Origin of the sequence: Nonomuraea sp. NEAU-A123 (assembly GCF_018603905.1) — a bacterium.
Classification (GTDB): Bacteria; Actinomycetota; Actinomycetes; order Streptosporangiales; family Streptosporangiaceae; genus Nonomuraea.
This window is the reverse complement of the sequence record NZ_JAHFZZ010000022.1, coordinates 1-173,784: the sequence shown is the minus strand read 5'-3', so window position 1 is coordinate 173,784 and position 173,784 is coordinate 1. Positions and strand designations below refer to the sequence as shown.

At 68.4% G+C, this 173,784-nt stretch carries 155 protein-coding genes, 2 tRNA genes, 2 pseudogenes and 2 riboswitches; of the genes and pseudogenes, 94 read left to right on the top strand and 65 right to left on the bottom strand.

The window, feature by feature from the left end; all coding sequences use genetic code 11:
• Window positions 1-150: 150 nt before the first annotated feature.
• The 7 genes from KLK06_RS45965 to KLK06_RS45935 all read left to right on the top strand — a co-directional run bounded on the left by KLK06_RS45965 (window position 151) and on the right by KLK06_RS45935 (window position 4,346).
• Window positions 151-354, top strand: a complete 204-nt coding sequence (locus KLK06_RS45965) for a hypothetical protein (protein ID WP_214642051.1) — start codon at window positions 151-153, stop codon at window positions 352-354.
• A gap of 127 nt (window positions 355-481) precedes the next feature.
• A complete protein-coding gene (locus KLK06_RS45960) occupies window positions 482-799 on the top strand; it encodes a hypothetical protein (RefSeq protein ID WP_214642050.1) in 318 nt (105 codons plus the stop codon).
• Entirely contained in the window at window positions 786-1,214 is a 429-nt protein-coding gene (locus KLK06_RS45955; RefSeq protein WP_214642049.1) for a hypothetical protein, read from the top strand. The genes KLK06_RS45960 and KLK06_RS45955 overlap by 14 nt, the downstream gene beginning before the upstream one ends.
• On the top strand, window positions 1,211-1,516 hold the full coding sequence (locus KLK06_RS45950) for a hypothetical protein (protein ID WP_214642048.1): 306 nt from the start codon (window positions 1,211-1,213) through the stop codon (window positions 1,514-1,516). The genes KLK06_RS45955 and KLK06_RS45950 overlap by 4 nt, the downstream gene beginning before the upstream one ends.
• 71 nt (window positions 1,517-1,587) lie before the next feature.
• Window positions 1,588-2,664 (top strand): DUF4192 domain-containing protein, encoded by a 1,077-nt coding sequence (locus KLK06_RS45945; protein ID WP_214642047.1) that lies wholly within the window; start codon window positions 1,588-1,590, stop codon window positions 2,662-2,664.
• A gap of 78 nt (window positions 2,665-2,742) precedes the next feature.
• The gene (locus KLK06_RS45940) at window positions 2,743-3,780 is read left to right on the top strand and encodes a DUF932 domain-containing protein (protein WP_214642046.1); all 1,038 of its coding nucleotides are present in this window, start codon (window positions 2,743-2,745) and stop codon (window positions 3,778-3,780) included.
• Between the two features lie 83 nt (window positions 3,781-3,863).
• The gene (locus tag KLK06_RS45935; protein WP_214642045.1) at window positions 3,864-4,346 is read left to right on the top strand and encodes a hypothetical protein; all 483 of its coding nucleotides are present in this window, start codon (window positions 3,864-3,866) and stop codon (window positions 4,344-4,346) included.
• Window positions 4,347-4,493: 147 nt separating this feature from the next.
• Here the strand turns inward: KLK06_RS45935 and KLK06_RS45930 are convergent, their stop codons facing one another.
• The 4 genes and pseudogenes from KLK06_RS45930 to KLK06_RS45915 all read right to left on the bottom strand — a co-directional run bounded on the left by KLK06_RS45930 (window position 4,494) and on the right by KLK06_RS45915 (window position 9,573).
• Window positions 4,494-4,991, bottom strand: a complete 498-nt coding sequence (locus tag KLK06_RS45930; protein ID WP_250907035.1) for a transposase — start codon at window positions 4,989-4,991, stop codon at window positions 4,494-4,496.
• 1,150 nt (window positions 4,992-6,141) lie between these two features.
• Complete coding sequence (locus tag KLK06_RS63310) at window positions 6,142-6,288, bottom strand: helix-turn-helix domain-containing protein (protein ID WP_214642044.1); 147 nt, start codon at window positions 6,286-6,288, stop codon at window positions 6,142-6,144.
• Between the two features lie 266 nt (window positions 6,289-6,554).
• On the bottom strand, window positions 6,555-8,219 hold the full coding sequence (locus tag KLK06_RS45920; protein WP_214642043.1) for a S1 family peptidase: 1,665 nt from the start codon (window positions 8,217-8,219) through the stop codon (window positions 6,555-6,557).
• A 629-nt stretch (window positions 8,220-8,848) separates the two neighbouring features.
• Window positions 8,849-9,573 (bottom strand): annotated as a pseudogene (locus KLK06_RS45915) (transposase).
• Between the two features lie 83 nt (window positions 9,574-9,656).
• Here KLK06_RS45915 and KLK06_RS45910 point away from each other — a divergent pair.
• A complete protein-coding gene (locus KLK06_RS45910; protein WP_214642042.1) occupies window positions 9,657-10,001 on the top strand; it encodes a GNAT family N-acetyltransferase in 345 nt (114 codons plus the stop codon).
• 1,260 nt (window positions 10,002-11,261) lie between these two features.
• Here KLK06_RS45910 and KLK06_RS45905 read toward each other — a convergent pair.
• The 4 genes from KLK06_RS45905 to KLK06_RS45890 form a co-directional block, all read right to left on the bottom strand.
• Window positions 11,262-12,374: a S1 family peptidase gene (locus KLK06_RS45905; protein WP_214642041.1), complete on the bottom strand. Its 1,113-nt coding sequence runs from the start codon at window positions 12,372-12,374 to the stop codon at window positions 11,262-11,264.
• A gap of 725 nt (window positions 12,375-13,099) precedes the next feature.
• Entirely contained in the window at window positions 13,100-14,416 is a 1,317-nt protein-coding gene (locus KLK06_RS60690; RefSeq protein WP_250907034.1) for a C40 family peptidase, read from the bottom strand.
• Complete coding sequence (locus KLK06_RS45895; RefSeq protein WP_214642040.1) at window positions 14,413-15,306, bottom strand: replication-relaxation family protein; 894 nt, start codon at window positions 15,304-15,306, stop codon at window positions 14,413-14,415. Before KLK06_RS45895 ends, KLK06_RS60690 begins: the two co-directional genes overlap by 4 nt.
• Window positions 15,307-15,318: 12 nt before the next feature.
• Entirely contained in the window at window positions 15,319-16,419 is a 1,101-nt protein-coding gene (locus tag KLK06_RS45890) for a type IV secretory system conjugative DNA transfer family protein (protein WP_214642039.1), read from the bottom strand.
• Between the two features lie 880 nt (window positions 16,420-17,299).
• Here KLK06_RS45890 and KLK06_RS45885 point away from each other — a divergent pair.
• Window positions 17,300-17,602, top strand: coding sequence for a hypothetical protein (locus KLK06_RS45885; RefSeq protein WP_214642038.1), 303 nt, complete (start codon window positions 17,300-17,302; stop codon window positions 17,600-17,602).
• A gap of 71 nt (window positions 17,603-17,673) precedes the next feature.
• On the opposite strand, the gene KLK06_RS45880 is transcribed toward KLK06_RS45885, so the two are convergent.
• The 4 genes from KLK06_RS45880 to KLK06_RS60685 are packed head-to-tail and all read right to left on the bottom strand — an operon-like array spanning window position 17,674 to window position 23,043.
• Entirely contained in the window at window positions 17,674-19,419 is a 1,746-nt protein-coding gene (locus KLK06_RS45880; RefSeq protein WP_250907067.1) for a VirB4 family type IV secretion system protein, read from the bottom strand.
• Window positions 19,420-19,421: 2 nt separating this feature from the next.
• Window positions 19,422-20,363, bottom strand: coding sequence for a PrgI family protein (locus tag KLK06_RS45875; RefSeq protein WP_214642037.1), 942 nt, complete (start codon window positions 20,361-20,363; stop codon window positions 19,422-19,424).
• Window positions 20,360-21,955, bottom strand: a complete 1,596-nt coding sequence (locus tag KLK06_RS45870) for a conjugal transfer protein TrbL family protein (RefSeq protein WP_214642036.1) — start codon at window positions 21,953-21,955, stop codon at window positions 20,360-20,362. The genes KLK06_RS45875 and KLK06_RS45870 overlap by 4 nt, the downstream gene beginning before the upstream one ends.
• 2 nt (window positions 21,956-21,957) lie before the next feature.
• Window positions 21,958-23,043, bottom strand: a complete 1,086-nt coding sequence (locus KLK06_RS60685; RefSeq protein WP_250907033.1) for a hypothetical protein — start codon at window positions 23,041-23,043, stop codon at window positions 21,958-21,960.
• 261 nt (window positions 23,044-23,304) lie between these two features.
• Here KLK06_RS60685 and KLK06_RS45860 point away from each other — a divergent pair, with 261 nt between their 5' ends.
• From KLK06_RS45860 to KLK06_RS63305, 3 genes and pseudogenes are all read left to right on the top strand, one after another.
• Window positions 23,305-23,526, top strand: coding sequence for a hypothetical protein (locus tag KLK06_RS45860; protein WP_214642035.1), 222 nt, complete (start codon window positions 23,305-23,307; stop codon window positions 23,524-23,526).
• Complete coding sequence (locus KLK06_RS45855) at window positions 23,523-24,548, top strand: site-specific DNA-methyltransferase (RefSeq protein ID WP_214642034.1); 1,026 nt, start codon at window positions 23,523-23,525, stop codon at window positions 24,546-24,548. Before KLK06_RS45860 ends, KLK06_RS45855 begins: the two co-directional genes overlap by 4 nt.
• Window positions 24,549-24,751: 203 nt before the next feature.
• Window positions 24,752-25,861, top strand: a pseudogene (locus KLK06_RS63305) (recombinase family protein); the annotation flags it as partial.
• A gap of 33 nt (window positions 25,862-25,894) precedes the next feature.
• Here KLK06_RS63305 and KLK06_RS45840 read toward each other — a convergent pair.
• Complete coding sequence (locus KLK06_RS45840) at window positions 25,895-26,326, bottom strand: hypothetical protein (RefSeq protein WP_214642033.1); 432 nt, start codon at window positions 26,324-26,326, stop codon at window positions 25,895-25,897.
• A 69-nt stretch (window positions 26,327-26,395) separates the two neighbouring features.
• Window positions 26,396-26,481: transfer RNA gene (locus KLK06_RS45835), tRNA-Leu, on the bottom strand.
• A gap of 129 nt (window positions 26,482-26,610) precedes the next feature.
• Between KLK06_RS45835 and KLK06_RS45830 the strand changes: the two genes are divergently transcribed.
• The 3 genes from KLK06_RS45830 to KLK06_RS45820 all read left to right on the top strand — a co-directional run bounded on the left by KLK06_RS45830 (window position 26,611) and on the right by KLK06_RS45820 (window position 30,798).
• Entirely contained in the window at window positions 26,611-27,882 is a 1,272-nt protein-coding gene (locus tag KLK06_RS45830) for a M20/M25/M40 family metallo-hydrolase (protein WP_214642032.1), read from the top strand.
• A 174-nt stretch (window positions 27,883-28,056) separates the two neighbouring features.
• Entirely contained in the window at window positions 28,057-28,620 is a 564-nt protein-coding gene (locus KLK06_RS45825) for a hypothetical protein (RefSeq protein WP_308168744.1), read from the top strand.
• A gap of 195 nt (window positions 28,621-28,815) precedes the next feature.
• On the top strand, window positions 28,816-30,798 hold the full coding sequence (locus KLK06_RS45820; protein WP_214642031.1) for a chaplin: 1,983 nt from the start codon (window positions 28,816-28,818) through the stop codon (window positions 30,796-30,798).
• A 98-nt stretch (window positions 30,799-30,896) separates the two neighbouring features.
• On the opposite strand, the gene KLK06_RS45815 is transcribed toward KLK06_RS45820, so the two are convergent.
• Window positions 30,897-31,064, bottom strand: coding sequence for a DUF5703 family protein (locus KLK06_RS45815; protein WP_205302617.1), 168 nt, complete (start codon window positions 31,062-31,064; stop codon window positions 30,897-30,899).
• A 209-nt stretch (window positions 31,065-31,273) separates the two neighbouring features.
• Here KLK06_RS45815 and topA point away from each other — a divergent pair, with 209 nt between their 5' ends.
• From topA to KLK06_RS45760, 11 genes are all read left to right on the top strand, one after another.
• Window positions 31,274-33,961: a type I DNA topoisomerase gene (gene topA / locus KLK06_RS45810; RefSeq protein WP_214642030.1), complete on the top strand. Its 2,688-nt coding sequence runs from the start codon at window positions 31,274-31,276 to the stop codon at window positions 33,959-33,961.
• A gap of 14 nt (window positions 33,962-33,975) precedes the next feature.
• Window positions 33,976-35,205, top strand: coding sequence for a metallophosphoesterase (locus tag KLK06_RS45805; RefSeq protein WP_214642029.1), 1,230 nt, complete (start codon window positions 33,976-33,978; stop codon window positions 35,203-35,205).
• A 68-nt stretch (window positions 35,206-35,273) separates the two neighbouring features.
• Complete coding sequence (locus tag KLK06_RS45800) at window positions 35,274-35,867, top strand: helix-turn-helix transcriptional regulator (RefSeq protein ID WP_214642028.1); 594 nt, start codon at window positions 35,274-35,276, stop codon at window positions 35,865-35,867.
• Window positions 35,868-36,028: 161 nt separating this feature from the next.
• Window positions 36,029-38,071, top strand: a complete 2,043-nt coding sequence (tmk, locus tag KLK06_RS45795; protein WP_214642027.1) for a dTMP kinase — start codon at window positions 36,029-36,031, stop codon at window positions 38,069-38,071.
• A 9-nt stretch (window positions 38,072-38,080) separates the two neighbouring features.
• A complete protein-coding gene (locus KLK06_RS45790) occupies window positions 38,081-39,259 on the top strand; it encodes a DNA polymerase III subunit delta' (RefSeq protein ID WP_214642026.1) in 1,179 nt (392 codons plus the stop codon).
• A gap of 348 nt (window positions 39,260-39,607) precedes the next feature.
• A complete protein-coding gene (locus tag KLK06_RS45785; RefSeq protein WP_308168743.1) occupies window positions 39,608-40,135 on the top strand; it encodes a SigE family RNA polymerase sigma factor in 528 nt (175 codons plus the stop codon).
• Complete coding sequence (locus tag KLK06_RS45780; protein WP_214642025.1) at window positions 40,132-41,193, top strand: permease-like cell division protein FtsX; 1,062 nt, start codon at window positions 40,132-40,134, stop codon at window positions 41,191-41,193. The genes KLK06_RS45785 and KLK06_RS45780 overlap by 4 nt, the downstream gene beginning before the upstream one ends.
• 89 nt (window positions 41,194-41,282) lie before the next feature.
• Complete coding sequence (locus tag KLK06_RS45775; RefSeq protein WP_374197191.1) at window positions 41,283-42,134, top strand: stage 0 sporulation family protein; 852 nt, start codon at window positions 41,283-41,285, stop codon at window positions 42,132-42,134.
• Between the two features lie 200 nt (window positions 42,135-42,334).
• Window positions 42,335-43,786: an alpha/beta hydrolase gene (locus KLK06_RS45770; protein ID WP_308168742.1), complete on the top strand. Its 1,452-nt coding sequence runs from the start codon at window positions 42,335-42,337 to the stop codon at window positions 43,784-43,786.
• Between the two features lie 56 nt (window positions 43,787-43,842).
• Window positions 43,843-43,916, top strand: a tRNA-Thr gene (locus tag KLK06_RS45765).
• Between the two features lie 439 nt (window positions 43,917-44,355).
• A complete protein-coding gene (locus KLK06_RS45760) occupies window positions 44,356-45,012 on the top strand; it encodes a flavodoxin family protein (RefSeq protein WP_214642023.1) in 657 nt (218 codons plus the stop codon).
• On the opposite strand, the gene KLK06_RS45755 is transcribed toward KLK06_RS45760, so the two are convergent.
• Genes KLK06_RS45755 through KLK06_RS45730 form a run of 6 tightly spaced genes read right to left on the bottom strand, consistent with a single transcriptional unit; the run spans window position 44,955 to window position 50,085 of the window.
• Entirely contained in the window at window positions 44,955-45,491 is a 537-nt protein-coding gene (locus tag KLK06_RS45755; RefSeq protein ID WP_214642022.1) for a hypothetical protein, read from the bottom strand. The two genes, KLK06_RS45760 and KLK06_RS45755, sit on opposite strands and share 58 nt — an antisense overlap.
• The gene (locus KLK06_RS45750) at window positions 45,488-45,874 is read right to left on the bottom strand and encodes a carboxymuconolactone decarboxylase family protein (protein ID WP_214642021.1); all 387 of its coding nucleotides are present in this window, start codon (window positions 45,872-45,874) and stop codon (window positions 45,488-45,490) included. Before KLK06_RS45750 ends, KLK06_RS45755 begins: the two co-directional genes overlap by 4 nt.
• A 3-nt stretch (window positions 45,875-45,877) precedes the next feature.
• The gene (locus KLK06_RS45745) at window positions 45,878-47,083 is read right to left on the bottom strand and encodes an MFS transporter (protein WP_284735330.1); all 1,206 of its coding nucleotides are present in this window, start codon (window positions 47,081-47,083) and stop codon (window positions 45,878-45,880) included.
• Between the two features lie 10 nt (window positions 47,084-47,093).
• The gene (locus KLK06_RS45740) at window positions 47,094-47,606 is read right to left on the bottom strand and encodes an aromatic-ring-hydroxylating dioxygenase subunit beta (protein ID WP_214642019.1); all 513 of its coding nucleotides are present in this window, start codon (window positions 47,604-47,606) and stop codon (window positions 47,094-47,096) included.
• A 2-nt stretch (window positions 47,607-47,608) separates the two neighbouring features.
• Window positions 47,609-48,922, bottom strand: coding sequence for an aromatic ring-hydroxylating dioxygenase subunit alpha (locus tag KLK06_RS45735; protein ID WP_214642018.1), 1,314 nt, complete (start codon window positions 48,920-48,922; stop codon window positions 47,609-47,611).
• The gene (locus tag KLK06_RS45730) at window positions 48,919-50,085 is read right to left on the bottom strand and encodes a glycosyltransferase (RefSeq protein WP_214642017.1); all 1,167 of its coding nucleotides are present in this window, start codon (window positions 50,083-50,085) and stop codon (window positions 48,919-48,921) included. The genes KLK06_RS45735 and KLK06_RS45730 overlap by 4 nt, the downstream gene beginning before the upstream one ends.
• Window positions 50,086-50,669: 584 nt before the next feature.
• Here KLK06_RS45730 and KLK06_RS45725 point away from each other — a divergent pair.
• The gene (locus tag KLK06_RS45725) at window positions 50,670-52,187 is read left to right on the top strand and encodes an FAD-dependent monooxygenase (protein ID WP_214642016.1); all 1,518 of its coding nucleotides are present in this window, start codon (window positions 50,670-50,672) and stop codon (window positions 52,185-52,187) included.
• Window positions 52,157-52,756 carry a TetR/AcrR family transcriptional regulator gene (locus KLK06_RS45720; protein WP_214642015.1) on the top strand — a complete coding sequence of 200 codons (600 nt, stop codon included), beginning with the start codon at window positions 52,157-52,159 and terminating at the stop codon, window positions 52,754-52,756. The genes KLK06_RS45725 and KLK06_RS45720 overlap by 31 nt, the downstream gene beginning before the upstream one ends.
• 251 nt (window positions 52,757-53,007) lie before the next feature.
• Here the strand turns inward: KLK06_RS45720 and KLK06_RS45715 are convergent, their stop codons facing one another.
• Together KLK06_RS45715 and KLK06_RS45710 are read right to left on the bottom strand one after the other, a co-directional pair.
• The gene (locus KLK06_RS45715) at window positions 53,008-55,026 is read right to left on the bottom strand and encodes a hypothetical protein (protein ID WP_214642014.1); all 2,019 of its coding nucleotides are present in this window, start codon (window positions 55,024-55,026) and stop codon (window positions 53,008-53,010) included.
• Between the two features lie 771 nt (window positions 55,027-55,797).
• Window positions 55,798-56,475 carry a hypothetical protein gene (locus KLK06_RS45710; protein WP_214642013.1) on the bottom strand — a complete coding sequence of 226 codons (678 nt, stop codon included), beginning with the start codon at window positions 56,473-56,475 and terminating at the stop codon, window positions 55,798-55,800.
• A 90-nt stretch (window positions 56,476-56,565) separates the two neighbouring features.
• Between KLK06_RS45710 and KLK06_RS45705 the strand changes: the two genes are divergently transcribed.
• Both KLK06_RS45705 and KLK06_RS45700 read left to right on the top strand, forming a co-directional pair.
• Window positions 56,566-57,192 (top strand): bifunctional 2-polyprenyl-6-hydroxyphenol methylase/3-demethylubiquinol 3-O-methyltransferase UbiG, encoded by a 627-nt coding sequence (locus KLK06_RS45705; RefSeq protein ID WP_214642012.1) that lies wholly within the window; start codon window positions 56,566-56,568, stop codon window positions 57,190-57,192.
• 126 nt (window positions 57,193-57,318) lie between these two features.
• The gene (locus KLK06_RS45700; RefSeq protein WP_214642011.1) at window positions 57,319-57,945 is read left to right on the top strand and encodes a PepSY domain-containing protein; all 627 of its coding nucleotides are present in this window, start codon (window positions 57,319-57,321) and stop codon (window positions 57,943-57,945) included.
• Window positions 57,946-57,968: 23 nt separating this feature from the next.
• Here KLK06_RS45700 and KLK06_RS45695 read toward each other — a convergent pair whose 3' ends face one another.
• The 3 genes from KLK06_RS45695 to KLK06_RS45685 are packed head-to-tail and all read right to left on the bottom strand — an operon-like array spanning window position 57,969 to window position 60,662.
• Window positions 57,969-58,994 (bottom strand): class I mannose-6-phosphate isomerase, encoded by a 1,026-nt coding sequence (locus KLK06_RS45695; protein WP_214642010.1) that lies wholly within the window; start codon window positions 58,992-58,994, stop codon window positions 57,969-57,971.
• A 16-nt stretch (window positions 58,995-59,010) separates the two neighbouring features.
• Window positions 59,011-60,009, bottom strand: coding sequence for a tagatose 1,6-diphosphate aldolase (locus tag KLK06_RS45690; RefSeq protein ID WP_214642009.1), 999 nt, complete (start codon window positions 60,007-60,009; stop codon window positions 59,011-59,013).
• On the bottom strand, window positions 60,006-60,662 hold the full coding sequence (locus KLK06_RS45685; RefSeq protein WP_214642008.1) for a hypothetical protein: 657 nt from the start codon (window positions 60,660-60,662) through the stop codon (window positions 60,006-60,008). The genes KLK06_RS45690 and KLK06_RS45685 overlap by 4 nt, the downstream gene beginning before the upstream one ends.
• A gap of 310 nt (window positions 60,663-60,972) precedes the next feature.
• Between KLK06_RS45685 and KLK06_RS45680 the strand changes: the two genes are divergently transcribed.
• Window positions 60,973-61,752: a DeoR/GlpR family DNA-binding transcription regulator gene (locus KLK06_RS45680; protein ID WP_214642007.1), complete on the top strand. Its 780-nt coding sequence runs from the start codon at window positions 60,973-60,975 to the stop codon at window positions 61,750-61,752.
• Window positions 61,753-61,791: 39 nt separating this feature from the next.
• Here the strand turns inward: KLK06_RS45680 and KLK06_RS45675 are convergent, their stop codons facing one another.
• From KLK06_RS45675 to KLK06_RS45660, 4 genes are all read right to left on the bottom strand, one after another.
• Window positions 61,792-62,592 carry an ABC transporter permease gene (locus tag KLK06_RS45675; RefSeq protein WP_214642006.1) on the bottom strand — a complete coding sequence of 267 codons (801 nt, stop codon included), beginning with the start codon at window positions 62,590-62,592 and terminating at the stop codon, window positions 61,792-61,794.
• Window positions 62,585-63,367, bottom strand: coding sequence for an ABC-2 family transporter protein (locus KLK06_RS45670; protein ID WP_214642005.1), 783 nt, complete (start codon window positions 63,365-63,367; stop codon window positions 62,585-62,587). Before KLK06_RS45670 ends, KLK06_RS45675 begins: the two co-directional genes overlap by 8 nt.
• Window positions 63,364-64,305: an ATP-binding cassette domain-containing protein gene (locus KLK06_RS45665; protein WP_250907031.1), complete on the bottom strand. Its 942-nt coding sequence runs from the start codon at window positions 64,303-64,305 to the stop codon at window positions 63,364-63,366. The genes KLK06_RS45670 and KLK06_RS45665 overlap by 4 nt, the downstream gene beginning before the upstream one ends.
• 227 nt (window positions 64,306-64,532) lie before the next feature.
• Window positions 64,533-65,516 (bottom strand): LLM class flavin-dependent oxidoreductase, encoded by a 984-nt coding sequence (locus KLK06_RS45660; protein ID WP_214642004.1) that lies wholly within the window; start codon window positions 65,514-65,516, stop codon window positions 64,533-64,535.
• A 135-nt stretch (window positions 65,517-65,651) separates the two neighbouring features.
• On the opposite strand from KLK06_RS45660, the gene KLK06_RS45655 reads away from it, so the two are divergent.
• Both KLK06_RS45655 and KLK06_RS45650 read left to right on the top strand, forming a co-directional pair.
• Window positions 65,652-78,608 (top strand): hemopexin repeat-containing protein, encoded by a 12,957-nt coding sequence (locus tag KLK06_RS45655; protein ID WP_214642003.1) that lies wholly within the window; start codon window positions 65,652-65,654, stop codon window positions 78,606-78,608.
• Between the two features lie 8 nt (window positions 78,609-78,616).
• Window positions 78,617-79,129: a DUF305 domain-containing protein gene (locus KLK06_RS45650; RefSeq protein WP_214642002.1), complete on the top strand. Its 513-nt coding sequence runs from the start codon at window positions 78,617-78,619 to the stop codon at window positions 79,127-79,129.
• Here the strand turns inward: KLK06_RS45650 and KLK06_RS45645 are convergent.
• A complete protein-coding gene (locus tag KLK06_RS45645) occupies window positions 79,119-80,225 on the bottom strand; it encodes an alpha/beta hydrolase (protein WP_214642001.1) in 1,107 nt (368 codons plus the stop codon). The genes KLK06_RS45650 and KLK06_RS45645 overlap by 11 nt on opposite strands.
• 67 nt (window positions 80,226-80,292) lie before the next feature.
• Between KLK06_RS45645 and KLK06_RS45640 the strand changes: the two genes are divergently transcribed.
• From KLK06_RS45640 to KLK06_RS45615, 6 genes are read left to right on the top strand one after another with little or no spacing between them, the layout of a single operon-like run.
• Window positions 80,293-80,994, top strand: coding sequence for a FadR/GntR family transcriptional regulator (locus tag KLK06_RS45640; protein ID WP_214642000.1), 702 nt, complete (start codon window positions 80,293-80,295; stop codon window positions 80,992-80,994).
• A 17-nt stretch (window positions 80,995-81,011) separates the two neighbouring features.
• Window positions 81,012-82,259 (top strand): ABC transporter substrate-binding protein, encoded by a 1,248-nt coding sequence (locus KLK06_RS45635; RefSeq protein ID WP_214641999.1) that lies wholly within the window; start codon window positions 81,012-81,014, stop codon window positions 82,257-82,259.
• A complete protein-coding gene (locus KLK06_RS45630; protein WP_250907030.1) occupies window positions 82,259-83,098 on the top strand; it encodes a carbohydrate ABC transporter permease in 840 nt (279 codons plus the stop codon). The genes KLK06_RS45635 and KLK06_RS45630 overlap by 1 nt, the downstream gene beginning before the upstream one ends.
• A complete protein-coding gene (locus tag KLK06_RS45625) occupies window positions 83,095-83,904 on the top strand; it encodes a carbohydrate ABC transporter permease (RefSeq protein WP_214641998.1) in 810 nt (269 codons plus the stop codon). Before KLK06_RS45630 ends, KLK06_RS45625 begins: the two co-directional genes overlap by 4 nt.
• Window positions 83,904-86,915: a glycoside hydrolase family 38 C-terminal domain-containing protein gene (locus KLK06_RS45620; protein ID WP_214641997.1), complete on the top strand. Its 3,012-nt coding sequence runs from the start codon at window positions 83,904-83,906 to the stop codon at window positions 86,913-86,915. The genes KLK06_RS45625 and KLK06_RS45620 overlap by 1 nt, the downstream gene beginning before the upstream one ends.
• Window positions 86,912-88,144, top strand: a complete 1,233-nt coding sequence (locus tag KLK06_RS45615) for an enolase C-terminal domain-like protein (protein ID WP_214641996.1) — start codon at window positions 86,912-86,914, stop codon at window positions 88,142-88,144. The genes KLK06_RS45620 and KLK06_RS45615 overlap by 4 nt, the downstream gene beginning before the upstream one ends.
• Window positions 88,145-88,148: 4 nt before the next feature.
• Here the strand turns inward: KLK06_RS45615 and KLK06_RS45610 are convergent, their stop codons facing one another.
• Window positions 88,149-89,057, bottom strand: a complete 909-nt coding sequence (locus KLK06_RS45610; RefSeq protein ID WP_308168741.1) for an aminoglycoside phosphotransferase family protein — start codon at window positions 89,055-89,057, stop codon at window positions 88,149-88,151.
• A 70-nt stretch (window positions 89,058-89,127) separates the two neighbouring features.
• Window positions 89,128-89,718, bottom strand: coding sequence for a TetR family transcriptional regulator (locus KLK06_RS45605; RefSeq protein WP_214641994.1), 591 nt, complete (start codon window positions 89,716-89,718; stop codon window positions 89,128-89,130).
• Between the two features lie 112 nt (window positions 89,719-89,830).
• Between KLK06_RS45605 and KLK06_RS45600 the strand changes: the two genes are divergently transcribed.
• The 5 genes from KLK06_RS45600 (at window position 89,831) to KLK06_RS45580 (ending at window position 93,677) form a co-directional block, all read left to right on the top strand.
• Entirely contained in the window at window positions 89,831-90,694 is an 864-nt protein-coding gene (locus KLK06_RS45600; protein ID WP_214641993.1) for an oxidoreductase, read from the top strand.
• A 39-nt stretch (window positions 90,695-90,733) separates the two neighbouring features.
• A complete protein-coding gene (locus tag KLK06_RS45595; RefSeq protein ID WP_214641992.1) occupies window positions 90,734-91,345 on the top strand; it encodes a TetR/AcrR family transcriptional regulator in 612 nt (203 codons plus the stop codon).
• Complete coding sequence (locus KLK06_RS45590; protein ID WP_214641991.1) at window positions 91,342-92,013, top strand: VC0807 family protein; 672 nt, start codon at window positions 91,342-91,344, stop codon at window positions 92,011-92,013. The genes KLK06_RS45595 and KLK06_RS45590 overlap by 4 nt, the downstream gene beginning before the upstream one ends.
• A 72-nt stretch (window positions 92,014-92,085) precedes the next feature.
• Complete coding sequence (locus tag KLK06_RS45585) at window positions 92,086-93,051, top strand: GlxA family transcriptional regulator (RefSeq protein ID WP_214641990.1); 966 nt, start codon at window positions 92,086-92,088, stop codon at window positions 93,049-93,051.
• Between the two features lie 2 nt (window positions 93,052-93,053).
• Window positions 93,054-93,677, top strand: a complete 624-nt coding sequence (locus KLK06_RS45580) for a DJ-1/PfpI family protein (protein WP_214641989.1) — start codon at window positions 93,054-93,056, stop codon at window positions 93,675-93,677.
• Here the strand turns inward: KLK06_RS45580 and KLK06_RS45575 are convergent.
• The 3 genes from KLK06_RS45575 to KLK06_RS45565 are packed head-to-tail and all read right to left on the bottom strand — an operon-like array spanning window position 93,666 to window position 96,612.
• Window positions 93,666-94,436, bottom strand: coding sequence for an SDR family NAD(P)-dependent oxidoreductase (locus KLK06_RS45575; RefSeq protein WP_214641988.1), 771 nt, complete (start codon window positions 94,434-94,436; stop codon window positions 93,666-93,668). The genes KLK06_RS45580 and KLK06_RS45575 overlap by 12 nt on opposite strands.
• The gene (locus KLK06_RS45570) at window positions 94,433-95,446 is read right to left on the bottom strand and encodes a DUF4432 family protein (RefSeq protein ID WP_214641987.1); all 1,014 of its coding nucleotides are present in this window, start codon (window positions 95,444-95,446) and stop codon (window positions 94,433-94,435) included. The genes KLK06_RS45575 and KLK06_RS45570 overlap by 4 nt, the downstream gene beginning before the upstream one ends.
• Window positions 95,443-96,612, bottom strand: coding sequence for a DUF4185 domain-containing protein (locus tag KLK06_RS45565; RefSeq protein ID WP_214641986.1), 1,170 nt, complete (start codon window positions 96,610-96,612; stop codon window positions 95,443-95,445). The genes KLK06_RS45570 and KLK06_RS45565 overlap by 4 nt, the downstream gene beginning before the upstream one ends.
• A 166-nt stretch (window positions 96,613-96,778) precedes the next feature.
• Between KLK06_RS45565 and KLK06_RS45560 the strand changes: the two genes are divergently transcribed.
• Entirely contained in the window at window positions 96,779-98,164 is a 1,386-nt protein-coding gene (locus KLK06_RS45560) for a serine/threonine-protein kinase (RefSeq protein WP_214641985.1), read from the top strand.
• Between the two features lie 20 nt (window positions 98,165-98,184).
• On the opposite strand, the gene KLK06_RS45555 is transcribed toward KLK06_RS45560, so the two are convergent.
• On the bottom strand, window positions 98,185-98,967 hold the full coding sequence (locus KLK06_RS45555; protein ID WP_214641984.1) for a hypothetical protein: 783 nt from the start codon (window positions 98,965-98,967) through the stop codon (window positions 98,185-98,187).
• The gene (locus KLK06_RS45550) at window positions 98,964-101,114 is read right to left on the bottom strand and encodes a hypothetical protein (RefSeq protein ID WP_214641983.1); all 2,151 of its coding nucleotides are present in this window, start codon (window positions 101,112-101,114) and stop codon (window positions 98,964-98,966) included. Before KLK06_RS45550 ends, KLK06_RS45555 begins: the two co-directional genes overlap by 4 nt.
• Window positions 101,115-101,264: 150 nt before the next feature.
• Between KLK06_RS45550 and KLK06_RS45545 the strand changes: the two genes are divergently transcribed.
• The 5 genes from KLK06_RS45545 to KLK06_RS45525 all read left to right on the top strand — a co-directional run bounded on the left by KLK06_RS45545 (window position 101,265) and on the right by KLK06_RS45525 (window position 107,216).
• On the top strand, window positions 101,265-102,875 hold the full coding sequence (locus KLK06_RS45545; protein ID WP_214641982.1) for an ABC-F family ATP-binding cassette domain-containing protein: 1,611 nt from the start codon (window positions 101,265-101,267) through the stop codon (window positions 102,873-102,875).
• A gap of 82 nt (window positions 102,876-102,957) precedes the next feature.
• On the top strand, window positions 102,958-103,758 hold the full coding sequence (locus KLK06_RS45540; protein ID WP_214641981.1) for a hypothetical protein: 801 nt from the start codon (window positions 102,958-102,960) through the stop codon (window positions 103,756-103,758).
• A gap of 172 nt (window positions 103,759-103,930) precedes the next feature.
• Entirely contained in the window at window positions 103,931-105,358 is a 1,428-nt protein-coding gene (locus KLK06_RS45535) for a sigma-70 family RNA polymerase sigma factor (protein ID WP_214641980.1), read from the top strand.
• A 10-nt stretch (window positions 105,359-105,368) separates the two neighbouring features.
• Entirely contained in the window at window positions 105,369-106,040 is a 672-nt protein-coding gene (locus KLK06_RS45530) for a hypothetical protein (RefSeq protein ID WP_214641979.1), read from the top strand.
• 150 nt (window positions 106,041-106,190) lie between these two features.
• Window positions 106,191-107,216: a C40 family peptidase gene (locus KLK06_RS45525; protein WP_214641978.1), complete on the top strand. Its 1,026-nt coding sequence runs from the start codon at window positions 106,191-106,193 to the stop codon at window positions 107,214-107,216.
• Between the two features lie 28 nt (window positions 107,217-107,244).
• On the opposite strand, the gene KLK06_RS45520 is transcribed toward KLK06_RS45525, so the two are convergent.
• Complete coding sequence (locus KLK06_RS45520; protein WP_214641977.1) at window positions 107,245-107,739, bottom strand: inorganic diphosphatase; 495 nt, start codon at window positions 107,737-107,739, stop codon at window positions 107,245-107,247.
• Between the two features lie 72 nt (window positions 107,740-107,811).
• Here KLK06_RS45520 and dacB point away from each other — a divergent pair, with 72 nt between their 5' ends.
• The 11 genes from dacB to KLK06_RS45465 all read left to right on the top strand — a co-directional run bounded on the left by dacB (window position 107,812) and on the right by KLK06_RS45465 (window position 117,586).
• Window positions 107,812-109,233: a D-alanyl-D-alanine carboxypeptidase/D-alanyl-D-alanine-endopeptidase gene (gene dacB / locus KLK06_RS45515; RefSeq protein WP_214641976.1), complete on the top strand. Its 1,422-nt coding sequence runs from the start codon at window positions 107,812-107,814 to the stop codon at window positions 109,231-109,233.
• Window positions 109,234-109,408: 175 nt separating this feature from the next.
• Entirely contained in the window at window positions 109,409-110,485 is a 1,077-nt protein-coding gene (locus KLK06_RS45510; RefSeq protein ID WP_214641975.1) for a zinc-dependent metalloprotease, read from the top strand.
• A gap of 4 nt (window positions 110,486-110,489) precedes the next feature.
• On the top strand, window positions 110,490-111,485 hold the full coding sequence (gene tilS, locus KLK06_RS45505) for a tRNA lysidine(34) synthetase TilS (RefSeq protein WP_214642058.1): 996 nt from the start codon (window positions 110,490-110,492) through the stop codon (window positions 111,483-111,485).
• A 10-nt stretch (window positions 111,486-111,495) separates the two neighbouring features.
• Window positions 111,496-112,047, top strand: coding sequence for a hypoxanthine phosphoribosyltransferase (hpt, locus tag KLK06_RS45500; RefSeq protein ID WP_214641974.1), 552 nt, complete (start codon window positions 111,496-111,498; stop codon window positions 112,045-112,047).
• 225 nt (window positions 112,048-112,272) lie between these two features.
• A complete protein-coding gene (gene ftsH, locus KLK06_RS45495; RefSeq protein ID WP_214641973.1) occupies window positions 112,273-114,267 on the top strand; it encodes an ATP-dependent zinc metalloprotease FtsH in 1,995 nt (664 codons plus the stop codon).
• Window positions 114,264-114,842, top strand: a complete 579-nt coding sequence (folE, locus tag KLK06_RS45490; protein WP_214641972.1) for a GTP cyclohydrolase I FolE — start codon at window positions 114,264-114,266, stop codon at window positions 114,840-114,842. Before ftsH ends, folE begins: the two co-directional genes overlap by 4 nt.
• Before the next feature lie 161 nt (window positions 114,843-115,003).
• A complete protein-coding gene (gene folP / locus KLK06_RS45485; protein WP_214642057.1) occupies window positions 115,004-115,810 on the top strand; it encodes a dihydropteroate synthase in 807 nt (268 codons plus the stop codon).
• Window positions 115,807-116,250, top strand: a complete 444-nt coding sequence (locus tag KLK06_RS45480) for a nuclear transport factor 2 family protein (RefSeq protein ID WP_214641971.1) — start codon at window positions 115,807-115,809, stop codon at window positions 116,248-116,250. Before folP ends, KLK06_RS45480 begins: the two co-directional genes overlap by 4 nt.
• Complete coding sequence (gene folB / locus KLK06_RS45475; RefSeq protein WP_214641970.1) at window positions 116,240-116,605, top strand: dihydroneopterin aldolase; 366 nt, start codon at window positions 116,240-116,242, stop codon at window positions 116,603-116,605. The genes KLK06_RS45480 and folB overlap by 11 nt, the downstream gene beginning before the upstream one ends.
• Window positions 116,606-116,630: 25 nt before the next feature.
• Window positions 116,631-117,134 carry a 2-amino-4-hydroxy-6-hydroxymethyldihydropteridine diphosphokinase gene (folK, locus tag KLK06_RS45470; protein ID WP_214641969.1) on the top strand — a complete coding sequence of 168 codons (504 nt, stop codon included), beginning with the start codon at window positions 116,631-116,633 and terminating at the stop codon, window positions 117,132-117,134.
• The gene (locus KLK06_RS45465) at window positions 117,131-117,586 is read left to right on the top strand and encodes a DUF3180 domain-containing protein (protein ID WP_214641968.1); all 456 of its coding nucleotides are present in this window, start codon (window positions 117,131-117,133) and stop codon (window positions 117,584-117,586) included. The genes folK and KLK06_RS45465 overlap by 4 nt, the downstream gene beginning before the upstream one ends.
• Here the strand turns inward: KLK06_RS45465 and KLK06_RS45460 are convergent.
• Genes KLK06_RS45460 through KLK06_RS45445 form a run of 4 tightly spaced genes read right to left on the bottom strand, consistent with a single transcriptional unit; the run spans window position 117,571 to window position 120,356 of the window.
• Window positions 117,571-117,888: a type II toxin-antitoxin system PemK/MazF family toxin gene (locus KLK06_RS45460; protein ID WP_308168740.1), complete on the bottom strand. Its 318-nt coding sequence runs from the start codon at window positions 117,886-117,888 to the stop codon at window positions 117,571-117,573. The two genes, KLK06_RS45465 and KLK06_RS45460, sit on opposite strands and share 16 nt — an antisense overlap.
• Window positions 117,885-118,085, bottom strand: a complete 201-nt coding sequence (locus KLK06_RS45455) for a hypothetical protein (RefSeq protein WP_214641967.1) — start codon at window positions 118,083-118,085, stop codon at window positions 117,885-117,887. The genes KLK06_RS45460 and KLK06_RS45455 overlap by 4 nt, the downstream gene beginning before the upstream one ends.
• A 22-nt stretch (window positions 118,086-118,107) precedes the next feature.
• Entirely contained in the window at window positions 118,108-119,214 is a 1,107-nt protein-coding gene (locus KLK06_RS45450; RefSeq protein WP_214641966.1) for an acyltransferase, read from the bottom strand.
• The gene (locus KLK06_RS45445) at window positions 119,211-120,356 is read right to left on the bottom strand and encodes an NADH-quinone oxidoreductase subunit D (RefSeq protein WP_214641965.1); all 1,146 of its coding nucleotides are present in this window, start codon (window positions 120,354-120,356) and stop codon (window positions 119,211-119,213) included. The genes KLK06_RS45450 and KLK06_RS45445 overlap by 4 nt, the downstream gene beginning before the upstream one ends.
• A 121-nt stretch (window positions 120,357-120,477) precedes the next feature.
• Here KLK06_RS45445 and KLK06_RS45440 point away from each other — a divergent pair, with 121 nt between their 5' ends.
• Entirely contained in the window at window positions 120,478-121,068 is a 591-nt protein-coding gene (locus KLK06_RS45440) for a DoxX family protein (protein ID WP_214641964.1), read from the top strand.
• Between the two features lie 2 nt (window positions 121,069-121,070).
• Here KLK06_RS45440 and KLK06_RS45435 read toward each other — a convergent pair whose 3' ends face one another.
• Window positions 121,071-122,366, bottom strand: coding sequence for an aminotransferase class V-fold PLP-dependent enzyme (locus KLK06_RS45435; RefSeq protein WP_214641963.1), 1,296 nt, complete (start codon window positions 122,364-122,366; stop codon window positions 121,071-121,073).
• Window positions 122,367-122,408: 42 nt separating this feature from the next.
• A riboswitch (SAM riboswitch) is annotated at window positions 122,409-122,524 on the bottom strand.
• A 101-nt stretch (window positions 122,525-122,625) separates the two neighbouring features.
• Between KLK06_RS45435 and KLK06_RS45430 the strand changes: the two genes are divergently transcribed.
• A complete protein-coding gene (locus KLK06_RS45430; protein ID WP_214641962.1) occupies window positions 122,626-123,351 on the top strand; it encodes a TerC family protein in 726 nt (241 codons plus the stop codon).
• Between the two features lie 9 nt (window positions 123,352-123,360).
• Complete coding sequence (locus KLK06_RS45425; protein ID WP_214641961.1) at window positions 123,361-124,551, top strand: cytochrome P450; 1,191 nt, start codon at window positions 123,361-123,363, stop codon at window positions 124,549-124,551.
• 31 nt (window positions 124,552-124,582) lie between these two features.
• Here KLK06_RS45425 and KLK06_RS45420 read toward each other — a convergent pair whose 3' ends face one another.
• On the bottom strand, window positions 124,583-125,545 hold the full coding sequence (locus KLK06_RS45420; protein WP_214641960.1) for an SAM-dependent methyltransferase: 963 nt from the start codon (window positions 125,543-125,545) through the stop codon (window positions 124,583-124,585).
• Between the two features lie 283 nt (window positions 125,546-125,828).
• On the opposite strand from KLK06_RS45420, the gene KLK06_RS45415 reads away from it, so the two are divergent.
• From KLK06_RS45415 to KLK06_RS45400, 4 genes are all read left to right on the top strand, one after another.
• Window positions 125,829-126,719 carry a Rossmann-like and DUF2520 domain-containing protein gene (locus KLK06_RS45415; protein ID WP_214641959.1) on the top strand — a complete coding sequence of 297 codons (891 nt, stop codon included), beginning with the start codon at window positions 125,829-125,831 and terminating at the stop codon, window positions 126,717-126,719.
• Window positions 126,710-127,546 carry a pantoate--beta-alanine ligase gene (gene panC / locus KLK06_RS45410; RefSeq protein ID WP_214641958.1) on the top strand — a complete coding sequence of 279 codons (837 nt, stop codon included), beginning with the start codon at window positions 126,710-126,712 and terminating at the stop codon, window positions 127,544-127,546. Before KLK06_RS45415 ends, panC begins: the two co-directional genes overlap by 10 nt.
• 256 nt (window positions 127,547-127,802) lie before the next feature.
• Window positions 127,803-130,421, top strand: a complete 2,619-nt coding sequence (locus KLK06_RS45405; protein WP_214641957.1) for an L-aspartate oxidase — start codon at window positions 127,803-127,805, stop codon at window positions 130,419-130,421.
• Between the two features lie 3 nt (window positions 130,422-130,424).
• Window positions 130,425-131,207, top strand: a complete 783-nt coding sequence (locus KLK06_RS45400) for a type III pantothenate kinase (RefSeq protein ID WP_214641956.1) — start codon at window positions 130,425-130,427, stop codon at window positions 131,205-131,207.
• Window positions 131,208-131,258: 51 nt separating this feature from the next.
• Here the strand turns inward: KLK06_RS45400 and KLK06_RS45395 are convergent, their stop codons facing one another.
• On the bottom strand, window positions 131,259-131,735 hold the full coding sequence (locus tag KLK06_RS45395; protein WP_214641955.1) for a hypothetical protein: 477 nt from the start codon (window positions 131,733-131,735) through the stop codon (window positions 131,259-131,261).
• Window positions 131,736-131,881: 146 nt separating this feature from the next.
• Here KLK06_RS45395 and lysX point away from each other — a divergent pair, with 146 nt between their 5' ends.
• Entirely contained in the window at window positions 131,882-133,363 is a 1,482-nt protein-coding gene (gene lysX / locus KLK06_RS45390; protein ID WP_308168738.1) for a bifunctional lysylphosphatidylglycerol synthetase/lysine--tRNA ligase LysX, read from the top strand.
• Between the two features lie 69 nt (window positions 133,364-133,432).
• On the opposite strand, the gene KLK06_RS45385 is transcribed toward lysX, so the two are convergent.
• The gene (locus KLK06_RS45385) at window positions 133,433-134,362 is read right to left on the bottom strand and encodes an NADP-dependent oxidoreductase (protein WP_250907028.1); all 930 of its coding nucleotides are present in this window, start codon (window positions 134,360-134,362) and stop codon (window positions 133,433-133,435) included.
• Between the two features lie 78 nt (window positions 134,363-134,440).
• Between KLK06_RS45385 and KLK06_RS45380 the strand changes: the two genes are divergently transcribed.
• Window positions 134,441-134,839: a helix-turn-helix domain-containing protein gene (locus tag KLK06_RS45380; RefSeq protein WP_214641954.1), complete on the top strand. Its 399-nt coding sequence runs from the start codon at window positions 134,441-134,443 to the stop codon at window positions 134,837-134,839.
• A 786-nt stretch (window positions 134,840-135,625) separates the two neighbouring features.
• Window positions 135,626-135,838, top strand: a complete 213-nt coding sequence (locus tag KLK06_RS45375; RefSeq protein ID WP_214641953.1) for a LuxR C-terminal-related transcriptional regulator — start codon at window positions 135,626-135,628, stop codon at window positions 135,836-135,838.
• Window positions 135,839-135,877: 39 nt separating this feature from the next.
• On the opposite strand, the gene KLK06_RS45370 is transcribed toward KLK06_RS45375, so the two are convergent.
• Entirely contained in the window at window positions 135,878-136,921 is a 1,044-nt protein-coding gene (locus KLK06_RS45370) for an NlpC/P60 family protein (protein ID WP_214641952.1), read from the bottom strand.
• A 5-nt stretch (window positions 136,922-136,926) separates the two neighbouring features.
• Window positions 136,927-137,083, bottom strand: a riboswitch (cyclic di-AMP (ydaO/yuaA leader).
• A 289-nt stretch (window positions 137,084-137,372) separates the two neighbouring features.
• Between KLK06_RS45370 and KLK06_RS45365 the strand changes: the two genes are divergently transcribed.
• Window positions 137,373-137,930 carry an amino-acid N-acetyltransferase gene (locus KLK06_RS45365; RefSeq protein WP_214641951.1) on the top strand — a complete coding sequence of 186 codons (558 nt, stop codon included), beginning with the start codon at window positions 137,373-137,375 and terminating at the stop codon, window positions 137,928-137,930.
• Between the two features lie 22 nt (window positions 137,931-137,952).
• Here KLK06_RS45365 and KLK06_RS45360 read toward each other — a convergent pair whose 3' ends face one another.
• On the bottom strand, window positions 137,953-138,798 hold the full coding sequence (locus tag KLK06_RS45360; protein WP_214641950.1) for a hypothetical protein: 846 nt from the start codon (window positions 138,796-138,798) through the stop codon (window positions 137,953-137,955).
• Between the two features lie 3 nt (window positions 138,799-138,801).
• Here KLK06_RS45360 and KLK06_RS45355 point away from each other — a divergent pair, with 3 nt between their 5' ends.
• The 5 genes from KLK06_RS45355 (at window position 138,802) to KLK06_RS45335 (ending at window position 145,193) form a co-directional block, all read left to right on the top strand.
• Entirely contained in the window at window positions 138,802-139,323 is a 522-nt protein-coding gene (locus KLK06_RS45355; protein ID WP_214641949.1) for an RDD family protein, read from the top strand.
• Window positions 139,324-139,458: 135 nt separating this feature from the next.
• Complete coding sequence (locus KLK06_RS45350) at window positions 139,459-139,920, top strand: RDD family protein (protein ID WP_214641948.1); 462 nt, start codon at window positions 139,459-139,461, stop codon at window positions 139,918-139,920.
• A 510-nt stretch (window positions 139,921-140,430) separates the two neighbouring features.
• Entirely contained in the window at window positions 140,431-140,763 is a 333-nt protein-coding gene (locus KLK06_RS45345) for an Lsr2 family protein (protein ID WP_214641947.1), read from the top strand.
• Between the two features lie 664 nt (window positions 140,764-141,427).
• Window positions 141,428-143,935 carry an ATP-dependent Clp protease ATP-binding subunit gene (locus tag KLK06_RS45340; RefSeq protein ID WP_214641946.1) on the top strand — a complete coding sequence of 836 codons (2,508 nt, stop codon included), beginning with the start codon at window positions 141,428-141,430 and terminating at the stop codon, window positions 143,933-143,935.
• Between the two features lie 319 nt (window positions 143,936-144,254).
• On the top strand, window positions 144,255-145,193 hold the full coding sequence (locus KLK06_RS45335; RefSeq protein ID WP_214641945.1) for a sugar phosphate isomerase/epimerase: 939 nt from the start codon (window positions 144,255-144,257) through the stop codon (window positions 145,191-145,193).
• A 10-nt stretch (window positions 145,194-145,203) separates the two neighbouring features.
• On the opposite strand, the gene KLK06_RS45330 is transcribed toward KLK06_RS45335, so the two are convergent.
• Window positions 145,204-145,674 (bottom strand): MarR family winged helix-turn-helix transcriptional regulator, encoded by a 471-nt coding sequence (locus KLK06_RS45330; RefSeq protein ID WP_214641944.1) that lies wholly within the window; start codon window positions 145,672-145,674, stop codon window positions 145,204-145,206.
• Between the two features lie 113 nt (window positions 145,675-145,787).
• On the opposite strand from KLK06_RS45330, the gene KLK06_RS45325 reads away from it, so the two are divergent.
• Both KLK06_RS45325 and KLK06_RS45320 read left to right on the top strand, forming a co-directional pair.
• Window positions 145,788-146,114 (top strand): cupin domain-containing protein, encoded by a 327-nt coding sequence (locus KLK06_RS45325; protein WP_250907024.1) that lies wholly within the window; start codon window positions 145,788-145,790, stop codon window positions 146,112-146,114.
• Between the two features lie 146 nt (window positions 146,115-146,260).
• Complete coding sequence (locus KLK06_RS45320; RefSeq protein ID WP_214641942.1) at window positions 146,261-146,677, top strand: cupin domain-containing protein; 417 nt, start codon at window positions 146,261-146,263, stop codon at window positions 146,675-146,677.
• 8 nt (window positions 146,678-146,685) lie between these two features.
• On the opposite strand, the gene KLK06_RS45315 is transcribed toward KLK06_RS45320, so the two are convergent.
• Entirely contained in the window at window positions 146,686-147,444 is a 759-nt protein-coding gene (locus tag KLK06_RS45315) for an A/G-specific adenine glycosylase (protein WP_250907044.1), read from the bottom strand.
• 195 nt (window positions 147,445-147,639) lie between these two features.
• Between KLK06_RS45315 and KLK06_RS45310 the strand changes: the two genes are divergently transcribed.
• Window positions 147,640-148,314, top strand: coding sequence for a hypothetical protein (locus tag KLK06_RS45310; RefSeq protein ID WP_214641939.1), 675 nt, complete (start codon window positions 147,640-147,642; stop codon window positions 148,312-148,314).
• A 40-nt stretch (window positions 148,315-148,354) separates the two neighbouring features.
• Here KLK06_RS45310 and disA read toward each other — a convergent pair whose 3' ends face one another.
• The 5 genes from disA to KLK06_RS45285 are packed head-to-tail and all read right to left on the bottom strand — an operon-like array spanning window position 148,355 to window position 152,352.
• Entirely contained in the window at window positions 148,355-149,437 is a 1,083-nt protein-coding gene (disA, locus tag KLK06_RS45305; protein ID WP_214641938.1) for a DNA integrity scanning diadenylate cyclase DisA, read from the bottom strand.
• A gap of 41 nt (window positions 149,438-149,478) precedes the next feature.
• Window positions 149,479-150,885, bottom strand: coding sequence for a DNA repair protein RadA (gene radA / locus KLK06_RS45300; RefSeq protein WP_214641937.1), 1,407 nt, complete (start codon window positions 150,883-150,885; stop codon window positions 149,479-149,481).
• A 48-nt stretch (window positions 150,886-150,933) separates the two neighbouring features.
• A complete protein-coding gene (gene trxA / locus KLK06_RS45295; protein ID WP_214641936.1) occupies window positions 150,934-151,239 on the bottom strand; it encodes a thioredoxin in 306 nt (101 codons plus the stop codon).
• The gene (locus KLK06_RS45290) at window positions 151,236-151,610 is read right to left on the bottom strand and encodes a MerR family transcriptional regulator (protein ID WP_214641935.1); all 375 of its coding nucleotides are present in this window, start codon (window positions 151,608-151,610) and stop codon (window positions 151,236-151,238) included. Before KLK06_RS45290 ends, trxA begins: the two co-directional genes overlap by 4 nt.
• A gap of 43 nt (window positions 151,611-151,653) precedes the next feature.
• The gene (locus KLK06_RS45285) at window positions 151,654-152,352 is read right to left on the bottom strand and encodes a class I SAM-dependent methyltransferase (RefSeq protein ID WP_214641934.1); all 699 of its coding nucleotides are present in this window, start codon (window positions 152,350-152,352) and stop codon (window positions 151,654-151,656) included.
• 55 nt (window positions 152,353-152,407) lie between these two features.
• Here KLK06_RS45285 and KLK06_RS45280 point away from each other — a divergent pair, with 55 nt between their 5' ends.
• The 7 genes from KLK06_RS45280 (at window position 152,408) to KLK06_RS45250 (ending at window position 159,092) form a co-directional block, all read left to right on the top strand.
• Window positions 152,408-153,217, top strand: a complete 810-nt coding sequence (locus KLK06_RS45280; RefSeq protein ID WP_214641933.1) for a sugar phosphate isomerase/epimerase — start codon at window positions 152,408-152,410, stop codon at window positions 153,215-153,217.
• Window positions 153,218-153,228: 11 nt separating this feature from the next.
• Window positions 153,229-153,978, top strand: a complete 750-nt coding sequence (locus KLK06_RS45275) for a class I SAM-dependent methyltransferase (protein WP_214641932.1) — start codon at window positions 153,229-153,231, stop codon at window positions 153,976-153,978.
• Entirely contained in the window at window positions 153,975-154,556 is a 582-nt protein-coding gene (locus KLK06_RS45270; RefSeq protein WP_214641931.1) for a TetR family transcriptional regulator, read from the top strand. Before KLK06_RS45275 ends, KLK06_RS45270 begins: the two co-directional genes overlap by 4 nt.
• A 145-nt stretch (window positions 154,557-154,701) precedes the next feature.
• Window positions 154,702-156,771, top strand: coding sequence for a (Fe-S)-binding protein (locus KLK06_RS45265; RefSeq protein ID WP_250907023.1), 2,070 nt, complete (start codon window positions 154,702-154,704; stop codon window positions 156,769-156,771).
• Window positions 156,772-156,919: 148 nt separating this feature from the next.
• The gene (locus tag KLK06_RS45260) at window positions 156,920-157,717 is read left to right on the top strand and encodes a hypothetical protein (protein WP_214641929.1); all 798 of its coding nucleotides are present in this window, start codon (window positions 156,920-156,922) and stop codon (window positions 157,715-157,717) included.
• Window positions 157,714-158,781: a glycosyltransferase gene (locus KLK06_RS45255; RefSeq protein WP_214641928.1), complete on the top strand. Its 1,068-nt coding sequence runs from the start codon at window positions 157,714-157,716 to the stop codon at window positions 158,779-158,781. Before KLK06_RS45260 ends, KLK06_RS45255 begins: the two co-directional genes overlap by 4 nt.
• A gap of 29 nt (window positions 158,782-158,810) precedes the next feature.
• Entirely contained in the window at window positions 158,811-159,092 is a 282-nt protein-coding gene (locus KLK06_RS45250; RefSeq protein WP_080044376.1) for a metal-sensitive transcriptional regulator, read from the top strand.
• 109 nt (window positions 159,093-159,201) lie between these two features.
• Here KLK06_RS45250 and KLK06_RS45245 read toward each other — a convergent pair whose 3' ends face one another.
• Window positions 159,202-159,363 carry a hypothetical protein gene (locus tag KLK06_RS45245; RefSeq protein ID WP_175589978.1) on the bottom strand — a complete coding sequence of 54 codons (162 nt, stop codon included), beginning with the start codon at window positions 159,361-159,363 and terminating at the stop codon, window positions 159,202-159,204.
• A gap of 214 nt (window positions 159,364-159,577) precedes the next feature.
• The gene (locus KLK06_RS45240) at window positions 159,578-161,155 is read right to left on the bottom strand and encodes a hypothetical protein (protein ID WP_214641927.1); all 1,578 of its coding nucleotides are present in this window, start codon (window positions 161,153-161,155) and stop codon (window positions 159,578-159,580) included.
• A gap of 62 nt (window positions 161,156-161,217) precedes the next feature.
• Between KLK06_RS45240 and KLK06_RS45235 the strand changes: the two genes are divergently transcribed.
• Complete coding sequence (locus KLK06_RS45235) at window positions 161,218-162,120, top strand: hypothetical protein (RefSeq protein ID WP_214641926.1); 903 nt, start codon at window positions 161,218-161,220, stop codon at window positions 162,118-162,120.
• Here KLK06_RS45235 and KLK06_RS45230 read toward each other — a convergent pair.
• On the bottom strand, window positions 162,092-162,613 hold the full coding sequence (locus KLK06_RS45230; RefSeq protein ID WP_308168737.1) for a gamma carbonic anhydrase family protein: 522 nt from the start codon (window positions 162,611-162,613) through the stop codon (window positions 162,092-162,094). The two genes, KLK06_RS45235 and KLK06_RS45230, sit on opposite strands and share 29 nt — an antisense overlap.
• A 147-nt stretch (window positions 162,614-162,760) precedes the next feature.
• On the opposite strand from KLK06_RS45230, the gene KLK06_RS45225 reads away from it, so the two are divergent.
• Window positions 162,761-163,810 carry a hypothetical protein gene (locus KLK06_RS45225; protein ID WP_214641924.1) on the top strand — a complete coding sequence of 350 codons (1,050 nt, stop codon included), beginning with the start codon at window positions 162,761-162,763 and terminating at the stop codon, window positions 163,808-163,810.
• A 220-nt stretch (window positions 163,811-164,030) separates the two neighbouring features.
• On the opposite strand, the gene KLK06_RS45220 is transcribed toward KLK06_RS45225, so the two are convergent.
• From KLK06_RS45220 to KLK06_RS45205, 4 genes are all read right to left on the bottom strand, one after another.
• Window positions 164,031-164,270 carry a hypothetical protein gene (locus KLK06_RS45220; RefSeq protein WP_214641923.1) on the bottom strand — a complete coding sequence of 80 codons (240 nt, stop codon included), beginning with the start codon at window positions 164,268-164,270 and terminating at the stop codon, window positions 164,031-164,033.
• 119 nt (window positions 164,271-164,389) lie between these two features.
• Window positions 164,390-165,142: a GntR family transcriptional regulator gene (locus tag KLK06_RS45215; protein WP_308168736.1), complete on the bottom strand. Its 753-nt coding sequence runs from the start codon at window positions 165,140-165,142 to the stop codon at window positions 164,390-164,392.
• A gap of 151 nt (window positions 165,143-165,293) precedes the next feature.
• Complete coding sequence (locus KLK06_RS45210; protein ID WP_214641922.1) at window positions 165,294-165,758, bottom strand: VanZ family protein; 465 nt, start codon at window positions 165,756-165,758, stop codon at window positions 165,294-165,296.
• Window positions 165,759-165,958: 200 nt separating this feature from the next.
• Complete coding sequence (locus KLK06_RS45205; RefSeq protein WP_214641921.1) at window positions 165,959-166,672, bottom strand: dienelactone hydrolase family protein; 714 nt, start codon at window positions 166,670-166,672, stop codon at window positions 165,959-165,961.
• A gap of 168 nt (window positions 166,673-166,840) precedes the next feature.
• On the opposite strand from KLK06_RS45205, the gene KLK06_RS45200 reads away from it, so the two are divergent.
• The 4 genes from KLK06_RS45200 (at window position 166,841) to KLK06_RS45185 (ending at window position 171,306) form a co-directional block, all read left to right on the top strand.
• A complete protein-coding gene (locus tag KLK06_RS45200; protein WP_214641920.1) occupies window positions 166,841-167,638 on the top strand; it encodes a 2-keto-4-pentenoate hydratase in 798 nt (265 codons plus the stop codon).
• Between the two features lie 46 nt (window positions 167,639-167,684).
• Window positions 167,685-168,806, top strand: a complete 1,122-nt coding sequence (locus KLK06_RS45195) for an ABC transporter substrate-binding protein (protein ID WP_214641919.1) — start codon at window positions 167,685-167,687, stop codon at window positions 168,804-168,806.
• 4 nt (window positions 168,807-168,810) lie between these two features.
• Window positions 168,811-170,007, top strand: coding sequence for a kynureninase (gene kynU, locus KLK06_RS45190; protein WP_214641918.1), 1,197 nt, complete (start codon window positions 168,811-168,813; stop codon window positions 170,005-170,007).
• Window positions 170,008-170,127: 120 nt separating this feature from the next.
• Window positions 170,128-171,306: a serine hydrolase gene (locus KLK06_RS45185; RefSeq protein WP_214641917.1), complete on the top strand. Its 1,179-nt coding sequence runs from the start codon at window positions 170,128-170,130 to the stop codon at window positions 171,304-171,306.
• An 11-nt stretch (window positions 171,307-171,317) separates the two neighbouring features.
• Here the strand turns inward: KLK06_RS45185 and KLK06_RS45180 are convergent, their stop codons facing one another.
• Window positions 171,318-171,692, bottom strand: a complete 375-nt coding sequence (locus KLK06_RS45180; protein ID WP_214641916.1) for an MmcQ/YjbR family DNA-binding protein — start codon at window positions 171,690-171,692, stop codon at window positions 171,318-171,320.
• An 11-nt stretch (window positions 171,693-171,703) separates the two neighbouring features.
• On the bottom strand, window positions 171,704-172,747 hold the full coding sequence (locus tag KLK06_RS45175) for a DUF2293 domain-containing protein (RefSeq protein WP_214641915.1): 1,044 nt from the start codon (window positions 172,745-172,747) through the stop codon (window positions 171,704-171,706).
• Between the two features lie 102 nt (window positions 172,748-172,849).
• Here KLK06_RS45175 and KLK06_RS45170 point away from each other — a divergent pair, with 102 nt between their 5' ends.
• Entirely contained in the window at window positions 172,850-173,632 is a 783-nt protein-coding gene (locus KLK06_RS45170) for an FKBP-type peptidyl-prolyl cis-trans isomerase (protein ID WP_214641914.1), read from the top strand.
• Window positions 173,633-173,784 lie beyond the last annotated feature (152 nt).

Here is a 173,784-nt window from a genome sequence, read left to right as displayed (position 1 = left end):
CGTCATCAAGACCACCGCCCGCGACGCCTACGGCTTCCGCAACCCAGGAAACCAGCGACTACGCACCCGATGCGCCACCACCCGAAAAGGCCGCGGACACCTCAACCCCGCTTAACTTCGAAGAGCCGCTATCAGGCGCAGGCTCAGTCTGTGCTCGTCGGTTCCAAGGACGATCCGTCGGTGACGGTGGAAGCCACGACCGAGGAAATGGCCGCTGCCCTGGCCGAGGTCGTAACCAATGGGCTGGGCCCGCGCACGTTCAACTCGGGCCGCACCGGCTACCGAGCCGCTGCCAGAGTCCACGCCCAGGGCCAGCGCTATCAGACCAGCGTGCAGGCAGTTCGCCTGAGCTGATCACCCCGCAGCACGTCGGGATGTCGCGTGTCTCCCGACGCCGCTACCCCATCATCACCCGCCGATCTCCGTCCGGGCGGCACGGCAGGCCCGCCCGGACGCTCCCGCATGCCCAAGGAGGAATCTCATGGAAATCAACCCTGCCGAGTATCTGCCGATCGTGGTCCTGTGTCCCAGCGTCGCACCCGAGGCGCACGGACCGGGGTGCTCCTATCGGCACCTGTTCATCCCGCCCCAGCCCGGTGAGCCGGGTGATTGGAGCGGCACTGTGACTGATCTCGATCAAGTCCGCGAGCGGTTCCCTGGCGTGCTGTTTCACAAGTGCCTCTTGGACGCTATCCAGTACGGCATCCTGCGGGCCAACGCGATTGCCGCTGGCCGGGAGCCTCGCCCGTCGGATCCCGAGCACAAACCCCGAGGAGAGCACCCCTATGGCCGTGCTTGATGGCATCTCCCTCCCGCCAAGGTGGCGGATCACGTCCCGGCTGTTCGCGGGGTGGCCGATCGACCATCAGCACCTACTCGAACTGTGGCCGCACGGTCGCACTTCCGATGGACGGATTCGCTGGTTCTATCGCCTGTCGCGTTACCGCCGGACGGTGTTCTCCGCCACGGACATCAGCTCGTCAGTCGGCGCCACGGTGTGCCCGGAGACGCTGATCAACGCCGCACAGACCGTGCTGGCATTCCTGACGCTCGGCCCGAACGACACGGATGCGGAGTTCTTCGCGAACTACACCCCGGCACAGCTCGAATGGCGGGACCAATACGCGGAGGAACTGTCCATCTATGCCATGGACGGGCTCTGCGGCTACTGCGGAAGCGATCACGCCTCCTCTGGCTGTACCAGGGAGTCATGATCATGGCCCGTTGGTACGGCTTCTGGTATGGCGGGCCAAGCTACAGTCCGCCACAAGAGGAGGATCTCGAGGAGTTCTCCTCACTTGCCGAGGCGAAGCACAAGCTGATCGAGCGCTACCTGTATGGCTATTGGCAGGTCTCTCGGTTCGACTTCCTACGCCGAGAGCCCGCGCTGGTGCTCACCCCATGCGTGACCGAAGACTGCGAGATCACCCTCTATCGGTCTCGCCATGGCGGCGACTATCCCGAGCTGCGGATCTTCCGTGGGCCTCGCGGTGGCATCCGCTCCGAACGCTGCTGACGTTCGTAAACCCACAAACCCCACCTTGCCTCGGCTCGATGAGCCGAGGCTTCGTCATGTCTGGAGGCAAAATGGGCAGTTCCATCGACTTCGACGGTGTCGCGATCATCATCAACCGTCCGGCCGACCTTCTCGCGGCCGTGCCGTACTTGCTCGGGTTCCACCCGTCCGACTGTTTCCTGATGGCGGCTATCGACGATAGCCGTCTTGCGGGCCTGGCTCGGTTCGATCTGCCGGACGGGAGCGAAGACATCGCGCGAGTGGCAAGAAGCTGTACGGACGTGCTCCGCCGACAGAGTATTCCTTCAGCCGTCCTGATCGGTTATGGGCCTGGCCAGCGGATCACTCCGACCATGGACAGCGTCTGCGACGCTCTCGCCATCGAGGGCCTTGAGGTCGTCGAGATGCTCCGTTGCGAAGACGGACGGTACTGGTCATACGCATGCAGCGACCCTGGTTGCTGCCCTCCCGAAGGTGTCCCGTACGACGTCACGAGCCACCCGATCGCCGCAACCGCTGTGGCCAACGGTGCGGTCGCTTTCCCAAGCCGCGATGCGTTGGTGGACCTGCTGGCTCCAGTCACAGGGCACGAGCGCGAGGAGATGCGGGAGGCAACGGCTCTGGCGCGCGCTCGTGCGCATGCACTGCTGGAGACGAAGGAAGACACGTACTGGTTCATCGAAGGGCTCCGCCACGTCGGGGCCTGCTTCGATCATGTCGATGCGGGCCGACCCATCCCCGCCGATGAAGTCGCCTGGCTGGGCGTACTCCTCACCGGAATACTGGTTCGGGACATCGCGCTCACATTCGCCGCTAAGCGCGACTACGACGTATGCCGACAGTTCTGGACCGAGGTAACCCGTCGGGTGGAACCGGCCTACGCTCCCGCCCCTGCAACCAACCTGGCTGCTCTCGCGCTGGAGGCGGGGGATGGGGTCCTGGCTCGCATCGCAGCGAACCGAGCTCTGGACGCCGATGCCGGATACCGGTTCGCCACGATGATCAGTTATGCCCTGGACATCGGCATGACACCTGCCTCGTTCGCTGGCATGGACATAACCGGACAGGAAGAGGCGATCATGAGGCTCGCCGCTGAGCACCCGATAGGCGCGCGGCCCATCCTGCCTCCAGTCCCCGAGGCGAGCTGATCGACACCGTCGTCTGATCTCGCGCAACCCCATGGCGCCGGGCGCATGCCCGGCGCCTTTCGCATGTCAGGAGGAGATGTGTCCAAGGAATCGCTGAAGTGGCTGAACGAGAACACGCTGATCGGGTTCACCGACAAGCGCGGCTCTGCCTGGCACTATCGAGCCAGTGAGCAGGGCGACGAGCCCAACCACTACCCCGGCGCCATCCCAGTCGCGGACGTCATCCGACGCCTGTTCAGCTGGGAACCCGCCGAAGGCTCGATCGAGACCACCTATCTGACCGACGAGGGCGTCACCCGCCTTACGGACCGCACTCGGAAAGCGATTATTCGCCCCGACACGGGAGAGATCCTCGGCGTCTTCAAGCAAGGCTTCCGGATTCACGAATACAAGCGCTGGCTCTTGGAACACATCGAGACGATTCTGGACGACGAACTGTTCATCGGCTCGGCCGGCCTGCTCAAGGGCGGCGCGGTGGCCTGGGTCCAGGTGGAGGTACCCGAGTCCTGCACCACTCCCGAGGGCGTCACCTTCCGACCCTTCCTGTCAGCCGCCACCTCGCTGGACGGTTCGCTGTCCTCGACCTACCAGACCGGCGCCCAGCTGATCAGATGCGACAACACCCTGTCCGCTGCGCTGGCCGAAGGCGGAGCCAAGCGGCTGAAGATCAAGCACTCCCGAAACTCCCTTGGCCGGATCGCGGAAGTCCGGGACGCGCTGGGCATCATCCATCAAGTCGCCGACGACTTCGCCAGGGAGGTCAGGCGCCTGTGCCAGGTCGAGGTTTCTGGGGTGCAGTGGGGCACTTTCCTTGATCGGCATGTCCCGTTGCCTCCAGACTCTGGTCGCAGCCGCACCATGGCCGAGGCCAAGCGGGACGCGCTGAACCGCCTCTGGAGTCACGACGAGCGGGTGACCCCTTGGCGTGGTACGGCGTTCGGCGTCGTCCAGGCCGTCAACACCTTCGCCCATCACGAGCAGATCGTGAGAGGCGCCGTCCGCGCTGAACGCAACATGCTCCGCATGGTCACCGGCGGTGTGGACGAGCTCGACCTGGCCACCCTCCAGACGCTGGAGAAGGTGCTCGATCGCTCCGTCCTGGGCAGGGCCGCCTGACGCGTTAGAGGTGCGGTCACCGTGTGACCGCACCCCGTCCCTTCATGGCAGGATCTGAGGGACCGCGAGGTTCGGAGGACGACATGAACGACGAGACGGCCGCGTTGCTCTTCGATGTGGTCGAACGGCTCGAAAAGAGCATCATCGCTCGTGAGTGCCCTGCGATCGTGGCTCTTCGTGGAGAGTGCCTGCTAGTGCTCAGCGACTATGACTACCTTCGTGATGAGCAGTCGGCTGCAGCGTTTGAGAGGCGGGCCGCTGCCAAGGGTCAGGAGATCGCGGCGACGCGATGGGTTCTCGCTGTACCTCAAGTCTGGGTGATCACGCCTGACAAGGTATTCAGCCGTGCGGTGTCGAATCATCCGCTGCGCGAAGGGGAACAGGAAGCGATCACCTGGATGAGCTTTGATCAGAGCGACGGAGTGGAGTACGGGCGTGTGCCATACACACGCCGCCCCAGCGGAGATCCAGTGTTCGACGAGCCGGAGATGTTTACGGTCGGGGTTCGTCCCGCTGAGCACATGCCGGGCTACACGTTGCTTCAAGCCCTCTTTCTGGACGACTAGCCTCAAGCCCGAAGAACCTTTTCCCCGTACGGGCAGAGCTTTTCGTAGGTGTCGCTGTCCTTGCTCTGGGCGATGATGAACCTTCCGCAAGGCGCTTCAGGAGCGAGAGGCGGGTGGCTTCAGAAAGACATCTCAGGAGCTTAGATGTCAAGCAACGAGCGATTCGGTCTGATGTGGGCAAGCGGTTGCTTCGTTATAGATGGTGCCGGTTTTGAGGCGGCCGTGCAGGATGCCGACGAGGCGGTTGGCGACTTGGCGTGGGGCGGTGTTGTAGTCGGTGTCGCGGGTGCGTTGCTTGTCGTAGTAGGCGTGGGCGCCGGGCGAGACGCGGACTGCGGTGGCGGCCTGGGTGATCAGGGCGTCGATGAGCCGGTCGTTGTGGACGAAGCGGGCGGCGACGACCTTCTTCTTGCCCGAGGCGCGGGTGATCGGGCTGGTGCCGGCGTAGTTCTTGCGGGCTTTGGCCGAGGCGTAGCGGTGGGGGTCGTCGCCGAACTCTGCGAGCACCTGGGCGCCGAGGAGAGGCGATCGACGAGTATCGCCTGGCCGCCTAGTCTGACTGGTGAAATCCCAGATCAACCCATATGTGCGTGTTTGGCGTCTACGGGTACAGGTCGAGTTCTTGGCACCCACAAGCAATCTCATCGCTCAACATGTTCAATGCGCCCGATTCCAAATACGGCAATCTTCGGATCGCCCTCCAGGCACCTACGGGCTGCGCCAGCACCTATGTCTTGCGGAGGTTGATCTCCCCAGTCTACAAATCCACCGGTTGCTACTAGTTTGTTTCCTTGTAGGATTCTACCGACTTCCGGCACATCAACGCCTCGGTGCCCGTTTTCTACGACAGCCTTCGTTCCGTTTGGCCACATGGGCGTCGCATATGTTGATTGAGGACCGTACAGGAGCCGTAGACAATTACTATCCGGGTTGTAATCCAAAATTGCTGTGAGGCTTGCGAGTTGGTAAATTTTCGGATCGTGAGTGACTATAAGGGGGCGATCTCCGGTCGGCATGCCGCTGTCGCCGGAGCTGCTTGAGCAGCCAGCGACTGCAACAAGTAGTGTTATCGATGCGGCGAGTAAGGAGCCTGATCCCTTGCCGACCACCTTCTTGCGTGTTATTAGCACGTTATGATTAGATCACAGATCGCGACCGCCGGTGAGGCAATCAAGTAGGCTTTGCCTCGAGCTCTTTCTCACGCTGTTGGGACTAGGCTGCTACACGGCTTGCATCCATAGAGTTGCTCAGCTTGAATCCACAGTGTGGTTTCGTGTGATCGGTTTCGGGTCCTATTCGTCAACCGGCGCATACTCCAAGTCGAACGTTCCGGCCAGGGCTGCGTCCTGGCGAGTCCGGCCTTTGAGTTGATCGCCAACCCTGCCACCGATGCGGTGGGGCGCAGGACCCCAGCGCCACGCTTCGGCGATCCTCGGGCCATGGCCCTGACCCTGGCCCTGGGGCACTCTGTGCCGCGCCACGACTGGCTTCACCAACAAGAACTTTCACGTCTTGATGACCGGATTGCTCGGCGCCACCGCCAACGGCACTAGTCAGATGACCTACGACCTGCTTAGACAGCCGTTCAACGGGCTGATCCGCCGGCTACCCACTCCAACCCTAGCGCGCATCGCCATCTTGGTGGGCATTGCCGGAGTTGGGCCGCCGCCAGAGAGCACCAGTCGCACTCGCCGATACACAGTGCGGCCTGCTCAAAGCGGCCGGTTCAACTGTCGCCACAAACGGGAGATAGTCCGCGGTCTCGGACGGGCCAGCGGCATGGCGATGCCGCTGGTCAGCCATTGTCCCCGCCCCAGCCTGGACGGCCGGGGCGGGGACGGTCGGCCGAGCCTTCCACGCCCAGTTGGTTGAACCGCCCGATCCAGCAGCGCACCGTCCCGGTGTCATCGCCAAGCAGCTCAGCGATCTGCGCCGCAGGCATCAGTGCAGCGACAACAGCACCATCACCGTCCACATCGCCTGCCGCCAGCGGCCCCGCAACTCCGCCTGCATATGGCCGATCGAGGGGGCCGGAGCGTTGGTGAACACGGCAGGAGGGTGCATACTGACCGTGACCTCGCCAGGGCGGAGAGAGGGCCTGAGCAGCCTCGATCCAATCCCCGACGAGGCCCCTGTCAACGCCCGTCCGCCTAGGTGACCTCACACCCCGTTACCCGCAGAACTTTTGGATACGCGCTTAGAAAGGCCTCAACATGTGCCACATTGCCAGACGTCCCAACTGCTGCCGAAGCCATCCGGCTCCCTGAAGTTCTCGGTTTTAGCTATGTAGGATTCTCCGCCATTCGTTGCGGAATTCAGACCGTATGCTGATCCGCCCCAGTACGATGGGCCACCGCTGTCGCCGCCGAGCAAGGTGTAGTCCGTTACATAAGCGTCATAATGTATAACTCCATTACTCATGTAGGTGTAGTCCGTGTCGGTGACTGTTCCACATCGGGCGCCATTGCCCGCTTCGGCGCTCGTCCTGCCGAATGAGCAGATAGGTCGACCCACAGCGGTGACTATACCCAGGGCAGTCACATAGCGAGGCGTGTTGAGCTCGTAGTAGAAGGTCCTCGTATACGTGAGATCGCCGCCTTGATAGCGAGCAAAGTCGTAGGCGGGGGAGCGGAACATGCGACTCACCGTGGTTCTGTTCGTGTCGTAGTCGTGATGATTCTCGTATGTGAGGTAGAGGTGGGAATCATCCGCACAGTGTTTTGCTGTAGTCGTGGCTCTGACGTCCGATGTGGAAATGATGTTGAACCCGGCTGTGCACCAAGGGAGGCTGTTCAACGTCAAGAATCCACCGCCCCGGAGGTAATTGTCCGTTAACTTGATCCCTAGGTCATCGACGACGGTTACATCGATGCTTATATTGCTGTTGTCCGCAGGAGCAGGCTGGAGAGCGGTGCGGGCACGATCCTTCTCTGTGGCACTGATTGATGGACGCAGTTGAGCCTTGAAAGTTACTCTGCCGGTCTCTATGTCGTACCCTCCGCCGAGGGCTTCGACCTCGGGGCGGCCTGCGAGGACTTTGAATCGAGTATCGCGGACGCTTTTCAGCTCCGCCTCGGAGAATCCCTTACCCCCGATAAACTCCACCTCGCCAGGGAGAGTCTTGGCGAGGTTTATGGCGGCGCGTGGAATTTCACCTTTAAAGCCTATGTGAAGGCTCCGGCCCTCATTGGTAAAGGTGATCCCTGATAGCGCTTCCGGGAAGTCCTTATTAAGTTGGATACCCACCTTGTCAACTGCTGGAACCCAGGCGTACCGGTCGATGGCTTCCTCAAGAGAGATGCCCCGGCTCGTGGCGAGGCGGTTGAGGTCAATCAGCTCAGCGAAGGGGATACCGTCGATCTTGATGACCGGGTCAGGAACGGGACCATCAGGGAGTTCGGGCTGTGCTGCGGGGTTCCTCTGCACAGTTTCGGCGGCGTACTTGTCTAAGGCCTTCTTGAAGGGGATGCCCTTAGCGCGCGCTTCCTGTGAAATTTTGTCCAGCGTGGGACGGCTGTGCTTCGGTTGCTGCTCGCGAGGCAGCACGAGTGCCGTAGTGCCTGCCGGGGAAACGGCCGGGGTGGCCTCAGGAGTTGGTGAGGGGGTGTCAACTGCATTGGCGATGCCTGGAGATAAGGAGAGAACAGCGACGAGGGACGCTGCGGCTACGAGACGGTTTCTCATTTTGCCTCTTCTAGGTGAGAGTTTGATATACCGCCCCGCACATCGACGTTTGCAGGCAGAAATGGTGGCCTGCCGCCTGGTGAAGTCGATGCCGAGGAAATCAAAGTCTAGGGAGCTCAACTGGTGCAGTTGCGCCGGGGGCCTCGTCGAAATATCAGCGGGAACAGAGGCGGCGACAACGCTGAACATCGTCGTTTCTCGGTGCATAGCATGGTCATCATCGCGGCGTTTCCGATTGGTCGAATGCCTCCACCATCAACCAGTCGTTCTGGTCGAACTGGCGTATCCTAGCCAGAACGTATACGCCGGCAGCGTTTCTTCGGTCACGAGTTGAGCGCGTAAGCGTTGGCAGCTTCCAGCGGGCACTTGAAGTCGCGGGCACCAAACCCTTCTGCTTGTGCTTGCGGCTTGGTAGGTGATAGTTCAGCTAGATGAGGTGTACGCGCTGCGTGGGTTTTGATACGGCTGGGCTTGTTGCCGACCTGATCGGAATCTGCTCCAGTCGCGCGCAGGTGCACCGACCCGTCCGCGACGCGGAGTGCTCAATCGGTTAGGGGATTTTCGTAAGTGTCAGGCTACCGAGTTTATTGCGTTTGCGACAATAGAGTCAGGAGGCCAGTCTGATAGAGATAGCCGGAGCTGCTACAGTGATCATTTACAATTCCTCATACTCATGTCAACTCTTGATCTTCCCGGTCCGAGCTCATATAATCCCATGCCTCGTTCTATGACGGAATGTCTCGTATCAAATACGGTAAGTGCTTGTCTAGATTCGGGAACTCCCTATTCATTGCCCTGTAGAGGGTTTCTGAAAAGGATCAGGGTGGCCGGCCGCCGTAGCGGTGCAGAAGGATTATGCTCATCGCCAGGTAAATGACGTTCTCGGCGGTCGCTGTCAGGTACTCGCAGTCTTTGGCCAGGTGCCGATATTTGCCCAGCCAGGCGAAGGTGAGCTCGACCACCCATCGCTGGGGCACGAGGGAGAACCGCGGGATCCGTCGCGGTGGGGTATCTTCGCTGGCCCAGGTGGAGCGGAATCCTCCATCACGTCGGACGACGATCTGTCGGCTCACACTGAACTGTTCCAGAATCCAACCGATAAAGTCCTGTCTGCGATAGCCCTGATCGGCCCAGACATGCTTCAGCCGCCTCAGGATCTGGCGGGCGTGGGCCAACAGCAGGGACGGCATCGTCGCGATCGGTGGCCCGCACGTTTTGACTGTCGATGATGCCCGGCCTGGGGGTAGGGGTCGCGACCGCCACTGATCCGGTCGTGTTCGCGTAAGCGGGCCAGGATCTGTTCCCAGCGGTCCTCGATCCGCCAGGTGCGCCAGTAGTGGTAGACCGTCTGCCGCGGCGGTAGGTCGTGGGGCAGCAGCCGCCACGCACAACCTGTCCGCATCCAGTACGCCAGCGTATTCACAATTTCCCGGCGCTCATGAACGGCAGACAGGGCACCCGGCTTGGGAACGGGGATCAGCGGGGCGAGCGGTTCCCACTCAGCAGCGGACAGGTTGGTTGGGTACGGACGCCGAGGAACCATCGCACGCCTCCAGGCTCACGTCCCCGACACCCTGTCAGCATGACGCCGTCGACCCTTTTCAGACACCCTTTAGTGTCTACGTCATGTCCGATGTGATCACGGTCCATCCGGCGGAACCCGGTGGCGGGGACATCGCCGGCGAGATCCACGCCCTGTCTTGGAGTATCTCGCACGGCCCGTTGTGCACGCCGAAGGTCGCCGCGGCCGGGATCGAGGAGCGGTGCACCAAGTGGCACGACATTCTGGCTGAGGGCGTGGACACGATCCTGCTGGCGCGCTTGAACGAGCGGCCGGGGGCCTTCGCCCGGTTCGGGGCCTCCGCTTCCCGCCCCGCCCTCGCGGAGATCCATACCTTCTTCGCCCACCCGGACGTCTGGGGCAGTGGCATCGCCATGGTCCTGTTGATGGCCGTCTTAGACCGAGTGTGAGACGCCAGGTACGAAAACGTGCATCTGTGGACGCTCCGGGACTCCGCCCAAGCGCGCCGCTTCTACGCCAAGAATGGCTTCACCGAGCCCGGCAGGACCCACGACCACGACTTCGACGACGGTCCCCCGCTGGCCCTGGTTGAGTTGGAGCCAGCCGTGCCTGGCTGCTGAAACGCTCGATCGGCAACTTCGTCGTGGCTGACCTCCACGGCCTGGTCCGCGACCCTATGAATTCAGGAGGTTTATCCGTCAATCAAGAAGGCCAGACAATTCGGCCATAAGGGTGGGTGGTACCTCACCTCTGAGAAAGCGGTTGTCCATGCCACACCCCTTGCTCCAGACGGTTACGCCGGCGGGAGGCCCTTGAGGATATCGGAAAACAAGACGTATGGCCGGTGCCGCTCCAATAGGGCAAGTACCTTCGTCCTTTTCTGTCGGCCGAGAGGCAATCTTGGCTGATATATCTTTCGCAGTGTCTTCGCCGTATGTCTTCTCTTGCGGCGCCGTGGCACTGAGCTTGCAAACGGTAAGCCCGATCGAACCCTTGGGGACCATGTGCCCCTCCTGCCCGATCCTTCCGCGCCCTGGTTCGCACTGGTCTGCCGGGCTGAGGGATGGCCAGTGCCTCGTATTGTAGGCCGTTCTCACCGCGTCTCCGACATAGGACATCGTGCGGAATGCTCCGTTCGTTGTCACCACGCACTGGTTGTCGTCATATGCGGTTCCGATCCATGACACGCTGCCATTGGTGTAGCGCAAGCGGATGAGATAGCCGCGCGGTATGGAACCGATCAGAGTGCAAGCTCGCCAGGATGGTAAAGCAGCAGCGGGAAGATAATTGAGATCCGTCACCATCGTGGTGAGCCCATCGGTCAGCCGTTGTGGTGTGGCCGCTCGAGATCCCCCCGCATCGTAGGCGCAGATATCTGCTTCTAGAGGGGTGCCCGGCACCAAGTGTTCGCGGGTTCCCGATCCTACGGATGGTACCCAGTCGCCTGCCGCCTTCCCGGCCCAACGATTCGGGCATTCTGATAGGGCCGATGCTGGCGGCGGGACAGGTGTAGTGCACGCTGATGCAGCGAGCAATCCTAGCGCGCTAGCCATCGCGGCGATGACCTTTCTCATGGCCCTTAGACGCATGGTGTCCTTGGTCGGTTGCTGGAACAGATCACGGTACTGCTTGATCGTTCACGGGGAGGCGACAGGCGCCCGAGGCGAGGCTCGGACGCCCAACTCTAGGCGCCCTGCATGTTTAGCTTGTCACGGATATACAGGAGTGATCGTTTCGAATCCCGTCGCTTGGTTCATCCGCCCCCAGTCCATGAGGTACATGGAGTCGATGCAGCCGTCGGCATCGGTGTCAACCTTAGCGTTCGCTATCCCTCGCGCCGATATCGTGAGATCGCTATTATAATTGAATACCGCACCGCCGCTGTCTCCGCTATCTATGGTGTTCCCCGGAGAGCAGCTCTTTTTTGCGAGCGTCAAGTCCGTGGTCGTCACGCTCGTGTTATCGAAGTCTTTCCAGTTCAAGAAGCGGGCTCGCCACTCGGTCACCGTGTAGTTGCAGGTCGTTCCGGTTCGAGCCCCCGAAGCGCAGAGAGAAGTGCCGACCGGTGCGTTCCCGTAGTTCGTCACCGCGCGAAGGCTTGCTGACGTCGAACCGCCGTCCCATACGTACGGGCGAATCGTGGCTCGGATCAGCATCACGTCTTGGGATTTATTGCCGACGGCTGCCGTGCCGATCGTTTCGCCGGTAGTGTCCTTCATAACATCACCGACCATGCCGCAGTGCCTGGCCGTCAAGAGATATGTCGTTCCGGCCGAATTCTTAACACCGTAGGCCGCTGAGCACGTGTGCGTCTCTGAGGAGTTGTCCACACATGAGGCTCCCGTAATGGTGCGCGAGCTGTTTCGGTAACCGATTCCTCCCTGCCAAGGGCTCGCGTCGTTGCACCGACTGACCATCTCGGCCGGCGCTGCCTCTTTGAACTTCACCGGGACTCCAACGTCAGGTATGTGAAGTCCGCTGATTCGCGATCCTGGAGTGGTGAGCACTTGCACCCCGGACCCGGTGGCGGACACCAGGACGGTGTGCGCCGGTCCGCCCGCTGGCTGTCCCACCGCAGCTCCAATTCTGTCTGCCGCAGTATTAAGCTGCTTTTCAGAATAGGCGGCGTGCTGGATCTCTACCGGTGCGATTGCGCGGGCCTGCTTAATTGTCGACTGAAAGCGAGCCGGGATGTCGCCGCTCCACCATAGGATGACTTTGCCGTCAGCTAGTTGTAGTCCGGTGAAACCGTCCGGATCCTGCTCGAATGCGCCGAACTGTATAACGTCGGCTGCCTTAAGCAGGGGCGCTTGTTCAATCATGACCTTTGAGGCAGCCAATGCCTCCCCTGCAAGGGGACCATTGATTGGAGTGGACGTTCCGGTCGATTTTGCTTGTTCTGCGGATGTCGAGTTTGCGGGGGCGGGTTCGGCGCTGGCAGGATAAGTCAGAAGTCCAACACAGAGAGTCATAGCTGTGGCCAGTAGAAGACCTTTTGCGCGCACGAAACGTAAGTGCACCGTCACACTACCTCCAGTTGATTCACATCGATACAGCGGGACGGAGAGGATCTCGATGCTGTTGCAAATGTGGCCTCACTTGATGCCACCCCTACCGCCCTGTCAATGTTTCAGTCATGATCGACTGTGTCAACCCTTGACTTTTCTATCTCGACCTACCAAAGGTTGAATTCGTAGGGTCGGTCATGTGTTCAAGGGGTCTTCGATTATCAGGCCGGTCTGGGCGAGACGGCCGTTGAGCAGGTGAGACCGGTCCAAGGAACCCCAGGCGCTCGTATGGCCTAGAGACCCGCGGGCGGGAGCTCTCGGTTCCCCAGGCGTGAAGTGAGGGTGACGCTTCAGATGGAGGAGGAGCCCCAAGGCATGGGGAAGGAGAAAGAGATGAACGGCGTCACTTCGCCACTCCGCCGCTGCTGGCCGATAGCCGAAAACGGAAGGGCCTGCGCACGTGGCGCTGGCCCTTCCGCCGACCTACTCATACCGATTGGTCAAAAGGCGAGAGCGGTCGCTTCTAGCGTACGCCGAGGTCATCCGGGGCGTACTGCTCCTGCGTATTCGGCTTCCCGCGTGGCGGTCCATCGCCCCACCTGCACCTTGCTACCGGTATGGGGTGCGTGCACATAACGCTTGCCATCGATGTTCATCACCACGTGATGGATGGTCGACGGGTTCTTCGGGTTGGTGGCGAAGAACACCAGGTCTCCGGGCCTGAGCTGGGAGCGGGAGATGTGGGTCCCCGCCTGCCATTGCGCCGAGGTGTTTCCGCCGATCCTTATCCCCGCCTTGGCCCAGGCGTACTCGGCCAGACCGGAGCAGTCGAAGCCCTTGGTCCCGGCGCCGCGGCCGATACCGAAGCTTGCCCCATTCGAGCCGCCACCACCCCAGGAGTACGGCACGCCGATCATCGTGAGTGCGGCTTCGAGAGCGACCCCACCGCGTCCCGACCTTCGGATGACCTCAAGGGTGGCCGGATCCAGCACTTGGCCGATCTTCTGGGACAACTCGGCGCAGACGCTTCTCGCCACCGTCTCGACGATCTTGTCCGCGAGCTTGGAGCGATCACCTTTGTTCTTCAAGTACTTCTGTGCGCTGCGTAGTCGGCCGGCGCTGAGAGCCATATCGATATCGGCCACGAAGGTTGCCCGGGAAACCCCCAGCGACGTCGCCAGTTCCAGGCTGCCACGCACCGCACGAGCGTCTGCGACTGAAAGCTCCACAGTGTCGTGGGCCTTCTGGGATGTCCTCGACTTGGCCCAGCCGAGTTCGGCGACGATGCGCTTTGCGCGAGCCTCATGCCTGGCGTAAGTAGTCGGGAAGTCTGATCGTTGGATGGCTTGCGCTACGACGGTTAGGGGCTTCTCGCTCCAGTTTCTGATCTTGATCAGCCGGGAGAAGAACGCCCGGGCGGCATAGCGGGGGTTGGAGACCTGAGCGCGCGTACCCCAGCCGCTGCCTGGATGTTGCTGAAAGATGCCGAAAGCTCGGCCGTGATCGCCTACCGTCTCGCCTCTCAGTGACGACTCTTGTAGGGCGGTGGCTACTGCGATGACGCCGGCACGTCTGGGGAGCCCCAGTTTCTTGGCTGTGTTGATGATGATCCGGGCGTTGGCTGCCTGCTTGGAGGTCAGTTCGCGACTTCCAGAAGCAGACGTGTGGCTTCTCGTTGAGGTAGAGGAGTCCGGCCCGTTGCGGGTGTAGGCGCAGACGGCCGACGCGAGCTGCATCGGATCGGCCTGGGCTGTGGCGTATTGGCCTCCGCCCGTCATTCCGGCGATGAGGGCGATGCATGAGACCAGACCGCCTCCGGCGGCGATGGCTTTGACGAGTCCGAATTCGAGGATCATTCGTCCCCCTCTTCGGGCGACTCGGGAGCGACCTGCGGCCCGAGCCCGGGCCAGTGCTTGGCCAGCTCAGCCAGCCGGCATCGCGGTCGTTCGAGGTCCGTGGGGAGCCAGCGGGCGCCGGCGGGGCCGTCGTCCACCGTGCCGTTGACCGTGGCGGCATGTCCGGTGGCGACCGGCACGAACATGTTCCCGGGGTGGTGCTTGAGCTTCTTGCGGAGGTTGGTCTCCCGGCGCTCTCCCTGGACCCAGAACAGGACGGGCGTCACGATCCGGGTGGACTCGGTCAGCCTGGTGTAGCCGTCGAGCTTGTGTGCCACTCGGTCCAAGGGCTCGGTGCCGGTGTCGTATTCAAGGAAGAACTCCACGCTGTGGCGCCCTTCGGTCCAGCGGGCGTACGCGTCGGGCCGGGCCATCGCTCCCCACTCGGCCGTACAGCGCTGCTCGGTCCACCATGTGGTCAGCTCGGTTACCGGATGGCGGCGGGCGAAGCCGTACAGGCTGGCGGCTATCCCGTTGGTGCCCACGGTGTGGGCGAGTCGCTGGCTGTAGACGATGCCGAGGACGCGATCGCGGCGGTATCCGAAGTCGGCCATGTCGACGCCGCTCTCGGACGCGAGCACGGCGGCGGCGGTTTCGCCAATGACGTAGTGGTAGGGAGCGGTGCCCATGGTCGGTGGCAGGTTGGGGCGGAAGCGTTCGAGGATGCCCATGCGAGTCAGTGCCAGCAGCCGCTTGCGTGCGGCGTCGTCGGTGTCGAAGAACATCTCGCTGACCTGCGGTGCGGTCAGGACACGGAAATCGTGGATCAGGCGGATGAGCTGTCGATCGCGATCTGTGAGACGGACCGCGAGTTCGCCCAGCATCCTGGGGCTGTAGCGGATCGGGGACATGGTGAGCTCCTTTCAGAAGGTGCGCCGGGCATCCGGCTTGGGTGTGGGCGTGGCGGCGCGGCCATGCGCTTGTGCGGCGGCGGCCCGGATTCTCAGGGCGACGTCGCTGGAGGGTTCGGGGAGTTGCCTGGTGCGCAGCGTGAACGGCGGTGCCTCGGCCGAGCGCGCGACCAGGCGGGCCGCTGCCTGGAAGGCGTCTAAGTTGGACAGGTCGTGCGCGGTCAGGAAGGGAGTGAAGTGGTGCTCGGTCTCGCGCGCGTCTTCGGGCGAGAGCGAGAAGTAGATCTTGTTCCGGGCGTCGGAGGAGACCGCCTGACGGAGCTGGCGCGGGAGCTGGGCCAGGTGCTGGTGCGCGAGGGTGATGGACAGGCGGTAGGCGCGGGCCTCGGCGAGCATGTCCGACAGCGCGTGGGGGAGTGTGAGGAAGTTGTGGCACTCGTCCACGTACAGCGCGGCTGGGCTGCGGGAGTGGCCCATCTTGGCCCGTCGGGAGGCGGCCTGCCAGACCTGCGCAAGCATCATGGACCCGAGCAGGCGGGCGGAGTCGTCTCCGAGCACGCCTTTGGGCAGCCGTACGAGGAGAACCCCGCCGTCGAGCACCTTGCCCATGTCGAACGTCGAGCTGGTGGATCCGAGCACGTCGCGGATGAAGGGCCGCAGGAGGAAGGCCCGTAGCTTGTTCATGATGGGTGCGGTGACGTTGGCCTGGGCCGCCTCGGACAAGGCCGAATACCAGCTCCAGAAGCCGCGCAGCAGCGGGTCACTGATGGTGGCGATCTGCTTCTGGCGGAAAGCCGGATCGGATAGCAGGGTGGGGATGTCGGCGAGGGTGCCGTCGTTGCGGGCCAGAGTGAGTGCGCAGCCGCGCAGGATGTCGTCAGTGCGTGGGCCCCAGTAGTCGGCGTAGATCTGGTGGAAGATGCCGACCAGGTTGTCCACGCCCATGACGAGGTCGGGTCCGCCTAGGACGTTGAGGCAGGGCCGCGGGTGCCGATCGTCCGGATCGATCAGCACGACCTTCTCGGCTGCCTCCTCCGGCATCAGGCCGAGCAGATCTCGGACGAGATCGCCCTTGGCCTCGATGACCACCCACCCCGCGGCCAGCCTGGACATCGGAGAGGATCATCTGGGCGAGAAGTGTGGACTTGCCGGTGCCGTTCGGGCCCATGATGTGCACGTGGTGGCAGGAGTCGGCGACTCGAAGAGCGACCGGCCGAGCGTGTCCGGCGTCGGAGAAGCCGAGGACCTTGGCATGCGGTCCGCCAGAGGCGATCTTTGGGGACGGCGGTACGGTGTTGGATCCCGCCCGCTGGAGTCCTGGTACCGCGACGTCCAGGGGCAGGTGGGCGATCGCGGCCAGTTCGGGCACCGACAGGAGGAAGCCGCGTCTCATCCGTCGAGTAGCGAGGCGGCCGGCGGGAAAGAGCAGTCGTCGCCGTTCCAGGCGGTTGTGCCCGCTGAAGAGGGCGAAGGTTGAGGCGAGTGCGTGGGCACGCCCGCGGATGGCGTTCTGCCGGATTTTGCGTGCGGCCTGTGGGTCCGTGGATGTGGGCGCTCCCGCTTGTACGGCGTAGCGGATCGCGACTTCGTATCGGGAGTGGTGGGCTTTATCCCTGATAGCTCGGGCCTCCGCTGATTTTTCCAGCCAGGTGAGAGGATCAAGAGAGGGCTGACGCACGTGACGCGGGCCGGGCATCACGAGGTCGAGCAGGGCTCTGAGCAGCCGGGCCATGGTGCCGCCGCACGCGTGGGCAAGTCGGTTGCCGGTGACCGGTCGAGCGAGTACCTGCACGCAGGCGTGCTGCCAGCCGGGCATCCCGACCGCCGCCCCGATGAGCGCACGCAGCGGGTCGGAGTTGTGATCGTGCCGGATCGGTAGCCGCTCGGTTCGGGCCAAGACCAGTTGCCCGCCGGCCGCGTAGCCGTCACGCGGTACGGGTGCCGCGACCTGCTGAATGGCGGTACGGGAGGAAGGCCAGGCCGCCTCGATCGCATGCTCGACCAGGTATTGCGGGATCGAGCCGGGCACCCACAGGCGGATCTGCACGCCGCCCGCGCTAAAGGTGTACTCGAAGGCAAGGTGCGGCTGCCCGAACACGAACCGCTTCCAGGCGGGCCTGAGCAGTCCGATGAGATTGCCCCAAAGCGCCTCTGCGCCAGGCATATTGGCCACCGGTGGCGCGAGGATCTCCACACACCGCGCGCCCCGTACGAGGGCGCGGTGGCGAAGGCGTACGACACAGGCGCGGACGAGGATGCTGACTACGTCAGCGCCGAACAGCGTTGCGGCAAGTAGCCCAATATTGGCGGCGAGCCAGTCGAGCACCTGGTCCAGGGCGATGTCCGGCGCGTCGAGGAGATCCCAGATCACAGGTCGGCCCCCTCGTCGTCGAGCTCGGCCAGTTCCTGGGGCGAGGAGGTGACGAGGTCGTGCTCGCGGGGGCTGGAGATCACCTGGAGTGGGCATCTCTGGCCGCTCGCTCCGGCGGTGAGCAGGCCGACGCCCTTTCCTGCCGATAGGAGCAGCTGCCGTTCACCGTCGGAGAGCCGGAACGCCTCGGTGACCTTGTCGATCGCCTGTGGCGCTTGGCGGAGCAAAATCTGGGTGGTGGAGTTGGCCACGATGGCCTGGCCGAGCTCTGAGCCGAGTAGGTCAGCGGCGTCTTGGGTCACGACGGACAGGCCCGCCCAGTGCTTGCGCGCGGATTTGGCCATTCGCAGGAGGAATTGCGCGCCTTCGGGGATCTTCATGAGCAGCCAGGCCTCGTCGACCACGACCAGGCGGGGGCACCGGTTGTAGGGGTCGGAGACGCGACGCCAGATGGTGTCCAGCGTGAGGAGGGTGCCCACCGCCTTGAGCTCGTCGGGCAGGTCGCGGAGTGAGAAGACGATCAAGTGGGAGTCGGGGCGGGTGGTAGTGGGGCCGTCGAACAACTGGCGGTGGCTGCCGGTGACGTACGGGGCGAGCCCGGCGGCCAGCTCTTTGGCCTTGGGATCGGGGTCCTCGGACAGGTTCGTCGCCAGATCGCGCAGGAGCGGTGGCTGGTTGTTCCAGGTGCGGGGGGAGTGGGTGATCCCGGCTTGCCGGTAGGTGGCGAGGATGGCGCGGTCGAGTGCCGCTTTGCCGGCGTTGCCGAGGGGGTCGCCGAGCATGACCGCGATCAGGGTGTGCAGGAACAGCGCACGCCGGGTGAGCGGGTCTTCGCCGCGCTGGTTCTTGGGCGGCAGTTCGAGCGGGTTGAGGCGGACCTTGGGTGCTCCGAGGTGCACGTACGCGCCGCCGACGGCGTGTGCCAAGCGGCCGTATTCGTCCTCGGGGTCGATGACGGCCACCTCGATGCCCGCGTACAGCGAGCGCAGTGCTTCGAGCTTGGTCAGGTAGCTCTTGCCGCTGCCGGAACGGGCCAGGGTGACGGAGTTGTGGTTGTCCTGGGCGAATCGGTCCCAGGCGACCAGGGAGGCGCTGGCGGTGTTGGCGCCGTAGAGCACGGCGGTAGGCCCGAGTTCGGTGGTCAGGTCGGGGCTGGTGAAGGGGAACGCAGCAGCCAGCGCGGGAGTGTCGAAGGTACGCCGCATGGCGAGGTTGTCGTAGGCGAGAGGAAGTGAGGAGATCCAGCCCTGCAACTGGCGGAAGGTCACCTGCCGGGCATCCAGGAGCAGGGAGGCGGCCAGCGCTCGCACCTGGGCGCAGGCGTCCTCCAGCTCCGTCGCGGAGGTGGCATGGACGGTCAGGTAGATCGAGGCGCGAAAGAGCTTGGTCTGACCCCGAGCGATGCGGGAGGCGAGATCCTGGGCGTCTTCGGCGGCGGCCTCGGCGCCCGGATCCAGCAGCCGGCCGTGCTCCTGGTCGGATCGGAGTCCAGACTCCAGCCGAGCCAGCTGCTTACGGAGGCGGTCCGCGGCCACGAGCGAGGGGACGGGTTCGATGTGCAAGGAGACGTCGAGGCGGCCGGGGTAGGTGAGCAGCGGCTCCAGCCAGCCGGGGGCAACCTCTCGGGGGTAGCCGGTGACGGCTAGCGTCGAGCACAGGCTGTCGCCGACGGTCAGACGCCGGGCCTCGACTTCAACGGCTTGCGGGCCGTATCCAGATGGCGTGGCAGCAGTGCGGCGCATTCTCACCAGGAGCCTCCTGCCGTGACGACCTCGCCGGGCAGGGCCATGTCCTCGTCGGGCAAAGGAGGAGCTGAGGGGTCGAAGCAGGAGGTCAGCAGTGCGGCGACGGCATGGGCGTTTAGGAGCCGGGCGGTGAGCCCGCAGGAGCCCAGCACGCGGGAGGCCTCGTCCAGGCGGCGCAACGCTCGTGCGGCGGCAGCATCCCGGGTGGTCGCTCCGGCTGCGGGTTCGCGGATGATCAGTAGGACCTGGCGGCGCAGCAGGTCATGTTGGGTGGACAGCTCGTCGAGGAAGGCGGCGTGTTCGAGCGCTGCGGATACGAGGGCGGGATGTGGGAGCTGGCGGGCGTTGTCCTGTAGGGAGGCGATGGTCTGGGTCAGGTCGACGCGTTCGGCTCGGACGAGGATCTGCGCGGGGCCGGACAGCGAGTTGAGCCAGCGACCGAAGACCGCGGCCAGCGCGTCCTGTTCGTCGGGCGTACGTAGGGCGAAGCTAACGGTGGAGACCTCGGCAACGGCCGCGATACCGTCCGGCCCGAGGTCGATCAGGCCATCTCCGGCGACGCCGCGGGCTGGCAGCTTGAGCGGTGCCGGAGGGCGTTGCGAACCGGCCGCTATCCAGGTGGGTGGCATGGGAATGTCCTCCGGGGATGACACCAGGTGCTTGGGGGCGCGGTGATGCCGGATGGCCGCGAGCACGTAGCGGTCGAGCGAGATGCCGTCGTGCCGGCCAACCGCGAGGAGGATGGCGGCGATGGCCACGGGCAGAGCCACGGCGGCGCAGGCTACGAGCGGCACATGGTCGCCAACGGCCATGTACGCGGCGTAGAGCGAGGCCCCGGTGCCACCGAGGATGAATACCTGCCGAGCGGTGAACGAACCGATGATCTTGTCTGGTTGCTCCACGTCGGCGGGGATCCGTGCGACGGACTCGTACCAGCTCATTTGCCGTCACCTCCTCGTGGCTTGCGCGGGCGACGGCGAGGTTGGCTGGGGGTGCGGCGAGCACCTGGGTTCTCCGGCCAATCCACCTGGCCGGGGATCGGTGCGTTCGGCTGCACGATCGGCCGGACGGGGCGTTTGCCCTTCGGCGGTTCGATCGCCTGCCGGGCGTCGGTGACTCCCCGGTTCCTGAGCGCCTGCAGCTGGGCGAGGCCGGCGGGGCCGTTGGCGTAGTAGGCCTCGCGCGGGTAGCCGTACACCGGTGTGCTCGGCTGCACCGGCGGCTTGACGGTCGGCGCGGGCTTGTACCTGCCTGCGATCGCCGGCCCGGTCGGAGCATGCTTGATGGGCGCGGGCTCCCAATCGGCGGCTCGTACGGGACGGCGAGCGCCGACCGGAGCGTGCTTGAACGGGCCGGGCCCACCCCGGGCGGCAGAGGCGGCAGTAAAAGTCGTTGCCGCGGCAGCACCAGCCGGTCCGCCAACCGTTCCGGCAATGACCTTTGCCGTCAGCGCTCGAGTAGCCGACTTGCCGACGCGGCTCCCGCCTCTGCCGAGATGCACGGCGTTCAGCACAGGTGCGGTGAGCTTGGCCAGCACGGCGTACTTGACGATCCGCATGATCTTCGACTCACCGTGTTGGCTGAAGATCCTTCGTGAGATCCAGGACGGGATCCGGACCAGAATGATCAGCAGGCAGAGAGCCAGGACCAGGTTGATCAGCTGTCCGGTGGGGGCGACGCCGATCAGGAACCTGCCGTCTTGGTTGAAGAAGATGCGTACCGCAAGGACGAGCGTGAGCGACTGCGCGACCTGGATGACCAGCAGACCGGTGAAAGCTCGCCACCAGAACCGGGCCGCGCCATCCGTATGGGGTAGCGCATGGCAGGCCAGCGCCATGGGGGCGGCCACCACTAGGAGCAGCACCAACGCAGACCGCATCACGAAGCTGATCAGCAAAAGGATCAGCAGGACGATCGCGACGAGTTCGAGCAGGATGTAGAAGATCTGGCTATTGGTGGGCGGCAAGATGAGTAGCTTGATCTGCGTTGCGGCCCGCTTGGCATCGAAATCAGGCCCCAGGAGCGCGGCGGACAGGGCGTTGGCCACCACGATGAGTTTTCCGCAGATCAGGAAGCTCACATTGGCCGCCAGGACCGCCATCGCCAGGCGGGGCAGTACCTCCTTGACCGCGTAGCGAGTTTGAAGAGTTTGGTGGCCCATTGCGGTGATGGCGCCGACGGTGGCGAGGAGGAGGAAGGCGGCGTTCGCGATGGCGGCAGTGGTTTTCCACAGGTCGAAGACCCGGCCGCTGCTCGCGACATCTGGGGTGGCCAGCAGCGTCACCGCGAGGACATCAAGGAGCGGCTTGATGGCCGATGCGGCAAGAGCGGCGAACCAGCCGTTGATCTGTTTGGTGATCCAGTCGCCGAACCCGAAGGTGATCGGTGGCGGCGAAGGCAGCAGGTCCAGAGCCGGCGCCGGGGTGGGATCCGCCCAGGCAATACCGGCGGCAATTCCGAGTGCCGCTGCGGCAATGGCGGCAACGACCAGGGCGCGAGCTCCTGCCGAGGTGGTGCGATGCGGCGTCCTCATGGTCACCCGCCGCCGACGATGCGCTTGAGCACGTTGACGAACAGCGGCGCCAGCACGGCCAGTCCGTAGCCCATCGCGGCGGCCTTGAGCGCCGCCTTGGCCTTCTGGACTTCGCCGGGATCGCCTCCTGCCACCAGGTAGCGGAGGCCGCCGACGGTGAGCATGAGCGTTGCCAGCGCGGCAAGCAGCCCGATGAGCCAGTTCCGCAGGTTGCCGAAGACCACGTTGAGGCTGTCCGGCACACCGGCGGGGCTCGGCGGCGGCTTGGACTCGGCCAGAACAACGGCAGCAGTGGCGACAAGAACGATGGCAACTACTGCCGCCATCAGCACGCCGCGGAAGAGGTGGCGCCAGCGGCATCGTCGTGCCAGGGAGGAGATCCGCGCGGAGCCGGTGGGGCTGCCCCAGCCTCCTTTGGGTGAGGTGTTGATGGGCTGCGGATCTGAGGTGATCCGGCTCCGCGCGGAGGTCTTGGGAACGTCCTCCACCCTTCTTGGGGCGGAGGACATGATCGGCAGGGACAAAGCCGACTCGGCTTCTCCGGCCAGAGCGGCATTGCCCAGGACCGGCTCTTTGAAGCTGCGGTCTGAGAGGCGCTGGGCGACATTGGAGTCGGCGCGCTGCCGGGCTCGTTCACCAGCCCGGCTGGCGGAGACGCACAGGCGGGGCAGGATGTCGGGCCGGTTGAGGTCGATGTTCCTCACCGCTGTGAGGAAGGCGGTCAGGATCTCGCTCTCGATGCCCGCGGACTCTTGGGCGCCGAGGTAAAGGCAGAGCCGGCCGGCGATACGACGAAGAGCAGGTACGGCCACCCCGACCGCTCCCACCGCCCACTGTCGGTCGTCTCCGCGTGCCCGGATCACGAGCTCGCGCCAGATGACGTCGCGAGTGGCGTCGCACAGCGCGCGCGAGGTCAGGAGGTCGCGAAGCTCCGTCAGCGGAATCTGGCGCGTGGGCAGCTTGTTGGAGAGCGCTCGGCCATCGAGTGCCAGGCCGTCGGGAGCGCACGCGACGAGCTGAAAGATGCGCTCGACAGCGTCGAGCGGTGAGCGGTCCGTGAGGGGCGTCTCGCGAAGGTTGGTACTCATCCGGTTGCTCCACTGCGAGAGGAATTTCGGTCTCGCATCCCGGTGTACGCACCACCTCTGGCAGGCCTCAGGCGGCCCGAATTGATGACCTTGAGCTGAAGCCAGGTACCTCGATCTGCCAGAGATCGACTTTGGCCGGCCGCGGCCTAATAGAGCTGCGCCAGAGGGTTGCCAGAGGTCTTTGTTCACCTGTGGTTGCGCCCCGGTTGCGGTTCACCGCCTGCCTGGGCGCTGCGGATCTGAGGCCCGCCCCAACTGGCGATGACGACACGTATCAACGCCGCATCACCGATTTTTGGCACCGATGAGCAGCCAGTTTCAGATGGCTGTAAAAGAGCGGAGCCGTGCCCGATTCCGGCCCTGCAACTGCCGTCGCTGGGAGCCGGTGTGCAGCCGCCCACGTTCCTGCTGCTCGCCGTCTACGGAGATATCTCGCGTTTCGAGGCGGCGATCTTCGCCGACGAGAGGTCGGCGGCGCGATGAGGCAGCCCTACTGGACCAACGGACACTCCACCCTCTACCTCGGCGACGCCCGCGATGTGCTCGCCGAGCTGCCGGCCAGCTCCGTGGACTGCATCGTCACGAGCCCGCCGTACTACGGCCTTCGCGACTACGGCGTGGAGGGACAGTACGGTCAGGAGCCAACGCCGACCACGTACGCGGAGACCCTCAGGGCGACCTTCTCCGAAGCGCGAAGAGTCCTCGCAGACGACGGGACGCTCTGGCTGAACATCGGCGACTGCTACGCCGCGAACTCAGACGGATGGGCGCGCGGCGTCGACTTCAACCAGCACCAACCGATCATCCGTCCCCGCTCGCGGCTCTCCATGCCACCCAAGAACCTGCTCGGCATGCCGTGGAGAGTGGCTTTCGCCCTGCAGGAGGACGGTTGGATCCTGCGCAATGCCATCGTGTGGCACAAGCCGAACGCGATGCCGCAGTCCGTCTTGGACCGGGTTTCGACCCGCCACGAGATGATCTTCCTGCTGGTGAAGCAGCGGCGATACTGGTTCGATCTCGACGCAATCCGAGAACCGTACACAGGCGACCGTCCGTTGTCTCGCCGCGCCAGGGATAGCGGCAACAAGCCCAACAGCATCGCAACGCCATGGCCGCCGAAGGGCAAGTACCAGGGCGACGAGGACGCCTTCTGCGGCAAGAATCACGGCAACGCGATGCTGGCCACAGGCCGACGGCATACCGCGGCGAACGAGCGCGGCAGGAATCCCGGGGATGTCTGGTCGATCTCCACCCGCCCGCTGAAGGCGGCACACTTCGCGGCCTTCCCCATCGACATCCCCCTACGAGCCATTGCCGCCGGCTGCCGCCCCGGCGGCACTGTCCTCGATCCGTTTGCCGGTGCGGCAACCACTGCCCTTGCCGCGCGGCAGCTCGATCGACGGTTCCTTGGCATCGAGATCAGCGAGGCCTTCTGCGATCTGGCCCGGGCACGCATTGTCGCTGCCGCAGCTGACCCTCGTGTGGAGGAGTCGGAAGGTGACTGAAGAGCCACAAAGGGCCTGCTCAGGGCCTCCCGAATCCGATTCACTGACGTACGCTGCAGGGCCCGGAAAGCAGAACAGCGAGATCCGGATGGTGGGCCCTGATTATCCACCCTGCCTGACATCAGGGGCCGCCGCCGTGCTGCTCCGCATCCTGCTCAAGGCCTACGAGCACCTCAGCTCGGAGACAAGAGAGGAGAGCTGATTTGACCGACTTGGCGTTCTGGGGTCGATGCTCGACCGAGGATCGACAGGACCCAGATGCATCGCGCGCATGGCAGATCAGCCGCGCCAACGCCCTAGTAGAGCCGCGCGGCGGCAGGATCGTCGCGGAGTTCTTCGATGTGGACAAGTCGCGATCGATCCCGCCGATGCGTCGGCCTCAGGCCGCCTTGTTGCTCGCCGAACTGGCCAACCCCGACCGCAGCTTTTCGGCCGTCGTAGTGGGCGAGCCCCAGCGCGCCTTCTACGGCAACCAGTTCAGTCTTACCTTCCCCCTCTTCGAGCATTACGGGGTGGACCTGTGGGTGCCCGAGGTCGGCGGCCCGATCGACCCGGTGAACGAGGCCCATGAACTGATCATGTCGATGTTCGGCGGGATCAGTAAAGGCGAGCGAAACCGGATCAAGACCCGGGTCCGAACGGCAATGGCGGCGCAGGCCAAAGTGGAGGGCCGCTATCTCGGAGGCCGGCCGCCGTACGGTTACCGGCTTGCGGATGCCGGTCCGCATCCCAACCCGTCCAAGGCTGCCGACGGAAAGCGGCTCCACAGGCTGGAACCCGACCCGGTAACTGCGCCGGTTGTCGGCCGGATCTTCGCAGAGTTTGTTAGAGGCAAGGGTCTGCTGGCCATCGCCGAGAGCCTCACTCGCGACGGGATCCTGTGTCCTTCGGCGTACGACCGGGCACGCAACTCCCATCGAAGCGGCATCGCCTGGTCGAAAGCCGCCGTGCGCGCGATCCTGCTCAACCCTCGCTACACGGGGATGCAGGTGTGGAACCGTCAGCACAAGGACGAGATCCTCATCGACGTCAACGATGTTGCGCTCGGCCACACCACCAAGCTCCGATGGAACGATCAGAAGAGCTGGATCTGGTCGGAGAACGCTACGCATGAGGCGCTCGTAAGCGACGAGGTCCATGCACAGGCTCAAGCTCTGCTGGTGGTCTCTAGAAGCGCCGCAGAAGGGCGCAAGCCCCGCCGGACACCACGTCCCTACATCTTCAGAGGCCTGCTCTTCTGTGGCATCTGTTATCGGCGGATGCAGGGAAGCTGGAACAACAACAAGGCGCACTACCGCTGCAAGTTCGCCAAGGAGTACGCGCAGGCCAACAGCGTGAAGCATCCACTATCGGTCTACGTGCGCGAGGAGCTGATCGTCGAGCCGCTCGATCGATGGCTGGCCTCTGCCTTCAACCCCGAACAGTTCCCCGCGACGATCCGGGCCATGGCCGATTCGCAACTGGCGAATGACCATCGGCTGGCAGCGGTTGAGGCTGCCCGTCAAGCCGTCACCGAGTGTGAGCGCAAGCTGGTGGGCTATCGCGCAGTTCTTGATGCCGGGACCGATCCGGTGGTGGTCGCCGGCTGGATCGCCGAGACAGAAGCCAAGCGAAAGGTCGAGCAGATGCGCCTGGACCAGGCGATCACCAAGGTTCCTAAAAGACTCAACGAAGAGGAGATCGCTGCCATGGCTACGAAGCTCGGCGACCTTCGGAAACTGCTCCACAGCGCCGATCCACAGGACAAAGCTGATGTGTACGAGCAGCTCGGCCTGCATATGACCTACGACCCGGCCCAGAAAACAGTGATCGCCAGAGCTCAGCTCAGGCGATCATGTACCAAATTGTGTCCGAGGGGGGACTTGAACCCCCATGCCCCGCAAAGGGCACTAGCACCTCAAGCTAGCGCGTCTGCCTATTCCGCCACCCGGACTTGGTGCCTGCACGCGAGACCGTCATCCCGCGTCGGCTCCGTAAGGTTAGCAAACTCTGAGGGGTGAGTCATACCTGGATTCCGGAGGGAGGATGAGACGGGAATCCGTACCCGAGCGAAGGAGCCGTCATGGCCGAGGACGACGTCGTCGAGCTGTGCTGTGATCTGATCCGCATCGATTCGACCAACGCCGGCGACAACGCGGGGCCCGGGGAGAGGGTGGCGGCCGAGTACGTCGCGACGAAGCTCGCCGAGGTGGGGCTTGAGGCGACGATCCTGGAGAGTGACGACCGCCGGGCGAACGTCGTCGCGCGCATCGAGGGCACCGATCCAGGACGTGACGCGCTGCTGCTGCACGGGCATCTTGACGTGGTGCCGTTCGACGCGGGGGATTGGCGGCATCATCCGCTCTCGGCGGAAGTGGTCGACGGGTGCGTCTGGGGGCGCGGGGCCGTGGACATGAAGGACATGGACGCGATGATCCTGGCGGTCGTGCGGCAGCGGCTCAGGGAGGGGCGCCGGCCTGGGCGGGACGTGGTGCTCATGTTCACCGCCGATGAGGAGGCGGGCGGGGAGTACGGGGCGAAGTTCCTGGTCGATGAGCATCCGGAGCAGTTCGAGGGGGTTACGGAGGCGATCGGGGAGGTCGGCGGGTTCAGCGTGTCGATCGGGACGGATCGCCGGCTCTACCTGATCGAGGCCGCGGAGAAGGGCATGGCGTGGATGCGGGTGGCCGCGCAGGGCCGGGCCGGACACGGGTCGATGCTCAACCTGGACAACGCCGTGACCGAGCTCGCCGACGCCGTGGCGCGCGTGGGCAGGCATGAGTGGCCGGTACGGCTGACACCGACCATGAGCAGGTTCCTGGACGAACTGGGCGGCGGCGATCCCGAGGTCGCGATCGCCAAGCTGGGGCCGGTGGCCAGGATGCTGGGCGCGGGGCTCCGCAACACGGTCAATCCGACCATGCTGGAGGCCGGCTACAAGTCGAACGTGGTGCCGCAGACGGCTTCGGCGGTGATCGACGGGCGGTTCCTGCCGGGGTTCGAGGAGGAGTTCTTCGCCACGATCGACGAACTGCTCGGGCCCAACGTCACGAGGGAGTTCGTGCAGCACCAGGTGGCGCTGGAGTTCGGCTTCGAGGGGCCGCTGGTGACCGCCATGGTCGAGGCGCTGCTGGCCGAGGACCCGGCCGGGCGCGCCGTGCCGTACACGATGTCCGGAGGGACGGACCTCAAGTCGTTCAGCCGGCTGGGAATCCGGGGGTACGGGTTCGCGCCGCTCAAGTTGCCTGCTGACTTGGACTTCTCCGGGATGTTTCATGGGGTCGACGAGCGGGTGCCGGTTGATTCGCTCCAGTTTGGGGTGCGGGTGCTTGACCGCTTCCTGGATTACTGCTGAAAAGCCCTTGAGACAACCTTGAGTGATGCTACGGTTACAGACCGTTGAGGGGTGAGTCCATGGACCGGCCTCACACTGTGAGGTCGGTTCTGGAGCGCTTTGAGGGAGGGTCACGTGGCACGCATGCCGGTGCGGCAGTGGAGGGCAATGTCCCTCGCTGCTCGGCGCGTGCCCGTGAGCAGCCCCGTAGAGGATGCGATCGCCGATCGGGCCGCCCGGATGGCGCGGTTCGCGGCCGGCGCCCGCGAGGTCATCGCACGAGCAGTCGCGGTCGGCGCCCTGCTGACCGCGGGATGGCTGCTCGCCGTTCTCCTCGGAATGCTCTCCGCCGCTCCGGCGGCCGCGGATTCCACCGCGGCAGCAGGGACGGCGGCAGATACGACTACAACAGTCGGCACACCTCACACCGTCACCGGGTCCATCATGGACGGTTTCCCCACGGCTGACGGAAAGGTCGCGGCGTCGGACAACGCCGAGGCGATGGCGGGGCGGACGGTCGACGGGCTCAACAGCCAGTCGGATCCCGGCCTGCCACCTTCTTCCACTGCCAGCGACATCCTGGACACCAATGGTCTGGTGCCCAACGGCGGTGGCAGCGGCCCCTTCGGGCCAGGCATGGGAGACATCGCGAGGTCCTGCTACGACCCGCGTATCGAGGCTCGGCGCGCCCCCCTGGCGTCCGTGCTTCCTCCGGTCGTCCGCACAGCGGCGGATGACCCCTCTTTCTCACCTGACTGACCCCCGCCACAGATTCCGGTAAGTACGGCGGCGGAGCGCGGCTCGATCCCCTCCGCCAGCGGGTGACATGTCAGTCATCTTGGTTCGCGATTTCCCCGAGGTCTCCGCTGCGCGCGGCGTTCTGCGACCTCGCATGCCCTCGGCTGCCCGCGAACTGTCAGGTATCCCCCCATGAACCAAGTAGGAGCATTCATCATGCGTACGTGGGCGAAGGCTTCGGCCCCCGCGGCTCTGCTAGCGGTAGCCGTCATGTCCCTCGGCAGCGGCACCGCGCTGGCCGACACCTCTGGCGACTCCTCCATCGGCGGCGGCAACCAGATCAACGCGCCTGTCTCGCTGCCGATCGACATCAGCGGCAACGCCGTCTCCAAGGACCTAGGAAAGTCCCACGCCGACTCCCAGGGCGGCGCGTCGGTCGTCAACAGCGGCAAGAGCGGCGGGGGCGGCAACCGCACCTCTGGCGACTCCAGCATCCTCGGCGGCAACCAGGTCAACGCGCCGATCAGCGCCCCGATCAACGCCTGTGGCAACGCTCTCTCCCTGATCGGCAGCTCCGACGCGGGCTGCAAGGGCGGCGCCTCGGTCAAGAACTCCGGCAAGGGCGGCCAGGGCGGCAACCGCACTTCGGGCGACTCCAGCATCCTCGGCGGCAACCAGGTCAACGCCCCGATCTCCGCTCCGGTGAACGCCTGCGGCAACGCACTGGCGATCTTCGGCAGCTCGACGGCGGGCTGCAAGGGCGGCGCCTCGGTCAAGAACAAGGGTGTGGGCACCGGCGGCAACCGCACCTCGGGCCGCGGCTCCGTGCTCGGCGGCAACCAGGTCGTCGCGCCGATCAGCGCCCCGATCAACATCTGCGGCAACTCGGCCGCCGTGCTCGGCAGGGCGTTCTCGGGCTGCAAGGGCGGCTCGTCCGTGACCAATGGCGGGCACACCCCTTACCGGAGCCCCCGCGGCTCGACGGGCAACGACACCGACGGGCGCTTCGCGGTCGGCAGCGGCAACCAGGTCATCGCGCCGGTCAGCCTGCCCATCACGGCCTGCGGCAACGCCGTCGGCAACGCGCACGCCGGGTGCAAGGGCGGCGCCTCGGTCAAGAACGGCGGCTCGGGTGCGGGTGGCAACACCACGTCCGGTAAGGGTGGGGTGCTGAGCGGCAACCAGGTGGTCGCGCCGATCACCGCGCCGATCAACGTCTGCGGCAACGCCGTGGCCGTGATCGGCAAGGCGTTCGCGGGCTGCAAGGGCGGCGCCTCGGTCAAGAACGGCGGCTCGGGTGCGGGTGGCAACACCACGTCCGGCAAGGGCGGCGTGCTGAGCGGCAACCAGGTGGTCGCACCGATCACCGCGCCGATCAACGCCTGCGGCAACGCAGTGGCCGTGCTCGGGCTGGCCGAGGCCCACTGCAAGGGCGGCGCCAGCGTCTCCTCGCACGGTGGCCCGGGTGCGGGCGGCAACACCACGTCCGGCAAGGGCGGCGTGCTGGCCGGCAACCAGGTGGTCGCGCCGATCACCGCGCCGATCAACGTCTGCGGCAACGCCGTGGCCGTGCTGGGCGACGCTGCGGCCGGGTGCCTCGGCGGCTCGCACGTCGGCAGGCCGGTGGACGACTACACCCCCCACGGGCACTACAGCTACCGCAAGGTCGTCAGCTCCAAGTCCGACGGGGTGCTGCCCGCACTTCCCCCGGTGCCGGTCCTGGGCGGCCTGCAGAGTGTCGGCAAAGTCACTCCGATGCGCGGTGGCGGCTCCCCCGAACTGCCTCTCGTCGACGATGTGCCGCTGGTCGGGGACCTGCAGGAGGTGTTCGGCCTGCCCAAGCTGCCCGAGCTGCCCGGTCTGGCCGGCCAGCCCGCGACCCCGGCCAGGCACGTCACTCCGGCCAAGCACGTCAAGAACGGTAAGGCTCCGGTCGCCAACGCCGCTCGCGCCGCGGACCCGCAGTCGCCCCTCGCTCCGGCCACCTCGCTGGTCGCCTCCACCCCCGTCGGGGGTGTGGCGCGGTCCGTGACCGGCAACCTGCCCACTGGCGCCCTGGGCCTGATGAGCGCGTCTCAGCCCGCGGGGGTCACCGGGATGACCACCGGCTCGCTGTTCGCGCTCGTTCTGGGTGCGATGTTCGCCGCCTCGGCGACACTGTTCGCGGCCACCCGCCGCTTCCGGCTCGGCCGGAAGTAATGACAAGAACGTCTACCGCTCACAGCCGGTGAGCGAGTAGCGAAAGACGCTTTGCCCGTTCCGGGGGCGCGGCCCGGGGCGGGCAAAGCCATGTCCGATCACAAGGTGCTGCGGACGCGCATGACCTTGCGGCGCAACCGTACGTGACGGCTTCCGTCAGGGTGCAGGCGTACGCGGGAGAGCTCCCACTGACCGTACTCCGCGTGCTCGGTGAGCAGTTGACGTGCTGCTTCGCGGGAGAGATCGCGCGGAATGAAGATATCCATGTAGGAGTAGTCGAGCACAACGATTAGTCTCCAGGGTGAGTCAGGGCGCAATGCCGCTCGATGGGGCTTATTCTGCGTGCTTGTGGGTGGGTCCGGAAGCTAGTGGGTAGTCCCGGGGGAAGGAAATTTCCGCGAGTCGGGTTACCTTTCAGATCAGTGCCGGCTCCCGGCAGGGGGAATTGCAAGCGAACAGTGAGGTAGGAAGCAGCGTGCCAGCCAACAACGGCAGCACCGGCGGAACCCGCCGCCTGGTGATCGTCGAGTCGCCCGCCAAGGCGAGGACGATCATGGGATACCTCGGTGCCGGCTACACGGTCGAGTCCAGCATTGGCCACATCCGTGACCTGCCGGAGCGGGCCGATGACATTCCCGAGAAGTTCAAGGGGGAGCCGTGGGCACGCCTCGGGGTGAACGTCGAGAACGAGTTCGAGCCGCTGTACGTCGTCAACCCTGACAAGAGATCGCAGGTCAGCAAGCTGAAGCAGCTGCTGAAGGATGCCGACGAACTCTATCTGGCGACTGACGAGGACCGTGAGGGCGAGGCCATCGCGTGGCACCTTCGTGAGGTGCTCAAGCCCAAGGTGCCGGTGCACCGCATGGTCTTCCACGAGATCACCCCGCAGGCCATCCGGGACGCGGTGGCAAACCCGCGTGACCTTAACCTGCGCCTCGTCGACGCCCAGGAGACCAGGCGCATCCTCGACCGGCTCTACGGCTACGAGGTCAGCCCGGTCCTGTGGAAGAAGGTCAAGCCGCGGCTGTCGGCGGGCCGGGTGCAGTCGGTGGCGACCAGGCTGGTGGTGGAGCGCGAGCGGGAGCGCCTGGCGTTTACCTCCGCCCATTACTGGGACCTGCAGGCGCTGTTCGACACCGACAAGCCCGAGGAGCGTCCGCGCGATTTCACCGCGACGCTGACCTTGGTCGACGGCAAGCGGGTGGCCCAGGGCCGCGATTTCGCGAGCACCGGCGTGCTCAAGAACAACGACGTGCTCCACCTGTCGGAGGCCGCCGCCGGTGAGCTGGCGGGCAGACTCCAGGGATCGTCGTTCGCCGTCAAGTCCGTCGAGCGCAAGCCGTACACCCGCAAGCCGTACGCTCCCTTCCGGACGACCACATTGCAGCAGGAGGCCAGCCGGAAACTGGGCTTCTCCGCGAAGTACACGATGCAGGTGGCGCAGCGGCTCTACGAGAACGGCTTCATCACCTACATGCGTACCGACAGCATCACGCTGTCGGAGACGGCGGTGGCGGCCGCGCGCTCCCAGGCGATCAAGCTGTACGGCTCTGCGTATGTTCCCGACAAGCCCCGCGTCTACACCAGCAAGGTCAAGAGCGCGCAAGAGGCGCACGAGGCGATCCGGCCTTCGGGGGAGGAATTTCGCACCCCTGGCGAGGTCAACTTGTCCGGTGACATGTTCCGCCTGTACGAGCTGATCTGGCAGCGGACCGTTTCGTCCCAGATGAAGGACGCGGTCGGCGAGTCGGTCACCGTCAAGGTGCGCGGCGCGTCCGCCTCCGGTGAGGACGTCGAGTTCAGTGCCTCGGGCCGGACGATCACGTTCTACGGCTTCCTCAAGGCGTACGTGGAGGGGGCCGACGATCCGTCGACCGACCGTGACGACTCCGAGAAGCGGCTGCCGAACCTGGCCGAGGGCGACGCGCTGAGCGTCTCGCGGCTCGACGTGGCCGGCCACTCGACCAAGCCGCCCGCCCGTTACACCGAGGCGTCGCTGGTCAAGGAGCTGGAGGATCGGGAGATCGGGCGTCCGTCGACGTACGCGTCGATCATCGGCACGATCCTCGACCGCGGCTATGTGTTCAAGAAGGGCACCGCGCTGGTGCCCTCGTTCCTGGCGTTCGCCGTGGTCAACCTGCTTGAGCAGCATTTCGGCAACCTGGTCGACTACGACTTCACCGCCGAGATGGAGAAGGTGCTCGACGACATCGCCAACGACCGGGCGGAGCGGGTGCCGGAGCTGCAGCGCTTCTACTACGGCGAGGGCGGCGACGAGGGTCTGAAGGAGATGGTCACCGACCTCGGCGACATCGACGCCAAGGAGATCAGCTCCTTCCCGATCAGGGACACCGACATCGTCATCAGGGTGGGACGATACGGCCCATACCTTGACAGGGACGGCTCCCGGGTGAACATCCCCGAGGACATGACGCCCGACGAGCTGACCGCTGAGAAGGCGGAGGAGTACTTCTCGCGGCCGACCGGCGACCGCGAGCTGGGCGTCGATCCGGTGACCGGGCACAAGATCGTGGCCAAGGACGGGCGATTCGGGCCGTACGTCACGGAGATCCTGCCCACGCCGGAAGAGGAGACCCCGAAGCGGCGCACCAAGAAGGCCGACGCGGCGAAGCCGCGGACGAGCTCGCTGTTCAAGACGATGTCGCTCGACACCGTGACGCTCGACGACGCGCTCAAGCTGCTGTCGATCCCCCGAGCCGTCGGCGCGTTGGAGGGCGAGGAGGTCGTCGCGTACAACGGGAAGTTCGGTCCCTACCTGAAGAAGGGCACCGACTCGCGGTCGCTGACCTCGGAGGAGGACCTGCTCACGGTCACCATCGAGCAGGCCAAGGAGCTGTTCGCGCAGCCCAAGCCGCGTGGCAGGGGCCGGGCGGCGGCCGCGGCGCCGCTGCGCGAGCTGGGTGATGACCCCAGCTCCAAGAAGCCCGTCGTGGTCAAGGAAGGGCGATTCGGCCCGTACGTGACCGATGGCGAGACGAACGCGTCGCTGCGTAAGGGCGACACGGTCGAGGAGATCACGATCGAGCGGGCGGCGGAGCTGCTGGCCGAACGGCGTGAGCGGGCTCCGGCGCCGAAGAAGACGACGACCAGGAAGGCGCCGGCCAAGAAGGCACCCGCGAAGAAGCCGGCGGCCAAGTCGTAAGTAGCATTGCTCGCGTGGTGGTCTTGGGCTTCGTGGGCGCGGTGTTCCTGGCACATCTCTATCTGTGGCAGCGGATGGTGCGGTCGACCACTCGGCCCGGGCGGTTACGCAAGGGGTTGAGCTGGGGGTTGGTGGGGCTCGTCCTGCTGGTCGTCGCGACGTTCGTGGGGTTGCGGCTGGAGATGTTCCAGTGGCTGGCGTGGCCGGGGTATCTCTGGGTCGCGATCATGTTCTACCTGGTGATCTGTCTGATCCTGCTGGAGATCCCCCGGCTGGTGGCGTGGTTCGCGCTGGTCCGGGGGCGTGGGGTCGTTTCGTCGCGGTCAGAGGTTGCGCGGCCGGTCATGGTGCCTGCTGGGCCGGTTCCTGTGGCTCCGCCCCTTGAGGCGCCACCGGCGGGCATCGACGCGATGAGCAGGCGACTCTTCCTCGGGCGGGCCACCGCCGCCGTCGCGGGCGTGAGCGCGCTCGGCACGGTCGGGTACGGCATGAGCGTCGCGCTGGGTGATCCGGTGATCGAACCGGTCAAGGTCACGCTGCCCGGGCTCGACTCCAGGCTGAGCGGCCTGCGGTTCGCCGTGGTCAGCGACATCCACCTGGGGCCGCTCACGGGCAAGGGGCATACCGAGCGCATCGTGCGGATGGTCAACGGGCTGCGGGCCGACGTGGTGGCGATCGTCGGCGACCTGGTCGACGGCTCGGTCGCCGAGCTGGGCGCGCTGGCCAGGCCGCTGCAGAGCCTCGAATCCCGCTATGGCGCCTATTTCGTGACTGGAAACCACGAGTACTACACGAGAAACGGCCCCGGTGAGTGGGTCGAGGAGCTGGACCGGCTCGGCGTACGCTCGCTGCGGAACGAACGGGTGGAGATCCGGCACCAGGGCGGCGTGCTCGACCTGGCCGGGGTGAACGACCTCAACGGCGCCACGGCGAACGACGCGCCCGACTTCGACAAGGCGCTCGGCGGTCGCGACCCGAGCCGCTCCACGGTTCTGCTGGCCCACCAGCCGGTGCAGGTCGAGCAGGCCGCGCGTTACGGCGTCGATCTGCAGCTGTCGGGGCACACGCACGGCGGGCAGATGATGCCGTTCAACCTCGTGGTGCCGTTCCAGCAGCCGGTCGTGTCGGGGCTGGCGACGGTCGACGGGGTGCAGGTGTACGTCACGCGCGGCGCCGGGTTCTGGGGGCCGCCGGTCCGGGTGGGCGCGCCACCCGAGATCACGCTGCTTGAGCTGCGCTCCTGACTTTCCGCGATCCGCTGGCTACTCAGCCCGCCAAGGCGTAGTATCCAAGCGGATACGTTGGAGGTGTGATGATCTCTTCCCCGGTGGAGGGGGTGTTCGGCGGGCTGCTGCCTGAGCGGGGCGAGGCGCCCGGGGGCTCGCCGCCCGACGTCACGTTCTGGGCGGAGCGCGGCGGCCTGCTGCTCAAACAGGCCAGACACGCGGCCAACATGAACCAGAAGGCGCTGGCCGGCATGAGCGGCACGTCGCGGACGACACTGTCGGCCTACGAGCACGGCCGTAAGTCGCCCACGCTCGAAACGGCCGGGCGCATCCTCGACGCCGCCGGGTTCCGGCTGACGCTGGAGGCCAAGGTCGAGTTCGCCACCCACCGGGGCGCCGACGGCCGCCCGTTCTTCGTGCCCAACCGGTTGGTCCGGCTGCCGGCGTTGCGGGCCTTGGCTACCGTGCGGCTCGGCGGCAGGGTCTATGACCTGGCCGATCGCGGGGATCGCCGGGACGCGTACGCGATGCTGTTGCGGGAAGGGAGCCAGGAGGAACTGCTCGAACATCTGGACGGGCTGCTGCTGGTGGAGATGTGGGATGAGCTGGTGCTGCCTGAGCCGGTCCGCGCCGGCTGGCTGCCTCTGGTGGAGCTTGCTCGGCCGTACAAACCGGACTAACGGGACGAGGGGGATCTGTCTGGTGTTTTCGGGGGCCTATTCGAGGTGTGTACCATGCGCATCGGCCCGCATACGTAATACCCTCAGCGACGAGCAGCCGAGTATATCCGGCTGGTCTCCTGTCTTCCCATTTCCGGCGAACACCTGGATACGCTGACATCATGACCGCCCGTGGCCGACGCCAACCGACACATGTGCTGGCAAACGCATCTTTCCGCCGGCTCTGGACGGCGATGTCGGTGTGCAGCCTCGGCGACTGGCTGAACATCCTGGCACTCACCGCCCTCGCCGGAAACCTGACCCAAGGCGACTACCGCACGCAGTCGCTGGCCGTCGGCGGTGTCTTCATCGCCAAGATGCTGCCCGCCGTCCTGCTCGGGCCGCTCGCGGGAGCGTTCGCCGACCGGTTCGACCGCCGGGTGACGATGTTCTCCTCCGACCTGGCCCGGTTCGCCGTGGTGCTGTCGATCCCGCTGATCGGCAGCTATCAGTGGATCATCATCGCGACGATCCTGGTCGAGTGCGTCAACCTGTTCTGGGTCCCGGCCAAGGACGCCACGGTCCCCAACCTGGTGCCGAAGGAGCAGCTCGAATCGGCCAACCAGCTCAACCTGCTGGTCACCTATGGCAGCGCGCCGATCGCCGCGATCCTGTTCACGGCGCTGTCCGTGGTGGGCGACGTGCTGAAGAACGCCGTGCCGCTCCTGTCCGGCATGGACCCGACCGGGCCGGCGCTGGTCGTCAACGCCTGCGCGTACCTGGTGTCCGCGTTCCTGATCTTCACGCTGCGCGGCATCCCCAAGCGTGACGGCGCCATCTCCACCCCGTCGGTGCTCAAGCAGATCGTCGACGGCTGGCGGTTCGTTGGCGGCAACCGGCTGGTGCGCGGCCTGATCATCGGCATGCTGGGAGCGTTCGCGGCGGGCGGCGCGGTCGTGGGCGTCGCGAAGATCTACGTGGGCGCGCTCGGCGGCGGCGACGCGGCCTACGGAGTGGTGTTCGGCGCGGTCTTCGTCGGCATGGCACTGGGCATGTTCTTCGGCCTGCGGCTGCTGCGCGAGTTGTCGCGGCGGCGGCTGTTCGGCCTGGCGATCACCGTGGCGGGCGTGGTGCTGATCGCGATCGCCCTCGTGCACAACCTGGTGATCGTGGTCATGCTGACCGTGCTGCTCGGGGCGTGCGCGGGCATCGCGTGGATCATCGGCTACACGCTCATCGGCCTCGAGGTCGAGGACTCGATGCGTGGCCGGACGTTCTCGTTCCTGCAGTCGACCGCGCGGGTCACGCTGCTGTTCGTGGTGGCGGTGGCCAACCCGCTGGCCGCGCTCTTCGGCGCCCACCCGCTGCGGCTGGGCGATCTGGTCTACCAGTTCGACGGCACCAACCTGGTGCTGGTGATCGGCGGCGTCCTCGCGACGGTCGTCGGCGTGCTGGCGCTGCGGCACATGGACGACAGGAAGGGCGTCTCGCTCTCCGAGGACCTGATCGCGGCGGTGCGTGGCGAACGGCCGCAGTCCGAGGCGGCAGAGCAGGTGCCGGGGCTGTTCGTGGCGTTCGAGGGCGGCGAGGGGTCGGGAAAGACGACCCAGTCGCGGCTGCTCGCCATCTGGCTGCGTGACCAGGGGTTCGACGTCGTACAGACCCGTGAGCCCGGCTCGACCAAGGTCGGCATGCGGCTGCGCGCGATCCTCCTCGACGCGGCCGAACGCGGACTGTCGGCGCGCGCCGAGGCGCTGCTGTACGCCGCCGACCGGGCCGAGCACGTCGAGAAGGTCATCAGGCCGGCCCTCTACCGCGGCTCGCTGGTGATCTCCGACCGCTATGTCGACTCGTCGCTGGCCTACCAGGGTGCGGGGCGGTCGCTCGATCCCGACGACGTGTCCAAGGTCAACGCCTGGGCCACGGGCGGGCTGGTGCCGCATCTCACCGTGCTGATCGACACGCCGCCCGAGGTGGGGCTGACCAGGCTGGGCGGCGCGATGGACCGGATCGAGTCCGAGCCGCTGGAGTTCCACGAGCGGGTGCGCAAGGAGTTCCGGACGCTGGCCGCCGCCGATCCCGGCCGCTATCTGGTGGTCGATGGGACGCTGCCGCCCGAGCAGATCACCCGGCTGATCCAGGATCGGGTGCACGAGATCCTGCCCGATCCGGTGCCTCAGGAGTCTGAGGACATCACCGGTACGATGCCCGCCATCCGCGACTAGCCTTGTCGGGTGAGCGTCTTCGATGACCTCGTCGGTCAGGACCAGGCGGTGGCCGTGCTGTCGCGCGCCGCTGCGGCGGCGGGCGACGCCGTGGGGGGTGGCCGCGGCGCGGGCATGACGCATGCCTGGCTGTTCACCGGCCCGCCCGGCTCGGGCAGGGAGGAGACGGCGCGGGCGTTCGCGGCGGCGCTGCTCTGCCCCGACGGCGGCTGCGGTCACTGCGACCAGTGCCACCAGGTGCTGATCGGCTCACACCCCGATCTCGAAGCGGTACGCCCCCAGGGCCTGTCCTACAGCGTCAAGCAGACGCGCGAGCTCATCCTGCGGGCGGCGGGCGCGCCGACGCAGGGCCGCTGGCGCGTCATCCTGTTCGAGGACGCCGACCGGGCCACAGAGTCGGCGGCGAACGCCCTGCTCAAGGCCATCGAGGAGCCGCCACCCCGCACGGTCTGGCTGCTGTGCGCGCCGGGCGCCGACGACATGATGATCACCATCCGGTCGCGCTGCCGCGTGGTCACCCTGGCCACCCCCGGCACGGAAGCCGTCGCCCACGTGCTGGCCACCCGCGACAGCGTGCCCTGGGACACCGCCCACTTCGCCGCCCGCGCCTCTCAGGGGCACATCAGCCGGGCCCGGGCGCTGGCCCTGGACCAGGACGTACGCCGGCGCCGCGAGGCCGTCCTGGCCATCCCCCGCTCGCTGTCCGGGGTCGGCGAGTGCGTCTCGGCCGCCGAACGTCTGGTCAAAACGGCTGAGGAAGAGGCCGCGGCGGCGACGGCCGCGCTCAACGAGACGGAGACCACCGAGCTGCGCAAGATCTACGGCGAGGGGTCCACGGGCAGGGGCCTCAACCGCGGGTTGGTGCGGGGTGGCGCGGGGGCGTTGAAGGAGCTGGAGGACCGGCAGAAGTCACGCGCCACGCGCATCAAGCGGGACTCGCTCGACGCCGCTCTGCTGGAGCTGGTGTCGTTCTATCGGGACGTGCTGGCCATGCAGTTCTCGGCCGGGGTGGAGCTGGCCAACGACGACATCCGCTTCGACCTCGACCAACTGGCCAAGGTGTCGACGCCGGAGGAGACGCTGCGGCGGATCGACGCGATCATGCGGTGCCGCGAACGCCTGGACGCCAACGTCAACCCGCAGATCGCGGTCGAGGCGATGATGCTGTCTCTCCGGTCGGCCGCGTAGGCGGGTTGTCGGCATAGTCCGCTGTATGGCGTTCGGTTGGTTTGGTCCGTCGTACGGCGGTTGGTGGGCTTGGTCCGCTGTGTAGCGGTCGGTCTGGCTCAGGGCGCCGTACGGCGGTCGGTCGGCTCGGGGCGCCGGTAGTGGTCTGTCGGCTCGGGTGACTGGACAGCGAAGCAGGTGGCCAAGAAGACGCACGTCACGGCGCCCAGCCCCGTAAACCGCAGGAGCGTGTCCCTGGACGGGGGCCAGCCCCGTATGGAAGGTGGGGCCCACCGGGCTGGCCGTAAAAGCGCTCAGTAAAAGCTTGTGACCAGAGCAGCAGATGGGGCTGCTGAGCGTCTCTGTTATGTGAAAGTCGAGCAGCTGTCCCCTGGAGGGGCTCTGATACGGAAACGCGTCGATGTCGCGGCGATCTTCGCCGAGCATCATGTGGGTCTCGTCCGGCTGGCGCTGGTCATGGTCGGTGATCAGGCGACCGCCGAGGACGTCGTCCAGGAGGCGTTCACCCGTACCCACGCGGGACGAGGGAGGTTGCGAGATCCGGACAAGGCGCTGACCTATGTGCGATCGGCGGTGTTCAACGGCTGCCGGTCGGTGATGCGGAGGCGGGCGACGGTTTTCCGCCGCGCCGTCCCGTACGAACCGCCTGTCTGGTCGGCGGAGAGCGCGGCCCTGCTGAGCGAGGAGCGTCGCGAGGTGCTGCGCGCCCTGCGAGAGCTGCCGGGCCGGCAGCGCGAGGCGCTGACGCTGCGCTACTACCTCGACCTGTCCGATCAGGAGATCGCCGAGACCATGGGGATCAGCGGGAGCACCGCCAGATCCACGATCGCGCGAGGGCTCGCCGCCCTCGGCCGAGCACTTGGGGAGGATTCATGAACAGTCCCATGGAAGACCGCCTGCGCGAGGCACTGGCCGAGGCAGGGGCGACCGTTGACACCAGCACGCTGAGGCCTCTGCAGTCGTCAGGGCGGCCTCGAGTGCGGGTCGACTTCCGGTTGCTGGCGGCGGCGGGGGCGGTGGTGCTCGCGGGGACCGTGACCGCCGCCGTGCTCATCGCTCCCGGTGACGAACGGCGGGCGGCGGTGGCCAACCCACCTGTCGATCAGAAATACGCCGATGCATCCGTCTTCCTGTGCGGGAAGCTGTCGCCGAGCCGAACCTGTCCTGGAGGCAGCGTCACCGCTGAGCAGACAAAGGCGATCGTGCGTGCTCTGCGTGAGGGGCCGGGGGTGGAACAGGTGCTATACGTGAGTCAGGACCAGGCCTATGCGAGCTTCCGCCGAGACTACGCCGACGACAAGGCGTTGCTTGGCACGATCGACGTGACCGACCTGCCTCCCTCGTTCCAGATCAAACTGAAGCCGGGAGCCGATCCGAAGGTGTCGCTCGTCAGGATGAAATCCATGGAAGGCGTGGGCGACATCACGTTTCCGGCGGAAGCTGTCAAAGAGATGGGCCCAGAGTGGGAGAAGAATGCAGATGTCTCTGTCTTTCTCTGCGGGGAGCAATCGAGCCTAGCGTCGTGCGGAGCCGTCGCCGCGCCCGACTCGACGAGTTCCGCCCCCAGGTTCGTCAAATACGGCAAGGCCATCACGCCTGCCCAGCGGAGAGCTCTGGGCAAGGAGATCGGCGCGATACCCGGTGTTCAGTCGACACATTTCGAGAGCCAGCAGCAGGCGTACGAGAATTTCCAGCGCAGCTACAAGGACAACAAGGCACTCGCTCAGGCCACCAAGAAATCGGACATGCCGGAGTCGTTCCGCCTTGAGCTGAGGCCGGATGCTGACTGGGACAAGGTGATCACCAAGCTGAAAGGCCTACCCGGTGTCGCCACTGTCGTCAACGGCAAGTGCATGATCGAGCAATTCATGCTTCGGACGCACTATGGCATCTCGGCTTCTATGGGCAAGGGCTGCGCCCCCCAGCCGGGGTAGGGCTCTCACGCTGCGCGCGCCCACACACGTAATGTGGCAACCGAAGGCCGTACCAACCCCCTAGGCCGTCAGGAGGCGAGCTCGAGCCCATGGGAATGATCATGGCCGTGAGCTTCACCCGCTACGGGCGGCTCTACTACCTCGATCCCGGTGGTCACACCCCCAAGGTGGGCGACAAGGTGCTGGTCCCGACCGACTCGGGTCCTGAGGTGGCGGAGTGCGTGTGGGCGCCGCAATATTCGAGTGAAGACATCGACGGAATGCCGGTGTGTGCAGGCATAGCGGGAGAGGAACACCTCTCCCGCGACGAGACCAACAAGCGCCGCAGGGCCGAGGCTCGCAGCGTGTCCAAGCGGTTGATCAAACGGCACGAGCTGCCGATGAAGGTGGTGGGCGTCGACTACCTCGACCAGGACAACGTCTACACGGTTTACTTCTCCGCTCCGCATCGGGTCGACTTCCGCGCGCTCGTCCGAGACCTGGCCCGCAACCTGCGGGCCCGGGTGGAGCTGCGGCAGATCGGCCCGCGTGACGAGGCACGCTTGCAGGGTGGCATCGGCCCATGTGGCCGCGACCTGTGCTGCGCCACGTTCCTCAAGGATTTCGAACCGGTCTCCGTACGCATGGCCAAGGACCAGGACCTACCGGTCAATCCTTTGCGTATCGCCGGGGCGTGTGGGCGGCTGATGTGCTGTCTCAAGTACGAGCATCCGCTCTATGTCGAGACCCGCAGCAGAATGCCGCGCACCGGAAGCCGGGTGAGCACGCCGCAGGGGGAGGGAAGTGTCCTCGGGCATAACGTTCCGGCGGACACGGTGACGGTTCGGCTCGACGATGGCGGACGGCGCTGTGCGTGTCCTTCCGCCTCGGTCTGCTCACCACGGCAGCAGCACGACAAGATGTACGGAGAGGATGGCGGCACGCCGGCCCCAGGCGGGTAGCTACCAGGGACAACGGGTGGAAGTTCACGGGCTGTGCTCGTGAACTTCCCGCCCGCGGTCGTGCTCGCCAGATGGGGAAGGTCGGGGGTGGCATGGGGGGTGGCGAGGCTTGCCTGGCCCGAATGCCGCGCGGAGCACCACCGGTCGGTCTGTTGAGGGCCGGGCGGCCACGAGGCGGGACACGCGTAGGATTCCGGAGCGTGTGGTTCCGAGCACTGACCGTTGTCGCCGCGACTGTGTTGTCCGCCTCCGGCTGTACCTTGGCAGAGGAGCCGGCGAGCGGGCTGCGCTGGTCCGGCTGCGGGGACGGGTTCGACTGCGCGAAGCTCTCGGTGCCGCTCGACTACGGCGTCCCGGACGGGGAGCACATCAAGATCAGCGTGGTCCGGCTGCCGGCCACCGGCGACCGGATCGGCTCCTTGGTCGTCAACCCGGGCGGTCCCGGAAGTTCCGGCGTCAGCTATGCGCGGGCCGCCCGATCGATGCTGAGCGAGAAGCTACGCGAACGGTTCGACGTCGTGGGGTTCGATCCACGTGGTGTGGGCAAGTCGGCGCCGGTCGAGTGTCTGAGCGACTCGCGGCTCGACGCGTTCGTCGCCCTGGACACCACCCCCGACACGCCGCAGGAGCGGGCCGCGCTCGAGCAGGGCTCACGCGAGTTCGCGAAGGGCTGCCAGGCCGGGGCCGGCCGCCTGCTGCCGCATGTGGGCACCGTTGACGCCGCCCGGGACATGGACGCGCTGCGCCAGGCACTCGGCGACCAAAAACTGACTTACCTCGGCAAGTCCTATGGCACCTTTCTAGGCGCGGTATATGCGGATATGTTCCCCGGCAAGGTCCGAGCCCTCGTCCTCGACGGCGCTCTCGACCCGGCCATCTCCCGGCTGAAGCTCAACGCCGACCAGGCCATGGGGTTCGAGCGCGCCCTCCGTGCGTACACAGAGTCCTGCCTGACCGAAGGCAACTGCCCGTTCCGCAGCCGTACCGTCGACGGCGTCCTGGCCGAGGTGACCGACCTGCTGCACCGCACAGACGCCAGCCCGCTGCCCGGTGAGGGACGGCAGGCCACCGAGGCGCTGGCCACGCTCGGCGCGCTGACCCCGCTCTACGACCGCGGCTCCTGGCCCGAGCTCACCGAAACGTTCCGCCAGGCCCTGAACGGCAACGGCAGACTGCTCCTCCGCAACGCCGACCAACTCATCGACAGACATGACAACGGCGTCTACTCCAACCAGACCGAGGCCAACATGGCCATCAACTGCGTAGACAGCCCCTATCCCAAGAACGTCGCCGCCTACGCGACCGCGGCGGCGGAGGCCGAACGCGAGGCGCCCAGGTTCGGCGCCTACCTCATGTGGAGCTCGCTCCCGTGCGCCTTCTGGCCCGCCAAACCGACGCTCATCAACCGCCCACTCACCGCCAAAGGCGCCGCCCCGATCCTGGTCATCGGCACCGAACGCGACCCGGCCACCCCGTACGCGTGGGCACAGGCCCTGGCGGAGGAACTCGACTCGGGCGTGTTCCTCGGCTACGACGGCGACGGCCACACGGCCTACTTCAACGGCTCGACATGCGTGGACGACGCCGTGGACCACTACCTGCTGACCGGCACACCACCACAGGACGGGACATTCTGTCCGGGCATCGGCTGATCGAAGGGAGCAAGAACCCCTTGGGCTCCTGTAGACTCGTTCACGCTGTACGGCGCGCCGCCTTAGCTCAGTCGGCCAGAGCACTTCACTCGTAATGAAGGGGTCTCGGGTTCGAATCCCGAAGGCGGCTCCCAGCTAGAAGGCCCCTCGCGATGCTCGCGGGGGGCCTTTTGCTAACAGGCGCACCGGGCTGACCGCGTACGGCCCGCCAGCTCGCGGGCGGTGACGTCGGACGTGTCGACGACGGCAAGACCCAGACCGGCCCCGACTGCCTGGTCGCCGCCGCGCGCGACCTCGCCACCACCGGCGACTACCTCGGACGACCACATCCGTTGGCTACGTCCGCCACTCCAGGCACATGCTCGACTCCTGCACCGACACCTGACACGAGCGACAAAGTGCGGCGTCACAGCCCGACCGCGGTGAGGGCGCCTGCTCGTGGTTTTTCGATACCCGTTTCGGTGGTGCTCAATTGTGGGTAGGTTGAGGCTGCCTCAGGGTGCGGCCACGGGGACTTCGTCAGGTGGCCGGTCTCGGGTGGCGCTGAGCGGACAGGGGAGACCCTTCGGATGAAGATCGTTGCGTTATCCTGCACGCAGAAGCGTCTCCCGTCGCTGACCGACGCGCTGCTCGAGGCGGCGATCACCGGCGTCGTCCAGGAGGTCAGTGACGCGGAGATCCAGCGGATTCGGTTGATCGACCATCGCATCGCGATGTGCGAAGGCGAGGACACCTGCCTTGATCCCGAGGTGGGCCGGTGCACGCTCGACGACGACTTCGAGCATGTCGTCGATCTGGCCGAGGGTGCGCAGGCGATGCTGCTCGCCATGCCGGTGTACGCGGGGAACGTACCCGCGGTGCTGAAGATCTTCCAGGAACGCTTGAAGAGCTTCATGAACGCCAGGCAACGCCCGTTCGGCAACCTGCTGGTGGGGACGATCGTGCATTCGCGCACGATGCTGACCGAGCCTGCGCTGGGATCGTTGTTCCCGTGGTACCTGCGCCTACGGAACAAGAATGTGGCGTCGGCGTGCTTCACCCAGAACGATCACCAGGACCTGACCCGCACCGCGGCGATCGACCTGTGTGTGGCCGTGGGCCGGCAACTCGGCATGACGCTCGACGGCAGCCGGTCGCCGGCCAACGACCGCACGGCACTGCCGTTGGTTCAATCACCGGCTCGTCCGCGGTGCGGTGACCCGGCCGCGTCCTCTCCTGGAGCGTGAGGAGATTCCGCGCGCCAGGTGCACCCGTCGCCCGCCTGTTCGCACGACACCGTGACGTCCGGTTCCACGTAGCGGGCGGCGATGGCGGTGTTGAGTTCCTGGCAGTACGGGCACGGTGACGAGAACGTCAGCACGACGCCGGCGCGGGCGGCCTGTTTGCGGTACCGGAGGATCCCACAGTCGGCGTTGCGCAGGACGGTGCCTGAGGGCTGGGGCTCACTGGTCACTGCCGAGTCGTACAGCAACAGCTGACGCTGCAGCCGGGTCATGAAGTGATCGGTGGCGGATACCCCGGCGGGCCGTTGCGCTCGCAGTAGCTCCGCGGTGATGCGGGAGTTCGCCTGGATCCACGCAGCCAGGCCTTCTTCGCCGTGCTCTCCCAGGATGAACTCCTCCGCGGCCGCCTGGGCCTCGAAGAACCGCTGGCGCCACAGGTCGACCTTCTCGGCCGGGTCGAGGGGAGACGGTTCACTGGTCATGGTCCGGCGCCCCTCCCGGTGGCGTCGTCCAGCTCGGCGAAGACCTCCTGGGCGACGCGCAGCCCGTTGTTGGCGACCGGCCAGCCACCGTAGTAGGCGAGCTGAATGATGACTTCGACGATCTTCTCTCGCGACATCCCGAGGTGCAGGGCGGCACCGATGTGGCCGCGTAACTCCCAATCGGTCCGCGCCAGCGTGACCGCGGTCAGCGCGACCAGTTCGCGCTCCTCGACGCTCAGGTGCGGGCGGGTCCAGATCTCACCGAACAAGTGGTCGACGGTGATCTGCAGGAACTCCGGGTAGGAACCCGGGCGCGGCTCGCGGCCGAAGACCTTCTGGAACATGGCCTCACCCCGCTCATGTCGGGCAGACGGCTGATTCATCGATCAACTCCTTTGTGTTGGCCGAACAGTTGTCAACGTCCACGACGCCACGAAGGCGACGACCAGCAGCGCGGCGCCGCTGCCGAAGGCGGCCGGAACACTCACCCGCTCGGCGATGAGCCCAACGACGACCGGTCCGACTACGGCGCCGACATCGGTGCACATCGAGAAGACGGCGACGCCACTGCCGGCCCGGCCGGCGACGACGTCACCGATCAGCGCGGCCGGTGCGGCGTTGAGCAGCGCTGATCCCGCCGCGTACACACTGAGCAGGACGACGAGCCAGGCGTACCTGTCCACGAACACCAAGGCTGTGATCGCCGCCGCGGCCACACCGGTGCCGGCGATCATGGCGGGCCGGCGGCCGGCCCGATCGACAACCCAGCCGGCCGGCATGATCAGCAGCGCCTGAACGACGGCCGATATCGTGAACGCCCACCCGACCCACGTCACGTCATGTCGCCACGCCACAACCACCGTGGGGACCAGTGCGCTGCGCAGCCCGAACAAGACCCATCCCTGCGCCAACGCCGCGAGGCAAGCCACCAAGTAGCGTCGATCCCGCAGCAGGACCGGTAGCCGGACCACGTCACGGCCAGGCTCTGCGCCGGCAGTTCGGCCGGTGCGGAGCACCGCCAGTGTCAGTACCGCGGCGGCCAGCAACAGCACGGCGTACGCCACGAACGGCGCCGACAGGGCGATGAGAGCGAGGAGCCCGCCCAGTGCTGGTCCGCAGATTCCGCCGAGCAGGAAGCCTGCTTCGAACACGGCGCTGGCCCGGCCGCGCTGGTCGGCCGGCGCGATCGCCAGGAGTGTCGCCAGTGCGGACACCGAGAACAGCACTGAGCCGACGCCGCCGAGGCTGCGGAACACGAGCAGCTGCCCATAGGACCCGGCGAACGCCGTCAGGGCCGAGGAAACCGCACATAGCAGCAGGCCGGCGACCAGGACTCGCCGCTCCCCGAAACGGACTCCGAGCCGGCCGCAGAACGGACTGGTGGCCAGCCGCATCAACGCGAACAGGGCGACGAGCGCTCCGATCTGGGTGGGCCCGGCCCCGAACGTCGCCGCGTACACCGGGAGCACCGGGAGCACCAGTCCCAGGCCCAGCATGACGCAGCCACCAACGACACTGAGGACGTAGACCTCGCGAGGGAGACTCGGCTGGGCGGCGGCAAGGGGTGGGACGCTGCCAGGGCCGGCCGCCATCACTGTCCCATCACAGGATGATGCTGAGCTTGCCGTGCTCGTACAACGTCTCGTGGTCGAGCACCACAACCCGTCTCCGGACCCGGAACGACTCGCCCTCGACGACGAGCTCGAACCGGCATTTTCCGACGTAGGCGTCAGAGCGCCCGTGCCCGAACCGGTACACGATGACATTCGCCGCCACGTCGAGGTGCGTGCCCCGATCGGTCAGGATCTCCACGTTGCTGATCATCCGATTCGTCCGCGAACGAGGGTTCTCGCACCACACCTCACCGTTGAGGAGTTGTTCGATCCGCTGGCGTAGCCGGGCAGCATCGTCGTCGATGAGCCCGAGCGCATCGGCCGTCTCGCCGCGGACGTCGGTGGCCGGCACCGAGTAGCGGATGTCGTCGGTCAGCATCTCGTCGTACCACTCGAGCAGGCGCCACTCGTCGAGCAGCCGCGCCTCACGGAAAAGGAACTGGCTCACCCGGTGCCACAACCGCACCTGGGCCGCTTCGTCGACCGTCAGTTCGATGGTCATCGTCATTCTGCCCCTTGCATCTCGGCCCGGTGAGCGACCTCGAGGTGACCGTCGTCGCCGTGCATCAGCCGGTCCCACTGCCGCCAGAACTCGCGGGCGGGAAGCTCGTCGGTCGTCTCCGGGACCTCTTTGTTCATACCGCGTGACAGATCCGAGTAGCGGACTGCGCGGTTGAGATAACCCCGCTGGCACGACTCGACGATCTCGATGTCGTCGGGAGTGGCGAAGCCGGCGGGGCCGAGGAACGTCAGGTAGTGACTCTTGCGGAGTTCCCGGATGTCCGGATCCTCGTCCTTGGGGGCCAGGGCGACCGAGGTGATGGCCATCTGGCCGGCGCCGATCGGGTCGATCTTGCGGATCGTGATCGCGATCGCGTCGATGATCATCAAGTTGGGGAAGATCAGCACCGCACGATTGGTGCCGGTGATCCGTTCGGCGCGTTCGGCGCCGAACCGGTCGACGAACCGTGCGGCCGTCGCCTCGATCCGCGGCCGGACCTCGGCGCCGAACATCGGCGTCCAGTAGGCGAGCGGGCGGGCTGCCGCCGGTGGCAGCTCGTTGGCTCCATGCCCCAGTCCGAGGGCGCAGCCGAAGCCGCCTCGTCGTCGTGGCGGCACCGACCCCAGCGACTCCATGTAGCCGACGTAACGCTTGTGCAGGGCCCGGAAGTGGTAGATGTCGACGCTGTTCTCCATCATGAGCTTCCAGTTGGCCCGAGCCCCGTGGAGTTGCGCACCTTGGATCACCTCCATCCCGACCTCGGACTGGTCGTCGATCAGATCGAGGTACTCCGTCGCACCCGCCAGGTACTCGGTCAAGGTGCGCGGCTGCTCCGGATCGAAGGTGACGAACACGAAACCGCGGTAACTGTCACTACGGTGCTGCGCCAGGCCGAAGTCCGCCTTCCGAAAGCCTGGCCCGTACCCGTCCGGGATCGGGACCCCGACCAGGTCGCCCTGGTTGGAGAACGTCCAGTCGTGATACGGGCACCGGAACGATCTGGTCTGCCCGGCCGGCTGCGAGCAGATCAGAGCCCCGCGGTGAGTGCAGCTGTTCGCAAACACCCGGATCATCCCGTCGGACCCGCGCGCCATGACCACCGGGCGCCCGCCGACGTCGCGTGCCACGTAGGAGCCCGGCCCGGGCACTTCCGATTCGTGCCCGACGTACAACCAGCAGCGATCGAAGATCCTGGTCATCTCCCGTGCGGCCAGGTCGTCGTCGGTGTAGGCGCGGCGATCCACCCGGAACGAGAGGCGCTCAAGATCATCGATCACGATCGGGTCGCCCACCGGCCGCTGCAGTTCGATCGTCACTGCTCCCCCTTTCGCTGTAGCGTCTCGACCGTGCTGATGACCAGCTCGGCCGTGCGCACGGCCGAATCGCCGCACCCCGGCTGCGCAGCGCGCAGCCGGGCCCGGTAGTCCCGGGCGGGATCGAGCAGATCGGTGACAGCGTCAGCGACCGCCTGCTCGGTGACGCCGGCCGGCTCCAATGCCGTCCCGAAGCCCGCGCTACCCACGAAGTACGCCTGGACAGGCTGATCCACAGCCAGCGGGATCACCAGCATCGGTGTCGCCGCCCGGATCGACTCCGCCACGGAGTTGTATCCGCCATGGGTGATGAACACGTCGGCGCGCTCGAGCACCTCACGTTGCGGCAGATACGGGGCGGTAAGCACGTCGTCGGGCAGCGCGAGCTCCTCGGCGAGATCTCCTACCGCAGCGATCACCTGTGCACCGGTCGCCGCCGCCCCGGTGATCACCGTGCGCAGCAGGTCCGGCCGCCGGTAGAAGATCGTGCCGAAGGAGACGTACACCACCGGGCGGTCGGGGTCGATCCGATCCAGGCCCGAGAAGGCGACCTCGTCGCCGCGGGTCCCCGCCGCACCCGGCAACCCGACCAGCTGCACACCGTCGTCGGTGACCGCGTCGTCCCCGACGAGAGCAGGAATCGTCGGCATCAAATTGAGAATCGGCGAACGCGCCGAATGAGTCCGGGTCGACCACAACACCCCGTGCCTGGTCAGATAGTCGCCAACCTGCTCGTCGTACGGCCAGCGACCTCGTCGATGCTCGCTCGGGCATACTCCACCCAGATTGGCCCAGATCATCCCGTACGGCACGCCGGACGCCTGTGCGCCGACCATCGCCGACGCCGTGACCGGCAGCGAATCGACGAGCACGAAGTCCGGCGCTGTCGCACGGAGCGCGTCAGCTGTCTGGTCTGCCACCGGCGACGACTGGAGCATCGGGCCGATCTTCGCCGGGTCGCCGCTCCACGGCGCCATCTCGACCTGCCCGATCGCGTGGACCTGCGCCTTGCCCAAGGCCTGGCGACGCTGCTCGCCGAGCGCGCCACCGTCCGCGGACAACAGCAGCAGCGCAACCTCACTGCCGGCGGTTCGGAGCGCATTGACCACCGGAACATACGGGTTCAGGTGACCATGCTGAGTCGTGGTGAGGAGGGCGACGCGCATCAGATCTCCGATCCATCGAAAGAAGACGACCAGGCCGACTCAAGATCTGGCTCTGGATGCACCACAGCAGCCACGACCGCGACACCCCCTCTGCCTTCAGAAACGAGTCGAGACGGCGACGCACGAACGGCAGAACTCCGCCCCCGGGCAGGCGAGAACGCCCGGCAGGCGAAAGGGACCGTCGACGTCCAGATACTGCTAAGAGGCTCTACGCATTCCCACCATCGCGGACATCGCCAAGCAGATCAAGAAGAAAGTTCGAGGAGTCCATCGAGTGCATGGACACGGGGCTCGTAGGCGGACGTCGCATAGTGATCTGCCCAGTGGCGTGCCGCTCAGCGGTCATCACCGCGACACCTTGGACGTACCCGGGTAAGGGCGCAACGTAGTGTCCAGCAGTCGCTCTCGGGCGACGGCGGGCATGTTGGCGACGCCGTATGCACCGCTGCAGCGAAGTACGGCAACCGGGCCTAACGATCTTGGTCGTCGTTGAGTTGGTCGAGAGCCTTGCAGGTCTCTGGGCTGACCTTGTTCACACGAGCCCCTGATGGCCATTTAGTAATCGGTACCGTATCGTTTACTAAGTGACTGACACTGTACTCATCGCAGGAGCCGGCCCCACGGGGCTCGCCCTGGCCATTCATCTGGCACTGCACGACGTCCCCGTTCGCGTCATCGACGCCGCCAGCGGCCCCGCCACCACCTCCCGGGCTCTTGGCCTGCAACCACGCGGCGTGGAGGTGCTGGAGCGGATCGGTGCGCTCGGCGACCTGCCCGAACGCTCCCAGTCCTCCCTCAACATGTCCTACAACGAAGGATCGCGCACCGTGCTGCGCCTCCACGTCGGCCAGGCCGTTGCGGACCAGCCGAAACAGGCGCTGCTGATCTCGCAGGCCGAAGTCGAAGGTGTGTTGCGGCAGCGGCTGGCCGAACTGGGCGGCACGGTGGAGTGGGGGACCCGGCTGGCGGCAGCCCGACAGGAGGCCACGAGCGTCACCGTCACCGTCCAGACAGCCGACGGCGCCGAGCAACAGATCGAGGGCCAGTGGTTAATCGGCTGCGACGGTGCACACAGCACGGTACGCAAACTCGCCGGAATCGGCTTTCCCGGCCGCAAACTCCTCGAACGCCTGCTGATGGTCGACGTACGGGCTCAGTGGCCGTTCGACAAGAACGGCAGCACGACCTGGATGGAGGCCGGGAACATGCTTTCGGTCACCGCGCTGCCGGACGACACCTGGCGGGTCTTCACCGAGCCATCGCCAGACCTGCCCGACCAGCTGTCCGAAAGCGAGATCACCGATCGGGTGCTGAGCGAGTTCTCCCGCCGCAGCGGCGTCAGCCTCGACACGGTCACCGAAATCCGCTGGGCCTCCGAGTTCCGGATCCACCGCCGGCTCGCCGACACCTATCGCCACGGCCGGATCCTGCTGGCGGGCGATGCTGCGCACATTCAGAGCCCCACCGGCGGACAGGGGCAGAACACCGGACTGGGCGATGCGGAGAACCTCGCCTGGAAGTTGGTACTGGTCGCCCGCGGCCACGCCGACCAGCGGCTCCTCGACACCTACGAAGGCGAGCGGCGCCCTCTGGCCCGCAACGTCCTGCGCGCCACCAGCGCCGCGGTCGACATCATGTTGCCCCACAACCCGTGGAAACGTCTGGTCCGCGACAAGCTGGTCCTGCCGGCCGTCCGCCTGCCCGCCGTACAGCGCCGGCTGTGGCTGGCCGCCTCCCAACTCGGCATCAACTACCGGGGCGGGCCGCTCGCCCCCACCTCGCACCGGTGGCTGCCCGGACTGCATCCAGGCGACCGGATGCCCGACCTCGCCTGCCGACGCCTCGACGGCAGCCAGACCACACTCCACGCCGCGATCTCTGGACGCTGGGTGGTGATCGCCGCCGACCCACACATCGCCGACCGCCACGCTCAGGCCGCCGCCGCACAACTGGGCACAGACATGGTCACCGCGCTCACCCCGGTTGAGCCCAACTCGCACGACGTGGTGCTGATCCGCCCCGACGGGCACATCGGTTGGCGCGGCCGTCCGGCACCCGACAAACTGACCGCATGGCTGAACCAGGTGCTGTGGCCCGCGTAGAACGCCACGGCCGCCCACGCGACCCGGAAAACGACGCCGCCATCCTGGACGCGGCGTTGGACCTGTTGATCGAACGCGGCGCGGCGGGCACCAGCATCGAAGCGGTCGCCCAACGCGCCGGCGTGGCGAAACTGACCGTCTACCGGCGCTGGCGAGCCAAAGAGGACCTGCTGATGGCCGCCCTGGAGCGCGCCCGCAATCCCGACATGGAGGCGGCCCCGGCCGGGCAGTCCATCGACGAGCTGGTCGCGTCCGTCGCCGAGCTCCTCAGCCGCCCCCGCTTCCGCGCGCTGATGGCGCGAGTCATCGGCGCCTCGGTGGATTACCCGCAACTGGTAACCGCCTACACCAGGCGCTACCTCCAGCCGCGGCTGGATGCCCTGACGCAGATCGCGCAGCAGGCCATCGACGCCGGCCGCTTCCCACCGGACACCGATCCGAGCGTCATCCAGGACATCCTGGCCAGCTCCATCGGATCCGTCCTTCTCCATCATGATCAGGACATGACCGCAGCACAGGTTGAGCACCGACTGCAGGTCCTCCTGCGCCACATCGGATACCAGCCTTGATCCGCCTAGACGAGTAAGTCCGCGGCTAGATTGCTTGCGTCGCCGACCACCAACGGCACCTCGAAGCCTGAGGAAGACAGCTTCCTGGTGGCGAGTTCGATCATGCCGGGGGACAATTTCAATCCCGGTCGTGTTGGCACATGAGCAACGTCAGCGAGCCGGTCCCGCAGCCGAGGTCGAGAACATCGGCGGGTGAGCCAGGGCCGGGGGCTTCCTACGATCCGCCACTGCTCTCCACGGGCCGTCCATGATCAGGATGGCAATGCCTCCTTGATGGAGGCAAGTGCGCGCTGGGCGGCGTGCTGGTAGCGCTCATCGGCCCAGGCGTCGCGGTCTGTCACGCGGGCCCGGCCGTACGCGATGGATTCCAGCGCCGGTACGGCCTCGGCCGCCGCCGGGCCCATCATGCCCAGCGCCTCAACCGCGAGCAGCTCGGAGGTGGGCCGCCGAAATCCCCATACGGGCAGCGGCCTGGCTGTGATGGCCTCCAGCAGCGGTGTGACGAGCCCTTCGCTGTCGCCGGTGATCGCCCACAGCGCTCGCGCGATAGCCACCCGGTCGTACAGGTGGCCATGCTCAGCGTCGTGGAAGTGCTCGCGCAGCACCGGGACGGCGATCGCGGCGGCGGGACCGAACTGTTCGAGCATCGGAGCGGCGTCGCACGCCGCATGGCCGCCGTAACGTGCGAGGTGCCCAGCAAGCAGCGTCGGGGCTTGCCCTGGCTCGCCGGTGAGCCGCCACAGTGCCCAGGCCGCCTCGTGCCCGTCCTGCTCATCGTCGAGCATGGCACGCACCTGCGGCTCGACGTCGGCGGCGGTCGGACCGATCGCCCCGAACAGCGGCAGCGCGACAGAAAGGTACATCGGGGACACGCGGGCGGCGATCGCCGGCACCAAGGGCGCCGCCGCCGCTCCCCATGAGACCAGCGCGTCCAGGCAGTCGCCGAACGTCATGCCGCCGGACCGCTGTGAGGGGCCAAGAAAGGTCCGCAGGGCGGGCATCAGCGCGTCCGCGTGCACCACCATGGCCGGAATCAGCTGCCGAACGTTGAGATGCTTGACATGGCCGTACTCGTCAAGGAAGGCAGCGGCAAACCACGGAACGCAACGCCGGTCACCGAGCCGGGCCAGCCCTTCCACTGCTGGAACGGCCACATCCGGCCACGGCTCGGTGGGGTCGCCGGTCAGCATCGCGGCCAGCAGGTCGGCGTATGCCGCGGCGGCCTGCCCGGAGTCGGCGATCAGTCCGACCGCGTTCACCAGCGGATCCTGCTGCCCGAGCCTGCGCCTGCGCCGTGATGACGGTGCAGCCGATGCCAGGTCAGGCACCCGGTCGGCGACCATCGGCAGTAGCTCGGCCGACGCGGCCCGCCAGTGCCGGATCGCCTCCTGCGCACTTTGAAGGGCCTGGTCGATCTCCTGCTGCCCGGGACGGATCAGCAGGTCCCGGGCTACCGCCCGCTGCCAGTGCTCGGCACGCAGCAGAGCCGAGCTGATGGGCGTGACGCCGTCGCCGTGCCATCGGATGCGTTGAAGCGCCGAATCGGGGTCGGCTTGTGCGTCGGCTATCAGCCTGATCACCGCGTCCCTGTCCGGTTCCGCTATGGGGTCGGCCAGGGCGAGCCCCGCCGCGGCGGTCGCTCGCAGGTCACGGTGCGCGGCGGCGGTATCGAGCAGGACGGCGAACCACTCGGCGTGTTCGGCCGCCGCCAGCCACGCCACGGCCAGCACGCAGGCCACCGCTCCGGCATCGCCCGCTGGCCTTGCTCCCTTCTCGGCCCGCGCGCGTAACGCGGGGAGACTCCTCGGCGCGGCCTCGGGCAGGCAAGCCAGCAGGCGTGCCACCGCCATCACGACCTTCGGGGAGACATCGTGCAGCAGCCGCACGAGCGCGTCGACGCGGCCGACCATGGCAGCCCGCGCCAGCGTCGCGTGGTCGGGCTCGGGCCCGGCAGCGGGATCCCGGAACGAGTCACGGTGCGGCTGAGCGTCCGCGATGTCAACCATCAGGTCCACGACCAGCCCCCGATGGGGCTGCCGCGCGATCCTGGTCACCTCGACCAGGTACGGCACCAGGTACGGGGCCGCGCCGAACACCTCGCGGGACTCGATGTCCTTGAACAGCCCATGCCGCAGCCGCCACACCGGCGATTCCACCCGCGTGCCCGACGGCGCCGCCGCGATCTCCCGCAGCAGATCGGGCACCACATCCTGCCCGCCGGACCAGTACCCGAGCCCCACCCACGGCACCTCGTCCACACCCTCTAACACCCGCATCACCTCTTTAGGCATAGGAACTGCAACACCCATCCGCGACAACGAGCAACGATGCCGTCAGCGACGAGGGCCTGAAGCACATGTGCCGAAGCGCACTCGGAAATCTTCTGACAAAGGATCATCAAGATCCTCTCGTCGCGATCCAGCACCAACACGGGGCGCCTCGCCGTGTCGCATGCGTTGACTCTTCTTTCCGCGACCGGTGTGCTCCTGGGCCGAGCGAACGCGTCTGGCGGCAACGCGCAGTAGAGCGTGGCCGTTCCGGCGGTGTTCGCTGCCGCAGCATCTCAGAGATCAACGACAATTTTCGAGGCAGGTCATCGCGAGCGAGGACGCTCACCGACGTTGACGACGGGCGCGGCACAGCAAGCGTCACCATCGGATCGGCCGGGAAGGTGGCATGGTACGAGGCCATACCACGGCTCTCGCGGGGCTCACATGAGGCTGCCAGGCACGGGTCGCTGATCGAGGTCCTTCAAACCACCCGCGTACAGGCCGTCTGAGGATGAAAGAGGGCTGATCGAGGAACTGCGCACACGCGAAGCCGATCTTGCCGGCCCGCTGCCGCTTCGCGGGAGTCGACGGCGTAAGAGGTGATCAAGGTGTGAGCATGCGGGTCTGTGCAGGGAGTGCTGGCAAGCGTGCCTAGGAGGGGAGCCGGCGACGGTGGACGCCAGGCGACGCTTCGCAGCCACCCCTTGAGCATGGCGGGGTGTGGCCGGCCGGCTGTCTGCCCTGCCCCTGTAATTAAGGGCTCGTTATCGGTTATCGGCCATGTCGATTCCGCGGGAGCCAGTCCGCGTGCTTGGCCTTCAGCCGGTCGCGTTCCTCTTTGTCAGTAAGGTTCACATCAGCGCCGCCGTCATAGGGGGCGTAGAGGCGGCGTAGGTCGGTGTCCATGATGATGACGCCGCTGCATTTGTAGTCTGCGACCGCTTGTAGCAGTGGGTCGAGGATGCCCGGCTTCCACTGCAGTCGGCTGATGTGCACGTGCATGGTGCAACCTGGATCGTCTTCGTCGTCTTTGCGGACTCTGGTCCAAGGGCGGGAGCCGGGATTGAGCGCATGGGCGTCGAAGGCGGCGGCCGGATCAGTGAAGCCTTCGTCCATGACATAGGTGACCGTGGTGACGTACACCTCTTGCCCGGCGAACAGCTCGGTCAGGACAGTGTTGTAGCGGTGGAGAACCATCTCGTGCTCGGTCTCCGTCTCCGCGTAGCGCTTGGAGTTCGGCGGGCTGTGGAAGCGTACCCAGCAATCTGGGTCGAAACTTAGCTCGTAGCCGATAGGCGGGCAGGGCCAACGGGATCGCCACAAGTCGGAGAGTTCGGATAGGGCCGGGTCTGGTAGTTCATGCACGGACATGCGTCCCAGGGTAGGCCGCGCGGCGTGCAGCACGATCTTGCTCCGTGGACGGCTGTGGGCGATCTCGTTCTTACGCATACGGGTTCGGATCCGCGAAGGCGGCTTCTGTGTGACTATCGTTTCCGCCTCGGCTGTTGTTGAAGATTTCTCGTAGGGCATCATGACGCGATGAGCGTGCGCTACGACGATGTGATCGGCCCTCTCCGAACGGCGTACGAGGGGAGTGCCAAGCGACGTGATGCCAGCGGCAAGGCCCCGTGGAAGTTGGCTGAGCGTGAGGTGTTCCTGAATCGGCTGAAGCGTCGGGGTTGCAGGCGGGTGTTGGAGATTGGCGCTGGAACGGGCCAGGACAGTGCGTACTTTCAGGAAAACGGGCTGGAAGTTGTTGCCGTTGATCTGGCGCCTGCCATGGTGGCTCTCTGCCGGGAGAAGGGCGTTGAAGCTCATGCCATGGACTTTCTGAGTCTCGATTTCGCGCCCGGTTCGTTCGACGCGGTGTACGCGCTGAACTGTTTGCTGCATGTGCCCAACGGTGACCTTCCGGCGGTCATGGATGCGATCTGCACGCTGATGCAGCGCGGTGGTCTGTTCTTTCTCGGTGTGTACGGTGGGGGCAGCCTGACGGGGGAAGGCCCCTACGAAGAGGATGATCATGATCCTCCTCGGTTCTTCTCGTTCCGCAGCGATGAGCAGCTTCAGGAGTACGCGCGTAAGTCGTTCGAGGTCGTGGACTTCCACGCCGTAGGAACTGGCGAAGGCAGGTTTCAGTCGCTGACACTGCGGCGTTCTGTGTGATCAAGCGGCTATGGCCAATGCCCGGTCCAGCAGGCCTAGGACGTGGGCTCTCAAAGGGCGACGTGCAGGACCCTATTGCCCTACTTCCGGGCGTGCCTTTATAGAGTCACGGGCAGCGTCATCAGTATGAAGGCTGGAAGACGGATAAAGACCATCATCGACGCTATTTTCGCCAGCTCTGCCCTGCTCGCGGTCGCGGCCTGCGGGAGCGTCGACACTCAGTCCAATGCCGGTAAAGCGGCGCCCGCGGGGGGCGCCGCCGTCGGCCTCTTGTCGCCGCCGGGGCCTTCGGGTGACCCCGGCGGCGAGCCGGGTCAGGAACCCGGCGGTACGGCGAGCCTCGACAAGGCGATCGCCGCGGCCATGGACGCCGTCAAGGGCTCCACGGTTCTCTCGGTCCAGTCGGAGAACGGCGGCCAGATCTGGGAGGTTCAGCTGGCCGGATCCGATGGCACGGAGCGGCTGGTGGAAGTGGACGAGTCCGGAAAGGTGGTCTCAGGACCCAGGGTCAAAGACACCGGCAAAGGGGAGAAGGCCAGGGTCATGGCCATCGTCAAGGACGCCGAGCTCACCTTCAAGGACGCGGTGGACAAGGTGTCCTCCGCGGTGCACGGCAAGATCACTCACATGAGCCTGGACAGGTACAACGACAACAATCTCCTTGTCTGGGATGTCGATGTCGCCACCCCGGACGGCACCTGGCAGGGGGTCAAGGTCGACGCCAAGACCGGCGCCGTGACCAAGAACGGGTAGAAGAGCAGAACTCGTGCTCGCGGTCACTGGCTTTGGGATGGTTTGCACCGGACGGCCGCAGTGTCGCCGCGCAGAGTGCACCATCCGGCCGCGTGCGGGATGAGCAGCGTGTCTCCGGCCTTGACCGGGGTCGGCGGGCCGTGTTCGCTCGTGATGATCCCCTCGCCGGCGGTGACCGTGACGACGGAGTACGACGGCTCCAGCACGCTGACGGGATCGGGACGTAGCCTCTCGGCCGCGAAGAACTCGTCGGCGAGCTCGGCGAAGAGGCGGCGGACCCCGGGTCGGTCGTCGTCGGCCGGGCCGCGGGTTCGGCGTAGCTCGATCAGCCGTTCCGCGCCCACGCCGCTGCTGTCGACACAGCCGAGCGCCTGGTCGTAGCCGAGTCCCAGGTGCCCGTTGGCCGGGCCGTCGATGGCGAAGCCCTCCCACTCGAGCAGTACGGAGAAGTCGGTCGGCTCCTGCACCTCGACCATGAGGATCCCGGCCCCGATGGCGTGCGGCAGACCCGCGGGGCACACGATGGCGTCGCCGGCCCGCACCGGCACGCGGTTCGTGGCGTCGAGCATCTGGTCGATCCGCTGGTCCGCGACCCAGCGGGCCAGTTCGTCCGGCTCGACGTCGCGGGCGAAGCCGAGATGCACCGCCGCCTCCGGCTCGGCCGAGACGATCACCCAGGCCTCGGTCTTTCCATAGGGCGAGGCCAGATGGGTGGCGGCGAATCGCCGATCGGGGTGTACGTGCAGCGGTAGCCGTTCGCCCGCGTCCAGCAGCTTCACCAGGATCGCGGGGTCGGCGCCATGCTCCGCGACGTGCCCTTCCCCCAGCCACCACAGGGGATCGCCGGCGATCGCCTCGGCGAGGGACCGGCCGTCGGGCAGCGTGGTCAGTCCCGCGGGCGTCGCCCCGTACCGGCTGGTGGTCGAGGCGATCCAGTCCTCCGGGTAGTAGGGATCACCGGCGGATGGGATCCCGCGGAACCGGCTGATGCGTCCGGCGCCGCGGTAGAACGATCGCGGGGTGTTCGCGGGCAGGGGGTAGATGGTCATGCAATGCGCTCCCAAATCAGGCGTGCCAGGTGCGGTACCACTCGGCGGGCAGTTCCTTGACCACTTCGTCGAGTGGCCGGGCCGGGGTGTAGGAACGGCCGTACCGTCGTGTCACGGTGTTGAGCTCCTCGAGCCGCGCCCTGGCCGCCGCGATGGCCTGGTCGCGGGCCTCGGCGTCGTGGGTGGACACGGCGTCGCGCCAGATCGACCGGCCGGCGAGGTAGCCGGCGGCGCCGGCCTGGCAGGCGATCTCGACCTGCGTCCTGAAGTCGGCATATTCCACCCCGGCGGACAGGATCACCCACGGTACGCTCACCATCGAGTCCAGCTCCGCGCAGGCGGCGGCCGCCTGCTCGCGTCCTTCTGCCGTGTCGACGTAGCCGGGGAACTCCACCTTGAGCATGTCGACGCCGAGTCTGTTGGCGGCCGCGGCGGAGGCGATGATGCCGCGCACCCGGCCGGCCTTCCATTCGGCTGTGGTCGGGTCCTCGCCCGGCAGCGGGTACCAGATCGGCTCGACCACCAGGGGCAGGCTGAGCTGGGCGCACTCGGCGGCGAGGTCGGCCACGAGCTGCCGCTGCTGCTCGGCGACGGCTGGATCGCCGTCGGGGCGGTAGAACCACAGCAACTTGCACATGTCGGCGCCGGCCATCTTGATCCGGGCGGCGCTCCAGTTCTCGCGCAGCCGGGTACGGCGCGGGCCGTCCGGGTGCCGGTAGTCCTCGTCCTCGATGCTCGACATCAGCCCGATGGTCCCCGGCACCGCGCCGGAGGCCACGAGATGGCCGAGGGCGTACAGCGGGTCGAGCAGTACGGCCGAGATCGACGGGGCCAAGGCGCGGACCACCGCGTCCTTGGCGGTGACGACATCGGCGAAGGTGACGGTCGCCGGGTCGGAGGCGAGCAGTTCGGCGAAGTCGGACAGGTGGTCGAGGGCACAGATCAGGAAGAAGCCGTCGGCGCTGGTGACGCGCTGCAGGCCACGGACCTTGCCGGGATCCATAAGTGGATTCATGGAGTGCCTCCAGGTGATAGGCGAACAGGTAGGTCAGCTTTGACCGGCAGGCAGCCGGCGAGCAGCACCCCGGCGACGAACGTGTCGCCGAGACCGATCGTGGCGGCGGGGCGCGACAGGTACGGCGTCGGCACGCACTCGGCGCGCCACCCGGCCGTCCGCCAGCTCGTGGCCAGGTCGCGGGCGCCGCGAGCGGTGACGGCGGCCACGGGCCGCACCGTACCGTCGCCGCACAGACCGATGCCGGGGTGCAGCACGGCCAGTTGCTCGGCACTGCGGTCGGCGAGGGCGAGCACGCTGGGCGCGTTCAGGACGGCCGGCACCCAGGCGGCCTGGGCGCCCGTCCCGCCGACCTGGCGCGCCGCCGGAGGGCCGAGCAGTTCGTCGAGCGCCGGTCGCGACTGGGGCGCGGGCACGAACACCTCACCGTCGCCGCCGTCGCGGATGCGGCGCAGCACCTCGTCCGAGAGGGCGGCGAGTGGCCGGTGGCCGGCGCGCGCCGCCTCGGTCAGACGGTCGAGTGCCGGGGGATCCAGCCGGTAGGCGTGGTCGACGCAGGTGTTGAAGCCGGCGAGCAGGGGGCGGGCGGCGGGGGCGCTGTCCAGGACGGTGGTGGAGACCTGCTCGTACGCGGTGCGCCAGTCGCGGGTCATCAGCCTTTCACCGCCCCTGCGGTCAGGCCTTGTACGATCCGGCCCTGGAAGATCAGCACGATCACGACGAGCCCGCGTTGATGTACCTGACTGAGCGGTCGGAAATTGCTGCATGTCATCGCTTCTCCTCGGGCGCAGGAGGCCGAAACACGGTGCTTCGGGGGGATGACGGGATGCGCGTTCCTGCCGTGTTCAGCTAGGCAGGTTCGGCAATATTTGCGATAATATGCTTGGTTTCGCGGGGGAGTCAACGACAACATTGCAAAAACCTGGAACTAACCGCAATTAGTCGCATTCTCAGGAGTAGATCATGCAAGACACGGCACTGCCCGGCCAGCGTCGCGCCGAACTCGTGAGGCATGTTCGCGAACGCGGTCACGCCACGGTCGCCGAGCTGGCGGAACGCTTCGCCGTGTCGATGGACACCATCCGTCGCGACCTCGACCACCTCGCGGAGCGGCGGCTGATCGCCCGCACCCACGGTGGCGCGATGCGCACGGACGAACTGGCCACGGCCGACACCCCCTTCGACAGCCGCACGGCCGTGCACCACCCGGCCAAGCAGGCCATCGGCGTCGCCGCGGCGCGGCTCATCTCCAGCGGCGAGACCCTGATCGTCAACGGCGGCACGACCACGCTCGCGGTGGCCCGGGCGCTCACCGGCAAGCGCGACCTCACGGTGGTGACGAACAATCTGCGCCTGCCGGCCGAGATCCCGCAGGAAGCCGTACGCGACCTCTATGTCATCGGCGGTAGCTGCCGCGTCGCGTCAAATGTCACCATCGGGCCGGTGGCTTTCGCCGACACCGCCGGCATCAGCGCCGACACCGCCGTGATCGGTGTCGGCGGCATCTCGACCGCCGGCGGACTGTCCACCAGCAACCTGCACGAGGCTCAGATGATCCGCCAGATGATCGACGCGGGCACGCGGGTCATCATCGTGGCCGACTCGTCGAAGTTCGGCAGAAGCGCATTCGTCCACATCTGCGGGCTTGACCGGGTATCGGTCCTGGTCACCGACGCGCCGCCGCCCGAGGACCTCGCCGTGGCGTTGAAGGACGCCGGAGTGGAACTGGTCACGGTGGAATGAGGCGTGGTCAGCCCTGGCGGCTACGTTCGCCAGAGCTGTTCAGCTCCCCACGCTCTGGTAGTGCCGGAGCTGGTGATCCCAGATGCGGTAGGCAAGGGTGAACAGGGCGATGCCCAGGAGCGGGCTTCCGTACGCCACGAAAGTCGGCACGTTCAGGGACGCGGCCCTGCCCAACAGCACGCTCGCCGGTACGTACGCCACAAAGGCGACCGGCAGCACGAACGTCAGCAACCACTCCGTGACCCCACCGAACACACTCATCGGGTACGAGCCGAACTTGCTGAACACGTCATCCAGGAACCCGCGCAGGGCAGCGGTGTCCAGCATGCGCAGGGACAGCGACGCCAACGACAGGTGGACCGACGCCTCCACCAGCGCGCCGCCCGCGATGGCCAGCAGGCAGAGGACGGCCATGGGCGGGGTCCACGCGGGCGCCGCCACGAACAGCAGGACGAGGCCGGTCAGCAGGTCGCCGACCTGGCCGACACCCATGCGCTTGGTCATGATCTGGAGGAGCGGGTTGAGCGGGCGCAGCAGGACACGGTCCAGTTCGCCTTCGCGTACCAGCCACTCCATGAAGATGAGGCTGCTCAGCGGCAGCATGCAGAGCGCGTGGGCGGTCAGGCGCAGGCCGTACAGGAAGGCGATCTCCCGCAGGCTCCACCCGGCCATCGAGGGGAAGGTGTGCATGACGACCCACACGAAGGCGAAGCCGCTGCCCTGGTAGACCGCCCCGGTCAGGATGCCGATCACCGCGTTGAGCCGGTATTGCAGGGCGCCGCGCATGGTGGCGCGCTGCAGTCGCCAGTACAGGCGCAGGGTGCGCGTGAGCTCAGCCACCGTTGATCACCACCCGGCGGTGGGCCCGCTGCCATACCGCCCACAGCAGGACCGTGAGTCCGGCGACCCACGACACCTCGACGGCCAGCGCTCGCCAGGCGTCCGCTCCCGACAGGTGGCCTACGTAGACGGCCGCGGGTACGTACCCCATGTACTTGAACGGCAGCGCTTCGGCCAGGGCGCCCAGCGCGCCGGGGAAGAACGACAGCGGGACCAGCGTTCCCGCGAAGAACTGGCTGATCAGCCGGTACAGCAGGGCGATCGCCCCCGTCTCCAGTGTCCAGAATCCGATCATGCAGATGAGCAGCGACAGCAGCACCGAGATGGCGTAGCCGAGCAGCAACGTCGCCGCGTAGCCGAGCGGCTGTCCGGTGGGCGTGATCGAGCCGACCAGCAGGACCACGGGTACGGCCGGGGCGAGCAGGAGCAGGCCGCCGAAGGTGTGCCCGGCCTGGAAGGCGGCCAACTGCGGCAGGTAGCCGGTCGGCCGGGACAGGTCGAAGAACACCATGCCGGTACGGATCCTGAACAGGGCGATGCGCGGGATGATCGGCGTGGTGGCGAACGCCTGTAGGTTCGCCAGGCTCAGGTAGGCCAGGAGTTGCTGGAGTGTCATGCTCTGGGCCTGCTGCTGCCCGCCGTACACCGAGGTCCAGACCATGCGCAGCAGGAAGACCTGCGCGATCAGCGTCAGCACGGTCATGATCACGTCGCTGCGGTACGCGAGCTGGAGGCGTAGGCCGATGCGGGCGGTCCCGATCAGGGGGCGGATCACCGTGAGCTCTCGGCATAGAGCTGCTTGATCACGCTCTCCAGGTCGGGTTCCTGGATGGACAGGTCGCGGATGGCCTGTTCGGCGGCGATTCGGCCGATCAGTTCGGCGACGGAAGCGCCATCGGCGATGTCAAAGGTCCGGGTCTGTCCGTCTGTCAGGTGGATCGCCAGCCGCCGGGGCGGGGCGTAGGCGGTGACGAGCGCGTCGATGCCGCCGTCGTACAGCACCCGGCCCTTGTCGATCAGGATGATGCGTTTGCACAACGCCTCGACGTCGGCCAGGTCGTGGGTGGTCAGGACGACCGTGGTGCGTCCCGCCTTGTTCGTGTCGGAGATGAACTCGCGTACCGCCTGCTTGGCCAGGACGTCGAGGCCGACGGTCGGCTCGTCCAGGTACAGGATGGGCGGGTCGTACAGCATCGCGGCCGCCAGATCGCCGCGCATCCGCTGGCCGAGGCTGAGCTGGCGGACCGGGGTGTCCAGGAAGTCGTCGAGGCCCAGGAGGTCGCGCATGCGGCGCAGTGAGGCGGTGAAACGGTCGGCGGGTACGTCGTACAGGTCGCCGACCAGGCGTAACGACTCGATCAGCGGGAGGTCCCACCAGAGCTGGCTGCGCTGGCCGAAGACCACGCCGACGGACTTGGCGTTGGCCTTCCTGTCTCGCCACGGCACCCGGCCGGCCACCTCTACCCGGCCGCTGGTGGGGGTGAGGATGCCGGTCAGCATTTTCACGGTGGTGGACTTGCCCGCGCCGTTGGGGCCGAGGTAGCCGACGACCTCGCCTTCGGGGATCTCGAAGCTGACGTCGTCGACGGCGATCCGCTCGTCGTAGCGGCGGGTTACCAGGGTGCGCAGGGCGCCCATGGGGCCGGGGAAGGTTCGAGGCCGGCGGAAGACCTTCGTCAGTGACTCGACCTTGATCATGACGACATCCTTCATGCCACGGATGGGAAGTGGCAACTACTTTCCGGCGGTCCCCTGGCCGTAGACAGACCGAAGGCCCCGCCAGAGATCTGGCGGGGCCTTCGGTTGACGTGTGCGTACCGGTGTGCGTGTCGCCTCTCGGCGAAAGGCGCAACGCGGCTCCAGCCGAACGGTATTCCGCGAAGGCAATAGGTGAGGCCCGGGGACACTGGGCACACCGGCCACGAGAGATGTAACCGTCGTCAGGCGCCGGATGTTCCCGGGGCCAGCAATTCGATCGAGCGCAGCCAGGCTTTCCTGTCGGGGGCCGCGGAGACGACGATCAGCTCGTCGGCCTGGGCCTGCTTGGCGAAGCGGTCGAGGTAGTCCTGCACCTCGGCGGCGGTTCCGATGGCGGAGTACTTGGCCATCTGCAGGATCTGCTGCCCGGCGGGCGAGGCCAGGACGAGGTCGGCCTCCTCCTGGGTGAACGTCTGGCCGCGGCCGAGGAACCGGCTCACCCTGGTGCGCTTCATGGCCAGGAACTGCGCCTCCGCCTCGTCCGTGGTGTCGGCCGCGATGACGTTGACACCGGCGATGACGTACGGCTGCGCCAACTGCCTGGACGGCTGGAACTCGCGCCGATAAAGGGCGACGGCGTCCTCCAGCGCGGCCGGGGCGAAGTGGGAGGCGAAGGCGTACGGGAGACCGAGGGCGGCGGCGAGCTTGGCGCCGAACAGGGACGAGCCGAGGATGTAGAGCGGCACGTCGGTGCCCTTGCCCGGGGTCGCGTCCACGCCCGGGATGCGGGACTCGCCCGTCAGGTAGCCCTGAAGTTCCAGGACGTCCTGCGGGAAGTCGTCGGAGGAGGCCGGGTTGCGGCGCATGGCCCGCATGGTCTGCTGGTCGCTGCCCGGCGCCCGGCCGAGGCCGAGGTCGATGCGTCCCGGATGCAGGGTTTCGAGCGTGCCGAACTGTTCGGCGATGGTCAGCGGGGCGTGGTTGGGCAGCATGATGCCGCCGGCCCCGAGGCGGATCGTTTGGGTCTGTGCGGCCACGTGGGCAATGAGGACACTGGTGGCGGAGGAGGCGATGGAGGGCATGTTGTGGTGCTCGGCGTACCAGATCCGCTGGTAGCCCCACTCCTCCGCACGCTGCGCCAGGGTCACGCTGGCGCGGAAGCTGTCGCCCGCCGTCTCCCCTTCGCCGATGTGTGCAAGGTCAAGGATGGAGAGCGGAAGAGCCATGAGAGGTGCAACCGCGAAGCCGCCCTGGTTATTTCGGAAACCGAACCGGGTTCAAGACAGTTACCTCGGCGGCCAGTATTCCGGTCTCCCAAGCTAGGCGAGCATGGGGCGGCCGAACACGAGGGGGGATCGCGGGTGCGTAAGGATGGTTCGTTACCCAGCTATGAACAGCTCTTCGGTGACCTCGACTTCTGGGAGGGTGACGAGGCCCGGTCGGTCTACTCGCCGGCCGCCTATCTGGTAGACCTCCTCCGGCTGCTGGAGGGCGCCTTCCGGGATCCGGGCCTGCTGGCGCGACGTCCTGATCTGGGGAGGATCCCGCTCGACGCCGAGCACACGTTCACCGAGTCGCCCTACCTCGACATCGTCAACGAGGTGCTGGAAACGGTCGTGGGGAGCGAGCCGTACGAGAGGCTGCGGGCGGCCCGCCACCCGTTCGGCCTCCCGTTCTCGCTGGTGGCCGAGCAGTTCACGATGTACCTGCGCCATCTCAAGGTCGCGCCGGACGAGTTCTACCGGCTGTTCGCCCCGGATGTGGATCCCGACGTGGTCGCGAGGCTGTATCTCGCGCTCTCGGCCGAGGACGTCGAGGTCGTGACGGTCCCGGTCACCACGGAAGCCGGGCTCGGAGCCGATTACGGGCTCGGCGCGGACGAGCCCCTCAGCGTGCTGGAGGACGTCGAGCGGTTCAGGCGGGCGACCGGGCTGTCCACGGCCGAGGTACGCGAGCTGGTGCAGCAGAACGGCGTCAACCAGGGCCAGGCCCCCGTGACCATGTCCGCCGACGGGCGGCGACTCGTCGGTGCTGGGTTCGCGTGGTTCGAGCGGGTCAACAGGTTCGTCCGGCTGGCCCGTAAGACCGGCCTGACCATGACCGACCTCGACCTGGTGCTCACCACGTGCTGCGAGAGCCGGCTGGACCCGGCGGCGCTGCGTACCATCGCCGTGGTCGTGTTCCTCCAGCGCGGCTACGAGCTGACCGTCGACGAGGTGTGCGGCCTGGCCGTGCCGATCAGGCCGGCCGAGCTCGAGGACCTGCCCGACGTGTCGGGGGACATCCTGGCGACGCACAACAAGGAGTACCGGCGCCGGCTGGCCCGCTCCATCGAGACGGCCGAGAGCGACATCGTCGACGTCGTGCTGCGCTACCGCGAGAGGTACCACGCGCTGGAGCCGAGCCCGTTCGACCGGGGGGAGATCGGGCTGCCCGCGATCGCGCTGCTGCAGCGGGCCGGGCGGCTGGCCGGGGCGCTCGGGTTCTCCGTCGGCGAGCTGTTCGACCTGCTGGAGGTGCTGGAGAGCGATGCGTCGCCGCAGAGATACCCGACGTTCCCGGAGCCGCGGATCCGCGACTGCTACCGGATCCTTGAGGGCTCGGACGTGGCGTCGAGCCTGTGGCTGGCGCAGACGCTGCTCGCCGTCGGGCGCTGGATGCAGGCCGGCGGGTTCAGCGGGCGGGAGCTGACCGACATCCTCGGTGGCGGGACACCGGCCGACGACGACCAGGTGGCCGTGCTCGACGGCGTCAACCGGCGGTTCGAGTCGGTCGCGATGACCCCTGGCCTGTTCGTGTCGCCCCGGTTCGGCGAACGGGCCGCTCAGGTGCTCTACGACGTCCTGACCGCGGACGACGACGGCGTCGTCTCCGCCCGGGACGAACGCCTGCTCCGCCTCGACCCGGTCAAGGCCCGGGAGGCCGCCTACGACGCCGTCACCGGTCTCGGGCTGATCGTCAAGGACGACTTCGCCGGCCTGGGGCTGGACGAGCGGCTGACGGCGAAGATCTTCGCCAACCTGGTCTTCGCCGGCCGGCTCCAGAGTGACGGCGCGCTCATCGCGGACGGGCTGCCCGGGGCCACGGAAGAGCTGCGGCTGGCGAGGGACTTCAGCTCGTTCGGCGAGGCGCTGTTCAAACTGATCAGCAGTGTCGGCAACGGCACCTCGTCCTTCTTCCCCTCCGACCTGGCCTCCCTTGGTGACCTGAGCGAGGAGCGGCAGGCCGAGCTGTACGACAACCTGATCTTCAACGGCTACATCGACAGCGAGGGCGAAGTAGGCGATCCCGCGTTCTTCGCGGACGAGGCGAACGCCGGGCGGTTCATGGTCAACGCGGAGCTCGACGACGTCGCGCCGGCCGTCCTGGCCGAGCTGCTCGACCGGGTCGAGCGGTTCGGGCGCGAGCGCCTCGCGCTCGATCCCACGATCTTCGCCGAGCTGCGGGTGGACGAGGCGGCGCTGCTGGAGAGCCTGCGGTTCAACGGCTACCTCGACGAGGAGGGCGTCTATCTCGACAAGGTCGCGCTGGCGGGGCTGCGGCCGGCGGACTTCGGGCTGGCGCTGGAGTTCTACCCGTGGCGACGGCCCATCCTCGAGGCGATGAAGGAGCAGATCGCGGCGTTCGAGAGGGAGACGTACACCTTCACGCCCGACGACTTCGCGGACGTCGCCGACGACGCGATCGCCCAGCGGGTGATCGACGCCCTCGAAGGCACCTACACCCATAAGGGGCGGCTGCTCGACGAGGCCGCCGAGATCGACCTGGGGGACGGGTTTCGGCCCGCCGAGCAGGCGATCGTCGCCGGCCGGATCGCGGAGATCCTCAAGGACGAGCAGCCGTACCGCCTCGACCTCCAGGCGGTCACCGAGCTGGGCTTCGACGACGACGAGCGGGTCCGCCTCGTGCGGGTGCTCGTCGCGGCCGGGCACCTCGACGAGGAGCTGGCCGTGCCCGAGGATCGGATCGGCTACTTCCGCAACGTGGGCAACGCGCTCGGCTTCGAGCTCCCCGGGCTGGAGGACTACGCCAAGGAGCTGTTCTTCCTGCTGCACCCCGTGGCCAAGGAGCTCGCCGCGGCGATCAACGAGATCACGGACACGCTGGCGGAGCAGGCCGGACAGCAGCGGGCCGCGTTGTGGGCGGTGCTCGCCGACTCGTTCGGCGTGCCCGCGGCGACGGTCGAGGCCATCTGCGTCGCGGTGACCGGCGGCGTGCAGGAGTCGCTCGATGTGCTGGCCGCGTCGGCGCTCGTCGCGGCCGGGGAGACCGGCGAGGTCACGGCCGCGCCGCCGGACCCGCACTTCCGGCAGGCGTACCGGCGGATCCGGCGCTTCGCGCTGCTCGCGGCGAAGCTCGGCCTGGACCCCACCGAGGTCGCCGTGTCCTTCCAGGATCAGGACCTGGTCGGCAAGTACCCCGAGCCGCTGGTGCTCCCGCCGGGGCTCGACCGGTTCGACGCCCTGCTGGAGAGCTCCGACGGCACCATCTACCTGTTCAGCGAGGGCGGTTACTGGACCTACGCGCGGGCCACGTACGCGCTGGCCGACCCGCGGCCGAAACCGCTCACCGAGCTGTCAACCCGGTTCACCGGCCTGACCGGCGTGGACGCGGCGTTCACGCACCCCGACGGCACCGAGTGGATCATCGGCCACGGCGGCGACGGCGTCTCACACGCCTTCGTCAGGGAGCGGGGCGGCACCCGCTGGGCGGCGAAGGAGCAGGTCTGGGGGAAGGTCAGGAACAACTTCGACGACCCCCGGCGGATCGACAGCGCGTTCGTGGACGAGGACGGCAAGACGTATCTCTTCTCCGGCGACCAGTACGTCCGCTACACGACCACCGATTACACGGTGGTCGACGAGGGCTATCCCCGCGGCGTCGACGAGTGGTGGGAGGGGGAGGGCCACGACACCCCGCTGCCCACGGCGTTCAGGAAGTCGGTCGACGCCTCCTTCCAGGACCGCGACGGCCGGATCCACCTCTTCGCGGGACCGCGTTACCTCGCGGTCGGGGGCGCGGAGCAGGCGATCGCCGACCGGTGGGGGCGGGTCCGCAACGCCTTCGACGGCGCGGAAGGAGTGGACGCGGCCTACGCCGACGCGACCGGCTACCACCTGTTCGCCGGCAACCAGGTCATCCGCTATTCCGGCAGCATCGAGAACGACGGCGTCCGCGTGGACGACGGCTACCCACGGCGGATCGAGTCGCGCTACCCGGGCATCCCCGGGCAGTTCGAGTCGGGCGTCGAGGCGGCCTTCTCCGACGGGGACGGGGTCGTTCACCTGTTCAAGGACGGCCGGACGGCCAAGGGCGACGGCGCCGCCGTCCCGACGGCCGAGCGCTGGGGCGTGCCCGCGCCCGTGCTGCCCAGCGGTACGGTTGACGCCGCGTTCACCGGGCTGGACGGGAAGACCTACCTGTTCAGCGGCGACAGATACCTCAGATACTCCGGCGCCGACTACTCCGTCGTGGATCTCGGCTACCCGCGCGCGATCGCCGCCGACTGGGGCGGGCTGCGCGAGGTGGGCGCCTCGTTCGTCATGGACGGCAAGACGTACCTGTTCGGCACCGGCGGCGAGCTCTTCGACGTGCCGCTGGAGCAGGAGGGCGAGCTGAACGCCGGCCGCCTGTCGCCCGCGCTGCGGCGGCGGTTCCTGGAGCACGGACTCACCTTCGCGGACGGCGTGACCGTCAGCGGCACGGCCACGGACTGGCACGTCGTCACCGAGCAGCGGATCGACGTCACGCTCGTCCGCGAGGCGCGGCGGATCAGGGTCCAGGCCGACGCGGGCCACTTCTACGTCCGCTATTCGACCAGGAACTACGCCACGCCCGACCCCGGCTACCCCAAGCCGGTCGCCGACAACTGGTGGAACCTGCCCGCGACGCTGGCGGACGACCCCGCCTTCACCACGATCGACGCCGTCTTCAGCGCCGGGGACGGCCAGACGTACCTGTTCTCCGGTGACCGTTTCGTGGTGTTCGACCACCGGCACCGCTGGTGGTCCGAGCCCCGCACGCTGCGGGAGCACTGGGACAGCATCCCCTTCACCAGGGTCGACGCCGCCTTCATCGGCAGGGACGGCAGGACGTACGTGTTCTCGGGCGACCGGTACGCCCGCTACTCGACCGGCGACTACACCAGGATCGACGACCGCTACCCGGCCACCGTCTCGGCGTTCTGGGGCAACGTGGTCAGCAACCTGGCCAGGACGGGGCGGGTCGACGCCACGCTGGTCATGGACGCGACGGAGCTGGTCGAGGGCGTCGAGGTGACCCGTACGTACACGTACCTGTTCTCCGGGAACCAGTACGTACGGTACGAGGGCCACGACTACACGACCGTGCAGGAGGGCTACCCGCGCGCGCTCGCGGACCTGTCCCGGGAGCCGAGGCTGGGCAAGCTGAGCGTCACGCTCGACGGTGTGGACGCGGCCTTCGCCGATCGGCGCAACGTCTACCTGTTCAGGGGCGCGTGGTGCCACGTCGTCTCCAGCGAGCTGTACCGGCGCTACGACGACCTCCCGCCGGTGAGCTGTGCCTTCATCGAGGACGGCTCGGTGCTGGTCGAGGGGCCGGACGGCTGGCGTCGGCTGTCCGCGATCGAGGGGACGGCCGTCACGGCGACGCCGGTCCGGCCGCGCATGCTGCGCCCGGTGCCGGAGGAGTTCAGGTCCGGGCTGGACGCCGTCCTGGAGGGCGCCGACGGCAACACGTACCTGTTCAAGGGCCAGACCTGCTTCAACACCCACCTGAACCGCGCGTACCCGCTCACGGAGGAGTGGGGCAGACCCCGTAACACGATTTATCAGGACAACGCGGTGGATGCGGCGTTTGTTGGACAGGACGGGAAGACCTACCTGTTCAGCGGCGATCAGTTCGTCGTCTACACCGGCACCGGCGACACCATCGACGGGGACCCGCGGCCCATCGGCGAGCACTGGGCCGGGCTGACCGGTGTGGCGCTCGCCTATGTGCGCGGCGGCAAGACCTACGTGTTCGAGCCGCCGGACGGCGACGGCATGCTGCGTTACCTGGTCTATTCGGGGGAGGACTACCGGCAGCCCGACGACGGCTACCCCATGGTCACGGACGCCGGCTTCTGGGAGATCCCCGCCGCCTACCGCGACGACGACCTCACGGAACCCGATGCGGTGCTGTTCGACGGCGACACCATGCTCCTGCTGTTCGGGGAGCGGTGCGTGCCGTTCGACGAGGCGACCGGGCAGTGGTCGTACCCTCGGCCGATCGGGCGGATCTGGCCGGACTTCGGGCGCGGGCTGGAGCCGGGCGACGCCCTCAGGACCGCGTTCACCGCGGCCGACGGCGCGACGTACTTCTTCTTCGAGGACAGCTATGTCCGCTACGCCGACCACGCCTTCTCGCCGCCCGCCCCGATCCGCGACCGGTGGGGCCGCGCGCTCCACCCCTTCACCACGGTCGACGCCGCCTGCGTGTGCGGGGACGAGAGCACGTTCCTGTTCTCGGGCGACCAATACGTCCGCTACACCGGCTCCGAATACCGCTACGTGGACCCCGGCTACCCGAAGAAGATCGTTGGGAACCTGCGTCAGGAGGAGGCGTTCGCCGGCCTGACCGAGGCGTTCGACGACGCGGTCGCGGACCGGGCGCTGGACGCGGTGCTCGCCAACCGGCGCAACGTCTACCTGTTCGTGGCCGGCGCCTGCCACGTCGGGTCCGCGACGGCCGAGGCCGACTACGACCTCGAGCTGCTCGGCAGCGTGCGCAACACGCTCGTGGAGCGCCAGAAGGTCGACGCGGCACTGGTCAGGGGCCCGCACACGTTCCTGTTCTCCGGCGACCAGTACGTCCGCTATTCGGGCACCGAGTACGACACCGTCGACGACGGCTACCCCCGGACGATCGACGGCTCGCTCAGCGCGGATCTGGACCTTCCGGCCCTGCCCGACGCGTTCGCGGACGGGTTCGACGCGGCCTTCCGGGGGCTCGACGGCGGAACGTACCTGTTCAAGGGCGCCCGATACCTGCGTGCGGACCGGACCGAGCCGGACCAGCCGGTCAACAGCCTGTGGGGCAAGGTAGGCAACGCGTTCGCCGACGGGCAGGGCATCGACGCCGCCTTCGCCGCGCCGACCGGCGAGCTGTACGCCTTCAAGAACGCGCAGTACATCCGATACCAGCCGGGCGACCTGGAATACGTCGCCACCGGCTATCCCCGGACCGTCAAGGACGACTGGGGCGACCTGCCCGCCGCCTTCGAAGCGGCGGGACCCGATGGCGCCTTCGTCTTCGAGGGCCGGACGTACCTGCTCAGGGACGACGAGTACGTCCGCTACTCGGGCGGCTACGACGCCGTCGACCGCACCTTCCCGCAGCCGATCAAGCACCGCTGGTCGGACACGGCCGACTACCGGCTGAGCGATCTGCGGACCATCGTCGGCTTCGTCGAGCTGGCCCGCTCGCGTCCTGACGGCCTGGCCGCGTTCCTGCTGAACGGCCCGGCGGCCGTCGAGGACCCGTACCGCTACCTGGCCGACCTGTTCGGCTGGGACACCGACGAGCTGCGGTGGGCCAAGCGCAACGCCGCCCTCCTGATGGCGGGCACGCCGGAGGAGGACCGCTTCGAGATCGAGTTCGTGCTGAAGCTGGTCGAGGTGTTCGAGGTCGCCGGCACGTTCGACACGGGACCGTCCACGCTCTACACCGACGTCTGGTCGCGTGTCTTCGGCGCGACCGCCGCGCCCGAGGCCGCCAACACCGCCCTGTACGGCCTGCTCGAACGGATGTACGCCCCGGCGGACTGGGCCACGCTGTCGGGACGGCTCCACGACGAGCTGAACCTGCTCAAGCGCGACGCCCTGGCCCCGTCGGCGATCGTCCGGCTGGACGGCTTCAGGTCCACCCGCGACCTGTACGAGAAGTACCTGATCGACGCGGACATGGGCGGGGCCGGCCGGACCTCGCGCATCAGGGAGGCCATCGCGGCCACGCAGCTCTTCGTGCACCGCTACCTCCTCGACCTGGAGCCGGTCACCCTCCCGGCGGGCCGGGACGAGGACGAGGTCAGGCGGCGGCTGAAGACGTGGTGGGGGTGGATGAAGAACTACCGGCTCTGGGAGGCCAACAGGAAGGTCTTCCTCTACCCCGAGAACTACCTGCGCCCCGAGCTCCGCTCCGGCAAGACGCCCGCTTTCGAGGAGCTGGAGAGCGACCTGCTGCAGGGTGAGATCACGCAAGAGACCGTACAGCGGGTCTACAAGAAGTACCTGGACGAGTACACGGAGGTCTCCAGGCTGGCGATCGCCGGCGGGTACGTCTACCCCGAGGACGGAGCCGACGAGGGCACCCGGCGGCTGGTCCTGTTCGGCCGGACGAGGACCGAACCGCGGCGCTACTACTACCGGGGCGCGGAGTTCAGGGACGGCGAGAAGCTCTCCGCCACCTGGGAGCCGTGGCTCAAGGTGGACGTCCAGATCGACGCCGAGAGGGTGCACCCGGTGCACGCCTTCGGCCGCGTGTTCGTCTTCTGGACGGTCGTGGAGACGGTCGCGCCCGCCATCTCCTCCAGCACCACCATCAAGGCCACGACGACCGGCAACACCCAGACGGTCTCGGCCCCGCAGCCGGTGTACCGCGTCAAGATCTACTACTCCTTCCGCAACCTGAACGGGGAGTGGAGCGCCGCGCAACTGCTGGGCGCCGACGGCATCGAGCCAGGGCAGATCGCCGGAGTCCGGCTCTACGTGCAGGCGTCGAGGACGGTGCCGGGCGGCCCGGACGGCCCGCACGACTCGATCATCGTCACCTGCTCCCCGATCAAGTCGGCGTTCGTGCTCACGCCCGAGCTGTACGCGGTCCGGGCGGACGGCGTGGACGAGCCCCCGATCGCTGTCCGGCTGGACAAGATCTTCGCCGAGCCCGCCGCCAGCCCCGTGGACGAGGCCGGGGCGGTCCGGTTCAACATGCCGGCCGGGACCCAGGACCGGCCGTGGCTGAGCGTCGACCACAAGGGCGGCAGCTTCCTGTGCCGGCCGGTGACCGCCCGGGGCGGGGAGGAGCCGCTGCTGTCGCTGGCCGGCAACAAGGAGAAGCTGCCGGAGTGGAAGCGGATCGACGCCGCGTTCGAGCTGCCCGGCGGGACGCGCTGCTTCTTCGACAACACGGGCAGGCGCTTCCAGTTCGGCACCCAGGCACCGGCCGCGACCAAGGACCGGTGGGGGATCATCGGCACCGGCCTGCTCAGGTCCGGTGTCGTCGACGCCGTCCTGGTGCGCCAGGGGCACACCTACGTCTTCTCCGGCGCCGAGTACTACCGCTATTCGGGCCGGCCGTTCGGGCCGCTCGACGCCGGATACCCGCAGCCGATCGCGACCAACGCCGAGAACCTGCCCCCATGGACGCAGGTGGATGCCGCGTTCACGCTCGACGGCAAGGAGTACTTCCTGTCCCGGGCGCGGGACGGGTACGTCGACTCCGAAGACCTGCGCACGCTGAAGCGCCTCGAAACCCGCTGGCACCTGCCCAAAGGCACCTCGGTGGACGCGGCCTTCGTCCAGCGCGACCGCCTCTACGTCTTCACGGGTGAGGAGTATCTCCGCTTCACCGCCGATGAGCCCGACGGGGACCCGAAGCCGCTGCGCGACAACATTGAGGGTCTGCCCCAGAGCGGCCCGGTCAGCGCGGCGTTCTACCAGGACGGCGCCTACTTCTTCGACAACACGGCGGGCACCTACCTGGCCCCGGACGGCCGGACCTACCCGGCCAGAGAGCTCGGCCGCATCCCCACGGCCATCACCACGACCGGGTCCGTCGACGCCGCGTACGTCGACGGTGGCAGGCTCTACCTGACCAGCGGCCTGGAGCTGGTCCGCTACACGCTCGCCGACGACGGAACCGTTCCCGAGTACCTCGACGACGGCTACCCCAGGACGATGAAGAGCCAGGTCAAGGCCGTGATCAAGCGGAACAGGCAGCGGTACGTCCTCGGCGCGGGCGAGTACGCCGTACTGGAGCCAGGGGAGGAGCCGACCGGAAAGCTGGACTACCGGCCGGTCCTCGGCAACTGGGCCGGCCTGCCCGCCGGCTTCCAGACCGGCTTCACCGGCGTGCTGGACGGCAGCCGGCTCTACGTCTTCCTCGGCGCCGACTACGCCGGCTATCCGTCGGAGCCGACGGTCCAGCGGCCGTACGAGTTCGCCGGGCTGCCGCACGAGATCGTCCGGCTGACGTCTAGCACGGCCTACCGGCTGAACAAGGAGCTGCTGACCGGTGGCGTGGCCGCGCTGCTGGCCCCCGAGACGCAGGAGACGGACGAGCTGCCCGCGTTCAGCCTCACGGAGTCCGACGCGACCACCATCATGGTCACGCCGCAGGTGACCGGGATGCCGACCAGCTCGCACCTCGACTTCCAGAGCGCCAACGGCATCTACTACTGGGAGATCTTCTTCCACGCCCCGCTGCTCATCGCGCAGGCGCTCAACAACGCGCAGCGCTTCGAGGACGCGCGCACCTGGTACGAGTACGTCTTCGACCCGACGGAACGGGCGAGGTACTGGCGGTTCCTGCCGTTCCTGGCGATCGACGTGCGGGCGCTGGTCGACCGCTGCCGCGCCGACCTGGCCGAGCTGGGCCTCGACGGCTCGGCCGTCGCGACCCGGCTCGGACCGATCCTCACCCGGCTGGAGCGGCTGGCCCCGGCCTTCCAGCAGGTCCGCGAGCTCTCCCAGCGGGAGAAGAGCTTCCTGACCAAGCTCGCGGACGGCACCCGTCTGACGGAGATCGACAAGACGCTGAGAGCCCTGCCGGGGACGTCCGGCCTGCGGGAGCGGATCGCCATGATCGCTTGGCTCAAGCGGCAGTACGACCTCATGGGCGACCGCGAGAAGCTGATCACGGCGTACATGGACGATCCGTTCGACCCGCACGCGATCGCGGAGCTGCGCCCGGCCGCCTACCGCCGGGCCGTGGTGATGGCCTACATCGACAACCTGCTCGACTGGGGCGACCTGCTCTTCCGCCAGTACACGGCGGAGAGCGTCGACGAGGCCAGGATGCTCTACATCTTCGCCTACGACCTGCTCGGCGAGCGGCCGGACAGCTTCGGGCCGCGCCCGCTGCCGGCCACGCGGAGCTACGACGACCTCGGGCAGCTCTCGCTGGACGAGCTGGACGACGACCTGAAGGACCGCCTGAAGGCGCTGACCGCCGGGGGAGAGCTGCTGACCGGGCCCGGCGAGGTGCACGAGAGCGTCGCGAGCCCCTACTTCTACGTGCCCGAGAACAGCGTCTTCTTCGACTACTGGACCCGCGTCGAGGACCGGCTGCGGAAGATCAGGCAGTCGCTCGACATCATGGGCATCAGCCGGCCGCTGCCGCTGTTCGAGCCGCCGGTCGATGCCATGGCGCTGGTCCGCGGCGCCGCCTCCGGAGCCCCGCTCGACCAGCTCGCGCAGGGCGTGACGGCGCCGGTCCCGCACTACCGCTTCGCCTTCGTGTTCAGGAGGGCCCAGGAGCTCGCCGACAAGGTACGGCAGTTCGGCAACGACCTGCTCGGCGTGCTGGAGCGGCGCGACGCGGAGGAGCTCGCCCTGCTGCAGAACCGGCAGGAGGGCTCGATCCTCGCTCTGACGCGCGGCATCAAGGAGGCGCAGGTCGACGCCGCCGCGGAGAGCCTGGCCGAGGCGGAGGCGAGCAGGGACGGCGCGACCGCGCGGGTGCAGCACTACGAGAAGCTGATCGCCGACGGGATCTCGCAGCTCCAGAAGGACCAGCTCGACCGGATGAAGCGGGGCTCCGACGCGCACTTCGTCGCGGGCGCCCTGAAGATCGGCGCGGCCATCGCGCTGGGCGCGCCGCAGGCACTGCTCGGCCCGTTCATCTTCGGCACGGAGTGGGGCGGCAAGCAGGTCGGGGACGCCCTCGACAAGGTGGCGGACGTCTCCTCGACGCTGGCCGAGGGATTCAGCACGCTCGGCGAGCTGCTCGGCGTGCGGTCCGAGCAGGAGCGCGCGGCGCAGGAGTGGAGTCTCCAGCTCGGCATGGCCAAGAGCGACGTGACCCAGCTCGGCCACCAGGTGGCCGCCGCCCAGCTCCAGGTGACGATCGCCAAGCGCGAGCTCGACGTCGTGACGCAGGAGATCGCGAACCAGGAGTCGGTCGCCGCGTTCATGACGGACAAGTTCGCGGGCGCCCAGCTCTACCACTGGATGGCCGGGCGGATGTCCGGGCTGTACTTCCAGACGTACAACCTGGCGTACGAGACGGCGCGGTCCGCCGAACGGGCCTTCCAGTTCGAGCGGGGCGTCACCAACGGCGACGGCGGCTACATCCAGCCGAGGTACTGGGAGAGCCTGCGCAACGGCCTGCTCGCCGGCGACAGCCTCGGCTTCGACCTGGAACGGCTCGGCAAGGCGTACGCCGACACCGACGGCCGCGGGATGGAGATCACCAAGAAGGTGTCGCTGCTGGACCTGGACCCGCTCGCCCTGCTGGCCCTACGGGGTACGGGGCGCTGCGAGTTCGCGCTGACGGAGGCGCTGTTCGACCGGGACTTCCCTGGTCATTTCCGGCGCCGGATCCGTACGCTGTCCGTGGCGTTCCAGGGCGCGGACGGGCCGCTCGGCGTCTACGCGACGCTGGCGCAGCTCGACAGCAAGACCGTGCTGGCGGCCGACCCGAAGGCGGTGAAGTTCCTGCTCGATCCGAAGGGCGCGCCGCCGGACACGGTGCGCGCGGACTGGCGCTCCGGCCAGCAGATCGCGCTGTCGGACATCGAGGAGTACAAGGAGAACAACGGACTGTTCGAGCTGCGCCTGGACGACGACCGCTACCTGCCGTTCGAGGGCACGGGCGCGATCTCGCGATGGCGGCTGCGACTCTCGGGCCCGGCCCCGGCCGACCTGAGCGACGTGGTCGTCACCGTCAAGTACACCGCGGACGAGGGCGGGGACGTCTTCGCGAACGCGGTCAAGGGCATGCTCAAGCCGTATCCGGCGGCCCACTACTTCGACGTGGCGCGTGAGTTCCCCGACGAGTGGGCGGAGTTCCAGGAGAGCGACGACGACCGGCTCGTCCTGTCGTTCACGCAGGACCGGTTCCCCGCCATGAGCGGGCGTCAGATCACCGGCATCTTCCCCAGGTACGAGCTGGCCGGGAACGGTTCGGTGCGCTTCCTGCTCAACGGCGACAAGAGGCTCGCGCTCAACGACGGCAAGCTCCTGCGCACCGTGGGGCTCAACGTCGGCGGGAACCCCTGGACCCTCGTCCTGGAGGGCGACAAGACCGCCCTCACCGACCTCGGCCTGGTGCTCACCTACCGGGCGAGCGCCCAATGAGGCACCTCATGGCGCTCCTCGGCCTGCTGCTGATCGCGGCCTGCGGAAACTCCGCGCCGGCCGCCGATCCGGTCAACGCCGAGGACGTGATGTTCGTGCAGATGATGGTCCAGCATCACCGCCAGGGCATCGAGATCGCCGGCGTGGCCACCGGCCGGGCGACCACGCCGGAGGTGCGGACGCTGGCGGCGGCGATCGAGAGCACGCAGCAGGACGAGGTCGAGATGATGCTGCGCTGGCTGTACGAGTGGGGCCAGCCGCTGACCGCCGCGAAGGGAGCGCACGACCACCACGGCGGGATGCCCGAGACCGACCGCAGGCAGATCGCCGCGCTGCGCAGGTCGAAGAGCTTCGAACGGGACTTCCTCAACCTGCTGATCGCCCACCAGGACGACGCCGTGCAGATGGCCACCGCCGAGGAGACCGGCGGCGCCAGTCCCAAGGTCAAGACGTGGGCCGGTCAGGTGGAGGCGTCCCGAAGGGGTCAGGTGAAAATGATGCTGGGCCTGCTCAAACGCTGAACCTCGTGGCGAAGTCGCGCAGCGCCTTCTCGTATCGGGCCCGGTCGGCGTTCCACGATCCGACGTGGCCGCCGCCCTTGGTCCGTACGAGGGTCACCAGGTCGGGCCGTCGCTTGGCGAACTCCAGCGAGGGCCCGATCGGCACCGAGTTGTCGGCGTCGTCCACGAACAGCAGGATCGGCACCTTGAACGCGGCCGCGTGACGCACCTGATCGAGATCGTCCAGGGAGATGCCGGTGCGGCGCTCGACCACGAACTTGCCGACGGAGGCCAGCCAGAGCGGCACGCCCCGCTGCTCGGCGCCCAGGTCGATGGGCCCGTTCCAGTCCATCACCGGGCTGTCCAGGATCATCCCCTTGATCGGTTCGCCGGGCAGGTTCCGGGCGGCCATCGGGACGATGCCGCCGCCCATCGAGAAGCCGTACAGCAGCACGCCGGTGGCGCCCTGGCCGCGCGCGTAGGTGATGGCGGCGGCCACCTCCTTCCACTCGGTGGCGCCGAGGTGGAACTTGCCGTCGGCGGCGGCCGGCGCGCCCGGGTCGTTGCGGTAGCTGATGCCCAGCACCGGCATCCCCAGCCTGTGGAAGACGGGCACGTAGCGCAGCGACTCCGAGGCGGTGGCGTTGCGGCCGTGCACGGTGATCACCCAGGTCTTCGAGCCGCCCTCGGTGCGCCAGGCGGGGAAGTCGCCCAGCTCGTCGTGGACGCTCACCTGCTGGTAGGGCAGGCCGAGCGCGGTACGCGGGTCCTCGTGGCCCCACATCCAGTGGTCGAGATAGACGTGAACCCCGGGGCGCAGGTCGCCCCGCCGGACCTCGCGCAGCTCCCGCGTGACGGTGCCGGCGCCGGTCGAGACCACCTCGCCCACCGTGGCGTTGCCTTCGGGCCAGGTCAGGCCGTAGGTTCCAGGGGCGGCCAGATCGCCGCCGCCCTTCAGCGTGACCCGGCCGGCCGAGACCGCGGTCACCTCCAGGGGGTACGAATCGCCCCTGGACGGATCGATGACCAGTCCGGAGTAGTACCACCCGGCACCACCGACGCCGGCCACCGCCAGCACCAGGATGATCGACGCGACCCACGCCAGAATCCGCTTCATGGCCGGAAAAATACTCCCCTCATCAGACGATGGACGGCAGTCGCCACGAGTGATTAGATGACTTGATATGTCCGAGGTAACGCGGCCCAGCCTTTCCGACGCTCTGACCGAGCGCATGCTGGAGCTCATCCGTACAGGTGGGCACCGGCCGGGCGACAGGCTGCCCTCGACCAGGGAGCTCTCCCAGCGCTTCGCCGTCACCACCCCGACGCTGCGTGAAGCGCTGCGCAGGCTCGAGGCCACCGGGGCCATCGAGATGCGGCATGGTTCCGGCATCTATGTCGGTGCCGACATCGAGCGGCTCGTGCTCCCGAACCCGAACATGCGGGAGATGCGCGGCGCCCAGCTCCTCGAGCTTCTCGGCGCGCGCATCGTCATCGAGCCGCCGCTGGCCGCACTGGCCGCGGGGCGCGCGACCGGCGAGGAACTGGCCGCGCTCCAACGCGTGCTCGTGGACGCCGCCAGGCACCTGCGCGGCCAGGACGCCGAGCTGCACGACGCCAACATGACCTTCCACCGGGCGACCGCCCGGCTGGCGGGCAACCGCGTGCTGCACGAGGTGGTCGACTCGCTGCTGACCGTCCACGGTGCCGAGCAGCGGGAAATACTGCAGATCTTCGACGACCGGCGCCGTGACTACGACGAGCACCTGGCGATCCTGGAGGCCATCGAGGCGCGTGACGCCGCGGCGGCCGAGGAACGGATGCGCGCTCACCTGGTGGACGTCAAGACCGTAATAGAGCAGAGGCTGCAACACCCCCCCAAGTGAAACAAGGAGGCCGGGGCATGATCCGGTCACGCGTTGCCACGCTCGGCGTGGCAGCCCTCTTTCTCGCCGCCTGTGGCGGCAATACCCAAGCGCCGCAGAAGAAGTCCGAACTGTCGCTGTACAACGACAAGGGCGCGTGGAGCAAGTACTTCGACGAGATGGGCGCTCTGTCGAAGCAGCAGATCAGCTTAGGCATGAAGCCGGTCGGCTACACCGATTCGGCCCAGTACCAGGCGTTCATCAAGGCGTCGTTCCGTACGAACGTCAAGCCCGACCTGTTCACCTGGCAGACCGGGGGGATGCTCGAAGAGATCGTCAAGCAGAAGCAGGTGGCCGACACCACCTCCATCTGGCAGGAGGCGATCAAGGCCGGCGACCTGTCGCAGGACCTGGCGCCCTATTACACGGTCGGCGGCAAGCAGTACTGCGTGCCGATGAACGTCGCCTACTGGGGCATGTTCTACAACAAGAAGATCTTCGACAAGTACGGCCTGCAGCCGCCCACCACGTGGGACGAGCTGGTCAAGGTGGCCGACACCCTGAAGAAGAACGACGTCAAGGCCTTCTACCACACCAGCGTGCTGTTCTCCTTCGTCTGGTTCGAGCAGCTCATGGCCGGCATGGACCCCGACCTGTACGACCGCCTGTCCACGGGCAAGGCCAAGTACACCGACCCCGGCGTGGTCCAGGTGATGGAGAAGTGGAAGCAGCTCATCGACGCCGGCTACTTCATCAATCCCGGTGACAAGACCGACCCCGGGGATGTGATGAAGAACGGCAAGGCGGCGATGATCTCCTTCGGCACCTGGTTCAACACCAGCATGACCCAGCGCGACCTGAAGGCCGGCACCGACTACGGCTTCTTCGCGATCCCCAACGTGAACGCCGCGCTGCCCAAGACCTCGATGATCTTCGAGAGCGGCCCGCTCTGCTCGCTGACCAAGGCGGCCGACCCCGAGGCCAGCCAGAAGTACCTCAAGTGGTGGACCACGCAGCCCGCCCAGGACAAGTGGGCCACGACCCGCGGCGACGTCAGCGCCAACCCCAAGGTGACGATCAAGGACGAGGCGCTCGGCCAGGTCACCAAGGACGCGGGCAGCGGCAAGTACCGCCTGGTCAACCGCTACTTCGAGGCCACGCCGCCGCCCATCCTGACGGCCGCGCTCGACGGCTTCAGCAAGTTCGTGACCGAGCCCGGCACTTACAAGGAAGTGCTCGACACCATTCAGAAGGCCGCCGACGACTACTGGAGCACGCATCAGTGATGCGCGCACCCATGCTCGGCCGCTTCAGGCACGGTTATGTCGCTCCTGCTGCCCTGCTCGTCGCCGGGCTTCTCTACGTGCCGTTCATCTGGACGGCGTACCTGAGCTTCACCAGCTATGACGGGCTCGCGCCACCCGAGTGGGTCGGCCTGCGTAACTTCGGCAAGCTGCTCCAGGACCCGGCACTGATCACCTCGCTGGGCAACACGCTGCTCTGGGTGGTCGGCACGATGGCGCTGCCGGTCGGGCTCGGCCTGCTGGTGGCGGTGCTGTCGTACGACATCAAGGGCGGCGTCTGGTACCGGGTGCCGTTCATGCTGCCCTACGCGCTCAGCGGCGCCGGGCTGGCCATGGTGTGGAGCCCGATCCTGTCGCACGACGGCATCGCGAACCTGCTGCTCGGCGTCGACACCGCGTTCCTGCAGAAGGCGCCGCACAACACGATCGCCATGCTGCTGGTCTGGACCTGGCAGCAGCTCGGCGTCAACACGCTGCTGTTCGTGGTCGGGCTGCAGTCCATCCCCAAGGCGCCGATCGAGGCCGCCCGGATCGACGGGGCCTCCGGGTGGCAGCTCTTCCGGCACGTCATCTGGCCGCTGATGGCGCCGCTCACCGCGGTCGTGGTGGGGCTGGCGCTGGTGGCGAGCCTGAAGACGTTCGACATCGTCTGGGTACTGACCCAAGGTGGCCCCGGACGCAACTCCGAGACGCTCGCGGTGACCATGTACAAGGACACGTTCGTGGCCAGCGAGTACGGCTACGGCGCCTCGGTGGCGGTCGTGCTCACCGTGGTCACGGGGCTGGCGTCCTACCTCTACCTCAGGAGGCAGGTGCGATGATCCGGCGTGCCGTACTGATCGTGCTCGGCCTGATCTGGCTGGGACCGACCTACCTGCTGCTCGTCAACGCCGCGCGGCCCGCGGCGTCGTACGACCCGTCGAAGGCGTGGCAGCCGTCCGGCAGCTTCGCGCTGTTCGACAACATCTCCAGGGCTCTGGACAGTGCGAACCTGTCCGACAGCCTGGCCAGCACCGCGCTCTACAGCGTCGTGTCGCCTGCGCTCGGCGTGCTCATCGGGGCGCTGGCCGGGTACACCATCGTGGTGCTCCGGCTGCGGCACGGCTTCTGGTGGTTCCTGCTCATCTTCGGCGGCACGATCTTCCCGTCGCAGATGCTGCTCGTGCCGCTGTTCGTGGGCTACAGCGATCTCGGCCTGTACGACACCAGGGGCGGCCTGCTCCTGGTCTACACGGCGATCAACGTGCCGCTGGCCGCTTTCGTGCTGCGGAACTTCTACAGCGGAGTGGCGTTCTCGATCTTCGAGGCGGCCCGCATGGACGGTGCCACCACCTGGCGGATCTTCTGGCGCATCTACCTGCCGCTGTCGGTCAGCGCGCTGGCGGCGGTGTTCATCCTCGAGTTCACCTTCATCTGGAACGACCTGATCTTCGGCCTGACGCTCACGCAGACCGAGGACGTACGGCCGGTGATGACCGCGCTGGCCGGGCTGATGACCGATGTCTACGCGGGCACCCCGGTGCCCGTGGGCCTCGCGGCGGGGCTCATGGTCTCGCTGCCGACGGTCCTGCTGTTCCTCGCCACCCAGCGGCTGTTCGCCCGTGGCCTGTCTCTAGGGAGTGTCTGATGACCAGCCGGTTGCTGCAGCGGAGCCTCGGCTCGCCCGACTACGACGGGATCAGGCAGGCGCTGCGCAACGACACCTCGACACCGGTGATCGGCGTGCGCGGCGCGGAGGTGCGGGTCGCGGTGCTGCCGCTGTTCACCCACGACGGCCGGCAGGCGGTCCGGGTGTCGAGCACCGTGCCGCTGACGCACGTGCTGGTGGGCGAGGACAGCGCCTCCGGCACCGACGTCACGCTGCTCGTGCCCGAGGTGACCGCGCCGCGCGTGCTGACCCTGGAGTCGCGCGACGACGCCGGCCTGGTCGGCTCCGCGGAGATCACGATCAACCCGCAGCGCAAGTGGAGCGTGTTCGTCGTCCACCACTCGCACCTCGACATCGGCTACACCGACCCGCAGGGCACGGTGCTCCGCCACCACCTCGACTACCTCGACGCGGCGCTCCGGCTGGCCGAGGAGACCGCCTCCTGGCCGGACGACGCCAGGTTCAGGTGGACGGTCGAGTCCTCGATGCCCGCGCTGAAGTGGCTCGACGCCCGGCCGGCCGACCAGGTCGAAAGGTTCGCCGCGCTGGCCCGTGAGGGCGTCATCGAGGTGACCGCGCTGCCGTTCCAGTTGCACACCGAAGCCTGCTCGACCGAGGAGCTCTACCGGCAGCTCCGCTTCACCACGCGGCTCAAGGAGAAGTACGGCTTCGACACCAAGTCGGCCATGCACACCGACGTGCCGGGCGCGGTCGTCGGCGTGATCGACGCGCTGAACGCCGCCGGGGTGCGCTACCTCGCCGCGGCGCACAACTGGGCCGGGCGGTCCGTGCCGTACCTGCACGGAGGCGACAAGCTGACCCGGCCGTTCCGGTGGCGGGCGCCGAGCGGCCAGGAGGTGATCGTCTGGTTCACCGACACCCCCCACGGCATGGCGTACATGGAGGGCAACACGGTCGGGCTCACCGACTCCTACGAGCTGGCCGACGACCTGCTGCCGAGGTACCTGTCGGCGCTGGCCTCGCGTGGCTACCCCTACGGTCCCGGCACGTTCGGCTGGCAGGGCCCGGACGCGCCCCGCGAGCCGTACGAACTGGACGTCCTGCACCTGCGGGTCCAGGGCGCGCACGCCGACAACGCCGGACCGTCGATCGTGCCCGCCTCCATCGCGCGCCGGTGGAACGAGCAGTGGGCCTTCCCCCGGCTGCGGTCCGCGGTCAACAGCGACTTCTTCGAGCACGTCGAAGAGCGCTACCACGACCGCCTGGCCGTGCACGAGGGCGACTGGACCGACTGGTGGGCCGACGGGCTCGGCTCCGGCGCGCGTCCCCTCGGTTACGTTCGCCGGGCTCAGTCGGCGCTGCGCGCGGCCGAGACGCTGCACACGATCGCCGGCGCCGACGCGACGGAGCAGATCGACGAGGCCTACGACAAGGTGGCGCTGTTCAACGAGCACACCTGGGGCGCGGCCAACCCCTGGGAGGACGCGGAGGAGGCGGGCGACTCGGGCGGGCTGCAGTGGACCCGCAAGTCGTCGGGCGCCTACGACGCCCAGGACGACGCGGCCGACCTGCTGCACGCCGCCGCCCGCCGGTTCGGCGCCGCGCTCTCCGACCGCGGCGTCGCCGACCCGTCGGCGCTCGCGTCGTTCGCGGTCTTCAACCCCGGGACGGCGAGCAGGACCGACGTCGTACGCGCGTTCCTCCCCCGGGACGTGGTCGAGGCGGACGTGCCGATCGCCCTCGTCGACGCGCGCACCGGCGAGACGGTCCCGCACCACGAGGAGTTCGTGGACCCGGTCGACTGGCCGACCAGGCCGATCGGGCGGCACCTGCACGCCGTGGTGCCGGAGGTCCCCGGCTACGGCTACGCCCGGATCGACGTCGTCAGGCGCGAGAGCCAGGCGCCCGAGCCGGTCGAGCCCGACCTGGGCGGGGTGATCGAGAACGAGTTCTACCGGGTCACCTACGACGTCGGCGAAGGCGTGATCCGCTCGATCTTCGACAAGGCGGCCGGGCGGGAGCTGGTCAACGACGCCGCCGCCGCCGGTTTCGGTCAGTACGTTTATGACCGCTATGCCACCGCCCCGCACTTCAACCACCTCTCCGGACATGTCGGGGCGCACGACCGCACGCTGCTCGGTGACCGGGCGATCGGCAGGAACGCCACGATCGTCAAGGCGCAGCGGACCGCCGTGGGCGAGAAGCTGGTCGTCGAGCTGCAGGGCAAGGGCGTCGACTGGCTGCGCACCACGATCGAGCTGCACCACGGCGTCGCCCGCCTCGACCTGACCTACCAGCTCGCCAAGCAGGGCACGCCGGCCAAGGAGGCCGTCTTCCTGGCCTTCCCGTTCGCCTCGGGCCCCGCGACGGCCTGGGAGCTGACCGGCGGCGTCGGCGGGCCGGATGTGCCGCGGGTGCCGGGCTCGGCCGAGTACATGCTGCCGATCAGGCACTGGATCGCCTTCGAGGACCCCGAGCTGACCGTCGCCTGGGCCACGCTGGAGGCGCCGCTGGTGCAGCTCGGCACCATCCACATGCCGTACGCGCCGTTCCCGCCGACGCTGGACGAGGAGCCGGGCACGGTCTACTCCTGGGCGCTGAACAACATCTGGGACACGAACTTCCCCTCGCAGCAGCAGGGGGAGACCACGTTCCGCTACTCGATCATGTCGGCCCCGGGGATCGAGGGCAGGCGGCTGGGCACGCAGGCGGCCGCCGGCCTGACCGACCAGTTCGTCGGCGCGCTGCTCACCAGCTCGCCCGACGCGGTCAAGTCGTTCGTCTCGGTCGACCATCCCGACGTGCTGGTCACCTCGCTCGGGCAGAAGGGCGACAACGAGATCGTGGTCCGGCTGCAGTCGCTCGCCGCCGAGCCGGTCGAGGTTACGGTCCGGCTGCCGGGGCTCCGCCACGCGTCGGTGAGTGCCGGTTTGGAGCGCGAGCTGCGATCATTGGTGGTCTCGGCGGATTCGGTCAAGGTACGGCTGCCCGCGTGCGGTGTGGCCGCTATTTGGGGGACGTGCGAGTGAAGATCGTTGACATTCGGGCCACCACGGTCGCCGTTCCGCTGGAGGCGCCGCTCCGGCACAGCAACGGCGCCCACTGGGGCCGGTTCGTCCGCACGATCGTCGAGGTCGAGGCCGACAACGGGCTGGTCGGCCTGGGGGAGATGGGCGGGGGCGGGGAGAGCGCCGAGGCGGCGTTCAGCGCGCTCATGCCGTACCTGAGGGGCCACGATCCGTTCCAGTTGGAGGCGCTTCGGTTTAAGATCGCCAACCCGACCGCGTCGCTCTACAACAACCGCACCCAGCTCCTGGCGGCCATCGAGTTCGCCTGCATCGACCTGATCGGGCAGCAGCTCGGCGTCCCCGCCAGTGACCTGCTCGGCGGGCGGCTGCGCGACTCCGTGCCGTTCGCCTCCTATCTGTTCTACCGGTACGCGGCGGAGGGCTACACCGAGGTACGCACGCCCGACCAGCTCGTCGAGCACACCAGGGAGCTGAAGGCGGCGCACGGGTTCACCGTGCACAAGCTCAAGGGCGGGGTGTTCCCGCCCGACTTCGAGCTGGAGTGCTACCGGGCGCTCGCGGCGGCCTTCCCCGGCGACCGGCTCCGCTACGACCCGAACGCGGTGCTGTCGGTGGCCGAGGGACTGCGGTTCGGGCGGGCCATCGAAGGCCTGAACAACGAATACCTGGAGGACCCGGTCTGGGGGCTCGAAGGGCTCAGGGTCATCCGCGAGCAGGTCCGGGTGCCGCTGGCGACCAACACCGTGGTCGTCAACTTCGAGCAGCTCGCCTCCAACGTGCTGCGCCGGGCCGCCGACGTGGTGCTGCTCGACACCACGTTCTGGGGCGGGATCCGGCCGTGCGTCAAGGCGGCCGGGGTGTGCGAGACCTTCCAGCTCGGGGTGGCCGTCCATTCCTCCGGCGAGCTGGGCATCCAGTTGGCGACCATGCTGCATCTCGGCGCGGTCCTGCCCAACCTGACGTACGCGGCCGACGCCCACTACCACCAGCTCCGCGACGACGTGATCGAAGGCGGCAAGCTGGCCTACGCCGACGGAGGCATCGCGGTGCCGACGGGCCCGGGGCTGGGCGTCCGGCTCGACAAGGACCGGGTCGCCCAATACGCCGAGCTCTACCGCGAACTGGGCGGATACCCGTACGACCGGGACCCGGGCCGGCCCGGCTGGTACGCCCAGGTGCCGAACGAACGCTTCGCCGACCCCGCCGTGTCCGTGGACGTCAGCACCTAGATCACTACCCGAGATCGGCGATGAGCTCGTCGAGATGACGCAGAGCGGCGTCCCGGCGTCCCGGGACGTCGAAGTAGGGGTCGTCGGGGACAGGCAGCGACGACGCCAGCCCCCAGCCACGGCCCCGCGCCCAGGTGGCGTCGTCGACGCCGAGGGCCGCGCGGAATGCGCCCCGCGCCTCGGCCGGCAGGAACGTCCACGCGGGCAGCAGATCGCACGCCGGATCGCCCACGGCCAGGGTCCCGAAGTCGATGACGGCGCTCAACCGGCCGTCCACGGCCAGCAGGTTCCCCTGCGCGAGGTCCCCGTGGACCCATACCGGCGGACCGTCCCACGCGGGCGCCGCCAACGCGTCCTCCCACACGGCCGTCACCGCGCCGATGTCGATCATCCCGCGCAACGCCGCGATCTTGGGACGTACGCGGGCCTCGACGGCTATGGAGTCGCGCTCGTCACCCATGGGCACGCCCCGGAACGCGTTGCTCCACTCGGGTCCCGGCCCGCCGGTGGCATCGATCTTCCACAGCGCCACGACGAACTCGGCCAGCTCGGTGGCCGTCCGGACGGGATCGGCGAGCCCCTCGGTGGTCGCGGTCTCGCCGGGCAGCCACCGGTAGACCGACCAGGGAAACGGGTAACCCTCGTCGGGCGTGCCCATGGCGAGCGGCTCGGAGACCGGCAGCGGCAGGTGCGGGGCGAGCCTCGGGAGCCACCGGTGCTCGCGTTCGACCTGCCCGACCCACCGGGGATAGCGGGGCAGCCGTACGGACAGGTCCTCGCCCAGCCGGAACGTCGCGTTGTCCATACCGGACACCGGGACGGGCGAGACGGGCAGGTCCGCCCACTGCGGGAACTGCGCCGCGAGCAACCGGCGCACCAGGGCCTCGTCGATGGATATGTCGTCGGATGACACGCGCTCTCCTTGCCGTGGGCAACGACGCCTCATCCCACAGGCCCGGGATACAGCCTGTCCAACCAATTTTCTAGTCGAGGTGTGGCCGAGCGAGTCGCTGGGCCGCGCGCACCACACTGGCGCGGCGCCGCGCGTGCTCTGTCTGGTCGTCGGCGCCGGTGAGCATGCCGGCGAGATGGGGTACGGAGAACCACCAGGCGGACAGTCCGATGATCATGAACGCCATGTGATCGGGGTCGACGTCGTCGTCCAGGATGCCGGCGCGCTGGGCGGCCGCGTAGGCCCGCGTCTTGTCCCGATAGTGGGCGGTGCGGTTCGCCTCGTCGGCCACGGGACCCCCGGCCAGCCCTTCCCACAGCAGCAGGCGCACCAGATGGGGATGCGCCGCGTGGTAGTCGTAGGTGCGGCCGGCGAACTCGCCGATGTTCGCGAAGCCGTCCTCGGGCGGCGGCACCGAGGCGGCGAGTTTCTGGAGCTCGTCGGCCAGCACGGTTTCGAACAGCGCCTGCTTGTCGCCGAAGTACTTGTACAGGCGCTCCTTGTTGATCCCGGCCCGCTCGGCGATGCGGGCCATGGTCGTGCCGTCCGGCCCGCGCTCGGCGAACTCGACGGTCGCCGCTTCCTTGAGCCGCCGCCGGGTCCCCTCGGTGTCCCACGCCATGGCGACACTCTATCGCCAAACCAAATCCAACGTTGCGGTTGGATTTTTCCCGCGCTAGTCTCGAAACAACAACCGCACCGTTGGAGATGCAGTTCAGAGGAAAGGTACGGATATGTCGGAGAACCTTCCCGGCGGGACCCTCACGCTCGCGCACGACCTCACCATCACCCGCATGGGCTTCGGCGCCATGCAACTGGCCGGGCCCGGGGTCTTCGGGCCGCCCAAGGATCGCGACCAGGCCCTCGCGGTGCTGCGCGAGGCCGTCGAGCGGGGCATCACCCACATCGACACCAGCGACTTCTACGGGCCCTTCGTCGTCAACGAGCTCATCAAGGAGGCCCTGCACCCCTACCCGGCGGATCTGCGCATCGTCACCAAGGTCGGCGCCCGCCGCGGTGCGGACGGCAGCTGGAATCCCTCGCATGAGCCAGAGGACCTCAAGGCCCAGGTCCGCGAGAACCTCCAGCGCCTCGCCCTGGACGCCATCGACGTCGTCAATCTGCGCCTCTCGGAAGAAGGCACCGGCGAAGAGTCGATCGCGGAGCAGTTCGGCGCCCTGGCCGAGCTGCAGAAGGAGGGCCTGATCCGCCACCTCGGCCTCAGCGCCGCCTCCGCGGCCCAGCTCACCGAGGCGCAGGCCATCGCGCCCGTCGTCACCGTGCAGAACCTCTACAACCTCGCCAACCGGCAGGACGACGCCCTCGTGGACCGGTGCGCGGCCGAGAACATCGCCTACGCCGCGTTCTTCCCCCTCGGCGGCTTCACTCCGCTCCAGTCCGAGACGCTCACGAACGTGGCCGCCCGCCTGGACGCCACGCCGCAGCAGGTCGCCCTGGCCTGGCTGCTCCAGCGCTCGGCCACGACCGTGCTCATCCCCGGGACCTCGTCCCTGTCCCACCTCCGCGAGAACATCGCCGCGGCGAGCCTGGTCCTGCCGGCCGACGCGCTCGCCGAACTCGACACCATCGGCCGCTGAGGACTTGCCAAATTTACTCGGCTAAGTTAAAAATTACTTGTGCAAGTAAGAAAGGAAGACTCCGTCACGACCTCCGCCCGGCGGGCGCAGATCGTGGCGGCCACTATCGAGACGATCGCCGACCTGGGCTACCACCAGGCGACCTTCGCCCGCATCGCCGAGAAAGCCGGGCTCAGCAGCACGCGGCTGATCTCCTACCACTTCGACGGCAAGGACGACCTGATCGGCCAGACGATCACCACGATCTACACGGAGATCGGGACGTTCATGGCCGAGCGGGTCGGCGCCCAGACCAGCCCCGGCGCCGCACTCGACACCTACATCCGCTCGCTGATCGAGTTCATCAGGGACCACCGCCGTGAGATGCGCGCGGCCACCGAGGTCTTCCTGAACTACCGGCCGGAGAAGGGGACCACCGCGCAGGAGGCGGCCATCGACCCGGCCTCGCTCCAGCACATCGAGCGGCTGCTGTCCTGGGGGCAGGAGTCCGGCGAATTCCGCAGGTTCAACACCCGCGTGGTGGCGATGGCCATCCAGCGGGCCCTGGACGGCCTGCCGTTCCTCCTGGAGGGCGACCCCACCGCCGACCTCGACGTTTACACGGAAGAGCTGGTCGAGCTCTTCCGCCTGGCGACCCGGGCCAGGTCATGAGCTCACGGAGCAAGGCACTGCTGCTCGTGGTCATCGACCTGGTCCTGCCCATCGGCCTCTACTACGTGCTGCGCGCGGCCGGCGTGAGCTATCACTACGCGCTGCTGATCAGCTCCCTGCTCCCGGGCCTGAGCGTCGTCGCCAACCTGGTACGCCTCCGCAAGCCCGACGGGCTCAGCCTGTTCATGACGGCCATGATGGTGGGCAGCGCGGCGATCTCCCTGCTCGTCCACGACGCCCGCTTCCTGCTGGCCAAGGACGGCTGGGTCACCGCCATCTCGGGCCTGTGGTTCCTGGCCAGTGTCAGAGGCCGGCAGCCGCTGGTGTTCGCCTTCACCCGCTTCTTCCTGGAAGGGCGCGTCGGCCCCCTGGACGGCGGCGGCTCGCGCCGCGAGTCCTGGGACGTCCTGTGGGACCGGCTGCCCGCCTTCCGCAGGATCTGGCGGGTGGCGACGGTCATCTGGGGCATCGGGCTGCTGGCCGACGCCGCCGTCCGCGTGACCATGGCCTACACCCTGCCGCCCGACGTCGTCCCCGGCTTGGGCGGCCTGCAGTACGGCGTCTTCATGGTGCTGATGCAGGTCGTGATGGCCTGCTACCTCGTCCCCACCGGCCTGTACAACCGCTGGTCGGCGCTCTACTCCCCGCTCAAGGAGATACCCGCGTGACCGCCTCGTTGGCGTAATCTGCAATAGTCGTGTCATTGACGCCATGGACGGCCGCTGACCAGCATGGAAGGCATGGACCGCCGCGTCGTCATCGTGATCTTCGAGGGCTTCCAGCTGCTCGACATGGCAGGTCCGGCCGACGTGTTCTCGGTGGCGGACCTGCTGGTCAAGGACGGCGGATACCGGGTCGAGGTGACCGCGGTCAGCGCCGGGCCCGTGGCGGCCGGGCACGGGATCGCCACCATGGTGCCGACGCCGTTGCACGAGATCGAGGGGCCGATCGACACGCTGCTGGTCGCGGGCGGGTTCGGCACGATGACGTGGCTACGCGACCGCCGGATGATCGAAGGCGTCACCCGCCTGGCCGCGACCGCTCGCCGTACGACGTCGGTCTGCAGCGGGGCGCTCATCCTGGCCGAGGCCGGGCTGCTCGACGGCCGGCGGGCCACCACGCACTGGCTGGTCGCCGACCAGATGCGCGAGTGGTACCCACGCGTGGAGGTGGACCCCGACCCGATCTACATCAAGGACGGTGACGTGTGGACCTCGGCGGGGGTCAGCGCGGGCGTGGATCTCGCGCTGGCCTTGGTGGCCGCGGACCACGGGCACGAACTGGCCCGGCAGGTGGCCAGCGGGCTGGTCGTCTACCTGCACCGACCCGGCGGACAGAGCCAGTTCAGCACCTCGATGAGCGCCGTCGCGCCGCGGAGCGAGCCGCTCAGGGAGTTGCAGGCCTACATCGACGCCAACCCGGACGCCGACCTGAGCGTGCCCGCGCTCGCGCGCCGCGCCGGGATGAGCGAGCGCCACTTCTCCCGCGTCTTCACCGAGCAGGTCGGCCTGTCGCCCGGCCGGTACGTGGAGCGCAGCAGGGCCGACGCCGCCCGCCGCCTGCTGGAGATCACCGACCGGCCGCTCGACCGGGTGGCCAGGGAGTCGGGGCTGGGCCGTCCGGAGACCCTCTACCGCGTCTTCCGCCGCAACTGGCGGGTCTCGCCCGGCGACTATCGCCGCCGGTTCCAGGCAAAGGAGAGTTGATCATGCACGTCGCGATTCCTCTGTACGACGGCTTCACCGCGCTCGACGCCGTCGGGCCGTACACGACCTTGGCCTACGCGCCCGGTGTCAAGGTCACGTTCGTCGCCAAGGAACGCGGGCCCGTCGACGACGACCGCGGCACCCTGACGATCACGGCCACCGCGACGTACGCGGAGCTGCCGGACCCGGATGTGGTGCTGGTCCCGGGCGGGTTCGGCACGCTCGCCGCGCTGTCGGACCAGGCGCTCGTCGGCTGGATCGCCGCGGCCGGCGGGCAGGCGCGGTGGACGACCTCGGTCTGCAGCGGCTCGCTGCTGCTCGGCGCGTCGGGCCTGCTGAAGGGGCGCAAGGCGACCAGCCACTGGGCGGTGCTCGACCTGCTGGCCGAGTACGGAGCGGAGGCGGTGAGCGAGCGCGTGGTCGTCGACGGCACGGTGGTGACGGCCGCCGGGGTGTCCGCCGGGATCGACATGGGCCTGACGCTGCTCGCCCGGACGAGCGACGTGGAGACGGCCGAGGCCGTTCAGCTGCTGATGGAGTACGACCCGGAGCCGCCGTTCAACGCGGGCTCGCTGAAGACGGCTCCCGAGGGCACGCTGGAGCGGGCGATGGCGCTATTCGGGTAGCGCGGCCGGGTTGCGGGCGAGCAGCCCGCCGTCCACCCGGTGCTCGGCGCCGGTGATGAACGACGAGCGCGGCCCGGCCAGGAACGCCACCACCTCCGCCACCTCCTCCGGCCTGCCCACCCGGCCGAGGGGGTGCGCCCGGCCCCACTCCGCGACCTGCTCCTCCTGTGACAGCGGCCCGCGCCACAGATCGGCCGCCCAGCGCAGCATCGGCGTGTCGACCGAGCCGGGACAGACCACGTTCACCCGGATGCCGTCGGCCGCGTGGTCGAGCGCCATCGCCCTGGTCAGGCCGTTCAGCGCGGACTTGCTGGCGGTGTAGGCGGCCACCTGCGCCTGCGAGGCGAACGCCTGCACCGACGACATCACCACGATCGAGCCGCCGCCGCGCGCCCGCATCCTCGGGATGGCGGCCTTGCAGGTCAGGTAGACGCCCTTGAGGTTGATGTCGAGCACCTCGTCCCAGACGTCCTCCGGCGTGTCCTCGACCGTGCCGTAGCGCTGGACGCCCGCGCACGTCACCACGATGTCGAGCCCGCCGTACCTGGCCACGGCCAGGTCGACCAGGTCCCGCATGTCGCCCGCCCGCCGTACGTCCGCGACCCGGCCGGTCACGTGCTCGCTGTCGAGCAACGCCTCCTTGTCCACCCCGCAGAACACCACGGACGCCCCGCCGTCGGCCAGCCGGTCGACCACCGCCCGCCCGATGCCCATCGACCCGCCCGTGACCAAGGCCACCTTGCCGTCGAACTCGCTCACGTCAATACCTCCGCGCGCAACCTCAGCACCTTCGTCTCGTGCGGGCCCAGCGTGAGCGCGGTGCCGTTCGCCACCGCCTCGGCCAGGCCGTTGGTGGGCATGCTGGAGAACGGTTCGAGCCCGACCGTGTAAGCCCGTCCCCACCAGGGGTAATCGATGGTCGCGCCGACCTCCTGCCACATCCACAGGTACGGGAGAACCGAGGCATCCCACTCCACCCGCATGCTGACATCACCGGAAATTTCGTACCAGCCCTCGGTAAATCCGGTGAGATACACGACCTCGCTCGGCGACCCGCGCTCCGGCACCACGCTGAGATCCGTCTCGCCGCCGCCGTCGGCGGGCACCACGGGCCACGTCCACGGCCCGCCCGCCCTGACCCGGCGGCCGACCGGGTTGATGGCGCTCTCGTGCGGGATGACCGTCACGCCCTCCGGCAGCCGGATGCGGGAACCCGGCTTCAGGAACGGATGGCCGTACACGATGTGCTGCCCCCACATGGCGTGCAACTCGAGGCCGGACTCGTTGGTCACGCGCCCCTCGATCTCCAGCGCGGCCGTCCCCGACGCCAGCCGGAAGGTCTTCTCCACCCGGTACGGCAGGCGCCGGGTGCGCACGCTCAGCCGTACCGCGACCTCCTGCTCGGAGTCGGCCACGATCTCGGCCTGCCACGGCAGCCCGGCGACCTCCCCGTGCTGCGCCAGCCGGGCGCCTCGGTACTCGCTGGGCGCGCCGCCACTGGGGAAGATCTCCTGCCAGCCGCCCTCGTAGTGGTCGATGAACTGGGCGACGTCGTCGGCGGCGCCCTGCAGATGATCGTGCGGGTTGCGCAGCCCCTGCGGGGAGAGCCACACGAAGTCGGTGTCGGTTGGCTTGTGCAGGAATTCGATGACGTCGCCGCCCTTGTCGGGCACGACGGTCACGCGGAGCCGCTCGTTCTCCAGCACGACCGCCCGCAGCCCGTCGATCACGACGGGCCGCAGGCGGGCCGCCCAGTTCCGCGTGCTCACCCGAAAGTCACGTCGATGAAGCGTGGCCGGTAGATCGACGAGTCCCTGTAGTGGTCAGTGTTGACGAAGCTGTTGACGTTGTAGGAGACCACCAGCCCGTTGCCGGACACGTCGGGGTGCGCGTGGGCGTTGTAGGTGAAGATGTTCCCGCCGGTCTCGGGGGTGGTGTAGACGGCCTGCTTGCCGGTGAACGGGCCGAACGGCGAGCACGAGGTGTACGCCACGATGTGCGAGCTCAGCACCTCGCTGGTGTCATGCGTGATCAGCACGTAGGCGTTGCCGACCTTGGTGACGCTGTACTCGTTGGCCACGTCGCTCATGATCCGGGCCGAGTCGGCCTCGTTCGCCGACCAGGTGCCGTCGGCCTTGAGGTACTGCCACTGGCCGAGCAGGCTCTGGCCGGGCACCCGGGCGATGTGCATGTACTTGGGCGAGCCGAGGTCCTCCACCCCGTAAACGTAGGTGTAGCCGCCGTCCTTGAGAATGCCGGAGGCCCACGACACGCCGTACGAGGATGGCAGGCCGGTCACGCTGAGCGGCTGGTCGAGCCGGCCCGGCGCGAACCTGGCCAGCACATTCCGGTGCCAGCGCCAGTCCCACGCGCCGGTGCCGTAGCGCTCGTACTCCTGGTAGGTCACCTCCACGATGCCGCCCGCCACTGTGCCGTCTCCGGCCCAGTACCAGTGGTTCTGGTCGCGCGGCGGCATCACCGCGGTCGGCTGCGCGGTGGTGCCGGCGTGGATCGTGGACAGGTTGCCGTTGTTCTCCACGGCGAAGGAGTTGTTCAGGAAGACGGTGTCGCCGCCCTCCCCGACCACCGGCGGACGGCTGCCGTCGGCGTTGATCTTGCCCAGGAAGGTGTCGGAGAAGATCCACACCTCACGCCCGTTGGGCAGCTTCAACGAGTAGGTGCCGTCGGCGCCGGTCCAGTCGTCGACGCGGCTGTTGTCGTTGCCGTACGCGGTGAACAGGCTGGTCAGCCTGGCGTCGACGGACGCGCCCCGCACTGTCGGCGCGCACGCCGCGCGGGTGGTCGCCTGCTGCGTCGTGGCGGCGGAGACGGACGGCACTGGTTTGGGCGGTGCGGCCAGTGCCTGCTGGGGCACGGCGGCGAGGCTCAGTAATCCGATGGCGAGGGGGATGAGGGCGGACCGGAATCGCGTCATCACACGTCCTAAGGGAGGGGGGTACCCTACAGTTCTAGTCATTTGATCACTTGGTGTCCAGAGGCTCACAGGGCACTGATCGGAATGTTGCGGAAGTGACCAGACTGTTGTCGTGGTTTGCGGGGTTTCGCGGCATGAGGCGATGATGATCGGGTAGGCCGCTGCCATGTCCATTGCGCGCTATGAGGGATGGCTCCTGGCCGGGCGCTACCGGTTGCTGTCCGAGCTGGGCCGGGGCGGCATGGGCAAGGTCTGGCGGGCCCATGACGAGCTCCTGGATCGCGAGGTCGCGGTCAAAGAGGTCATCGTCTCCGGCCCGCGGCACGAGGAACTGGCCGCCCGGACGATGCGGGAGGCCCGCATCGCCGCCCGGCTGAGCCATCCGCACATCGCCGCCATTTACGACGTGGTGCTGGTCGACGAACGCCCGTGGATCGTGCTGCAACTCATCCCCGCCCGCAGCCTCGCCCAGGTGATCGCCGAGCGGGGCCCGCTCCCCGTGGCCACCGTCACCCGCATCGGCCTGGAACTGCTGGACGCCCTGCGCGCCGCGCACGCCGCCGGCGTCCTGCACCGCGACATCAAGCCCGCCAACATCCTGCTCACCGACGACGAGCACGCGGTCCTGACCGACTTCGGCCTGGCCACCACCGTCGACGAGGAATCCCACGTCACCCGGACGGGCATGGTCGTCGGCACACCCGCCTACATAGCCCCTGAGCGGGCCAGCGGCGGACCGTCCACCCCGGAGGCCGATCTGTGGTCGCTGGGCGCCACCTTATACGCGGCCGCCGAGGGCCAATCGCCCTTCGCCCGCAGCACCGAGATGGCCTCGCTGACCGCGGTGCTGACCGGCCCGCCCGCCCCGTACCACCGGGCCGGCCCGCTCGCCCCGATCATCGACGGCCTGCTGGAAAGGGACCCGACCCAGCGCAGCGACGCCGACCGCGTCCACAGGCAACTGCTGCGAGTGGCCGCCCTGAACGAGCCACGACCGGCCCAGTCCGACGCGTACCGGCACCACGAGGGCCAGGCGATGGGAGGCCTGAAGGCGGCGCGCCGGCTGACGGCGGTGCGTGGCCTGAAGGCGGTGCGACCGCCGAAGACCGCACCATCACTGAAGGCGGTGCGCCGGCAAGGGAAAGCACAGCGGCTGAAGGCCGCGCGGCGGCTGATCGCCGAGCGCTGGCGCGAGACGGCCGTCATCGCCGCCTTGTTCGCCGCCGTCGTCGCCACCGGCTCCTGGTGGACCGCCGCTCCCATCGCCGACCCCGTCGCGCCCACCCAGACCACCCCCGCCAAGGTCGCCGCCGACCTGGCCTTCGACCTGACCGGCGTCCCGCAGGTCCGCAACGTGTCCCGCAAACGACTCCCCGACACGTCCGACGGACCCGGACAACCCGCCGTCCACCCGGCCTCGACCCCGGCACCCTCCTCCGGCAAGGCCGCCGCCGCACTGAAGAAGGCCCAGAAAGCCGCCGCCAAAAAGGCCGCCAAACTGGCCAAAGCCAAACCGGTCAAGCCCGTCAAGGTCCACGGCAAGAAGCACTAGCCCGGCCGCACGTCCCACGCTCAGGGGGTCGCGGAGGGAGACTTCTCCGGTGGTGCCTGGACTGTGGGTAAGGGGGCGATGACGTTGTTCACCAGGGCCGTGGCGGCGGTCGTCCCGATGGCGATGGCGATGGCGGCCAGCGGCGCGGCCAGGGCCCTCAGGGTGCGGATGTTCCTGATGCGCACCCACGGCTCACCTGCCAGCGACATCAGCCGCCATTCCCACCACAGGCCCAGGCCGAGGCTGACGACCGCGATGTCGCCGACTGCCACGAGCACGCTGATCAGAGCCTCTCTCGGCGTGGGCGGCGGCATGTCGGACAGGCTAGGGCCCTGCGTCGAGGCGACCACCAGCGTCCGCACGTACGTCGGCAGCTCGATGAGCAGCGCGGCGACCAGCAGGACGAGCGACTTCGCGATCGGGTTCGCGCCGCGGACCCGCGGATAGAAGTACCCGAAGATCATGCACAGCGCGGGGAGCGTCAGCAGCGGCGACAGCGCGAGCACGAACTCCAGGCCGCCGCTCTGCCAGCTCCCGGCCGCTTCGATGATCCGTACGGCCGAGAGCGGCAGCGAGAGCAGCGTCCCCACCAGGAGGGCGGCCATCCCGTTCTGCCACGGTGTACGCCCGGCCAAGGTGGAGAACGCGAGGTCCGAGTCGACGGGCCCCGTCCAGTCGTCACCCGCGCGCTCCAGTGCCGCGCGCCGCTCGTCGAAGTCCTCCGACGACAGCTCGCTGCCCGTCCCCTGCCATTGCCGGAGCAGTTGTGTCAGGGCGGTGCGTACGGACCGGCGCCGGATCATGTCCCGTACGAGAAGCCGGTGCTCTTCCTCGGAGACCGGAGTGCCCGCAGCGCGTTCGGCGTGGTGGTACCGGACAGCAGCAGTGCGATGCTCGCCCGCGCGAGGAGAAGCATGATCCCCAAGAACCCCACCAGTTGCCAGCTGAGCACCAGCAGGCAGCCGCCGTGTGGAAGGCCACCGCCGACGTGAGCGCTTCGGCGCTCTGGCCGATCCGCCGAAGGCGGAGGATGAGCATCACGAGCGCCAGCGACGGCAGGCCGTACAGCAGGATGACGAGGATCTGAGCACCGGGCTCCGAACCCGAGTGCCAGGTCCATTCCCCGGCGATCCACTCCTCCGGAGCGGAGGCATAGGCCAGGACGCCGATCGTCGCCGACACGATCGCCGCGCAGAGCACCGCCGTGCGCCAGGACCAGCGGCTGGGTCACCTCGGTGGCCCAGCCGAAGGCCACCACGGACCCGGTCAGGGCGAGTAGCACGGTCAGCACGGCGACGCCGGGGACGATGCCGGCCCAGACGGCCCGCGCGGCCAGCAGTACGCCGGCGCCCAGCAGCACCAGCGCGACACCAGGGAGCGCTTGCTGCCATCGGGGCACAATCGCGACCGCAGCCGAGAGGACTGCTGCGATGGACAGCGACAAGGCGGGGAAGCCACCGACAAGGACCGCCAACCCCCAGGTCGCGAGAGTCACGCCTGCCGCCGCGGCCGCGACGGAGCTCACCACGACCGGGATCTTCCCGGCGCCGCTCACGCCGCGCCGGGCGGAGGAGATCGACAAGAGCGGAAGGCCGGCCGCCAGCAAGCCCAAGCCCGCCACCCAGGCGGCCGTCGGCATCCCGCCAGCCAAAACCAGGAAATACGCGACCGTCAGCCCGGCCAGGAGCAGCCGGTTGCGGCGGCGGCGCCACCACTCACCGCCCAGCGCACGGACGAGCGAATACAGCAGCACCAGAATGGCCGCGAACCCGGTGACCCATGCGAGTGCGGACCCGCTGCGCGCCAGGAAGTCGAAGTCCGTCCGGAGGAACTCCTCCCCGGGCACCTCTTCTCTGCCCTCGATGTGCGCGCCGATCCCGTCGTCTCCGGAGAGGTAGCCCGCGACGGAGCCGCTCTGGCCGTCCCTGATGAAGGCGACCCTGATCGACTGGTTGCCGCCCAGGCGCAGGTAGTGCTGGTCCTGGCTGAGAGGGGGCGAGCCGTGAACGCCGGCCACCGTCCAGCCTGTCGCGGAGAGGACGATCTCGTGTGCCGAGAGGGGGAGCACGCCGTCTTCCTCCGCGGGTGGGGAGAACTCGATGCCGACGTAACGCCCGTCGCCGAGGTAGTAGCTGCCGTAGCCGACGCCCGTGAAGGTGACGACGGCCTGGTGCGAGCCGTGTTCCACCTGGATGACCGGCAGCGCGAACACGATCGAAAGGGCGCTGCTGCCCACATCGGTCTCGACGGTGCCCAGCCTGTCCGTGACGAACGTGGTGGGCGCGTAGGCGGCGGCGCCCGCGCGCAGAGCGGCCAGGTCCGGGTCGTCGTCGGGCACCCGCACCTCGTGTGTGACCTTCAGCTCGAAGACGTGGTTGCCCAGGGTAGGGTCGCCGGGCGCGGCCAGGCCTGCTTCGGGGTGCTCACGCCAGGCGTCCGGCTCGGCCTCGGCCAGCGTGATCCACGTCGCGGCGGTCCGCGGCGGTCCGGACGGCGCGGGGGTTGCCGAGCTCCCGGTGACCACGAGCTCCGCGGTGCCGAACCGCTCCTGTCCCTCACACCTGACGTTCACTTCGTACGTGCCCGGAGTGAGCGCGTACTCCAGCTCGACGTCGGCGCCGACGCCTCCGGACGGCAGGGGCATGTCGAGGGTCGCCATCGAGAAGAAGGCCGTGGAGGTGGCGACGGCGCCGTTCTGGATGTTTTCGCACGAGGCGGTCACCCGGACCGATTGCGTCCCGGCCGGCACGCTCGGCGGCTCGACGGTGACGCGGAGCGGGTTGGGCGAGGCACTGTCAGACGGCTCGGCTACCGGCGCCTCCTGCGGTACGGCCGGCGCGTCGATGCCCGTGACCAGCCACGCCCCGGCGAGCAGGCCCAGAAGCACGACCGCGCCGAGCCATGCGAACGTGCGGCGACGAGATCCTGGCCCAGAGGGCGAAACCTCCACATCGCCATGATCTAGCCCATATTCCAGGTCCGCCAGAGATATCACTCAAGGCGGCATCAAGATGGTTGTCGCCGATCTGACCGGTGAAATGGAGATGCCCAGCCGGCCGGACGGCGGATACCCTCGCGGCAGGAGCCGGAGGGGAATGCTATGCCGCACGTCGAAGTGGGACATCTGACATACGTGCTGCCCGATGGGCGGCCGCTGCTCAACGACGTGTCCTTCCGGATCGGCGAAGGCGTCAAGGCCGCGCTCGTCGGGCCCAACGGCGCGGGCAAGACCACGCTGATGCGGCTCGTCGCCGGGGATCTGCAGCCGGTCGCGGGCAGCGTGGCGAGCTCCGGCGGGCTGGGGGTGATGCGGCAGTTCATCGGCAGCGTGCGTGACGGGAGCACGGTGCATGACCTGCTGCTCAGCGTCGCCCCGCCGGCCGTGCGGCAGGCGGCCGAGCGGTTGGAGCGGGCCGAGCTGATGATGATGGAGCGCGACGACGAGAAGGCGCAGATGCGCTACGCGCAGGCCATCACCGACTACACCGACGCCGGTGGTTATGACATCGAGGTGCTCTGGGACACGTGTACGGTGGCCGCGCTCGGCGTGCCGTACGACAACGTGAAATATCGGGATGTGGCGACGTTGTCCGGCGGCGAGCAGAAGCGGCTCGTGCTCGAGGCGCTGCTCCGCGGGCCGGACCAGACGCTGCTGCTCGACGAGCCCGACAACTACCTCGACGTGCCGGGCAAGGAGTGGCTGGAGCAGGCGCTCAGGGAGACGCCCAAGACGGTCCTGCTGGTCAGCCACGACCGGCAGTTGCTGGCCAACGCGGCCGATCGCATTGTCACCGTCGAGTCCGGAAATATCTGGATCCATGGGGGCGGGTTCGCCACGTACGCCGAGGCCCGCAAGACCCGCAACGAGCGCCTCGACGAGCTGCGCCGACGCTGGGACGAGGAGCACGCCAAGCTCAAGGCCCTGGTCAACATGCTGAAGAACAAGGCCAGATACAACGACGGCATGGCCGCCCCCTACCACGCGGCCCAGACCCGGCTGCGCAAGTTCGAGGAGGCGGGCCCGCCCGAGGAGGCCCCCTCCGACCAGAACATCAAAATGCGTCTCAAAGGCGGCCGCACCGGCAAGCGCGCCGTCATCTGCGAGGACCTCGAACTGACCGGCCTGATGCGGCCGTTCGACCTCGAGGTCTGGTACGGCGAGCGCATCGCGGTGCTCGGCTCCAACGGCTCGGGCAAGTCCCACTTCCTGCGGCTGCTCGCGGACGAGCCGATCGCCCACTCCGGCGTCGCCAGGCTCGGCGCCCGGGTGGTCCCCGGCCACTTCGCCCAGACGCACGCCCGGCCCGACCTGCACGCCCGCACGCCGGTGGAGATCGTCATGGCCGAGCACGCCAGGCTGAAGAACGAGGCCATGAAGATCCTGGCCCGCTACGAGCTGGCCGGGCTGATCGCCGAGCAGCGGTTCGACACGCTCTCGGGCGGTCAGCAGGCGCGGTTGCAGATCCTGCTGCTGGAGCTGTCCGGCGCGACGCTGCTGCTGCTCGACGAGCCGACCGACAACCTCGACCTGGCCAGCGCCGAAGCGCTCCAGGTGGGCCTGGACGCGTTCGAGGGCACGGTGGTGGCGGTCACGCACGACCGCTGGTTCGCCGCGGATTTCGATCGGTTCCTGGTGTTCGGCGCAGATGGCACCGTTTACGAGTCAGCCGAGCCGGTTTGGGATGAGGCCAGGGTCGTACGCCCCCGCTGAATGCGTCAAAGAGGTGAAAGAGTTGGTACGGCAGGCGCGTGTCCCGTCTCTGCCGTGCCCATAGACCGGCTATTACGGCAAAGTGATCCCGCGTAGCCGAACCGTCAGCCTCCTCGCACTCGGGGCGATCTGCCTAGCCGGGTGCTCGAGCGAGGAATCGCCAGCACAGCAGCTCAAGCCGCTCGCCCTCAAGGAGCAGGTGGCCAACATCGTCAAGTCCTCCGACGGCTACGCCGTGAACTGGGCAGGAGTCCTCAACAACGTCAATCCGTGGCACTTCGGCGAACACGTGGTGGCGACGATCATCGGGCGTGACGCCGCCGGCACCGAGGTGGTCCGGATGGACCAGTCGCTCGACGCCGTGCCGCCCGGCGGCTCGCTGGCCTTCACCGGCCAGGTCAACGCGACTCAGAAGCCGGCCAAGGTGACGATCGAGTATCGCCCCGCCCAGTGGCGGCCGGCCGCCCGCATCGCGTCGGCGTTCAAGGAGTTTCCCGTTTCGCGGGTGCAGACGCTCCGACAAAAGGACCATTCTTATCTCATCACCGGCTATGTCGGAAATCCCTATCAGCTTTCCGCCGGCAGCCTCGTGGTCAACGTGTTGCTGCGCGACAAGGCGGGCAAACTGCTCGGCGGCGGCAGTACGTTCGTCGACGACGTGAAGGCGGGCAGCCCGCCGCGGTTCATCCTGACCGTCGGCGGGCTCCCCGCCGGCAGCGAGGTGGACAAGACCGAAGTGACGGCCCGGACCTGGGGCTCGACCGGCCGTCCCTTCGAGGATCTGGCGCTGGGCGGCGCGGTGCCGGTGCACACGGTCAAGCCGACCAGCGAACCGTTCGCCGTGGACCGCGGCAGCCAGGCCCTGGCCGAGCACCAGCAGTAAATTGCTCATCAAATATCAATCAAATAAGCCGATAAATCGGGCGGAGTGGTCATTCGTCGCGGGGTGGCAGCGCTAAATCTACGGGCTTTCTGACAAAGTCGCCGACGGCAAGCGCTGTCATTCCCGCAGAATCGGTAGAACTACAAGTTACTAATCCATTACCTTCGGTCATATGAATGACCGCGCCCTGGTCGAGTCACTCCGCGCCCGCGCCCCGGGTGTCCTCGCCGCGCTCTACGACGCGTACGCCGAGGGCATCCACAGATACTGCTGGTCCCTCCTTCTCAGCTCCGACGGAGCCCAGGTGGCGCTCCGCGACACGATGATCGCGGCGGAGGCCCACGCCGGCTCCCTGGTGGATCCCGGCCGCCTGCGCCCATGGCTGTACGCCCTGGCCCGCGCCGAATGCCTGCGCCGGCGGATGGCCGAGCCGCCGGGCGCCGACGAGGCATTGGCGCAGGCGCCGCCACTCGACGATCCGGTCGACGCCGACCTGCGGGTCATGGCCTGGAATGCGATCCAGAGCCTGCGCCCCGGCGACCGTGAGGTGCTGGAGCTGTCGACCGCGCACGAGCTGTCCACGCCGGAGCTCGCCGCGGTGCTGGGGACGGCGGCGCGCCACGTCGAGGCGGCGCAGGAGGAGGCGCGCGAACGGCTGCGTGACGCGATCACGGCGGAGATCCTCGCCAGGAAGGGCTCCTACGACTGCCCGCGGCGGGCCGGCATCCTGACCGGCTTCTCCGGCGAGCTGACCGCCGAGATGCGCGCCCAGTTGATCGACCACCTCCCGCACTGCCTGACCTGCTCCCCGCAGCGCACCCGTCAGGTGTCGGCGGCCAAGGTGTTCGAGCTGCTGCCCCGGATCCCGCTGCCGGAGTCACTCGGGGTCAGGGTGATGAGCTGCTTCGCCGACCCGGAACTGCTGCCCTATCGCCGCTACGTGGCCAGGAGGGCGGGGGCGCTCGACGCCGCCGGATTTCCCGTTGCCGCGGCGAGGCACCCTCGGAAATGGCCTCAGGCGCTGGCTGGCGCGATGGCGGCAGTCGCGACCGTGGTGGCGATAGCGCTGATCTTCCAGCAGTTCGGCCGGGTCGACGGCGGGGTGCCGGGCATCGCGTCCGCCGCCTTCCCCGCGCCGGGCGAGCCGCCCGCCATCAGGCTGCCCTGGCAGTCCGAGCCCCGGGACGTGCCGATCAGCGTCGAGCCCATCCTGAACAGCACGGTCCCGCCGGGCGCCCGCACCCTGACGACGCCGGCCATCGGCTCCGCTTCGCCCGCCCCAAGCGCACCGGAGACCCGAGAGACCCCCGAAACCGCCAAGACCAAGCAGCCCAAGAGCACTCCCACGCCCGACCACCAGTCCGCCGAGCCCGCGCAAGAGCCGGACAAACACCCGGACATGCAGCCAGCACGGCAGCCGGACAAGCGCCCCGGCGACCACCCGGACAAGGGCCACCACCCCCGGCGCACGCCCTGCCCCACCGACAGCCCGACCCCCGCCGCGCCACCGACCCAGACACCGGTCGCCACGCCGACCGTCACGCCGACTGTCGCACCGGCGCAGACGCCGACCCCGCCCGCTGTCGTCCCGGCCGGCTGAGCCCTTCCATATGGAGTTGTACCAACTGCGCGAGGACCCTCAACTGGGCTGCCGGGTCTGCCCCCTACCGGTCAGCGAGGACCTGGCCGAGCTGATGGCCAGGAGCCATCACATCGCCTGGCCCACCTGGCTCGACCAGGGGCCCCGCATGCTCCGCGACATCCTCGAACTCTGCCGCCTGCGCACCGCCCGCGGCCTGGCCGTCCTGTCCTGGCTGTCGGGGAGCGAGCCGCCCGCCGGGCCGCCGGCCGAGCTCGGCTGGCTCTGGACCTCGCGCCGCCTGACCGGCCAGCGCCAGGAGCGCATGTACGGCGCCGCGGCCGTGGTGCCGGAGCCCGTGCTCGGCCTGGTGCTCGCCAACTGGACCTGGGCGCTCGGCACCTGCCACGGCGGCCGGGTCGCCGCCCCTTACCTGGCGGGCACCGCCTACCCCGGCGACGGGTCGGTGGCCGCCGCCGCCACGATGACCCTCTACCAGACCTTCGACCGGCATCCGGAGTCCCGCCCGGCCATCGCGGCGGCCTGGGCCGTGGCCCGGGCCGGCGCCGACTGGTGCAGGGCGGCCGAGCTGCACGCCGCCTATGGGACGCAGACGCCGGTGTTCACCTATCCCCGGGGGACGGGCCCGGTCCCGGTGGGTCTCCGGCCGTGGATAGAGCGCCTGTTCCGGTTGCGTGGCTGATGTTACGAAAGAGGCCAGGGTTACACAGGGTGACGAACGGGAACTGTGTGCACTATGCGCGCCATAAGAGCCGGACTCATGGTCGTCTGCCTGCTCGTCACCCTGTGCCCGCCGGCTGACGCTGCTCCCGGGCCTTCCCGACGGAAGGTGATGCAGGCTCGGCACACCGTACGGGAGCGGACCAAGGCACTGGGGACGGCCAGCGCGCGGCTCGCCGAGGCCGAGTCACGGCTCGATGACCTGGCGGCGGGGGCGGAGCGGCTGGTGGAGGCGTACAACGGAGAGCTCGTCCACCTCCGGCACGCCCAGCAGGCCCGCGAGCAGGCGCAGGCGCGGCTGGCGCTGGCCGACGCCGAGGTGGAGAAGGCCCGCGCGCCCGTGGCGCTGCTTGCCGTGCAGGGCTACAGCGGGCTCGACATGATCAGGCCGATGCTCGGCATGCTGACCGACACCGGCGACAGCGACGGTTTCCTACACCGGGCGAGCATCCTGCAGGAGCTCGGCGGCGAGCGCGGCCTGGTGCTCGACCGGATGCGAGACGCCCAGGAGGTCTCCGCCATCCTGCGGAGCCAGGCGGCCCGCGCGTACGCCGAGCAGGACGCCGCCTCCGAGCGCGCCAGGCAGGCCAAGATCGCCGCGGAGGAGGCCGTCGCCGCGCAGCAGCGGGACACCAGGGAGCTGAAGACCGAGCAGGCCGCGTGGCAGCGGCGGGTCGACGCCGCGCGCAGCCACGCGGACCTGCTGGCCAGACGCCGTTCGGCGGCGTTGGCGCAGGCGCGGCTCAGCCGCGGGCTGCACGCCTCCGGGTCGCTCATGGGCGACGTCGCGGCCAACTGGGCGCTGACCCAGCTCGGCAAGCCGTACGTCTGGGCGGCCGACGGCCCGGACAGCTTCGACTGCTCGGGCCTGACCATGCGGGCCTGGGAGCAGGCGGGCGTCGGCCTCGACCACTGGACCGGCACCCAGTGGAGCTCGGGCCCGCATGTGCCGCTCGACCAGTTGCGCCGCGGCGACCTGCTGTTCTTCGGCTACGTCCCCGACGACCCGAACACGATCCACCACGTCGGCATGTACGTCGGGGACGGGCTCATGGTGCACGCCCCGCAGACCGGCGACGTGGTGCGGGTCGCCTCGATGTGGCGGGGGGACCTGGTGGGCGCCACCAGGCCCCAGTGATACTGCGATCCGTAGGATCGCCATCAATTCAGTGGGCGTGGCCCTCGTCCTTGGCGCGCTGGAAGGACCGCTTGATCTCGACCTCGGCCTCCATCCGGCCCACCCAGTTGGCGCCCTCGACGGACTTGCCGGGCTCCAGGTCCTTGTAGACCTCGAAGAAGTGCTGGATCTCCAGCCGGTCGAACTCCGGCACGTGATGGATGTCGCGAATGTGCTCCATCCGCGGGTCGGTGGCGGGGACGCAGAGGACCTTGTCGTCTCCGCCCTTCTCATCCGTCATCCGGAACATGCCGACCGCGCGGCAACTGATGTAACAGCCAGGGAAAGTCGGCTCCTGGAGCAGCACCAGCGCGTCGAGCGGGTCGCCGTCCTCGCCTAGCGTGTTCTCGATGAACCCGTAGTCGGCGGGGTACTGCGTAGAGGTGAACAGCAGCCGGTCAAGCCTGATCCGACCGGTTTCATGGTCCACTTCGTACTTGTTCCGTTGTCCCTTGGGAATCTCAACGACAACGTCGAACTCCACCGCGGTTCCTCCGCTCACGCCGAGTGGGCGTTAATGTCTCGTAGGCGAACACCAGGAGAGAGGTAAGGCGACGTGGCGCGGCACGAGCGGTGGGTGATGCTGACCACTCTCGCCATGCTCCAGGTGCTGACCATCGTCATCGGCATCTATGCGATGACCAATGAGTTCAGTCTGGGCGCGTTGACGAGGGGGTCGTCACCGACCGAGCCGACACAGTCTCCCGAAGAGTCTCCCCCCGTCCCCGTGATCACCGCGGGGCCGGTGCTTGCCCAGCTCCAGGTGAGAGCCGGAGACGGACCTCTCGCTGCCAAGCGTACTTTGACCCAGCAGCTCACCGATGCCCTGGGTGACAAAGAGCTGGGGGACCGGGTGGGCGCGGTGGTCATCGACGCGGCCACCGGCCAGCGGATCTTCGCCTCCAACGCCGACATCGGCATCACCCCGGCGTCCACCACCAAGCTGGTGACCTGCACGGCCGCGCTGGCCTCGCTCGGCCCCGACGCGCGTCTGTCGACCCGGGTGACGCAGGGGCAGTCGGCCAACTCGATCGTGCTGGTGGGCGGTGGCGACCCGACGCTCGCCGGGCCGTCGGCCAAGTCCCTGCAGTACCCCAAGCAGGCGTCGCTCGCCACCCTCGCCTCGCGTACCGCCGCCGCGTTGAAGGCCAAGGGCATCACCAAGGTCACGCTCTCCTACGACGCCTCCCTGTTCACCGGTTCCACGCTGGCGCCCGGCTGGAAGCCGGGCTACGTGCCCGACGGCGAGGTGGCGCCCGTCTACGCGCTGGCCATCGACGAGGGGCGGCGCGACCCCGCCGCGAGACAGCCGCGCGTCTCCAACCCGCCGCAGTACGCCGCCGCCGCGTTCGCCAGGCTCCTGCGCAGGTACGGCGTGAGCGTCGCCAAGTCCGTACGGCCGGGCAAGGCGCCCGCCGGGGCCGCCGAGCTCGGCAAGGTCGACTCGGCGCCGGTCTACTCCCTGGTCGAGCACACGCTGACGTTCAGCGACAACGACCTGGCCGAGGCACTGGCCAGGCACGTCGCCATCAAGGAAGGGCAGCCGGCGTCCTTCCAGGGCGCGACCGGGGCCGTGCTCGCGGTGCTGCAGCGGATCGGCGCGGCCAAGGGCATCCAGGTCTACGACGGCAGCGGCCTGTCCGCCCGCAACCGCATCAGCGCCGACGGGCTGGCCCGGGTCATCTCGACCGCCTCCGCCGCGGCCCACCCCGACCTGCACGCCATCGCCTCCGGCATGCCGATCGCCGGCTTCAGCGGCACGCTCGGCAACGGCCGGCGCTTCACCGGCGCCGACAGCAAGGGCCAGGTCGGCCTCGTACGCGCCAAGACCGGCACACTCAACAACGTCAACACCCTTGCCGGCATGGCCACCACCAAGGACGGCCGACTGGTCACCTTCGCCTTCCTGGCGGACCGCGTACCAGCCTCCGCCGAACCGGTCCTGGACCGCCTCGCAGCAATCGTCGCAAGATCCTGAAGACGCCCTAACACCAAAGCTCCTTCGCGTGCTGATGGCGATCCTTCGGATCGCGGCTCAGTCGCTGGAATCCGGCGTCTTCCGATCGTCGTTCAGTCGCTTCGCTCCCTCTCTCCTCACTCCAGACACCGGCGCTCCTTCGCGGGTGGAGCTCGGACCACGTACGGTGGACGTTATGCAGGTGATCGACTGGGATCTGGCCGTCACGACCGGCACGCGCCTGGTGCGCCCCGGTCCTCAGGTGAGCCGGGAGGAGGCCAGGCAGGCCGTCACCGAACTCCGCGCTCTGTCACGCGAGGCCGAGGGACACGTACGCGAGTTCACCAAGATTCACACTGAGACCGCGCCACAGGCGGCGACCATCGTCGACCGCCCCGGCTGGATCAAGGCCAACGTCGAGGGCTTCCGCGTGGTGCTCGAACCGCTCACCCAGCGGGTCGGCGCCGGAGCCAACCCGCCACCGGCGATCGTCACGGCCGTGGGCTCCCGCATCACCGGCGTGGAGGTGGGCGCGGTGCTCGCCTTCCTCGCCTCGCGGGTGCTCGGCCAGTATGAGCTGTTCCTGCCGCCCGACCCGACGGGCCGCGAGCCGGCGGGGCGTCTGACGCTCGTCGCGCCCAACATCGTGCACGCCGAGCGCGAGATGAACGTCGACCCGCACGACTTCCGCCTTTGGGTGTGCCTGCACGAGGAGACGCACCGCGTGCAGTTCACCGGGGTGCCGTGGCTGCGCGAATACATCCGCTCGCAGATGACCGAGTTCCTGCTGGCCTCCGACCTCGACCTGGGCACACTGCTGGAGCGGCTGCGCACCGCCGCCGACACGGTGGCCGACGTGGTGCGCGGCGGCGAGGGCAACCTCATCGACGCCATCCAGACGCCTGCCCAGAAGGAGATCCTCGACCGGCTCACGGCCGTGATGACGCTGGTCGAAGGGCACGGTGACTACGTCATGGACGCCGTTGGCCCCTCGGTGGTGCCGTCGGTGGCCGACATCCGCGCCAAGTTCGCCCATCGCCGCGAGGGCGGCTCGCGCCTCGACCGCACGGTCCGGCGGCTGCTGGGCATCGAGGTCAAGATGAAGCAGTACGCCGAGGGCTCGGCCTTCGTCCGCGCGGTGGTGGAGCAGGCCGGCATGGACGGCTTCAACCGCGTCTGGACCTCACCCGAGACCCTGCCGACGACAGCCGAGATCACCGACCCCAGCGCCTGGGTGCGCCGCGTGACCGGCAGCAACGCCCTGCCCGCCTGATCTGATCATGGGCCCGCACCCGGCAGTCGCGGACGTCCGCAGGGCCGTCCGCGAGGCGCTGGCCGACGTGGCAGACGGCGAGCTCGTGCTGGTGGCGTGCAGCGGGGGAGCCGACTCCCTCGCGCTCGCCGCCGCGCTCGGCTTCGTCGCGCCGCGCGCGGGCCTGAAGGCCGGGCTGCTCACGGTGGATCACCAGCTCCAGGAAGGCTCCGCCGCACGCGCGGAGACGGTGGCCGCACTGGCCCCGGCCCTGGGCCTCGACCATGCCGACATCCTCACCGTGGACGTCGGTACGACCGGCGGCCCGGAAGCGGCGGCCCGAGACGCCCGCTACGCCGCTCTCGCCGAGGCGGCCGACAAGCTCCAGGCCGCGGCCGTGCTGCTCGGCCACACCAGGGACGACCAGGCCGAAACCGTGCTGCTCGGCCTGGCCAGGGGGAGCGGGCTCCGGTCGCTGTCCGGCATGGCTCCGGTGACCGGCCGCTATCGCCGGCCGCTGCTCTCCCTCTCCCGCGCCACCACGGTCGCCGCGTGTACGGCACAAGGCCTCGATCCCTGGGACGACCCGCACAATGCGGATCCTCGCTACACCCGTGTCCGGGTACGCACCAGGGTCCTCCCGCTGCTGGAGTCGGAGCTGGGTCCCGGCGTGTCCGAGGCGCTCGCCAGGACCGCCGATCTCGCCAGAGACGACGCCGACGCCCTCGACGCATGGGCCGAATCGGCGTATCAGGATTGCGCTCTAAGCGATATTGCCGGTTCGGTGACACTGGCCGTACCCGAGCTGGAACGCCTCCCAGACGCCGTCCGGCGGCGCGTTCTGCGACGGGCGGCCATCGCGGCGGGAGCGCAGTCCGGGGCCCTCTCCGCGACCCACGTGCGTGCCGTGGACCGGCTGATCACGGCGTGGCGCGGGCAGAAGGCCGTGGATCTACCCGGGGGGCTGGCCGCTGTGCGGCGGTATGACACCCTGATAGTCGCCATGAGTCCCATCGCGTAAGGAACCACAGGTGGATGCTGCCGATATGGGCAAGGACCTCGAGAAAGTCCTGATTCCCCAGGACGAGCTCCAGGCCAAGATCAAAGAGCTTGCCGGGCGGATCGACGCCGACTACGCGGGCACGGAGATCCTGCTCGTGGGCGTGTTGAAAGGCGCGGTCATGGTGATGGCCGACCTGGCCAGGGCCCTGCACGTGCCCGTTCAGATGGACTGGATGGCGGTGTCGTCCTACGGCGCGGGCACCAAGTCGTCCGGCGTCGTACGGGTGCTGAAGGACCTCGACACCGACATCTTGGGCCGCCATGTGCTGATCGTCGAGGACATCATCGACTCAGGGCTGACCCTCCATTGGCTGCTGGAGAACCTGAAGTCGCGCAACCCGGCGTCGCTGGAGATCTGCGCCGCGCTGCGCAAGCCCGACGCGCTGAAGGTGCCGATCGAGGTGAAGTACGTCGGTTTCGACATTCCCAACGAGTTCGTCATCGGCTATGGGCTCGACTATGCGGAGCGTTATCGCAATCTCCCCTTCATCGGGACGCTGGCTCCCCATGTTTACAAGTAGTCGCCGGGAACACCGCGCCACCTGACGTACGTTGGTAGGGCAAGACCGGTGTAGCGGGCGGTCCCTCCGCTCGCTTCCCGGTGTACCTTCTGACTCCGGGAGGGTGACCAAGCGTCCCCTTCGGGTAGTCAGAAGTCGCGGCGTCGGATGCCGCGGCCCCGGGACATTCCCGGGGTTCCAGGCCATGGTCAGGAAGGGACGGGCCCGCAAGGGGTTCCGCATCGGATGGATCTCAAGCGATTTACACGTGGGCCACTGCTGTGGATCCTGGGCATCGTCGTGCTGCTCCTGCTCGTCACCCAGCTCTGGAGCGGCGGCGGCAACTTCAAGCAGGCCGACACGTCCACAGTCCTCCAGCAGATTCGCGCCGGCAATGTCAGCAACGCGAAGATCGTTGACAAGGATCAGCGGATCGAGCTGACGCTGATCAAGCCGATCACGGTCAGGCCGGGCGACACGGCGACCAACATGATCCAGTCTGACTGGGTCGCCGGTTACGGGCCGAAGCTGACGGAAGAGCTGCAGGCGCAGGTTCAGGCAGGCACGACCAAGAGCTTCACCACCGAGGTGCCCCAGGAGAACTTCCTGATCAGCATCCTGGTGAGCTTCCTGCCGATCGTCATCATCGTGCTCATCTTCCTGTTCATCATGAACCAGATGCAGGGCGGCGGCTCGAGGGTGATGAGCTTCGGCAAGTCCAAGGCCAAGCTGATCACCAAAGACACACCCAAGACCACCTTCTCCGACGTCGCGGGCGCGGACGAGGCCATCGAGGAGCTCCAGGAGATCAAGGAGTTCTTGCAGGCCCCGGCCAAGTTCCAGGCGATCGGTGCGAAGATCCCCAAGGGCGTGCTGCTGTACGGCCCGCCCGGCACCGGCAAGACGCTGCTCGCCCGCGCGGTCGCGGGTGAGGCCGGCGTGCCGTTCTACTCGATCTCCGGTTCCGACTTCGTCGAGATGTTCGTCGGCGTCGGCGCCTCTCGTGTTCGCGACCTGTTCGAGCAGGCGAAGGCGAACGCACCGGCGATCATCTTCATCGACGAGATCGACGCCGTCGGCCGGCACCGCGGCGCGGGCCTGGGCGGCGGCCACGACGAGCGCGAGCAGACGCTCAACCAGCTGCTCGTCGAGATGGACGGCTTCGACGTCAAGGGCGGCGTGATCCTCATCGCCGCCACGAACCGGCCCGACATCCTCGACCCGGCGCTGCTGCGTCCGGGCCGCTTCGACCGGCAGGTCACCGTCGACCGTCCCGACCTGGAGGGCCGCAAGGGCATCCTCAGGGTCCACGGCCGCGGCAAGCCGTTCGAGCCGGATGTCGACCTCGACGTCATCGCGCGGCGCACCCCCGGGTTCACCGGCGCCGACCTGGCCAACGTGATCAACGAGGCGGCGCTGCTCACCGCACGCGCCGACAAGAAGCTGATCTCGATGGACATCCTCGAGGAGTCGATCGACCGCGTCATGGCAGGGCCCGAGCGCAAGTCGCGGGTCATGTCCGACAAGGAAAAGAAGATGATCGCCTACCACGAGGGCGGTCATGCGTTGGTGGCGCACGCGCTGCCCAACTCCGACCCGGTCCACAAGATCACGATCCTGTCCCGTGGCCGCGCCCTGGGTTACACCATGACGCTGCCGATGGAGGACAAGTTCCTGGCCACCAGGTCCGAGATGATGGACCAGCTCGCGATGCTGATCGGCGGTCGCGCGGCGGAGGAGCTCGTCTTCCACGAGCCCACCACCGGCGCCTCCAACGACATCGAGAAGGCCACGTCGGTCGCCCGTCGCATGGTGACCGAATACGGCATGAGCGAGCAGCTCGGCGCCCGTAAGTTCGGCTCCGGGCAGGCCGAGGTCTTCCTGGGCCGCGAGATGGGCCACGAGCGCGACTACTCCGAGAAGATCGCTTCGACGATCGACGAGGAGGTCCGCCGGATGATCGAGACGGCGCACGACCAGGCGTGGGACATCCTGGTCGAATACCGCGACGTGCTCGACAACCTGGTGCTGCAGCTCATGGAGAAGGAGACGCTCTCCCGCGCTCAGGTGCTGGACATCTTCGCCTCGGTCGTGGTCAAGGAGCACCGCCCGTCCTACGCGGGTTACGGCAAGCGGCTCCCCTCGGACCGCCCGCCGATCCTGACCCCGAAGGAGCTGTCGTCCAACGGCTCGCTTACCGTGGGCCACCAGGACGCGCTGCCCTCTGGAGACGGTGCGTGAAGTCGCACGACGTAGACCTGGGCCGGATCGAGAAGGCCGTCCGCGAGATCCTGTACGCCATCGGCGAGGATCCCGACCGTGACGGCCTCCTCGACACCCCTTCCCGGGTGGCCCGGGCCTACGCCGAGCAGTTCTCCGGCCTCGGACAGACGCCGGAGGACGTGCTCAACAAGGTGTTCGACGTCGACCACGACGAGATGGTGCTCGTCAGGGACATCGAGGTCTACTCCACCTGCGAACACCACCTGGTGCCCTTCCACGGGGTGGCCCACGTGGGCTACATCCCCAACGAGCGCGGCCAGGTGACCGGGCTGTCCAAGCTGGCCCGCCTGGTGGACGTGTTCGCCCGCCGCCCGCAGGTGCAGGAGCGGATGACGTCGCAGATCGCCGACGCCCTGATGCGGGTGCTGGAGCCGCGCGGGGTGATCGTGGTGGTGGAGTGCGAGCACCTGTGCATGACCATGCGCGGGGTCCGCAAGCCGGGTGCCAAGACGGTGACGTCGGCGGTGCGCGGTGACTTCCGTACGAGTGACAAGACCCGCGCTGAGGCGATGGCGCTTATCCTGCACCGATAAAGCTGCACCGTTAAAGCTGCACGGATAAAGCTGCACCGATAAAGCGCGAGATGGCACGGATCGGATTGTTATTTTCGTGTGGGTACCCTCCACAGACCCCACCAACCACGACCGCCTAGGCTTGGGGCATGGTTGTCGGAGCTGGGGCGCGGTGCCTCGTCATGGGCGTGGTCAATGTCACGCCGGACTCGTTCTCCGACGGCGGCATGTGGTTCGACGAGGCGGCCGCGATCCGGCACGGTCTGGAGCTGGTAGGTGAGGGGGCCGACATCGTCGACGTGGGCGGTGAGTCCACCCGCCCCGGCGCCGCCAGGGTGCCGCTCGACGAGGAGCTGGCCCGCGTCGTGCCGGTGATCAGAGCGCTCAGCGCCGAGGGAGTGACGGTCAGCGTCGACACCATGCGGGCCGAGGTCGCCAAGGCCGCGGTGGAGGCGGGGGCGAGCCTGGTCAACGACGTGAGCGGCGGCCTGGCCGATCCGGCCATGCCCCGCGTGGTGGCCGCCACCGGCGTCGACTACGTGGTGATGCACTGGCGCGGCCACAGTCATGACATGGAGCGCCGGGCCGTCTACACCGACGTCGTGACCGAGGTGCGCGAGGAGCTCGCCAAGCGGGTCGACCTGGTGCTGGCCGAAGGCGTGGCCGAGCGGCAGATCGTGATCGACCCCGGGCTGGGCTTCGCGAAGAACCCCGCGCACAACTGGGCGCTGCTCGCCGGGATGGGGGAGCTGGCCGATCTGGGTTATCCGCTGCTGATCGGGGCCTCGCGCAAGCGGTTCCTGGGGCGGCTGCTCGCCGACGCCGACGGCACGCCGCGCCCGTTCAGCCGCAGCGACGACGCCACGGTGGCCGTGACGGCGCTGGCCGCGCACGCCGGCGCCTGGTGCGTACGAGTGCACGAAGTAGGTCCCAATGCCGATGCCGTGCGCGTGGCCGCCGCATGGAAGAGACCCGGAGCCAACACATGAGTGTCGACACCGCCGCGATCGAGACGGTCAACCAGGACTTCTATCTCGCGATCGAGGACGCCAACCTCGACAAGATGACCGAGATCTGGGCGGAGGACTCCGCCGACGAGCAGGTCAGCTGCGTGCATCCGGGCTGGACCCTGCTGTCCGGGCGGTCCGAGGTGCTGCGCTCCTGGGCGCTCATCATGGCCAACACCACCTACATCCAGTTCGTGCTGACCGACGTCAACACCACCGTGCTGGGCGACGTGGCCGTGCTCACCTGCGTCGAGAACATCCTCACCGCCGGCGAGGAGGGCGAGTCCAGCTTCGCCGCCGGCAAGGTGGTGGCCAGTAACGTCTACGTGCGCACGGCGCAGGGCTGGCGGCTGTGGATGCACCACGGTTCGCCGGTGCTCCAGGGTGACGACGACGAGGAGGAAGGCGAGCTTGAGGTCTGATCGCATCGCGCTGAAGGGCCTGCGGGCCCGGGGACGACACGGCGTGCTGGCAGCCGAGCGTGAGCTGGGGCAGGAGTTCGTGGTCGACGCGACGCTGTTCCTCGACACCGCGCCCGCCGCCGCCTCCGACGACCTCACCAAGACGGTCCACTATGGCGAGCTCGCCCAGGCGCTGGTCGGGGTCGTGGAAGGCGAGCCGGTCGAGCTGATCGAGACGCTCGCGCAGCGCCTCGCCGACGTCTGCCTGGCCGCCGGCCTGGTGGAGTCGGTCGAGGTGAGTGTGCACAAGCCCGCGGCACCGATCCCGCTGCCGTTCGACGACGTGGTCGTCACCATCCAACGGAGTCGCGAATGAACGTCGTGATCGAGGGGAGCAGCAGGTGAACGTCGTACTGTCTCTCGGCAGCAATCTCGGCCGGCGCTTCCAGACGTTGCAGGGCGCCATCGACACACTGTTCGACGCGCCGGGGCTGTCGTTCGTCGCGGCCTCGCCCGTCTACGAGACCGACCCGGTCGGCGGTCCCGCCGGGCAGCGCCCCTTCCTCAACGCGATCGTCATCGCCGAGACCACGCTCCAGCCGCGCGCGCTGCTGGAGCGGGCACAGAACGTCGAGAACGCCTTCGGGCGGGAGCGCAAGGAACGCTGGGGTCCGCGTACGCTCGACATCGACCTGATCACCGTGGGCGGCACGATCTCCGACGACCCCGACCTGAGGTTGCCGCATCCGCTCGCGCATGAGCGGGCCTTCGTCCTCGTCCCCTGGTCGGAGGTGGACCCGGACGGCGTGCTGCCCGGCCAGGGTCAGGTCGCCGACCTGCTCACGGACCTCGACCAGAGCGGCGTACGGCTGCGTGAGGATCTCAAGCTCCAGAGGCCGGATTGAGGCCCACCCGCCCCGGCCTGCTGGTCGGCATCATCGTGATCGTGGCGTTGATCTCCTGGATTGTGGTCCGGGAGTTCTACGCCGACCTCCCCATCGTGCCGTGGACCGCCATCCCCACCGTTCTGCTGCTGGCCATCGGTGAGGCTTACAGCGGGTGGGCGACGAAGGCCAGGATCGACCACAAACCTGACACCAAGCCGGTCGAGCCCCTGGCGGTGGCCCGGCTGGCGGCACTGGGCAAGGCGTCGGCCTACGTGGGGGCGGTGTTCGCGGGCTTCTTCGGCGGGTTCGCCCTGCACACGGTCCAGTTGTTCACCAGGGAGACGCCGCGGGCCGAGTTCTTCATCGCGACGGGCTCGCTGCTGGCGTTCGTGGTGCTGGTCTGCGCCGCCCTCTTCCTGGAGCACGCCTGCCGCATCCCGAAGGACCCGGAGGATCAGCGGCCCAGATAGTGCATGACCGCATGCTCGACTTCGGCGAGTTCGTCGCGGCCCAGGTAGTAGACAGGCTCTCCGTGGATGAAGCTGACGTCGATCGTGCGGATCTGGTCGACGAGCAGCTTGGTCCGCTGCCCGCCGAACTCCACCTCGGGGCGGAAGAGGGCGGCATGCGCGCTGGTGGAAGTGGGGATCACCGTGGCCACGCTCCACGACATGTCCGCGGGACTGAGCACGAGGCCGTAGCGGCGACCACGCTGCTCGTGTCCCCTCTTCGCGTCGCCTAGGTCGATTCGGTAGATGGCGCCGCGAATCACCAGGCGTCCTCTTCCTCGGACAGGTCCTCGTCGGCCAGCCGCTTGGCGTCGGCGCGTGCCTGCGTGAGCCAGACCTCCCGTTCGAGCAGGCGGAGCGCGCGCCGAATCACGTCGCTGGTCCGCTCGCCCTCCCGCATGGCGGCCTGGATGATGCGTTCGTCCTCGGGGGTGGCCCGGAACCCGATGTTCGCCATCATGTTTCCAGCCTAGCGGCCATGTTCAACGTTTGTCATGCACATGTTCGGCAGAGGCTCGTCGGCGGCTGAAGAGGTAGACGACCGGGAGGGTGCAGACCAGCGGGCCCAGGATGGCGAGCGGGCGCTCCAGCCACCATCTGAGGTCCGGTGGCACCTCGCCGCCGAGCGTGCCGAAGAACCACCACAGCAGGCCCAGCGCGATCGCCATACCGGTGGTGTGGAAGAGGAACAGCGGCAGGGCGAAGCGGTTGATGGTGTCGTTGACCCGGCGCCACCCGGGCTTCTCCAGGACCCGCTCCATCGACGGCCGCAACACCTCCACCAGCCCGATCTGGAAGAGCAGCAGCGCCACGATGACGAAGGTGGGCGGAGCCATGTTCGACCACTTGTCGCCGGGCACCCCGACCATCGAGCCCGGGTAGATGCCGGAGTAGACGAGGCCGAACAGGGCGAACAGCCCCGTCCACAGGATGCCCACGTCATAGCGCCGGGGCAGGATGACGACCCGGTCGTAGAAGAAGCCGGCCTGGTGGGCCAGCCCCCAGACAATGATCATGTTCAGCCAGCCGACCCACTCGACGCCGTACCGGAAGCGGATCACGTCGACCACCAGGGCGGCGCCGCCCAGCCAGATGAGCACCAGCACGTCGTAGTGGCGGTGCAGCCACAGCGCCACGGGCAGCAGCGCGATCAGCACCAGATAGACGCCGAGGAACCAGAGCGGGCTGAGCACGAGCAGCACCACCCGCCACATCCACTCGACGTGGAACACCCAGGTCACGACCGCGCCGATGGCGATCCACGCCCCCGCCAGCACGAGCGCGGGGGCGGACAGCGCGCGGATGCGCCGCCAGACGAACCGGCCGATCCCGACGCCGCGGGCCTGGGCGCGGTTCCACGACAGCAGGTGGACGTGGCCGCCGACGTAGAAGAAGAGCGGCAGCACCTGAAGCAGCCAGGTGAGTATCCACAGCCCCGAGGTGAAGCCCAGCGGGCTGGTCGGCTCGGGACCCTCCGGCTTCCACTGCAGGATGGTGAACGCCCAGTGCCACACCACCACGACGATCAGGCTGAGGGCGCGCAGCCAGTCGACGTATTTGTCTCGCTGGGGAGTCACGACGCCGGTCACTTGTCGATGTCACCCACAACGAAGAACATCGAGCCGAGAATCGCCACCATGTCGGCCACGAGGTGCCCCGGCAGCATCTCCCGGAGCACCTGGATGTTGCTGTAGGAGGCGGAGCGCAGCTTGAGCCGCCATGGGGTCTTGTCTCCCTTGGACACGAGGTAGTAGCCGTTGATGCCGAGTGGGTTCTCGGTCCAGGCGTAGGTGTGCCCCTCCGGCACCTTCAGCACCTTGGGCAGCCGCTGGTTGATGGGGCCCGGCGGCAGCGAGCGCAGCCGTTCGACGCAGGCGTCGGCCAGCTCCAGCGAGACCTTGAGCTGCTCGAGCAGGATCTCGAAGCGGGCGTGGCAGTCGCCCGCGGTGCGCGTGACGACCTTCACCGGCAGCTCGGGATAGGCGAGGTACGGCTGGTCGCGGCGCAGGTCGATGTCGACGCCGGAGGCGCGGGCGATGGGGCCGCTCACGCCGTACTGCAGGACCTGCTCGCGGGACAGGACGCCGACGCCCTTGGTGCGGGCGAGGAAGATCTCGTTGTTCAGGATGAGGTCCTCGATGTCCGGCACGCGGCGCCGGGTCTCGGCGACGGTCTCCGACACCCGATCGAGCCAGCCGAGCGGCAGGTCCTCCTTCAGCCCGCCGACCCGGTTGAACATGTAGTGCATCCGGCCGCCGGAGATCTCCTCCATCACGGCCTGGATGCGCTCGCGCTCGTTGAAGGCGTAGAAGATCGGCGTGATCGCGCCCAGCTCCAGCGGGTACGAGCCGAGGAACATCAGGTGGCTCAGCACCCGGTTGAGCTCGGCCAGCAGCGTACGCGCCCAGACGGCCCGGACCGGCACCTCCATGCCCAGCATGCGCTCGGCGGCCAGGACCACGCCCAGCTCGTTGGCGAACCCCGCCAGCCAGTCGTGCCGGTTGGCCAGCATGATGATCTGCCGGAAGTCGCGGACCTCGAACAGCTTCTCCGCGCCCCGGTGCATGTAGCCGATGATCGGCTCGGCCGTGGCGATGCGCTCGCCGTCGAGGGTGAGCCGCAGCCTGAGCACGCCGTGCGTCGACGGGTGCTGTGGGCCGATATTGAGGATCATGTCCTCGGTGGCCAGCTCTTTCGCCCCGACGCCGATCCCGACCACGCGTTCCGTCATATGGCAATGCTGCCACCAGCAGTGGTGGTGATCCAGCACAGGACAGGGTCAAGGAACGTTATGCCAGCGCATTCCGCCTACGGGACAGGGGAGGAATACCGGGAACGGGGGGAGATATACCGTGCAAAGAATTGGTTTTGATCTGGCCGCCCTGATCGCGCGAGTCGCGATCGGTGTGATCTTCGTGACCCACGGGTGGCAGAAGTTGCAGGGCGGGGTGCCGGCCACGGCCGCCGCCTTCGCTCAGATCGGCGTGCCGATGCCGCAGCTGTCGGCCTTGTTCGCCATCGTCGTGGAGAGCGTCGGCGGGGCTCTGCTGATCATCGGCCTGCTGGTCCGGCTGGCGGCGCTCGGGCTGCTGATCGACATGCTGGGCGCGATCATGTTCGTCCACGGCGGGCACGGCGTCATGGTGCAGTACGGCGGCTGGGAGCTCGCCGGCGCGCTGGGCGTGGTCTGCCTGCTGCTCGTGGCGCTGGGCGGCGGCCGCATCGGGATCGACGGCATCCTGCACGGCACGTACCGGCGGCGCGCCGAGCGCCGCGCGGCCGAGCAGGATCTCGCCGGTCACGCCCCGCCCACCGCCATCAGACCGGAGGCGGACGACACCACGCCCATGTTCGCGCGACCGGCCGGCCGGGACGGTGACATGAGGAACCTCGATGACGCCGTCGCCGACGAGCCGTCGCACAGACGCCCACCAAGCGGCTGACCTCAGCGGGCGGCGAGGTCGCGGAGTGCGTCGACGAGGCGGTCCACGTGCTCCTCCGTGGTGCCGATGCCGATCGAGGCACGCACCGCGGACGCCGTGTCGTCCTCGCATCCGCCGTCCGCTGTGCCGAGCAGGTGCCGTACGAAGGGGTGCGCGCAGAACTTGCCGTCACGCACGCCGATCCCGTACTCGCCGGACAGCACCTCGGCCACCTCACGCGCCGAGTGCCCGTCCACGACGAACGAGACGATGCCCACGCGCGGCTGGTCCGGCCCCCAGAGCGACAGCTCGCGCACGCCCTCGATCGTGGCCAGCCCGGCCCGGAGCCGGGCGATCAGCCGCTCCTCCTCGCGCACCAGCGCGGTCCAGCCGGTCGCGCTGAGCGCGTCACAGGCGGCGGCCAAGGCGATGGCGCCCAGCACGTTGGGGGTGCCCGCCTCGTGCCGCGGCTCGGCGTCGTCGTGCCACTCGATGCCTTCCTGGACATCCGCGGCGACCGAACGCACCGCGCCGCCGCCCTTCAGGTACGGCTCGCCGGCCGTGAGCCAGTCACGGCGGCCGATCAGCACCCCGGCGCCGAAGGGGGCGTAGAGCTTGTGCCCGGAGAAGGCGACGTAGTCGAGGTCGAGCGCGGTCAGGTTGAGCCGCCGGTGCGGCACCAACTGGGCGGCGTCCACCAGGATCCGGGCGCCGTGGCGGTGCGCGATGTGCGCCAGGGCGGCGATCGGCCAGAGCTCGCCGGTGACGTTCGAGGCGGCGGTGACGACCAGCAGCTTGGGGCCGTCGATCCCGGCCAGTGCCTCGTCGGCCGCGCGGACGGCCGCACCGGGGAAGGCGGGCGGCGCCAGCCGTACGGACCGCTTCCAGGGCAGGAGCGAGGCGTGGTGCTCGGTGTCGAAGACGACCGCGGTCGTGCCCTCGGGCAGGGAGCGGGCCAGCAGGTTCGTGGCGTCGGTGGTGTTGCGGGTGAAGATCACGGCATCGTCGGGGCGGGCGCCGACGAAGGCCCTGACCGTGTGGCGGGCCTGCTCGTAGCGGGCGGTGGTGAGCTGGGAAGCGTACCCCGCGCCGCGGTGCACGCTGGAGTAGGCCGGGAGCGCGGCGGTGACGGCGGCGCTGACCGGCTCCAGACAGGGGGCGCTCGCCGCGTAGTCGAGGTTCGCGTACGTCACGAGCCGGCCGCCCTTGACCGGGACCTCCAGATCGGCGCCGAGCACGGCGGGGATCGGGCGGCTGTGCCCGACCGGCGTCTCAGTGGCCTGGGCGGGCAGGGAGCTGAAAATCGTCAAAGTGGACATGGCGCACCTCCTGGGGACATCGGACCCCTGGAGCGCCCAGTGAGCCCGCGCTTGCCCGCCACACCTCGTGACGGACCAGGTCTTCACCCGGGGCACCCCGCCGCGGACGCGAGGGTTGCCGGCCAGCAAGCCGGGGCTGTGCGCTGGCACTCATGACCTACACCCGCACTATAACCGACACTCGGCCATCAATCACAACGGCGAACTTCTGCGGCCGTTGCCTCGTTGGTACCTGAAACCCCTGCTGTGAGGAGTACTAATGCTGGACTGGGTGACTGACCCTCAGATCTGGATCGGGTTTTTCACCCTGGTCGCACTGGAGATCGTGCTCGGCATCGACAACATCATCTTCATCTCCATCCTGGCCGGGAAGCTGCCGCCGGAGCAGCGTGACAGGGCCCGCGTCATGGGCCTGGGCGCGGCGCTGATCAGCCGGCTGCTCCTGCTGCTGGCGTTGTCGTGGGTGGTGCGGCTGACCGCGCCGCTGTTCGAGGTCTTCGGCCACGAGATATCGGGGCGCGATCTGATCCTGCTGCTGGGCGGGCTGTTCCTGCTGGCCAAGAGCGTCACCGAGATCGGGCACAGCATGGAGCTGAAGGAGGAGGACGGCAAGACGCGGGCCGTCACGTCGTTCGCCTCGGTGATCGCGCAGATCATGGTGCTGGACGTGGTGTTCTCGCTCGACTCGGTGATCACCGCCGTGGGCATGGTGGACGAGCTCGGCGTGATGATCGCCGCGGTGATCGTGGCGGTGTTGGTCATGCTGTTCGCGTCGGGGCCGATCAGCAGGTTCGTGGACAAGCATCCGAGCATCAAGATGCTGGCTCTGGCGTTCCTGGTGCTGATCGGGGTGGTGCTCATCGCTGAGGGGCTCGGCCAGCACATCTCGAAGGGCTACATCTACTTCGCGATGGCCTTCTCGGTCGTCGTGGAGCTGCTCAACATCCGGATGCGCGGCAGGCATGCCAAGCAAGCCTCCTCATAAGATGAAATAGTGCGCTTCGACCCCTGGAATCCGGATTTTGTCGCCTATCCGTACGGCGCCTACGCGGCGCTGAGGCGTGATGCGCCCGTCAGCTACTTCGAGCCGACGGGACAGTGGCTGATCTCCCGGCACGCGGACGTGAACGCGCTGCTCAGAGACCGCCGCCTGGGCCGCTCCTACCTGCACGTGGCCACGCACGAGGAGTTCGGCAGGCCGGCCGAACCGGAGTTCCAGGAGCCGTTCTGGCGGGTGATCAGGGCGGGCATGCTCGACGTCGAGCCGCCGGTGCACACCAGGCTGCGCCGCCTGGTCTCCAAGGCGTTCACGCCGCGCATGGTCGAGTCGCTGCGCCCCCGGGTCAGGTCGATCGCGGAGGGCCTGGTCGGCGCGTACGTCGAGAAGGGCGGCGGCGACCTGATAGCCGAGGTGGCCGAGCCGCTGCCGGTGACCGTCATCGCGGAGATGCTCGGCGTGCCCGAGGCGGACCGGCACCTGCTGCGCCCCTGGTCGGCCGACATCTGCCGGATGTACGAGCTGAACCCGAGCCTGGAGTCGCAGCACGTGGCCGCCAACGCGGCGGCGGAGTTCGCCGCCTACCTCGCGGACCTGGCGCGCGAGCGCGCCGTGCGGCCGGGCGACGACCTGATCAGCGCGCTCTCGGCGATCGACGAGCTCACCGAGGACGAGCTGGTCGGCACCTGCGTGCTGCTGCTCAACGCCGGTCACGAGGCGACCGTGAACGTGACCGGCAACGGCTGGTGGTCCCTGTTCCGGAACCCCGCCGAGCTGGCCCGGCTGCGCGCGGACCGGAGCCTGCTGCCCACGGCCGTCGAGGAGCTGATGCGCTGGGACACCCCGCTGCAGATGTTCGAGCGGTGGGTGCTGGAGGACATCGAGGTGCACGGGGTCGAGATCCCGCGCGGGGCCGAGGTGGCGCTGCTGTTCGGCTCGGCCAACCGGGACGAGACGGTGTTCGACGACCCGGACCGGCTCGACGTCGGGCGGCCGGAGAACCCGCACATCTCGTTCGGGGCGGGGATCCACTTCTGCCTCGGTGCCCCGTTGGCCCGCATCGAACTGATCGAGTCGTTCGGCGCCCTGCTGGAGCGGGCGCCGAAGCTGGAGCTCGTCAGCGAGCCGGAGTGGAAGCCGGGCTATGTCATCCGCGGCCTGGAGTCCCTCGACCTCACGACCGGCTAGCCCCCCGGGCGAGCCGTCCGAACAGGCGGGGTCAGCGGTCCTGGGTGAGCCAGCCGAAGCCGCCGAGACCCTTCGCGTCGATCAGCTCGCCCTCCTCCGAGGCCCGGGCCAGGGCCTGGAGATAGCCCGGCGGATCGATGTGCGCGAGGTCGATGGGCGGACGTGTGCCGGTGACCCCCAGAGCCCCTAGCGCATCACGCTGTGTGGACAAGCCTGTGGATATCGCACCGGCCCGCCGACCGGCCTCGGCGCACGCGTCGAGCGCCACGTGCGCGGTGATGTCGCAGGTCCCGTCGGGTATGGCGGCCACGACCGCACCGTCGCGGTACCCGGTGAGCGTGCCGTGACAGGGGCGGTTATCCACAGGGTGTGCATAATCAATGGCCACCGCGCGCCCCCTGCTGAGCCGGGTCAGAACCGCCCCCCAGGCGGCGTCCCGAGGGCACCCGATCTCCCCCCGCGAACCGATGCGGCCCAGCGGCCACCACCGGTCGAGCCAGGCGCGGTCGGTGCCGAGCACCGGGTCGCCCAGCCGTTCCTCACCCGTCTTGGTCTCGACCAGAACCAGCCGCGGCCCCTCGGCCGTCTGCTCCGCCACGTCGAGCGGGATGTTGTCCAGCCACTCGTTGGCGATCGCCAGCCCAGTGATGCCGTACGGGATCCGGGAGCGCCAGGCGATGCTCTCGGGCAGGCCGTCGGGCCGGGGCGAGAGGTCGACGGCGGTGATGTTGAGCCGGGCGCGCAGCGCGGGGTCGGCGGCGTCGAGCACGCGGGCGACCAGGACGCCCTCTCCCGCGCCGATGTCGACCAGGTCGAGGCGGTCCGGCGCGCCGAGCTCGGCGTCGACCTGGGTCAGCAGCGCCAGAACCGCCTCGGCGAAGGCGGCCGAGGCGCTGACCGAAGTACGGAAGTGGCCCGAAGGGCGCTCGCGAAGGTAGAAACCGTCCTCGTCATAAAGCGCGTGCCGCATAGCGGCGCGCCAGGTGAGCCACATGCCCTGGACTATCTCATGGCTCGCCGAAATCAGGACCTGGCCGGCCAAGTCCACACCTCCAAGAGGCTCGCATTTCTACGCGGGCGTCGGGTCGCAGACTCGGCGCCCGCCACCAATGCGATGACCCCTCTCCTCATCTCTTCCGACAGGGGGTGCACGCTTTTGTATGCCCTTGTCCCATTTGTCGGTAACTCAACATGCAGCAAAGGCCTGGTCACGTACGTAGTCTCGTACGGCCGTTACGCTGGGCGGCAGTGCCATCGGGTCGACAGGGGTGGACGTCATGGACGCAGGGGATCGCCCGGGGCGGTTGGCCGTGGGTGTGCTGGGCGCGGGCAAGGTGGGTTCGGTGCTCGGTGCCGCACTGGCGCAAGCCGGGCACCACGTGGTCGCCGCCAGCGGAGTTTCGGACGCCTCGCACCGGTGGGCGGCGAAGCGGCTCGGCGTGCAGCCGACCCGGCCGGAGGAGGTCGTCAAGGCCGCTGAGCTGATCCTGCTCACCGTGCCCGACGACGCGCTGCCCGATCTGGTCAACGGTCTGGCGACGACCGGCGCGGACTTGCAGGGCAAGCTGCTCGTGCACACCAGCGGCGCGTACGGGCTGTCGGTGCTCGACCCGGCCGCCAGGGCGGGCGCGCTGCCGCTCGCGCTCCATCCGGTGATGACGTTCACCGGGCGGGACGACGACCTCAACCGCATCACCGGCATCTCGTTCGGCGTGACGGCGCCCGATCCGCTCAGGCCCATCGCCGAGGCCCTGGTCATCGAGATGGGCGGCGAGCCGGTCTGGATCGCCGAGGCCGACCGTGCCCTCTACCACGCGGCCCTGGCCGGGGCGGCCAACCACATGGTCACGCTCATCGCCGAGTCGCAGGAGCTGCTGCGGGGGATCGGCGTCGAACATCCGGGCATCATGCTCGGCCCACTGCTCGGCGCGGCGCTCGACAACGTGCTGCGGCTCGGCATCGCCGGGCTGACCGGTCCCGTGGTGCGGGGTGACGCGGGCACCGTGCGCAAGCACGTCGACGCGCTGATCCTGGCCGCCCCCGAGGCGGCCGACGCCTACATCGCCCTCGCTAGGCTCACCGCGGACCGCGCGCTCGCCGCGGGGCTGCTGAAGCCCGAAGAGGCCGAGCGCCTGCTCGACGCGCTCGGAGGCAACATATGGACCTGATCGTCGCCAGAAACCGCATTGACCTGGTCAAAGCACGCGGCCAGGGGAGCGTCGCCCTGGTGCCCACGATGGGCGCGCTGCACGAGGGCCACCGCTCACTGATCCGCGAGGCCCGCGCCCGCGCCGACCAGATCGTGGTCAGCATCTTCGTCAACCCCCTGCAATTCTCCCCAAACGAGGATTTTTCACGCTATCCACGGACGTTTGACGCGGACCTGGAGGCGTGCCGGGCCGAAGGCGCGGACGTCGTTTTCGCTCCGGCCGCCGACGACATGTATCCCCCCGACCGCCAGGTCAGCGTCCGGTCCGGGGAGATGGGCACGATCGTCGAGGGCGCGGTCCGGCCCGGCCACTTCGACGGCGTGCTCACGGTCGTGCTCAAGCTGTTCAACCTCGTCCAGCCCGACGTGGCGATCTTCGGTCAGAAGGACGCCCAACAGCTCGCCATGATCCGCAGGATGGTCGCCGACCTCGACCTGCCGATCGACATCGTCGGCGCCCCCACGGTCCGCGAGCCCGACGGCCTGGCGCTGTCGAGCCGCAACCGCTACCTGTCCGCCGACGAGCGGCAGGTCGCCCTCGCGCTCTCCACGGCTCTGCGGGCGGGCGCGGCGGAGTCCGTCCCGTCGAAGATCCGCGCGGCGGCGCTGGCCGTGCTCGAGGCCGCGGCGCCCCGGCTCGCGCTCGACTACCTGGTACTCGTCGATCCGGCCACGTTCGCCGAGGTGAACGAGTCCTACCAGGGCGAGGCGGTGCTCGCGGTCGCCGCCAAAGTCGGCACCACCCGGCTGATCGACAATGTCGTCCTGCCGCTGCGCCCTGCTTGACCGGGGGTTTCCTCCCAGATCAGCGTCGAAGAATCACCGACGACGAGTCGCGTGACGAACTCCTCCGGCTCGCCCAGCACGCCGACGCGCTCGGCCGGGGTGAGGCCTCGCCGCGCCATTTCGCGTATCTGGAGGACCGCGTCCAGGTCAACGCGGGAGGAGCTTATGCGCCGCCAGTGACCCACCCCCCGGAATCATCGCATCCTCCAAGGGCGTTATCGTCATAGTGACGAAATCGCCTCTATGAGGAGACTCCATGAGCGCACCGGCGATTCCCCTCCGACTGACGGCCCCCGATCCCGGCTGGATCGCCGAGGCCGACGTGGTCGTCGTGGGCTCCGGCATCGCAGGGCTGACCGTAGCCCTGCGCTACACCGAGCTGGATCCCGCGGCCAAGGTCCTCGTCGTCACCAAGGACGTGCTCTCGTCCGGGTCCACCCGCTGGGCTCAGGGCGGGATCGCGGCGGTGCTCGACCCGCGCGACAGCCCCGACGAGCATCTGAACGACACCTTGGTCGCCGGGGTGGGCCTGTGCGACGTACGGGCCGTACGGACGCTGGTGACCGAGGGGCCGGGGGCGCTGCGGCGGTTGATGGAGCGCGGCGCCCGGTTCGACCGGACCCCCGACGGTGAGCTCCAGCTGACCAGGGAAGGCGGCCACCGGCGCGACAGGATCGTGCACGCGGGCGGCGACGCCACCGGCGCCGAGGTGCAGCGGGCGCTGGTCGAGGCGGTCAGAGCGGGCTCGGTGGAGGTCATCGAGCACGCGCTGGTCCTCGACCTGCTGACGGACGCGCGCGGCCGGGCCAGGGGCGTGACATTGCACGTCATGGGCGAGGGCGCACGCGACGGCGTGGGCGCGGTGCACGCGCGGGCGGTCGTGCTGGCCACCGGCGGCATGGGGCAGGTGTACGCCTCCACCACGAATCCCGGCGTCTCCACCGGCGACGGCGTCGCGCTCGCGCTCAGGGCGGGGGCCGTGGTGCGCGACATCGAGTTCGTCCAGTTCCATCCCACGGTGCTGTGGCTCGGCGAGGAGTCGACCGGGCAGCAGCCGTTGATCTCCGAGGCGGTCAGGGGCGAGGGCGCCTTCCTGATCGACCACGAGGGCCGCGCGTTCATGAGCGGCGTGCACGAGCTGGCCGACCTGGCGCCGCGCGACGTGGTCGCCAAGGCCATCATGCGGACCATACGCGAAAGCGGGCAGAGCCACGTCTTCCTCGACGGCCGCCACTTCGGCGAGGACAGGTGGAAGTCCCGCTTCCCCACGATCTACGCGGTCTGCCGCGAGCACGGCATCGACCCGGCCACCGAGCCCATCCCCGTCGCCCCCGCCGCCCACTACGCGAGCGGCGGGGTCAGGACCGATCTGCACGGCCGTACCTCCATCGAGGGCCTGTACGCGTGCGGCGAGGTCGCCTGCACGGGCGTGCACGGCGCGAACAGGCTCGCCTCCAACTCGCTGCTGGAGGGCCTGGTCTTCGCCGAGCGCATCGCCGCGGACATCTACGCGGAACGCGACGCCGAGGAGTCCGCGACGGCAAGGGCGGGATCGGGCGCAGCGGCCGCGATCCCGGCGGTGCCAGACGTGACGGCCCCGGGGCGGCTGGCGGCTGCGGGGCGGTTGGGGCCGGGTGAGGTGGTCGCGGGCCGGGCGGTGACGGGTCTGGCCGACCCGAGGATCCGGGCCAGGGTCCAGGCCCGGATGAGCGGGGGAGCGAGCGTGCTGCGTAGCCGCGAGTCGCTCGCGGAGACGGCACGAGCGCTCCTCGACGCCCGCTGGACCCCGGTCCAGGTGCTCCCGTGCACCGAGTCGTGGGAGGCCACGAACCTGCTGACCATCGCCACCGTGCTGGTGGGCGCGGCCCGGGCCCGGCTGGAGACCCGCGGCTCGCACTGGCGTGAGGACTTTCCCGAGCGGGACGACAATGAATGGCTGGGCCACCTGGACGTGACCCTGACCGAAGAGGGGCCGCGGATGACGTACACGCCGCACGGCGACACCACGCCGCCGCGACTGGCGCAGGAGCTCGCCGCCGCCGGGCTGGACCCGGAGGGGATCGACGCGCTGATCGACCGGGCCCTCGACGAGGACCTGCAGGAGGCGGGCGACGTGACGAGCCTGGCCACCATCCCGGCGGAGCAGCGCGCGATCGCGGACGTGGTGGCCCGCAAGGACGGCATCGTCGCCGGGCTGGCCGTCGCCGAGGCCGTGTTCGTCCGGCTGGGCGCCGCCCGTACCGAGCGAAAGGCCAAGGACGGCGAGCACGTCCGGGCGGGCGACGTGCTGATGACCGTGGAGGGGCCGGTCAGGGGCCTGCTGACGGCGGAACGCACCGCGCTCAACCTGCTCACGCACCTGTCGGGCATCGCCACGCTGACCGGCAGATGGGTCGAGGAGATCAGCGGCACCCGGGCCAGGGTGCGCGACAGCCGCAAGACGCTGCCCGGGCTGCGGGCGCTGGAGAAGTACGCGGTGCGCTGCGGCGGCGGCGTCAACCACCGGATGTCCCTGTCGGACGCGGCACTGATCAAGGACAACCACGTGGTGGCCGCCGGAGGTGTGGCCGAGGCGTTCCGCGCGGTGAGAGAGCGCTATCCGGAACTGCCGATCGAGGTGGAGGTGGACCGGATCGACCAGCTCGCTCCGGTGCTCGAAGAAGGCGCCGAGGAGATCCTGCTCGACAACTTCACGGTCGAGGAGACCGCCCAAGCCGTCCACATGGTGAGAAATCGGGCGAAGCTTGAGGCGAGTGGGGGGTTGACCTTGGAATCGGCCCGTGATGTAGCCGAAACTGGCGTTGACTACCTTGCGGTGGGAGCGCTCACGCACTCGGCGCCGGCCCTCGACATCGCACTGGATCTACGGGGGTAATCGATGCTGCTAACGATCGACGTCGGCAACACGCACACGGTGCTCGGCCTGTTCGAGGGCGAGGAGGTCATCGAGCACTGGCGGCTGGCCACGGACGCCCGCCGCACAGCCGACGAGATCGCGGTCGTGCTCCAGGGACTGCTCGGCCAGTCGCCGTTGCTCAAGGGAGCCGATGTCAGCGGCATCGCGATCTGCTCGACCGTGCCGAGCGTGCTCAACGAGATGCGCGAGATGTGCCGCCGCTACTACGGCGACGTGACCGCGGTGATCGTGGAGCCGGGCATCCGCACGGGCGTGCCCGTCCGCATGGACAACCCCAAGGAGGTCGGCAGCGACCGGATCGTCAACGCGCTGGCGGCCATCGACCAGTACGGCGGCCCCTGTGTCATCGTCGACTTCGGCACCGCGACCTCGTTCGACGCGGTGTCGGCCAAGGGCGAGTACATCGGCGCGGTCACCGCGCCCGGCATCGAGATCTCCGTCGACGCCCTGGCGGCGGCGGGCGCCCAGCTGCACAAGGTGGAGCTGGTCAGGCCGCGCTCGGTCATCGCCAAGAACACGGTCGAAGCGCTCCAGGCCGGCATCATCTACGGCTTCGCGGGCCAGGTCGACGGCATCGTCGAGCGGATGACGGCCGAGCTGGCCGACGACCCCGACGAGGTGACCGTGGTGGCCACCGGCGGCCACGCGGCGCTGGTGGTGGGCGAGTCGCGCTCGATCGACGTGCATGAGCCATGGCTGACGCTGATCGGCCTGCGCCTGATCTACAACCGCAACACGACATGAACAAGCGGCCCCCCGCTCGGGTGAGGGGGCCGCTTGCGTACTTGGACCGTCTTACTCGGATTCGTTGGTGTACAGGTACTCCCAGGGGCCGCAGTTCTTCGGGTAGCTGCCGTGGAGGTCGATCTGGCAGACCTTCACCCGGAGGCTGGAGGCGTCGTCGGTGGTGAAGGAGAAGCGCTTGTAGGCGGGGTAGCCGCAGTACTTCTTGGTGTAGACCGTCGACCAGTCATCGTCGAAGTCGCTGGCCTGGAACTTCACGTACGCGCACTTGCCGCCCTCGTGGTAGCTGCGGTTGTCCAGGTCCCAGAGCTTGCCCTTGACGCTGACCGTGTTCGACTCCTGATCGTCGTCCCACTCCACCCCGACCCAGCCGGAGGCCTGGGCCTGGTGGTGCTGCGAGTAAACCGGGCCCCAGTAGTCGGAGTAGTCGTCGTCGCTGGTGCTGGCGCTGGCGGCCGTGGGCAGCGCTAAGGCCAGCGCGCTCGTGGCGGCGACGGCGGCGAGGCCGGTCGCGAGCTTCTTCATCATGATTTCTCCTTGAGCTCCCCTGGGCCGGCACTTTGCCGGTCCCCCCCTGAGCTCGATGTGTCATTAGTACGGGGGAGCTCTTGCAAGCACCCTGCAGAGAGGTGACGAGCCCTTGCAGTTCGCCATATCCCCTACTCTTTGATGCTGTGAGCGACGAACTTCCCGAGCAGATGCGCATCCGGAGGGAGAAGCTCGACCGCCTTCGCAGTGAGGGCGTCGATCCTTACCCGGTGACCTTTCCCCGCACGGCGACCAACGCCGAGGTCAGGGAGAAATACCAGGGCCTCGACCCGGACACCGCGACCGGCGACAAGGTCGGCGTGGCGGGCCGCGTCATGCTCAACCGCGTGGGCGGCAAGCTCTGCTTCGCCACGCTCCGCGACGGCGGCGGCGACCTGCAGGTGATGATCTCGCTCGACAAGGTCGGCGAGGAGTCGCTCGCGGCCTGGAAGCGCGACGTCGACCTGGGCGACCACGTGGGCGTGGAGGGCGAGGTGATCACCTCCCGCCGCGGCGAGCTGTCGATCCTGGCCGACCGCTGGCAGATCACCGCCAAGTGCCTGCGCCCGCTGCCGGAGAAGCACGTCGGCCTCACCGACCCCGAGGCCCGGGTCCGCCAGCGCTACGTCGACCTCATCGTCAACGACGAGGCGAGGGAGATGGCCCGCATCCGCAGCGCCACCGTGCGCGCGGTGCGTGACTTCTGGCACGAGGAGGGCTACCTCGAGGTCGAGACGCCCATGCTGCAGCCGATCCACGGCGGCGCGGCGGCCCGGCCGTTCAAGACCCACATCAACGCCTACGACATGGAGCTCTACCTTCGCATCGCGATCGAGCTCTATCTGAAGCGGCTCGTGGTCGGCGGCATCGAGAAGGTCTTCGAGATCAGCCGCAACTTCCGCAACGAGGGCGCGGACTCCACGCACAACCCCGAGTTCACCATGCTCGAGGCGTACGGCACCTACCTCGACTACAACGACATGGCCGACCTGACCCAGCGGATGTACCAGAAGGCCGTCGTGGCCGCGCTGGGCACCTCGGTGGTCGTCCACGACGGCGTCGAGGTGGACCTGGGCATCCCGGAGTGGCCGCGCGTCACGCTGTACGGGACGGTGTCGGAGGCGCTCGGCGAAGAGGTCACCACCGACACGCCGATCGAGCAGGTCCGGAAATTTGCTGACAAGCGGGATGTCCACTGGGACCCGAAGTGGGGCCAGGGCAAGCTCGTCCAGGAGATCTTCGAGGCCCTTGTCGAGCACACACTCATCCAGCCGACGTTCGTCATGGACTACCCGCTGGAGACCTCGCCGCTGACCCGCCAGCACCGCGACAACCCGCTGCTGACCGAGAAGTGGGACCTCATCGGGTTCGGCACCGAGCTGGGCACCGCCTATTCCGAGCTCGTCGACCCGATCGAGCAGCGCCGCCGCCTGGTCGAGCAGTCCCTGCTGGCCGCCGGGGGCGACCCGGAGGCCATGCAGCTCGACGAGGACTTCCTGCAGGCCCTGGAGTACGCCATGCCGCCCACGGGTGGCATGGGCGCCGGCATCGACCGGATGATCATGGCCTTCACCGGCAAGAACATCCGGGAGACGATCCTGTTCCCGCTGGTCAAGCCGACCCACTAACCCGCCCGGCCATGTCGTACGGCACTCGGCCGGTGAGTAGCTGGATCACCGGCCGATGTGTCGCGCGGCTCACGGCACCAGTACGAGGCGGCCGCGCACGCCGCCTGCCGCGAGGCGGGCGTGCGCGTCGGCGGCCTTCTCCAGCGGGTACGTGCCCGCGACGCGCAGCGTGACCCGGCCCGCCTCCACCAGGCGCACCACCTCGGCGAGCTGGTCCGCGTCCGCCCTGAAGAACACCGACGCGACGTCCGTGCCACGCAGCGGGATGACCGTCGCACCGGGCGTCAACGAGACGTACGTGCCACCGTCCCGTACGGCGTCGAGCGCGCCCAGCCCCAGCACCGCCGCGTCCACGACCGCGTCCACGCCACCGGGCACCAGAGACCGCACCCCCGACGCCAGATCCGCGGACCGGGGAACGAACCATTCGGCGCCCAGCCCGCGTACGAGCTCCTCGTCGCCGTCTCCGGCCGCCGCCACCACCCGGAGACCCCGCACCGCGCCCAGCTCGACCAGGTAGCCGCCGACGGCTCCCGCGGCGCCCGTCACGAGCAGCGTCCGCCCCGGAGCGAGCCGGGCGCGGTCCAGCGCCTGCCAGGCGGTCAACGCGTTGAGCGGGATCGTCGCCGCCGCCACGGCCGACGCGCCCCGGGGCGCCCTCGCCACGGCCGAGGCGTCGACCACGACGTACTCGGCCTGCGCCTTGACCGGCAGCTCCAGCCGGCCCACCAGCGCGATCACCTCGTCCCCGATCCGGTGGGTGACCCCTTCGCCCACCTGGTCGACCGTCCCGGCCACGTCGAAGCCGAGCCCGTAGGAATCCAGCTTCCTGGCCACGCCGTGGTCGGCCAGCGTCCCCGCGGCCACCGCCAGGTCGAAGGGGTTCACCCCGGCCGCCGCCATCCTGATCCGCACCTGTCCCGGTCCCGCCTCCGGCACCGGCACCTCCACGAGCCGTGGGGAGCCGGTGCCGCCGATGAGCGCGCGCATGTTCGTCATGCCTACGACCCTAGGAGAAGTTACTCTCTTCTAGTAAGTAGGCACCTGTGAGTGCGTAACTCACCTGGAGGGACGAGAATGGCGACGACCACGGCGGCCGACCGGCGCGAGGAGGCCAAGCAGGCGTTCGACGCCTACTTCGCGGAGTGCCCGTCGAGGAAGCTGCTCGACCGGCTCAGCGACAAATGGGTGACGCTGGTGCTCACCGGCCTGGCCGGCGGGCCTCGCCGCTACAGCGACCTGTCCAGGCGCATCGCGGGCGTCAGCCAGAAGATGCTCACCCAGACGCTGCGCGGGCTGGAGCGCGACGGCCTGGTGCGGCGCACGGTCACGCCCTCGGTGCCGGTCCGGGTCGACTACGAGCTCACACCGCTCGGCGAGAGCCTGATGCCGCTGGTGGCCGCGATCAAGGGCTGGGCCGAGGCCAACATCCAGACCGTCGAAGCGGCCAGGAAGACGTACGACGCCACCGCCTGATGAGGCTTACGGGCCGGAGCACCCCCGACGCCAGATCCGCGGACGGACCACTCGGCGGACGAACCTCAGCGTGAGCTTGGATCGGCGGGGGCACTTCCTCGACGACTTCTGGGCTGTTCGGCGGCTTGGGGCGGGCGGCCGTGCAGGGGAACGTTCAGGACGCCGTCGGCGGTGAGGTTGACAGCGGTCTCGTGTCGGGCGGCGAATAGGAGAACGCGGCCGGCGATCAGCTCGGCCTCGTCCGGCAGCGCCCGGATCGGCTCGGTAGCGATCGCTCTCTCTTGCCCAACTCGCGCCGGCGGCAGTGGTCGGTCCGTGGAGTGCACGAGCGCGAACGATTCCACCGGCTCTGTCGGATCGCCTTTGCCGAGCGGGTCGGAGCCGTGTCCGAAACGGGGATCGCGCAGCAGGGCTCATACGAGGCCGCGAACGTACCGCCCGCCCCGGTTACGAAAGAGTGGCCAACGCCGCTGTATTTCCCGATATTTCGTATATGGAGTGTGGAGGGAAATCCACGTCCCAGGGACCGAAGCCCGGCATGTTCGTGACGCTCGGCGGAGGTGGGTCGGAGTCGTTGTAAGGATGGCTGTGCTCGCTCATCAGGCCGCGAAGCGTGTCGTCATATGGCGAGTACTTCACATACAGAGGATCATGTCAACGTCGATCGTCAAATGTGAGGATTGGCTTGCTTGACGACCTTTCCAGAATGCGTTTACCTTCTGCGAGACGAGCAGCTCTGCTCGGACAGAGACGTCTCGAGTTCTGCTGTTGGGGGGAGGGCTCCCGATGTATGTGCTCACTGAAGGCGTCGAGCTCAGCCATGCGGATCTGGCGTTGCTGGCGGAGCTTGCCAAGGGAGTCACGGTTGATCGAGTGGGCAGACGACTGGATATCAGCGGGCGCACGGTACGCCGGAGATTACGGGGTATCTGCGACCGCATCGGAGTCGCCACCGCGATCGAGGCTGTGGCCTGGGCCGCCCGCCGTCAACTCATCTGACCGCGCCGCCGGAGCCCCGGCTGTCAGAGCGCTGGAAGTTCAGTCGGCGATGCGTACGGCACCCGCGAACGGACGGCGAGCGATGGACGCGATGCGTACGACGTCGCCGGTCTGCGGCGCGTGGACCATCATGCCGCCACCGATGTAGATGCCGACGTGGTGCAGGTCGCCGTAGAAGAAGACCAGGTCGCCGGCGCGTAGCTCCTCTTTGGAGATGTGCCGGCCGGCCGTCCACTGATCGCCGGTGTAGTGCGGCAGTGAGATGCCCACCCGCTGGTAGGCCGCCATCACCAGGCCGGAGCAGTCGTACGAGCTCGGGCCCTCGGCGCCCCAGACGTAGGGCTTGAGCTGCTGCGTGAGCGCCCACCTGGCGGCTATGGCGGCCTTGCCGGCGCCGATGACCGGCAGATTGACCCGCACGGCGCGGGAGCCGGGACGGCCCGCCTCGCCGATCGCGCGCTTGAAGAGGCTGCTCTCGACCTTGGCGACCAGCGTGGTGATCTTGTCGCGCTTGGTGTCGAGGCCGTCGACGATCTTCTGCACCTCGTCGATGCGCGTCTTGGCGCTGGTCCTGGCCCGCTCGGCGGCCTCCCTGGCCGCGGTCACCAGGTTGACCTCGGCGCCCTGCTGCTGCTCGATCGCGTAGGTGGTGGCCGCCCGGTCGAGGAAGCTCTCGGGGTCGTCGGAGGTGGTGAACGCCAGGGACTGGCCGAGGCCGCCGTTGATGTAGGCGCTCTGGGCCAGCATCGAGGCCTTGGCGCGCTTGGTGGCCAGATCGGACTCGCTGGTGGCCAACGTCTTCTGGGCCGCCTCGACCGCCTTCTTGGCGGTCTTGAGCTTCTCCCGCTGGCCGTTGTACTGCTCGCTGAGCGTCTCGATCTGGGTGTGAAGCTCCTCGGCCTGCTTGGACAGGGCCTTCAGCGAGGGCTTGGGATCGGCGGCGGCGGAGCCGACGGGGACGGCGAAGAGGAGGGTGGCGACGGCAGCCGCGATGACACCCAAGCGGGTGGAGGCATTCCGGGATCCCGGAGGGCGGGCGTGAGCGCCCGCCGGCTTCCCCTCGCGATTGCGGGTGTACTTCACCAACCAGCTCCTCTCATCGGCGCCTACCGGGTTAGCTGACGGGTTCGGGCCGGAGCAGCCCTACCGAACGAACCGCTCGGATTCACCCCAGGATGGCGTCAGGATGAGCTCGCCACCGGCGGGTCCCCGGTTCTCCTCGCGGAGATTGGGCGCGTCTCCACGCTTGGCTCGCGCGGGTGACATCGTCGCTGGACACTAGTGCAATCGGCGTTCGTGCTCAACCAGAACTGCCAAGTCAGTAGAGGTTTCGCAACCGAAGGGTCACGAGAGGGTCTCGTGCTTGGCCGTACAGAACAGACTTTATGTCCTTTTTCCTCCAAGTTCCCCAAGACATGGAAGCCTAGAGACCAAGGGATCCCCCATCGTGTTCGATCAACCACCAGATGTCATGAGATGGGGGAGACGTCGCAGTTAGGGGTGAGCCGTAATCGGATCTGTACTCTGGAGACCCATGGAGCAGGTCGCCGAAGTGACAGTCCCGGACACGGAAGTCGTCGTCCGGCGTGCCCGCACGCCAGATGTCAGGACGATCAGGCGCCTGGTCGACACCTACGCGGGGGCCGGACCGCGGCTTCTGGAGAAGGCCACCGTCACCCTGTACGAGGACGTGCAGGAGTTCTGGATCGCCGAGCGCGGTGGCCAGGTGGTCGGCTGCGGCGCGCTGCATGTGCTTTGGGAGGATCTCGCGGAGATTCGCACGGTGGCCGTCAATCCGGAGTTCCGCGGCTTCGGAATCGGGCACCGGATCGTCTCTTCCTTGATCATGACCGCTCGAGAGCTCGGCCTGCGCCGGGTATTCTGTCTGACTTTTGAGGTCGATTTCTTCGCGAGGCATGGATTCCGCCCGGTTCAGGGCACTCCGGTCTCGCCAGAGGTCTACGCGGAGCTGCTGGCCTCGTACGACGAGGGTGTCGCCGAGTTCCTCGACTTGGAACACGTCAAGCCCAACACTCTGGGGAACACCCGCATGCTGCTCCACCTGACATCGGGTGACGCGGACCTTGACTAATGGGAAAGGTGATTGTTGATACCTATGTCGATACGTTGGGCAGCACAGGCATGTGTCCTGACACGTGCCACATGCGCACTCGAAGCGAGGTGACACGGTGAGCACCGGACAGCCGCCGTATCCACAGGACGATTCCGGCGAGAACTCTGCGCCTGGCGGGACTCCCGAATACGGACATCACAACGCGGGCCGCCCCTATGGCGAGCCCGACCCGGATGTAACGGTCGTTGGCTACCGGGCGGACGACGCCTATGGTCAGCAACCTAACTATGGGCAGCAGCAACCCCCGCAGTACGGCCAGCAGCCCCAGTATGGGCAGCAGCAGCCGGGCTACGGCCAGCAGCCGCAATATGGGCAGCAGCAGCCGTCGCAGTATGGGCAGCAGCCGCAGTACGGGCAGCAGCCCGGCTATGGCCAGCAACCCGAATACGGCCAGCAGCCCGGCTACGGGCAGCAGCAGGCTTCGGGCCAGCAGCCCGAGTACGGCCAGCCGGGTTATGGGCAGCAGCCGCAATCGCAGCCCGGTTACGGTCAGCAGCCCGGCTACGGTCAGCAGCCGTCCCAGCCGGGTTATGGCCAGCAGCAGCCGCCATCGCAGCCCGGCTACGGCCAGCAGCCTGGCTATGGGCAGCAGCCCGCGTCGGGCCAGCAGCCCGGCTACGGTCAGCAGCCTGGATACGGCCAGCAGCCGCAATCGCAGCCCGGTTACGGTCAGCAGCCCGGCTATGGCCAGCAGCCTGGCTACGGTCAGCAGCAGCCGTCCCAGCCGGGTTACGGTCAGCAGCAGCCGTACGGTGGCCAGCCTGGATACGGGCAGCCGCAGCAACCTCAGTACGGCCAGCAGCCCGGCTACGGCGCCCAGCCGCACGGGATGCAGCCGCCCGGAGCCCCGGCCCCGCTCGCCGAGTGGTGGCAGCGGCTCGTGGCGAGGATCATCGACGGTGTCATCTTCGGCATCGTGTCCGTGGTGCTGGGCCTCATTCTCGCGGCCATCCTGCTCAGCAGCTACAACTCCGTGACCGGTACGTCGAGTGGCCTGCTGGGCCCGTTCGCCTACGGGCTCGTGCAGACCATCTTGATGACGGCGATATATGTCGCCTACGAGTACTTCATGACCAAGATGAGCGGCCAGACGGTCGGCAAGCTGGTCATGGGCATCAAGATCGTGCCCATGGGCAACATGCTGCCGCCCGGCGGCCTGCCCAACGAGGTGGCGCTCAAGCGGGCCGCGGGCACTTGGGGCGGATACATCCTCGGCATCGTCCCGGTCGTCGGGACGCTGATCGGTGGGATCGCCGTCGCGCTGAACGGTGCCTCCCAGCTCTGGGACAAGCCGCTGCAGCAGACGTTCGCCGACAAGTTCAGCAACACCGTGGTCGTGAAGATCAAGTAGTCCTCGCGAGCGCGAAACAGAGGTCGGCCGGTGGCCGGCCTCTGTTTTGTGTGTGCGGGCCGTACCAAAATGGGTAGCGGTCGGTTCGCCGAAGGGTCGAGGTGGGTTATGACCGGGTCGCCGCCGTGGAGTGACGTGGTCCCAGCGGAATGGTGGGAACGGCTGGCCGCCCGGCTCATTGAAGCCCTCGTCTTCGGTGTCTTCTATTACATTCTGTTCGTCGCGCTCTGGGCGGCCTTTCGAACTGTCGGGTTGCAGGAGGCGTTCGACGGCCGGCTGCCCGGCGTGTTCGCGTGGCTGCTCGGCGGGCTGGGATATACGGTCTATGACTGGACCGCGCATTCCATGAGCGGCCGCACCTTCGGCAAGGCGATCATGAAGATTCGCCTGGCACCTGGTGGCCTTCGGCGCGGCGCGCTGCTGAAACGGTCCCTGGTCTATCCCGGAGCTGTCATGGTGATGGGCATTCCGGTGGTCAATGTGCTGGCCGGAATCTTCGTCTTCGGGGTCGGGATCCTCATCTTGATCGACAAGCCGCTGCAGCGCGGTCCGCACGACAGGCTCGCCGGAACACTGGTGTCCAAAGATCTTCGCTGAGCCTTCGGTACCAGGGCCGATGCCTTTCCGTAAAATTTTCACTTGATCCGGTAAGGAGTCTGGAGAGACTGGCATTAGGCTATGAGACGTCCGGGTTGCCGGATGTCGGCGCCCTTGGCACACGGACGGCATCCGTGTACCACTATGGTCAGGTGCGGGCGGTTGTCCACCTCATGTGGCATGAGGGGCGCTCATGCTGGGGCCGCTTGTGGATAAAGCGCCCATCGAAACCCCGGTCCGCTGTGGAGACGAGGACGAATGCAGGCCCTTACCGACGTATTGTCAGCCCTCATCCCACCCGTGGTCGTGGGCGGCGCCTTCATCTTTGGCGTAGTGAAGTTGGTCCGATCCGAGGCCGCCGGACGCCGGCCAAACCGCCAGGATCAGGCCGAGAACCACAACTGATCGGTGACTCAGCGGAATCCCTGTAGCGCTGAATTGTCTCCACGCCTTTCCGGGTATATGTTTGCCCTGGCGAATGAAACAATGCTCCGCGAAAGGATTGCGTAGATGGCCAAGCAGATCCAGGAGATTCTCATCGATGACCTCGATGGGGGCGAGGCCAATGAGACGGTCAGCTTCGCTATTGACGGCTCCTCCTATGAGATTGACCTGAGCGACCTTAACGCCAAGAAGCTGAGGGACGCGCTCACGCCTTTCGTACAGCACGCTCGTCGGTCCGGTGCCGTAACCACGCGTCGGCGCGGTCGCGGCGGACAGCGTGCGATGAGCCGCGAGAAGAGCTCGGAGATCCGGCAGTGGGCCAAGGCTCACGGTCTGCCGGTGAGCGAGCGTGGCCGAATCGCCTCCACCGTGGTGGAGAAGTACGAAGCAGCTCACTGAGAGAGTCATCTCCCGACCATGCGCTTATGCCGCTCGCCTAAGGACCCCGGCGAACGCCATAAGCGCATGATCATTTTATCGGCTCTTCTCAAATGCTGGACAGTTCGCGTGGCGATCTTCTAATCGCCCATATGTGATCATTTTGGGCTGGCCGCTCGGTGGATTCCGGGCGGTTTTCTGTTCTGGTGCGTTCCAGCCCCGGGTGCGGGCTCCCCGGTGGCGTGACGGTCCGGGTTGGTAACCCGGCTGACCAGACAGGCGATTTCGCGGCCTCCGGGCGCCGTACCACGATCGATTGGCGTGAGGCGCGCTTCCCTACATAGGATGTTTGCGTATGGCTCACTGATGTGGCACGGGCGATGCGCGGGCGAGCCCTCTCACCCGCGGCGGCCGGAAGCCGCTCCATGTTGATCTGCCGGCGCCGTGGCGGCCAATTCCAGGTGCTTCACCGAAGCTTCCCAAACATCGTTCGCTTGCGGCGTATCGGGAACACGTAACCCCCGATCGGTAGTTGGATAGAGGGTGAACGCCCTGCTCCCGGGGAACGTCTCTGCTATAGAGCGTGTCAGTGGCAGTGGGCACGGTTCGCCGAGCCAGGGCTAGCATGCGGGATGACGGGACCGGATTTACCGGCCTGACTGACCGCTCTGTGAGGAGCGACGAGATGTTCGAGAGGTTCACCGACCGAGCAAGGCGGGTTGTCGTCTTGGCCCAAGAAGAGGCCAGGATGCTCAACCACAACTACATCGGCACTGAGCACATTCTTCTTGGTTTGATCCATGAAGGTGAGGGCGTAGCCGCCAAGGCTCTGGAGAGCCTGGGCATCAGCCTTGAAGGAGTGCGTCAGCAGGTCGAGGAGATCATCGGCCAAGGCCAGTCGGCTCCGTCGGGGCACATTCCGTTCACCCCGCGGGCCAAGAAGGTTCTTGAGCTGTCGCTCCGTGAGGCTTTGCAGCTGGGTCACAACTACATCGGCACCGAGCACATCCTGCTCGGGCTCATCCGTGAGGGTGAGGGTGTGGCCGCCCAGGTGCTGGTCAAGCTTGGAGCCGATCTCAACCGTGTCAGGCAGCAGGTCATCCAGTTGCTCCACGGCTACCAGGGCAAGGAGCCGGCCGCCGCGGGCGGCCCGCAGGAGTCGGCCCCGTCGACCTCCCTGGTGCTCGATCAGTTCGGCCGTAACCTGACCCAGGCCGCCCGCGAGGGCAAGCTGGATCCGGTCATCGGCCGTGAGAAGGAGATCGAGCGGGTCATGCAGGTCCTCTCCCGGAGGACCAAGAACAACCCGGTGCTGATCGGCGAGCCCGGCGTCGGCAAGACCGCCGTCGTCGAGGGCCTGTCGCAGAAGATCGTCAGGGGCGAGGTGCCCGAGACGCTGAAGGACAAGCAGCTCTACACGCTTGACCTCGGTGCTCTCGTGGCGGGTTCCCGCTACCGCGGTGACTTCGAAGAGCGCCTGAAGAAGGTGCTCAAGGAGATCCGCACGCGCGGCGACATCATCCTGTTCATCGACGAGCTGCACACGCTCGTCGGCGCGGGCGCGGCCGAGGGCGCGATCGACGCGGCCAGCATCCTCAAGCCGATGCTGGCGCGTGGCGAGCTGCAGACCATCGGTGCCACGACCCTCGACGAATACCGCAAATACCTGGAGAAGGACGCCGCTCTGGAGCGGCGCTTCCAGCCGATCCAGGTGGCCGAGCCCTCGCTCAGCCACACGATCGAGATCCTCAAGGGTCTGCGCGACCGCTATGAGGCGCACCACCGGGTGTCCATCACCGATGGCGCGCTGGTCGCCGCCGCGCAGCTGGCCGATCGCTACATCAGCGACCGCTACCTTCCCGATAAGGCGATCGACCTCATCGACGAGGCCGGTTCGCGGATGCGCATCCGCCGGATGACCGCTCCGCCGGACCTGCGCGAGTACGACGAGAAGATCGCCAACGTCCGCCGGGACAAGGAGTCCGCGATCGACGCGCAGGACTTCGAGAAGGCGGCCGCCCTCCGCGATCAGGAGAAGCAGCTCCAGCTCAAGCGCGAGCGGCGCGAGAAGGAGTGGAAGGCCGGCGACATGGACGTCGTGGCCGAGGTCACCGAGGAGCTCATCGCCGAGGTCCTGGCGACGGCCACCGGCATCCCGGTCTTCAAGCTGACCGAGGAGGAGTCGCAGCGCCTGCTCCGCATGGAGGACGAGCTGCACAAGCGGATCATCGGTCAGGACGACGCCATCAAGGGCCTGTCCAGGTCGATCCGGCGCACCCGCGCCGGGCTGAAGGACCCGCGCCGTCCCGGTGGCTCGTTCATCTTCGCCGGCCCGTCCGGTGTCGGTAAGACCGAGCTGTCCAAGGCGCTGGCGGAGTTCCTCTTCGGTGACGAAGACGCTCTGATCAGCCTGGACATGTCGGAGTTCATGGAGAAGCACACCGTCTCCAGGCTGTTCGGTTCGCCTCCCGGCTACGTCGGCTACGAGGAGGGCGGTCAGCTCACCGAGAAGGTGCGGCGCAAGCCGTTCTCCGTGGTCCTGTTCGACGAGATCGAGAAGGCCCACCCCGACATCTTCAACTCGCTGCTGCAGATCCTGGAAGACGGTCGCCTGACCGACGCCCAGGGCCGGGTCGTCGACTTCAAGAACACGGTCATCATCATGACCACCAACCTCGGCACCCGCGACATCTCCAAGGGCATCGGGGTCGGGTTCGCGAAGTCCAACGACGCCGACTCCAACTACGAGCGGATGAAGTCCAAGGTCCAGGAGGAGCTCAAGCAGCACTTCCGGCCCGAGTTCCTCAACCGTGTCGATGACATCGTGGTCTTCCACCAGCTGACGCCGGCGGAGATCATCCTGATCGTGGACCTGATGCTCGCTCAGGTCGACGCCCGGATGAAGGACCGCGACATGGGCCTCGACGTCTCGCAGGAGGCCAAGCAGCTGCTGGCCGACCGCGGTTACGACCCGGTCATGGGTGCCCGGCCGCTGCGCCGGACCATCCAGCGCGAGCTCGAAGACTCGCTGTCGGAGAAGATCCTGTACGGCGAGCTCCGTCCGGGGCAGGTCGTCAAGGTCACGATCGAGGGCGAGGGCGACGACGCGAAGTTCATCTTCATCGGTGAGGACGCGGCGTCCAGCCAGGTTCCCGACTCGGCCGCGGCGATCGCGGCGCCGATCAAGAACTAACGGCGCCCGGGTTCGACCCAGGAACCCCCGTGTGAGAGATCGCACGGGGGTTTCGCCGTTTCACAGGTCCGTTGCCTAATTTGTTGGAAACCTGGGTGTACCGCCACCGGTAGTAGTACTACACTGCGTAGAGCATCGCCTAGCCTCGCCATGTCGTCCGCGGACGGCGTTTCCAGGGTGAGGGCTGCTCCCTGGGGAGTACGCGGGAATCAACTCAGGGCGGACGCGTGCGCCACCCGGCAGCAGGCATGCTCGACAAAGTCCGCATCATCCCCAGGGCGGGCGACGGGAACGACCAGTGCAAGCCGTGGAGGATTCAATGCGTCTGCGTCACGATGACGGAACGCTGGTTCACCTCGCCTACAACGCAGGCGTACACCCCGCGGAAGACCTGGAGAACCTGATCGCCCACCTGACCCGCTACGCGGTGCCGGTGCGCAAGCGGCTCGGGGTCGAGCGGATGGGCGTCGGCCTGTGGCTCTCGCCCGCCGTGGCCGACCACCTCACGGCCGACCGCATCGAGCTCGTACGGCTGCGCAGGTCGCTGGAGGAGCGCGGCCTGGAGGTGGTGAGCCTCAACGGCACCGGCGGGCGCAACCTGGAGGTGCCCGGTCCCGACTGGGCCAAGCCGGAGCGCTACCGCTACACGATGGCGCTGGCCAAGATCCTGGCGTTCCTGCTGCCCGACGACGTACGGTTCGGCAGCATCTCCACCATCCCGATCGGCTGGCGCCACGACTGGCCCGCCGACCTGCACGCCATCGCCACCCGGCGGCTCGAACGGCTGGCCAGGGAGCTGCGTGGCATCTACAGCGTCACCGGCAAGACCATCCGCGTCGGCTTCGAGCCGTGGCCCGGCTGCGTGCTGGAGACGACCGAGCAGGCGCTGGAGCGGGTGTGCGGGATCGACTCCGAGCACCTGGGCGTCTGCCTCGACGCCTGCCACCTGGCCTGCGGCGACGAGGAGCCCGGTGCGGCACTGCGCGGGCTGGCCGCCGCGGGCGCTCCGGTGGTCAAGCTGGGGCACGTGCACAACCACACGGGCGATACGCCCAGCACCGGCGCGGTGCTGTACGACACGATGGCGGCGATGCTGTCGGGTGCGGTCAGCGGCAGCGCGCACATCGAGGTCGAGACGCACAACCTGGCAGTACCGGGGCGCGCCAAGGGCCCTGGAGCACTGGTGTCCCTGCTGGCCGAGCAGCTCGACTGGGCCCGCAACAGCCTGACCGGGCTGGGCCTGCAACTGGCCGCGTAACTCCCGGCCGCTACAGAGTGCCGAACCAGCCTGGCGTGTCCAGGCGGAAGAGGTCGGGCGGGGTGACCTTGCGAAGATCGGCCACCATGGCCTGTACGCGCTCTTCGCCCAGCTCCCCGGCCCAGCGTTCGCGGAGGGTTTCGAAGATGTGGCCCGAGCGCACCAGGGCGTCGACGCCGTAGGGCGTCAGACGGACGATCTTACGTCTGGTGTCGTGGGGGTCCACGGTGCGTTCCACGTAGCCGATGCGTTCCAGCACGTCGATCGTCTTGCCGGCCGCCTGCTTGGAGACGCCCAGCGTACGGCCGAGGTCCACGGCGGTCGTGCTGCCTCGGCCGATGGCCTGCATGACGAAGCCGTGCGTCGGCCGCATGTCGGGATGGCCCTGGCGGCCCAGCTCCGCGTGGAGCTCGTCGATGAGCACACGGAAGCCTAGAAGGAGACGGAGCGGAAGCTCGAAGCCGGGGATGTCGCTTGACACGATAGACAACCTGGTTCACTATATAGACAACTTTGTTGTCCATCTTAGGGGTTGCCGGGATGCCTGTCATCCGTGATGCCGATGCGCGTCGATCAGAGACCGCCGGCGGGGTCATGACCACGTTCGCCTCGCCGAGCCAGGGGGGTGCGTCGCGGTCCCTGTGGCGGGTCGACGCCAAGCCCGGTGTGGCGGGGCCGTCGCACGACTTCGACAGCGAACAGGTGTGGACGTGGCTGGCCGGGACGGCCACCGTCGAGCTGGGCGAGGAGACGTACGGCGTCGGGCCGGGCGACACCGTCGTGATGCCCGCCCGCACTGTACGACGCGTCACGGCCGGCGCCGAGACCGGCTACACAGCCGTGGTGACGGCACCGGCCGGAGCCAGGGCACTCGCGGCCGACGGCACCGACGCCTACGGCACACCACCGTGGATCGCGTGACCCACCGCCCGTGCAGCCGATCGCATGTCGGTCACCGACAGCGGGTGGCCCGCGATCCGCGGGCCGGTCACGAACCACAGGCCGGTCGCCGACAGCGGGTGGCCCGCGAACCGCAAGCCGATCACCCACCGACTGAGGAGAATCCGATGCCTGTTGTCCTTTCCGCCGGCTCCCGCCGGACCGAGACGCCGAACGGGGTCATGACCACCCTCGCCTCACCGACCCAGGGCGAGGCGGGAGCGGCGGTGTGGCGGGTGGACGCCGTACCGGGGATGGTGGGGCCGGTCCACGTCTTCGACACCGAGTCGGTGTGGACGTGGCTGGCCGGGACGGCCACCGTCGAGCTGGGCGGCGAGCTGTTCACCGTGGGGCCCGGCGACACCATGGTGCTGCCCGCCGACGTGACCCGGCAGATGACGGCCGATCCACGCGACGGCTTCGCGGCGATCGTGGTCGCGTCTCCGGGGGCCGAGGCGTACAACCCGGACGGCGTGTCGGCCCCGGACGCCTGCGACCTGGCGCCCAAGGGCTCGGAACGGATGGTCCCACTCTGGGTCCGGTGAGCCGGCGGTCAGGAGTGGGGCAGGCGGTAGGTGCCGTCGTCGAGGTGTTCGGCCAGGCCGTCCGTGATCAGGCCGTCCAGGGCGCGCTCTCGTTGCACCGGATCGTCCCAGACCACGTCGAGCGCGGCCTTGGGCACCGGCCCGTGGGCCGCCCGCAGCACCGCCAGCAGGCGGCCCCGGCACTGACGGTCGGTCCCCGCGTACGTCTGGCCCTTGCGGGCGGGCCCGGCATGCGGCGGTTTGCCGGCCAGGCGCCAGGCGCACATCTGGGCGATCGGGCAGTCGGCGCAGCGTGGCGTGCGAGCCGTGCAGACCAGGGCGCCCAGCTCCATGACGGCCACGCCCCAGCGGGCGGCGCCGAGCTCGGGCAGGAGTGTCTCGGCCAGGCGGCGTTCGGCGGCGGAGGTGGCCGTCGGCGGATACTCCTCGGCCCGTACCGCCCTGGCGAACACCCGCCGGACGTTGGTGTCGAGGATCGCGTGCCGCCCGCCGTACGCGAAGCTGGCGACCGCGGCGGCGGTGTACTCGCCGATGCCGGGCAGGGCCAGCAGGGTCGCGTGGTCCGACGGCACCTCGCCGCCGTGCTCCTCGCTGATGGCCTTCGCGCACGCGTGCAGCCGCAACGCCCGGCGCGGGTAGCCGAGCCTGCCCCAGTGGCGTACGGCCTCGCCGGGGAGCTCGGCCGCCAGGGCCTTCGGGGTGGGCCAGCGGTCCATCCACTCGTGCCAGATGGGCAGGACGCGGACGACCGGGGTCTGCTGCAGCATGATCTCGCTGACGAGCACGCCCCACGGCGTCGCGTCGGCGGTACGCCACGGGAGGTCTCGGGCGTTGTCCTCGTACCACTCCAGAACGGGGACGTGTAGGAGGTTCGGCTCAAGCACGCGCCCTAGGCTATGCCGAGATGGCGACCAGCGGCGTGTCGTCACACTCCGTGGCCAATGGATTACCATGCTGTGTGTATGGATCCGGATACGATGGGTGACGGCAGCGGCGACATCTACTGGCGACGGCGTATGAGCGTCCTGGTGGCTGTTCTCGTCGTGGTGGCGGTTGTCGCTTGGGCGTGTTCCAGTGGGGGGAGCGGGCCGCAGCGGCCCTCCAGCACGCAGAGCTCCGTGAGCGTCTCCCCGACGGCGGCGGATCCGCTGCTCGCCGGCCTGCACACCATGACCATGGACACGGCCACCCCCTCGCCCACGCCGAGCCCCAGCAAGGCCACGCCGGCGGCCCTGCCCAAGCGGCCCGGCGATCCCTGCAGCGAGGGCGACCTGGTGCTCAGCATGCAGGGCAAGCAGGACGTCTACGCGCCGGGCGTCCAGCCCAACTTCCTCATCAGCCTGGTCAACACCGGTCCCGTCATGTGCTCCGCCGACGTGGGCCCGCGGTCCATGGAGGTCCGCATCACCTCCGGGGCAGACCGGATCTGGTCGACCTCCGACTGCGTCAGCGGCGAGGCCGCCCAGGTCAAGCAGTTGCAGCGCGGGGTGCCCTTCGTGCGCTCGCTCGACTGGGACCGGCGCCGCTCCAGCAGCGACTGCCGCACCGACCCGCCGGCCGCCCTGCCGGGCACCTACGTGGCCGTGGCGCGCATGGGCAAGCTCAGAAGCCCGATGGGCGTCTTCCAGCTCCGCTGACGACAGCGGGCGGGCGCCCCGACAGCGTCACCCGGCAGCGTCAGACGTACCGCTCCAGGATGGAGGACTCCGCGAGCCGGGAGAGCCCCTCGCGGACGCTGCGCGCGCGGGACTCGCCGACGCCTCCCACGGCCTGGAGGTCGTCGATGCTGGCCGCCAGCAGCTTCTGCAGCCCGCCGAAGTGGTTGACCAGCCGATCGACCACGGTCGCGGGCAGGCGGGGCACCTTGGCCAGCAGGCGGAACCCGCGCGGGCTGACCGGGCTGTCGAGCGTCTCGTCCTCGCTGTGTCCCAGCACGTGGGCGACCGTCGCGAGGTTGAGCAGCTCCTCGCTCGAGAGCGCGTCGAGATCGTGCAGGGCTTCCGTGAGGCGCCGGTGACGGCGGCCGGCGGGGGTCGGGAGGTAGTCGCGCACGACCAGCTCACGCTCCGACTCGACGCCCGCCACCAGCTCGTCGAGCTGCAGCGACAGGAGCCTGCCGTCGGTGCCGAGCTCGACCACGTAGCCCTTGATCTCGTCGGAGATGCGTCTGACCATCTCCAGCCGCTGGGCGACGGCGGCCACGTCACGGACCGTCACCAGGTCTTCGATCTCCAGGGCCGACAGCGTGCCGGAGACCTCGTCGAGGCGGTGCTTGTAGCGTTCGAGCGTGGCCAGGGCCTGGTTGGCCTTGGACAGGATGGCCGCCGACTCCTCCAGCACGTAGCGGATGCCGTCGAGGTAGAGGGCGATGATCCGCATCGACTTGCTGATCGCGATGATCGGCAGGCCCGTCTGGCGGGCGACCCGCTGCGCGGTGCGGTGGCGGGTGCCCGACTCGTCGGTGGGGATGCTCGGGTCCGGCACCAGGTGCACGGCGGCGCGGATGATCCGCTGGCCGTCGCTCATCACGATCGCGCCGTCCATCTTGGCCAGCTCGCGCAGGCGCGTGGCCGAGAACTCGACATCGAGCTCGAACCCGCCGCTGCACACCTCTTCGACCACTCTGTTGTAGCCGAGCACGATCAGGCCGCCGGTCTGACCGCGCAGGATCCGCTCCAAGCCGTCGCGTAGTGGTGTGCCCGGGGCCACGGAGGCCAGGGCTTCGCGACGGCGGTCGTCGAGACTCCTGTCGTTTGGCACCTGACCCCCGTGTCGAAATAGTCAGGTCAAGCTTAGCCGTGCTATGTGACGTGTGTGAGTGCGTCCCAGACGTTCTCCACCTCGACCACCTCGAATCCTGCCGCGAAGGCCACCGGTCCCACGGGCACCAGGGAACGCTGTCCGTCACGCCCGCGCGCGCCCTGGTCGAGGGATCCGGTGGGCACCAGCCCGCGCTTGAAGCCCAGCCTGGCGGCCTCGCTCAGCCGCCGCCGCACGTCTTTCACCGGGCGCAACTCGCCCGCCAGCCCCACCTCGCCCATGGCCACCAGACCGGCCGGCAGCGGCTTGTCGCCCGCCGCGCTGGCCACCGCCAGCATCACCGACAGGTCGATGGCCGGGTCGGACAGCTTGATGCCACCCACGGTCGCGGTGAACACGTCGCAGCCGCCCAGCTTGGCGTTGAGCCGGCGTTCGAGGACGGCGAGGATCATCTGCACCCGGAAGGTGTCGAGGCCCGAGGAGGTGCGCCGGGGCTGCTGCGCCTCGGTGCGGGCGACCAGGGCCTGCACCTCGGCGGGCAGCGGCCGGGTGCCCTCGACCGTGACGGTCACGCAGGTGCCCGGCACTGGCTCGCTGCGCCGCGAGACGAACAGCCCGCTCGGGTCGGTGATGCCCTCGATGCCGCGCTCGTGCAGGTCGAAGCAGCCGACCTCCTCCGTGGGGCCGTATCTGTTCTTGATCGCGCGGACCATCCGCAGCCGGGAGTGGCGGTCGCCCTCGAAGCTGAGCACGACGTCCACCAGGTGCTCCAGGGTGCGCGGCCCGGCGATCGAGCCTTCCTTGGTGACGTGGCCGACGAGCACGGTGGCCATGTTGCGCTCCTTGGCCAGCCGTACGAGATTGGCGGCCACCTCCCGCACCTGCGTCACCCCGCCCGGCACGCCGGTGGCCTGCGCGGAGCCGACCGTCTGCACCGAGTCGACGACGAGCATCCTGGGCTGGACCTTGTCGACATGCGCGACCAGCGCCGACAGCTCGGTCTCCGCGGCGAGGTAGAGGTTGTCGCGGATGGCGCCGATGCGGTCGGCCCGCAACCGGACCTGGGCCGCCGACTCCTCGCCCGTGATGTAGAGCACGGTGTCGCGCTCGGACATGCGGGCGGCCGCTTCGAGCAGCAGCGTCGACTTGCCGATGCCGGGCTCGCCGGCCAGCAGCACCACCGCGCCGGGCACCAGCCCGCCGCCGAGAACCCGGTCGAGCTCGCTCACCCCGGTCGTGCGCGCGGCCGCCGTCTCGGCTTTGACCTGGCCGATCGGCATCGCGGGCGCGGTCGTCGCACCGGCCTGGACGACGTGCACCCCGGCGCGCGCGCCCTCCTCGTCGACCGTGCCCCAGGCCTGGCACTCGCCGCACCGGCCCACCCACTTCGTGGTGCGCCACCCGCACTCGGCGCAGCGGTAACCGGGCTTCTGCGCAGACTTGACCATGCGGAGCAGGCTAGCGGCCCGCGCCGACAGTCTGCACGAGGTACGGGCCTACTTCAGGCCCAGTTCGGCCTCGATCATGCGCTTGGGCTTGGCGCCGACGACCTGCTTGACCGGCTCCCCGTTCTCGAACAGCAGCATCGTGGGCAGCCCCATGACGCCATAACGGGCCGAGATCTCAGGGTGTTCGTCGCTGTTGAGCTTGCCGATGGCCAGGCCGTGCTCGGCCTCGATCTCCGCGAGCACGGGGGCGACCATGCGGCACGGTCCGCACCATTCGGCCCAGAAGTCGACCAGCACCGGCTTGGTGCTCTTGAGTACCTGCTCCTCGAAGTTCGAGGTGGTCAGCTCAATCATTTCTCTCCTTTAAGCACGCAACCAGGGCACGCCGCGCCGAGCTGGGCGGCGACTTCGGCGCGCCGGGTGAGCAGGACGCGGATCTCGTCGTCGATCTCGGCCAGCTTGCGCTGGTAGACGGCGACCGACTCGCGGCAGGAGCCGCCCGTACTGTGGCCGGAGCGCAGGCAGTCGACGAACGGCCGCGTGTCCTCCAGCGTGAACCCCACGGACAGCAGCGCCCGGATCTCGGACACCAGCTTGATGTCCTCCTCCGCGTAGTCGCGATAGCCGTTGGACCCGCGCCTGGCCGACAGCAGCCCATGCTGCTCGTAGTAGCGGAGTGATCGAGTGCTCACCCCGGTCCGTTCGGCCAGCTCTCCGATGCGCATGCCTCCAAGGTAAACGTTGACACTGACGTCAATGTCAACCCCCCTAGAACGAGCGCCAGCGCAGCACGTTCGGGTAGGGCAGCTCCAGGCCGGGCGTCTCGGCGATCGCCTGCGCGGCCACCTCGGGCGTGAACTCGATGCGCAGCACCGCCTCCAGCTCGGCCCGGCGGGAGAAGGCCATCCGCAGGTCGAGCCGCTGTCGCTGCCACCCGTGGAGGTCCCAGAAGGCCTCCACCGCCTTGGCCGAGTAGGTGGGCACCGTGCGCTGGAACCAGCCGCCGAAGGCCCCGCGGGTGGCGTCCAGATCGATGACGAAGGCCGCGCCGCCCCGCCGTACGACCCGGGAGAGCTCGCGTAAGCCGGGCTCGCAGCCGGGGCCGAAGAAGTAGGCCCAGCGCGCCACCGCGACGTCCACGGACGCGTCGGGCAGCGGCAGGTCCTGCGCGGTGGCGGCGTGGATCTCGACGGACGGCAGCCCGGCGCAGCGGCGGCGGGCGAGCGTGACCAGATCGCCGTGGGGCTCGACGCCGATCACCTTCGCCGCGTCGGCCGCGAAGGTCGGCAGGTGGTAGCCGGTGCCGCAGCCGATGTCGAGCACGGTGGCGCCATCCCAGGAGCGCAGGGCGCGCATCGCCGCGTTGGCGGCGCCGTCAGGGTCGACGGCGCGATTCTCCAGCTCGTAGACCTGGGGGGTGTTCCAGATGTTGGGGCTGGGGATGGCGCCTTTGGCGATCCGTGGCATGGTCCAACCGTATGGGGCGCGCGCCAGAACGTCGCCACCGGCTTAGGCTGGCAGCGTGGCTGATGTCATCCGCGTGCCCAATGCGAAGATCGCATTGTCCACCGCCTCGGTATATCCGGAACGCACTCCTGACGCGTTCGAGCTGGCCGCGCGTCTTGGCTACGACGGGGTCGAGATCATGGTCGGCGCCGATCCCGTGAGCCAGGACATCGACGTGATCGAGCGGCTCTCAGAGCACTATGAGGTCCCCGTGCTGGCCATCCACGCGCCGTGCCTGCTCGTCACGCAGCGCGTCTGGGGCCGCGACCCCTGGGCCAAGCTGGTCAAGGCACAGAAGGCGGCCGAACGGCTGGGCGCCTCGACGGTCGTGGTGCATCCACCGTTCCGCTGGCAGCGCGAATACGCGCGCGACTTCGAGACCGGCCTGGCCAGGATGCGTGAGGAGACCGGCGTCACGTTCGCGGTGGAGAACATGTTCCCCCTCAAGGCCAGGAACAACGACGTGGTCCCCTACTCGCCCAGCTGGGACCCGACCGACTTCGACTTCCCGCACGTCACGCTCGACCTGTCGCACACGGCCGTCTCGGGCAGCGACGCCATGGAGATGGCCGCCAAGCTCGGCGACCGGCTCGCGCACCTGCACCTGGCCGACGGCCTCGGCGTGACGAACAAGGACGAGCACCTGGTGCCCGGCAGGGGCAACCAACCGTGCGCGCCCATGCTGGAACGGCTGGCCAACTCCGGCTATGGCGGGCTGGTCGTGCTGGAGATCAACACCCGCAAGGCGGCCAGCCGTACGGAGCGGATCGACGACCTGGCGGAGGCCCTCGCCTTCGCCCGCCTCTACCTGGCGGCGGCCAGATGAGTGTGGGACCGATGAGGGAGCTCGGCAGGGTGTTCGACAGCGTCGCCGACGCCTACGACGCGGGCCGGCCGACGTATCCGGACGAGATGTACCACGCGGTGTCGGAAGTGTCCGGCATCCAGCTCGCCGGCGCGACGGCGGTCGACGTGGGCGCCGGCACCGGCATCCTGACGCGCGCCCTGCGCGCCCGCGGCTCGCGGGTGATCGCCGTGGACGCGGGCTCGGAGATGCTCGCCCGCCTGCTCTCGAAGGCCACGGACGAGGGCATCGCCGCGCTGCTCGCGGACGGCAACGCCCTGCCGCTGACCGACGGGGTGGCCGACCTGGTGACCTACGCCCAGTCCTGGCACTGGCTCGACCCGGTGGTCTCGATCGCCGAGGCCAGGCGGGTGCTGCGGCCCGACGGGGCCATCGTGGGCTGCTGGAACCTGGCCCACGCCGCCGAGGCCGACTGGCTGGCTGCCCACGAGGCCCGGCTGGCGGCGGAGTGCCCGACCTACTGGGGCCCGGCGCTGGCGGAGTGGTCCGTGCCGCCCATCGCCGCCGCCATGGAGGTGGTCGAGGAGCGCTGGATCGCCTGGACCAGGCTGGTCGGCATCGAGGACTTCCTGCTCAACCTACGTTCGCACTCCTACATGGCGGCGCTGTCCCCTGAGGCCGCCGACGATCTCGTCGCCCGCCAGCGGGTGGAGCTCAGGAAGGTCTTCCCCGAGGGAGTCCTGTACGTGCCCATGCGGGTCTACCTGGCGGTGGGCAGGTGACGAACACCCGCCGTCCGGGGCGCCGGCCGGGGTCGGCGGACACGCGGGGTGAGATTCTCGCCGCGGCCCGCCGGGTCTTCGCCGAGAAGGGCTTCGACAAGGCGACGGTACGCGGCATCGCCAGGGAGGCGAACGTCGATCCCGCCCTGGTGCACCACTATTTCGACACCAAGGAGGGCATGTTCGCGGCGGCGATGCGGCTGCCGGTCAGCCCTGACCAGATCGTGCCGCTGCTGCTCGACGGGCCGCGCGAGGAGATCGGGGAGCGGCTCGTCCGGTTGATCCTGACGGTGACGGGCCAGCCCGAGACGCGCGAGCCGATGGTCGCGCTGATCCGGTCGGCCATGACGAACGAGCAGGCCGAGACGATGTTCCGGGAGTTCGTCACGAACGCCCTGCTCTTCAAGGTCGCCGACCGGCTCGAGGTGCCGCACCTGCGGATCGAGGCCGCCTTCGCGCAGCTCTTCGGCATCGTCATGGGCCGTTACGTGCTCAAGCTGGAGCCGCTGGCGAGCGCCGATCCCGAGGATCTGGTCGAACTGCTGGCCCCGACGGTACAGCGCTACTTGACGGGGTAGAGCATTGTTCTGGACGCACCGCCGACCGTAAGGTTACTACTCGGTAGGATTCCGGGAGTGTCTGGCCGGTGACGTGACCGTACGCTGGCAGCCAACATCGTCAGTGGGAGGACCCGTGCTCTGGGTGGCCATCATCGGGCTAATCATGACTGTCCTGGCGGTCGCCGTGGCGGGCCGCAGGACACTGTTCCTGTTCAGGCTCGCGACAGTGGGCCCGCCCGCGCCCGAACGCATCGAGTACGCGAAGACGCACGCGGGCAGCGAGCTCAAGGCGCAGCTCGTCGAGGTGTTCGGGCAGAAGAAGCTGCTCAAGTGGACACCGTCGGGCACCGCGCACTTCTTCGTGATGTGGGCGTTCTTCATCTTGCTGACCGTCTACATCGAGGCGTACGGCGCCATCATCCAGGGCGCGATCACCGGTGAGCCCGACTTCCACATCCCGCTCATCGGCACCTGGGCGGTGCTCGGCTTCCTGCAGGACTTCATCGCGGTCGCCTGCCTGCTCGGCCTGCTCGCCTTCGCCGTCATCCGGATCAAGAACTCACCCAAGACGCTCGGCCGCAAGTCCCGCTTCTCCGGCTCCCATCTCGGCGGCGCCTGGCTCGTCCTGTTCATGATCTTCAACATCATCTGGACGCTCTTCCTGGCCCGCGGCGCGGCGGCGGCCAACGGCAACTTCCCCTACTCGTCGGGCGCCTTCGTGTCGCTGGCGCTCGGCGACGTCCTGCCGGCCAGCTCGGTGCTGGAGGAGATCGCGCTGCTGCTGCACATCGGCTTCATGCTGGTGTTCCTGGTCATCGTGGTGCACAGCAAGCACTTGCACATCTTCACCGCGCCGCTGAACGTGCTCTTCTCCCGCCGCCCCGACGGTCTGGGCGGCGCGTCCGAGCTGCGCGTCGACGGCAAGCTCGTCGACTTCGAGGACGAGGACCTGGACCCCGAGCGGCTCGGCCGGGGCAAGATCGGCGACACCACCTGGAAGGGCTTCCTCGACTTCTACAGCTGCACCGAGTGCGGCCGCTGCCAGTCGCAGTGTCCCGCGTGGAACACCGACAAGCCGCTGTCGCCGAAGATGCTCATCCTCGACCAGCGTGACCACGCCTTCAAGGTGGCCCCCTACCTGATGGCCGCCTCCACCGAGCACGCGGACACCGACGTGCTCGCGCTGCTCAACAAGCCGCTGGTCGGCGAGGACGGCGTGATCCACCCGGATGTCCTCTGGTCCTGTACGAACTGCGGCGCCTGCGTCGAGCAGTGCCCGGTCGACATCGAGCACATCGACCACATCCTCGACATGCGCCGCTACCAGGTGATGGTGGAGTCGTCGTTCCCGTCGGAGGCGGGAGTGATGGTCAAGAACCTGGAGAACAAGGGCAACCCGTGGGGCATGTCCGAGATGAAGCGGGCGGACTGGATCTCCGAGCTGGACTTCGAGGTCGAGCTGGTCGAGGACAAGATGCCCGAGGACGCCGAATACCTCTTCTGGGTCGGCTGCGCGGGCGCGCTCGAGGACCGGGCCAAGAAGACCACCAAGGCCGTCGCCGAGCTGCTGCACATCGCGGGCGTGAAGTTCGCCGTGCTCGGCCCGATGGAGGCGTGCACCGGCGACCCGGCCCGCCGTCTGGGCATGGAATACCTGTTCAACATGCTCGCCCAGCAGAACATCGAGACGCTGAACGAGGCGGGCGTCAAGAAGATCGTCGCCACCTGCCCCCACTGCTTCAACACGCTGGCCAACGAGTATCCGCAGCTCGGCGGCACCTACGAGGTCGTACACCACACGCAGTTGCTGGCCAAGCTGGTCGACGAGGGACTGCTCACCCCGATCACGCCGATCGAGGAGAAGATCACCTACCACGACCCGTGCTTCCTCGGCCGCCACAACAAGGTCTACTCGCAGCCCCGCGACATCATGTCGAAGGTGCCCGGCGTGCAGACGCAGGAGATGCACCGGCACAAGGACCGCGGTTTCTGCTGCGGCGCCGGCGGCGCCCGGATGTGGATGGAAGAGCGCATCGGCAAGCGCATCAACACCGAGCGGGTCGACGAGGCCCTGACCACCAATCCTGACACTGTCTCCACGGCCTGTCCGTTCTGCATGGTGATGCTCGGCGACGCCATCAACGAGAAGAAGAACAGCGGCGAGGCGAAGGAGTCGCTGGAGGTCGTGGACGTGGCCCAGCTCCTGATCAAATCGGTTAAAAGCGCCTCCTGACGCGGAAAAGTCGGACTCCTCTACAGGGCTTGTAGAGGAGTTCCGCACGTCAGGAGGGCCGAGTGGAGGAAAACTGCCATCCACATAACGGGAAAATCACGGTAACCTCAACGTCGCATGGCTTCATTCGACGGGGAGGGGGCTCGTGATGCGCGTCGTCGTCACAGACGCGGAAGTCACGCTCGCCGACGTGCTCTCCCTGCGACTCGCGATCGAGGAGCCGCTGAGGGAAGGCACCGAGCTCGTGCTCAGGCACCGGACGACGGGGGTCGAGCGTGACGTGCTGCTCGGCACGCCGGGCGCCAGGACGCGCGAGGCCAGCCTGGCGGTGTCACTGGCGCCGCTGATGCTCAGCCCCGGCCGCTGGGACGCCTATCTGCGCCGCGACGGCAAACGTTCGCGGCTGCGCAGCATCGACCCGGGCTTCTCACTCGACCACCTCGACGCCTACGCCCTGTGCAAGCGGACCCTCGCCTATCGCTCTTATCGCACGCGCAACGGTTTCCTGGCGCTGAAGATAGCCGACGCCGAGCCGGCGGCGGAGGTGCGCTCGATCTGGTTCAGGGAGGGCCGGTTCGAGGTGATGGGTCTGCTCGCCTACACCGGCCTCGAGGACGACGACTCGCGTCACGAGGCCAGGCTGGCGCTCCAGCGTGAGCAGCCCGCCGGGACGACCATCCGCACGGTGGCCACCGTGCAGGGGGTGCGCTTCCACGCCGCGTTCTCCTTGGTCGACGTGGTCGAGGCCGATTCGGAGTCCTCGGGCGTCTGGGAGCCGTCGCTGGAGGTCGAGGGCGTGCCGACGCCCATGATGCTGGGCGCCCGGCTCGACGACATAGACGGCAAGCGCCGCCGGCTGCACTACCCGTCGGCCCGGGTCGACGGGGTGGCCGTCCGTCCCGCCTACACCGCCGACGACGAGCTGCGGATCGAGGTGGGCAGGTGAAGGTCAGCATCTTCGTCTCGTCCGCGTACGCCATGCGTGGCGACGTGCGCTCCACCCTGAACTTCGCCACCGCCCTCTCCGACCGCCACGACGTCGAGGTGATCAGCCTCCGGCGGCAGAAGGACAAGCCCTTCTTCCCCGTGGGCCCGAAGGTGGCCATGCGCTCCGTGGTCGACCTCCGGCCCGGGGTCAGGCACCTGCTGCCGAGGGGGCAGGTACGCACCGAGGTGGCGCTGTGGCGGGTGCTGCGCAACCTCAAGACCGACGTCCTCATCACCACCAGACCGGGGTTGAGCGTCCAGGCGGCCAGGCACGCGCCACGGGAGACGCTCAGGCTCGCCAGGGAGTGGGCGCGTCCGGCGATACTCGGGCCCGTCCAGCGCTACTATCCGCGTCTCGACGCCGTCGTCACGGCCACCGACAGCGCGCAGGAGGAGTGGCGCGGGCTGCTGGGCGAAGGGGCGCCCGTACACGTCGTGCCGGACGCGCTTCCCAGCGGGCCGTGGCCGCGCTCGCGGATGGACAACCGCATCGTCGCGGCGGGCGGCAGGTGGGAGCCCCCCAAGGCGTACGACAGGCTGATCAGGGCGTTCGCCACCGTCGCCGACAAGCGGCCGGACTGGCGGCTGAGACTGTACGGCGGGGGCCCCGAGGAGCGGCGGCTGCGCGCGCTCGTCCGGGAGCTCGACCTGCACAACCACGTCTACTTCATGGGCGTCACCCCGGACCTGGCGGGGGAGTTCGCCAAGGCGTCGATCGTGGCCAACACCTCACGCACCGCCGATCTGGGCATGTCCGTGCTGGAGGCCATGGGCTGCGGGGTGCCGGTGGTGGCCTTCGACGGGGCCAGGGGGCCGAACGAGTTCGTGGCCACCGGCTACAACGGGGTGCTGGTGCCGGAGGGCGACGGCGGGCTGGAGCTGTTCGCGGCCGCGCTGCTCGCGCTGATCGACGACGAGCGCCGGCGCCGTTCGCTGGCCGCGGGCGCGCTGGAGACGGCCATCCGGCACGAGGCGGCTGAAGTGGGCGAGCAGTGGGAGAAGCTGCTCAGCGACCTCCGCTGATTGATACGGGTTACGGGTACCGTAGGAGCATGCATGGGTACAGCGGAGACAAGCAGGCATATCTGACGCGGCTCAGGCGGATCGAGGGGCAGATCAGAGGTCTGCAGCGGATGGTCGACGACGACGCCTACTGCATTGACGTGCTGACCCAGGTGTCCGCGGCGACGCGGGCGCTGCAGGCGGTGGCTCTCGGGCTGCTTGAGGAGCACATCTCGCACTGCGTGGCCGACGCCATCAACACCGGCGGGCCCGAGGCGGAGGCGAAGGTCAAAGAAGCGTCGGCGGCGATCGCGCGTCTCGTCCGTTCGTAGGAGACAGCGCGCGCACCTAACTAGTTATGTTGTGCGGTAGTGCACCATCCCCGGAAACCACCGTCCCGGACCCCTTGGGGATCCGGGACTAGGTCATTAGTGATGGTCTTCAGCGACTCGCCGAAGTCCGCAATCCGAGCGCGTCGTCGAGCTCGTCCAAGGTCAGCCGCCGCTCACTGATAGCGACGGCGGTGAGCACCTCAGCGTAGAGCGCAATCTCGTCCAACGCGACACGGTCGTGGACCCGAGAGTCCAGGTCATCGTGCCCCACCGCGTCGTCCTTCCTTCCGCAGCCCACACCCTCTACGAGGTTACGGCGGGGGCCCTGCGGGCGACATGGCCCATCGGAGTCATTCCTTTGAACGCCACCTGGGCCCCATGGGGATCATTTCCCGAATCCGAGATCACAATTCAGCTAATGGTGCGTTGTCTCAAGTGTTAGAAGGCTATAGGCGGGGTTAGGGTGAAATAGCGGTATTAGTGGTTTAGGAGTGCATGTCATCGCGTTCTGGGATCAAGCGGTGGACGAGCGCCGCCGCTCCCGCGAACCCGCGCTCCGGCACCCGCGCGCCCGTGAGCCTCCCCCACGCCAGCCCGACGGCGTACGCGGCCCCCAGCACGGCCGCCGCCGCCGCCCGATCGGGCGGCTCAACACCGGATCCTGACGCCCGCGCCTCCTCCCGCACAGACGCCGCCGCCCTCGGCACGCCATGAGCGCCTGTCCCCGGCACCAAGTGAGCGCCCGTTTCCGGTACGGCGTGAGCGCCTGTTTCCGGCGCGCCAGAGGCGCCCGGCTGCCGTGCGCCGTGGGTGCCCGTCCCCGGCACCATGTGAGCGCCTGTTTCCGGCATGGCGTGAGCGTTCCCCCGGTCGCTGACCCCGGTCCACGAAGAGGGCACCGCGTAGGCGCCCGTCTCCGGTGGGTCGGCGCGCCACGGGTAGGGCGGTGGTGTCCGCGTGGGGAAGCCCTCCGGTTGGGTGGTCTCCGCTGCCGAGGTGCTCGTCAGTCCCGCCTTGGCGAGTTCGTCGTACGCCCGCCGCAACCGGTGGTCCAGGTACCCGGGAAGCAGCCCCCGCGAGTCGGAGAGGTCCGCCAGGAAGGCGGCCGCCGCCCGGGACGGTTCGGTGGTGAAGTCCAGCGCCTCGACCAGGTCGTACACGGTGTGGCGGAAGTGCGCCTCGGGATCGGTCTCCACCAGCACCGCCCTGCCCAGCCGCTCCGGCAGCCGGTCGAGCCACGCCTGCCGTACCGTGTGGTCGTCGCGCAGGGCCGCGCGGTCGTCCAGGTGGGGCTGTCTGAGCGTGGGCTCCACCATCGTGAGCAGCGCCAGCGCGCGCGGCCTGAACCGGGGGTCCGACAGCAGGATCTGGGCCGTGTCGGCCATCATCGCGGCCAGCCGGAGCGCGGCGCGGGAGTGGCCCGCGCGCAGCCGCTCGGAGACGAGCGTGACGAGGTCGAGCAGCGGCGGCGCGGGCAGCCAGCGCACCCACTCGTCACCGGGAAGCGGCCGCCGCAGATATTCGCCGAAGGCCGTGATGAGCCGCTCGTTGCCGTCGAAGGCGGGCGCGTACGCGCACCACATGATCGTCCCCCAGATCGCGGCGACCGTGCTCGGCACGTCTCTGGCGAAGATCTCGTTGAAGGCGCTCAGCGGGTAGTCGCGCTCGGAGCGGCGTTCCTCGCCCCGCAGCAGCAGCCGGATCCGGTCGGTGAGCGCGTGGGGCACGTCGGGGCCGACGAACGCCTGGGTGGAGCCGGGCTCGGCGGCGAAGTCGGGCCCGCGCGGTATCACCCGGGCGGGCAGCACCGCGGCGGGGTGCCCCGCGTTGCGGGTAAGAGCGTCTCTGGGCGGCGGTGAGAGGTGCCAGCGGCCGTCGGCGGGATCGTGCAGATACCAGCGCGCGTGCGTCCCGAACAGCCATCTGTCGCCCTCGGGCGTCACCAGGGCCCTGGCCGCGATCACCTGGGCGCGTACGGGCACGGGAAGCCCCTGCCAGCGCGGGTCCGCGACCATCGCGCGGACCTCCGCCTCGACGGCGGTGAACGCATTCCAGGAGCGCACGGCGGCCATCGTACTGGTCCGATCGGAATCGACAATGGGCTTTACACGGCAGAATGTCCGCCATGAGGGCAACAATGGCTGGGGTTCTGGCGGTCGTGGGCGTGCTCGCCGGGTGCGGGACGGCGACCTCGGCGCAGCCGACCCCCACCGGCCCCGGCGTGCTGACCCTGAAGGACGCGGCACCGCCCGCGCCCGGGGGAGAGGTGGGCTCGGCGTCGGACGAGTTCGCCGCCGCCACCGGTCTGTCGGTGTGGAGCAAGCTGAGCGAGACCGAAAAGGATCTCGATCGGATCGCCAAACTCGACGTGAACACGACCGCCAAGGGCTCGTTATACCTGGAGCCCAAGGTTTCCGCCTGGTTCGACGGCTTCCGCGGCCCGTTCGTGTACCAGGAACTCGCCGGGGACATCGTCATGCACGCGCGGCTCAAGGTCGAGGGTAAGAAGGGCGTCAAGCCCACGCGGAAGTTCTCGCTCGGCGGCCTGATGGCCAGGGTGCCCAATTCGTACGCGAAGGCGAACTGGATGTCGGTCACCACCGGCACGGCCGACGAGAGCGGCCGGCTGGAGATGACGTACACCAAGGACGGCAGTTCCGGGCCGCACGAAACCAAGATCAAGAGTGGCTGGGTGGAACTCGTCCTGGCCAGGGTCGGGCGCCTCGCGGTGGCCCTGTACAAGGAGGACGGCGGCGCCTGGAAGGTCGGCGGGCGCTGGCCTTCGGAGCTGCCCGAAGTGCTGCAGTGGGGCATGACCGCCTACACCGACTGGGACAGCTACGGCGCGCTCAAGAAGGACCCCTCCAAGGGCAACGCCAAACAGGTCAAAGGCACGCCCGACCTCAAGATGACCGTCGACTTCGTCCGGTTTCTCCGGCCCGAGCTGCCCGACTACGTGGACCCGCTCAACACCGCGTCGGTGCCGGACGACGTCCTGATCAAAGTGGTGACGCCGTCCGGTGCCTGAGCGCCTTGGCCATGTAGTTGTCCGGCGTGTTCGCGAAGCTCGCCCGGTCGTCGTCGGTGAGCTCGCGCACAATTTTTCCTGGCACCCCGGCGACCAACACCCCGGCCGGGATCTTCTTGCCCGGCCCGACCAGGGCGCCGGCCGCGACCAGAGTGCCCGCGCCGATGCGGGCGCCACCGAGCACGATCGCGCCGATGCCGATCAGCGCTCCGGACTCCACATGGGCGCCGTGCACCATGGCCTTGTGGCCGAGACTGACCCGGTGCTCCAAGATCGCCGGCTCGCCCGGGTCAGAATGGAGGCAGCACAGATCCTGTACGTTGCACTCCTCGCCGATCTCTATTCGCTCGTCGTCACCCCGGAGAACGGAGCCGTACCAGATGCTGGACGCCCGGCCCACTCGCACCCTGCCCACCACGACGGCGCCTGGCGCGATGTACGCCTCGGGATGAATGTCCGGGACTGCCCCGTTGTCCAATGCAGCGATGTACACCCGTCACATCGTAATTCCCGGCCGAGGTCTGGTGTTCCGGTTGCGGACGTGGGCAGATGGCAGGAAAGTCGATTCCTGACGTCTCGTCGCCAGACCCTTACAAGCTGCCGGTTTCCCCCGCCTCACGCAAACCCTTAGGTAACCCCCATGACAAACCAGCACGAGAGCATTCCCGATCTGATGCAAGAGGACACCTTCGAAGTCGTGATGCGCGGCTACAACCGCCGTCAGGTACACGACTACATGATCCGTACCCGTAACCAAGTCCGAGATCTGGAAGAGCGGCTGGCGCGGGCGATCGACCAGGCCGAGCAGGGCCGCGTCGAGCTGGCGGAGGCCAGACGGCGCATGGTGGAGGCGCCGCAGAGCTACGAGGACCTCAGCCCCAGGCTGGCGCAGATTCTCCGGCTGGGGGAAGAGGAAGCCGCCGCCAAGAAGGAAGACGCCGAGGCCGAGGCCGTCAGCGTGCGTGACGCCGCCAAGTCGGAGGCCGACCGGCTGGTCACCTCCGCGCGTGAGACGGCGGACAACATGCTGACCTCCGCTCAGTCGGAGGCCGAGCGGCGCGTGGGCGAGGCGACGGGGGCCGCCGAGCGCATGCTGGCTCAGGCGGGCGCCGACGCCGAGGAGAAGCTGACCAGCGCGCGCACGGAGGCGGAGGACACCCTGCGGGAGGCGCGGGCCGAGGCCGACAGCGTGCTCACCTCCGCCAAGCAGGAGGCCGAGCAGCTCCTGGAGTCCGCCGGCTCGGAGGCCGAGCGGACCCTCACGAGCGCTCGCACCGAGGCCGAGTCGACGCTCGAGTCGGCGCGGCAGCGGGCCGAGTCGCTCGACGAGCACGCGGGCCGGCGCGTCGAATACCTGAGCAACACGCACACGGAGGTCGTGCGGAGGCTGACCGAGATCAGCTCCGTGCTCGGCGACCTCATGCACACCGAGAGCAAGGCGGGCCCGCTCGTCATCGAGCCGGCCGGCTCGCCCGAGCCCGCCCCATTGGAGCCCGCTGACACCGTCGTCCAGGACGCCGTCGTCGAAGAGGTTGTGGTCGAGGAGCCGGAGCACCTGCCCGCTCCGCAGGACGACGTGCGGGTCATCGTCGAGGACAGCCCGGCCGAGCGGACGGCGGAGGTCGCGCGCCCCGTCTCCGACGACACGGACGTCGACATCATCGGCCGCCTGTCGGACGTCCGCCGCTAAGCGTCGAACGGCCGCCGACAAGCAGGTAGGGCCCCGCCCGATGTGGCGGGGCCCTTTCACGTCCCACGGGCGGAAGCCCCCGCCCCCGATCGGGTCGGGGGCTTCCGCGATCGCGGCCCCTATGGGGGCCCGGTGCCGGAGCCGCCGAGACGCTGGACCCGGCACCGGGCTGCTCGCGCGCGTCCGCGGCGTACCGCAGGAACGGTCCGCCGCGACACGATCACGGAGGCGCCGGACCGGCTCGCGGCTTGTGCTCGCCGGCCCTGCTCTCCTGGTCCCGGAGTTGCTCGCGCAGGCCCTCCGGGTCGTCGGCGTCGATGGTCATCGCACACCCGGCATCGCGCTGCGCCGCGCTGAGCGGGTGATGTCGCGTGGCCCACCAACGGCCGGCGTCGCTCCGCCAGATGGTCCACTGCGCGAACTCCCGGGCGATGTCGGCTAGATGCCGGTCAAAGGACATCTGATCATCCCTCCGGGACCCACGCGAGGTTCCATCTCCTTGAAGGGTCCGTCACATCTCTAGAGAAGGCAATGATCGCAAGGGACAGGTCAACCTATCGCTTGACATTTCTGCTTGACCTAGGCGTCGAAGTCGTACTGAAGTACGTACGCCGCCGAGTCCAGGACCATCTCGTTGAGCTCGACGGGCACGCCCGCCGAGGTGTAGGCGGTCCGGGTGATCACGATCACCGGAGTGCCGCCGGGCAGGCCGAGCAGCCCGGTCTCGCGTGGTCCCGGCATCCTGGCGCGCACCTCCTCGGTGAAGTGGGCGGGCGGCAGGCCGAGATCGCGCAGCCTCGCGTACACGCCTCCCGGCCCCGTGTCGAGGGAGGTGATGGCGCTGCCCTCGACCAGGCGGGCGGGGAAGTAGGAGGTGGCGAGCTGCACGGGCCGGGCGTCGACCGAGTAGCGGCGCCGCCGTACCCATACCTCGCCGCTGTCGAGGACGCCCGCGACCTCCTCGGCCGCCGGCTCGCGTGCCACCTCCACCTCGTCCACGGTGAAGGGGCGGCCGCGGGTGTCGGCGTCCCAGATGGTGTGCCCCTGCCCCCACTGCTCGCGTGAGAGCCGGCGAGCGCCGTGCCGCCGGATTGGTTTGAACAGTCGCACGTAGACCCCCGAGCCTCGCTTCGGAACCGCCAGCCCCTCGTTGATCAGTACGGCGAGCGCCTGCCTGGCGGTGGCGCGGGCGATCCCGTAGTCGGCCATGAGCGTGTTCTCGCCCGGTAGCCGATCCCCGTCGCGCAGTTCGCCGGACAGAATCCGGGAGCGGAGACCGTCGGCGATGCGTCGATAGATCGGGGGCTCGTGGGGAACCGGGACTTCAGACACGTTCGACCACCCTCTGTCACCAACCGGGTTTGGCGTCTCCAGAGAACTTGCCCCGTCTTGTCCACGATCGCACAGATACGGGGGATGGTTGCGAGCTTCTTTTGAGCGCATCATGCCTGTGTGATGAAGTCGGCCGAGTTTCAGCGGACCGTTATCGTGGAACGGCTCCGGCCACTACTCGGCTCGCCCACCAGCGGCGAGTAATCAGCGCGGCGAGCACGGCGCCCGAGGTGTTGACGATCACGTCGTCGATCGACGAGAGGCGGCCCAGCCGCAGGCCGTACTGGAGCGCCTCCACGGTGATCGAGGCGGCCGCCGCGACGGCGGCGACGCGGGCCGTCGAGGCCATCCGCGCGGTGCGTACGGGCAGCAGCGCGCCGAGCGCCGCGAAGACCAGCAGATTGCCCCCCACCTGCACCAAGACGGTCTCCCAAGGGGCGTTGACCACGTCGATGAGGTCGCTGAACGGCACAAGGCTGACCCCGGCCGGACCCCCTGCCGGAGTGAGGATCATCCACACCCACGGCGCGGTGCCGACGGCGATTCCGACGTCGGCCAGGGCGGTGCGGAGGGGTGCCGGATGGCCGGCTCGGGCGCGGTGACGGGCGAGGAGCAAGATTGCCAGTACGGCCAGCGGCAGCGCAAAAGTACCAGCAATAATGACGTTTCCCCATAAATCCCACGTCCGAGCCATCGGACCATGATGGCGACCGTCCAGTGGTACGGGAAGCTGTCCTTCCGGACAGGTGCCTACGGGCCGGCGCGCGGGCGGGTGCTCGGCCACGCGAGCACGCGGGCGGGTGCTCGGGTGGCCGGCTACGGGCGCGCGGGCAGGTGCTCGGCGAGGAAGTCGCGCGCGACCCGCCAGGCCCGCGCGGCGGGCTCCGGCTGGTGGAACATCGGCGACTCGCTGTTGTGGAAGGCGTGCCCGGCCTCCTCCTCGACGTGCATGAGCACGTTGTCCCGGCCCGCCGCGGCCTGCTCGACCACGGCCACCTGATCACGCGGGATGTACGGATCGCTGCCCCCGAACACCAGCAACAGAGGCGAGCCGATCCGCTCCATCAGCCCGGCCGCCTCGGGCACGGCCGAGCCGTAGAAGGCCAGCACCGCGCCGAGCTCGGTCTGGGTGGCCAGCAGGTACGCCACCGAGCCGCCCAGGCAGAACCCGAGCGCCCCGAGGCCCCCGGTCACCTCGGGCAGCTCACCCAGGTGGCCCAGGGTGAGCGCGCAGTCGGCCACGGCCTGCGGGAGGTCGAAACGGGCGGCCAGCTCGATCGAGGCGGCCGTGCCCTCGGGAGTGTGCTCGCCGATCCAGTTGGGCTGGAGCCGCCAGAACAGGTCGGGCGCGGCCACGACGTATCCGAGTGCGGCCAGCTCTTCCGCCACCTTCGCGATGTACGGCCCGACGCCGTAGATCTCCTGGATGAGCAGGATGCCGGGGCCCCCGCCGGTGCCGGTGCCGGGGAGCCAGATATGGACGTCGAAGGAGCCGTCGTGGGCCGCGATGCGGTCGATGCGCTTCTGCATGTAGTCAAGGATGGCCATCGGCGGCCGTCAGCGCATCGATGGCGTGGCCGGAAGGCGCAGATCGGGTACGTACGACATGGCGCGTGAAGCCATCGGAAGAGACGATGTGAGAGACGTTCCCGGTCCACTCCCCACCTACGACGATCACGATGAAGCTGGAGCAGCCTGATGCATGACGAATGGTCAGCGGCGACAGACGCCCGCGTCCACGCCGCAGAGCGGTTGGCCGAGGCCGTGCGCTTGGGCAAGCCGTGTGCTCCCGTCAGGGACATGATCAGCACCGCCGCCGAGGGTTACGCCGTACAGGAGATCCACACGCGGCGGGCGCTGGACGAGGGACGGCGGCTGGTCGGCAGGAAGATCGGCGTCACCAACCCGCTGATGCAGAAGCAGTTCGGGATCGACGAACCCGACTACGGCATGCTTTTCGCGGATATGTCGTACCTCGATGGGCTTCCTGTGCCGGTGGAGCGGTTCCTGCAGCCGCGGGCCGAGGCGGAGGTCGCGCTGGTGCTCGGCCGCGACCTGATCGGCGGGCCTTTCACCGTGGCGGACGTGATCAGGGCGGTGGAGTTCGCGCTGCCCGCCATCGAGATCGCGGACTCGCGCATCGCCGACTGGGACATCACGCTGGCCGACACGATCGCCGACAACGCCTCCGCGGGCGCGTTCGTGCTGGGCAGCACGCCTGCCTCGCTGATGGGCCTGGACCTGCGGCGGGCCGCGATGACGATGACGCGGCGCGACCAGGAGGTCTCGACCGGCTCGGGCGCCGCCTGCCTGGGCCACCCGCTCAACGCGGCCGTGTGGCTGGCGGGCCGGCTCGGCCGTACCGACTACCCGTTGCGGGCGGGAGACGTGATCCTGACCGGCTCGCTCGGGCCCGTGGTGCCGGTCGAGCCGGGCGACGACTTCGAGGCGCACATCGACGGGCTGGGGTCGGTGCGGGCGGTGTTCTCGCCGTGAAGCCGGGCGGGGCGCGCCGGCCGGGACCCACCCCTCGATCGTCGCGATGATCCCCATGCGCGGGCCGGTGCTCGGACTGGTGGTGGTGCTGGTGGCCGCGGGCTGTGGTGTCTCGCCCGCGCTGGAGACGGAGCCGGATCCCACGCTCAGGGTCGGCGCGATCATCTCGCAGACCGGGGTCTACGCCACGCTCGGCGACGACATGGAAGCGGCCATGCACCTCTACCTGGAGGAGCACGGTGGCAAGCTGGGTGGCAGACCGGCCGAGCTGATCGTCGCCGACGACGCGGGCAACCCGGAGAAGGGGCAGCAGCAGGCCAGGTGGCTCATCGCGCGCGAGCGGGCGAACGTGATCACAGGCCTGATCTCCTCACCGGTCGCGGTGTCGGTGGTCAAGGAGGCGGCCGGCACGCCGGTGGTGATCGCGAACGCCGGGGCCGACGAGCTGGGCGGGCCCGGCGTCTTCCGGGTGTCGTTCACCAACCATGAGCACGGCTACGCGGCGGGCAGGTACGCCGCCCAGCGGTACGGCAAGGCGGGGGTCGTGCTGATGGCCTCCGACTACTCGGGGGGCACTCAGACGCTCGACGGCTTCACCCAGGGGTACGGCGTCAAGCCGCTCAAGCGCATCCTCACCCCGTACGGCAAGTCCGAGGACCTGGAGCCCTACCTCAGGCGCATCCCGCCGGACGCCAAGCTCCTGTACGCCTTCTACGCGGGCGGCGAGGCGGTCACGTTCGCCAAGGCCTTCAAGCAGCTCGGCTACGACACCAAGATCAACCTGCTGACCTGCCAGAACCTCACCGACGAAGACGTGCTCGAAGCCATCGGGACCGACGCCGAGGGGATCACCAGCGTCGGCCTTTACTCACCGGCGCTCACCACCCCCGAGAACGCCGCGTTCGTGGCCAGGTGGAAGGCCAAGACGGGCCGGAACCCGTCGGCCGTGGCGCTGCAGAGCTGGGACGCCATGCGGCTCATCGACCGGGCGGCCGGGCTGGGCGGCGACCTGTCCACGGCGCTCGGCCGGGTGGGCGACCTGGCCAGCCCGCGCGGCACGTTCCGGCTCGACGCCACGACGCACAACCCGGTGCAGAACTGGTACGCCCGTCAGTATCAGAATGGCGTGAACCGGGTAATCGCCACGATTCCCCCAGAAAGGAAGTAGCCGCATGCTGGATCGCGACCACTGCCTCGCCCTGGACGCCGAGGATCCGCTGAGGGACTTCCGGGACGAGTTCGTGCTGCCCGAGGGCGTCGTCTACCTGGTGGGCAACTCACTCGGCGCGCTGCCCCGGCGTACCTCCGAACGGGTGCGGCAGGCGGTCGAGGACGAGTGGGGCGGGCAGCTCGTCGGCGGGTGGAACCACGCGGGATGGTACGACCAGCCGCTGACCACGGGTGACCGGCTGGCCCCGCTCATCGGCGCGGGCCCCGGCCAGGTCGTGGTGGGCAACACCACGTCGATCGCCGTCTACCAGACGGTCGCGGCCGCGGTTCGGCTGCGGCCCGACCGGCGGGTGATCGTCTCCGACGTGCGGAACTTCCCCACCGACCACTACATGATCCAAGGGCTGGCCGGGATGCTGGGCGGCTACGAGGTCCGCGACTTCGCCGAGGGGCGGTTCGACGACGCGGCCGTGGTGCTGCTGTCGGAGGTCGACTACCGCACCGGCGCCCGCCACGACGTGCCTGCGGTGACCGCGCGGGTGCATGAGGCGGGGGCGCTGATGGTCTGGGACGTGTGCCACAGCGTCGGCGCCATGGAGGTGGACGTCTCGATGGCCGACTTCGCGGTCGGCTGCACGTACAAGTACCTCAACGCGGGTCCCGGCGCGCCCGCGTTCCTCTACGTCAACCCGCGCCACCTGGCCGTCGCCGAGAACGTCCTGCCCGGCTGGCACGGCCACGCGGAGCCGTTCGCGTTCGAGCCCGGGTTCCGGCCGGCCGAGGGGATCAGGCGGTTCGCGGTCGGCACCCCGCACGTGCTGTCGTTCGCGGCGCTGGAGGCGGCGCTCGACGTGTGGGAGCGGGTGCCGATGCGCCAGGTTCGGGCCAAGAGCGTCGCGCTGACCTCGCTCTTCGTCGACCTGGTCGGTGACGCCCTGGAGCTCGCCTCGCCGCGCGACGCCGTCCGGCGGGGCAGCCAGGTGAGCCTCTACCACCCCGACGGCTACCCGGTGATGCGCGCGCTCATCGACCGCGGCGTGCACGGCGACTTCCGCGCGCCCGACATCCTCCGCTTCGGCTTCGCGCCGCTGTACACGCGGTTCGTGGACGTGTACGACGCCGCCGCCGTCCTGGCCGAGGTGCTGGAGAAGGAGCTCTGGCGGGAGGAGAGGTACGCCCAGCGGCTCGCGGTCACCTGAGCGACCGAGTACCTCCCTCGCAGGAGGGAGACGGAAGATCGCCCGCGTCGGCGATCCGGGTCGGGCGCGTGATCGACAGGATCGAGGCAGTCGAATTTCGCCTCTCACCTGGAGATATCCATGAAGCGCACGCATGCCGCCGCTCTCATCCTCGCCTTGGCGGTCACCGCCACCACCCAAGCCGCGACGGCGCACGCCTTGGCGGGGACGCGGGTAGTCGCCCAGGTCGAGGTGCCGCCGATCAACGAGGCCGCGCTGCGGAAGAGCATCGAGGGCCTGCCCGTCGCCGACGCCACCGCAGCGGACGTGCGGGTGAGCGGCTCGACGGGCTCGTGGCAGGGCGTGTCCGGCGTGACCGACCTGCGGACGAAGAAGTCCGCCAAGGCCGGGGCCCGCTTCCGGGCGGGCAGCGTCACCAAGACCTTCACCGTTTCGGTGGTGCTCCAGCTCGTCGCCGAGGGCAAGCTGTCACTCGACGCCACGATCCAGGAGTACCTGCCCGGTCTGCTGCCGGCCGACTACCCGGCCGTCAAGGTCGGCCAGCTGCTCAACCACACCAGCGGGCTGCCCGCGCCCCAGGTGAGCGATGACTTCGCGGACATCTACGCCACCCGGTTCCAGAAGTGGACGCCCGAGGAGTACGTCGCCAAGGCGGTGGAGAACCCGATCGAGTTCACCCCCGGCACGCAGCAGCACTACCTCAACACCAACACGTTCGTCGCCGGGCTGCTCATCGAGAAGGTCACGGGGCGTTCCTACGAGCACGAGGTGACGACCAGGATCCTGCGGCCCGTCGGCATGACCGGCAGCTACCTGCCGGGGACCTCGGTCCGCATCCGCGGCCGGCACAACCAGGGCTACCAGACCGTGCCTCAGGGTTTCCCCGGCGCGGTCAAGTACGGCGACGGCTACGTGGTGAACATGACCGAGACCAGTGTCACCTCGACCTGGGCCTCGGGCGACCTCATCTCGACCACCGCCGACCTGGAGAAGTTCGTCAAGGCGCTCTTCAGCGGCAAGATCGTGCCCCCCGCGCAGCTCGAGCCGATGTTCACGGTGCCGCCGGTGCCGATGTTCGGCGGTAAGGGGGACGCCGTCTACACCTCGGGCCTGGCCAGGATGGTGCTGCCCGGCGGCCTCGTGGCGTACGGCAAGACCGGCGCCAGGTGGGGCAGCGCGGCCGGCATCGGTGCCACCCGCGACCTGAGCCGCACGCTCGCCTACTCGATCAACTCCACCGACGCCAAGAGCTCCGGCCAGAACCAGCGATCTCTCGCCATCGCCTTGGCCGCCTTCTGAAGTGAACCCGGCTACGATTCGCCGTCCAGCAGCTTGATCGCCCGCTTCGGCGCGATCGTCCGGTAGCTCTCCTCCACCCAGTCGATCAGCACCTCGGTCTCGGGCAGTTCGGCCAGGAACGGCACCGTCACCCACCCGGCCTTGCCCAGCCCGTAGCCGGTGGGGGCGGCCCCCTCGACGGTCAGCGCGTGGCCGCGTGCCTCGGACAGCAGCTTCACGGAGAAGGACGGGTCCCACTTCTCGGTCCGCTCCTCCATGCCGAGGAAGATGAACACCTTCTTGTTCACCTTGATGACCGTCTCGCCCCACGGGTGGTCCTCGTGGGACTCCGGCAGCCCGAGAGCGAACACCCGCAGTCGCTCTCGTACGTCGTGCCAGTCGTCCATGCCTACGGACGCTACCGAACGCGCCGGAACTCGGCCAGTTTGGCGTCGATCCGCTCCCTGATCAGGTCGCGGGCCTCCATGCGTGGCACCCCCGACATGAGCAGCCGGTCGTAGTCGGTGTCGAGGTGGCGGATCGAGGCCACCACGGCCAGCGTGATCGCGTTCTCGTCGAGCGCCCTGGCCGCCGCCGAGCGCCCGACCCGGCCGCTGCCCCGCTGGCCGGCGTGGGCGGCCACCTCCTGGGCCCGTTCGGGTGGGCAGCCGGGGAAGAGCCTGGCGATCTCGGCCGCCATCCGCGCCTGGTAGTCGACATCCTGGTCGGCCCGGCGCTCCCGGTCGCGCTCGCGGCGGCGCAGCCGCACCTCCTCGTCGGCCAGGCACCGCTCCTCCGCCGCCGCCATCGCGTGCTCCTCGACCAGCAGCCCCTGGCGCTGGTAGACCTTGCGCCGCCGGTTGAACTGGACGACCACCGCCGACAGGCAGCTCTCCTGCTTCGCCCGGCGGCTGAGCGCCGCGTTGCCCGCCGGTAGGAAGACCAGGTGGTCCATGTCGGCGCAGGTCAGGCAGTGGGGCACGTCCTCTTCCATGATCAGATAAGGGCCCGTGTCGCCGCAGGTCGCGCACGTCCAGGCGTTGAGCGGGGCCACCACCACCAGATCGGGTGCCTTGCTCTGCCGCTCGGTGAGCTGCCGCACCCGGGCCTCGCTGAGGTCGGGGGACAGCCAGTGGACGCGGAACGCCTCCTGCGCGTGGTCGGCGGTGAAGCGCAGCTCGCGGCGGTCGCGGCTGCCGGAGACATAGGGGGTCTCCACCGGCCGCAGCCCCTTGGCGGTCGCCCAGTCCTTCAGCAGCGCGGCGGCCGTGAGCAGCCGGTCCTCTTCGACGGGCGCCAGCTCGGCCAGCGTGGCGGCGCGGCCCTGCCGCCAGGTGTCGACGTGCCGCGAGTGCACCCAGCGCAGGCCGGTCACCACGTCGATGAACGTCACGTACTTGCGGTGGGCCAGCGCGATCTCGGCGGCGTCCGCGACCCTGCGGGCCAGATTCGGCTTGCTCATCACCCCAGTCTCTCGTGCCTTTGCCGGGAGATGACGCGGTCGGACGCATTCCTCGCGCCGGTCGCGGTAAGTAATCCGGCGGATCAGGATATTGGGGGAATCGTGCGCCTGCTCTGGCTCGCCGTGCTCGGGCTTCTCACCGCATGCGACCTGGCCGGACAGGACCGGCTGCCGGTCGTGACGGGGGACTTCGGCGACCGGCCGGTCATCACGATCCCGGCCGGCGAGCCGGATCGCGTGCCCCGGGTGACGGTGCTGTCGACGGGCAGCGGGCGGCGGACCATACCGGGTGACGTGGTGCTGGCGGACGTCGAGGTCCGCGGGTGGTCGGGCAATCGGCCGTACGCGAACACGTACGACGCCAAGCGGCCCGCCAAGGTCGTCTTCGACGGCCGGCACGCGCCGGACTCCTGGCGCGAGGCGCTCATCGGCCGGACGGCGGGCAGCCGGGTCATGCTCATCGCTCCCGCGGCCCAGGCGTACGGCCCGGGGCTGCCGCTCGGCGGGGCTCGCCCGGCCGAGACGCTGGTGCTGGTCTTCGACGTCCTCGGCGGCTACCCGCCGGACGCCCGCCTCGTCGGGCGGCCCCTGCCGGACGTGCCCGACGACCGCTCGCCCCATGTCCTCATCGGCGGCTCCGGCCCCCCGGTCCGGGCGGGCTCGAAGGTCATCGTCCAGTACGTCACGGCGGAGTGGCCGGGCCGCCGGGTCGTGGACTCGTCGTACCGCCGCGGCGGCCCCAGCGCCTTCACCCTCGGGCCGGAGGCGGCGCCGCCCGGCTGGGTGGCCGGTCTCGCCGGCCAGCGCGTGGGCGCCCGGGTGGCCTTCCCCGCCGGGGCGGGCCGGTCCCTGCTGTACGTCGTCGACATCGTGGACGTGCTCTGACACACGAAAAAGCGGCCCTGACACCCAATGCCGGTGAGTTAAGACATCTGCGCAGGTGGGGGTGCTTTCCTCATGATTTTGATCTTGTAGCTTGCCTTGCTCGCTGGTTGCGCAGTGTCACGTTTCTTGGTCGCGAAGGTGTTCTTGGGCGG

Excerpts from the sequence above, each read along its gene's own strand:
- KLK06_RS45345 (WP_214641947.1), top strand. The coding sequence starts at position 140,431 with ATGGCCAAGCAGATCCAGGAGATTCTCATCGATGACCTCGATGGGGGC.
- KLK06_RS45405 (WP_214641957.1), top strand. The coding sequence starts at position 127,803 with ATGAGCGCACCGGCGATTCCCCTCCGACTGACGGCCCCCGATCCCGGC.
- KLK06_RS45200 (WP_214641920.1), top strand. The coding sequence starts at position 166,841 with ATGCATGACGAATGGTCAGCGGCGACAGACGCCCGCGTCCACGCCGCA.
- KLK06_RS45455 (WP_214641967.1), bottom strand. The coding sequence starts at position 118,085 with ATGATGGCGAACATCGGGTTCCGGGCCACCCCCGAGGACGAACGCATC.
- KLK06_RS45545 (WP_214641982.1), top strand. The coding sequence starts at position 101,265 with ATGCCGCACGTCGAAGTGGGACATCTGACATACGTGCTGCCCGATGGG.
- KLK06_RS45960 (WP_214642050.1), top strand. The coding sequence starts at position 482 with ATGGAAATCAACCCTGCCGAGTATCTGCCGATCGTGGTCCTGTGTCCC.
- KLK06_RS45530 (WP_214641979.1), top strand. The coding sequence starts at position 105,369 with ATGGAGTTGTACCAACTGCGCGAGGACCCTCAACTGGGCTGCCGGGTC.
- KLK06_RS45525 (WP_214641978.1), top strand. The coding sequence starts at position 106,191 with ATGCAGGCTCGGCACACCGTACGGGAGCGGACCAAGGCACTGGGGACG.
- KLK06_RS45420 (WP_214641960.1), bottom strand. The coding sequence starts at position 125,545 with ATGTGGCTCACCTGGCGCGCCGCTATGCGGCACGCGCTTTATGACGAG.
- KLK06_RS45560 (WP_214641985.1), top strand. The coding sequence starts at position 96,779 with ATGTCCATTGCGCGCTATGAGGGATGGCTCCTGGCCGGGCGCTACCGG.
- KLK06_RS45380 (WP_214641954.1), top strand. The coding sequence starts at position 134,441 with ATGGCGACGACCACGGCGGCCGACCGGCGCGAGGAGGCCAAGCAGGCG.
- KLK06_RS45695 (WP_214642010.1), bottom strand. The coding sequence starts at position 58,994 with ATGACCATCTACCCCCTGCCCGCGAACACCCCGCGATCGTTCTACCGC.
- KLK06_RS45660 (WP_214642004.1), bottom strand. The coding sequence starts at position 65,516 with ATGGCTCTTCCGCTCTCCATCCTTGACCTTGCACACATCGGCGAAGGG.
- KLK06_RS45290 (WP_214641935.1), bottom strand. The coding sequence starts at position 151,610 with ATGCGCATCGGAGAGCTGGCCGAACGGACCGGGGTGAGCACTCGATCA.
- KLK06_RS45840 (WP_214642033.1), bottom strand. The coding sequence starts at position 26,326 with ATGCAGGCCGAGCTGCTCGTACACATCAGCTTTGTCCTGTGGATCGGC.
- KLK06_RS45395 (WP_214641955.1), bottom strand. The coding sequence starts at position 131,735 with ATGATGAAGAAGCTCGCGACCGGCCTCGCCGCCGTCGCCGCCACGAGC.
- KLK06_RS45265 (WP_250907023.1), top strand. The coding sequence starts at position 154,702 with ATGACTGTCCTGGCGGTCGCCGTGGCGGGCCGCAGGACACTGTTCCTG.
- KLK06_RS45535 (WP_214641980.1), top strand. The coding sequence starts at position 103,931 with ATGAATGACCGCGCCCTGGTCGAGTCACTCCGCGCCCGCGCCCCGGGT.
- ftsH (WP_214641973.1), top strand. The coding sequence starts at position 112,273 with ATGGATCTCAAGCGATTTACACGTGGGCCACTGCTGTGGATCCTGGGC.
- KLK06_RS45750 (WP_214642021.1), bottom strand. The coding sequence starts at position 45,874 with ATGAATCAGCCGTCTGCCCGACATGAGCGGGGTGAGGCCATGTTCCAG.
- KLK06_RS45415 (WP_214641959.1), top strand. The coding sequence starts at position 125,829 with ATGGACGCAGGGGATCGCCCGGGGCGGTTGGCCGTGGGTGTGCTGGGC.
- KLK06_RS45755 (WP_214642022.1), bottom strand. The coding sequence starts at position 45,491 with ATGACCAGTGAACCGTCTCCCCTCGACCCGGCCGAGAAGGTCGACCTG.
- KLK06_RS45800 (WP_214642028.1), top strand. The coding sequence starts at position 35,274 with ATGATCTCTTCCCCGGTGGAGGGGGTGTTCGGCGGGCTGCTGCCTGAG.
- KLK06_RS45885 (WP_214642038.1), top strand. The coding sequence starts at position 17,300 with ATGCTCGACCAGGTATTGCGGGATCGAGCCGGGCACCCACAGGCGGAT.
- KLK06_RS45355 (WP_214641949.1), top strand. The coding sequence starts at position 138,802 with ATGCAGCCGCCCGGAGCCCCGGCCCCGCTCGCCGAGTGGTGGCAGCGG.
- KLK06_RS45720 (WP_214642015.1), top strand. The coding sequence starts at position 52,157 with ATGGCTGAACCAGGTGCTGTGGCCCGCGTAGAACGCCACGGCCGCCCA.
- KLK06_RS45430 (WP_214641962.1), top strand. The coding sequence starts at position 122,626 with ATGCTGGACTGGGTGACTGACCCTCAGATCTGGATCGGGTTTTTCACC.
- KLK06_RS45315 (WP_250907044.1), bottom strand. The coding sequence starts at position 147,444 with ATGCTGCAGCAGACCCCGGTCGTCCGCGTCCTGCCCATCTGGCACGAG.
- KLK06_RS45815 (WP_205302617.1), bottom strand. The coding sequence starts at position 31,064 with ATGGATATCTTCATTCCGCGCGATCTCTCCCGCGAAGCAGCACGTCAA.
- KLK06_RS45740 (WP_214642019.1), bottom strand. The coding sequence starts at position 47,606 with ATGACCATCGAACTGACGGTCGACGAAGCGGCCCAGGTGCGGTTGTGG.
- KLK06_RS45860 (WP_214642035.1), top strand. The coding sequence starts at position 23,305 with ATGACGACACGTATCAACGCCGCATCACCGATTTTTGGCACCGATGAG.
- KLK06_RS45510 (WP_214641975.1), top strand. The coding sequence starts at position 109,409 with ATGCAGGTGATCGACTGGGATCTGGCCGTCACGACCGGCACGCGCCTG.
- panC (WP_214641958.1), top strand. The coding sequence starts at position 126,710 with ATGGACCTGATCGTCGCCAGAAACCGCATTGACCTGGTCAAAGCACGC.
- KLK06_RS45820 (WP_214642031.1), top strand. The coding sequence starts at position 28,816 with ATGCGTACGTGGGCGAAGGCTTCGGCCCCCGCGGCTCTGCTAGCGGTA.
- KLK06_RS45760 (WP_214642023.1), top strand. The coding sequence starts at position 44,356 with ATGAAGATCGTTGCGTTATCCTGCACGCAGAAGCGTCTCCCGTCGCTG.
- KLK06_RS45630 (WP_250907030.1), top strand. The coding sequence starts at position 82,259 with ATGCGCGCACCCATGCTCGGCCGCTTCAGGCACGGTTATGTCGCTCCT.
- KLK06_RS45690 (WP_214642009.1), bottom strand. The coding sequence starts at position 60,009 with ATGAATCCACTTATGGATCCCGGCAAGGTCCGTGGCCTGCAGCGCGTC.
- KLK06_RS45780 (WP_214642025.1), top strand. The coding sequence starts at position 40,132 with ATGAACAGTCCCATGGAAGACCGCCTGCGCGAGGCACTGGCCGAGGCA.
- KLK06_RS45175 (WP_214641915.1), bottom strand. The coding sequence starts at position 172,747 with ATGAGCAAGCCGAATCTGGCCCGCAGGGTCGCGGACGCCGCCGAGATC.
- KLK06_RS45320 (WP_214641942.1), top strand. The coding sequence starts at position 146,261 with ATGCCTGTTGTCCTTTCCGCCGGCTCCCGCCGGACCGAGACGCCGAAC.
- KLK06_RS45555 (WP_214641984.1), bottom strand. The coding sequence starts at position 98,967 with ATGATCCGGCGCCGGTCCGTACGCACCGCCCTGACACAACTGCTCCGG.
- KLK06_RS45890 (WP_214642039.1), bottom strand. The coding sequence starts at position 16,419 with ATGTCCAGGCTGGCCGCGGGGTGGGTGGTCATCGAGGCCAAGGGCGAT.
- KLK06_RS45910 (WP_214642042.1), top strand. The coding sequence starts at position 9,657 with ATGTCCGATGTGATCACGGTCCATCCGGCGGAACCCGGTGGCGGGGAC.
- KLK06_RS45640 (WP_214642000.1), top strand. The coding sequence starts at position 80,293 with ATGTCCGAGGTAACGCGGCCCAGCCTTTCCGACGCTCTGACCGAGCGC.
- KLK06_RS45385 (WP_250907028.1), bottom strand. The coding sequence starts at position 134,362 with ATGACGAACATGCGCGCGCTCATCGGCGGCACCGGCTCCCCACGGCTC.
- KLK06_RS45275 (WP_214641932.1), top strand. The coding sequence starts at position 153,229 with ATGAGGGAGCTCGGCAGGGTGTTCGACAGCGTCGCCGACGCCTACGAC.
- KLK06_RS45185 (WP_214641917.1), top strand. The coding sequence starts at position 170,128 with ATGAAGCGCACGCATGCCGCCGCTCTCATCCTCGCCTTGGCGGTCACC.
- KLK06_RS45235 (WP_214641926.1), top strand. The coding sequence starts at position 161,218 with ATGAGGGCAACAATGGCTGGGGTTCTGGCGGTCGTGGGCGTGCTCGCC.
- KLK06_RS45445 (WP_214641965.1), bottom strand. The coding sequence starts at position 120,356 with ATGACGGAACGCGTGGTCGGGATCGGCGTCGGGGCGAAAGAGCTGGCC.
- kynU (WP_214641918.1), top strand. The coding sequence starts at position 168,811 with ATGCTGGATCGCGACCACTGCCTCGCCCTGGACGCCGAGGATCCGCTG.
- KLK06_RS45365 (WP_214641951.1), top strand. The coding sequence starts at position 137,373 with ATGGAGCAGGTCGCCGAAGTGACAGTCCCGGACACGGAAGTCGTCGTC.
- KLK06_RS45480 (WP_214641971.1), top strand. The coding sequence starts at position 115,807 with ATGAGTGTCGACACCGCCGCGATCGAGACGGTCAACCAGGACTTCTAT.
- KLK06_RS45745 (WP_284735330.1), bottom strand. The coding sequence starts at position 47,083 with ATGGCGGCCGGCCCTGGCAGCGTCCCACCCCTTGCCGCCGCCCAGCCG.
- KLK06_RS45680 (WP_214642007.1), top strand. The coding sequence starts at position 60,973 with ATGCAAGACACGGCACTGCCCGGCCAGCGTCGCGCCGAACTCGTGAGG.
- KLK06_RS45620 (WP_214641997.1), top strand. The coding sequence starts at position 83,904 with ATGACCAGCCGGTTGCTGCAGCGGAGCCTCGGCTCGCCCGACTACGAC.
- KLK06_RS45700 (WP_214642011.1), top strand. The coding sequence starts at position 57,319 with ATGAAGGCTGGAAGACGGATAAAGACCATCATCGACGCTATTTTCGCC.
- KLK06_RS45685 (WP_214642008.1), bottom strand. The coding sequence starts at position 60,662 with ATGACCCGCGACTGGCGCACCGCGTACGAGCAGGTCTCCACCACCGTC.
- KLK06_RS45590 (WP_214641991.1), top strand. The coding sequence starts at position 91,342 with ATGAGCTCACGGAGCAAGGCACTGCTGCTCGTGGTCATCGACCTGGTC.
- KLK06_RS60690 (WP_250907034.1), bottom strand. The coding sequence starts at position 14,416 with ATGATCCTCGAATTCGGACTCGTCAAAGCCATCGCCGCCGGAGGCGGT.
- KLK06_RS45260 (WP_214641929.1), top strand. The coding sequence starts at position 156,920 with ATGCGCGTCGTCGTCACAGACGCGGAAGTCACGCTCGCCGACGTGCTC.
- KLK06_RS45325 (WP_250907024.1), top strand. The coding sequence starts at position 145,788 with ATGACCACGTTCGCCTCGCCGAGCCAGGGGGGTGCGTCGCGGTCCCTG.
- KLK06_RS45775 (WP_374197191.1), top strand. The coding sequence starts at position 41,283 with ATGGGAATGATCATGGCCGTGAGCTTCACCCGCTACGGGCGGCTCTAC.
- KLK06_RS45220 (WP_214641923.1), bottom strand. The coding sequence starts at position 164,270 with ATGTCCTTTGACCGGCATCTAGCCGACATCGCCCGGGAGTTCGCGCAG.
- KLK06_RS63310 (WP_214642044.1), bottom strand. The coding sequence starts at position 6,288 with ATGCCTGCGGCGCAGATCGCTGAGCTGCTTGGCGATGACACCGGGACG.
- trxA (WP_214641936.1), bottom strand. The coding sequence starts at position 151,239 with ATGATTGAGCTGACCACCTCGAACTTCGAGGAGCAGGTACTCAAGAGC.
- KLK06_RS45650 (WP_214642002.1), top strand. The coding sequence starts at position 78,617 with ATGGCGCTCCTCGGCCTGCTGCTGATCGCGGCCTGCGGAAACTCCGCG.
- KLK06_RS45635 (WP_214641999.1), top strand. The coding sequence starts at position 81,012 with ATGATCCGGTCACGCGTTGCCACGCTCGGCGTGGCAGCCCTCTTTCTC.
- KLK06_RS45705 (WP_214642012.1), top strand. The coding sequence starts at position 56,566 with ATGAGCGTGCGCTACGACGATGTGATCGGCCCTCTCCGAACGGCGTAC.
- KLK06_RS45935 (WP_214642045.1), top strand. The coding sequence starts at position 3,864 with ATGAACGACGAGACGGCCGCGTTGCTCTTCGATGTGGTCGAACGGCTC.
- tmk (WP_214642027.1), top strand. The coding sequence starts at position 36,029 with ATGACCGCCCGTGGCCGACGCCAACCGACACATGTGCTGGCAAACGCA.
- KLK06_RS45950 (WP_214642048.1), top strand. The coding sequence starts at position 1,211 with ATGATCATGGCCCGTTGGTACGGCTTCTGGTATGGCGGGCCAAGCTAC.
- KLK06_RS45580 (WP_214641989.1), top strand. The coding sequence starts at position 93,054 with ATGCACGTCGCGATTCCTCTGTACGACGGCTTCACCGCGCTCGACGCC.
- KLK06_RS45340 (WP_214641946.1), top strand. The coding sequence starts at position 141,428 with ATGTTCGAGAGGTTCACCGACCGAGCAAGGCGGGTTGTCGTCTTGGCC.
- KLK06_RS45920 (WP_214642043.1), bottom strand. The coding sequence starts at position 8,219 with ATGTTCAGCGTTGTCGCCGCCTCTGTTCCCGCTGATATTTCGACGAGG.
- KLK06_RS45585 (WP_214641990.1), top strand. The coding sequence starts at position 92,086 with ATGGACCGCCGCGTCGTCATCGTGATCTTCGAGGGCTTCCAGCTGCTC.
- KLK06_RS45285 (WP_214641934.1), bottom strand. The coding sequence starts at position 152,352 with ATGCCACGGATCGCCAAAGGCGCCATCCCCAGCCCCAACATCTGGAAC.
- KLK06_RS45250 (WP_080044376.1), top strand. The coding sequence starts at position 158,811 with ATGCATGGGTACAGCGGAGACAAGCAGGCATATCTGACGCGGCTCAGG.
- KLK06_RS45565 (WP_214641986.1), bottom strand. The coding sequence starts at position 96,612 with ATGACGCGATTCCGGTCCGCCCTCATCCCCCTCGCCATCGGATTACTG.
- KLK06_RS45195 (WP_214641919.1), top strand. The coding sequence starts at position 167,685 with ATGATCCCCATGCGCGGGCCGGTGCTCGGACTGGTGGTGGTGCTGGTG.
- KLK06_RS45905 (WP_214642041.1), bottom strand. The coding sequence starts at position 12,374 with ATGATTGAACAAGCGCCCCTGCTTAAGGCAGCCGACGTTATACAGTTC.
- KLK06_RS45180 (WP_214641916.1), bottom strand. The coding sequence starts at position 171,692 with ATGGACGACTGGCACGACGTACGAGAGCGACTGCGGGTGTTCGCTCTC.
- KLK06_RS45645 (WP_214642001.1), bottom strand. The coding sequence starts at position 80,225 with ATGAAGCGGATTCTGGCGTGGGTCGCGTCGATCATCCTGGTGCTGGCG.
- KLK06_RS45710 (WP_214642013.1), bottom strand. The coding sequence starts at position 56,475 with ATGCGTAAGAACGAGATCGCCCACAGCCGTCCACGGAGCAAGATCGTG.
- KLK06_RS45205 (WP_214641921.1), bottom strand. The coding sequence starts at position 166,672 with ATGCAGAAGCGCATCGACCGCATCGCGGCCCACGACGGCTCCTTCGAC.
- KLK06_RS45625 (WP_214641998.1), top strand. The coding sequence starts at position 83,095 with ATGATCCGGCGTGCCGTACTGATCGTGCTCGGCCTGATCTGGCTGGGA.
- KLK06_RS45895 (WP_214642040.1), bottom strand. The coding sequence starts at position 15,306 with ATGTCCCCGATCCGCTACAGCCCCAGGATGCTGGGCGAACTCGCGGTC.
- KLK06_RS45875 (WP_214642037.1), bottom strand. The coding sequence starts at position 20,363 with ATGAGCTGGTACGAGTCCGTCGCACGGATCCCCGCCGACGTGGAGCAA.
- KLK06_RS45435 (WP_214641963.1), bottom strand. The coding sequence starts at position 122,366 with ATGTCCACTTTGACGATTTTCAGCTCCCTGCCCGCCCAGGCCACTGAG.
- KLK06_RS45665 (WP_250907031.1), bottom strand. The coding sequence starts at position 64,305 with ATGAAGGATGTCGTCATGATCAAGGTCGAGTCACTGACGAAGGTCTTC.
- KLK06_RS45225 (WP_214641924.1), top strand. The coding sequence starts at position 162,761 with ATGACAAACCAGCACGAGAGCATTCCCGATCTGATGCAAGAGGACACC.
- KLK06_RS45830 (WP_214642032.1), top strand. The coding sequence starts at position 26,611 with ATGGCCGAGGACGACGTCGTCGAGCTGTGCTGTGATCTGATCCGCATC.
- KLK06_RS60685 (WP_250907033.1), bottom strand. The coding sequence starts at position 23,043 with ATGAGTACCAACCTTCGCGAGACGCCCCTCACGGACCGCTCACCGCTC.
- folP (WP_214642057.1), top strand. The coding sequence starts at position 115,004 with ATGGGCGTGGTCAATGTCACGCCGGACTCGTTCTCCGACGGCGGCATG.
- KLK06_RS45730 (WP_214642017.1), bottom strand. The coding sequence starts at position 50,085 with ATGCGCGTCGCCCTCCTCACCACGACTCAGCATGGTCACCTGAACCCG.
- KLK06_RS45335 (WP_214641945.1), top strand. The coding sequence starts at position 144,255 with ATGCGTCTGCGTCACGATGACGGAACGCTGGTTCACCTCGCCTACAAC.
- KLK06_RS45955 (WP_214642049.1), top strand. The coding sequence starts at position 786 with ATGGCCGTGCTTGATGGCATCTCCCTCCCGCCAAGGTGGCGGATCACG.
- KLK06_RS45945 (WP_214642047.1), top strand. The coding sequence starts at position 1,588 with ATGGGCAGTTCCATCGACTTCGACGGTGTCGCGATCATCATCAACCGT.
- KLK06_RS45880 (WP_250907067.1), bottom strand. The coding sequence starts at position 19,419 with ATGCGCCGCACTGCTGCCACGCCATCTGGATACGGCCCGCAAGCCGTT.
- KLK06_RS45870 (WP_214642036.1), bottom strand. The coding sequence starts at position 21,955 with ATGAGGACGCCGCATCGCACCACCTCGGCAGGAGCTCGCGCCCTGGTC.
- KLK06_RS45375 (WP_214641953.1), top strand. The coding sequence starts at position 135,626 with ATGTATGTGCTCACTGAAGGCGTCGAGCTCAGCCATGCGGATCTGGCG.
- KLK06_RS45400 (WP_214641956.1), top strand. The coding sequence starts at position 130,425 with ATGCTGCTAACGATCGACGTCGGCAACACGCACACGGTGCTCGGCCTG.
- KLK06_RS45605 (WP_214641994.1), bottom strand. The coding sequence starts at position 89,718 with ATGGCGTGGGACACCGAGGGGACCCGGCGGCGGCTCAAGGAAGCGGCG.
- KLK06_RS45930 (WP_250907035.1), bottom strand. The coding sequence starts at position 4,991 with ATGAGATTGCTTGTGGGTGCCAAGAACTCGACCTGTACCCGTAGACGC.
- KLK06_RS45600 (WP_214641993.1), top strand. The coding sequence starts at position 89,831 with ATGTCGGAGAACCTTCCCGGCGGGACCCTCACGCTCGCGCACGACCTC.
- KLK06_RS45310 (WP_214641939.1), top strand. The coding sequence starts at position 147,640 with ATGGATCCGGATACGATGGGTGACGGCAGCGGCGACATCTACTGGCGA.
- radA (WP_214641937.1), bottom strand. The coding sequence starts at position 150,885 with ATGGTCAAGTCTGCGCAGAAGCCCGGTTACCGCTGCGCCGAGTGCGGG.
- KLK06_RS45855 (WP_214642034.1), top strand. The coding sequence starts at position 23,523 with ATGAGGCAGCCCTACTGGACCAACGGACACTCCACCCTCTACCTCGGC.